At 52.5% G+C, this 230,686-nt stretch carries 170 protein-coding genes, 14 tRNA genes and 3 rRNA genes (2 of these 187 cut by a window edge); 51 read left to right on the top strand and 136 right to left on the bottom strand.

The genetic code is table 11. The annotated features are described in order from the left end of the window. The 4 genes from PBOR_RS04860 to PBOR_RS04845 all read left to right on the top strand — a co-directional run. On the top strand, positions 1-109 hold the end of the coding sequence (locus tag PBOR_RS04860) for a response regulator transcription factor (protein ID WP_042210725.1). The gene continues 572 nt to the left of window position 1, outside the view; only the last 109 of its 681 coding nucleotides appear in the window; its start codon lies off the left edge, out of view; the stop codon is at positions 107-109. Beyond that, positions 106-1,512, top strand: coding sequence for a sensor histidine kinase (locus PBOR_RS04855; protein WP_218918881.1), 1,407 nt, complete (start codon positions 106-108; stop codon positions 1,510-1,512). The genes PBOR_RS04860 and PBOR_RS04855 overlap by 4 nt, the downstream gene beginning before the upstream one ends. Before the next feature lie 104 nt (positions 1,513-1,616). Beyond that, positions 1,617-2,111 carry a hypothetical protein gene (locus PBOR_RS04850; RefSeq protein WP_042210723.1) on the top strand — a complete coding sequence of 165 codons (495 nt, stop codon included), beginning with the start codon at positions 1,617-1,619 and terminating at the stop codon, positions 2,109-2,111. A 355-nt stretch (positions 2,112-2,466) separates the two neighbouring features. After that, positions 2,467-3,207, top strand: coding sequence for a hypothetical protein (locus PBOR_RS04845; RefSeq protein ID WP_042210722.1), 741 nt, complete (start codon positions 2,467-2,469; stop codon positions 3,205-3,207). A 77-nt stretch (positions 3,208-3,284) separates the two neighbouring features. On the opposite strand, the gene PBOR_RS04840 is transcribed toward PBOR_RS04845, so the two are convergent. Then, positions 3,285-4,211 carry a DUF6612 family protein gene (locus tag PBOR_RS04840; protein ID WP_042210721.1) on the bottom strand — a complete coding sequence of 309 codons (927 nt, stop codon included), beginning with the start codon at positions 4,209-4,211 and terminating at the stop codon, positions 3,285-3,287. A gap of 207 nt (positions 4,212-4,418) precedes the next feature. Here PBOR_RS04840 and PBOR_RS04835 point away from each other — a divergent pair, with 207 nt between their 5' ends. After that, positions 4,419-5,876, top strand: a complete 1,458-nt coding sequence (locus PBOR_RS04835; RefSeq protein ID WP_042210720.1) for an amidase family protein — start codon at positions 4,419-4,421, stop codon at positions 5,874-5,876. Between the two features lie 18 nt (positions 5,877-5,894). Here PBOR_RS04835 and PBOR_RS04830 read toward each other — a convergent pair whose 3' ends face one another. Both PBOR_RS04830 and PBOR_RS04825 read right to left on the bottom strand, forming a co-directional pair. Then, on the bottom strand, positions 5,895-6,215 hold the full coding sequence (locus PBOR_RS04830) for a YciI family protein (protein WP_052429332.1): 321 nt from the start codon (positions 6,213-6,215) through the stop codon (positions 5,895-5,897). Positions 6,216-6,228: 13 nt separating this feature from the next. Then, positions 6,229-6,786 (bottom strand): SLOG family protein, encoded by a 558-nt coding sequence (locus tag PBOR_RS04825; protein ID WP_042210719.1) that lies wholly within the window; start codon positions 6,784-6,786, stop codon positions 6,229-6,231. 247 nt (positions 6,787-7,033) lie between these two features. Here PBOR_RS04825 and PBOR_RS04820 point away from each other — a divergent pair, with 247 nt between their 5' ends. The 4 genes from PBOR_RS04820 (at position 7,034) to PBOR_RS04805 (ending at position 11,957) form a co-directional block, all read left to right on the top strand. Beyond that, positions 7,034-7,777, top strand: a complete 744-nt coding sequence (locus tag PBOR_RS04820; protein WP_042210718.1) for a hypothetical protein — start codon at positions 7,034-7,036, stop codon at positions 7,775-7,777. Positions 7,778-7,964: 187 nt separating this feature from the next. Further along, positions 7,965-9,632 carry a spore germination protein gene (locus PBOR_RS04815; RefSeq protein ID WP_425415515.1) on the top strand — a complete coding sequence of 556 codons (1,668 nt, stop codon included), beginning with the start codon at positions 7,965-7,967 and terminating at the stop codon, positions 9,630-9,632. Between the two features lie 29 nt (positions 9,633-9,661). After that, positions 9,662-10,765 carry a GerAB/ArcD/ProY family transporter gene (locus PBOR_RS04810; RefSeq protein WP_042210716.1) on the top strand — a complete coding sequence of 368 codons (1,104 nt, stop codon included), beginning with the start codon at positions 9,662-9,664 and terminating at the stop codon, positions 10,763-10,765. Continuing rightward, positions 10,758-11,957, top strand: a complete 1,200-nt coding sequence (locus tag PBOR_RS04805; RefSeq protein WP_042210715.1) for a Ger(x)C family spore germination protein — start codon at positions 10,758-10,760, stop codon at positions 11,955-11,957. Before PBOR_RS04810 ends, PBOR_RS04805 begins: the two co-directional genes overlap by 8 nt. 94 nt (positions 11,958-12,051) lie before the next feature. On the opposite strand, the gene PBOR_RS04800 is transcribed toward PBOR_RS04805, so the two are convergent. Then, positions 12,052-14,082, bottom strand: a complete 2,031-nt coding sequence (locus PBOR_RS04800; RefSeq protein ID WP_042210714.1) for a beta-galactosidase — start codon at positions 14,080-14,082, stop codon at positions 12,052-12,054. A 118-nt stretch (positions 14,083-14,200) separates the two neighbouring features. Between PBOR_RS04800 and PBOR_RS04795 the strand changes: the two genes are divergently transcribed. Further along, complete coding sequence (locus tag PBOR_RS04795) at positions 14,201-15,037, top strand: AraC family transcriptional regulator (RefSeq protein ID WP_042210713.1); 837 nt, start codon at positions 14,201-14,203, stop codon at positions 15,035-15,037. 71 nt (positions 15,038-15,108) lie between these two features. On the opposite strand, the gene PBOR_RS04790 is transcribed toward PBOR_RS04795, so the two are convergent. Next, positions 15,109-16,023 carry a LysR family transcriptional regulator gene (locus PBOR_RS04790; RefSeq protein WP_042210712.1) on the bottom strand — a complete coding sequence of 305 codons (915 nt, stop codon included), beginning with the start codon at positions 16,021-16,023 and terminating at the stop codon, positions 15,109-15,111. Between the two features lie 150 nt (positions 16,024-16,173). On the opposite strand from PBOR_RS04790, the gene PBOR_RS04785 reads away from it, so the two are divergent. After that, positions 16,174-16,410 (top strand): hypothetical protein, encoded by a 237-nt coding sequence (locus tag PBOR_RS04785; RefSeq protein WP_157763975.1) that lies wholly within the window; start codon positions 16,174-16,176, stop codon positions 16,408-16,410. 20 nt (positions 16,411-16,430) lie between these two features. Here PBOR_RS04785 and PBOR_RS04780 read toward each other — a convergent pair whose 3' ends face one another. From PBOR_RS04780 to PBOR_RS04765, 4 genes are all read right to left on the bottom strand, one after another. Then, the gene (locus PBOR_RS04780; RefSeq protein ID WP_245648038.1) at positions 16,431-18,464 is read right to left on the bottom strand and encodes a beta-galactosidase; all 2,034 of its coding nucleotides are present in this window, start codon (positions 18,462-18,464) and stop codon (positions 16,431-16,433) included. A gap of 190 nt (positions 18,465-18,654) precedes the next feature. Then, positions 18,655-19,956 carry an ABC transporter substrate-binding protein gene (locus PBOR_RS04775; protein WP_081971905.1) on the bottom strand — a complete coding sequence of 434 codons (1,302 nt, stop codon included), beginning with the start codon at positions 19,954-19,956 and terminating at the stop codon, positions 18,655-18,657. Positions 19,957-20,014: 58 nt separating this feature from the next. Further along, the gene (locus tag PBOR_RS04770) at positions 20,015-20,848 is read right to left on the bottom strand and encodes a carbohydrate ABC transporter permease (protein WP_042210710.1); all 834 of its coding nucleotides are present in this window, start codon (positions 20,846-20,848) and stop codon (positions 20,015-20,017) included. After that, on the bottom strand, positions 20,849-21,730 hold the full coding sequence (locus PBOR_RS04765; RefSeq protein WP_042210709.1) for a carbohydrate ABC transporter permease: 882 nt from the start codon (positions 21,728-21,730) through the stop codon (positions 20,849-20,851). A gap of 134 nt (positions 21,731-21,864) precedes the next feature. Between PBOR_RS04765 and PBOR_RS04760 the strand changes: the two genes are divergently transcribed. The 3 genes from PBOR_RS04760 (at position 21,865) to PBOR_RS37930 (ending at position 25,595) form a co-directional block, all read left to right on the top strand. Further along, positions 21,865-23,703, top strand: a complete 1,839-nt coding sequence (locus tag PBOR_RS04760; RefSeq protein WP_042218918.1) for a cache domain-containing sensor histidine kinase — start codon at positions 21,865-21,867, stop codon at positions 23,701-23,703. Then, on the top strand, positions 23,700-25,361 hold the full coding sequence (locus tag PBOR_RS04755) for a helix-turn-helix domain-containing protein (RefSeq protein WP_042210708.1): 1,662 nt from the start codon (positions 23,700-23,702) through the stop codon (positions 25,359-25,361). Before PBOR_RS04760 ends, PBOR_RS04755 begins: the two co-directional genes overlap by 4 nt. Positions 25,362-25,499: 138 nt before the next feature. Next, entirely contained in the window at positions 25,500-25,595 is a 96-nt protein-coding gene (locus PBOR_RS37930; RefSeq protein WP_245648037.1) for a YjcZ family sporulation protein, read from the top strand. 52 nt (positions 25,596-25,647) lie between these two features. On the opposite strand, the gene PBOR_RS04750 is transcribed toward PBOR_RS37930, so the two are convergent. The 3 genes from PBOR_RS04750 to yicI all read right to left on the bottom strand — a co-directional run bounded on the left by PBOR_RS04750 (position 25,648) and on the right by yicI (position 29,914). Next, on the bottom strand, positions 25,648-25,935 hold the full coding sequence (locus tag PBOR_RS04750) for a hypothetical protein (protein WP_052429331.1): 288 nt from the start codon (positions 25,933-25,935) through the stop codon (positions 25,648-25,650). 87 nt (positions 25,936-26,022) lie between these two features. Beyond that, the gene (locus PBOR_RS04745) at positions 26,023-27,198 is read right to left on the bottom strand and encodes an SGNH/GDSL hydrolase family protein (RefSeq protein WP_042210707.1); all 1,176 of its coding nucleotides are present in this window, start codon (positions 27,196-27,198) and stop codon (positions 26,023-26,025) included. A 394-nt stretch (positions 27,199-27,592) separates the two neighbouring features. Continuing rightward, entirely contained in the window at positions 27,593-29,914 is a 2,322-nt protein-coding gene (gene yicI / locus PBOR_RS04740) for an alpha-xylosidase (RefSeq protein ID WP_042210706.1), read from the bottom strand. A gap of 128 nt (positions 29,915-30,042) precedes the next feature. Between yicI and PBOR_RS04735 the strand changes: the two genes are divergently transcribed. Both PBOR_RS04735 and PBOR_RS35255 read left to right on the top strand, forming a co-directional pair. Next, a complete protein-coding gene (locus PBOR_RS04735) occupies positions 30,043-30,960 on the top strand; it encodes an AraC family transcriptional regulator (RefSeq protein WP_042210705.1) in 918 nt (305 codons plus the stop codon). A 115-nt stretch (positions 30,961-31,075) separates the two neighbouring features. Next, entirely contained in the window at positions 31,076-31,426 is a 351-nt protein-coding gene (locus tag PBOR_RS35255; RefSeq protein WP_052429330.1) for a nuclear transport factor 2 family protein, read from the top strand. Positions 31,427-31,570: 144 nt separating this feature from the next. On the opposite strand, the gene PBOR_RS04725 is transcribed toward PBOR_RS35255, so the two are convergent. Continuing rightward, entirely contained in the window at positions 31,571-33,655 is a 2,085-nt protein-coding gene (locus PBOR_RS04725) for a class I SAM-dependent methyltransferase (RefSeq protein ID WP_042210704.1), read from the bottom strand. A 242-nt stretch (positions 33,656-33,897) separates the two neighbouring features. Continuing rightward, positions 33,898-34,740 carry an NAD-dependent epimerase/dehydratase family protein gene (locus PBOR_RS04720; protein WP_042210703.1) on the bottom strand — a complete coding sequence of 281 codons (843 nt, stop codon included), beginning with the start codon at positions 34,738-34,740 and terminating at the stop codon, positions 33,898-33,900. 117 nt (positions 34,741-34,857) lie between these two features. Here PBOR_RS04720 and PBOR_RS04715 point away from each other — a divergent pair, with 117 nt between their 5' ends. Continuing rightward, complete coding sequence (locus tag PBOR_RS04715) at positions 34,858-35,691, top strand: helix-turn-helix transcriptional regulator (protein WP_042210702.1); 834 nt, start codon at positions 34,858-34,860, stop codon at positions 35,689-35,691. 86 nt (positions 35,692-35,777) lie between these two features. On the opposite strand, the gene PBOR_RS04710 is transcribed toward PBOR_RS04715, so the two are convergent. From PBOR_RS04710 to PBOR_RS04660, 11 genes are all read right to left on the bottom strand, one after another. Then, positions 35,778-37,694, bottom strand: coding sequence for a cellulase family glycosylhydrolase (locus PBOR_RS04710; protein WP_081971904.1), 1,917 nt, complete (start codon positions 37,692-37,694; stop codon positions 35,778-35,780). A gap of 23 nt (positions 37,695-37,717) precedes the next feature. After that, positions 37,718-38,755 carry a glycosyl hydrolase gene (locus PBOR_RS04705; protein ID WP_245648036.1) on the bottom strand — a complete coding sequence of 346 codons (1,038 nt, stop codon included), beginning with the start codon at positions 38,753-38,755 and terminating at the stop codon, positions 37,718-37,720. A 16-nt stretch (positions 38,756-38,771) separates the two neighbouring features. Next, entirely contained in the window at positions 38,772-39,719 is a 948-nt protein-coding gene (locus PBOR_RS04700; RefSeq protein WP_425415514.1) for a carbohydrate ABC transporter permease, read from the bottom strand. Between the two features lie 96 nt (positions 39,720-39,815). Continuing rightward, positions 39,816-40,715, bottom strand: coding sequence for a carbohydrate ABC transporter permease (locus PBOR_RS04695; protein ID WP_042210699.1), 900 nt, complete (start codon positions 40,713-40,715; stop codon positions 39,816-39,818). Continuing rightward, positions 40,712-43,291, bottom strand: coding sequence for a DUF5696 domain-containing protein (locus PBOR_RS04690; RefSeq protein WP_042210698.1), 2,580 nt, complete (start codon positions 43,289-43,291; stop codon positions 40,712-40,714). The genes PBOR_RS04695 and PBOR_RS04690 overlap by 4 nt, the downstream gene beginning before the upstream one ends. 14 nt (positions 43,292-43,305) lie before the next feature. Next, the gene (locus PBOR_RS04685; protein ID WP_042210697.1) at positions 43,306-43,926 is read right to left on the bottom strand and encodes a YIP1 family protein; all 621 of its coding nucleotides are present in this window, start codon (positions 43,924-43,926) and stop codon (positions 43,306-43,308) included. Beyond that, a complete protein-coding gene (locus PBOR_RS04680) occupies positions 43,907-45,415 on the bottom strand; it encodes an NHL repeat-containing protein (RefSeq protein ID WP_099052439.1) in 1,509 nt (502 codons plus the stop codon). Before PBOR_RS04680 ends, PBOR_RS04685 begins: the two co-directional genes overlap by 20 nt. A 13-nt stretch (positions 45,416-45,428) precedes the next feature. Beyond that, positions 45,429-46,277 (bottom strand): carbohydrate ABC transporter permease, encoded by an 849-nt coding sequence (locus PBOR_RS04675; RefSeq protein ID WP_245648035.1) that lies wholly within the window; start codon positions 46,275-46,277, stop codon positions 45,429-45,431. 56 nt (positions 46,278-46,333) lie between these two features. Then, positions 46,334-47,206: a carbohydrate ABC transporter permease gene (locus tag PBOR_RS04670; RefSeq protein ID WP_081972322.1), complete on the bottom strand. Its 873-nt coding sequence runs from the start codon at positions 47,204-47,206 to the stop codon at positions 46,334-46,336. 54 nt (positions 47,207-47,260) lie between these two features. Next, complete coding sequence (locus PBOR_RS04665) at positions 47,261-50,143, bottom strand: extracellular solute-binding protein (protein WP_052429783.1); 2,883 nt, start codon at positions 50,141-50,143, stop codon at positions 47,261-47,263. A 140-nt stretch (positions 50,144-50,283) separates the two neighbouring features. After that, positions 50,284-51,645, bottom strand: coding sequence for an ABC transporter substrate-binding protein (locus PBOR_RS04660; RefSeq protein WP_042210694.1), 1,362 nt, complete (start codon positions 51,643-51,645; stop codon positions 50,284-50,286). A 483-nt stretch (positions 51,646-52,128) separates the two neighbouring features. Here PBOR_RS04660 and PBOR_RS04655 point away from each other — a divergent pair, with 483 nt between their 5' ends. Then, the gene (locus PBOR_RS04655) at positions 52,129-53,133 is read left to right on the top strand and encodes a LacI family DNA-binding transcriptional regulator (protein ID WP_042210693.1); all 1,005 of its coding nucleotides are present in this window, start codon (positions 52,129-52,131) and stop codon (positions 53,131-53,133) included. A 511-nt stretch (positions 53,134-53,644) separates the two neighbouring features. Continuing rightward, positions 53,645-53,923: a hypothetical protein gene (locus PBOR_RS04650; protein ID WP_042210691.1), complete on the top strand. Its 279-nt coding sequence runs from the start codon at positions 53,645-53,647 to the stop codon at positions 53,921-53,923. 93 nt (positions 53,924-54,016) lie between these two features. Here the strand turns inward: PBOR_RS04650 and PBOR_RS04645 are convergent, their stop codons facing one another. The 20 genes from PBOR_RS04645 to PBOR_RS04535 form a co-directional block, all read right to left on the bottom strand. Next, a complete protein-coding gene (locus PBOR_RS04645) occupies positions 54,017-54,955 on the bottom strand; it encodes an alpha/beta fold hydrolase (protein ID WP_245648034.1) in 939 nt (312 codons plus the stop codon). A 1,097-nt stretch (positions 54,956-56,052) separates the two neighbouring features. After that, on the bottom strand, positions 56,053-57,420 hold the full coding sequence (locus PBOR_RS04640; protein WP_042210689.1) for a sensor histidine kinase: 1,368 nt from the start codon (positions 57,418-57,420) through the stop codon (positions 56,053-56,055). Beyond that, positions 57,417-58,091 (bottom strand): response regulator transcription factor, encoded by a 675-nt coding sequence (locus PBOR_RS04635; protein ID WP_042210688.1) that lies wholly within the window; start codon positions 58,089-58,091, stop codon positions 57,417-57,419. The genes PBOR_RS04640 and PBOR_RS04635 overlap by 4 nt, the downstream gene beginning before the upstream one ends. Before the next feature lie 130 nt (positions 58,092-58,221). Continuing rightward, a complete protein-coding gene (locus PBOR_RS04630) occupies positions 58,222-59,097 on the bottom strand; it encodes a radical SAM/SPASM domain-containing protein (protein WP_042210687.1) in 876 nt (291 codons plus the stop codon). A gap of 57 nt (positions 59,098-59,154) precedes the next feature. Further along, a complete protein-coding gene (locus tag PBOR_RS04625; RefSeq protein WP_042210684.1) occupies positions 59,155-60,141 on the bottom strand; it encodes a Gfo/Idh/MocA family protein in 987 nt (328 codons plus the stop codon). A gap of 314 nt (positions 60,142-60,455) precedes the next feature. Further along, on the bottom strand, positions 60,456-61,232 hold the full coding sequence (locus PBOR_RS04620; RefSeq protein ID WP_245648033.1) for an SDR family NAD(P)-dependent oxidoreductase: 777 nt from the start codon (positions 61,230-61,232) through the stop codon (positions 60,456-60,458). 74 nt (positions 61,233-61,306) lie between these two features. After that, positions 61,307-61,462 (bottom strand): hypothetical protein, encoded by a 156-nt coding sequence (locus PBOR_RS36820; RefSeq protein ID WP_167549516.1) that lies wholly within the window; start codon positions 61,460-61,462, stop codon positions 61,307-61,309. 218 nt (positions 61,463-61,680) lie between these two features. Then, positions 61,681-63,069, bottom strand: a complete 1,389-nt coding sequence (gene thrC, locus PBOR_RS04615; protein WP_042210683.1) for a threonine synthase — start codon at positions 63,067-63,069, stop codon at positions 61,681-61,683. Positions 63,070-63,240: 171 nt separating this feature from the next. Continuing rightward, positions 63,241-63,735, bottom strand: coding sequence for a CYTH domain-containing protein (locus PBOR_RS04610; protein WP_042210682.1), 495 nt, complete (start codon positions 63,733-63,735; stop codon positions 63,241-63,243). Positions 63,736-63,829: 94 nt separating this feature from the next. Beyond that, entirely contained in the window at positions 63,830-64,378 is a 549-nt protein-coding gene (locus tag PBOR_RS04605) for a hypothetical protein (protein WP_042210681.1), read from the bottom strand. A gap of 1,411 nt (positions 64,379-65,789) precedes the next feature. After that, a complete protein-coding gene (locus PBOR_RS04585; protein ID WP_042210676.1) occupies positions 65,790-66,230 on the bottom strand; it encodes a hypothetical protein in 441 nt (146 codons plus the stop codon). Between the two features lie 262 nt (positions 66,231-66,492). Further along, positions 66,493-68,214, bottom strand: coding sequence for an adenine deaminase C-terminal domain-containing protein (locus PBOR_RS04575; protein WP_042210674.1), 1,722 nt, complete (start codon positions 68,212-68,214; stop codon positions 66,493-66,495). Positions 68,215-68,236: 22 nt separating this feature from the next. Continuing rightward, entirely contained in the window at positions 68,237-69,307 is a 1,071-nt protein-coding gene (locus tag PBOR_RS04570) for an ABC transporter ATP-binding protein (RefSeq protein ID WP_042210673.1), read from the bottom strand. A gap of 30 nt (positions 69,308-69,337) precedes the next feature. Continuing rightward, on the bottom strand, positions 69,338-70,126 hold the full coding sequence (locus PBOR_RS04565; protein ID WP_042210672.1) for an ABC transporter permease: 789 nt from the start codon (positions 70,124-70,126) through the stop codon (positions 69,338-69,340). 4 nt (positions 70,127-70,130) lie between these two features. After that, on the bottom strand, positions 70,131-70,949 hold the full coding sequence (locus PBOR_RS04560) for an ABC transporter permease (RefSeq protein WP_039310210.1): 819 nt from the start codon (positions 70,947-70,949) through the stop codon (positions 70,131-70,133). Then, complete coding sequence (locus PBOR_RS04555; RefSeq protein ID WP_042210671.1) at positions 70,942-71,922, bottom strand: nucleoside hydrolase; 981 nt, start codon at positions 71,920-71,922, stop codon at positions 70,942-70,944. Before PBOR_RS04555 ends, PBOR_RS04560 begins: the two co-directional genes overlap by 8 nt. Before the next feature lie 2 nt (positions 71,923-71,924). Beyond that, on the bottom strand, positions 71,925-73,025 hold the full coding sequence (locus PBOR_RS04550; protein WP_042210670.1) for an ABC transporter substrate-binding protein: 1,101 nt from the start codon (positions 73,023-73,025) through the stop codon (positions 71,925-71,927). 315 nt (positions 73,026-73,340) lie between these two features. Further along, positions 73,341-73,685 (bottom strand): hypothetical protein, encoded by a 345-nt coding sequence (locus tag PBOR_RS04545; protein WP_039310202.1) that lies wholly within the window; start codon positions 73,683-73,685, stop codon positions 73,341-73,343. A 1,018-nt stretch (positions 73,686-74,703) separates the two neighbouring features. Further along, entirely contained in the window at positions 74,704-76,857 is a 2,154-nt protein-coding gene (locus PBOR_RS04540; protein WP_042210669.1) for an alpha-galactosidase, read from the bottom strand. A gap of 695 nt (positions 76,858-77,552) precedes the next feature. After that, entirely contained in the window at positions 77,553-80,090 is a 2,538-nt protein-coding gene (locus PBOR_RS04535) for a beta-mannosidase (protein ID WP_042210668.1), read from the bottom strand. 291 nt (positions 80,091-80,381) lie between these two features. Between PBOR_RS04535 and PBOR_RS04530 the strand changes: the two genes are divergently transcribed. The 6 genes from PBOR_RS04530 to PBOR_RS04505 all read left to right on the top strand — a co-directional run bounded on the left by PBOR_RS04530 (position 80,382) and on the right by PBOR_RS04505 (position 87,771). Continuing rightward, a complete protein-coding gene (locus PBOR_RS04530) occupies positions 80,382-81,734 on the top strand; it encodes an ABC transporter substrate-binding protein (RefSeq protein WP_042210667.1) in 1,353 nt (450 codons plus the stop codon). Positions 81,735-81,900: 166 nt separating this feature from the next. Next, positions 81,901-82,794 (top strand): carbohydrate ABC transporter permease, encoded by an 894-nt coding sequence (locus PBOR_RS04525; protein ID WP_042133723.1) that lies wholly within the window; start codon positions 81,901-81,903, stop codon positions 82,792-82,794. A gap of 2 nt (positions 82,795-82,796) precedes the next feature. Next, complete coding sequence (locus tag PBOR_RS04520) at positions 82,797-83,630, top strand: carbohydrate ABC transporter permease (protein WP_042133722.1); 834 nt, start codon at positions 82,797-82,799, stop codon at positions 83,628-83,630. A gap of 25 nt (positions 83,631-83,655) precedes the next feature. Then, complete coding sequence (locus PBOR_RS04515) at positions 83,656-85,467, top strand: sensor histidine kinase (RefSeq protein WP_042210666.1); 1,812 nt, start codon at positions 83,656-83,658, stop codon at positions 85,465-85,467. Between the two features lie 50 nt (positions 85,468-85,517). Continuing rightward, positions 85,518-87,014: a response regulator gene (locus PBOR_RS04510; protein ID WP_042210665.1), complete on the top strand. Its 1,497-nt coding sequence runs from the start codon at positions 85,518-85,520 to the stop codon at positions 87,012-87,014. Next, positions 86,986-87,771 carry a spermidine synthase gene (locus tag PBOR_RS04505; protein WP_167549515.1) on the top strand — a complete coding sequence of 262 codons (786 nt, stop codon included), beginning with the start codon at positions 86,986-86,988 and terminating at the stop codon, positions 87,769-87,771. The genes PBOR_RS04510 and PBOR_RS04505 overlap by 29 nt, the downstream gene beginning before the upstream one ends. Positions 87,772-88,064: 293 nt before the next feature. Here the strand turns inward: PBOR_RS04505 and PBOR_RS04500 are convergent, their stop codons facing one another. The 5 genes from PBOR_RS04500 to PBOR_RS37595 form a co-directional block, all read right to left on the bottom strand. Next, positions 88,065-88,424: a nuclear transport factor 2 family protein gene (locus PBOR_RS04500; protein ID WP_042210664.1), complete on the bottom strand. Its 360-nt coding sequence runs from the start codon at positions 88,422-88,424 to the stop codon at positions 88,065-88,067. Between the two features lie 130 nt (positions 88,425-88,554). After that, the gene (locus PBOR_RS04495) at positions 88,555-90,954 is read right to left on the bottom strand and encodes a helix-turn-helix domain-containing protein (RefSeq protein ID WP_042210663.1); all 2,400 of its coding nucleotides are present in this window, start codon (positions 90,952-90,954) and stop codon (positions 88,555-88,557) included. A 121-nt stretch (positions 90,955-91,075) separates the two neighbouring features. Continuing rightward, on the bottom strand, positions 91,076-93,367 hold the full coding sequence (locus tag PBOR_RS35250) for a hypothetical protein (protein WP_052429329.1): 2,292 nt from the start codon (positions 93,365-93,367) through the stop codon (positions 91,076-91,078). Then, positions 93,351-95,525, bottom strand: coding sequence for a right-handed parallel beta-helix repeat-containing protein (locus PBOR_RS04485; protein WP_042210662.1), 2,175 nt, complete (start codon positions 95,523-95,525; stop codon positions 93,351-93,353). The genes PBOR_RS35250 and PBOR_RS04485 overlap by 17 nt, the downstream gene beginning before the upstream one ends. A 251-nt stretch (positions 95,526-95,776) precedes the next feature. Next, entirely contained in the window at positions 95,777-98,971 is a 3,195-nt protein-coding gene (locus PBOR_RS37595) for a fibronectin type III domain-containing protein (RefSeq protein ID WP_052429328.1), read from the bottom strand. A 319-nt stretch (positions 98,972-99,290) separates the two neighbouring features. On the opposite strand from PBOR_RS37595, the gene PBOR_RS04475 reads away from it, so the two are divergent. From PBOR_RS04475 to PBOR_RS04460, 4 genes are all read left to right on the top strand, one after another. After that, positions 99,291-101,615, top strand: coding sequence for a helix-turn-helix domain-containing protein (locus PBOR_RS04475; RefSeq protein ID WP_042210661.1), 2,325 nt, complete (start codon positions 99,291-99,293; stop codon positions 101,613-101,615). 138 nt (positions 101,616-101,753) lie between these two features. Further along, on the top strand, positions 101,754-102,743 hold the full coding sequence (locus PBOR_RS04470; RefSeq protein ID WP_042210659.1) for an ABC transporter permease subunit: 990 nt from the start codon (positions 101,754-101,756) through the stop codon (positions 102,741-102,743). 17 nt (positions 102,744-102,760) lie between these two features. After that, entirely contained in the window at positions 102,761-103,654 is an 894-nt protein-coding gene (locus tag PBOR_RS04465; RefSeq protein ID WP_042210657.1) for a carbohydrate ABC transporter permease, read from the top strand. A gap of 31 nt (positions 103,655-103,685) precedes the next feature. Next, a complete protein-coding gene (locus PBOR_RS04460) occupies positions 103,686-105,254 on the top strand; it encodes an ABC transporter substrate-binding protein (protein ID WP_052429327.1) in 1,569 nt (522 codons plus the stop codon). A gap of 514 nt (positions 105,255-105,768) precedes the next feature. Here PBOR_RS04460 and PBOR_RS04455 read toward each other — a convergent pair. The 3 genes from PBOR_RS04455 to PBOR_RS04445 form a co-directional block, all read right to left on the bottom strand. Continuing rightward, positions 105,769-110,751, bottom strand: a complete 4,983-nt coding sequence (locus tag PBOR_RS04455; RefSeq protein WP_245648032.1) for a DUF4132 domain-containing protein — start codon at positions 110,749-110,751, stop codon at positions 105,769-105,771. A gap of 26 nt (positions 110,752-110,777) precedes the next feature. Next, the gene (locus PBOR_RS04450) at positions 110,778-111,197 is read right to left on the bottom strand and encodes a hypothetical protein (RefSeq protein WP_042210656.1); all 420 of its coding nucleotides are present in this window, start codon (positions 111,195-111,197) and stop codon (positions 110,778-110,780) included. 169 nt (positions 111,198-111,366) lie between these two features. Then, positions 111,367-112,020, bottom strand: a complete 654-nt coding sequence (locus PBOR_RS04445) for a hypothetical protein (RefSeq protein ID WP_042210655.1) — start codon at positions 112,018-112,020, stop codon at positions 111,367-111,369. A gap of 187 nt (positions 112,021-112,207) precedes the next feature. Here PBOR_RS04445 and PBOR_RS04440 point away from each other — a divergent pair, with 187 nt between their 5' ends. Together PBOR_RS04440 and PBOR_RS04435 are read left to right on the top strand one after the other, a co-directional pair. Further along, positions 112,208-112,960 carry a 3'-5' exonuclease gene (locus PBOR_RS04440; RefSeq protein WP_042210652.1) on the top strand — a complete coding sequence of 251 codons (753 nt, stop codon included), beginning with the start codon at positions 112,208-112,210 and terminating at the stop codon, positions 112,958-112,960. Positions 112,961-113,274: 314 nt separating this feature from the next. Beyond that, positions 113,275-114,039, top strand: a complete 765-nt coding sequence (locus PBOR_RS04435) for a MerR family transcriptional regulator (protein ID WP_042210648.1) — start codon at positions 113,275-113,277, stop codon at positions 114,037-114,039. 73 nt (positions 114,040-114,112) lie between these two features. On the opposite strand, the gene PBOR_RS04430 is transcribed toward PBOR_RS04435, so the two are convergent. The 6 genes from PBOR_RS04430 to rbsK form a co-directional block, all read right to left on the bottom strand. Next, entirely contained in the window at positions 114,113-114,682 is a 570-nt protein-coding gene (locus PBOR_RS04430) for a PepSY domain-containing protein (RefSeq protein WP_042218902.1), read from the bottom strand. A gap of 192 nt (positions 114,683-114,874) precedes the next feature. Continuing rightward, positions 114,875-115,492, bottom strand: a complete 618-nt coding sequence (locus PBOR_RS04425; RefSeq protein ID WP_052429326.1) for a PepSY domain-containing protein — start codon at positions 115,490-115,492, stop codon at positions 114,875-114,877. Beyond that, on the bottom strand, positions 115,489-116,853 hold the full coding sequence (locus PBOR_RS04420) for a sensor histidine kinase (RefSeq protein ID WP_042210647.1): 1,365 nt from the start codon (positions 116,851-116,853) through the stop codon (positions 115,489-115,491). Before PBOR_RS04420 ends, PBOR_RS04425 begins: the two co-directional genes overlap by 4 nt. Next, a complete protein-coding gene (locus tag PBOR_RS04415; RefSeq protein ID WP_042210646.1) occupies positions 116,850-117,542 on the bottom strand; it encodes a response regulator transcription factor in 693 nt (230 codons plus the stop codon). The genes PBOR_RS04420 and PBOR_RS04415 overlap by 4 nt, the downstream gene beginning before the upstream one ends. Positions 117,543-117,912: 370 nt before the next feature. After that, positions 117,913-118,677 (bottom strand): type I 3-dehydroquinate dehydratase, encoded by a 765-nt coding sequence (gene aroD, locus PBOR_RS04410; RefSeq protein WP_042210645.1) that lies wholly within the window; start codon positions 118,675-118,677, stop codon positions 117,913-117,915. Positions 118,678-119,002: 325 nt separating this feature from the next. Continuing rightward, positions 119,003-119,941, bottom strand: a complete 939-nt coding sequence (gene rbsK / locus PBOR_RS04405) for a ribokinase (protein WP_081971903.1) — start codon at positions 119,939-119,941, stop codon at positions 119,003-119,005. Positions 119,942-120,265: 324 nt separating this feature from the next. Between rbsK and glgP the strand changes: the two genes are divergently transcribed. The 3 genes from glgP (at position 120,266) to katA (ending at position 124,559) form a co-directional block, all read left to right on the top strand. After that, positions 120,266-121,882, top strand: a complete 1,617-nt coding sequence (glgP, locus tag PBOR_RS04400; protein ID WP_042210643.1) for an alpha-glucan family phosphorylase — start codon at positions 120,266-120,268, stop codon at positions 121,880-121,882. Positions 121,883-122,269: 387 nt separating this feature from the next. Next, positions 122,270-122,794: a discoidin domain-containing protein gene (locus tag PBOR_RS04395; protein WP_157763973.1), complete on the top strand. Its 525-nt coding sequence runs from the start codon at positions 122,270-122,272 to the stop codon at positions 122,792-122,794. A gap of 313 nt (positions 122,795-123,107) precedes the next feature. Then, positions 123,108-124,559 (top strand): catalase KatA, encoded by a 1,452-nt coding sequence (gene katA, locus PBOR_RS04390; RefSeq protein WP_042210639.1) that lies wholly within the window; start codon positions 123,108-123,110, stop codon positions 124,557-124,559. 77 nt (positions 124,560-124,636) lie between these two features. On the opposite strand, the gene PBOR_RS04385 is transcribed toward katA, so the two are convergent. From PBOR_RS04385 to PBOR_RS04300, 18 genes are all read right to left on the bottom strand, one after another. Further along, positions 124,637-125,587, bottom strand: coding sequence for a helix-turn-helix transcriptional regulator (locus PBOR_RS04385; protein ID WP_042210637.1), 951 nt, complete (start codon positions 125,585-125,587; stop codon positions 124,637-124,639). 261 nt (positions 125,588-125,848) lie between these two features. After that, positions 125,849-125,919, bottom strand: a tRNA-Gly gene (locus PBOR_RS04380). A gap of 12 nt (positions 125,920-125,931) precedes the next feature. Then, a tRNA-Pro gene (locus PBOR_RS04375) sits at positions 125,932-126,005 on the bottom strand. A gap of 150 nt (positions 126,006-126,155) precedes the next feature. Beyond that, positions 126,156-126,232 (bottom strand) — tRNA-Arg (locus PBOR_RS04370). 10 nt (positions 126,233-126,242) lie between these two features. Then, a tRNA-Gly gene (locus tag PBOR_RS04365) sits at positions 126,243-126,317 on the bottom strand. A gap of 7 nt (positions 126,318-126,324) precedes the next feature. After that, positions 126,325-126,408: transfer RNA gene (locus tag PBOR_RS04360), tRNA-Leu, on the bottom strand. 16 nt (positions 126,409-126,424) lie between these two features. Beyond that, a tRNA-Lys gene (locus PBOR_RS04355) sits at positions 126,425-126,500 on the bottom strand. 27 nt (positions 126,501-126,527) lie between these two features. Next, positions 126,528-126,602 (bottom strand) — tRNA-Gln (locus PBOR_RS04350). A gap of 112 nt (positions 126,603-126,714) precedes the next feature. Then, a tRNA-Asp gene (locus PBOR_RS04345) sits at positions 126,715-126,792 on the bottom strand. A gap of 4 nt (positions 126,793-126,796) precedes the next feature. Further along, positions 126,797-126,873: transfer RNA gene (locus PBOR_RS04340), tRNA-Met, on the bottom strand. Between the two features lie 33 nt (positions 126,874-126,906). Beyond that, a tRNA-Val gene (locus PBOR_RS04335) sits at positions 126,907-126,982 on the bottom strand. Between the two features lie 5 nt (positions 126,983-126,987). Beyond that, a tRNA-Glu gene (locus tag PBOR_RS04330) sits at positions 126,988-127,059 on the bottom strand. A 51-nt stretch (positions 127,060-127,110) separates the two neighbouring features. Further along, positions 127,111-127,200 (bottom strand) — tRNA-Ser (locus PBOR_RS04325). 3 nt (positions 127,201-127,203) lie between these two features. After that, a tRNA-Asn gene (locus PBOR_RS04320) sits at positions 127,204-127,279 on the bottom strand. A gap of 3 nt (positions 127,280-127,282) precedes the next feature. After that, positions 127,283-127,359 (bottom strand) — tRNA-Ile (locus PBOR_RS04315). A 63-nt stretch (positions 127,360-127,422) separates the two neighbouring features. Then, positions 127,423-127,539 (bottom strand): 5S ribosomal RNA (gene rrf / locus PBOR_RS04310). A gap of 146 nt (positions 127,540-127,685) precedes the next feature. Beyond that, positions 127,686-130,611, bottom strand: a 23S ribosomal RNA gene (locus PBOR_RS04305). Positions 130,612-130,946: 335 nt separating this feature from the next. Beyond that, positions 130,947-132,504: ribosomal RNA gene (locus PBOR_RS04300) — 16S ribosomal RNA — on the bottom strand. The 16S, 23S and 5S rRNA genes sit together here with 14 tRNA genes alongside, the layout of an rRNA operon. Before the next feature lie 479 nt (positions 132,505-132,983). On the opposite strand from PBOR_RS04300, the gene PBOR_RS36070 reads away from it, so the two are divergent. Further along, positions 132,984-133,109: a DUF4023 family protein gene (locus PBOR_RS36070; RefSeq protein WP_076161612.1), complete on the top strand. Its 126-nt coding sequence runs from the start codon at positions 132,984-132,986 to the stop codon at positions 133,107-133,109. A gap of 152 nt (positions 133,110-133,261) precedes the next feature. Here PBOR_RS36070 and PBOR_RS04295 read toward each other — a convergent pair whose 3' ends face one another. The 4 genes from PBOR_RS04295 to PBOR_RS04280 all read right to left on the bottom strand — a co-directional run bounded on the left by PBOR_RS04295 (position 133,262) and on the right by PBOR_RS04280 (position 136,580). After that, positions 133,262-133,978 (bottom strand): stalk domain-containing protein, encoded by a 717-nt coding sequence (locus PBOR_RS04295; RefSeq protein WP_042210635.1) that lies wholly within the window; start codon positions 133,976-133,978, stop codon positions 133,262-133,264. A gap of 128 nt (positions 133,979-134,106) precedes the next feature. Continuing rightward, complete coding sequence (locus PBOR_RS04290; RefSeq protein ID WP_174479802.1) at positions 134,107-134,646, bottom strand: GNAT family N-acetyltransferase; 540 nt, start codon at positions 134,644-134,646, stop codon at positions 134,107-134,109. Between the two features lie 195 nt (positions 134,647-134,841). Next, positions 134,842-135,669 carry a methyl-accepting chemotaxis protein gene (locus tag PBOR_RS04285; RefSeq protein ID WP_042210634.1) on the bottom strand — a complete coding sequence of 276 codons (828 nt, stop codon included), beginning with the start codon at positions 135,667-135,669 and terminating at the stop codon, positions 134,842-134,844. Positions 135,670-135,713: 44 nt separating this feature from the next. Then, entirely contained in the window at positions 135,714-136,580 is an 867-nt protein-coding gene (locus PBOR_RS04280) for a gamma-glutamylcyclotransferase family protein (RefSeq protein ID WP_042210633.1), read from the bottom strand. A 227-nt stretch (positions 136,581-136,807) separates the two neighbouring features. Here PBOR_RS04280 and PBOR_RS04275 point away from each other — a divergent pair, with 227 nt between their 5' ends. Then, on the top strand, positions 136,808-138,349 hold the full coding sequence (locus PBOR_RS04275) for an acetate--CoA ligase (protein WP_042218899.1): 1,542 nt from the start codon (positions 136,808-136,810) through the stop codon (positions 138,347-138,349). Positions 138,350-138,475: 126 nt separating this feature from the next. Here PBOR_RS04275 and PBOR_RS04270 read toward each other — a convergent pair whose 3' ends face one another. From PBOR_RS04270 to PBOR_RS04250, 5 genes are all read right to left on the bottom strand, one after another. Beyond that, positions 138,476-139,366 (bottom strand): CPBP family intramembrane glutamic endopeptidase, encoded by an 891-nt coding sequence (locus PBOR_RS04270; protein WP_042210632.1) that lies wholly within the window; start codon positions 139,364-139,366, stop codon positions 138,476-138,478. Between the two features lie 111 nt (positions 139,367-139,477). Beyond that, positions 139,478-140,050: a hypothetical protein gene (locus PBOR_RS04265; RefSeq protein WP_042210630.1), complete on the bottom strand. Its 573-nt coding sequence runs from the start codon at positions 140,048-140,050 to the stop codon at positions 139,478-139,480. 21 nt (positions 140,051-140,071) lie between these two features. After that, a complete protein-coding gene (locus PBOR_RS04260) occupies positions 140,072-141,037 on the bottom strand; it encodes a nitronate monooxygenase (RefSeq protein ID WP_042210629.1) in 966 nt (321 codons plus the stop codon). Between the two features lie 108 nt (positions 141,038-141,145). Then, complete coding sequence (locus PBOR_RS04255; protein WP_042210628.1) at positions 141,146-141,586, bottom strand: HEAT repeat domain-containing protein; 441 nt, start codon at positions 141,584-141,586, stop codon at positions 141,146-141,148. A 134-nt stretch (positions 141,587-141,720) separates the two neighbouring features. Next, the gene (locus PBOR_RS04250; protein WP_042210626.1) at positions 141,721-142,974 is read right to left on the bottom strand and encodes an MFS transporter; all 1,254 of its coding nucleotides are present in this window, start codon (positions 142,972-142,974) and stop codon (positions 141,721-141,723) included. Positions 142,975-143,220: 246 nt separating this feature from the next. Between PBOR_RS04250 and PBOR_RS04245 the strand changes: the two genes are divergently transcribed. Continuing rightward, positions 143,221-144,162 carry an NADP-dependent oxidoreductase gene (locus PBOR_RS04245; RefSeq protein WP_042210625.1) on the top strand — a complete coding sequence of 314 codons (942 nt, stop codon included), beginning with the start codon at positions 143,221-143,223 and terminating at the stop codon, positions 144,160-144,162. Between the two features lie 401 nt (positions 144,163-144,563). Here the strand turns inward: PBOR_RS04245 and PBOR_RS04240 are convergent, their stop codons facing one another. The 3 genes from PBOR_RS04240 to PBOR_RS04230 all read right to left on the bottom strand — a co-directional run bounded on the left by PBOR_RS04240 (position 144,564) and on the right by PBOR_RS04230 (position 147,447). Next, entirely contained in the window at positions 144,564-145,274 is a 711-nt protein-coding gene (locus PBOR_RS04240; RefSeq protein ID WP_042218897.1) for a DUF554 domain-containing protein, read from the bottom strand. 69 nt (positions 145,275-145,343) lie between these two features. Continuing rightward, positions 145,344-146,219 (bottom strand): RNA polymerase sigma factor SigJ, encoded by an 876-nt coding sequence (sigJ, locus tag PBOR_RS04235; RefSeq protein ID WP_042210624.1) that lies wholly within the window; start codon positions 146,217-146,219, stop codon positions 145,344-145,346. A gap of 40 nt (positions 146,220-146,259) precedes the next feature. After that, positions 146,260-147,447: an NAD(P)/FAD-dependent oxidoreductase gene (locus tag PBOR_RS04230; RefSeq protein WP_042210623.1), complete on the bottom strand. Its 1,188-nt coding sequence runs from the start codon at positions 147,445-147,447 to the stop codon at positions 146,260-146,262. Between the two features lie 357 nt (positions 147,448-147,804). Here PBOR_RS04230 and PBOR_RS04225 point away from each other — a divergent pair, with 357 nt between their 5' ends. Further along, the gene (locus PBOR_RS04225) at positions 147,805-148,914 is read left to right on the top strand and encodes a nucleotidyltransferase domain-containing protein (protein WP_245648030.1); all 1,110 of its coding nucleotides are present in this window, start codon (positions 147,805-147,807) and stop codon (positions 148,912-148,914) included. Between the two features lie 740 nt (positions 148,915-149,654). Here the strand turns inward: PBOR_RS04225 and PBOR_RS04215 are convergent. The 10 genes from PBOR_RS04215 to PBOR_RS04170 all read right to left on the bottom strand — a co-directional run bounded on the left by PBOR_RS04215 (position 149,655) and on the right by PBOR_RS04170 (position 165,780). After that, positions 149,655-151,454: an ABC transporter ATP-binding protein gene (locus PBOR_RS04215; RefSeq protein WP_042210620.1), complete on the bottom strand. Its 1,800-nt coding sequence runs from the start codon at positions 151,452-151,454 to the stop codon at positions 149,655-149,657. Between the two features lie 13 nt (positions 151,455-151,467). Beyond that, a complete protein-coding gene (locus PBOR_RS04210) occupies positions 151,468-151,926 on the bottom strand; it encodes a lasso peptide biosynthesis B2 protein (RefSeq protein ID WP_042210619.1) in 459 nt (152 codons plus the stop codon). Next, positions 151,923-152,228: a lasso peptide biosynthesis PqqD family chaperone gene (locus PBOR_RS04205; RefSeq protein ID WP_042210618.1), complete on the bottom strand. Its 306-nt coding sequence runs from the start codon at positions 152,226-152,228 to the stop codon at positions 151,923-151,925. The genes PBOR_RS04210 and PBOR_RS04205 overlap by 4 nt, the downstream gene beginning before the upstream one ends. Then, on the bottom strand, positions 152,225-153,166 hold the full coding sequence (locus PBOR_RS04200) for a phosphoenolpyruvate carboxykinase (ATP) (RefSeq protein ID WP_042210616.1): 942 nt from the start codon (positions 153,164-153,166) through the stop codon (positions 152,225-152,227). Before PBOR_RS04200 ends, PBOR_RS04205 begins: the two co-directional genes overlap by 4 nt. 115 nt (positions 153,167-153,281) lie before the next feature. Continuing rightward, complete coding sequence (locus tag PBOR_RS36815) at positions 153,282-153,407, bottom strand: paeninodin family lasso peptide (protein WP_039869839.1); 126 nt, start codon at positions 153,405-153,407, stop codon at positions 153,282-153,284. 27 nt (positions 153,408-153,434) lie between these two features. Then, positions 153,435-155,360, bottom strand: coding sequence for an asparagine synthase-related protein (locus tag PBOR_RS04190; protein ID WP_042210615.1), 1,926 nt, complete (start codon positions 155,358-155,360; stop codon positions 153,435-153,437). 267 nt (positions 155,361-155,627) lie between these two features. Continuing rightward, entirely contained in the window at positions 155,628-161,912 is a 6,285-nt protein-coding gene (locus PBOR_RS34870; RefSeq protein ID WP_052429324.1) for a hemoblobin-interacting domain-containing protein, read from the bottom strand. A 115-nt stretch (positions 161,913-162,027) separates the two neighbouring features. After that, the gene (locus tag PBOR_RS04180; RefSeq protein WP_042210614.1) at positions 162,028-163,800 is read right to left on the bottom strand and encodes an extracellular solute-binding protein; all 1,773 of its coding nucleotides are present in this window, start codon (positions 163,798-163,800) and stop codon (positions 162,028-162,030) included. A 136-nt stretch (positions 163,801-163,936) separates the two neighbouring features. Then, positions 163,937-164,815 (bottom strand): carbohydrate ABC transporter permease, encoded by an 879-nt coding sequence (locus PBOR_RS04175; protein ID WP_042210613.1) that lies wholly within the window; start codon positions 164,813-164,815, stop codon positions 163,937-163,939. Positions 164,816-164,829: 14 nt separating this feature from the next. Further along, the gene (locus PBOR_RS04170) at positions 164,830-165,780 is read right to left on the bottom strand and encodes an ABC transporter permease (RefSeq protein WP_081971902.1); all 951 of its coding nucleotides are present in this window, start codon (positions 165,778-165,780) and stop codon (positions 164,830-164,832) included. 164 nt (positions 165,781-165,944) lie between these two features. Here PBOR_RS04170 and PBOR_RS04165 point away from each other — a divergent pair, with 164 nt between their 5' ends. The 4 genes from PBOR_RS04165 to PBOR_RS04150 are packed head-to-tail and all read left to right on the top strand — an operon-like array spanning position 165,945 to position 170,868. Next, positions 165,945-167,681 (top strand): sensor histidine kinase, encoded by a 1,737-nt coding sequence (locus PBOR_RS04165; RefSeq protein WP_042210612.1) that lies wholly within the window; start codon positions 165,945-165,947, stop codon positions 167,679-167,681. A 25-nt stretch (positions 167,682-167,706) separates the two neighbouring features. Beyond that, positions 167,707-169,353: a response regulator transcription factor gene (locus PBOR_RS04160; protein ID WP_042210611.1), complete on the top strand. Its 1,647-nt coding sequence runs from the start codon at positions 167,707-167,709 to the stop codon at positions 169,351-169,353. 52 nt (positions 169,354-169,405) lie between these two features. Further along, on the top strand, positions 169,406-169,990 hold the full coding sequence (locus tag PBOR_RS04155; RefSeq protein WP_042210610.1) for a GNAT family N-acetyltransferase: 585 nt from the start codon (positions 169,406-169,408) through the stop codon (positions 169,988-169,990). Next, positions 169,990-170,868, top strand: coding sequence for a GNAT family N-acetyltransferase (locus tag PBOR_RS04150; protein ID WP_042210609.1), 879 nt, complete (start codon positions 169,990-169,992; stop codon positions 170,866-170,868). The genes PBOR_RS04155 and PBOR_RS04150 overlap by 1 nt, the downstream gene beginning before the upstream one ends. Positions 170,869-170,888: 20 nt before the next feature. Here the strand turns inward: PBOR_RS04150 and PBOR_RS04145 are convergent, their stop codons facing one another. From PBOR_RS04145 to PBOR_RS04135, 3 genes are all read right to left on the bottom strand, one after another. Further along, positions 170,889-171,542, bottom strand: a complete 654-nt coding sequence (locus PBOR_RS04145; RefSeq protein WP_042218890.1) for a M48 family metallopeptidase — start codon at positions 171,540-171,542, stop codon at positions 170,889-170,891. Between the two features lie 23 nt (positions 171,543-171,565). Further along, positions 171,566-173,017, bottom strand: a complete 1,452-nt coding sequence (locus PBOR_RS04140) for a hypothetical protein (RefSeq protein ID WP_042210608.1) — start codon at positions 173,015-173,017, stop codon at positions 171,566-171,568. 139 nt (positions 173,018-173,156) lie between these two features. Beyond that, the gene (locus PBOR_RS04135) at positions 173,157-173,909 is read right to left on the bottom strand and encodes an SDR family NAD(P)-dependent oxidoreductase (RefSeq protein ID WP_042210607.1); all 753 of its coding nucleotides are present in this window, start codon (positions 173,907-173,909) and stop codon (positions 173,157-173,159) included. Between the two features lie 173 nt (positions 173,910-174,082). Between PBOR_RS04135 and PBOR_RS04130 the strand changes: the two genes are divergently transcribed. Continuing rightward, on the top strand, positions 174,083-174,730 hold the full coding sequence (locus PBOR_RS04130; protein WP_042210606.1) for a TetR/AcrR family transcriptional regulator: 648 nt from the start codon (positions 174,083-174,085) through the stop codon (positions 174,728-174,730). 98 nt (positions 174,731-174,828) lie between these two features. On the opposite strand, the gene PBOR_RS04125 is transcribed toward PBOR_RS04130, so the two are convergent. The 7 genes from PBOR_RS04125 to PBOR_RS04095 form a co-directional block, all read right to left on the bottom strand. Then, positions 174,829-175,854, bottom strand: a complete 1,026-nt coding sequence (locus tag PBOR_RS04125) for an ABC transporter ATP-binding protein (protein WP_042210605.1) — start codon at positions 175,852-175,854, stop codon at positions 174,829-174,831. Beyond that, positions 175,851-176,867, bottom strand: a complete 1,017-nt coding sequence (locus PBOR_RS04120; RefSeq protein WP_042210604.1) for an ABC transporter ATP-binding protein — start codon at positions 176,865-176,867, stop codon at positions 175,851-175,853. Before PBOR_RS04120 ends, PBOR_RS04125 begins: the two co-directional genes overlap by 4 nt. After that, complete coding sequence (locus PBOR_RS04115; RefSeq protein WP_042218889.1) at positions 176,834-177,793, bottom strand: ABC transporter permease; 960 nt, start codon at positions 177,791-177,793, stop codon at positions 176,834-176,836. Before PBOR_RS04115 ends, PBOR_RS04120 begins: the two co-directional genes overlap by 34 nt. Positions 177,794-177,852: 59 nt before the next feature. Next, positions 177,853-178,824, bottom strand: a complete 972-nt coding sequence (locus PBOR_RS04110; RefSeq protein WP_042210603.1) for an ABC transporter permease — start codon at positions 178,822-178,824, stop codon at positions 177,853-177,855. Between the two features lie 122 nt (positions 178,825-178,946). After that, the gene (locus PBOR_RS04105) at positions 178,947-180,692 is read right to left on the bottom strand and encodes a peptide-binding protein (protein ID WP_042210602.1); all 1,746 of its coding nucleotides are present in this window, start codon (positions 180,690-180,692) and stop codon (positions 178,947-178,949) included. A 631-nt stretch (positions 180,693-181,323) separates the two neighbouring features. Beyond that, complete coding sequence (locus PBOR_RS04100; protein ID WP_042210601.1) at positions 181,324-183,888, bottom strand: ABC transporter permease; 2,565 nt, start codon at positions 183,886-183,888, stop codon at positions 181,324-181,326. Positions 183,889-183,901: 13 nt separating this feature from the next. Further along, the gene (locus PBOR_RS04095; protein WP_042210600.1) at positions 183,902-184,603 is read right to left on the bottom strand and encodes an ABC transporter ATP-binding protein; all 702 of its coding nucleotides are present in this window, start codon (positions 184,601-184,603) and stop codon (positions 183,902-183,904) included. 335 nt (positions 184,604-184,938) lie between these two features. Here PBOR_RS04095 and PBOR_RS37640 point away from each other — a divergent pair, with 335 nt between their 5' ends. Next, entirely contained in the window at positions 184,939-185,736 is a 798-nt protein-coding gene (locus PBOR_RS37640; protein WP_157763970.1) for a hypothetical protein, read from the top strand. An 86-nt stretch (positions 185,737-185,822) separates the two neighbouring features. Here the strand turns inward: PBOR_RS37640 and PBOR_RS04090 are convergent, their stop codons facing one another. The 8 genes from PBOR_RS04090 to PBOR_RS04055 all read right to left on the bottom strand — a co-directional run bounded on the left by PBOR_RS04090 (position 185,823) and on the right by PBOR_RS04055 (position 199,645). Beyond that, positions 185,823-186,719: an SDR family oxidoreductase gene (locus PBOR_RS04090; protein ID WP_042210599.1), complete on the bottom strand. Its 897-nt coding sequence runs from the start codon at positions 186,717-186,719 to the stop codon at positions 185,823-185,825. Between the two features lie 143 nt (positions 186,720-186,862). Continuing rightward, the gene (locus PBOR_RS04085) at positions 186,863-187,702 is read right to left on the bottom strand and encodes an aldo/keto reductase (protein ID WP_042210598.1); all 840 of its coding nucleotides are present in this window, start codon (positions 187,700-187,702) and stop codon (positions 186,863-186,865) included. Positions 187,703-187,787: 85 nt separating this feature from the next. Then, on the bottom strand, positions 187,788-192,803 hold the full coding sequence (locus PBOR_RS04080; RefSeq protein ID WP_042210597.1) for an AAA domain-containing protein: 5,016 nt from the start codon (positions 192,801-192,803) through the stop codon (positions 187,788-187,790). A gap of 338 nt (positions 192,804-193,141) precedes the next feature. After that, entirely contained in the window at positions 193,142-193,483 is a 342-nt protein-coding gene (locus tag PBOR_RS04075; RefSeq protein ID WP_042210596.1) for a cupin domain-containing protein, read from the bottom strand. A gap of 52 nt (positions 193,484-193,535) precedes the next feature. Then, on the bottom strand, positions 193,536-194,777 hold the full coding sequence (locus PBOR_RS04070) for a PTS ascorbate transporter subunit IIC (protein WP_245648028.1): 1,242 nt from the start codon (positions 194,775-194,777) through the stop codon (positions 193,536-193,538). Positions 194,778-195,207: 430 nt separating this feature from the next. After that, a complete protein-coding gene (locus PBOR_RS04065) occupies positions 195,208-196,230 on the bottom strand; it encodes a LacI family DNA-binding transcriptional regulator (RefSeq protein ID WP_042210594.1) in 1,023 nt (340 codons plus the stop codon). A gap of 500 nt (positions 196,231-196,730) precedes the next feature. Next, complete coding sequence (locus tag PBOR_RS04060; protein WP_245648027.1) at positions 196,731-197,186, bottom strand: putative immunity protein; 456 nt, start codon at positions 197,184-197,186, stop codon at positions 196,731-196,733. Positions 197,187-197,257: 71 nt separating this feature from the next. Continuing rightward, positions 197,258-199,645 carry a GH36-type glycosyl hydrolase domain-containing protein gene (locus tag PBOR_RS04055; protein ID WP_042210593.1) on the bottom strand — a complete coding sequence of 796 codons (2,388 nt, stop codon included), beginning with the start codon at positions 199,643-199,645 and terminating at the stop codon, positions 197,258-197,260. A 172-nt stretch (positions 199,646-199,817) separates the two neighbouring features. Here PBOR_RS04055 and PBOR_RS04050 point away from each other — a divergent pair, with 172 nt between their 5' ends. After that, on the top strand, positions 199,818-200,807 hold the full coding sequence (locus PBOR_RS04050) for a DUF4003 family protein (RefSeq protein ID WP_042210591.1): 990 nt from the start codon (positions 199,818-199,820) through the stop codon (positions 200,805-200,807). 345 nt (positions 200,808-201,152) lie between these two features. Here PBOR_RS04050 and PBOR_RS04045 read toward each other — a convergent pair whose 3' ends face one another. Next, the gene (locus PBOR_RS04045) at positions 201,153-202,538 is read right to left on the bottom strand and encodes an amino acid permease (protein ID WP_042210590.1); all 1,386 of its coding nucleotides are present in this window, start codon (positions 202,536-202,538) and stop codon (positions 201,153-201,155) included. Positions 202,539-202,771: 233 nt separating this feature from the next. Between PBOR_RS04045 and PBOR_RS04040 the strand changes: the two genes are divergently transcribed. Beyond that, a complete protein-coding gene (locus PBOR_RS04040) occupies positions 202,772-204,547 on the top strand; it encodes an ABC transporter ATP-binding protein (RefSeq protein ID WP_042210588.1) in 1,776 nt (591 codons plus the stop codon). Next, entirely contained in the window at positions 204,534-206,309 is a 1,776-nt protein-coding gene (locus PBOR_RS04035) for an ABC transporter ATP-binding protein (protein ID WP_042210587.1), read from the top strand. The genes PBOR_RS04040 and PBOR_RS04035 overlap by 14 nt, the downstream gene beginning before the upstream one ends. A gap of 136 nt (positions 206,310-206,445) precedes the next feature. On the opposite strand, the gene PBOR_RS04030 is transcribed toward PBOR_RS04035, so the two are convergent. Both PBOR_RS04030 and PBOR_RS04025 read right to left on the bottom strand, forming a co-directional pair. Then, complete coding sequence (locus PBOR_RS04030; protein ID WP_042210586.1) at positions 206,446-207,018, bottom strand: GNAT family N-acetyltransferase; 573 nt, start codon at positions 207,016-207,018, stop codon at positions 206,446-206,448. Positions 207,019-207,043: 25 nt separating this feature from the next. Next, positions 207,044-207,961 (bottom strand): AraC family transcriptional regulator, encoded by a 918-nt coding sequence (locus tag PBOR_RS04025; RefSeq protein ID WP_042210585.1) that lies wholly within the window; start codon positions 207,959-207,961, stop codon positions 207,044-207,046. Between the two features lie 66 nt (positions 207,962-208,027). On the opposite strand from PBOR_RS04025, the gene PBOR_RS04020 reads away from it, so the two are divergent. Beyond that, positions 208,028-208,588, top strand: coding sequence for a histidine phosphatase family protein (locus PBOR_RS04020; protein WP_042210584.1), 561 nt, complete (start codon positions 208,028-208,030; stop codon positions 208,586-208,588). Positions 208,589-208,655: 67 nt separating this feature from the next. After that, positions 208,656-209,183, top strand: coding sequence for a ClbS/DfsB family four-helix bundle protein (locus PBOR_RS04015; RefSeq protein ID WP_042210583.1), 528 nt, complete (start codon positions 208,656-208,658; stop codon positions 209,181-209,183). 20 nt (positions 209,184-209,203) lie between these two features. Here PBOR_RS04015 and PBOR_RS04010 read toward each other — a convergent pair whose 3' ends face one another. The 11 genes from PBOR_RS04010 to PBOR_RS03960 all read right to left on the bottom strand — a co-directional run bounded on the left by PBOR_RS04010 (position 209,204) and on the right by PBOR_RS03960 (position 222,525). Beyond that, on the bottom strand, positions 209,204-209,476 hold the full coding sequence (locus PBOR_RS04010; RefSeq protein ID WP_042210582.1) for a hypothetical protein: 273 nt from the start codon (positions 209,474-209,476) through the stop codon (positions 209,204-209,206). Further along, complete coding sequence (locus PBOR_RS04005) at positions 209,442-211,034, bottom strand: glycosyltransferase family 39 protein (RefSeq protein WP_042210581.1); 1,593 nt, start codon at positions 211,032-211,034, stop codon at positions 209,442-209,444. The genes PBOR_RS04010 and PBOR_RS04005 overlap by 35 nt, the downstream gene beginning before the upstream one ends. Before the next feature lie 426 nt (positions 211,035-211,460). Further along, complete coding sequence (locus PBOR_RS36805) at positions 211,461-211,631, bottom strand: hypothetical protein (RefSeq protein WP_157763969.1); 171 nt, start codon at positions 211,629-211,631, stop codon at positions 211,461-211,463. Positions 211,632-211,780: 149 nt separating this feature from the next. Next, the gene (locus tag PBOR_RS04000; protein WP_042210580.1) at positions 211,781-213,454 is read right to left on the bottom strand and encodes an ABC transporter substrate-binding protein; all 1,674 of its coding nucleotides are present in this window, start codon (positions 213,452-213,454) and stop codon (positions 211,781-211,783) included. A gap of 70 nt (positions 213,455-213,524) precedes the next feature. Beyond that, positions 213,525-214,397 (bottom strand): carbohydrate ABC transporter permease, encoded by an 873-nt coding sequence (locus PBOR_RS03995; protein ID WP_042210579.1) that lies wholly within the window; start codon positions 214,395-214,397, stop codon positions 213,525-213,527. A gap of 15 nt (positions 214,398-214,412) precedes the next feature. Beyond that, positions 214,413-215,372: an ABC transporter permease gene (locus tag PBOR_RS03990; RefSeq protein ID WP_081971901.1), complete on the bottom strand. Its 960-nt coding sequence runs from the start codon at positions 215,370-215,372 to the stop codon at positions 214,413-214,415. Between the two features lie 268 nt (positions 215,373-215,640). Then, complete coding sequence (locus PBOR_RS03985; protein ID WP_042210578.1) at positions 215,641-217,926, bottom strand: AraC family transcriptional regulator; 2,286 nt, start codon at positions 217,924-217,926, stop codon at positions 215,641-215,643. A gap of 113 nt (positions 217,927-218,039) precedes the next feature. Then, complete coding sequence (locus PBOR_RS03980; RefSeq protein WP_042210576.1) at positions 218,040-218,879, bottom strand: formylglycine-generating enzyme family protein; 840 nt, start codon at positions 218,877-218,879, stop codon at positions 218,040-218,042. Positions 218,880-218,947: 68 nt separating this feature from the next. Then, positions 218,948-219,583: a glycoside hydrolase family 11 protein gene (locus tag PBOR_RS03975; RefSeq protein WP_042210575.1), complete on the bottom strand. Its 636-nt coding sequence runs from the start codon at positions 219,581-219,583 to the stop codon at positions 218,948-218,950. 326 nt (positions 219,584-219,909) lie between these two features. Beyond that, on the bottom strand, positions 219,910-221,136 hold the full coding sequence (locus PBOR_RS37635) for a zinc-binding dehydrogenase (protein ID WP_047171596.1): 1,227 nt from the start codon (positions 221,134-221,136) through the stop codon (positions 219,910-219,912). A 138-nt stretch (positions 221,137-221,274) separates the two neighbouring features. Next, a complete protein-coding gene (locus PBOR_RS03960; RefSeq protein ID WP_042210574.1) occupies positions 221,275-222,525 on the bottom strand; it encodes a helix-turn-helix transcriptional regulator in 1,251 nt (416 codons plus the stop codon). A 160-nt stretch (positions 222,526-222,685) separates the two neighbouring features. On the opposite strand from PBOR_RS03960, the gene PBOR_RS03955 reads away from it, so the two are divergent. Together PBOR_RS03955 and PBOR_RS03950 are read left to right on the top strand one after the other, a co-directional pair. Beyond that, entirely contained in the window at positions 222,686-224,992 is a 2,307-nt protein-coding gene (locus PBOR_RS03955; RefSeq protein WP_052429322.1) for a glycoside hydrolase family 2 protein, read from the top strand. Between the two features lie 18 nt (positions 224,993-225,010). Further along, the gene (locus PBOR_RS03950; protein WP_042210573.1) at positions 225,011-226,417 is read left to right on the top strand and encodes an MFS transporter; all 1,407 of its coding nucleotides are present in this window, start codon (positions 225,011-225,013) and stop codon (positions 226,415-226,417) included. Between the two features lie 6 nt (positions 226,418-226,423). Here PBOR_RS03950 and PBOR_RS37630 read toward each other — a convergent pair whose 3' ends face one another. From PBOR_RS37630 to PBOR_RS03925, 5 genes are all read right to left on the bottom strand, one after another. Continuing rightward, a complete protein-coding gene (locus tag PBOR_RS37630; RefSeq protein WP_157763968.1) occupies positions 226,424-226,672 on the bottom strand; it encodes a hypothetical protein in 249 nt (82 codons plus the stop codon). Between the two features lie 183 nt (positions 226,673-226,855). Further along, positions 226,856-227,611: a peroxide stress protein YaaA gene (yaaA, locus tag PBOR_RS03940; protein WP_042210571.1), complete on the bottom strand. Its 756-nt coding sequence runs from the start codon at positions 227,609-227,611 to the stop codon at positions 226,856-226,858. Between the two features lie 188 nt (positions 227,612-227,799). Then, entirely contained in the window at positions 227,800-228,081 is a 282-nt protein-coding gene (locus PBOR_RS03935; RefSeq protein ID WP_042210570.1) for a type II toxin-antitoxin system Phd/YefM family antitoxin, read from the bottom strand. A gap of 199 nt (positions 228,082-228,280) precedes the next feature. Continuing rightward, positions 228,281-230,443, bottom strand: a complete 2,163-nt coding sequence (gene gnpA, locus PBOR_RS03930) for a 1,3-beta-galactosyl-N-acetylhexosamine phosphorylase (protein WP_042210569.1) — start codon at positions 230,441-230,443, stop codon at positions 228,281-228,283. A gap of 12 nt (positions 230,444-230,455) precedes the next feature. After that, positions 230,456-230,686, bottom strand: partial view of a glycoside hydrolase family 88/105 protein gene (locus PBOR_RS03925; RefSeq protein WP_042210568.1) — the 3' end only. The gene runs 789 nt beyond the window's last position; only the last 231 of its 1,020 coding nucleotides appear in the window; its start codon lies beyond the right edge, outside the window; its stop codon occupies positions 230,456-230,458.

Raw genomic sequence — 230,686 nt, 5'->3', positions numbered from 1 at the left:
CGTTGATCTCTCCATCAAAAGACTGCGCCAGGCGCTCTCACACTGGCCGGACAGCGAAGGAGAGATCCGTACCCTGAGAGGAACAGGTTATCAATTATGGACAACATGAATAACAGAACAAAGAAACCCACATCAATCCTCTCCTACTGGACCGTCCGCTACCTGCTGATTATCAGTATCGGACTGCTGCTGACGGCGCTGGTAACCTTCTGGTGGATCCAGCAGGAGGCGATGAACAACAGGATGCAGACCACCGGCCTGCTGGCCCAGGAGATCGCCGACCGCAGCGTCAGCACAGACGGACAGCTCGCTATCACCCCAAGTCTCGACAAGCTGGTCGAGGACCGCAAGCGGTTCTTCAAGGTAACCATGGAAATGTGCGTCATCATTACCGGGCCGGCGGGCGAGCTGCTGTATTCCCAGCCTCCGCTGACGGATGAAGAGATGCGGCATAAGCTGAATGATACGCTGACCGATTCACGCAGCCCGGAATTCAAAGCCGCCGCTGCGCAGATCCAGGGAGATCAGGGAACTCTTGGACAAGTAATCGTCCTGCAGTCCAAACGTTCTCTGCGCCATATCCCGCAGGAGGAGATCACCTTCTTCTCGATCATCATTGTCTTCCTGATCATCTTAAGCTGGCTGACGATCTACCTCTTGTCGATCAAGCTTGCCAAGCCGATTCAACGGGTCGCCGCCGCTGCTGCAACGATCAGCGGCGGCCAGTATAACATCGTCCTGGAGACCGGAGCCAAAGAGCGGGAGATCCATGAACTGCTGGTATCCTTCCAGGAGATGGCGGGCAAGCTGCAGCAGTTCGAGCAGTCCCGGGCCGTCATGCTGGCCGGAGTGTCCCATGAACTGAAGACCCCGGTCACCTCCATTAAAGGACTGCTTCATGCCGTCCGCGAGGGTGTGGTCGAGGGGGAGGAGGCCGGGGAGTTTCTTGATATCGCCTTACTCGAAGCCGAGCGGCTGCAGCGCATGGTCGCGGATCTGCTCGACTATAACGCACTGACCGCCGGTATTGTCGCCGTCCGTCATGATAGGCTGGAGGCCGCCCCGCTGCTGGAGGAAATCCTCTATCAATGGAAGCTGACCCAAGGCGAGGATGTCTGCGAACCCATCCTTCACCTGCCGGAGAACCGGCTGTTCCTGCGGGGAGATCCGCTGCGTATCCAGCAGATTATCGTCAATCTGCTCAATAACAGCGTGCAGGCGAAGGCACAGGGCCGCAAGCTTCAGTTAACGCTGGAGCTTGTGGCCACGCCGCAGGGCAGCGCCGAAATTACAGTTACGGATAACGGATCAGGTATTCATCCGGAGAGCCGGGAGCTGATCTTCGAAGCCTTCTTCCGCAGCACCGCCAAGCAGAGCGTGCTGCGCGGACTCGGGCTCGGCCTGACCTTCAGCAAGCTGCTCGCCGAGGCCATGGGCGGCAGCCTTGAGCTTGCCAGCGTCCCGCCGCCGCAGGGCTGCTCCTTCGTGCTGCGGCTGCCGCTTGCAGCATGAGGCACTTAAGGACCAGGGACCGGGGCATCTCCGGCTGGCTATATAGTCCACTGCCCGCGGGCATGGTATAATCAACTGACGAAAATGCGAACCGGAGGCTGCATATGCTTACTTTTGAACAGAAATTAGCTATTCTTGATTCCTATCCCCAGCTGGAACGGCGGAATGTCTCGCTTGGGCGGGTGAACTACCACTTCGAGGAGAGCCGGCACGACAAGAAGACCGTTGCTTCCCATATCCACCCGAACGGCAACGGCTTCGTATATGCCGGCCTGCTGCGGGGCTATGAGAGTGATGACAAAGGTCTGGTGAACATCAGAGATTATTCGGAAGCTGAGCTGCGGGAATTGGTGGATGCTTCGATTGCGTCATTGTCCATGTTCATCCCCGACGCCCCTGCCCCGGCCAAAAGAAAGAAAAAAGCGCAGACCGGCGCTGAATCCCTGTGGAAGAATGAGGATGGCCATACACTGAGTCTCAGATTTGAGGAAGATCTGTGGTACCTGTACGCGGGTCTCCAGCTGGAGATGGCCTTCGAAACTGTTGAAGAAGCTGAGGAGTACTTGGCGGAAGAGGGATTTGTCCGGGAGCAGGAGTAACTTCCTGATTACCCGCCAGCTTCCTGTAAGGTGCAATCAACGCAAAGCCTGTAGACCGCATTCTATCCGCGGAATACAGGCTTTTTAAAATCCTGCACATAATACAACATTCTCATTATAATCCCGGCTATAATCGGAAATTATTGTACAAAAGGCAGCATTCCACTTCCAACAAGCCGTGTTACGGGATAAATTCTTGTATTTCATACAACAATCTGTCCGAACACCTAATTATCTTGGCAGCTAAGTTGTACTGCGTACAACAATTAAGCCTTTACCATAGTATTTATATGGCAACCCCCTTATACTATAGCCAATGCTATGATTTCCATATTTTTCTTAAGGAGGATGAGCAATGAACAATCCGGAAGGCGGAGCGCCCTTTACGAATCCTGGAGGGCCGAATTCAGATAACGGGCAAACGCAGCCCCAGCGCAGAACATCCGGACAATGGGACAATCTGCTCCAGGCTGAACGCGTCAGGCAGGCTAAGCAGGTTAGTAAACAGTACTGGGGATTTTTCTTGAGTGCTCTAACCCGTCCTTACAGTACCATGAAAGAGGTCCAGGCCGCCCAATTGTTGAACAGTCTGATTACAATGGGACTGACGGCAATACTGTCAGCACTTTATTTTCTCACCTGGTTCATTAAATGGGATATCTCGCCAATCATAGGCCCCGGATTTCTGAAGCCGCTTCTATTAACGGCTGCAGGAATTGCCGTTGGCTGCGGGACCACTTATGCCGCACTCCGGCTGGAGAAAGTCAGCTTCGATCTCAAACTGCTGATCGCCAGATTTGGCACCCTGCTTGTTCCTGCTGTAGCGCTGCTGGTTCTGGCTATCCTGTCACTGATCCTCAGCCTGTATTCCTTCTCGGTTACCCTGCTTATTCTGTCATTTCTGTTCGTCTTTGTGAGCATCAACTCCGTGGCGTTCCAATATCCGCTAAACACCTCCAACCGCGGAATCGATACCCTGTACCTGATTGCCACCGCAAATGTTGCAACCGGATATATATTTTACAAGCTGGTAATGTCGGTATTGGCCGGAGCGGCCTACGGACTGTTCAACAGCATTTCCCCGTTCGGCCTATAACCGCTATTGCCCTTAACCAAACAGGAGGACCCGATGTACGGGTCCTCCTGTTCTGCTTGTTCTTTAATTAAAGCCTGTTACTGGGTTGCCGGCATTTGAGCCTCCTGCGCATCCAGAGCTTCCTGCGGAACCTTGATCTCCGAGATTTTGTTATGATCACTAATGGCCGATTTCATCTTCATATCCATGGAGACGGTCTGTTCTCCGCTGCTCATATCCATCACCATATTAACATCTGAGGAAGTCGGGAAATATGTCTTCTTGTCCACGGTGTAAGCGATGGTCATACTCTTGATATTCATCTGCTCCATCATCGCAGTCATCTGGCTGTCTACGCTCCCGCTCTGGTTCAGATAGCTCTTCGCCAGATTCTTCACTTCTTCGCCGGAAACTTCTGCTGTTATCAAATAATTGTCACCTTCCTCGGTGATTTTCGTCTGATCAGCAATTTGGTTGAACTGCTCCAGCTGCTTCTCGGGACTGGCAGACTGCTGCATGGTAGCGGTCAATTGATCAGTCATCGCCGCCGGCATCTTAACCCACTGCCCGTTCGTAAGCGAGAAGAAACCGTCTCCGGTAACATACTGCTCAATCTTCTGCTCCCCCTGGCCCGCCAGATTCATAAGGATCTCCTGATGCATTTCCAGCGGATCTTTGGTATATTCAGCGTTCACTGTCATCTCAATAGCCTGTTCCTGATTGGTTTCGCCCTGCTTGACCGTCATATTCTGCTGAATTTGCGAGTTCATGGCGAAGCTCTTCAATTCCGATTGTGCAGCAGCCGTCTTCTGCAGCAGTTCCTCCAGAGCCGGAACGCCAGCGGATGACTGTCCGGCTGGAGCTGCAGATGCGGAAGCTTCCGGAGCTGTAGTTGCGTTAGTACCGGCATTCGCAGCCGGGGCTTCGGCGGCATTGGCAGCCGGCTCGGCAGCATCATTATTGCCGCATGCGGTTAAGGCAGCAGACAGAATGACCCCCATAAATAATGCAGTCCATTTTCTCAAGTTGAATTCCTCCTAATGATTGTTGGCAGATGTGTGATTGCATGTCAACTATTAACCAAAGGAAATACGCCTCTAACATTTGTTTAAGAACTAACATGGGCTGTAAGAGCTAACCGGGCGGCAAAAACAACACTATGAAGACTGAGAAAACTGTGGTTAGATGAAGGGGAAAACCTAAAACCTAGAGGGAAAGAAGCGTGAACCCGCATGAGTTTTGAAATCGTAGAGGCTACCCTACCGGAGATTCAGGCCGCTCTGGATTCCGGAGAAATCACTTCCAGACAATTAGTCCTTATGTATCTTGAACGCATTGCAGATCATGACAAAAACGGCCTGACGATCAATTCCGTGCTGGAGATTAATCCGGATGCGCTGTTCATCGCTGAATCCCTGGACGTGGAACGACAGCTTCAGGGTCCCCGCGGACCGCTGCACGGCATACCGGTATTGCTGAAGGATAATATTAATACCGGGGATAAAATGCATACCAGCGCGGGTTCGCTGGCTTTGGCGGATTCCTTTGCGCAGGAGGATGCCTTCATTGTTACCAGGCTGCGCGAAGCCGGGGCGATTATTATGGGCAAGGCCAACATGACGGAATTCGCCAATTTCATGACGAACGGCATGCCCTCAGGCTTCAGCTCCCGGGGCGGTCAGGTGCTTAACCCTTATAATATCTCCACGCCGACAGGCGGCTCCAGCGCCGGATCTGCAGTGGCGGTGGCCTGCAACTTCTGCACTGTGTCCGTAGGAACGGAAACCTCGGGCTCGATCCTTAATCCAGGCAACCTTGGATCGATTATCGGCATCAAGCCTACTGTGGGGATGATCAGCCGCTCGGGCATTCTTCCGCTCTCTAATACGCAGGATACCGCCGGGCCTATGGCGAGAACCGTCCGCGACGCGGTTCTTCTGCTGAATGCCCTGCTTGGACAGGACAACAGCGATGCCGCAATGGGTACGAATACAGGCAGACTGCATGAGGATTATACGGTCTTCCTTGATCCGGAAGGCCTGAAGGGCGCGCGTATCGGAATTCCGCGGGATTATTATTTCGAGGAGCTTACGGACGAACAGCTCGCGCTGTTCAATGCCTCAGTGGACAGAATGCGCGAGCTCGGGGCGACCATTATTGATCCGGCAGAGATTACAACTGCACGGGAGATCAGCTATTCCTCTGTAGTGCTGAATGAATTCAAAAGCTCACTTAACGCCTATTTGGCAAAACTGGGCCCGGGCGCTCCCATGCGTACACTGAAGGATATTATTGATTTCAATCATGCCCATCCGGTAGAAACGCTGAAGTTCGGACAGGCCACGCTGCTGGATGCCGAATACACCACCTCCGGTACCCTAACGGAACCGCAGTATCTGCGCGACCGTGCAACGGATCTGCGGCTCTGCAAGGAACTGGGTATCGATGCCACTATGCGGGAGCATCAGCTGGATGCCCTCTTATTCCCGGCTGACTTCGGCGCACGGATTACGTCCAGAGCCGGTTATCCGTCCATCGTAGTACCGTCCGGCTACACGTCAGCCGGCGCCCCTTTTGGCGTAACTTTCTCGGCACGGGCTTATGAGGAACCGGTACTCATCCGGCTGGCTTATGCATACGAGCAGAATTACAAGGTCCGCAAGGCGCCTTCGCTGCAGAGCTTCATCTAAAATTATCTTATAACCCGCCTAATCGGCAGCTATGCCCATGTGCCTGTTCCCTTCGTGGGACAGGCCCCAGGTGCGTAGTTCATAGCTCCGGATACCCGATACTACATAAGGGTCCCGGCCGGCGATCTCCGCGGCTTCTTCACGTGAAGCGGCACGGATAATGACCATTCCGCCGGGACTGTCACTGAAGGGACCGCACAGCACCAGCTGTCCGCTGCGTTCCAGCTCCTGCAGATGCCTGACATGCGCCCGGATAATATCCATATCTCTGCGGTCCTGTGCAGTCGGGCTCAGCAATATCACATAACAAATATCCTCTTCTGCCTGCTTCTCACTCAACCTTCTCTCCTCCTCATTCGTAACCGCGCTGGCTCTCTTCGTCGGCAATGTTCTGAATCTCCTCCGCATGCATCAGATAGAGTTCATAATCGCCTTCAGCATGCAGCTTCATTGCCCGTTCCTTCGTGAACTTCGCACTGCCTTCCGCAGCATCCTCGTCATAGAACAACAGAATCCCGTCGCTTTTGCGGAACAGCAGATCATCCCTGGCCCTGAACTGCCAGCTGCCGTCATAGGGCGCATTGCTTACAGCTCCATAGTAGTCTGCTCCGGCAATGATGCGGCGGTATTCATTCTGCTTCTCTTCCTTCCACTTCTCTTCCGGCGCAGCATGGGCCGTAATAATTCCCAGCTTCAGCCCGGGGTATTGCCGTTTCAGCTCAAGCACAACCTCGCAGGCCCATAGATCAACGCCGTATTGGCCGGGAGTGATAACCCACTCCACCCCCTCTTCTATCAGCGGAAGAAGCCGGTTCGCAAGTGCCTTTTTGATATAAGGAATCCCTTGATGTTTGCTGTCGTAAATCCCGAGCTCATGCGCGCGGTAGCCTGTTACCAGTAAGGTTTTCATGTGCTGCCTCTTTCCTGGACACTTCATTTCTGTTCTCCGTCAAGTCCACTCTATTATGCATTATATAACATTTCACCAAGCGAAACTTCCGGGAAAGCCCTGTCTAACTTTAAGCTTGTTTTCAGGAGCATCTGATATATTGTCCTCCAGGACCGTGTTAAACCTAATCCCAGGCTTTTTATGCCAGCTTAATACGACAACAGGCGATGAAGTTTATACACAACATACTTTTAGGAGGACAATGGATATGAAAAAACATGTGCCCTATATGATGGCCGGCAGTCTGCTTGCTGCGATCCTGCTTGCCGGCTGCAGTGCGGATACAGATCCGGCGGCGGCAACCTCAGGCGATACTCAGACAACCCAGACCCAGAGCGGCAGCAATGCAGCTCAGCCGGACGGGACTGCCGCCGGTGCCGGCCAGAACCGGATGAACCAGGCCGGGATGAATATCGGCAAAATCAAGAGCATCAGCGGGAACACCATTACGGTCTATACCGCTAATATGCCGGCACGGCAGCAGAACGGCAGCGGAGAGGGCAGCCCTCCGGACGGCGGAGGAACGCCTCCCGGAGACGGAACCGGCGGTGCTCCGGCGGAGGGGCAAGGCACTCCGCCTGAAGGCGGACAGGCCGCAGACGGCGGCGGAAAAGATGCTGCGCAGGGCGGCGGACGTCAAGGCGGCGGCATGCAGGGCGGCGGCATGATGCAGAACTTCTCGGAGGAGACAACGGATATTACGGTGGGAAGTGATACCACATATGTATCGGTAACCTTCGAGGGCGGCGAACAGAAAGAGACCACGCTTGCCCTGTCCGATCTGAAAGCCGATGACATCATCCAATATACACTGAAGACGGATACTGCCGAGGCAGAGAAAATCACGCTTGGCACCGGCGGCTTCGGCGGCGGCGGCCGGGGACAGGGCCAAGGACAAGGAACTGCGCCAGCGGGCGACGCTGCTGCAAGCGGATCGGCTACCGGCAAGTAGCTGGTGCCCTCCAGTGGCCCGGTGAGTCCGGAATTGCCTGTAACAGTTATGATAACCATATAAGAAACCGGGTGTGCTCCCACAAGAGCGCATCCGGTTTTTTATATATTTTTCCGGGAAATGACTAAATCTAAGCAAACTTTGGAAAACTTCATTAACACGGATTATTAATTTCTTCGGCTGGGGGATGATCAGATTGCTTGCTACCATTGTATCCTACATACCCGGCTGGGCAATCTTTGGTCAGGCAGGTGTTGCGCTGCTGGTTCCGCTGGTCCTCGGATACTTGTATAAATCATTGTACCGTCTGGTAGGCAGCGGACGGGGGCAGGTTGGGTACGGCACCAAGACCGCTCCGCAGACACCGCCTGCCGCTGCGGCGAAGTCCGGCACCCCGGGCCCCCCTCCCTTCAGCGGCAACTATACTACCGACCTGCACGCAGTTCAGAACGCTATCGGCGCCAACAGTGATCTGCATATCAGAGAATTCACTCTGGCGGGCGGCATGACCAGGGGGGCGCTTATCTATGTAGACGGCATGCAGAATGACAGGGTTCTTAATATGCGAATCATGCAATTCCTGATGTACGAGATACCCGCCGGACCTATGTCCTCCACAGAGATTGCCAACCACCTGCTGCCCTTCAGCCAGCTTAATGAAGCGGACAGTGTGGAGAGCTTCAATAAATCTGTCCTCTTCGGCCATACTGCCCTGCTGATTGAAGGGTTGCCCGGCGGACTGCTGATTGAGCTTCCCGGAGGTGCCAACCGCACGATTGGAGAACCGGTCTCCGAAGCCCTGCTCCGCGGTCCCAGACTGGGCTTCTCCGAAGTGTTAAGCGAGAACACCTCCCTGCTCCGGCGCCAGGGCTTCAGTGACCAGCTCGAGATGAAGACCTACCGGGCAGGCAACACCATTCAGCGGGATATAGTCCTGTCCTATATGAAGGATATCGTCAATCCAGAGCTGCTGGAGGAGGTTACGAACCGTATCCGCAAAATCGATATCGACTTCCTGGCCGAATCCGGCTATATCGAGCAGCTGATTGAAGACAACTATCTCAGCCCCTTCCAGCAGGTCCAGAATACTGAACGGCCGGACAGGGTCATTAGCGCCCTCTTGGAGGGACGGATTGCTATTCTGCTGGATGGAACACCCTTCGCACTGATTGTACCGGTAACCTTCAGTATGCTGCTGCAATCACCGGAGGATTATTACGAGCGCTGGCTTCCCGGCACACTGCTGCGGCTGCTGCGTTTTGCCTCCGCCTTCCTGGCACTGATGGCCCCGTCCCTGTATATCTCGTTCATCTCCTTTCATCCGGGACTGATACCGACGGAGCTGGCAATCAGCATCATCAAGACCCGGCAGGGTGTTCCTTTTCCTTCATTAATTGAAGTGCTGATTCTGGAAGTCGCCATCGAGATTCTCCGGGAAGCCGGAATCCGGCTGCCGAAGCCGATCGGTCCGGCCATGGGTATCGTCGGCGGTCTGATCATCGGTGATGCTGCGGTTCAGGCGGGTATCGTCAGCCCTTTTCTGGTCATAGTGGTTGCTGTCACGGCTATCTCGTCTTTCGCAATTCCCATGTATAGTGCAGGAATCACACTGCGGCTGCTGCGCTTCGCCGGCATGCTGTTCGCGTCAGTGTTGGGGATGTACGGCACCATTCTGTTCTTCCTGCTGATCTGCTGCCATCTCACCAAGCTCAAAAGCTTCGGCGTGCCTTATCTGACGCCGGTATCCCCTTTCCGGCTGAGTGATTGGAAAGATCTGTTCCTGCGTGCTCCAATGGCTCTGATGAAACGCAGACCGGTAATGATGAAAACCAAACAGGATAAACGAAAATCATAACCGCGCCTGCGCGCAAGGAGGAACGCATAATGTTTGTACGCACCGACGATAAAATCACAGCTTTACAAGCGACCGTTTTTTTGAACAATACTATTCTGGGTGCTGGTATTCTTACATTGCCGCGGAGTGTAAGCCAGACCGTCAAGACCCCGGATTCCTGGCTATCCGTCCTGCTCGGCGGAGCCATTGTTATGCTGGTTGTAACCCTGATGGTGAAGATCAGCCAGCAATTCCCGGGCAAAACCGTATTCCAATATGCTGCACTGATTACCGGCCGGGTGATCGGCGGAGCACTATGCCTGCTTCTGATTCTCTATTTCATCGTTATTGCCGGCTTTGAAATCCGCACGCTGGCCGAGGTCACCCTGTTCTTTTTGCTGGAGGGAACCCCCATCTGGGCAGTCATTCTTCCTTTTCTCTGGCTGAGCACCTACCTGGTGCACGGAGGCATCAATTCCATTGCCCGTGTCTATACCATTGTGTTTCCGATCAGCATTATGATCCTGCTCATTTCCTATGCCCTCAGCTTCCGGCATTTTGATATCGATAATCTGCGCCCTGTACTCGGCAATGGACTGCTCCCTGTATTCAGAGGCCTGAAATCTACTGTGCTTATATTCACTGGCTGTGAGGTTACGATGACACTCGTAGCGTACATGCAGAAGCCCAAGCAGGCAGTCAGAGCGATGCTTGGAGGTATTGCAGTCCTTCTGTGTCTATATTTACTGACCGTAGTCATGGTCATCGGAGGCATTTCTATTAATTCCGCCATTACCAGCACCTGGCCTACGATCGATTTAATGCGCAGCTTCGAGATTCCGGGCTTTATCTTCGAGCGTATGGAATTTCCGTTTATGGTCATCTGGCTGATGCAGATGTTCTGTAACTTCAGCAGCTTCTTTTTCCAGTCTACGCTGGGAATCTCACAGATTTTCAAGATGAAGCTCCATCCGATTATTTATGCTATGGTTCCCGTTCTGTTCCTATCGGCTATGCTGCCCAAATCCATGACCGACCTGTTCGCACTCGGGGATGCCATCGGCAAAATGGGGATTCTTCTGTTCCTGCTGCTGCCTGTGCTGCTCTCGGTTATCTGGCTCATCCGTGTGAAGGGGTTGAAGCAGCATGTATAGAAGGATTCTCCTCTTGGTGTGCAGCCTAATCCTTCTGACTACACAGACCTCCTGCTGGAGCAGCAAGGAGATCGAAGATCTGGCGCTATACTCCGGCCTGGCTCTGGATGTCGGGGAGCCCACCCTCACCGAGCAGGCGCTGCAGGATCAGGGGGCGACTTATCCCAAACGGAATACAATTACAGTCACCATACAGCTCGTTCCGGCAAATTCCGTAGGAGGGACAGGTCGTCAGAGCAGCAGTAGTAGCAGTAGCAGTGATGCTCCCTATCTGAATGTAACGGGGACAGGAGATTCTGTGCTGGAAATATTCCGCCAGTACTCGCTCCGCCTGGACCGGCCGATTATCGGGCATCACCTTAAAGTTATTGTGGTCTCGACCGAGCTGCTTAAGCGTCAGGAGATGAACCAGTTATTGGATTTTGTACTTCGTGATAACGATATCCGTCCAAGTACTATGGTGTTCCTGAGCCAGGGCCGGGCAGAGGATACACTCATCTCCAAGGAAAAGAATGAAATTCCCGCATTTCATATCAGGGATATGGTCCATAATCAGAGACGGACAAGCAAGGTACTGGACCCGGTCATTTTATCCAAAATGGATGCCCTGATGTATTCCAAACGAAGCTTTGCGCTACAAAATCTGGTGACGGCGAATGGCGAAGTGGAATTCTCGGGTGCAGGTATTATTAAAGGAGATACCGGGCACTGGGTAGGGGCGTTGAACCAGGAGGATACAGAGTGCCTCGCTTGGCTGACCAATGAAGGACAGACCGGTATCATCAAAACCTATGACGGGAACAAACAGGAAATAACTTATGAAATGAAGGCGATGAAAAGCGAAATCACTGCCAAAATGAACGGCGACAGCTTGGCCTTTGATGTAAAAATCGCCACCGAAGGTAGACTGAGCGAAACCTGGAATATAGATGACTATCCCGCAGCAGTGAAGAATTCGCAAAAGGCAGAACAGTTGTTCAAGAAGAGGCTGGAGCAAATGATGCACTCGCTGATGCAGAAGCTGCAATCCGATTACAAGACCGATGTCGCCGGTTTCGGCGAGAAGCTCAGTATTCAGGAGCCGGCATTATGGAGAAAGGTAGAGGATCACTGGGATGATGTGTTCAGCCGGACTCCGATTCATATCAATGTTGATCTGAAGATTACAGACTTCGGCTCCTTTACCAATTAAAATACTCAAGCGGAAACAGCTTTGACTGCGTAAAAAACCGGCAACCTCCTCTGTGCGGAGAATTGCCGGTTTAGCTGCTTTGTCTTATTCCGATTTACTGTTTATCCGACAGAATCATTACTCCGCGGCCCGGAACTACCGTGGAGCCGCTGAATTTCTTGCCTGTCAGCAGATCTGTCCGCTCGCCGGTACCAATATCTGCACTAAGCTCCTCGGCAGAATGATTGAGCAGGAACAGGTAGGATACGCCTTCCTTCACCCGCTGGACGGACTCGATGCCTTCCGGTGCGCTCACCAGCGGGGCAATGCCGTTCTCTGCGCTCACGGTGGCAAGGAATGCGCGCAGGAACGCAGCATCGGGACTGGTGGCTACATAATAGGCTTTGCCTTCGCCGAAGCGGTTCACGGTCAGGGCAGGCATCCCCTTATAGAAATCAGTGCCGTACTGTGCAAGCACTTCCGCACCTTCGGAATGAATCAGATCGCAGAGCAGACCGCAGGAATAGGAGCGGTTAAGCTGCCCCCATTCCCGGTTCATCACGATTTCATTGCGCATATCCGGCAGCAGGGCATCAATCTCTTCAGCCCAGATGCCCAGCACCTTGCGCAGCTCACCAGGGTAGCCTCCAACGGTAACCAGATCGTTCTCGTTAACGATACCGCTGAAATAGGTTGTAATGAACGTTCCGCCCGCTTGAACGAAGGCTTCAACCTTCGCCGCAAATCCCGGTTTAACCATATACATCACCGGCGCGATTACAATCTTGTACTTTGACAGATCCTCTTCAACACCGATCATATCCGCTTCAATATTCTGCTGATACAGCGCATCATAATAGCTGTGAATTTCCTTCACATAATCCAGTGCTACGGTCGGGCCGCTGGAGAGGTCAAGCGCCCAGCGGTTCTCCCAGTCATAAATAATCCCGATCTGCGCCGCACTGCGCGCATCCAGCAGCTCATCGCCCAGCAGCTCCAGCTCCCGGCCAAGCTCGGCACATTCACGGAATACCCGCGTATGCTCATGTCCGACATGCTCAATGACCGCACCGTGATACTTCTCGCATGCACCGATAGACCGGCGCAGCTGGAAGAACAGCACTGTATCCGCGCCGCGCGCCACCGCCTGGTAGCTCCACAAGCGCATCACACCCGGACGCTTCACGGAGTTGTACGGCATCCAGTTCTGCTGGCTTGGCGTCTGCTCCATCAGCATGAACGGCTGGCCGTTCTTCAGCCCGCGCATGAGATCATGCGTCATGGCTGTATGGCTGACCGGTGTGTCCAGAGCCGGATAGTTGTCCCAGGAGATCACATCCATATATTTAGCCCATTCGAAATAGTCCAGCTCCGGATAGAAGCCCATCAGGTTAGTGGTAATGGGAATATTCTTGCTGTGCTCCCTGATTGCAGCATGCTCAAGCTTATAGCAATCCAGCAGGCTATGGGACATGAATCTCCGGTAATCCAGCGAAATCCCCTGGAAGTTCGTCCGGTTGCCGTTCCACTCTTCACTGAGCTCGTTCGGTACTACGATCTCTTCCCAGTCATAGAAGGTATGGCCCCAGAAACGGGTATTCCAGGCTTTGTTCAGCGCATCAAGTGATCCGTAACGCTCCTTCAGCCAGACGCGGAAGGCCGCTTCAGACTGCTCGGAATAATCATATCCGCCGTATTCATTGGAGATATGCCAGATCAGCAGCGCCGGATGATCCTTGTAGCGCTCCGCCAGCTTGCCAGCCAGCCGTGCAGCATATTCGCGGTATACCGGGCTGTTCGGATTGGAGTTGTGGCGTCCGCCGAATTTGCGCTTTCTGCCCTGGACATCCACCCGTGTAACCTCAGGATAGCGGTGAGCCATCCAGGCCGGATGCGCACCGGTTGCGGTAGCCAGACATATATAGGTTCCATTCTTATATAGACGGTCGATTAATGCATCCAGACCGCTGAAATCGTACGTATCCTCAGAGGGCTGAAGCGTTGCCCAATTGAACACATTGATCGTAGCGACATCAATCCCTGCCAGCTTGAACATCCGTTCATCCTCTGCCCATACTGGGGCATCCCACTGCTCCGGGTTATAATCTCCACCATACCAAACCTTCGGCAATTTCTCGTTGATCATACTTTGCACATCCTTTATAGTATAAGTATATTCTTATTTTAAGCATTAAACTAAGCGCTTTATATATAAAATAAAAAACCTAACATATAATAATATGGAACAACAGGAGTTGACATTCATGCCAGTTAGCACCGTGCGCAGAATCGTGTTCGCCCAGGAGAGCGGACAGCAGCTTCCGATTGCCCTGGATAGCATGGGCTATAACCCCGATCAGGAGAAAGTCTCCCGCCCGCAAGGCTATCATACCTATCACTGGCTGCAAACCGCGTACGGTGAAGGCATCATTCATTTCGACAATAAAAAGATAACACTCGCTGAAGGCAGCGGCATTCTTCTGATGCCGGGTATACCGCACGGCTATGAATCCCTCTCTTCCGAGGTATGGTGCACCTATTATCTCACCTTCAGCGGGACTTCAGCCCGGCATATTCTGGATTCGCTCGCGATGAATTCCAATCTTCTGTACCGCTGGGAGAATGAATCGCCGCTCCGCCATATGCTGAAGGAGATGCTCGACCGCCATGATGCTTCAAGCGACATGTTCAATCTGGGTGAATCTACCGATGCCTACCGTTTCCTGCTGACGCTGAACAAATACGGGCAGCTGCACAATAACACAGCGATCTCCCGCAATGTGGACAAGCTGCAGCCGCTGCTGAAATGGATGGACAGCCACTACGGCGATCCCGAGGTGGGTCTCTATGATCTCGCTGCCCAGCTCGATGTATCCGGGCGCTATCTGAACAGCCTGTTCCTGCAGACGTTCGGCCTCTCCCCTTATGCCTATTTCGTCCGGCTGCGAATCCGCAAGAGCAAGGAACTGCTTGTCACCCAGCCTGCGCTTACGGTAAAAGCAATCTCACAGCGCGTCGGCTTCCGCGACGTCAGCCACTTCGTGGCTACGTTCCGCAAGCAGTCGGCAATTACGCCGGAGCAGTTCAGGAAGCTGCATTAATCCTTCTCCAGCATAAACAGCGGCACCCGCAGCTAAGCCAGCCGGGGTGCCGCTGTTTGATTATATAACTGTTACTTCACAGTTCCGCCGCTGCCCGCTGTCACATCCGTCCCGCTCACCGCTTCCGGCAGCCCTGCCTTAAGCTCTTCTATGAACTCCCGGAAGGCACTCGTCATATAGAGGTCGCGCCGCCGGATGAACACCGTCGGGACCTCAGCATACTTCTCCGGAAAGGGATAGATGCGGATCCCTTCCGTTACATTCATCCGGGTGAAATAGGATAAAGGCAGAACCGCATAGCCAATTCCCGCTTTCACGCATCCGAGGAGTCCTTCCATCGTCCCGAATTCCATCACCTTGCCCAGCCGGCCGCCCTCTTCCGCGAGCCATTTCTCCAGTCTGCTCCGGTACAGGCACTCTGAATTCAGCATCAGCAGCGTCTTGTCATGTACAGAGCGGATGCCCTGATAATCCATCGTATCCGGAATCACAAGTCCAATCCGCTCGTGGATGAGCAGCTCCTGGACAATCTCCGGATGCTCAACCGGTCCGTCGAGAAAGGCCCCGTGCACGGTATGCTGCAGGACAGAATCAATAAGCTCCCCCGCCCGTCCGACTTGAAGATGAACTTCAACATCAGGGTAACAGACACGGTAAGCGGACAGGATGGCAGGCAACCGTACAGCCGCCGTAGTATCCGAGCCGACCGTAATCGAGCCTTTGGGAACCGGCGAATCCAGAACCGCCTGTTTGGCTTCGTCCAGCAATTTAAGAATCCTGACCGTATATTCCATGAACGTCTGTCCCGCTGAAGTCAATGTGATTCCCCGGCTGTGCCGGTAGAAGAGCGGAGTCTTCAGTTCCTGCTCCAATTGCTGTATTCTGGCCGTCACATTCGACTGCACATAGTTCAGGCTTTGGGCTGCTTTAGAGATACTACCTTCTTCAGCAACCGCCTGAAATACTTTAAGAAGACCAATATCCATATCGCATCTCTCCCCCGGATCACCCATCAGCCGCAGTGATGGCCACCATCATTTCCCTTCATTATACATGATCCGCTTCGCAGATTATGATGAAAATATAAAAGAAACACTCTGCCTCTGCCGGATGGCACACACTAATAAGGAGTGATTATGATGGGAAATAAACAATGGAATTTCAAGATTCCCGGGAACCCGGATGGTAAAGAATTAATTATAGATACGAATCAAATCACAACCGTCTATGACCTGCTGGACATGCTCCGGCAAGAAGAGCCTCAGGCTCCGCAGAAGGAACAGCAGCCAAGATTAAATCCTCCGCAACCCAGAGCAGTGGTAATCCCCTTAATCTCGCGCATGCTGGACAAGAGACGCCATCCTTCCGCCTGAATGCCAGCTCCCAGCCAGCTTCAGCCTTGAGTCTCCAGAATCTCTACACCATATGCCGCAAGCTCTACCGGACCAGATATCGGGGTACCGGTAAGAGCGCTGCGGTACTGCTTGTCTAACCCTACGGTCTGAGACGTCCGGCTGAGATTCAGCAGGAACAGCAGCTCTCCCTTTGGTCCTGTGCGTGTGAAGGCCTGCACGCCGTCCGGCAATTCCGGGAACAGCGTTAGTCCCGCATCCGGTGCAATATCTCCCAGAAGCTTCAACCAGTAACTCTCCTCCGCATGGGTACCGATATAATAAACCCTGCCCGCCCCGAAGCTGTTCACCGTAACCGCAGGAGCACCGGCAAAGAAATCATCTGCATACCAGGCGACCGGCTCGGCTCCCTCCGGCCGCAGAATGTCGCACCACTGGCTGCATTCATACAGAATTCCGTCAGGGCTCCGAAGCGAGTGGACATCGCCTCCGACCGGATCATATTCCTCCACCGTTACGCCTGCCGCCCGGGAGAAGAGTCCCGGCAGCGGCTGCATCACACAGATGTTATTCATATTCTTCACACCGCTGCGGCTGGTAAGGATTACAGTACCTCCCCCTGCTGCAAAGTCCTCCAGCAATTGCGCGGCTGCTTCATCATGCAGATACAGGCTTGGGGCAATCACCAGCTTGTATCCCTCCAGCGGCTGCCGCCAGCCGATGACATCACAGCCGATGCCAAGCCGGGTCAGCGCCCGGTGGTACTGCTTGATGTTCTCATAATAGTCCAGTCCGTCCGCCTGGGGCTGGATCCGCAGTGCTGCCATCTGCTCATGCGAATACAGAATGGCCGCCTGGCTAATAACCCCGGTCCCCTCCAGCAGCGGAGCCAGACCGTTCACCTCGCTGCACAGCTGCGCGAATTCGGCAAATCTCCGCCCGGGCACATTGCTGTGGTCAATCAGCCCGTGCCAGAACTGCTCCGCACCGGCAGCCGCGCTTCTCCAGCGGAAATGCACCACGGTATCCGCACCTCTGGCAATCGCCTGCCAGCTATAGGCGCGGATGAGCCCCGGATAAGGTGTCCTCCACATCGGGAACCAGCAGCCCGGCGGACCGCTGAGCTGCTCCATGATCCAGAAATTGCGGCGTTTGATGCCGCGGGTCAGATCCAGGGATAACGCCCCGCTGTAAGGCGCGGTCGCCTGCTTCTGCGGCGAGGGGTTCGGATAATAATCGAAGGACGCGACATCAAGGTCCTCGGCCAGCCCGTGCATATCCAGCCGCTGCGGATAGCTGTGGAAGTTATGGGTGATGAAGTGCTGCGGGCAGATCGCGCGCAGCACCTCCGTCTGCGTCTTCTGGAAGGCAATCGCCGCCTCCCACTGGAACCGCTGGAAATCCAGCAGCATCGAAGGGTTCTGGAATGGCGAGCCGCCATAAGGAACCGTCAATTCATCCCAGCTGCTGTACTCCCCGCTCCAGACTACAGTTCCCCACTCTTCATTCACTTGTTCAGTGGTGCCATACTTCTCCTGGACCCAGCTGCGGAAAGCCAGATTACAGCTGTCACAGTGGCAGTCCAGCATACTGAATTCATTGTCCGTCTGCCAGCCGATGACGGCAGGATGACTGCTGTAATGCCGGGCCAGCGCTTCAATAATCCGGCTGCCATACTTACGCAGCGATACGCTGTTATAACAGCGGTGGCCGCGCACACCCGGATGGAATACGCCTCCATCGGCAAACACAGGCAATACATCGGGGTATGCGGTAGTAAGCCAGCGCGGCGGTGTCGCAGTCGGGGTCCCGATGACAATCTGAATCCCGTATTTGTGAAACAGATCCAGCGCCCGGTCCAGCCAGGCGAAATCAAATCTCCCTTCCTCCGGTTCAAGCCGGCTCCAGGCAAACTCCGCTACCCGGACTATCTTGACTCCGGTTTCCTTCATTAACTTGATATCCGTCTCCCACATCGACTCGTCCCAATGCTCGGGATAATAGTCCACACCGATCTGCACCTTGCTGTAGCTGTTCAGCTTCATAAGTTCCACCAGCTCCCTCTCCTCATTCATGCACAAAGTCTTTATGAATAGAGTATATCTCAGCTGCCTGTTCGCCGGATAACCAAAAGGACGCCCCCGCCTCACCTCATATGCTGAGATAGACTGGAGCGTCCTGGCAAATCCACTTTATCCGGTTGTAGGTCCCTATAAGGACTCTCTATTTAACCTTACATTACAATGACTTGCTTGCAGGGACTGATTATTTCTTCAGCTTGTCCCAAGCGGCCTGCATGCCAGTTTCCCAGCCTGCTTCGTCCACTTTGCCGGCGATCAGCTCTTGAATAACGCTGGCGAATTCCTGAGTTACACCATCAGGGAATTTCGAAGCCTGCAGTCCGTAGACTTTACCTTCTTGAACATAGTTCCATACATCCGCACCAAGAAGACCGATATCTTCAGGTGTTGCTGCAATGGTGGACAGTGCAGGGATGAACTTCCATTTTTTGACGATATACTCTTTACCCATGTCAGAAGTTACGAGCCAGTTCAGGAAAGTCTTAGCTTCTTCCTTGGATCCGGATTCCTTGTTAACGACCAGGTTCGCCGGAACACCTACAGACAGCTTATCGTTCATAGCAGGATCATCGTTGATTGGCATAGGGAACATACCGATGTTCATGTCAGGAGTAATGTTGTCAACCAGCGTCTGTGCCCAGTTTCCTTCCTGCATCATAGCGGTTTCGCCATTGGCGAACATAGCCAGGTGAGTGTTAGCATCTGTAGTCAAAGGATTCTTCTGTCCGTATTTCACAGTCAGGTTGAGCAGGTTGCTCCAATCCTTGAATTTCTCGTTGCCTACGATTGTGGAAGTTCCGGCGTTCAGGCCGCTGATGAATTCATCCACATTATCCTGCTGTGCAAAAGCTACGCTAATGCCCTGGATCCCCAGCAGCCACCATTCCTGGTATGCGTTACCGAAAGGAATAACGTCAATGGCCTGCAGCTTTTTAGCCGCTTCTTCCAGCTCAGAGATCGTTTTTGGAGTTTCAGTGATACCGGCTTTAGCGAACAGATCCTTGTTGTATACATAACCGATACCTTCAAGGTTCATTGGCATACCGTAGGTTTTGCCGTCTTTCGTCATTGGCTCAGCTGCCAAAGGAATCAGATCCTTCACCCAAGGCTGATCGGACAAATCTTCGAGCTTGTCGCCCCACAGTTCCATTTCAGCGTAACCGCCGTTACTGAAGATATCAGGAGCATCGCCGGAAGCGAATTTAGTCTTCAGGGCTGCTGCATAGTCTGCACCGCCGCCGACAGTCTGGATGTCCAGCTTGATGTTAGGGTATTCTTTCTCGAATTCAACCTTAAGCTCGTTAAGGCCTTCTACGATTTCGGTTTTGAACTGGAAGATCTTAACCGTCTTCACTTCTCCGGAGTTGCCAGCGCTTCCATTGGAAGCATTATTTGAAGCGGTATTGTTATTACCGCCGCATGCCGCAAGCACGACAGACATCAGCATGACGCTGGACAGCATCACTGCAGAGCGTTTTTTCATCATTTTTATTTCCCCCTTGAATAATTTAACTGCTTAATATGTGGAACGGGAGCCCGGTGAATTAACCCTTCACCGAGCCAGCCGCTATTCCCTCAACAATATAACGCTGCATGAACAGATAGAAAATTACAATTGGAGCAACCCCGATAGTCAGTGCCGGAAGCGCCATATCCCATTGCTTCGTATATTGGCCGAAGAAGGAGAAGGTCGCCAGCGGAATGGTCCGCAGTCCCGGTGCCTGAAGAATCAGCGATGGAAGCAGATAGTCATTCCAGATGCCCAGGGCATTCAGTACGATAATGGTCATCAGCATCGGCTTCAGCAGAGGAAGCACAATCCGGAAGAATGCCGAGATCGGGTTACAGCCGTCCACGGTCGCGGCCTCTTCGATTTCCAGCGGCACGGACTTGATGAAGCCGTGGAACAGGAAGATCGCCATTGGAATGCTAAGACCGAGGTTGGATATAATCAGACCCGTGAAGGAGTTGTTCACATGCAGGATGTTCACGACCTTCAGGATCGGAATCATGATGGTCTGGAACGGTACGACCATAGCAGCTACGAACAGCAGCAGCAGAACCTGGTTGAACCGGTTATTGGCACGCACCATGCGGTAAGCCGCCATTGCGCTGAACAGAGAGATCAGAACCACACTGATGATCGTAACAATCAGCGAGTTGCGGAACGCCTCGGAGAAACGGGCCAGCTTCCAGGCGTTAGTATAGTTCGACCACATGAAGGTCTGCGGCCAGCTTGCCGCATCGCTCAGGATCTCGCCGAAGGATTTCACCGAGTTCGCCAGCAGGAAATAGAAAGGAGAGAGGAACAGAAGCGCCAGCAGAATCATAATCACTTCAATCCCGATATTCCATCTGCTTTTTGATTTAGCATTCATTTAAGCTTCTACCTCCTTGCTCTTCGTTACACGGACCTGAATCACTGTGATCAGTGCGACAATTACGAAGAATAGCAACGCTTTTGCCGTACCCAGACCGTAACGGTTGTTCAGAAAGGCTTCATTGTAGATATTCATAGCTACGGATTCCGTCGATTTGAACGGTCCGCCTTTGGTCAGCGACAGGTTCAGGTCGAACATTTTAAAGGACCAGGAAATCGCCAGGAACAAACCGATGGTCACTGCAGGCATAATCAGCGGCACGATAATGTTGCGCAGCACCTGCATCCGGGATGCGCCGTCAATCTCAGCAGCTTCAAGCACTTCTTTGGACACGTTGCTGAGCGAAGCGATGTAGATAACCATCAGATAACCGGAGGACTGCCAGATAAACACCATGACGATCGCCCAGAAGCCGGTTGTTGCATCCCCGAGCCAGGGAAGGTTGAAGAAGGACCAGCCTGTCATATCGCCCATTGTGGCGAAGCCTTTGATGAAGATGAACTGCCATATAAACCCAAGCAGCAAGCCCCCGATGACATTCGGCATGAAGAAAATGGTCCGGAGCATATTGCGTGTTTTTAGAGGTTTGGTCAGCAGATAGGCCAGGAAGAAGCCCACTACATTGGTCAATACAACTCCAAGGACCGTGAATCTCACGGTGAACCAGAAGGATGACCAGAAATCGGGATCATTGGTAAATATCATTTTAAAGTTCTGAAAGCCGACCCAGCTAACATTACCCGATACGCCGTTCCAGTCCGTGAAGGAATAGTACATCCCCATCAGAAAAGGAATAATCGTGATCAAGGTAAAAAACAACAATGCCGGGCCAACGAAAAATACTTGTTGACCTAATTGGGACAACTTATTGCCGCGCATGTAATGGTCCCCCTTTCTTTTACTCACTCACTTGTTTATGATCTAAACATATTATCTGTTTTTTACAGAGTCCCTTACACCTACGCAAGTGATCTTTAGGGTGTAAAATATTGATCGGATGTGAAGCGTACCTCATGAAATGGAACAGTATCCGCACCAAATTGATCGTTTTTTTACTCCTGCCAACATTAATCTGTATTATGGCTACTATGTTCGTCAGCTATTCCTACACAACCAACTCCCTAAGAACACGGGCTGTCGATGAGAATAAGAATCTGCTCTATCAGGGCTCCAAGAACATTAACAGTCTGATTGGGGAGATCAACCGTTTGTCGCTCAGTGTGTACTCTGACTCGGATTTCTACCGGCTGCTTGAAGCCGGGCACGACGATCTGTCCTCCGACATTGCCATTTACAATTCGCTCAGTTACATTTCCACCTCGCTGCCTAATATCTCACAGGTGTACTTATATGGCGTCAAAGACGGTAAAGCTACACTGATTACCGATAATACGACACCCAAGCGCTGGCTGGGAGACACACCCTACCAGGAATCCAACATTACAGGGAGCTCTCCGGTGAAAGTGCAAAGCACCCATCTAAGCGACGCCTACGGATTAAGTCTGCCATTAACGCAGTTCGTACCGGAGCCTGTTTTTACGCTGCACCGCAGAATTGAGCGTATCCCTTCCTCTGAAGCACTCGGTTATCTCTCGATTGATGTCAAGCTCGCAGCTCTTGGTGATATAGTAGACCAGCTATACGACCAGGATCAGGAAAACATCTATCTGGTGGACAGCGCCGGAAAGCTCGTATACGGACCTGACGCCGGCACATTCGGCCAACCGCTGGATGCAGCATGGTACAATAAACAGATGGCTGACAGCATGGTGACCCAAGGGCATTTTGAGCAGGACAACTCTGTGTTCATCTATCAAAAAATTGAAAGCATCGGCCTAAGCTGGACGCTCGTCAAGCAAATCCCTGTCTCCTATCTGTTCCGCGAAGCCAAGGAGGCCGCCGGCATTAATCTGCTGCTGCTCTTCGTGCTGATGAGTATGATCATCGCCCTGACGATTCTGATCTCCTTCCGGATCACCGCCCCCATCAAGCAGCTGACCCGGTACATGAATCAGGTGCAGACCGGTAACCTAGAGATTGATATCCGACCGGCCGGAAAAGATGAGATCGGTGTGGTCACGGAGCATTTCCGCAGTATGATGGACACGATCAACAACCTGATTCTGCGGGAGTACAGGCTGGAGCTGTCGAACAAAACCAATGAGCTGAGGGCGCTGCAGTCGCAGATCAACCCGCATTTCCTGAACAACACTCTTCAGATTATCGGTACACTCGCCCTTGAGCTGAAGGTGCCGCAAATCTACGGCCTGCTCTCGGCACTGGCCAAGATGATGCGCTACAGCATGTACAATGATGAGAAGATTGTGACGATACAGAATGAACTGGAGCATGTTAAAGCGTATATTGAGCTGCAGAAGGAACGTTTTGAAAATAAGTTCAGTTTCCGCTACGATATGGAAGAATCCTTGCTGCATGCGCTGATGCCCAAGATGATCCTGCAGCCGATTGTGGAGAATTACTTCAAGCACGGGTTCAACCTTGCCCGCACGGACGGATTCATTGAGATTACGGCAGCCAGACTTAGCCCTAGCCGGATGGAGATCAGTATCCGGAACAACGGCCTCTCGATTCCGGCCGTGAAGCTGGAGACGCTGCGCAAGGAGCTGCAGCAGCCCAGAGCTGTTGAAGAGCTCGACATGATCAAGAACTCAGGTCAGGACAGCTACAGCAGACGTGATGCTCCCGGTGCGGGAATCGGCCTGGGGAATGTACTGGCCAGGCTGCGGCTGGTCTGCGGGGATGATGCTTTGCTGACGGTAGATAATCTGGAGGCCGGCGGGGTTATCATCCGGCTGGAAATTGAGATATTAGTGGAGAGTGAACGGATATGAAGGCACTTATTGTGGATGACGAAGCAAGAGTCCGGAAGGCCGTCCGGCTGCTGGTGAACTGGGATGCCCATCAGATTGATGAGATTCTGGAAGCAGGGAACGGCAATGAAGCCATCGGGCTGATCCGCAGGGAGAAGCCCGCGCTGGTGATTATGGATATGATGATGGAATCAGGGAGCGGTGTTGAGCTGATGACCTGGGTAGATGAATTCGCAGGCAACACCAAATTCATTGTTGTCAGCGGGCATGATGATTTCGACTTCGTGCGCCAGACCGTCCGCCACGGCGGCATTGACTATATTCTTAAGCCGATCGAAGCGGATATGATTAATAACGCAGTGTCCAAGGCGGTTGCCGCCTGGCGCTCCGAAGAAGAGGAGCGCCGCCACCGTCAGCGCCAGAGCCTCCGGCTGAATGAGATCAAGCCGATCTACGGGGAGAAGCTGCTCTCCGCGCTGATTGATGACAAGGTCAATGCCGAGGCCTCGCTGCGCAGGCTTAACGTTGACAGCATCATTCCGCAGAGTGTCCAGGCTTCGCGGCTGATCCTTGTGCAGACGGACAGCGGCAACAATCCGCTGCTCAAACGGTTCGGAGGCGACAGTGAGCTGATGTACTACGCCATCGTTAACATCTGCAATGAATTCCTGCAGCTGCAGGGCAAAGGCATTGCCTTCCGGTATTGGGGCGGGCCGCCGGAGATTGCCATCATTCTCTGGGATGTGGAGGAATCCGTTGTCGAGCTGATCAGCCGGATTAATCAGGGGATCTACCGCACCCTGCAATTCCGCATGCATTTCGGAATCAGCACCGCAGGTGCGTTCCCGGGAGAGCTGCCGGCGCAGCGCACGGAAGCCGCCGAAGCACTGCTCCGGCGGAACCTGTTACGGCATGAGGATTACTGCCATTTCTCCCCGGCGGCGGGCGCAGGCGGCATGGCGGAAGACAGCCGGAATTCCGGCGGCTCCGGGCCGGAAGCGCCGCTGAATTTCGCGGATGTCCAGGAGGACTGGCGGATGGCTGTCATCAGCGGAACCACTGAAGCCATCTCCGCCGCAGCACAGCATTGGACCCACGAGCTCAGCCGCCGGGGTGTCGTTACCCCGCAAATGCTGAATTCGTGGAAGGCGGATGCTCTCCTGTTCCGTTCCCGGCTGGTCCGGGAAGCGCTGGGCAACCAGTCGGACAGTGTGCTGGCGGAGCTGGAGCAGGCTGATCTGCTGAGTCCATCACCGCTGCCAAGCGGTTATTCCTTCTCCCTGTTCGCCTGGCGTGACTGGTCCTTTGCGCTGATGCAGCAGCTGTCCCAGACGCTCTCGGCCAGACACATGAAAGAGCGGAACCCGATGACGGAGATCGTTAAATATATCGATCAGAATTACCCGTCCGACCTCTCCCTGCAGGAGGTGGCCGGCAAATTCTACGTCAGCCGCGAATATATCTCGCGCAAGTTCAAACAGGAATACGGCATCAACTTCTCCGACTACATCGGCAGCGTCCGCATCGAGAAGGCCAAGCTGCTGATGCAGAATCCCAATCTCAAGCTGGCGCAGATCTCGGAGATGGTCGGCTTCCACGACGTCAAATATTTCAGCAAGGTCTTCAAGAAGCAGGTCGGCTGCTCGCCGAAGGATTTCCGGGGGCAGGCGGAGCACTGAATGCATTGAAGACATTATCCATTTCCGCTTCTATTTCTTACCCGGCTCTGAGCTTTAAATTGGTCGATGGTCTATACCCGAATGACCAAAAGTGCATATCATGGTTCTGAAAGATGATACTGCGAAGGAGGTAAGACGATGAGCGGTTGCGGAAATGTCGGCGGACTTTTTACTTCTACCACTACAATCTTAGTCCTTTACATTCTGCTGGTGATCATTCTCAGAACATTCTAACCATTAATATCGAAAAAGAAAAAAGCCTGCAGCTGCAGGCTCTTTTCTTCGGCTAGGATAATAAAACGATAACCAGCAATTCGAACAGTACCAGGGTCAGGATGGCTTCATCGCTGCTTCCGAAGAAGGCGCGTCCTGCTCCATGATGATTCTGTACCCCCAGGTATAACAATCCTCTATCGCAGCCGAGAATTCTCCCAGTAACGACCTGGCCGTCAATCGTCTGCACCCGGACAATCTGGTTCACATGTTGTCTGCATACACTGTGCATGTGATGCCGGAGAGACTTCATACTCTGAATATAATTTTGATCTGCTTGATACAGCACTTTGGGCTGCATTGGTACTCCCGCTTGAATGCTCACTACAGGCACACTACCCTTCTGATAAAGTACTACATAGTATGCCTAGTGCTTTCAAGAAGTTCGTCACACGTTTTTGCCGTACCAGGCCAAAAATGCTTCGGCAACCGCCTTGCCGGCGGTGCCGTTCGGATGCGGATCAAACTCATCGCTCATATACTCCGGCTTGATTCTATGATCTGCCGGAGCCGGTACAGACAGCACTGCGGCAATGTCGAACACGCGGTCTACACCGGCCGGGGGACTGTTAAGAATAGCCGCATTTACAGTGCGCCAAGCTGCTTCCCGTTCCCCTTCGAAATTGAACGGCGGCACGGTGCTGAGAATCACGGCAGTCTTAGGCCGCACTTCCTTGATCGCGGAGATAATATGCGTGAGGTCGTTCAGCAGCTCTTCTGCTGAGCGGTTGCCGATATCCAGATCATTTACTCCGAGCACCATCAGCACCTCATCGCCCTGCTGCGCCTTGTGCAGCCAGGCTCCATCGGTGGCGACATCATAGGCCCGGCCCCAGCCGGAGCCGATATTCCACAGCCCGTACTTCGTTCCTAATCCTTCGGCAATTCTTGCCGCCCAATAGGAATACTCATCCTTGGCGGTCCGCACTCCCTGCGTAATCGAATCCCCCAGGAATACCAGCTTCTTCGTTACATCCTTCTTGTATCCCAGGAAGCTTGGCAGTACCTGCAGCTTGTCCGATTCACTGAACGCTTCGGCTGTCTCCTGAGCGGCCAGATTGCCCGGCGCATCGTAGCCGGAGACCAGCATCCCCTCCACGTTGAAGGGGATCGACTTCCCGGCAGCTGCCGTCTTCAGCGTCCAGGTGAAGGCCAGGTAATGCCCTTCCGGCAGCTCCAGCAGCGCTTCATCGCTCCAGAACTGCTCGCCCGGAGCAACGTTCCGCGAGGCTTCGCCACCGAAGGTTACCGGAACCTGCGAACCTGACACAACTGTACCATCCGGCACGGCTCCGCCATCGGCTACATATGCCGCTTCAATGCTCCACTCCCCGCCCGGTTCACTGGCCGCTGACTCCGCGCCCAAGTCCCATGTCGAATCCACAGCATTGCTGTGCCAGAACTTCAGCGTCAGGCCGCCGTTCTCCCGCAGGCGCACATAGGTCCGGTAGGTATGGGTGAACGGCTCCGGCGAGTTCATAATATAATTAGCAGCTGCGGACAGCGCTGTGGCCGAAGTGAATCCAGACTGGCTGTACACACTGGTATTAACTTTATTGTTCATAGCATTCTATTCTCCTATCGTTGCTGACAGAAATGAGATTATTAGTTCACAGCTTACCTGTAATAAATAGAAAAAGGCAATAATGTTGTACGTTCTACAACTTCCATGCATGAAAAACAGGCCGTTTGAGAGAATTGTTGTACGAAATACATGAATTCCCCCGCAAAGCAGCCGGGAGAAGGAGAAATGCTGCCTTTTATACAACAATTCCGGATTAGGATCGATAATAGGTGGAAAATGTTGTATTCCTTGCAAGATTTGCGCGGCAAGAACAGCTTGAAGTTCCAATAGCCTCAAATACCGTACCCGTTGTTCAATCCTCAAAAAACTCTCTGATTCACCGGGGACGAATGTCCCCTGTCATCAGAGAGCTTGAGTATAGGGCGGTATAATCTTATTTCAGCGTAATCGTGAACGATACGGATTTGGCTCCGGCGTTTACTTTCACTGTAGTTTCATCTGCTTGTTCAGCACCTTCTACTGAAGCGATAGCGCCGAGATCCTTCACCGCAAAGGTGAATGCTTTGCCGCTGCCTTCTGCGGTTACGGTTACCTTGCTGCCGCTGCGCGCAGCTTCTACCTTCAGCTCAGGAGCGCCGTTGATATCGCGAACGGTTGCCGATGTAGTCTTGCCGTCCTCAAGGGAGTACAGGCTAAGCTTCACGCCTTCAGCGAAATCATAATCCGGACGGCTGTCTTCGCTGCCCACTGCAAGCAGGGAGTTCTGGCGTACGAACAGCGGCAGGCTGAAGAAGTCATGCTTCTCTTTGCGCCATGATCCGCCCACTACGGTCTCACCGTTCAGGAGATGCGTCCAGCGTCCAGCCGGCAGGTAGTATTTCACTTCGCCGTTCTCCTGGAAGATCGGAGCCACGAGCAGGGAATCGCCCAGCATGTACTGGCGGTCCAGCACTTCGCAGGTCGGATCTTCCGGGAATTCCATCACCATCGCCCGCATTGAAGCCCAGCCCTGCTCATGTGCCTGTCCGGCTACATCATACAGGTAAGGCATCAGGCTGCACTTAAGCTTGGTGAAGAAGCGGGTAACATCCACGGCTTCGTCGTCGTAAGCCCAAGGCACACGGTACGAGGTGCTGCCGTGCAGACGGCTGTGGCTGGAGAGCAGGCCGAAGGCCAGCCAGCGCTTGAAGACATGCGCCGGAGCGGTATTCTCGAAGCCGCCGATGTCATGGCTCCAGAAGCCGAAGCCGGACAGGCCGAGCGACAGGCCGCCGCGCAGGCTTTCTGCCATGGACTCGTAGTCAGCGTAGCAGTCACCGCCCCAGTGAACCGGGAACTGCTGCCCGCCGGCGGTTGCCGAACGTGCGAAGACGGCTGCTTCATTCTTGCCAAGCTTCTCTTCCAGTACTTCAAAGACAACCTTGTTATACAACTGTGTGTAGTAGTTATGCATTTTGTTTGGATCGGAGCCGTCGAAGTAAACAACATCCGTTGGAATACGTTCGCCGAAGTCGGTCTTGAAGCTGTCTACGCCCATGTCAACCAGATCACGCAGGTACCCTGCATACCATTCACAAGCCGCAGGGTTCGTGAAGTCCACGAGGCCCATGCCCGCTTGCCACAGATCCGTCTGGTAAACGTCTCCGTTGGCTTTTTTGAGCAGATAGCCGTTCTTCTTGCCTTCTTCAAACAATGGTGAACGCTGTCCGATGTAGGAGTTGATCCAGACGCAGATCTTAAGCCCTTTCTCATGCAGGCGCTTCAGCATGCCCACAGGGTCCGGGAACACACGGGAATCCCACTGGAAATCGGTCCATTGGTATTCGCGCATCCAGAAGCAGTCGAAGTGGAAGACATGCAGCGGCAGATCGCGCTCAGCCATTCCTTCTACGAAGGAGTTAACCGTAGCTTCATCGTAGTCCGTAGTGAACGAAGTGGTCAGCCACAGACCGAAGGTCCATGCCGGTGGAAGCGCAGGCTTGCCGGTCAGGGAAGTATATTTGGTAATAACCTCTTTGATGGTCGGCCCTTCAATGACGAAGTATTCCAGGCTCTCTCCAGCTACGCTGAATTGGGCTTTCTTCACCTTCTCAGAAGCGATTTCATAGGAAACCAGTTCAGGCTGGTTCACGAATACGCCGTAGCCTTTGCTGGTCACATAGAATGGAACGTTCTTGTAGGCCTGCTCGGAGCTTGTACCGCCGTCTTTGTTCCACAAGTCAACCACCTGGCCGTTCTTCACAAAAGCAGTGAAGCGTTCGCCCAGACCATATACGAATTCGCCGATGCCGATGTCCAGCTCTTCACGCATGAACGTGTTGCCGTCCTGATCCGTGATATAGGCCATCGATTTGTAACCGCTGCCTGTAATGCGCTCATCGCCGCGGTAGAAGTCTACCGACCAGTGAGTTCCCTTGTTGATGACCACGCGGAGTCCGCCGCTGATCAGCACAGTCTGCGCTTCGGTCTCTTCGATTTGAACGTGGTCACCTGTTCCCTTGGTCAATTCGAAAGAAGGACCGCGGTCGATAACGCCGTCATTATGAATAATCTTAACCCCTACTACACCCGGAAGCGGGGAATGGAATTTCACGGTAAGCAGCGTTGAGTTAAGTGTTGCTGCACGTCCAGTAATCGGAGTTGTCTGCGTGATAGCCGTCAGGCCTTCTTCAGTTTTCTCAACAACATAGTTCTGAACTGCACCATTGATTGTGATTCCGTCGCGAACCAGCCAAAGGCCGTCTGTAAATTTCATGTGTGCACTTGCCACCCTTCAATTTGGTGTTTATAGTTGCATTATAACGATAACAAAATAACAAAACTACTATAATATAGCTTATTTATAACACTATTTTGATGTTTCCCACCAAAAGGAGGCCCTTAATGGACCGCACATCACAGCGATTGCTCAAAGAAGACCGTGAACACGGGGATGTTATGTTTCCCTTGGCCGCCTATTGGATAGAGCTCCCGGCCGGAGCCCCTGTCCTGGATACCCACTGGCATGAGGAAGCGGAGTTCTTCCTGCTGCTTGAAGGCGAGATTCTCTTTCAGGTGGATACGGATTATTTCACGCTCCGCCCCGGCGAAGCCGTGTTTATTGAATCCGGTGATATTCATGCCGCCTATGCGGTTAAGGACACTCCCTGCCGGTTCTGCGCACTTGTCTTTCACCCCGATCTCCTGGCCAGCGCCCAATATGATACCATCCAGCAGACTGTAATTCTGCCGCTTCAGGAGAAACGCCAGAGCTTTCCGCGTCACATCACCTCCTCCGTACCTTGGCAAGGGGAGCTTCTGCTGCACCTGGAGCGGATGGTGGAGGCATATGATAATAAAATGCCCGGATTCGAGTCCTTTATGAAAGGAACTTTGCTGATCATGCTCTCACAGATTGCGCCGCCGGGACGTTCGGTGAACTACAGCCAGTCGGCAGGCGCTGATAGCACGAAGATCGACCGCCTGAAGAAAGTCATCCTCTATATCCAGGACAACTATCAGGAGCCGATCCGCACGCGTGATCTGTCCGAACTGATTCCGATGAGCGAGGGGCAGTTCTGCCGTTTTTTCAAAAGCATGACCCGCAAGACGCCCGTCGATTACATCAACTCCTACCGGATCCGCCAGGCCGCCGCCCTGCTGCAGCAGAGTGACCGCAAAATCTCCGATATCGCCATGGATGCCGGCTTCGACAACGTCAGCTATTTCATCAAAGTGTTCCGCAAAGCGATGAACTGCTCGCCTTCCGAATTCCGCAAGGGGGCTCTGCCGGGAGGCGGGCAAGGGCAGCTATACCCTTAAGCTCTGGTTCGTTCAGATTACAATATCTGCTTACGGATGCCCGGATACGTTTAAGTTACGTGTAAGGGTGGAGCCATGCCGCTTCCGCTACTCTACTTACAGGAGGCAGATATCCATGAATCAACATGTTACCTTGCCGAGTGAGGTACAGGAGTTCTACAATACCATTAACCAATATCAGCCTGAGGCCTTTACCCAATTGTTCACTCCCGGCGCCAGCGTTAAGGATAACGGCAAAGAGATTGCGGGCAGGGATGCTATACAGGCCTGGGGAGAATCAGAGCTGTTCTCAGCCAAGGTCCGCTACACGATCATGGAAATAGAAGAAGCCGGGGAGTCCATCGCTGTGACAGCAGAGATGGAAGGGGAGTTTAACAAGAACCGCGTTCCCGCTCCGCAGCTGTTCAGACACGAGTTCAAGGTGCGCAGCGGTAAAATCAGCTTACTTAACATCACGCTTAAGTAGCCGGACAGGATGATTCTCTTCTAAGCAAGGTCCGCATCGCAGCACTTCCCATTATTTTCGGGCAATCATCGATCAAAAAAAGGGCATTACCAGCGCCGGATACGGCTGTGGTAATGCCCCTTTTTATTGGGCTTAGGCCCGTCTTCAGCCCGCCTTACGGATTACAATAAAGCAGGTGCTGTCCGGCAGTGCGACCGCCTGCCCGCTCTCATCCATCATCACGATCCGCTCCTGCAGCGCCTCCGTATAGCCCTCCTGCAGGTAATGGCGGAAGACTTCGATCTTCGCCTGCGGTCCCAGCGTCTGCTCAATAAACGCAGCATACTGCGAAGGCGTGAAGTATCCGAACTGCTCCTGTACCTCATGGATGTAGGCTTCTTCCCCCCACGTATACGTGTATAGGAACTCCATGGCATCATTCACCGGCATGAGCACCTCCTGCGCGCCAAGCTGCTCATACCGGATACTCCGGCCGGCAAAATCCTTCGCATACCGCTCCAGCCACGCCATGCCGTCATCCTCCAGAAACCGCACTCTCCGCTGCTCCTCCTCCGGCTCACTCATTATACCGTCGCGGATAATAATGACTCCGCCGTCTGCCAGCACCCCGAAGGCGCTGGTTAGCGCAGCCGCAACTGTCGCGTGATTGAACTTCTTCCCGTTCAGCGGCACATAGGAATACAGCTCATGCAGAATGGATGAGAATATCACCGTGTCGACCGTGCCTGCCTCCACGTAATCCTTCAGGTTCAGGGCATCGCCCTGCAGCACCTCCCAGCCGCGGTCCTCCCGCTGCTTGCGCTGCCGCAGCGCTTCAATGACATTGCTGGAGATATCGATGCCCACCGGAATCACATCCGGCATCCGCTCCTCGATCAGATCCAGCAGCACCCCGCCGCCTGGCCCGATGTCCAGCACCTTGCGGCCGGTGACGTAATCCAGGATGACCGCCTTATAATCTGCCGTATCATTCATCTGGCTTAAGTACGTATCCTCGTTATGGAAGCGGTCGAACGCATCACGGCGCAGACCGAACAGGTCGAACAGCAGCAGCACCGCCCGCTCATACAGCGCCGACTTCTCGGCCTCTATGCAGAATTCAATCAGCTTCTCAGCAGCCGGAGAGAATTCGAAATTGAAGAACAGCGTATCAGGCAAATGCTCCTTCCGCAGCAGCCGGTGCGACAGATGCGGATTGACGGAAAGCTGCTCCCCGCTATAGATCTCTGTCCAGTCCAACTCGGATAAGTACTTCTCAATGATCCGTTTCTTGTACACATTAATCTTCTTGCTGCCCTTGTAGTCATAATAAATGCTGTTCATTACCGCTTCGAAGCTGATATGGTTCAGAGCGGACAAATCACTGCTTGCCGAGAGACTCACTACTTTCAGAAACTGCTCCAGCGAGAAGGTCTGCAGCGCGGATTCCACATACCAGAAGGTGACAGGCTGCAGCGGCTCAAGCACCGCGGGATTGAACCCTTCCTGCACAAGACTGCTCCACTCCGTCTCATAATCCTCGCCCTGTGCGATAGAGCCGGAGCGCATTCTCCGCAGACGCTCCTTCATCGGCACTTCAGCATGCAGATTCCCCGAGGAGATTACAGCGATCAGCTCCATCACCTGAGGTCGAACCTCCTGCCACAGCTCCGGGGCTACGGCAGAGATAATGCAGTGATTCAGCGCGAACAGCAGCCGCTCCAGCTCATCTGCGGTCAGCAGTCCCTGCTCCACCAGTCCGGACAATGGAAGATTGACCGAGGGAGGAACCTCGCCGCGGATCTGCTGCCCGATCAGCCCGTGCGTTTCGATTAGCCGGTGCACGATCAGCCGCTTATCCGCAGAGACTTCATTAGCCTGCTCACGATCTGCATTTCTCTGGTACAGCTGCGCCGAACCGATATTATGCACAAATATATTAATGCCTTCGTCCTGCCAGCCCCGGCGCTGCCGGATCGTACCGCCCTTGGCGGTCTCCGACCAGATCAGGGTCTCTTCCGCCAATTCCCTGATCCAATAGGATAACGGCAGACTGTCCAGCACACGCAGACTCCGTTCTACATAATCCAGCACCGGGTTCTGCTGTTCCAGTCCCTGCAGCGACTCCACCCGTTCCAGGTTCACAATAGTCTGCTCAGCCTGAACGATATATTCCAGCCAGAGACAGCCTTCACCGGGGAGCCTTCCTCCTTCACGGTACGCTTCAATAGCCTGCAATGATTTCAGCATTTGCATGCCTCCCTATGTAATAACGATCTCTATACAATAGCCCTGCTCGCTGTGGTTGAATCATGATCTCACCTTTTGCCTGTATGTGTAGTTCTTTAGTTCATCTTATTCACACTGTTCACGCAACAAACCGCAAGCTTCTGAAGAGAAGCCTGCGGTCAAGAAGATATAGTTCTATTATATACCAGATTGCCGGGAGGAGATAAATTCCCCAAGCAATTACTCGCGGAACTCTAAATCAATTAAAGCGCACCTGCATCCCGTGCCGTATAGAATGATGGGAAAATCGGCCGGTAATGTAATTCATCCCTGATCCGAGTGGTATCGATGATACCCTCCCATGGATTGAATTCCTGCTGCTGCGCTCCCGGGGAAATTTCAAAATGATGCAGCTTCTGCAGCTCTGCAATGGAGACCGGTGCGTCGTCGCCGACGTTGTAGATCCGGCCGTCTATCCCATCTGCGGAAGCTGCGAGCAGCAGGGCCTGACCCACATCTGCATGGTGCGCCATATGCATTCTTTTCGCCGGATTCCAATTGCCTACGAGCGGCAGGAATTCTGTGATATGCGGATCCCGCTCCCCATAGACAAAAGGCAGCCTTACAATGCGCAGGCCTAATCCCTGTTCGCGGTGAAGCTGCAGCAGCGCTGCCTCAGCCTTAGCTTTGGACTGCGGATAAGCAAACGCAGGCTTCAGCTCGTCATCCTCCTGACTGGGTCCCGTGAGACTTCCGGAGCCGTAGACATTGTTAGTACTGGCAAAAACAAACCTTGGCACACCCGCCTCCAGCACTGCCTTGGCCAGAGCGATGCTGCCATCGAAATTGGATATCCAGGTGGTGTTCTCGTCTACGCCGCGGAACTGTGCTGCCAGATGAAACACAACATCAATCCCCCGGAGAGCCTCCACATAATGCTCCGGCTGCAGAAGCTCGCCTTCTACAATTTCCGCCCCCTGCTCCCGGAGCCAATCCGCCTTGGCAGCATCCCTAATTAACAGCTTAACATGATGACCGCGCTGCAGCAGTCGCGGAACAAAACGGCTTCCTACTTTACCGGTGGCTCCAGTTACAAATATATTCATAGTTCAAATCCTCCTAAGTTTATAGATGCTATACTGGCAGTATAATAGAATGTGTAACTGGCATCCTTCCTGCGTTTATCGTAGGACTATCAGTGTCAGGATAAGGAGGAGTTCAGCATGGAAGAGATTTCTTCCAGACTGCCGTTAGGTGAATTTCTGCGTTCGCGCCGGGAACGTCTGACTCTTGAAGAGGTAGGGCTAGTGTCTTATGGAAGGCGGCGGACTCCGGGGCTCCGCCGGGAAGAAGTGGCCCAGCTGGCCCATATCGGAACATCATGGTACACCTCTCTTGAGCAAGGCAGAAGCATCAATCCCTCAGAGGATGTATTGAATAACATAGCTGAGGCGCTGAGGCTGACCGAGGATGAACGTCACCATCTTCATCTTCTTGCCAGACCGGTGCAGCAGCAGACAGTAGAAGATCAGCAGCTGAACACAGGCCTGGAACGGATGATTAAAGCCCTGGAGCCGAATCCGGCCTTCGTCATCGGGAGATGCTGGGATTTGCTGTTATGGAATCAGGCAGCGGAGTTAGTGTTCGGCTTCCCTTCATTCTCAGAGGTTACGCAGGAGAATCCCAACTGGATGAGGCTCCTGTTGACGACCGGGAAACGGAGAATGAATATGGAGGACTGGGAGAGTAAAGCAGAGGTCATTGTTGCACGCTTTCGTGCGGATTACGCACACTACCCCAATGATTCGAGGTTTAAGGAGCTTATCGGGGAATTTATGCAGAGCAGCCCACTGTTCCGTGAGAAATGGCCGCTGCATGATGTCCAGGTTGTAACGGACTGCCACAAACAGTGGAATGAACCCGGTATCGGAGAGCTGGAGTTTGAACATGTGACCTTACAGCCGCAGGGCCATCCGGATCTGAAGCTGATGATTTATACAGCTACTGCAGAAACGGCTGCGCGTTTACAGCTTTTAATGAACACCCGGGAGCATTGATCAATTAACTATGCAGTCAAAAAAAAGCAGCAACCAGGACATCATTTCCCAGTCCACGGTTGCTGCTGCCTTGTTATCCGCCAAGCCTACCTTCTTCTCATTCTCCACCAGTAAATCCCCGCTCCCGCCATAACAATCAGCGCCAATAGCGGCAAAAGGGTCACCAAGGTATTGCTGCCCTCCTCCGGCTGGGTGGCTTCAGCAGCGGTGTCTACTGAAGCTGCTGTTGCAGTGGCTGATGGTTCAGCAGAAGCTGCCAGTGTCTCGACTGCTTGCCCATCTGCTTCTTCCGCAGCCAGCGCTGCCGCCTTTTCTGCATCCTCCACGGAGACTCCGGCAATTTGAGTGCCTGTCTTGGTGATCGTATACGGGATGACTGCACCGCTGCGGAAATGCAGCTTCAGCTGCACTTCCCCATCCTTGACTTCCTTCCAGAATTCATCCGTGAATTTGATCTCTCCGGTGGTATAGTCCGGATAGAAGGCTTTGTAGTACTCCTTGAAGGGCGTCCAGTCATTAGGTCCGGCATTGCCGCCAGCCGTATAGACGGCTTCCAGCGTTGCCAGGCTGTCCCCGTTAAACCAGACCGGGATCGTGTATATCCCCTCCGGAGCCTGCGCACTGATCATACTCGGCGTATCGTAATAAATAATGTCCATTCTCCAGTCAGCACCCGCGCTGAATCTGGCAGTCAGCACTGCATTAATTCCGTACTTCTGTGTAACAAGCTTCTGCAGCAGCGCAGCTTTGAGGATGAGATGATCTCCGTCAAGCTCGTAATCCGTTCCTTTTACAAGCACCTGTTCCTGATTAAGCAGCGCCGTGAACGTGTTTCCGTTCAAATTCAGCGGAATGGCGGTATCCTTGATTTCCGCATCCTTTAGAATATAGACCGAATCCGTCTCCGCATTGGAGGAACGGCCTTTCCAGCCCTGCTTCATCACCTGATGAAGCTCCTCGTCTATCCACTTGAATGTGCGCCGGTCGAAATGCTGCCCGTTGTCCCATAACATCAGCGGCATTTTTTTCTCATGGGCATAGTAGGTAACGTATTCAAAAAACTTCAGAATCTCGCCATGCTGGACCGTACTCAACGATTTATCGAACCCGAGCAGGCCGAATTCCCCGACGATTACGGGAATGCCTTTGGCTGTGAAGGTCTCATATGCCCGGTCGAACGCCTGAATCAGATCCTCCCTGGCCGTGGTATCGAACGTGGTCGAACCGCCAAGGTTCACACTGAACGCATAATAACCATAGTAGTGGAACGTTGCTATCAGCCGATCGTCTTTTAATTTCGTGATGGTTGCGGCTAATGCATCCAGTCTGGCCTGGGTAGGGGCAGCAGTGAGCGTAGAAAGTACCAGCGGCCGCTGCTTGTTGTTCCCTCCGGAATGCCGGACAATAGTATGAAAGGACACATTCAGTTCATCCAGCATGGTGAAATATTCCGGGCTGTCCTTGCTCCAGTCGTCGGAGAAACGCGGCTCATTCAGACTCTCGAACATCAGGCTGTCCGGATAATTCTTGAAATGCCCGGCAATCTGCGTCCAGGCGGCATTGAATCTGGCCAGCACCTCATCATGCTCCGCCGCCATGTTCATCACCCAATTGCTGTCATGATGGAGATTAATAATCACATGAAGATCCGCCGCCAGCGACCAGTCGACAATCTCCTGAATCCGGGCCATGAAATCCTGCCGGATCACATAATCAGGGGCATCGCCCATCCGGTGCTTCCAGGTAACCGGGATACGGATGCTCTTATAGCCCTCCTCCGCAAGCTGCCCGATGAAGGCCTGAGTCACGGCCGGGTTCCCCCATGAAGTTTCATCCCTGGAGGCCTCGAAGGTATTCCCCAGGTTCCAGCCCGGCCCGACCGATTCTACATAAGCCTGCATGGCACTCTTCTTCTCTTGGGATTCCGCCTGCGCAGGAACAGCCGTCACCATGACAGCCAGCAGCAGTATACAGGTAATGAAGAATGAGCGTTTCAGCTTCATCTCAGGCTCCCTTCTTAATCATTCTATACGTTCTCGTCCCTTAGATTTGGCAGCTCATCCTTCGTTATCGTAAGCGGATGATTATAATACTTGATCAGGTGCTCCCTTCCGGTATAAGCACTGCTGTAGGTTCGCCGGCCATCCTCTTCAGTCTTATAGACAAAGGTACCGTACCAGGTGCAGTTCCAAGCCCACAGGGCCTGATCCTTCAGCATGGAGTCCGGGTCCGGAAGCACTCCGTTCTCCGATAAGGCAATGATTTTGTTCTGGCCGGAATAGCTTCCTGCACGCTGAAAATGTTTCTTCTGCGAGCTATAGTCTCTGGCCGAAGGATACAGATCCTCCCCGATGATATCGACATATTCATCACCCGGATACCAGTCGCTGTGCTGGCCGTTCCATACCCAGATCAGGTTGTTCAGCTTATGCAGATTGGTCATGCGGTCAAACATCAGCTTCCACAGCCGGATATACGGATCGGCGCCGCGTGCGCCCCACCAGAACCAGCCGCCCGCTGCCTCGTGGAGCGGTCTCCACAATACGGGGACTCCAGCAGCCTGAAGCCGCTTCAGCTGCAGGGCGATGGCATCCATATCCCGCAGCAGCAGCTGATATTCCTCAGACTCCGGATGATCCATCGCCTGCGCAAGATCAAAGGTCGTGGCCTTTGTATAGAAGCCGCTGCCCCAGGTCTTGTCTGGCGGAAGATCAATCAGATCCTTAGGCGCGTTCCAGTGCCAGCAGAAGGTTACGATCCCGCCGCTCCGCCACCAGTCGATGGCAATATCGGTGTCGCTGCACTGCGCCCCCCGCTCCGTCCGGGAGGGCGAATAATTCATGAAGTCTAAGCCGTAGACCGCCGGGTATTTGCCTGTCACTTCGTACAGAACATCAAGCTCGGGCGCCGATTCAACTCCGATCTGCTGTCCCGTTAATACGCGGGACCCGTAGATGCTGCACAGATAGGTCATTAGCCTAAGCGCACCCGCATCTGCATGCGGGTTCACCAGCTTAGGCTCCACTATATATTGGGATGCCTTCTCTTTAAGCATGTTCTTCATTCCTCTCTGAATAAGATCAGCCGATAATTCCGCTGCGTTCCACACTCTCTACGAAGTACCGCTGCACTACCACATACAAGGTAATCAACGGGAGAATCGCCAGCAGTATGCCGGTATCGATAATCATCGCTACATGATTGGGGTCCGCCTTGACACCCGATCCCCCGCCTACCCCCAGCAGTCCCGGCAGCAGGGCATTGGCCTGCGCGGCCAGCGAGCTGACCTTCGTAGGCATAAGTGCAATTTCGCTCATGAACAGCGAGGTGAAGAAGGTATCGTTATACTGCCAGACGAAGCAGAACAGGATCACCGTAATCATCGGCGAGACCGCATTGGGCAGCATGATCCGCAGGAACGTCTTCACGCCGCCTGCACCGTCGATCAGCGCCGCTTCCTCAATCTCCTTCGGCATCCCCTTGAAGAACTGGCGGAAAATATAGATGAACAATCCCGCCTTGAGTCCGATAGCTGTAGCAGATGTAATCATGGAGGGCCAATACGTATTAAGCAGATTAATGCCGCTTTTCCCTGTAATCAAATGAATAATCCCCATAATGTCAAAGCTTCGGAAATGCAGGTACATCGGTACCATCAGCGTGCTGGTAGGGACAAGCAGGGTAAGAATGACGAGCGCAAACAGGATGTTGCTTCCCGGAAAGCTGAACCGGGCAAAGCCGTAACCGGCCAAAGCGCAGGAAGCCGTGGTCAGTACCGTTGTCACTACGACGAAGAGCAGCGTATTCCCCAGCAGCGGGAAGTAGTCCAGAATCTGCATCGCCATTCTGATGTTATCCATGGTGTAGTGGACAGGAATCATATAAATCGTCGGATTATAGATGTCCGTTTTATCTTTGAAGGCGATCGAGAACTTCATAATCAGCGGGTAAATAATGATGAAGGAAATCCCGGTGACCAGCGCATAGCGGAACAGTGCATACAGTATATCAACCGTTTTACCTTTCACCTTCTGGACTCTGTGGTGATTCGCCTCTCTATGAGCGGTTTGAACAGGATGAACAGATTGAGGAGCTTGCATAGCCGTACCCTCCCTTGCGATTAATCAATTGTAATGCACTCTTTTGGACAGGAAGTATCCCACGACAATCAGCACGATGCTGATAATCAGCGTATAGATCCAAGACATAGCCGCACTGAGGCCGAAGTTCTGGGTGGTGAACGCAGTGGTGAAGATCATTTGCGTCACTTTGCTGCCCGTGAAAGAGTCGATAATGGTGTAAATCACATTGGTCAGGATGAGCGGGCTTACCAGCGGGAAGGTGATTTTCCAAAAGGATTCATAAGCGGTCGCCCCTTCAATCTTCGCTACCTCGTACATCGCCCCCGGCACAGACTGCAGCGCGGCCAAGAAGATTAGAATCTGTACACCCGAGCTCGTAATAATCTCATAAATCCGCAGGATAGCATCCACAATGTAATCCACGAACGACAGCGGCAGCCCGATATCACTCAGAATCATCACCATCGCCATGACGTTGTACTGCGAGCCGGATTGACCGAGTTCATTCACAGCCGTGGCATCCCCCACCAGGTTGATCAGTCCGGATGCTTCTGCCGCCGATATTGCATTCGAAGCCAGAATAACCGGCAGGAAGAATATCGCACGGGCCAGAACTCTCCCCCGGAATTTCTGATTCAGCAGCGTTGCCGAGAACAGGCTGAAGAACAGGATCATTGGAACGTTAAGCACCATATCCCTGACGGATTCGGTGAGTACGCGGTTGAAGGTTGCATCTACAAACAATGCATTATTAAAATTAGACCAGCCTACCCATTCCAGTGTGAAGCCTGACGGATCCACATTTAATTTGCTGAAGCTGAACTTAACCGACTGGATGAGCGGAGTCGCGAACATGAACACGAATCCAAGCAGCCACGGCGTAATAAAGGCGACTCCCAGCCAAGAGCGCTTGTGGTTTAAGCTGAGCCTGCTCCCCCTCATGACTGCCCACCTTCTATCCCATATTGTCCGGCTCCGACGGTGAAGCCGTGTACGGAGACTTGCTTGTCTGTGTAATTCACATATATCGAAATACCGTTGCTGTACTGCACCTCCACAACACCCTCCTGATGGCGTATATGGTTCACGATTTGCGCATTCTGTACCGGGGAGAGTACCCTGTTAACTTCCTTGTACAACGAAACCGCCTGATCGTACCAATTCTGATAACCTGTGGCATACATGTCGTCAAAATGAGTGAATTTCAGCTTGGAGGACGGCTCATACGACCAGGAGAAATGCGGCGCAGCCCCAAGTTCAATAGAGCGGAGCAGCTGCACCTTGAGATCCTGCTCATCGTTCAGATTCATAGGCGTCCCCGCATAGCTGATGTAACCATGGACAACCATTTCATAGAACGGGATTTCTTCATCTGTCAGCACGAAGCCGCTGGAGGCGGTTGGCACATTGATCAGATGATCGGAGTAAGGCCACGCATAGGCATTGCCCCCTGCAATCATCGTCTGGCCGATGCTCTGATCCAGCTTGCCCAGCTGCTCCTCTACGATTTGTTTGGCCGTCTCCCGCTGAATGACCCGGCTGACCCGGAAATCCGAGCTGAGCACACTGCCGAGATCCCGCAAGGATACGCCGTTGAACCCATAAGCTTTATACTTACTCATGAACGTGTCCACATAATAAGGCAGTTTCGCCGGGGACAACAGATAGTAGCTTCCAAGCGTCATATCCATCCGGCTCAATGCCCGGTTATACGGATAGAGCTCCGCTTCTTCCCGGGTCACGAACCGGGAGGCGTCGGAGGAAGGTGTGAAGCCGCCGTCATCGTGATAAATCTTCTGGAAAGCGATATCCGGGAACAACATGCCTCCCGCCTGTTCCAGCTTCTCTGATAATTCAAGAAGCTGCGCTTTGCTGCCGAGCACACTTTCCGTCTTCAGCTTATCCGGTGTAGCGTGATTCACCCCTTTGGCAGACCAGCCGGTATAGCGCATAAGCAGCCGGTCAATGCCATCCTGCTTCAATTGTTCAGCAACCTGTGCCGCCTGCCCGAAGGTGGTCATGGCAATCTCGGACCGGTAAGGGACGCCGAGGAACGACTTCTGCTTGTCGACAGCCCCCAGCATATCGAGATACAAGGGTACATCCTGTCCGGTCTCCATAGGCTGCAGCACCTTCTCGGCCGCCAGCTGATTCCGGTACAGCTCAGCCATGCCTGAATAATTGGCTTTATCTTTGCCCAGGAAGCTGTAGCGGACCTCTATATCACCTTTGTAAATCTCTTCATTTAACAGCTGAATTTCCTGAATGGTAGACCCCGTATACAGCTCAAGCTCGTCTTCCCCCCGCAGGGTATAGCTGCTGTGGATGAAGTTATACGAGTTCTTCTTGCCGCTGATATCTGCGGCTATGCTGGCTATGGCATCACCTTTCTCGATCACGGCAAACCATGCAGCATCTGCTGTTTTCAGGCCAAAAACCGGCATTCTGGCATTCTCGCTGACCTGCCCGCGTCTGTAGCTGTTATCATTCGGATCAGGGCCGTATACACGCTGTACATACTGCTCCTCCTTCACCTTCCCGTTATTCAGATAGATCAGGCTGCCGGAACCGTCCGGAACGAACATGTAGCCGTCGCTCTGCTGATCCGCTGCTCCGAACATATTCAGCAGCTCCAGGCTGCGGATCTGATATTCGCCGCTCTCCTTGACCTGATTTACAGGGATGGTTACTACGAGTGACCCTGCGTCCAGCCGGTATTCCAGCGGAATGATGAAGTTTGGCTTGCTTGTTCCCGAGCCGCCCTCCACTCCGTTCTCTGCATTATCGAAGGCCAGATCTTCCGCAGAATAACCGGATTTATTGAAGGCTGCGGTCATTTTGCTCAATACCAGAGGCTTCGAGACTTGGGCATCAATGCGCTCCAGAACATCCGGATCGCCGTCTTTCGGGTAATAACGCTGCCCTACATATTTGGCGCTGGACGCATCCAGATTGGCCTGGACCTTCTCTTCCATTCTTGTCTTGCTGATGAACTTAGGCAGCGCATCAATCCCGATGGATGTATCTCCAATCGTATATACAATCCGCAGCCCGTTCTTAAGGCTCTCAGCAGTGAATTGTTTGCTGCTGATACTCTGGGCGAAGTTGGTATAGGATTCAAGTGTACCTATAGAGTCGCGGAACAGTACGTTCAGCTGCGAGGACAACAGCTCCTTCTCGAATCCTGAAGCCAGGGTATCCTGCCCGCGGCCCGCCGGATTGCTGTACCAGATCTGGCCATGACGTTTATCCTTCACGGCGATTTCCGTTGTCTCAGGGTTGAAGTATAAGGACAGCTCAGATTCATCTGCTGCAAGCTGCATGCCCGGAATGCCCCCGGACGAATCCGGCAGTGCGGCGAACCCGGTTCCGGCCTCCAGCTCAGCTGTTACTTCCATATAGGCCGAGGCTTCAACGGCCTTCACTCCGCGTGAGGAGAAGACTAAGGCTGAACCGGCAAGGATCAGCAGGACTGCGGCACAGGCGAGCACCGCGACCAGCATTTTACGATTTTTCACAGGTGCGGCCTCCTTTACGTACGGAATATTAATTCCCGGTAAATGTTAATGAAGAATTCAATAATCTGCTGAAGCATGCTTAACACAAGCGTTCCCAGGAAGACTACAATTCCCATTACTGCAACCGTCAGCAGCATGGTCACTACGGTCTTAAGCACGGTGTATTGATGGACGGTCATAATGCCGACAAACAGAAGCGCTACAAACCATATGGAGGATATTGACATCATCAGATAATAGAAGGCTGTTTCTTCCTCTGCCATGAAGCGGCTTGCCACAATCATCGGAATATAAATGATTACAAGCGGAACTAGCGCATAGGCTGTAGCCATCATGATTTCTTTGAATTTGCCTTCCCCGTCCATCAGTGTCGTAATCGCCCAGTTGGACAAGCACCACAGAAAGAAGGGAAAGACAACCGTGAATAATTGCGTGATGCTGTTCAGATGCCGGGGGTCGTTATAATTCACCAGGAAACCCGCAAACTGATCCTTCAAGATCATCGAAATCACGACCAGCAGCAGAATCGTCAACGCGACCCGGACCTTCCCTTTGCCTTCGTACTTCATATCCCAAAAGCTGTCAAACGGATGCACAATGAGGTGCAGCGGAAATTTAATGAAATCCTGCCTCATGGGCGTTACCCTCCTTAAGGTTTGGCGAAGCCTGCCTGGACGCGGTTATCAGCCTCTTCCTTCTCCAGAAGCTGAAGAGCTTATAAGACAGCCAAGCCAGCACCAGGATCATTACCGCTGTCAGGAAGGTTCCGAAATGCTCCTGCATGACTTCCCTCCGGTACCGTTTGAAGGCTACCGAATACCCGTCGCGGTCCATTCCGAGCTTGAAATATTTAAGCGCCTCTTTATTATTTTTGTCCATCAGCAGGGATTTGCCGATGCCGATATACGCGATATCGTAGTTGGAGTTCAGCTTCAGGACTTCCCTCCATACCGGCACAGCGAGCGAATCTTCACCATTGTAGTGATACCCCACTGCCTCATTGACGCTTGTGCCGAACCGGGTCGGCTTGAAGACGACAATGTTACCTTTTCCCCGGTCCAGTACGAGCTGGTTCTCTTGGGAGAACTCTACCGCTACCGGTATTTTGAAGGTCCCGGTCTGGTTGCCTTTCCCTCCGTAGACATAGAGAAGATCGCCTTCGTCGTTATACGTGAACACCTTGCCCTGATTGGCATCAAGAGCACTGTACATCCCGTTTGCCAGCACTTTAATATCCGTGAACTTGGAAGGCCCAACTGCCGTGCGGTATCTGATGTCCCCCTTAATATCGAAATATCCGAACCGCTTCAGCACATCCTCCCCGGAGGGATTCAGCCGTTTGACCGGCTCCTTGGAGCCCGGATCTATATTCGTCGCATAGAGGAAACCCTTGGCATCCACATCGATATTGGAGAATTCTGTAGGTACAAACAGCGCCATCTGCGCTTTCTGCGCTTTGGTCGAGATCAGCCGCCACAAATATTCGGTATAGTCACGCTGCACCTTGTTCGTGCCGACGTAGCCGATGAATTCACCGTTCTTATCAAACTGCATGATTCCTTCGAAGATCCCTTTAGCGATGACATAGACGCGTTCAGCCTGATCTACAGTCACTTTCACGGGAATAAACTTGAAGTCCGCCGGCAAAATATCAGACGCAGGCTTCTCCACCATGCCGAGCAACTCCCCTTCCGGGGACAGGATCACCACACGCCCGTTGTCCGTATCGGCAACATACAAATTGCCGTCTTCAGTAATGTACAATCCGGACGGATTCTTGAATGAATCCTCCGTGCCCTGATTATCGAAGCCGGTAATGACCTTAATGACCTCCCAGTCCGGGTCCAGGCAAATAATCCGCCCGTTGCCGCTGTCGGCTATATAGATCAGTCCGCTTGCCGCCACGGCCATGTCGCCGGGTTCCCGGAAATCGCCTACCCCGAGATCCTTGCCAGTCAGGGTACGCTCAGGGATATACGCAGCAGGAGCAGGCACCGCTTCTTCCCAATAGTTATAGTTGTAGCTCTCATAAGGCGCAGATTCCGCATACGCCGGCTCGGGAGCTGTGTACACAATCAGCAGGGATGCCGCCATAAGTGACAGCAGCCATTTTTTTGCGATCAACTGCGTTCCCCCCTTAATCCTTCATTCCCGAAGTTGCCATCGTCTCTATAATCCGGCTCTGCGAGAACACAAACAGCGTGATCGGCACGCTCATCAGAATGAGGGCCACCGCTGCCGCCGGACCGGAACGGGCAATCCCCCCTGCAACCACCTGGCCAGCTGCAAAATGAAGCGATTTCAGCTGCTCGCTGTAGATGAACCCGTTGCCGTCGCTGCCCCAGAGAATCTGGAACAACAGAATGATGAGTGTCAGCCAGGCCGGCTTGACATTCGGCATTACGATCGACCAGAAAATGCGGTATTCGCTGGCCCCGTCAATCTTGGCGGCTTCCAGCAGCACATCGGGAATCTGCTCCATAAATTGCTTCATCAGGTAGAGCCCCAGTGAATAGGCAAAGGCCGGAATGATAACAGCCCAGTACGTATCGATGAGGCCCAGCCAGGACATGATCATATAGTTTGGCATGGCCGTTACCGCCGGTGTGAACATCAGCGAGAGGACAACGATACTGAACAATGCTTTTTTGCCCGGAAAATGATGTTTGGCCAGCGGATATGCTGCCGCCGAAGCCAGCAGTACATGTCCGATAATCCCTGCACCCGTAATGAACACCGTGTTGAAAATGTAGCGCGAGAACGGAACCCATGAATTCCCGAGCAGGTTAAACAGATCGACAAAATTATTCATCGTCGGATGCCGGACAAAAAGGGTCGGCGGGAAGATGAAGATTTCATCCAGCGGCTTGAACGCATTATTAATCGCGTAAACCAGCGGCAGGATCATAAAGGCCCCGAATACAGTAAGCAGGGCAAATAAGGAGAAGGTGCCCCATGCAGAGCGGTTCACCCGCTTCTTGGGCATCCGCAAAGGCCGGTTTAACCGTTTGGAACCTATTTGAAAGGGGGTATTCATAACTTCTATTCACCCACCTTTCTGAGAAGCTTCTGCACCACAAGGTTGGTACCTACCATAATGAAGAACAACACAGTAGCAATCGCTGAAGCGTAGCCCATCTCGAATCTGGTGGTGCCGAAGTCGATCAGATGCGTTACGATGGTCTCCGCCGCGTAGTTCACGCTCGGGAACCCGGCCAGGGCAATCGACACGTCAGCTACGGCGAACGCGGTCGTGATCTGAATGACAGCACCGAACATCAGCTGCGGGCGCATAGACGGCAAAGTGATATACCACAGCTCCTGCCAGCGGTTCTTGATTCCGTCCACGGCTCCCGCTTCGTATAAGGTTCCATCCACGGTCTGCAGGCCGGCAATAAAGGTCAGGAAGCCCGTCCCCAGACTGAGCCATAGCTGGACCAGGATGATGATCGGCATGATGTAGCCTTCTGTCTTCAGCCACAGGATCGGCTCCAGAATGAAGCCGAACTTCAGCAGCAGCCCGTTCATGATCCCGTACCGGTCTCCGGAGAAGATCATCAGCCAGATGAAGTACACGTTCCCCGAGATGGACGGTGCATAGAACACAAGCGTCATTACCGCTCTCAGCTTCGGAGACAGCTCATTGATGATCCAGGCAAACACGAAACAGGCGATATAGCTTATCGGACCTGTAATTACTGCGAACAGCAGTGTGTTCTTCAGGGCAATCAGGAATACATCATCCTCCAAAAAAAGACGCGTGTAGTTCTGCCACCCAATGAACTTCGGAAATTCCAGCATATTGAAGTATGTGAAGCTAAGCACAACCGAGACCAATACCGGCAGCACCGTAAATACGGCGAACAACAGCATATACGGCGCCATCAGAATGTACGAATGCTTATTCGCTCTCATCTGCTGCCATTTCAGGCTCCACCAAGTTTGCACGCTTGACTCTCCCCCTTACCGCTATAGACCAAACTCTTTGCGTTTGGTGGTGATTTCGTCCTGAATATACTGGACATAATCCATAATGGATTCCCTGGCTTCCACACCGCCGACTACTGTTTTGTAAAAAGCATTAAACAAATGTCTGCCCGTGAAATATCCGCCCGGAACCTCAGGAACCCCTTCCGCCCATTCGAACTGGGCTTTCAAATTCTCATAATCGGCGATAGGCCAGGGCAAGCTGTCCAGCGCTTTGATATTCGCCGTCGGATAACGTGCGGCAGCGCCCATCAAGCCTTCCATTTCACGCCCGAACACCGTCTGCGTCTGTTCGCTCGTCCACCATTTCATGAACTCCCAGGAAGCTTCCTTGTCCTTCGCCTTATCCAGCATCACGACTGCACTGCCTCCGCTGGAGACCGTCCGGTCCAGCGTGCCGTCTTCCTTCACAGTTCCGGGGATCGGCACGAAGCCCCACATGCCCCTGATCTCCGGTGCAAAGACAGACAGCTGATTGTATAGCGTATAATCTGCAATGCCGATCGGCATTTCACCTGTACGGAAGCGGTTGGCGAAGTCATATTCCTTCTCCAGCTTGTAATCGGTATAGAACTCGCTCCATTGCTTGAAGGTTTCGATTCCGGTGCGCGAATCGAGATCTGACTCTTTGCCGCCATCCCGGTAGAATTGCCCGCCATTCTGGAACAACAGTGCGGCAAACATCGAGTTAGGCGGGATATTCTGTCCCTGCACTGCCGATTGGACCACTACAGGCAGGCCAAACTGCATATGATTCTTGCTGAGCACTGCGAGCAGTGTGGACACCTCATCCCATGTCTGCGGCACCGCAAGCTCCAGCTCCTCCAGAATATCCTTGCGGTAGAAGAGCATATTGAAGGTCTGCGTCTCAGGCAGGGCGTAGACCCCGCTGTCATACCGGTAAGGCAGCACCGCACTCTCGCGGAAACGTGTGCTCACTTCCCCGAAATCCGCAAACTGCGTCAAGTCTGCCGCCGCATTGCGCATCGCAAAGTTAACAGGCAGATCATTGCCGATCTGCATCGCCACATCCGGCCCTTGTCCGGCCAGGGTCGCCGGAAGCAGCGTGGTCATGTTGACCAGCTTCAGATTGACATTAATCCCGGTGGCAGCGGTGAACGTCTCATCAATCATCGCCTTCATCGTATTCGCCTGATCCCGTCCGCTGCCGATCCATACCGTTACCGACTTCTGGTCATCCTCATCCGACACATTGCCGATCTGGTTGTAGTCGGTGAAGAACGAAGTGAAGAAGGCTGCGGTCTCATGCTTCAGCTTCGCGCCGAAGCCCATCCCTTTCTTGGAGAACTTCTCATCAGGTGAAGCTATGTAGAGTGCGTCCACTTCAAGCGGCTGCTCTCTTGCCGTCTGGACCCAGGTGCCGAGTCCGCCGGTATTCGTCTTGTAGGCGGTAAGTCTTTTGGGGATGGTGTCCGGATCCTCAATCATCTCGTCCAGCTGCTCGGCCATCGTCTTCAGCAGCGCCTCCTGGTCACTGGACTGGCCGGATAAGCGGACCAGTTCCCCGGCAATTCCCTTCAGACGATCACGCTCAGTAACGAACACATCCAGGAGGCCCGGAATTTTCCGGTCCAGCTGGTAATCCCGGTATTCATCAGGCTTCGTACCTGTAATCATCAGAATCTTCCGGTACATGGAGTTGAGATTGTACAGGCTGTTCTCTACCTCACGGATGAGCGGGGCGAACTCGCCAAGGCTAACCTCAAGCCTTACGACATGTTTTCCTTGTTCGAGCTTGTATAGATAGGGCTCGTTGCCGCCCATGATATCCATCCGGTAGGAGCTTTTATACCGGAAAGGAACCTTGGCCATTTCCGCAAACGGAACGGCACCATCGATGGTCAGCTTCCGGGTAGAATAGATTCCCCGTACATAATTCTGCTGTGTCTTGAAGGCCAGCTTATAGAATCCGGTCTCTGGCACATCCACTTCCCATTCGATCCACTGCCCCGGTATACGCCAATTCAGCCCGCCTATGGTGTTGATCTTGATTACGGAAGAACTGTATGGAGTCACTGCCGGGCTCGAACGCTCATTCAGCGGGTACAACGTCGGGGAGGATTTCGCCGTCGCATCTTCTCCCTGAATCGTCAGAAGCTGGCCGTTTACAGGCTTAATGCCTTCGGAGTCCCACGCTTTCTTCACTTCTGCGTACGGCAGCGGCGCACTCTGTTTGAATAGCTTCAGCCGCTTAATCAGTACAGGTTCCCGTGAAGATTCCAGGGTTAACGTATGTGTGCCGGCGCTGAAATAAAATAAAAACGGCTCATTCTCATAGCCATCGGAGTCCTGAAAAGCCTTCTCGCTCCAGACCGGCCGTTCCACCTGTCTTGGCCGCAAGTCATTGCCCTGGTTGTCCTGGGTCAGCTGATCCGACTGATTATCCCAAATCCGGTCAAACTGCAGGAACGCCGCCTCCTTGAATGGGAGCTTCCCGTCAATATAGAAGGCGCGCTCAATAGCCGAACTTTTCCCTTCGATGGGATAGTACAGCATCGACAGGTTATAGAAGCCCGATTCCCGGACATGAACAGTCCACTCCGCCTTGCCGGTTTCCCCGGTTAACAGCGCTTCACCGGCCATGCCTTCGTAATCGGACCACTTCTCGAAGCCGCCTCCTTCTACACGGCTATAGTCAGCCGCCTCCAGAATAATCTCCTGATCAGGTCTGGGAGCGTCCTTATGTTCAGCCAGATAGGCAACGTATTTATTCTCTTGATTAGCGGCAATCTCTATGGGTTCGCCGGGAGCCTGCTCATTTGCGGCCACAGCCTGCGTAGTTGTCTCCGCCTGTACATTCAAGCCTGCCGGAAGCATGATCAACAAGCCAATCACAGCAAGCATTATATTCTTGGCTATTTTGGATTGACGCTTTTTATCTATCACCAGAAGTCCTCCTTACAAGCGGAAATCTTATATTCATACAGGCAGGGGGGAGTCGCCAAGACATCCCCCCGTTGTTATGACGATACGAATAATGCCTGTTACTTGCCCAGCTTGGCAATGGAAGCTTCCGCTTCTGGCTTATACTTCTCGGCAGTTGCAGTAACCGATTGATTGTCTACAATGATGTCCTTCATATAACCGTAGGTCGGATATTCCGGGTAAGCGGTTTCAAGCAGGATCTGGCCTGTGTTGTTGATGTGATCATGCATCATAGCCACATCTTCTTCATGCGCGTAGATACTTTCCAGCCATTCCTGGCTCGGGAAATCTCCGGTTTGTGTAATATCATAGGTATCCTCAAAAGCCTGATAAACCGCCTGCGGATCTTTCACACCCTTTGGAATGAAGAATGCATTCTTGCCATTGTCTGCATAGGTAACTTCAGGCGATCCGGAAGGTCCGTTCGGGAAAGGAACCACACCGAAATCGAAGGTCAGATCGCCAAGGTTCCAGATCGGAGCCGGGAACATCGCTACATCGCCGTCTTTGAAGGTATTGAATTCGTCATAGCCGACTTTGTCTGCGCCTTTGACTTTGACAACGTTCTCTACGTTGTACAGACGGTTAATGAATTCAGCGGCCTCAATGACCTTCGGATCGGTCAGACCCTGAGTGCTTGTTGCTTCATCCACCAGCTTGCCGCCGTTCGCAGCGGAGAAGTTGCGCAGCATATCGATCGCCCAGCCCGAGAAGCCGTAAGTATCGATTTTGCCGTCGTTATCCGTGTCCTTGGTTGCCTGCTTGGCGACTTCAACGAACTTATCCCAGTTCCATTGTCCGCTCGCATACAGCTCTTGCAGGTCAGGAAGCCCCAGCTTCTTGAACAAGTCACGGTTGTAGTGAATACCTGCTCCGCCGACACCAGGTTCAGCGAAGGCATAGTCCTCGTTAGCAATTTTAGGCGCCTTCACCAGCAGGTTGGCCTCGTTGTTAATATTGGAAGCTGCTGTTGTATATTCGCTTACTTTCATCAGCTGTCCCTTAAGGATCGCAGGCCATGCCGAGTTGTATTCCATAATGACGATATCGGCAAAGGGTTCGCCGGTAAGAGCGGTTGCTGTGAATTTAGGCATGAATTCTTCAAAGGGAACGTTTACAAATTCGAACTTGCAGTTGTACTTCTGCTCCACTTCAGTAATCTTGGCCAGACGTTCCTTCTCGGAAGCGGAATTGCCCGCAGGCTTCAGATCCCACCAGGCCGCTACCTTAATTACACGTCCGCCCATGTCAACAGGTGCTGCCGTCGGTTCCGCGGTTGCCTCAGCCACTGCTTCAGTAGCAGCAGGCTCAGCAGTCGCATTGGCCTTGGTATTATTGGCTGCATTGTTGCCGCCGCTGCAGGCTGTAAGTAAAAAAGCAAAACATAATAATAAAACAGAAAGCCCCTTTATCTTTCTCATCCGTCAAACCTCCCATGATAAATGATAAATAAGTCAGTGCTGTACCACCTTTAATAAAGCGCTTACACTTCTGGTTAAAAAAATAACAAAAGCTCAAAAACCTTTGTTTGTTTTTCACACCGCCCCTATTTGTTATTATTAATTTGTTTTTCTTAGCATAACAAATGTTACCACCGCTCAGGAGAATGGTCAATAATATTTTATTAAAAATCCTTATTTTAACATAAAAAAGCTTGTTAACCTTAAAAACTGGCCCTCGTCTTGTTTGTATTGCATAATAATGTTATCTTCAACATAACAAAATAACAATATATAAAAACAAAATAATGTTGTATATCTATAATTTTAATAACAGATAGTTTCATAGATAAAACCATTTTCATGAAACTAAAAAAACAAGTGTTAGTCTACTCTTCTTCATGTAAAATTGGAATGTAGTTCTTCTGAAGAGACCAAATAAACTGACTAAAGTAGGATGATTTCATGCGGCGTAAAGTAACTATCCAATCCATAGCAGATTTTACGGGGCTATCGAAATTTGCAGTGTCACGGGCATTATCCGGTAAACCCGGAGTCAGCTCACAGACCAGAGATATGATTTTCAAAGCCGCAGGGCAGCTCGGATACTTCAAAGACTCCATTACTGCGCAGCCTCCGGGTGAGCTTATCGATCTCGATGCCCGCAAATGGTCTGGAACCATTCTGATCTTATTTCCTAACATCCGCTACCAGAATCCGGACTCTTTATATTGGGGCCCGCTGTTCAATGGTATCTCTACCCGGCTGGATCAGCGGGGCATTAATGTGCTAACTCTGACAGAGCCCAAAGATGATTCGATGTTCTCTCTCCTCAATCCCGAAGCGATCATGGGGGTTATTACGGTTGGCTCTATTTCCACACCGATTCTGGTGGAGATCAGAAGTCTGGGCATTCCGGTCATGATGGTGGATCATTACGATCCCGGCTTTCCGTGCGATTCCATCTTTACCGATAATCTGTCCTGCATGAGAGAACTGATGAACCTTGTCATTAACAAGGGCTACCGCAACTATCAATTCCTCGGCAACATCCGTGATGCCCAGAGCTTCTATGAACGGTTCCTTGTCTTCCGGGCAGCACTCGAAGATAACGATATTGAACTTAAGCAGAACCCTTCTCTTAACGGGCCCGAGATAGAGAACTTCAGAGAAACCTTCGCCGCAGCTGTTACCGAACACGGACTGCCTGAGGTCTTTGTATGCGCTAATGATATTTACGCTTTGTTCGCCCTGGAGACGATGGAGATTATGGGAATGCCCGTTCCGGACAATCTGGTATTTACCGGTTTCGATAATACACACCCTAACCTGCCGTTCCTGGCAACCGTTAATGTAAACAAACAGCTGCTCGGCACAAGAGCTGTAGATCATATGCTGTGGAGAATCCTGAACCCGGGTACAAGCTATGAGAAGATCCTGATTCAGGCAGATCTTATTGTCAGGGATTGAGGACGGGAAGCTGGCGTATGTAGCAGAACACGATAGCCCAGGGTCAAACAAGCTGGAGCTTAGCGATTGAGCATTTAATCAGCTGAAACTTTGGCGGGGCTTCATGGCTCAACCATTTGTGAAGAGGACTGAGAATCCGCTATTAGGAAAATTCTCGGCAAATTGCGGGTGATTCGGACTGAGATTCCGCTAAACGTCGTGATTATCCTCATTTCAAGCTCAAATGAACAACATAACGGAATCTCAGTCCGTTTCATTCTTATTATGAGGTTTTTCTGCGAAATAAAGGATTCTCAGTCCGCTCAGACCTCCGTCTAAAGGTGGAAATGATATATAGCTGCTTCTGAAGATAACAGTTTAGACACACTGACTTTTGAAATGTTGATTGATATATCCTGGAAATATACGAGTATCTCTATACGTAAATGGGCTTAGGCTAAATGAAGACGAGGGTGAAGTATTTGTAGTCACTGAGTTCTTCGAATCCCTTACCCGTCAAGGGAGAATCCCGATGTATACCTGCTCTTGTGGTATTTTTGGTTGCGGAGGATTTTATATTGATGTTCTGTATAAGAAAGAAACAGTGATTTGGGGTACAGAACAAGCTACTTTCACCAAATATATTTTCACAAAGGATAATATCGTACGTGTTGCAGAGGGATTGATTAATAAGCTGGTGGAATTACACCAATTGTTGCAGGAGCATGAGCTTCAGGCCTTTCATGATATCGAAGCCTATAAAGAGAAGCTTGCCTGGTTTCTTAATCCCGTAAATAATCAACTAAGCTAACTACAACTATCATTACAAAACAGCGGCAATCCAGGACCTGTTGTCCCGGGCTGCCGCTGTTTCTATTATCCAGAATATAGCGTTGAACTGCTATTATTTAGCTTGTTCCATAAACTCCTTGTAATCCTGGACGATCTCTTTAGACAGGGTGTGGTGTAAGTAATGCTCCCCTTCAAGCGGGATCAGTTTACCATGCAGGGAGTCCTTCACTTGCCCTTCATGCAGCGTCTTCCAGCCCTCAACATCTGTATTATTGGCCTGTATGAAGAGCAGCAGTGGAAGCTCCTTAGGGAATGCCAAAGCCTGGGCTGCTGTAAAGTTATCATTGAAGTGTTTCATTTCATTCATAGTGGTGTCGTTGCTGGAGTTTTTATTCGAGATCATTTTCATCTGCTGCTTGATATGATCATCATAAGGCAGTCCGGCATAAGGGTCCCCGCTCAGCTTCTTGAGCATTCTCATCAGACCTGATTGGTCGAGGAATTTGAACAATCCGACCGGCATCTCAGCATCCATCCCGCCTTGCGTCGGCACACTACTGTCAATTCCTACAAAAGCGGTTACTTCGTCAGTATACTTGTTCACATAATCCAATCCGTATATGCCGGCAATGGAGTGCCCCATCAGCGTGTAACGGTGAATCCCAAGCTGCTGCAATGCTTCATGTATTTCGCTGGCAATATTATCGTTAGTCCGTTCCTTATCAGTTCCATCACTTAATCCATAACCGAATGGCTCAACAGCCACCACCGTGTAGAACGGAGACAGCTCATCGATCAGCGGCTTGAAATCAAGTGCCGGAGCGCCCGTTCCGTAACCAGGCAGCAGCACCACAGTTTCCTCGCCTGTTCCTTGAATAAGTACATTCATCTTTTTCCCGTCAACAGGCACTAACTGGCCGTAGGACTCAATTTTCCCCTGCTCTGATTTGTTGCTGATAATATTCACTACAAACACAACGGCTAAAAAAAGCACTATAACAATCATTAATGCCGCTATAGACTTAAGCGTAATCCTGAGCCATTTTTTCATTATACATGCACCTGTCCTCATCGTTTGATTAAGATCCTTACGAACCAATAAGGTAAGCTTACACAATGAAGATGTACTCCCCGTGACGGCAATATGAACTAAATATGAACAGCTGCATACAAGCGGAAACGGCTACGCCGTCCTTTAAGGACGGGGTGTTTCAGCGAGAAATAGAAGGATAAGTTATCGTGTGAAGCATATAAATTCTTATATTTGAACAAAATCACCCTTACGGTTGAATCAAGCTGGAGTGGATACGGTCTGTGCAGCTCATGCAGGGATTACAGCTACCTCACAATACTCCACTCTGACTACTTCCCGGGGCAGTCCCCGGGGGAAAACATGCGCCACTCTCCTTATTTCCTCCTAACGCCCACCTCCGGCGAATTCAGGGGCACTTCTGCTCCTCATTTCCTCTTGCCGCTCACTTTCGGCGAATTCAGGGGCACTTCTGCCCCTCATTTTCCTCTTGCCGCTCACTTTCGGCGAATTCAGGGGCACTTCTGCCCCTCATTTCCTCTTGCCGCTCACTTTCGGCGAATTCAGGGGCACTTCTGCCCCTCATTTCCTCTTGCCGCTTACTTTCGGCGGAATCAGGGGCACTTCTGCCCCTCATTTCCTCTTGCCGCTCACTTTCGGCGAATTCAGGGGCACTTTGCTCCTCATTTCCTCTTGCCGCTCGCTTTCGGCGGATTCAAGGGCACTTCTGCCCCTCATTTCCTCCTGCCGCTCACTTTCGGCGGATTCAGGGGCACTTCTGCCCCTCATTCCCTCCTGCCGCCCACTTTCGACGGAATCAGTGGGATTTATCCCTTTGATTTCCCCCCATACCGTCCACTTTCGGCGGAATCAGTGGGATTTATCCCTTTGATTTCCCCACAATGCCCACTTCCAGCGGAATCTGAGGGATTCCTGATACACAAACAAAATTCGTCCTCTATAGACGGATCCTGCTCCAAATTCCAAAGTAACATATCCACAAAACTATACACATATTATCCACAACAGACGGATATCATACTTTGCCAGTCAACGAAAAAAAGCTGAGGCAACCTTCACAAGCCTAAGCTTGAGTAGGTTGCCTCAGCATGAACAGACTAATCCGCCGGTGCAGTGACCGGCAGGGTGACAATGAAGCTTGTGCCCCGTCCCGGCTCACTCTCCACCCGGATATCACCCTGATGGAGCAAGATGATCTGTTTAACAATGGCCAGTCCCATACCGCTTCCGCTATACTTGCGGCTATGGGAACGGTCGGCCTTGAAGAAACGTTCGAAGATCCGCTTCTGGTCCTCAGGTGAAATCCCGATGCCGGTGTCAGATATCCGCACGGTCACGTTCTTATTATCTTGCCTGATACTGACACTGATTACTCCGCCATCCCTGGAGAATTTGATGCTGTTTCCCAGCAGATTCGTCCATACCTGATTGAACTGGTCATGGTCAGCCGTCAGCCGGACGGCCTTCAGATGAAGCTCGAAGCTGATGCTGCGGGCCGACCATTGCGGCTGGAGCGCAACGATTACGCGTCTGATCTGTTCATCGAGGCTGAACGCGGTGAGCTGAAGCTGCTGGGACTGCGACTCCAGCAGGCTCAGCTTCAGCAGACTGTCGCTCATCTTGGACATCCGCTCAGCTTCACTGATGATAATATCGAGATAACGGTTCCGCTCGCCCTCCGGGATATTCATCTGCTTAAGCGCCAGCGCATACCCGGATATGGAAGTCAGCGGTGACTGAACCTCATGCGACACATTAGTGACGAATTCCCTGCGCATCTGCTCCAGCTGCTGCAGATCACGCATCATCTCTTCGAAGCTGCGGGCCAGGGTGCCAAGCTCACCCTTCTGCTTAATATTCAGCTTCACATTGAAATCCCCGGCTGCGATCCGGCGGGTCGCGGTGGTCAGCTTTTTGATCGGCCGGACCAGGAACATGGCAGCAACCAGAATCACGAGACTTCCTGCTACCAGCGAATAGACCGAGAAGTTCAGAATCCATGTCAGGACAAAAGAGGTGGACGGAGGACCGATGGGCTCTACAAACATCGCTTTCGTCCCCGCTTCAGTTGTGAGCGGCAGCCCCAGGAGAGTCGTTGAAATACCCGTTGGATTGAGCTGCACAACCTTCCCGGACAAGACTTGCTGCACTTGTTCTGTGGTCACAGTAACCGGTTTGTTCTCATTAAGCTCCCCATAAGACTGAAACTGGCCCGTCTGTTCATAAATCCGGATATGGTAGGATTCGAGTTGTTTCATTCCGTGTACGAACGCATCTGCCTCACTCAGCGGGAAGGCGTCATAGATCCGGACAATATCCTGTCCGAAGCGCAGCAAAGGGATCTGCAGATTCTCGTTTAATTTATCTCTGAACAGCCAAGTAGCTACAAAAAAGGAAATAACCGTCCCCCCGATTACAGAGACCAGGAAAGTCAGGACTACGCGGGTATATAAAGACTTAATCATTCAGTAACCTCAAGCCGGTAGCCCAGCCCGCGCACAGTCTCAATGCAAAAATCAGGTGTAGCCGCAAACCGTTCGCGCAGCCGTTTAATATGCACATCTACCGTCCTGTCATCCCCGGGATAATCTATTCCCCAGATCTGATCAATCAGCTGCTCACGCGTATAGACTTGTCCCGGTGTTCCGGCAAGCTTGTACAGCAGTTCGAACTCTTTGAGCGGCAGCGACAGCGTTTCTGTCCCGCTGATCACCTTATAAGTCTGCCGGTCAAGGGTAGTGTTGCCGAACCGGATCATCTGCGTACTGCCAATCCGGTACCGTTTCAGCAGTGCCCTGACGCGGACCGTCAGCTCCAGCGGGTCGAAGGGCTTGGTCAGATAATCATCCGTCCCCAGCTCGAATCCTTTCACCTTCTCCCAGGTCTCACCTCTGGCCGTCAGCATCAGCAGCGGAAGATCGGGATCGGCTCTTCTGAGCTCCTTGCATAATGTCCAGCCGTCCATTACCGGCATCATAATATCGAGCACGACAAGGTCTACATGTTCCCTGGCGTAGACCTCCAGCGCTTCCTTACCGTCCGCAGCTTCCGCTGTTGTGAATCCGTCGTTGCGCAGAAATAGACAGACGAGTTCGCGGATGTTCGCATCGTCGTCTGCAACAAGTATAGTAGGCATCCTTTCCCTCTTCTCATGTTCTCCGGCCTTTGCTGACATCTATATAAAACTTAACTTCCCCAGCGGCAGCTTCCTGTATTCACCAGCATCAGCATCAGCATCAGCACCAGCATCAGCACCTGCTAACCCGCTAAGTTCCGAACCGCTGCCGGTACCCGCATTTGCGGCACAGCTCCTCAACAGCTTCCCGGCGGGAGAAGCCGTAGAACAGGTTGTTCGCCCGCTCGCCCTCGACAATCTCGGAGAACGGCGTCTCGTGAATATTGCCGAGCTTGATCACGCCTTCGCCATCGAGGCAGCACGGCACAACCGTGCCGTCCACCAGCACCGCCGCCTGGCTGCGCAGCGCATGGCAGAAGCCCTTGCCGTCATCCTCCGGCTCGTGCAGAGCCGGCCATCTGAACTCGTGATCCTGGTTCAGATAGACACGCGGAGCAATCTTCACCCCGCTGCCGGGGACAACCTTCTCTTCGATCCGGAAGTCGAGCCCGAAGGCCTCCTCCAGCAGAGCGAGCGTCTCGCGGTTGCGGCTTTTCTCCAGATTCGTCCGGTTGTCCTCCGTCAGGTTCCACAGCCGGAACGAGACAATGACGCCCTGGGCAGAAATCTCCCGGACGAAATTGATAATCTCCGACACATAACCTTCGCGGTTCTCAGAGCCCGCATGGCCGTCGAAGCTGTGCAGCGAGAAGTTCATCTGCCGCAATGCCGGCTTGCCCAGCAGCTTCGGCCCGGCCTTATGGATCAGCGTGCCGTTGGTCGTGATGTTGACCTTGAAGCCTTTGGCATGCGCTGCATCCAGCAGCTCGCCGAGCTTCGGATGGAGCAGCGGTTCGCCTTTGACATGCAGGTAGATGTGATTGCTATGCGGTTTAATCTCATCGAGTATGGTATTAAACGTCTCAAGCTTCATGAAATTCTTCTGCCGCTCCGTTGGCGGGCAGAAGCTGCAGGCCAGGTTGCAGACGCTTGTAATCTCGATGTATACCTTTTTGAAAGTCTTCAAGTTCCGCTCCCCTTTTCCAGTCGTACATCCTAATTCAGGCCATGCATGCCTGTACAGCTATAGATCCGAGGCGTAGCGCAGGCCGATCTGGCTTCTGGCTTCCTCCATCAGCTCGGCAACCGCCAGGGAATTGGCATGGCTGTTAATGCCGCTTTCCCGCTGACCGCTCTTCAAAAGATGAATGAACTCCTGAATCTCATAATACATCGGCTCGAACACCTGCGGTAGCGTAAGCTCTTCGATGGTGCCGTCACGGTAGTGGATTTTGACCTGATAGGGCTGGTTAATCTTGTCGATGACCATCGTCCCGTTCTCACCCTGAATCTCCGCCGGCAGATAAGAGTCGGTAATCTTGGAATGCATGACCACGGCATCCATATCCGGATAACGCATCACCATGCTGCCTTCGCCGTCCACTCCCGAGGGAAGCATCATGCCGACTGCCTTCACCGAATCCGGTTTGCCGAACAACGCCACCATGGGATACAGGCAATAGATGCCAAGGTCCATCAGTGAGCCGTTCGAATATTCCGGATTGAAGGCGTTCAGCACCGTGCCCTGGCGGTAAGCATCGTATCTCGATGAGTATTGACAATAACCGGCGAAATATCGCCGTACTTGACCCAGTTTATATAAATTATCCCGGATTACGCCAAAATTCGGCATAAAGGTTGATTTCATCGCTTCCATCAGCAGAACATCATTGCTGCGCGCCGCGTTAATCATTGCCTTCAGCTCTGCGCTGTTAGAGGCAGCCGGCTTCTCGCAGATGACATGCTTACCATGGTTCAGGCAGATCAAGGACTGCTCCGCATGCATCGAATTGGGGCTGGCGATATAAACCGCGTCCACCTCTGCGCCGGATACCATCTCCTCCAGATCCGTATAGATCGAAGCTCCTGCATATTTTGCGGCAAAAGCCCGTCCCTTCTCCTCTGTGCGGGAATACACGGCTGTGAGGATAAATTCCTCATTCTCCAGTCCGGCTTGAACGAAGCGGTCAGTAATCCAGTTAGTGCCTACGACCCCGAAACGAATTGTCATGAATGATCCCGTCCTTTTTTTATAAATATAAGACTTTATATCGAACACATAAATGTATCCTTCTATTTACCGCTGAAACTATTCCATCCCTACTCAGGACAGCAGAAAGGTTCCAGCATGTCATATTGATCTATAACTGCTATTTTCTCATTCCGTGGTAGGTATGTCCACTTTTCCGCCGTAATTTCCGACAAATTCCGCTAGATTTCGCTTGTGAAAAAAAGCACCTGCATAAATGCAGGCGCTTCGTCTAATATGCAATGTTTATGCAGTGTTTATGCAATCTTTTATACAGCTTCTGTACGATGCAGCTTCTATACAATCGTCCAGCCGCCGTCTACAAACAAAGTCTGGCCGGTAGTGTAGCTGGAGGCATCCGAGGCAAAATACAGCACCGCCCCGTTCAGCTCGCCCGGATTGCCGGACCGGCCCATCGGACAGACTGCGTTATACATCCGCAGCGCCTGCTCAGTGAACAGTGTGTTCTCCGTCATTTCGCTATGGAACAGGCTGGGTCCGATCGCATTCACAGTAATGCCGTGTTTGGCATACGTAGCCGCTACGCCCCGGGTCAGGTGGATCACTCCGCCTTTGGCCGCATTGTAGGAATGTGTAGGAATCGAAGCCGATGCCGTGAGGCCCAGCATGGAGGCGGTGTTGATGATCTTGCCGTATTTGCGTTCCTTCATGTGGCGGATGACATGCTTCGACATCAGGAAGCCCCCCTTCAGATCCGTATCAACGACGCGGTCCCAGGCTTCTTCGTCCAGCGCGTCAATCGGCACAGAGTCGACCACACCGGCGTTATTAATCAGAATATCGATTTGGCCAAAAGCCTCCAGCACCTCCCGGACTGCGGCAATGATCTCATCTTCTTTTCTCACATCACATTCAACAGGGATAATCCGCCGCTCCGGATATTTGGCACGAAGCTCTTCGGCGACTGCTGCCAGCTTGTCGTATCGTCTAGCCAGAATGGCCACATCCGCACCCTGATCAGCCAGCATGTCGGCAAACTGCACACCGATTCCGCTGGACGCACCGGCAATAATAGCTGTCTTGCCTGTTAAATCAAAAAGGTTGATCATCATAATCCTCCTCAAATTTGTCCGATTAGGCTATAACAATGAATGCATCGGCTCTGATCCCGCACCGGAGTTTCCCGTTATAAAGAGCTCTCCGCAGCCTGAGGCTGCAGCTTGTTATCCCACCAGTCCCAGCGGAGATAACAGTAGGGCAGGAACTCCATCGGATGGAGCGGCTCCAGCACCTTGCCCTTCTCCAGCACATTGGTGCTGACGGTATAGACTCTTTCCCTCACCCTTACTCTTACCCACACTCTCACTCAGCCAGGAAGCTGCTTGGCCGGAATTTCATAACTATATCCATCCCCCATGCCGACTAGCAGCGGCATTGATGCGGCGCGGGGGCTATAGCAATATTCGTTACAAGACACAAACAGCCCCCGCTCCGGATCAAGAGCAGGGGCTATACTATTCCTATTCATGGAGCGAGGCCAGTATAGACCCGCGAACCATTTTAACCGTAAAAGGCCTGTAGCTGGCGCACAATCTCCGCCTTGTCATGATCAACCACGACCTGATGCTGCGGCTGCTCGAACAGGGCGGCAATCTGCGCCGGGAATTCCTGCTTGATGCCGGTCAGGGCAATCGCCTCGTCGAACTTGGCTGGATGCGCAGTCGCGAAGGCAATGCTTGTCTCCCCCGGTGCGCTGAACTTCTCGTAAGCCGCAACGCCGCAGGCCGTATGCGGGTCCAGCAGGTAGCCAGTCTCCTGCTCGTATCTAGCGATGGTCTCAAGGCACTGTGCGTTCTTGACACCAAGCGCGGAGAAGTCGGCCTGCACCCGGGCAAACAGTTCACCATCCACGGTGATGGCCCCCTCACTCTGCAACGCTGCCATATATTCCGACAGCTTCACTGTATCCTCACCGAGCAGATAATACAGATAACGCTCGAAGTTGCTCGCCACCTGGATATCCATCGACGGGCTGTAGGTGCCCGTGAAGCTGCCTGGTTTATATTCGCCGGTTAACACGAACCGTTCGAGGATGTTGTTCTCATTGGTCGCGATGATCAGCTTGTGGATCGGCAGCCCCATTTTGCGGGCCAGGAAGCCTGAGAAAATATTCCCGAAGTTACCCGAAGGCACGCTGATATTCACCTTCTTCTTGTCACTCTCCGGAAGCTGCAGGTAGGCATAGAAATAATAGACCGTCTGCGCCAGAATCCGCACGAAGTTGATCGAGTTGATCGCCCGCAGGTGATACCGTCCCTTGAAGTCGAGGTCGGCGAACAGCTCCTTGATAATCTTCTGGCAATCGTCGAAGTTGCCTTCCACGGACAGATTCAGCACGTTGCTGTCATCAACCGTTGTCATTTGCAGCTCCTGTACCTTGCTGACCTTGCCGTGCGGATGAAGAATACAGATCTTAATGCCTTCCTTACCGCGTACGCCCTGAATCGCAGCCGCTCCGGTATCTCCCGAGGTTGCACCGAGAATATGGATAATTTCGCCCCGAACCTTGGCAATATAGGAATACAGCTCACCCATGAACTGCAGCGCCACATCCTTGAAGGCAAACGTAGGCCCATGGAACAGCTCCAGCACATAGAGGGAGTCATTCACTTTGTGCAGCGGCGTGACTTCCGGAGCACGGAAATTGCCGTAGCTGGTGTAGACCATTTCTTTTAGATCATCATAGGGAATTTCATCATTGGTAAAGTAGGAGAAAATCTCAAGGAACAGCTCCTGGAAGCTGAGGCTTCTCCATTCTTCAAGCTTTTCAGGGGAAACCGCCGGAATCTGAAAAGGCACCATCAACCCGCCATCATCCGCCAGCCCCATCAGAACCGTGTCAATAAAGCCTCTTGCTTCCACCTTGCCTCTTGTACTTATATACTCCATACCTGCCTCATCCTCCTGAACCCCTCTTTAATTTAAAAAGCGTATCTAAAATGCTTAAGTTTACTCTACATAGTAACACGTTTAAGCGTTAAAGTCCGTTAATTCTGCACCATTTTATAATTGAAGCGCAGTCTCGCTTGCACACTATTTACGGCACTATACTTAAGGGCGCTATTTGTTCTGAAGCTGCTTCCAGACGGTTTTGTTGCTGTACTTCTTCTCTGTGCTGACATCCTGGCCGAACCATTCCGGGGCGATGAAGCTCTCCGCTTCCTCCAGGGAATCAAATTCAACCTCCAGCACCGTAAGCTCCAGTTGAGTGTAGAGATCAATCTCCACCGTTGTGCCGTTCCATACACCTGTGATGCGGGTTTTGACCAGAGGTACCGCCTTCACAGCCTCAATCATCTGATTATACAAACCTGCCGAGATGGAATATTCGATCTCCTGGCGGCTGATGCCTTTGCCATCCTTGAACGTATGTGTGTAAGTAACTTCGCCCGTGTCCAGATCGGTAATTTTGCGCACCCGCAGCTCCTGTCCGTCCTCAATCGCCAAGTACGTCTGGTCAATGCTGTGCCGGGTGAGCACCTTCAGCTGTCCTTCTTCAATAAGCCGCTCCGGGTATTCCGGCAACAGGAATTTGCGTTCAATCTCCATAGCCATGCTGGTTCTCTCCTCTGTGTACGAGCCTAATGTTATATATTATTTATCATCATAGGGGCGGGTCCTACGCAAGTCAACCGGAAGTGCCGGATTCTTAAGGAAACAGGCGGTCGATCGACCGGATGTCATAATCATTGATGATTTTAAAAGATCCGCTGCTATACTTGTCTCGCCGGGAGGAATCACTGATCGAGATATACTTGGCGTCATCCACTCTAATCGAGAACCGGTAGGCTTTGTTCACTTTTATATTAATCCAGTAGCTTCTGGTGAAATTATGGGAGGCATAAGAGCTTCTTAACTTAACTCCAGCAAAAGCATTCATGATCCCCGCGATTTCTGCCGGATCGGTCACCGTGACCTTCCGTTCGTCCGCTGCCGTGTCCGGCAGAGATGTGACGACTTCAATAGAGGTAATCTCATTCACATTGATGCGACCGGTCACCCGTGCCTCAAAGGAGGTGAACATCTGTACGATCGTGCCTACGTGATAAACCGCAATTCCCAGCAGAAAAATAATCAGGAATATCCGACCCAGCGTAAGCTTCTTCCGCTTTCCCGGCTTTCCCCGCATTCCATGTGCTCCCCGCTCCCCAGGCTGCTCTATATTCTCCGGACCGTTCAACTGCTCCATCTCCGTCACCCAAAGCACCTCCTCCGAAATCAAACATTGCTTCCATTATATACAATATAGGTTACAGTAAAAACCTCGTTTGCTACGAATGGACGCTTAAACTCGCTCCTGCTATGTATGTTTAGGGACAACACTGTTCGCCGAACAATAAGGTTGGAGCTTGGCGAGCGCATATGTATGGGTGAGGGCTTGGCGGGGGCTGCGGATTGCGAGAGCCGGAATTCGGCGGGAGTTGGCTAGAGCTGAGACTTGGCAGGGGCTTGGCGGAGTTGGCAGGGGCTTAGCGGAGTTGGCAGGGGCTTGGCGGAGTTGGCAGGGGCTTGGCGGAGTTGGCAGGGGCTTGGCGGAGTTGGCAGGGGCTTGGCGGAGTTGGCAGGGGCTTAGCGGAGTTGGCGATGCTTAGCGGAGTTGGCGATGCTTAGCGGAGTTGGCGATGCTTAGCGGAGTTGGCGATGCTTAGCGGAGTTGGCGATGCTTAGCGGAGTTGGCGGTGCTTAGCGGAGTTGGCGATGCTTAGCGGAGTTGGCGATGCTTAGCGGAGTTGGCGATGCTTAGCGGAGTTGGCGATGCTTAGCGGAGTTGGTGATGCTTAGCGGAGTTGGCGATGCTTAGCGGAGTTGGCGATGCTTAGCGGAGTTGGCAGGGGCTTGGCTTGCTAAGGCTTTGCCACTGCTCGACTAGTAAGAGGACTGAGATTCCGTTATTTGGTCAGATCAGCCGAAATCGCTGGCCAATCGGACTGAGATTCCGCTATGTGTTCCGTAATCCCTCATTTTAAGCCCGAAGTCACAAGATAACGGAATCTCAGTCCGCTTCACTCCACTGGCAATCCCTATATGGCCTACGCCTGGTGAAACCAAGGTACTTTACACCTCTATCCCGTGGGTTGCCCACTTTCGACTGATTTCATCTCGCCATCCAGCCTACTTCCGGCGGATTCAGAGGGATTTATCCCTTTCATTTCGCCATCCAGCCTACTTCCGGCGGATTCAGAGGGATTTATCCCTTTCATTTCGCCATCCAGCCTACTTTCGGCGGATTCAGAGGGATTTATCCCTTTCATTTCGCTATCGAGCCTACTTCCGGCGGATTCAGAGGGATTTATCCCTTTCATTTCGCTATCCAGCCTACTTTTGGCGGATTCAGGGGCACTTCTGCACCTCATTTCCTCCTCCCGACCATTTTCGGCAGATTCAGGGGCACTTCTGCCCCTCATTCACGCCTGCAGCCCACTTTCGGCGGATTCAGGGGCACTTTTGCTCCTCATTTCCTCCTGCCGCCCACTTTCGGCGGATTCAGGTGCACTTTTGCCCCTCAGCCCCGCCTGCTGCCCACTTTCGGCGGATTCAGGGGCACTTTTGCTCCTCAGCCCTGACTGCTGCCTACTTCCGGCGGATCCAGGGGCACTTCTGCACCTCATTCACGCCTGCAGCCCACTTTCGGCGGATTCAGGGGCACTTTTGCTCCTCATCCCTGACTGCTGCACATTTTCGGCGGATTCAGGGGCATTTCTGCACCTCATCCCTGCTTGCTGCCCGCTTTCGACGGATTCAGGGGCACTTTTGCCCCTCATTTCCGCCTGCCGCCCGCTTTCGGCGGATTCAGGGGCACTTTTGCCCCTCATTTCCTCCTGCCGCCCACTTTCGGCGGATTCAGGGGCACTTTTGCTCCTCATTTCCTCCTGCCGCCCACTTTCGGCGGATTCAGGGGCACTTTTGCTCCTCAGCCCCGCCTGCCTCCCGCTTTCGGCGGATTCAGGGGCACTTTTGCCCCTCATTTCCTCCTGCTGCCCGCTTTCGGCGGGTTCAGGGGCACTTTTGCTCTTCGTTCCTGCCTGCTGCCTGCTTTCGGCGGATTTCATTTCTCCATCCAGCCCACTTCAGGCGGTGAATTCAGAGGTACTGCTGAATAACAAAGAAGGGCATCCCACCGGGACACCCTTCCCTGCCAACTCTTCCGCCAGTGCTTCTGCTAACTCTACTTCCAGCTTCTCTACAAGCCTTTCAGCTAGCTTTTCTTCCAGCTTTCCTTCCAGCCCTTTCCGCCAGCTTCTATGCAAGCTCTGTGCTTGCTCTCTGCCAGCTCTTCCGCCTAGTCCCGCTGCAATCCCGGCACGGCTCCCTTTACGCTTTCCCAAGCGGGAACAGCAGCGGCACGACCTTGCCTGCTCCGACATCAATCAGGCCGTGGTCGGTGATCTTCAGCGCCGGGCTGACCGGCAGCGAGTGGGTGCTGATGGACATAATCGGGTTGTAGTGATTATAGCCCAGCGATTCCATCGCCGTGCGCAGCGCCAGCACCAGCTCCGCAGTCTCGACCAGCGGCGCTTCGGTCAGGATGCCGCCGACCGGCAGCGCCAGCAGCGCGAGCACCTCGCCGTCACACACGACGCAGAAGCCGCCCTGCTCGGCGATCACCGTATTGGCGGCCAGTACCATGTCCGCCGCATTATGTCCGACAACCAGCAGATTATGGTTGTCGTGCGAATACGTAGTCGCGACCGCGCCGCGCTTGATCGTGTCTCCGCCGATCAGGCCATAGGCACGGTTGCCGTTCTTGCCGTACCGCTCGAAGGTCGCGATGAGACCGCAGCCGGTCTCCTGCCACTGGAGCAGGCCGTCCTTCACTCTGGCCTCCACATGCTTCTCCTCGGTAAACGTGGACACGTTGTTGACCATCATCACGCGGGCGCCGTAGCTGCCGTCCGGCAGCTCCGAGGGCACCGAGAAGTCAACCTCCGCCAGCGGCTCCAGCTGCACACTCTTATAGAAGTGAGCCGGGAACTGCGGCTCCCTCACTACCTGCGACTGCGGCTGCTTGCGGTCATAGACCTGCAAGCCCCGCTTGTACACCGCCTCAATCGCGAAGCTGTCGAGATCAGACAGCAGCAGATAATCGGCGGTTTTGTTCGGCGCCACCACGCCGCGGTCATCCAGCTTCATCCGCCGGGCCGGAGTGAATGTAGCCGCATAGACGGCGTCCTCCGGCGTCATGCCCATGGCGATGGCTTTACGGACCAGATGGTCCAGGTGGCCGGTCTGCACCAGCGAATCGGTCATGACATCATCCGTCACGAAGCAGAAATGCTCACTGACCGGATGACCGATCAGATAATCCACGACTTCAGGTGTCATCGATTTCTCCTGGATCTCGATGAACATTCCGGCGGCGATACGTGCGGTCAGCCCCTCGATACTCTGGTGGGTATGATCGGAATCAATCCCCGCATAGATCAGCTGATGCAGATCAAGATCCAGCAGCTTCGGCGTATGCCCTTCAATGACCAGACCCGGATAGCGGCTGCGGACATGCTGGAGAATACGGTTGCTTTTCCCCCCGGGATCACGGATTACATCCACAAAGTTCATGACTTCGCCCAGGCAGATCATCCGCTGCGTCTCCATCAGCTCGTCGATATCAGAGATCTCAATGGAACCGCCCGTAGTCTCAAGCGGAGTCGCCGGCACCGAGCTTGGAATCGCATAGAACATATCCACCTGGCAGTCCCGGCTGGCCCGGATCATCTCATGGACGCCCTCTACCCCGAACACATTGGCCATCTCATGCGGCTCGGGAACAATCGTGGTCACCCCGTGCTGCAGAATGCCGTAGGAGAACGTCTCCGGTGTGATCATCGTGCTCTCGATATGCAGATGGATATCAATAAGCCCGGGCACCAGATACTGCCCCTTAGCATCAATGATCTCAGCAGCCACAAACGTCTCTGCGCCAAGAGGACCCACGTAGAGAAAACGCCCTTCCTTCACGGCCACATTCGCCGTCTCGAACCTTTTATAGTAACTGTTGTAGACCTTAGCGTTCAGTATAAGTTGATCTGTATTCATCGTGTATGCTCCTTATGACCCGCTACTGCACCAGCACCAGCTTCTCTTTTGGAAAATAAACCGTGACCTGCTGTCCCTGAATGAATGGCTGCTCCATCTCCTGATTAACCGTGAATACTCCAAGCTCCGTCTCTACCTGATACTGGTAGCTGCGGCCGAGGTACGTGCTGACCTGCACCTTGCCGGTCAAAGCATTCCCCTCCATGCCAGTACCTGTATCCGCTCCAGCGCCCAGCAGCTGCAGATCGTCGGGACGAATCGCTCCGAGCAGTCCGGTGTTACCCTCGCCGCCCGGCCGCTTAGCCGCCTGGAACTTCAGCTCACCACGGCTCAGCTCGATATCCGCACCTTCATCATTCCGTCCGTCAAAAGCAATAAAGTTCCCGAACCCGATAAACCGGGCCACGAATTCACTGGCCGGATATTTGAAGATATTCGCCGGATGGTCCAGCTGCTCGATCTTCCCGTTATTCATAACGGCTACCTGATCGGAGATGGAGAAGCATTCCTCCTGGTCATGGGAGACGTAGACGGTGGTGATGCCCAGCTCCTGCTGGATGCGGCGGATCTCCACCCGCATGTTGACCCGCAGATTGGCATCGAGATTGCTCAGCGGCTCATCGAACAGCAGCAGATCCGGCTCGATGACGAGCGCCCGGGCAATCGCTACCCGCTGGCGCTGTCCGCCGGACAGGGCGCCCGGCAGTCTTTTCTCAAAACCGCCGAGACTGACCGTCTCCAGCATCCGGTTCACCCGCTTCTTAACCTCCGCTTCCTTCAGCTTGCGCAGCCGCAGGCCGAACGCCACATTGTCAAACACCGACAGATGCGGGAACAGCGCATAGCTCTGGAACACGAAGCCGAAATTCCTTTTCTCCACAGGAACCTTGGTATAATCCTTGCCGGAGAACATGAAATTCCCTGCCTCGGCATTCAGGAAGCCGGCGATCAGCCGCAGTGTGGTTGTTTTGCCGCAGCCGCTGGGTCCGAGCAGAGAGAGCAGCTGGCCCTTTTGCAGCGACAGGTTGAAATCCTCTAAGATCAAACGGTTGTCATAAGCAACCGATACATGTTCAAGACTGAGTAGTGACATTGCTCTAGGCCCCCATTATCATTGAATAGGTTATCGTTTGGTGAAATATGCGAAGCCCATCAGCCGCTCAATGATGAACATCAGCGCTGCCGTGAGCACCATCAGAATGACCGAAATCGCGGCAATCGTGGGATCGAAGTAATTTTGCACATAGGTCAGCATTTGAATCGGCAGGGTACTGATCCCCGGCCCCGTCATGAACACAGAAATATCCACGTTGTTGAAGGACTCCAGGAAGGCGATCAGAATGGCCGCCAGAATTCCTGACCGGATATTGGGCAGCACTACTTTGAAGAAGGTATATATTCTCGTAGCCCCCAGGCTCTGCGCCGCCTCTTCCACCGCGAAATCGAAATTCTCCAGACTCGAAGCAATGACCCGGATAATAAAAGGCAGCATAATCACGGTATGACCGATCAGCAGTCCGGCCACAATCGGCAGATTGTACACCACAATCAGATAACGCAGCAGCGTGAAGCCCAGCACAATCCCGGGAATCAGCACCGGCGACAGGAATACCGCATTCAGCGTGTCCCGCCCGCGGAACCGGTAACGGCTCAGCGCGTAAGCCGCAGGCACACCCAGCAGGAGCGCCAGCAGATTGCCGAGCAGCGAGATGACAATGGAAGTCCTGAAGGTCTCCATGAAGGCGCTGACCTCAAATATGTTCTTGTACCACTTCAGCGAAAAGCCCTCCGGGGGGAATTTCAGGACCGTGCCCGGCTCAAAGGAAGTAATGGAGATGATCACGAGCGGACCCAGCAGAAAAATAAAGACCAGCAGCGTGTACAGGGACAGCATGCGGTTGCCTTCCTTCATATTCTCACCCCTTCGGATTTAAGCGGTTGGCCCAGGCATTCATCAGCCCAACCACTACAAATGTAATAACAATCATAATTACCGCAATGACCGAAGCGGCCTGCCAGTCGTTCAGCGTCATCGCATTCTGGTACAGGAAGGTGGAGACCACCCGTTCCTTACCGCCGAGCAGCGCCGGCGTGGTATACGCCGTGAGACTGCCGACGAAGACCAGAATTCCGCCAATAATCAGGCCCGGCACGGTCAGCGGGAAGGTGATTTTGCGGAACGCCGCAAACGGGGAAGCGCCCAGACTGCGCGCCGCCCGGACCAGCTCATGGTCCAGATTCTCCATCACGCCCAGCAGCGTTATAATGATCAGCGGCAGGAACAGATGCACCAGCCCGATCATCATCGCGGTCGGCGTATACAGAATGTCGAGCGGCTTCGCGATCAATCCGGTGTTCACCAGGAACGAGTTGATCAGCCCTTTTTTGCCGAGAATAATCATCCAGCTGAACGAACGCACAACGGGACTGGTCAGCAGCGGAAAAATCGACAGCGCAAGCAGAAGGCTCTTCTTACGAGCGCTGGCCCGCGAGATATAATAAGCCGCCGGATACCCGAGCACCATACAGACCAGCGTAGTCACCACACTTACCCGGAGCGTAGTCAGCAGGATGCGGTTAAAGTACCCGTCGCGGAAAAAATACAAATACCCTTCCAGCGTCAGCTTTCCGTCCTGCACAAAGGTGGAGGCAATGGTCAGCGTGATCGGGACCAGCATGAAGGCCGCCAGGAATAAGAGGCCCGGCAGCAGGAGAAGCAGCACTCTTTTATTCATTCTCATGACTCCCGTCCTTCTTCGGTTCTTGATTCAAGCTATTCAGGCTATTAATGAAGCACTCCAGAAAAGCCGGCGCGTCCACCTCCAGACAGACACCGGCATTGGCCGGCTTGTCCAGCCTGTTCTGGAAATCGCAGACCGTCTGCCCGTCGCATAGCTCGCTGCGGGTTTCCACGTCCACATAATACTTCTGCACGTTAACAAACTCCCTGTTCAGCGCCACACCCACTGCCAGTGGATCATGCAGCGCACAAGCCTGCACCCCGTTGCGTTCAAAATAGCGCGTACGGTAGTCCGCCGTACTTCTCTCTACATACTCGCGAACCGCCGGAATGCGCAGCTTCGCGATATCCTCCGCGCTGAGCAGCGCCCGGCGGGTAACATCCAGCCCGACCAGCGTCAGCTGCGGGAAGCCCGCAGCCAGTACCAGCTTAGCCGCCTCCGGATCTACATACATGTTGTATTCCGCCGTCGGTGTAATATTGCCGAAGCCCTGTACAACACCGCCCATCACAATCACTTCGGCGGCATGCTGCGTAAGCTCCGGACATTTGTGCAGCGCGCGCGCCAGATTGGTCAGCGGCGCGGTCATAATCAGCGTGACCTCACCGGAATGTGCCAGCACCTGGCGGATGATGAAGTCCTCCGCCCGCTCTGCTTCCGCCCGTTTCGTTACCGCCATATCGGCCAGTGCACCGCCGATGCCGTCCGAGCCGTGTACACGGTGCTCGAACACGGTATCGCGGACAAGCGGCTTGTCCGCACCGCGGAAGACCGGGATCTGGCCGGACACGCCGAGCAGCTCCAGAATTTTGCAGGTATTCAGGGTCGCCTGATCCAGCGAGACGTTGCCGCTGACTGTGGTGATCCCCAGAATGTCAAGCTGTCCGCTCGTGACGGCCAGCATAATTGCCAGCGCGTCATCCACCCCTGTATCTACATCGAGAATGACTTTTTTACGCCCTGTCATCCTTAGCCGCCAATCTCACGGTTGAAGCGGTCAGTCCACACGGAGATGTGCTCGTTCACGAAGGACATGTCCAGCTTGCGCAGCTTGCTGATTACCTCTGCACCGTACGTTACGCCTACTGCTTCTTCGTCCGTCAGCACAACTTCTGTGTTTACCGGGGAATCGACTTTGGCTTTAGCCGATTTCTCCTGCACTTCCTGGCTCAGCTGCCAGTTGATGAATTCTTCGGCAAGCTCTTTGTTGTCACTGCCTTTGACCACGTTGACCGTATTCATTACGGCATACGCACCTTCAGACGGTGCTACGAACTTGGCATCCGGCACGGCAGCCTGGAGATCCTTGAAGTACATTTCCATAATCGGACCGCCGGCAATTTCCTCCTGGCCGAACATATTCACATACTCCGAAGTCTGGGAGTAGTATTTAACCACATTGCTGTCCAGCTCCTTCAGCTTGGTGAAGGCTCCGTCTTCATTGAACTCTGTACCACCCGACACGAGCGATGCCGCATCCACAATCATTGGACCCGCTGTGGCAGTAATCGCCGGCAGCGCCAGATTCTTGTCGAACTTACTCCACATATCTGCCCATGAACCCACTTCTCCATCAACAAGTGCCGGGTTATAGGCAATTCCCAGACGGCCAACGGTGTACGCCGGACCATATTCTTCGCCGAGCGGCGCTTTGGCAATATCATAGATTTTATCGATGTTCGGAATTTTGCTGTGGTCGATCGTTTCGAACAGACCTTCATTGATAGCCTGCTGCGCATAATAGTCAGACAGGTAGACTACATCCACATCAGAGCTGCCCTGGCGGATTTTGTTCAGGCGCTCAGCGTTGTTGCCGATCTCGACGACGATTTTGACATTATGCTCTTTCTCAAACGGGGCGTAGACGGCTTCCTTGAAGAAATCCTCCGAGAACCCCCAGGTTGAAACTACCAGCTCCGTTGGTGCACCCGAGGATGCCGTTTCCGTCGCGGATGCGCTATTCGTGCCGGCGCCGTTTGTCGCAGCAGCATTGTTAGTACCGGAGTTGCCGCAAGCGGCAAGCAGAGAAGTCAAAGCAAGAGCAAAGCCTGTAGTCATTAGTTTATTCATTAGTAAATAACCTCCCAAATGTAATTAAATATGCGGTACAATTCCAGCGGTCATCCTATAAACACGGCATGTTCTGTCAGTCTTCCATTAAACAAACGGCAGCAGACAACGGATCAGCAGCACCCCCTGTTGGTAATAAAATCTTCGTTTGCCTTATTTTTTCACAAAAAAAAGAAAAGCATTCTTGTAGGAACAAGAACACTTTTCTTTGTGTAAACAAAGGAAAGAGCTACCCCGTTATAGAAGGACGGTCTTCGCTTAAGATAGATCAAAAGCAAAAATCCGAGATATTCAAAATTCATTGACTGAAATGCTTCATTCCCCGGCCAATATCATATTGGTAAAGGCCCATCCGGTTGGTGCATCATAATCTCTCAGCAGAACCTCAATCGTTAAGCCCATCTCTGCTTCAAGGCGTTCTTTGAATCTCTTCTTAAACAGCAGCGACATCCGGAAGTCCACTTCCTGCTTAAGCTCCGGCGCTTCCCCTTCCAGGGCGGTCGACCGTGGAGATCTGCGGTGCTTGGCGTGAAAGGTAATGACCCGCTGATCGACAGTAACGCGGAGCAGGGTCGTCCCGAAACCAAACAATTCCTTGGAGATCTCATTGTAGATCTGGCACATCTTTTTCTTCTGCTCGCTGTTTTCCAGTTCTGCCATGAAACCACCTTCGAAAACAGAATATCGTACATTCACATCGATAATAATTGCTATTATACATAATTCTAGGTTTTCCGGCAAGAAAAAAGCTAAATATAACATGAAAGTAACGCCAAACCCGAACGATACCAAGTTAATAGCTATGTGGAATGAACTGAAATCTGCCTGATTCACACCGGATTCACACACCGAATGCTTTACTTGAACGGAATTGCAGCAGTTTGCTGCTAGACCAGCGTTCCAGCTCTACTCCAGCTCTGTTCTAACTGTATTTCGTACAACTAAAACGATCATTTATAGCGCTACGGGCGTTTTAATTGCAGTTTATACAGTTAAAAACCCCTATATTCCGTAAAGGAGGAGCTATCTCTATTTTTAATTGTACAGAATACAGTTAACCCGGGAATCCGGTTTGTTTGCCGCTCTTTAGTTGCATTAAATACAATTAACCGCTATACGCTGCACATGGTTTACTCTCTATATACTGGCAAGCGCAGACTCCTTCTGAATCGGGCATACTCAAGTACAATCTATCAGGTGAATATCGTTCGACTCAGCCGCGGCTCTCGGGAAATGAAGTTCAGCCTATTTACAGTTAACCTGCTTAATTCTATATCCGAACCGAAGCTAACAAAAACCGACAAATAACGGCAAAGGGAGTATAGCTGCTACGTCTGCTTCATCTGCTACTTCTGCTACGTCTACTACATTTGGCTGCGTCTGTTAATGCTACTTCATCTGCTTCATCTGTTACGTCTGCTACTGCTATTTCTGCTGCTTCTGCTACTGCTGCTATATTTGCTACATCTGGCTACGTCTGCTAATGCTACCTCATCTGCTTCATCTGCTTCTGCTGCTTCTGCTACTGCTGCTATATTTGCTACATCTGGCTACGTCTGCTACTGCTGCTCCCCCTTTGCCGCATCCCTAATTATTCACATGCTGCAGTTTTCTATACAGCAACAAGGGAAGCCAAGGTTTCCCCGGCTTCCCCCTTCCTTTATGATCTGCCTGTTGTTTATTGTTCAGCCTTCAAGCGGTAGCAGCCGCTCACGAAGTCCCGCTGGAGCTCCGGCAGCAGCAGACCCGCCTGCATCAGGCAGTCGCCGCCGTAGACTTCTCCGCTGTCTTCAATGCGGTAATCGAAGTCCGGGTTCAGACCGCTGAGCAGCAGCATCCGGCGCGGCGGGTGCGGCACCGCCAGTACCCGGAAATAATAGACCAGCGCCTCGCGCTGATCATCCGAGACGAACATCCAAGCCGTATCGTTGCCCTCGAATGGACTCTCCAGCCGGTACAGATTACCCTGCTGCACCAGGCTGCGGATTTCCTTATAATTCGCTACTTGCGCCTTCGCCAGCTCCTTCTCCTCCGGAGTGAACTTCGTCAGATCGAGCTCATAACCGAAGTTGCCGGACATAGCTACGTCTCCCCGGAAGCACAGCGGTGTGAACCGGCCCACCTGATGATTCGGCACCGCTGAGACATGCGCTCCCATCGCACTGACCGGATAGACGAGGCTTGTACCGTACTGGATCTTCAGGCGTTCTACTGCATCAGTATCATCGCTGGTCCAGGTCTGCGGCATATAGTAGAGCATGCCGGGATCGAAACGTCCGCCGCCGCTGCAGCAGCTCTCGAACAGAATATGCGGGAATGCCGTAGTCAGCCGCTCTAACAGGTCGTACAGTCCGAGCACATAACGGTGGGCCGTTTCTTCCTGGCGTTCTGCCGGAAGCTGCGCCGAGCCGATCTCGGTCAGACAGCGGTTCATATCCCATTTGATGTAGGTTACCGGAACTGAAGAGAAGACGCGGCTAAGCGATTCGAAAATATACTCCCGCACCTCTTCCCTGGTATAGTCCAGCACCAGTTGCCAGCGGATTTCCGTGCGGTGGCGGCCCGGAACATGCAGGCACCAGTCCGGATGGCTGCGGTACAGATCGCTGTCCGGCGAGATCATCTCCGGCTCAACCCACAGGCCGAACTTAAGGCCATGGCCGTTCACCCGCTGTGCCAGATCAGATAACCCGCCGGGCAGCTTGCGCAGATCCTCGACCCAGTCGCCGAGCGAGGAATTATCCGCATCCCGTTTGCCGAACCAGCCGTCGTCCAGCACGAACAGCTCAATGCCGAGCTTCGCCCCTTCGGCGGCAATCGCCTCCAGCTTGTCGGTGTTGAAATCGAAATACGTCGCTTCCCAGTTGTTCACCAGAATAGGACGCTCTTTGTCCCTGTACTGCCCTCTGCAGAGACGGGTCCGGTACAGATGGTGATACGTTCGCGACATCTCGCCGATCCCCTGTCCCGAATAGACCATAACAGCTTCCGGGGTCTGGAAGTGTCCGCCCGGCTCCAGCTGCCAGGAGAAATCGAAGGAATTCAGGCCGATGGTAAACCGGGTGGTCTTGAAGGGATCGACCTCAGCCTCGGCCTCAAAGTTGCCGCTGTATACCAGGGAGAAACCGAACACCTCACCTTGATTCTCATCGGCACCGGACTTAGCCAGCGCTGCAAACGGATTATGCTGATGGCTGCTCATTCCGCGCCGGCTCTGGATCGCAGAGTTGCCCTGCTCCAGACGTCTGCGGGTAATCTGGGCCTCCCGTGACCAGGCCCCGGACAGGTAGATCATATCCATGTCTGCCGCCGGGAAATCCACGGTGGCACTAAGGGCGCGCTGCAGCTGCAGCGCTGCCGGACCGTCATTGGTGAACTCTACGGAACGTGCTATTACATTCCGTTTCTTATATACCGTATAACGCAGGGTCACGGTCAGCTTGGCGTAATCATCCTTAAGAATCAGCTCCAGCGTATCTGCTTCCTCCGGTGATTCCACATACACGGAAGGCAATCCGGCAAGCTCCGGTTTGCCTTCGGTCACGCGGTACCCGCTGTAGCGCAGCTCGGTGACCCGTGTTCCGTCCTCCAGTTTGGCCTGATAGGCGGGAACGCGGAAATCCCCCGTCCCATATTGCGGATATTCCTGCGGCAGCCGGTCCAGCGAGCCGTGGGCCACCGGCAGGAGCAAACCGTCCAGATTGCTGCCCTCACGCAGCCGCCCTCCCCAATAGAGATGCGCCGGATAACCATTCACCAGCCCGATCACATAACTCATCCCTGTGCTCTGCAGGTGGAATATCCCCTTGTCTTCCTGAACCCATATCGCCATGGTCCTGATTCCTTCTCTCCTGATAATTAATAAAACACAACCTGAAGCCTGCGTAACCCGGCCCATCCCAGTGACTACCTCAAATCTTCGTTCGCTGTCCAGCGCAAGGTCTATGCCGTACAAGCTCAATCTCCAGCTGCGGAGCAGGTCCATGCGGACTGGAAATCCGTTATTTCGCTGAAAACGCCGTTTTTTCCCGCCACGCGGACTCAGAAGCCCTTATTGGTCCTATTTATCGTCCAAATGCCCCTTACTGCAGAAAATAAGGTCCCCTGTGTCCGCAAGAATCAAAATAATGGCATATTTCCGGAAATAAAGTCATTTCAGTCCGCAAGACCGCTGTGGCAGCAACATAAGCAAACGCTTAGTCTATTTTACTGAGTAACCCTGCTCAGGGTTGTTTCGTTCTGCCGCCCTGTTCTGCGTCATCTCGTTCTGGCCGTCCCGCCCTGTGTCATCTCGTTCGGCCGTCTCGCCCTGTGTCATTCCGTTCTGGCAGTCCCGCCCTGTGTCATTCCGTTCTGGCAGTCCCGCCCTGTGTCATTCCGTTCTGGCTTTCCCGCCCTATGTCATCTCGTTCTAGCCGTCCTATCCTATCTACACAGCTCTATCTTACCTAGCCTGTCTAACTGTATCGTTCTGCCCCCGGCTCACCCGGCCACCAACCAGCCGGGCTTCCCGGACAACAGGTTATCCTAGATATAATCCGCCATCGAGCGGACCACAAGCCCCGTCGGAGCGGCCGGCGTGAAGTCCGCTTCTCCGCTGCTGCTGAGCGCAAACTCTACCGTCTTCGGCTCGCCCGGAAGCAGGTCGAAGAAGTTGTCGGAGAAGATGCCCTCTTCTTCTACGGTCAGATGCACGCCTCTCGCCAGCACATCGCTGCTGAGTGTGAAGCTCTTCCCGGCGCTGCCCGGCACTTCCGTCACCGTAATCACCGGCTTGCTGAGCGGAATGTCCTTGGCTGCCGCGAAGTAATGCTCCCTCCGCTCCAGCACCTGTCCGCCTTCCACCAGGGAAGCCACCAGCAGCACTTGTGCCGGCTCACGGCCTTCCAGCAATTCAGCAACCGGCAGCGTGAATACCACCTCTGCCGAATCCGCCGCCAGCGTTACCGGCTGCGACCATTCCCGCAGCAGCGCGCCGCTGAAGTCATGAAGCCGGATTACGAGCTCGCCGTCCAGCGCCTGACGCCGGTCGGAGACAGCGTGAACCTTGAGCGTCTCCCCGTCCGTACCGTCAATGGACAGCAGCACATCCTTGAAGGATTTGCGCACGGTATATTGCAGCGCCTTCCAGCGCCCGTAATAGTCCATACCCGCCCAGGAAGCTACCGGCCAGCAGTCATTCATCTGCCAGTACAGCGTGCCCATGCAATAAGGCTTGTTCCGGCGGTGGCTCTCAATCGCGATGCGGATCGCTTCCGCCTGAAGCACCTGGCTCATGTACAGGAAGCCTCTGAAATCCTTAGGCTGCGGCAGATACATATCCATGTATTCCTTGATCAGCTGGTTACCCCGTCCGTTCTTCTGATGGGCCAGCATCACCTTGGATTCCAGCGCCATATCCTCTTCTTCCGCATAGCTGAGCACCGACTTCAGCTCCGGGAAGGACTGGAAGCCGTATTCGCTCATGAAGCGGCCAACCTTAAGGTTATAGTTCTCAAAAGGCTCGATCCCGTGCCATACTCCCCAGTAATGGATATCGCCTTCGCCCATAATCCGCGTAGCATGCTGATCCTGACCGCGGGTAAGCTCACGCAGCGGAGATGACGGCCAGTAATCTACACCCGGATGATTGGCAGCAACGGCCTCAGGCAGAATCTTATGGAAGATTTCTTCATACGCAGCCCATAAGGTCTGGCGGATATCAGCACTCAGCTTCTCCTTCCAGCCCCAGCCCATATTCTCCTCGAATTGCGACCAGGCCGAATCAATCTCATTGTTCCCGCACCATACAGCAATGGACGGGTGATTCCGCAGTCTGCGGACATTATATACCGCTTCCTCGCGGACATTGTTCAAGAACGGCACATCTCCCGGGTACATGCTGCACGCGAACATGAAGTCCTGCCACACCAGCAGACCGTACTCATCACACAACCGGTAGAAAGCTTCCTCTTCATAGAATCCGCCGCCCCACACACGCAGCATATTCATATTGGATTCCACTGCTGTAGCAATCTCATGGCGGTAACGTTCTTCCGTAACCTCAGTTATGAAGCTGTCGTTTGGGATATGATTAGATCCCTTAGCGAAGACCGGTACCCCGTTCAGCTCAAAACGGAACGAAGCCCCGTGCTCATCCGGTGTACGGACCAGCTTAATTTCCCGCAGCCCTGTCTTAACCTCCGACACGGCTACCGCTTCCTCTGCCTGCAGCAGCTCTGCACGGAAATTGTACAGCTCAGGTAGACCCAGCCCGTTACACCACCACAGGCGCGGCGTATCGATGACCAGCTCCAGTTCTACCACCTGATTGCCCGGTACCAGCGAAGCTGCCTTCATCCATTCCTGCCCCTCTGCAGTTACACGCAGCATACCGCTCCACGCTTCCGGAGCATCCACTTCAACTACAGCCGTCAGCCGCGCTTCCTGTGCATTCACCGCATTCTGGCGGATGTACAGATCCTTAATGACCGCAATGTCCCGGCCTTCCAGCACGGCTTCACGCCAGATGCCGCTGGTCAGGAATCTCGGACCCCAGTCCCATCCATAGTGGTACGGCGCTTTGCGGGCAAATACACTGATCCGCTGCTCCTGAAGCCCCCCAAGCTCGGACTGGTCATTCGGTGCAGGCAGATCATAGCCCAGCTGTGCCAGCTTCGGCAGATCCTCGGTCACCACCGAGCGGAATATAATGCGGATCTCATTCTCTCCCGCCTGCAGAAGGCCCTTCACATTCACGGTCCAGGAGCGGAACATATTGTCTGCGGACAGGGCATGAACATTGTTGACATATACATCTGCATACGTATCCAGTCCGGCGAATACCAGCTCCGTAACCGCCAGCGTCTGCCACTTCTCTTCTAATGTAAGTACGGTTCTGTATTCCCAGTTCTTCTTGTCGATCCATTGCAGGTCATGTTCATTGGTTCCATAGAAGGGCTGATCTATAACTCCACTCCGGAGCAGATCCGTGTGTACCGTTCCCGGTACGATGGCCGGAAGCCACGCTTCATCTCCGCAGGCTCTAAATTCCCAGTTCGTCAGGTTGATTTGCAGTTGATTCATAAGTCCTCCTAAAAGTTTTGTGAGCGTACACTTCCCTGAGATTGCTTTGTACAAAACTCGCATCGGAAGCATACGCTTAAGATTTGATAGCGTACGCATTAAGTTGAATAACCTACATTTTAGCTACCCTCATTGTATTTTGTTATTTTATTGTTAGCAATAACTTAATTATAATCCTATAAACAGAACAAATAAAGACAATAAATAATAAATGAATACATTTCTCATTGGATACTTTAGCGCTATAATAATCATGTAAACGCTAACAATAAACGAAAAGGGGACTACACAATGAGAAATAAGTTATTTTCGTTATGTTTTGTTATTATCATGATCTTCTCTTTATCCCTGACAGGCTGCGGTTCTAACAATAATAACAACGCAGCAACGGCTACTGATGAGCCCGCAGCAACCACCGCTCCTGAGACTGCCGCCGGAGATGCAACAGCTGCACCAACCACTGAACCTGCAGCAGCAGGCGGTGCTGACATCAGCGGCAAAATCATCTTCCTGACCAACAGAACCGACATGATCGGCAAAGAGTATGACGAATATGTTAAGCGCTTTAATGAGAAATATCCGAACATCAAGGTAGAATTCGAAGCTTCCCAGACCGACTACAACCAGCAGGCGAAAGTCAGAATGGCCAGCGGCGAGCTGCCTGACGTGATGTTCGTCCCTAACATTCCCAACTCTGACCTGCCTAAATATTTCGCCTCACTCGATGATCTCGGCCTGAATGACCAGCTTACCTTCAAAGATTTCAAATCCTTTGACGGCCAGCTGTACGGAATCACTACCGGTAACTCCACTTCGGGGATTGTATATAACAAGAAAGCCTTCGCCGATGCCGGAATCACCGAGGTTCCGAAGACATGGGATGAATTCCTGGCTGCCTGCGAGAAGCTCAAAGCCAAAGGTGTCGTTCCTCTCGCCTCCAACTTCAAAGACAAATGGCCGCTTAATGACTGGGTATACGCCGTTCCCCGCGTGATTGCCGGTAACCCTGACTTCCCTAATGAGAAGCTGACTCAAGAAGCTCCGTTCACAATGGACAATGGTTACGGTAAAGCGCTCAGCCTGCTCAGAGAGCTGAATGAAAAAGGCTATCTGGAAAAAGACATCAACTCCACCAACTGGGAGCAATCCAAGAAAGACATCGCATCGGGTAAATTCGCCATGTATTTCCTGGGTAACTGGGTCATCAATCAGGTGATTGGTGCGGGCACCACTTCCGACAACGTAGGCTTCTTCCCGCTTCCTTATGATAACTCAGGTACACTGACTGCTCCGCTCAGCCCTGACTTCTTCTATGCTGTGGCTAAGAACAGCAAGAATGTCGATGCTGCCAAAGCCTTCGTGAAATGGATGATCGAAGAATCCGGATATGAGGACTTCGCCGGCTTCATCTCCCCGCTCAAAGGCAAAGAATCCAAGCTGACTCAGCTTAAGGAATTCCAGTCGACTGGCGTAGTCCTGCAGGAAGGTACTGTAGATAACGCACAGGTTACTGAAATCACCAACAAAGCACAGCTCGACCTGCCGGCTATGGTTCAAGAGTTCGTCCTGGCCAAGGATCCGCAGACCGTCTTCGACAAATGGAACAAAGCCTGGGCCAAAGCCAAGAAGGACCTCGGCTACTAAAACAGCCCCACAAAGTGGAGCTTTAGCTTCAAGGTAAAAAATGATTTACCCTGCTGCACTAGCAGCCAGATGCACTAAACTTCAGGCGCACAAGGGATTATCGCCTTCATGGATAATCCCTTTTGTCGTCATTCTCACTTAAGCTCACAGGAAAGAAGGGTATGCGATGTTCGGAACACTGTCTTATAACAAGCAGAAAACTATTATCATAGTCTCCTTTCTGCTGATCCCGCTGATCCTCCTCGCCACATTCACTTATTATCCGGCGCTGAAGCTGGTCTATTACAGCTTCACCAACTGGGATGGCTACAGCCCCGAGAAGCCTTGGGTCGGCCTCGATAATTACCGCGAGGTGTTTAACACTCCCGATATTTTCAAAGTATTCACCCATAACTTCGCCTACTTCGTCATGGGTCTCGTTCAGAATATAGTAGCCATCTACTTCGCCGTTGTGCTGAACAGCAAGCTGCGGGGCCGGAATGCTTTTCGCATCATGCTCTTCCTGCCTTACATTATGAACGGTGTCGCCGTCGCCTTCATGTTCGGTTATGTCTTCGACACTACCAACGGTTCACTGAATCTGTTCCTGAACAGCATCGGCCTGACCGGCCTTGGACAGACCAGCTGGCTCGGCACTGAAGGACTGGTGAACTACGCGCTCGCTTCCACCGGCTTCTGGCGGTTCATGGGCTACAATATGGTCATTTACATCGCTTCCCTGCAGGCCATTCCGCGTGATATTTATGAAGCTGCCAAGATTGACGGCGCGAACTCGATGCAGACCCTCTGGAGAATTACGCTGCCGAATATGAAAGCCGTCATTCAGCTCAATCTGTTCCTGACCGTGACCGGCGCACTCGAAGTCTTCGACCTTCCGTTCGTACTCACCAAAGGCGGTCCTGCAGGCGCCAGCCAGACTTATGTCCAGCGCGTGGTTGACACGGCGTTTGCCTTCAACAATTACGGCCTGGCCTCGGCCATGAGCGTTATCCTGCTCTTCTTTGTGGTCATCGTACTGCTGATTCAACAGCTGGTTCTTAGCCGGGGAGGAGATAAGTAGCCATGGAACATTCCAAATTGCGCTTCAAAGACCTGTTCAAATATTTCACGCTGCTCATCGGCGTATTCGTAGTGCTGTTCCCGCCGTATGTCGTTATCGTCAACGCGTTCAAATCCACGGATGAGTTCAACAGCAGCAGCTCTATGGCTCTGCCGCACAGCTTCCTTAACTTCGACAACTTCATCGCTGTCTTCCAGCGCGGCGGGCTGCTCAGCGGCTTCGGCAATGTACTCGTCATTATTATAATTACATTGACCCTGAACATTCTGTTTGGCACAATGGTGGCATATGTACTGGGCCGCTTCTCTTTTAAGCTGAAGCCGGTTGTGTTCGGTGCCTATCTCGTGGCCACCATCATTCCGAGCATCACCACCCAGGTCGCAACCTTCGGCATCATCAAAAATATGGGGCTCTACAACACGCTCGGCGCTCCCATTGTGCTCTATATCGGGGCCGATGTGATCCAGATCATTCTCTATTTACAGTTCATCCGCAATATTCCTTTTGATCTCGACGAGAATGCCATGGTTGAAGGCGCTTCCCTGTTCAAAATCTACCGCTCGATCATCTTCCCGCTGCTTACACCGGCGACGGCCACCCTCGTCATCCTGAAGACGATCAGCATTTATAATGACATGTACATCCCTTACCTCTATATGCCCAAGCAGAGCCTGGGTGTTGTAACGACCATCCTCATGCGTTTTCAAGGGGTTAATTCAGGCGAGTGGAACCTGATCTGTGCGGCGATCCTGCTGATCCTGCTGCCGACGGTCATCCTCTACTTCTTCCTGCAGCGTTATATCTTTGAAGGCGTAACGAACGGCGCGGTGAAATAGGGGTGTACGGAAAGGAACAACAACAGTGGTATCCTATATCCGGCGATTTCCGCGTACCCTTTGGCTGTTCCTGGCCAATCTGCCTATGGAGCGCAAGCTGATTGTCGTGTTTATTTTTCTGATATCCATGCCGATCACTTATGTCAGTTATCTCTCCTCCCGTTCCACCTTCAATTCCGTCCTGGTCAACGCAACAGCAAGCGCCGGACAGATGGCAGACAGTGCCTCCGATACCATTGACCGTTATGTAGCTGACCTGAAGAGGTATACTGCGCTCCCGCTCTACAATACCGATGTCCAGTTCTATCTGGAGCAGGAGCAGACCGATTGGGAAAAAAATACGGGCATGTCGATGTTCCTAAGCTATTTGAACCATACGAAAGAAGAGATTGTTGCCGTATACCTGGTGGATAAATACGGCTCCGTCTATTATGACAAAAGCTCGGGCATCAGCGAGCTGTTCCCGGAAGAGCGTCTGGCGCAGTGGCAGAGTCTCACCGAGTCGGGCGTTGCTCCCATAGTGCAGGGCAGGCATATGATCCGTGTAAATGCGGGGGATCACCGGGAGGTATTCAGCATTCTGCGTACCGTCAGTTCGGTCAGCTCGCTGCAGAAGATCGGCATCATTGTATTCGATATCAATATCAGCCTGTTCAAGGGCATCGTTGATCCGGTCAATGCAGTCACCCAGGGGAGTACTCTGATTGTTGATGACAAGGGCGAAATGATGTACGCCAGCCCGGATGATTCAGGTGGTGGCTCCGGCATGCTGGAGAAGCATACAGACAAGTTCCTGCAACAGGTGAGCGGGCCCGATGGCCATTTCCAGCTCACTCTGGACGGCAAGGAATATCTCGCGGTATATACCGTATCGGCCAAGACCGGCTGGACTACAATGGTTTCTATCCCGCTGGAGCGCATCCTGTCACCGGTGGAGAAAACCCGTAACGCGCAGGTGCTGACCACTCTGGCGATTATCGCCTTCGCCCTGATCGTAGCCACCTTCATCTCCCATGCCCTGACGAAGCCGCTGAAATCCATGGTCCGCCTGATGAAGCAGGTGCAGCATGGCAATCTGGAGGTATGGCTGCATCCCCGGTACAATGATGAGATCGGAATGCTGGGCAGCCACTTCAACCGGATGATCATCCGTGTGAAGGACCTGCTGCAGGAAGTGAAGCTGACGGAGAAACGCAAGCAAAAAGCCGATATGCGGGCCTTGCAGAACCAGATCAATCCGCATTTCATCTATAACACGCTTGAATCCATCCGCATGCTGGCTGAAGGCAGTGATGATCCCCGGGTGGCGAAGCTGACGTACCTGCTGGGGATGCAGATGCGTTACGGGATTGTCCGCAGCGAGGAGATGGTCACCATCGGGCAGGAACTCGATCACACCCGCAATTATCTGGATATGCTGCAAATCCGTTTCCCGGACAAGTTCAGCTTGAAGATTGACGTGCCGGATGCTCTGCTGAGCTTCCCGGTCATTAAGCTGGTCTTCCAGCCGATCGTCGAGAACGCCGTCTTTCACGGCCTGGAGCCCAAGGAAGGCCCGGGCTCCATCCGCATCACCGGCTGGGCAGAGAGGGGCAAAGCTGTATTTTGCGTGGAGGATGATGGTGTCGGTATGGATGAGGATACGCTTCGGGCGCTGAACAACACCCTGACCGGCGGAGCTGACGGCGAGAAATTCGGCATCGGCCTGCGGAATGTGAACGAACGGCTCCGACTGGACTACGGCAGCCCGTTTGGACTGCGTGTAGAGAGCGAAGCCGGCCAAGGCACCCGTGTTATTCTAAGAATCGAGAATCTCTCCCACCGTATTGAAGATTAACCGGAAACAGGGCAACCTGCACATTATGTTCCAGAAAGGGGATATCCGGATTGCTGCGTATTGTAATCGTAGATGATGAAGTCCTGATCCGCAAAGGGCTGGCCCGGATGATCAGCAAGGAGAGCAGCGAATTCGCCGTCATCCGCACCTATCCTGACGGCAAACAGCTGCTGGATGAGCTGCCTGCCCTTCAGTTCGATGTCCTGATTACCGATATCCGCATGCCGCAGATTGGCGGGCTTGAGCTGATCCGTCTGCTCAAAGCCAGTCATCCCCATATCCGTTCCCTGCTGATGAGCGGATTCGTTGAATTTGATTATGCCCGGGAAGCCATCCGCAGCTCGGCAGTGGATTATCTGCTGAAGCCGATCAATAAAGAGCAGCTGTTCGACGTGCTCTACAGCCTGGATCAGGAACGCACGCTGCTGCGTGAGAAGGAAGCACGGCACCGCTCCGGGATACTGCTCTCCATGCTTCATATCGAAGAGCCTTCCGCTGTGCTGACCGGCGGCCTTATTTTGCCCCAGCCTTATTACTCGGTGTTTGTCCTCAAAGGAGACTCGCCTGAAACCGTCTGCTCCTGTACAGACAGTCTGCGGCAAGAGAAGGATTACGGGTTCGATGCGCTGGAACTCCGCCAGAGTCTGCAGGTCTGGATCTGGTATTCTGCGCAGCCGCTGGATTCCACTGCATTAAGCGAAATCCGCGGATATCTGCAGGCTGCCAGTGCAGGACATATCCTGCATGTGGGCATAAGCCGCTCCTACACGGATGCAGCCAGGCTCAGAACCGCTTATCTGGAAGCCAGACATGCCTGTGACTGCGGAATTTACCAATCCCGGCCGCTGCATTATGTTACTATTGAAGAGCTCATCCTGCCGGATAAGGCAGTGCCTGAGCTTTTTGCGCCTTATCGTGAACCGCTGGTCCATGACTTACAGATTCTGAATGTCGAGGGTGTTCTGGCAGGAATTCATAAGCTGTTCTCGGAGCTTGCGTCGCAGTGCGCTTATCCCGAACAGATTCTCCGCATGTCCCGGGAGATTGAGGAGCTTGCCCGCAAGGAAGTGCAGGAGTTCGAAGCGGTCTGCCGGAACGGATTAACTATGGCGCTGGAGGCACAGCTGGAGACCTGTTTGGCTTTTGCAGATATGGAAAAGCTGTTCGCTTCCTCCTTGTCGTCTGCCTTAAGCAGTATCCGTGCCCACCGGCTGGAGATGTCCGGTACCGCCGTCGAGACCATCAAGCGCTGGATCTCAGCCAACTACAACCAGCACGCAGATCTGAACACCCTTGCGGGGATGGTATACCTTACGCCAAGCTATTTGAGCAAGCTGTTCAAGCAGGAGACCGGCCTTACGCTGACTGATTATATAATTGAAATCCGCATCCGCAAGGCCAAGCAGCTGCTGAAGAATGCCCCGGACCTCAAAATCCATGAGATCGGTACGGAAGTCGGCTACCCTGACCCCGCCTATTTCAATAAACTGTTCAAAAAGGTTGTCGGCGTCACGCCGAATGAATATAAACGAATCTCATCTGTATAAGGAGTCTGATCACTTGCATCCGCTGTCCCGAACTACACATGACTCTCAGGAAATCGAGGTATATGATACAACCGAGCTGTATGGCGAAAGCGGACGGTTCCGTGTGCTGCAGTTCTCGGGCGAAGCGATTCAAGGCGCGCTGGATCTTGACCATCCGCGCCGGGTTGTCTTTGAATATCCGCGGGCAATGATTCATCTGATGGAGGCGGGCGATCCTTATTTCGAGGATGTGTTCCTGATCGGGCACGGGATTGGAACGATTGCCGGGTATTTTGCGGATAAGCGCTTTAAGGTCGCTGAGGTCAATGCGCAGGTTGTGGAATACAGCCGAACCCGCTTTGGTTACAATCAGGACAATGTCCTGATCGGCGACGGCCGCAGCCTGCTCGAGGATGAAGCAGACCGGAGCTATGATTACATTCTGCTGGATGCCTTCACCGCTGCCGGAACGCCGGCGCATTTCACCTCGCTGGAGTTCTTCGGGCTTACCCGGGATAAGCTGCATGGACAAGGCGCGATTATCATGAACCTGATGGGCCGCAGTGATAACGACCGGCTGATCGGTGCGATCCACACGACGCTCAGCGAGGTGTATCCACATACCAGGACCTTCGCCCTCCCGGCAGAAGGCAACGCCGATCTCTGCAATATTATTATGGTTGGCAGCAGCCGGCCGATTACCTATCAGTCGCGCCATATGGCCGGATTCAGCGAAATTACGCCGGAGCTTGGGCATGTGATCCGGGACCGCAGGTAGGTGGCCTATGACCGGACCCGCGCCGCCCTAGCTCTAACTGTATTTTGTACAACTAAAACGAGCGATTATTGCGCTGCGAAGGTTTTAGTTGTATTTTCTACAATTAAAAGTCCTCATATTTCATATAAGAGGGCTTACCCCTATTTTTAATTGTACAGAATACAGTTAACCCGACAAACTCCGGTCTTCCGCCGCTTTTAACTGCAGGAAATACAACTAAATGCCAGGCACTCCGCACAAATTTGTATACAAACATAAATCTTCCTCCTGATATAAATTTCTATGTAGGCGTGTTAACCCTTCACAGGCGTCCCCTGATGAAAAAACATCTGCCAGCGTCCATCGCGCAACTTCCAGACCGAGCTGCGCAGGCAGTGAATGCCGGAATCTTCATTGAAGGTCCGGTAGGTTGCAAGTACAGCCTCCTCAGACAACATATGGAGTTCGAAGTTACTCAAGGTCATCCGTACCTCACCCGCTCCCCCTTCGCCAACCTGATCCTGCTTCCGCCACACCCTGCCTGAACTTCCGAATTCAGTGTATTCATCTGCGATCAGCAGCGACACCGCTTCAGGATTCGTACGCACTTCATTGCTCAGCAGCTGTTCCTCAAGATCGCAGATATGCTCTGCCAGCAACTCTCTAGCTTCCATATTAATTTCCTCCTTTTTACATTTACTATTCTGGATGGACAACTGTATATCCTTTCAGGACAGTAATAATCCCGGCTGGTGCAGCAGGAAGTGCAGCACACAGCCAGGACCGGGCAGGAGAATATGAAGCCTATTCCAGCGACCGCTTCAGGCGGTACTCCTTGGGGGTAACGCCGAAGGCTTTTTTGAACAATTTGAAAAAAGTGCTCTCATTGACGTATCCGACAAGCTCCATAATCTGCTTGATGCTGAAATTCTTCGTCTCCAGGTAAGTCTGGGCATGCTGAAGGCGGATATCGTTCAGATACTCGCTCACCGATACATCTTCGCTCTGCTTGAACATTCTGCCGATGTAGGCCGGAGTCATATGCAGCATCGAGGCGATTCCCTGCAGGCTGAGGTTCGGCTCTTTATAATTCATCTCAATGATTTCCTTAATCGCATCCATCAGAGCCGCATTCTTGCCGCTGCCCGTCTGGTCCAGCTGATCATGGATATCCCGGCATACCCTGCCGAATAATTCAGCGGTCTCCTGCAGCGTCTCCTGCTCCAGCACCTGACGGCTGAGCGTGCTCAGCTCCACATTCAGCGGAACAACGCGGTTATGGTTAATCTCCTTGACGGATGTTTTGATAATGCCGGCGATATGCAGCAGGCTGTGAACAATGACATCGTAATGGCAGTGGCCCAGCGGGGCCAGCATATGCCCGATGACCTGCTCCATGGCAGGCAGATTGCCGGTGCGGATGCTCTCACCCAGCCTCTTCTCCAGCTCCGCCGGGAAGCGGTATTCCTGAAGCCGGAGATTGCCGTCCACTCTCCCCTTCGTAATGATGCTTTGCTGTCCGTATACCAGCTTATACATTGAATATTGAACTGCCGCCGCATAACGGTCGGGAATCTGTTCATAGCTGCCGCAGGCTTCACTGGCTGTCAGTGTCAGTGACAGCTGGTAGTAACCACTGACTACCTGCTGGAGGTTACGGAACAGCTCATGCAGCGCTTCCTCATCTTCGGTTTCGCTATTGCTGCCTTCAGCCCGGCTGATCAGCAGGGCCAGATGACTGCTGCGCATATCTGCCAGCTCGCAGAGATAACGTCCGGGACGCAGGATCTCCTCTGCAATATTGCGGATAGCAAAATAATACAGGCTGCGTTCATTATGGCTGGTCCTGCTGATGAACCCGGAATATCCGTCCACCTGGATCAGGACTACCCGGTAAGGGCCGTTACGGCTGATTTGCAGGCCGTTCTGCCTGATATTGTCCTCGAATTCCTTCGCGGACAACCTCTTGCCTCCGGAGAGAAGGGTACGGAGGTAATAGCTTGTAATAATATGCCGCTGCTTGCCCTGCTCGTCTGAGACACTCCGCAGCTGCTGGGCCATCGTGCTGAAGAGGCTGGCCACTGCCGATAATTCATCCTTATCTTTATCCTTATCTTTATCCTTAACATTAACCTTAGCCTTATCCTGCCCCGTGGCCTTCCCGGCCGCCGTCCCTGATGTCTGCATCCCCAACTGTCTGATCAGACGTCCAATAGGCTCATAGAGTTTGTGCGCCACTAGGGTAGCCAGAGCCACCGCAAGCAGCAGAACGGCAATAATGACGGACAGAAAGGTGCCGCGCAGCTCCCGGATCGGCTTCAGGATAATTTCATACGGCTGCACACTGACGACCTTCCAGTCCGTCCCTTGCATATTCAGATAGTTGACCAGCAGCCTGGTGCTGCCGCCGAACTTGCCGGACAAGGTGCCGGATGATTCGGCATCGCCCGGCGTGTGCCCGGCCAGCGCCCGGGTCAGTTCCGTCTGCTGCGGCAGCAGCTCCGGGTTGCCGGAGAGCAGAACATTTCCTGCTTCATCCAGCAGATACACCCCCGATTGCTCAGGGATGGCGAAATCATTGAACGAGCGCAGAGTCTCGTACAGCCATTCCGGCTTGATATTAACGACAAGCGCACCCTCCCGGCCGGTGCCGGTGTCCGTGAAATTCTGATACATCACCAGCGAAAAGAAATCAACGGGCTGGTCTGTTCCGCTGAAATTCATCGGAATCAGCTTCATCCGCGGAAGCTTCTGCTTATTCTTCACCAGCAGAGCAATCTCCCCGGTCATCGGGGCATCCGGTTTGTTCAGGCTGAGCTCTCCCACAGTATAAGTCCGGTCGTCATAACCATTGTAGACAAGGATTGAATGCAGGAACGAAGAGGAGAGGTAGGCCTGCTTGAGCGTGTTCATCGAACGGATCACCAGCATTTCATCGGGATCACGCAAATTCAGCAGCGGTACAATATTAGGGTCCATGTACAGGGATACGGCCAGATTATTCATTACCCCTGACATATAGGACAGGTTAATTTGAATCTGCTTCATGGCCTTGCGGCTGACCTCCTGCTGCATCCGGATCGCGCTGCGTTCCGCATTATACTGCAGGAGCAGCGAAGAACCGGCGAGAACCGCAACAATCAGCAGTGTTAAAGAGCCTATAATGCGCAGCAGGTACTTCTTGGACCTGTAAGCTTGCCACATCGGCAGTACCCCCTCTACTAAGATGCATTATGCCGCCTGTAACCAGCATGACATATAGAGGATGGGGCTATCTACTGTACAATGTGCGAATTGCTCTCCGATCTCAGACTGGGATTTGGTTTCAGTGAAAAGCCAGCGGAACCCTGCGGACAGCCCCAGGCTCTAAGGTAATGCGCGGCCAACCGGCTGAAGCGCATTGCCCGAGCGGAACTCCCGCTGCGGTCGACAGCTCGGCGAATATGGACACCTCAGCCGGATAATTAGTGGTGTTGGCAACAGTGAGAACCGGCCTCCCCTCCTCCTGCTCCAGTGAACATTCCACATGATCAAATATCCACATCAGCCCTGTGTCGGGCTGCACATAGATGCCCGGCACCTCCACATAGGTCAGCATGTTCGAGACCTCACACCAGCAGGAGAGCGGCAGCACTTCGCCGATCAGCTCCGTCCCCTCCCAATCGCTCATATTGACCCGTTCGCTCATATAACCGGGCAGCAGCTCCTTGCCGTCCCAGCCCATGACAGGTCTGTCCTGGCGGGACAGATATTGCGGAAGCTGATGCGCGGTATCCCTGAGCTGCTCCATATACAGCGGGTTGCCGGTGGCCCGGAACAGCTTTAGCAGCGAATCCCCTGACAGGGTGCAGATGCCCGGAGCGCTGTGTTTGTTCTGCACATTGGCAATGACCGAGCCTGCCGTTTCAATCCCCAGCCGTCCGAAGGTCGAGCCTTGCGGAAAAATAAAATTATACGACACACACCACGAAATGGCCTGCCGCGCCGCCTCCTCTGCCCGCCGCAGCCACTTCTCCTCCCCTGTCGTTTCGTAGAGGACGATGTAGGCTTCCAGCAGCGCGAAGGCCGACTCGCTGTCCGGACACTGCAGAATCTCTCCGGGACCGCCTGTCGTTACACCCTCCAGGGTATACTGGCGGTAATAATAATCCCCGGCTGCCCGCGCCGCCGCAAGATACACCTCTTCATTCAGGTGTTGGCCGAACAGCGCCAGTCCGGCAACCGCCATCGCGCCTCCGGTAGAGCCGCCGACCAGCAGCTCTCCGGTTTCGGCCTGTATCCATTGGCCGAACTGGCCATACCGGCCCCATAAGCGGAGGAAGCCATCGGCAAGCCGCCTCGTCCCCTCAAGCCAGCGCTCCGGCAGAGGCTCATTCGGGAGCAGCATGTTCATTGCCATGAGCTGCTTCCCCAGAAAGTACAACGCATCCGCACTCTTGCGCACAATATGCCACTTCTCCGGATGATCACGGTCCGGATCTTCATTGAATTCGTCGCCGTACCAGCGGCCGTTATAGAATACGCCAGGGAAGAATCCGGCCTCCGTCTGTCCGCTGAAGATAAAATCAAGGGTCCGGCGGGCTCTGTGAACCGATGCCTCTCCGCCCGCAAGCAGCAGCGCATAGCTGGACATCCCGCCGCCGACCCAGCCCAGCTGCCAGTCCTGATGCTTCATATCCACGGTGCCTACGGCATAATAGCCGTACGGCTCCTTCCAGTTCAGCTCATTATATTTCTGCTCCTGAATAGCCCATGCCGCTGAGAACGGCAGGCTGGGAGACAGTGCCGGGGGGCCTTCCAGCGACTTGCGTACCCTGGCGAATTTGGCGAACAAACCGTCCACACTGGCGCAAGGGAAGCTGTATACCTCAAAGCTCATGCTGAGCTTATCCCCTTCCCCGAAGTCCGCCCCTCTGTCCGGAGAAGGGGCTTCCGTCGTACACATATCATATTTGATCCGCGGCCTTACACCCGGCGCACGGAAGGAGATGACAGCGGAGCTTCTGTCCTCCGCTTCCTGCACATGAATCGAGGTCTTGCCGAAGGCGGTACGCTGCCGGGTCAGAATCAGGCAGCCCCGGCTGCGGTCCGGATCATATAGTCCCACCGCCGGTGTAGCGGCATCTCCGGCCAGAAGATGAAAGGCCGAAGGCCCGGGCCCCACCAACAAACGCGGCACATCGGTAATCAGGGCCGGAGTGTCCGGGCCGCGCTCCGGCAGCTTGCTCCAGCAGGGCGGGTAGCTGAACCTGCGCACATCAAAGCGGTTGCCGTTATATACAGCGCCGGGAACAAGCACATAATTGGAGCGGTCCCAGGCAGCAAATTCAAAGCGGACCTCCACTGCGGTTTGGCTGGACTGTCCCCGGTGGAGCCAGCTTACCTCCAGGCGGACTCCGTCACTCCCGCCGCTTATTCCGGTGCAGCCGAGCGTAATCTCCCAAGCCGCCGCTTCACCGGCAGGCAGAAGGATCAGCCCTGCCTTTTCTGAATCTCCTGTGTCTGCCGCCCGGCCAATGTGATATTCCTTAAGCGGCTCGGCCGCCTCGAAGGTATGCGAAGCGAAAGCCAGCTTCGCTCCGGCTTCTTCCAGCAGCAGCTCAAGCTTCTTCTGCATCTGCCGTCCCCCTCACTTCTCTCTCCGCCAGACCTGCTTCTGAAGCTCTGTCACGCGGGCCAAACTGTGAGAAATCGATATCCTCCCAGCCTAAGGCGTACGCCGGTGAAGAAGGCTGCAGCCGGTAGTCCCCTGCCGGACCATCATCGAAAGCGGGATCGGCCAAGACGGTACCGGCATCATATTTGCCGTCCAGTACAGCACGCCAGGCTTCCCATGTGTATTCTTCGCCCCATACACTATTGGGGCCGACAGACTCCGCCGGAAGCTCGCCGGTGATCCGGGGGACGGCACCACCGCGCCAGAACAGGTTGCGATCAGCAGCCCGGAACCGCTCCGGACTCCAGTTGACGAAGCAGTACAAATGACCCGATCCCGAGATGATATTGCCCTCCACGGTGATATCCCGGTTCGCTTCCCCTACCATTTCCTGCGAACCTATAGCGTTGACCGCCTGGGGATTATCCACCATCAGATTGTTGCGGATGACATTCCCGACCCCTTTAGAGAAAATCGTCATCCATAGCTTTCCCCCGCCAGTGCTGTAGAGATGATCAAGCACATTATGCGTCACAGTTACATCATCGGAGGCATCATCCAGATAGATGCCGAAGCCGAAGGAGAAATGGATACCGCTGTGATGTAGCCGGTTGCCGTGGATAACGTTCCGGCGGCCGATTCCCCAGGATTCGATCATCCCCCCGTCCTGGCTATCGGTCATCACCTCCGAGATATCGTTATAGCTGATCCGGTTGGCCCTGGTAAAGAGGAAATCCCAATGGTTCTCCCGCGTCACGGCTACACCCCATAGAGATTCCGGCAACTGCTGATGACGCTGCCCTTTGAGCGAGATGCCGTAGCGGGGCATGTGCGAGATCCGGTTATGCGAGACCTCGCAGTCCCCGCACTGGTACAGGACAATTCCGCTCCCATGGCCGATGAGCTCTCCGCCATGGCTAATCCGGTTGTTCGTGATCCGGTGTCCTTTATTCTGATTGGCATCCTCCACTTCACGGAAGCTGCCTTCTCCCGGGGCATAACCCGAGGCGTAGACGGCCGTGTGTCCAACGGTTTGAATACGGTTCCCGTCTATTACTATCCGCTGGGCGCTACGGTCCAGGAAGATCCCGCAGGAGCCCGATTCACGGATATGGCAATCCGAGATTTCAATATCCTCCGCATTGCGGATATAGATCACTCCGTTACGTTGTTCATCCGGCTCAACATTATCCATTCCCGGCTCACTGCGCATCATCTTATAGTCTTCATAGAAATCAGTGCAGGCCAGGGTGAGCCCCTGGAAGGCCAGACCGGATACCCTGCGGGACTCGTCTTCCCCATAAATTTCAAACACTCTGAGCATTGAGGGAGCGATAATCCGCTCCTCCAGCGGAGTGCCGCGCTTGGGGCGGTAATACAGCATAGCCTCTGCCTCATCCAGATGAAATTGGCCGGGTTCACGCAGGAACGATAGTGAGCCCTGCAGGAAATAACGTGAGCCAGCGCCAATTCCCCAGATGGTGGAGCGCGCAAGCTCGATCCATCCGGTAGAGTGATCAATCCGCCGCACCGGAATCGTCTCTGAAGCCCAGTTCCACTCCCCTTCTCCCGGCCAGATGAACATCTGCAGACCTTTCGTCTCCAGCTGCTCCGGCACGTCCCCTTCCCGGGCAATGATGCCCTCCTGTTCTCTTCCCTCAACCGAGGCGGCGGATTCGAAATAACCCGCCGCCGGGAGACGGGCTTTCACTACCCGTTCCCCGCCGGCATACAGGGTCTGAAACCGGGTTCCCTGCGGCAGCGTTGTACGCCAGATGCCGTCCTGCCATAACTCCCAGCCGGAGAGAACCGTACCGCCCACCACCACAGGAGTCTCCCCTTCGGCATTGCGGTAGAGTACACGGCAGCGGATACCCGCTGCATCCCCGCTGCCGAAGCGCAGCGGCTGCGCAAGCTCATAGATGCCCCCGCCGAGAATGACTGTTATCTGCCCTGTATGTCCTCCGCTTAGGGCTTCGCGCACCGCACTCTGCGCGGCAGAAATTGTGCGGTACGGTTCTTCCCGGCTTCCGCTGCCGGAATCATTCCCGCTGTGCGGGTCTACATATAGCTGCAATTCACTTTCTATCTGCTGTTCTGCTGAGACCGTTTCCTCCATCTGTTCTCTTCCCTTCTTCCTCCATATTTAAGGCGGATGCAGAGCTTCTCCCTAAGCCTGATATACCGCCTCAGCTCCTGTCTCCAGCATGCATTCGAATGCAGCGCGGGCGCTACTGTTCAAAATGGCAATTGCCCGCATTCATACTGTACTTTATGAGATTTACTGTTCATTTCCGCAGCAAAGAGGCTCCCGCAAGACCATCCAGCCCTTGCGAAAGCCTCCGTGGCTTCTAGCTGCCTCTGCTAACCCTACTGAATCGGAGCCAGATGCGCCCCGTCAATGACCGTGAACGTTGATCCGCCACCCGGAACCGTCCAGGCTACGGACAGGGAGTCATCGCCCTGGTCCTCTTTGTGCAGCGCCTCTACGTAATAGCGCTGTCCTGCGGTCAATGTAATCTGGCCGGACTTCTGCGAAGGCTGGTAGGTCCAATTTCCCGCTGGCGTCCAGCCGGCTACGTTGGCGATCAGGACCTTATTGGCCGCACTGTTAGTCGTGCTGAGCCAGAGCTCACAGTCATTGTCTCCGGCAATGGCAAACTGATAAACACCTGTAACTGTCGGCACAATATACCCTCTTACACGCTCACCGTAGCTGTTGGCCCAGTTGGACGGACTTGTAAAACTCGTCAAGGCCGTAACTCCGGTTGGTGTGGTCCCTACCGGGATGACTGAAACTGAGCCTCCCGTAACATTGGTCCAGTATTCACGGGTAATCGTCCCGACCTGAGTCAGACCACCCGGCGTCGGAGTTGGTGTTACTGTTGGCGTCGCCGTTGGTGTTGGTGTTGGTGTTGGTGTTGGTGTTGGTGTTGGTGTTGGTGTTGGTGTTGGTGTTGGTGTTGGTGTTGGTGTTGGTGTTGGTGTCGGTGCTACCGTTGGCATTGGTGTTGGCGTCGCTGTCGCCGTTGGTGTCGGTGCTACCGTTGGCGTTGCCGTCGGTGTCGGCGTCGGTGTTGGTGTTGGTGTCGGCGTCGGTGTTGGTGTTGGCGTCGGTGTCGGTGTCGGCGTTGGCGTCGGATTGCTGCCTCCGCCCTGGTTCACATCACAGGTCTTGTAGAAACCCACGGCCGGATCGGTGCCGAAGGCATTCGTCGAGCACATGACCGTATTGGTGTAGGTGCCGTAGGCGTAGCTGTTGTTCGCTCCGAAGCGTACCTGCTTGGTGCCTGTGAAGTTACAAGGATTGTTCTCACCGGCACAAGGAACCCAGTTGGCCGAGGAGACCAGGGTGGTTACACTCAGCGTATTGCTCGCCCCCGACAGGTTGCCTGCTGCATCCCTTGCCTTGACAGTGAAGCTATAGGCTGTGCTTGCCGCAAGACCCGTCACCTCAAAGCTGAGCGCACCCGTGGTGGAACCGGCCAGTACGCCATCCTTATAAATATTGTAGCCTGTGACTCCAATATTGTCGGTGGAGCCGCTCCAGGCGAGGCTGACGCTGATGTCCGTCTTGGCCGGAGAAGTGAGATTCGCCGGAGCACTCGGCGCCACCGTATCCGGACCATTCGTCGTTACACTCAGCGCATTGCTTGCCGCCGACAGATTGCCCGCCGCATCATTGGCCTTCACCGTGAAGCTGTAGGCTGTATTCGCTGTAAGCCCGGTTACAGTATAAGAGGTTGCACCTGCACCTACTGTAGTTCCTGTGCTTACACCATTTTTATAGATCGTATAGCCGTATACCCCCACATTGTCGGTGGATGCCGACCAGGTCAGATTGACTGTGGTATCTGTTTTGGAAGGCGAGCTTAAGCTGCCCGGTGCGGTAGGAGCCGTAGTATCCGGCGGACCAGCGTATACGGTCACCGTCTGCTCCTTCACACTGGCCCGGCCGCCATTATCCCAGACACCAAGTATGACCTTATAGGTGCCTGCCTTCTGGTACGTATAGGTTGGACTCACTGTGGTAACCGGAATGCCTTCACCCAGATCCCAAAGATTCTCCACAATACTGCCGTTGTCTGTGGACGTATTGGTGAAGGTGATGGGCTGCCCCAGCTGAACGGTCAGCGGTGCAGTGAAATTAGCCACCGGCTTCGGATCACTGAAGCCCCGGCTGGTAAGCTGCGTATTCGTACCGTTGCCGCTGACGGTATTGCCGCTCCACTCCAGATCAGCAGCCGCTGACGGATACTGGTCAATGGACGGTCCGCTGTTGCCTGTAATGGTATTATTAACGAAGCTGATCCGGTCCACCCCGGAAGCCGTCGTAATCTCAATAGCCTTCCGGCCGTTATTCAGAATCTGATTGCTGTCAAAAGTGATATTCCGCGTATCCCCGTGAATCCGCACGGCATTGCCGTCATACCCCGGATAAGCTGCGGCGGGGTTGCCGGCCGGTCCATTTTTCCAGATATTCTTATAAAAGTACTGATACTGCTCCGTCTGTCCGGTACCGGCACCCTGCAGCTGCATACCCCACATCACGATGTTCTGCACCGTATTGTAGTTCCACAGCTGATAGCCCGTACCCGGCGACTGCTGCATGCCTACCTGCTGCCCTCCGTCTACGAGATTGCCCGAGGTGACACCATGGTCAACCATAACCTCCAGCCCCATGTGGCCGACAGAGCCGTCCGTTGCTTTGACTACATTGTTGCGCACCGCAATATACTTCGAGCGGACGGCGCTGATCCAGTGATCGACGTTGTTGTTCTCAATAAGCGAATAGTCGACGTTGGTATGCAGCTCGATGCCCAGGCCTTCCATCTTTTTGCCGGTGCCGGTGATGGTGTTGCCCCGGACGATGGCGTAAGGACTATCATCATTCACAAAAATCCCGCCCCGGCCCGTATCCGCAATCGTATTATTCTCAATCAGTGCATAGCTGGAGCCCCAGCCGGCCCGTACCCCGCCTCCCCAGTCGGAATTCACACCGGTGTTGGTGATTGTATTGCCTGAAATCTCAATATGGGTCGATCTTACAGCATATAGCGCAAAAGGTCCGAAACCGCTCGATGCGACGAAATCCTTGACCCGCAAATTACGCATCTTGTTGCCGTCGCTGTCTTCGGAAGTAACGGCAGACTGGGCTGCGGTGTTGTTGCCTCCGTCGAGGGTCATGTCCGATACTTCAGCATTCAGCGCATTATGCAGGTAGAAGAAGGTTGCGGCCGTGGCGCCGGGAGTGAACTTGATAATTACCGAATCCCGGCTGGCCCCGGCAATTTTGACGCCGGATTTGCTGTTGACGGTTCCTGACAGATAGTAGGTTCCCGCCGGAATGAGCACAGTATCTCCGCTGACCGCTGCATCTACAGCACTTTGGAACGCCGCCTTGTCGTCTGCGGTATCCCCGCCGTTCGCACCGTAAGCGGTTACATTCACTGTTGCGGCAAACGCCGGAGTTGCCGGCACGGCTGGCAGGAGAAGCGATACAGCACCAAGAATACAGAATATCCGCACTTTCAGTTTTGAGGCGTGTTTCGGCTTGCTTGTCATCTTCCTAAATCCCTCCCTGTCATTTCTGAATCGGCTAATGCATGATTTCCGGCTTCCCGCATGATCCGATGCTTCCGGCAGGGCAGACTGAACGTGAGCCGGGACATCTCCTCCTTATCTTGCCATACCTTCCGCAGAGGGAGAAACTGTTCATTTTATCAAAAAGCATGTTTTACGCACTGTATAAAACGCCAATAGCTTTCTTTTTACAGAATATCATCCAGGCGTCTGACAAAAGCCTTGCACCTCTAGGCAAATTTGTTTAAAACTATATCATACCTACTCTCACACCAATGTCTGCGCCGAAGGGGCTGGATTTATGAAACCGTTCTCATTTTATAAGTCAAAAAAATATTTCCAATCCGTTATGTTCTCCATCATGCTTGCCATGGCCCTGATTCTGACCGGCTTAGCCGTTGTAAATACTTACGTGCTTGAACGTTCCATCAAGAATGTGCAGGAGAATTCCAACCTCAAGGTGCTGACGCAGACGCAATATAATCTCTCTTCCATGAATGAAATTATTACCCACCTCTCCACCTTCGCCTATAACGATAATCTGCTGATTCCGCTGCTGTTCTCGAAACCCCTGCCACAAATGGATTATATCCGCGGCTACCGTGAAATGGCTAATCTGATGAAAAGCTCCTCGTTCCTCCACTCCATTGCCGTCTACAACGCTGCAAGCAACGAGCTGTACGGGTCGACCAGCAATTTCCTGGTGGACGGCGGTGTCACCAAGGAGCGGATGAACCAGTGGCTGCTGCATCCGGCGCAGCCGCATCCGACCTCCCGGCTGATCCCAGTGAGCTTAGAGCGGACGGACGGCGGCATTGATGCCTTCGCCTTCATCGTAACCGATGCCTATATCCCGTTCACCGGCGATCGTTCTGCGCTCATTCTCTATATTAAATCCGGCTGGGTCTTCGACAGTCTCGCCAAATTGAATGATGCAGGCACAAGAGCCCAAGGCCAAATCTATATCCAGACCCCGGACGGACAGCTGCTGTCCGGCGAGAACCCCGCGCAGAGTAATCAGCCGGACCTGCCCGGTATTACAGAGCTGATCCGGCAGGACAAAGCCTTGAACGGCGCAAGCTCCGGTTCGGTCACCGGGAATACCGGCAGCGGCAAAAGCATTATCACCTATATGGAAGGCATCGGCGACTGGACGATCCTGTATGTCCAGCCGTATGCTTCCGTCATGAAGGATGTGACCGATGCCCGCACGAAATCGCTGCTGATTACCGGCGGCTTCCTGCTGCTGTCCATTGCCGTATCCGTATGGCTCTCCTATAAGCTCTATGACCCGATCGAGAATATGCTGCGGCGTATGCGCCCGCTGTCCGCAGATCCGCAGCAGGCGGATGAGCCATACGGCAATGAGCTGGATCTCATGAGCGGGCATTATCAGCGCATGCAGGAGAAGCTGCAGGAGATCAGCTCCGAGCAGATTGTGAATAAATACTACATCCGCAAGTTCCTGACGGACAGCCGGCTCTTCTCCCATAATGACATGCAGCTGCTGATTGAGAAGCACGGGCTGCATATCTCCGCCCGGGAGTCTCTGCTCGTATGTGTGCTGCGCATCGAACGTTATGCCGCTTATGATCTGAGCACGCCGCCATCTTCCAAGAAGCTGCACAGCTTCGCCCTGGTCAACATCGCCCAGGAGATTATGTCGCGTGCTTACCCCTGCGAAGCTGTAGATCTTCAGGGTGATCATATCGTGCTGATTGTATCTGCTACCGGCAGCCCGCCTGATTGTGCCGGCACGAAGCCTCTCATCCGGGAGATTCAGGATACAATCGGCCAGTACTACGGTCTGTCGTTGTCCGGCGGGATCAGCAGCGTAATTACCCAGCTTCCGCAGCTCTCCGCCGCTTACTACCAGGCTTATCAACTATCACTGTACACCTTCGCCTTGGGGTACAAGTCGATCATCACGCCGGAGGATGTCCGGGAGAATATCGGGAATAAACACAAGACCCTGCCGCCGGATATTGAACGCAAGCTGTCGGAGGCGCTGAAGAAAGGCCAGCTCACGGCCGCAGGCAGTGAACTGGAGAAGGCCTTCTCGCTCCTCGCCACGTTCCAGTATGAAGAGATGCGGCGTGCCGTTGCCGACCTGGCGTGGGTGGTGCAGAATACAGCGGCGGAAATTGCCGGCAACCGGGTAGGCTCCCTGCCCCTCGACATCGACCAGATTCATAGGATTCCCCAGGCGCATGAGACGCTGGAGGAGATTTACGTAGCCCTTCTGTCGTTGTGTGCCACCATCTGCGAAGGCCAGCGGCCGGCCAGTCCAGAACGCAATGAGCTGATTATCGGCACTGTCAAAGAGGTCATTGAACAGAAGTTCAACGACCTTAATCTGAGCCAGCAGTCGATTGCGGCTAACGTCAGGCTGACCTCCGCCTATCTCGGCAAGCTCTTTAAGGACAGCTGCGGCGTATCCATTACCGAGTATATCAATGATATCCGGCTGCGGCATGCGCAGGAGCTGCTGCTGCAGAGCGATTATACGATTTCTGAGATTATGGACAAATGCGGCTATGCTAACCAGAGTTACTTTTTCCGGCTGTTCAAGACCCGGTTCGGCACCACTCCGAAGGATTACAGGCTTAAGAAATCCCTGTCCTGACCGTGCCGATTCCAAGAATAGACAGGAATTCTCATATTGTATACTCCCGCTGCACAGCTTTTCGAACATGACATTGTATCCCCCTTCCTCCGCTCCATGGCATGATGAGTGCATAACAGAACGGAGGAGGAGATGAAGATGGGAAAGCCTGAGCCGGCCGAACTGCACACACTTCCGGGGAACACAGGCCGCAGGCAGCCCGCTGTTCTACGATGGGTGATAAGCGAATTCAGGCATCTGCGCAAGAACCGCGAACTGCTGCTGCTCGCCTTGCCCGGAATACTATTCAAGCTGGTAATCGCGTACTTTCCGATGGTGGGTCTGATTCTGGCATTCAAGTTCTTCAGATATGACGAGGGGATCTTCGGAAGCAGATGGGTTGGATTGCAGAATTTCGAATTCCTCTTCAAGGCGCAGGACGCCTTCCGCATTATCCGCAATACGCTGCTGTACAACTTTTCTTATATTATCCTGGGGACGGTCTCCGCACTGCTGCTCGCACTGCTGCTGAATGAGCTGTCAGGCCGGCTGGTCAAGGTCTACCAGACGACGATGTTCCTGCCTTTTTTCATCTCGATGGTTATCGTCGGTTATATTGGTAACGCTTTCTTCGACTTCCAGAACGGATATCTCAATACGCTGCTCGGCTATGTGGGCATCGACCCGCATAACTGGTATCTGGAGACTACGCCCTGGATCTTCATTCTCCCGCTGGTCTCGCTCTGGAAAGGCATCGGCTTCTCTACCCTGATCTATTATGCGGGCATGACCGGCATTAACCCGGATTACTATGAAGCTGCCACGCTGGACGGGGCGACCCGTGTACAGATGATGCGCAGAATTACGCTGCCCCTGATCAGGCCGCTGATCATTATTTTGTTCATCCTGGGACTCGGTAATATTATCCGCGGTGATTTCGGCCTGCACTATTTCTTGCCGAACAACGTAGGGCCGAACTTCCCGACCACTGACATTATTGATACGTACGTCTACCGGGCACTGACCAAGCTGGGCGATATCAACTCTGCGGCAGCCGTCGGCTTCCTGCAATCGGTAGTCGGGCTGATCACTGTCGTCACCGCCAACTATGTCGTCCGCAAAATCGACGATGACAGCGCACTTTTCTGAACAGGAGGAGCACACACATGAACATGAACACAGCCAAATCCGCACCGTCCAACTTCGGTATCAATGTATTTTTCATTATTGTCTGCCTGATGATCGCTCTTCCGTTCCTGCTGGTCATCTCCATCTCGCTGACATCGGAGGATGCGCTTAGCCAGTTCGGATATAACCTTCTGCCCAAGGCGTGGAGCTTCGAGGCTTACCGGATTGTGTTTGAGAAGCCCACTACCCTGCTGCGCGGTTACGGGGTAACGATACTGATTACTGTAATCGGCACCTTGCTCTCGCTTCTGCTGACGGCCATGATGGCTTATCCGCTCAGCCGCAGAGATTTCCGCTACAACCGCCAGCTGACCTTCTTCGTCTTCTTCACTATGCTATTCAACGGCGGACTGATTCCGTTCTATATCCTGATGACGCAGTATCTGCACCTGAAGAATACACTGGCTGCGCTGATCATCCCGGGCCTGCTAAGCCCCTTCAACATTATGATTATGAAAGGCTTCCTGGACAAAATCTCCAAGGAAATTATCGAGTCGGCGAAGGTTGACGGCGCCCGGGAGTTCCGGATTTTCTTCCAGATTATCCTCCCGTTGTCCACGCCCGCCCTGGCGACGCTGGGACTGCTGATTTCCTTCGGCTACTGGAATGAATGGTTCAATGCGCTGCTCTTCATCGATAATGACAAGTTCATCCCATTGCAGCTATTGCTCGTGCGCATCCTGTCCCAGGCCGATTTCCTGGCCAACTCGCCGATGGCGGAGGTCTCGGATAAGCTGAAGTATGCGAGCTTCCCGACCTTATCGGTACGGATGGCGATGGCCATTGTGGCCAGCGGTCCGATGCTGCTGATCTTCCCTTTTTTCCAGAAGTACTTTGTCAAAGGCATTACGGTAGGCTCCCTGAAAGAATAGCTGACATTCTATAATAATGGAGGGTTCATGAATGATCAAACACACGAAATCCACCGCTGTGCTGCTGTGTGTACTCCTGCTCTGTCTGTCGGTTCTCGCGGCTTGCGGCAATAGCAATAATAATGGAAATAACGGCGCAGCCTCCGCAGGCAATGCCACAACCGAACCGGTCGCCACAAACGGCACCGATCCCGCTCCCACACCTGCCGCCACCGAGCTTCCTGAGGTTAAGCTGACCTTCATCTATCCGGTAGCCGCTGATCCGGGCAAAGACCAGCAGCTGGTGAACGATGAGATTAATAAATACATCAAGGACAAAATCAACGCCACCGTCGAGCTCAAACCGCTGACCTTTGACGAATATGAGCCGAAGCTGAATGCCATGCTGGCCGCCCAGGAAGACTTCGATATTGCCTTCAGCTCCAAGGGCTGGCTCGGCAACTATCAGCCTTATATTGACCGGGGCGCTTATCTGGAAATTACAGATGAAATGATCAGCAGCTATGCACCTGAAGCCCGCGCCAATATCCCCGATAAATTCTGGCCGGACATGAAAGCAGCCGACGGCAAAGTCTACGGTTTCCCGGTCTATCAGATCGCAGCCAAGCAGAAGAGTCTGGTGATCCAGAAACGTTTTGCCGATAAATACAATCTTGATATCGCTTCTATTCAATCTTATAAAGACATCGAGCCGTTCCTCAAGACACTTAAGGAGAATGAAAAAGGAATCATTCCCCTCGGTCTCGCCCAGAATTCCAACGGCATCTACATTGACCGCACTGAAGTCGGAGCCGACGGCTCTTCCGTATTCTATAAGAAAGACGATCCGGAGATGAAGTTCATCTCCAAAATCACACAGCTGGAGAACAAGAAAGAATATTTCCAGACGATGAACGCCTGGTACAAGGCCGGCTACATCAACCAGGATGCGCCGGTGCTGCAGAATATCAATGATCTTAAGAGCAAAGGCAATGTGGCTGTAGCGATTGAATTCACCTCGAAGCCGGGCGGAGAGATCGGCGAGAAAGCAATTAACGGCGGCAATGATGTCGTATATGCTCCGATCTCTGACAGCTATTTCACCGGGATTGCCAGCGCCATTCAGGTCATCAACAAGAACTCCAAGAATCCTGAACGCGCACTCATGCTCATCAATCTGCTCAACACCGACAAATATCTCTATAACCTGATCTGTAACGGTATCGAAGGCACGCATTACACCAAGGTCGACGAGCAGAACATCGCTCCGATTGAGAATTCCGGCTATGCGCCTAACGGCGACTGGGTGTTCGGGAACCAGTTCAATGCTTATCTGAAGCCGGGCCAGGCCGCAGACACCTGGGAGAAGACCATCGAGCTGAACAACAATGCAATCGTGCCTGCCAGCAACGGCTTCCAGTACAGCGAGGATAAGATCAAGGCAGAGGCCGCCAACATCAACGCCGTCAAAAATGAGTTTGAAGCTGCCCTGGAGACCGGAGCGGTTGATCCGGACAAAGTGCTTCCTGACTATATCGCCAAGCTCAAAGCCTCGGGCATCGAGAAGGTAGAGGCTGAGATCACTGCCCAGTGGACCGAGTTTCTGAAAAACAAACAGTAAGCTGCGATAGGCCTTCTGCCGGGGGCTGACACCGTTCCCTGTTACTTTCCCATTAAAATTAGCAGTTAATAAATGGTGGTCACAGGGAGCATCTACCCAGAATTTTCAATTGGATAAACGTATCTTAATTGGGATGTTTTGATGGAGTCTGAGGTATTAGTTGGAGAAACGTCATTTAATTTCATGCATTTCCCCTACTCTGATCAATTTGCAGCCTAATAAGTGCTGATTATCCAACTGTTGCCGGGCAAGGGTGCCTCCGTTCATAAGCAAGTGGATAATATCCAACTATTTCCCGGCACTGCCAATGGCACTGCAACAGTCTCAGCCGAGGCCCAACCCTTGCCGATGCTGCTCCCGGCTTCTTTAGCCGCTTCTTAATCCGATTCTTCGGAGTTATCCACGTTTCTGGCATTGTTTAATTTCTTATACAATAAAAAGCACCGGCGCCCTGTTTCAGCGCCGGTGCTTTTTGCATATTTCTGCAGGATTTCCGTGGCCTATGGCTTACTGCTTAAGCTTTCAGCTGCGCCAGAATCTCCGGGTCTTTAATCTTCGTATCCTCAGCCAGCAGCACGACCTTGGAGAGAATCTCCGCCGTGCGCGGATCTTCGTCCAGGAACGGCAGGAACAGCCGGCCGCGGTGCTGGGAATGCACCGGGATAATATACAGCGCCCCGCTGGCCTGCTTATAGCTCATTCCGCTGCCCAGATGCACTGCATATTCGCCCAGCGTCCCGGTAATCCGGGCATAGCTGCCGTCCACACGGACGTTGCCGATCTTCAGCAGACGCAGGGACTCACTGACGATCACCCGGCGCATCTCTATAGTCGTCAGGCTGGCCTCCGGATCAACGCCTCCCACATGCGCTACGCTGACTACCAGATCCACATCGCGCATCACCTCGGAGAACAGGCGGGGCGGCACCGCATCCAGCATGACGTTCTTATACGTAGTCCGGTCGAAGAACTCGACCGTCTCCAGCGTCGGCGCTTCCGTATCTGCCGGTGAGAACCAGTCCGCCATGGCGTAGAGCCGTGCAATCAGGTTCTCGCCATAGAATACCTTCTGCAGCCCTTCTTCATAGCTGACCGTCCACTGCCGCTCTCTCAGCAGCGCGACCGTCTTGCGCGGCTGCACCTGATGGCCCGCATAGCGGCGGGATACGCCGCCATTCGCCAGTTCATCCGCATTCGGCAGATACAGCTCCCGGAAGATCTGCTTGAACGGCTGGACGAGCTGCCGGTCGAACAGATCCTTCTGGTACAGGCTCCACTGGCCGCTGTTGTACAGATCAAGCGGATGAGCGATATACAGCTCATCCTTATCCGTAAGAGCAGCTTGCGCTCCGGAAGGAGTGTCCAGCGCAGGCGGACTGGCCGCGAAGTAGCCGAGCGCGCTGCCGCTCTTCAGGACCAGACCGCGCAGCAGCGGCGCCAGAACGGGATTCCGGCTGAGCCCGGTTATCTCCTGTAGCGTGAAGCTGCTGCCCGATTCCATAGAGCGCTCCAACTCCAGGCGCGCCCGGCGGAACTGGGCGGTCAGCTCGCTCCGCGTTTCCTTCAGCGCCTCGATATAGGCATCCTTCTTCAAGCGGGCTGGTACCGATTTCAGCACTTTGCCTTTGCTGGTTATGACCAGCTCGCTCTGGCCCTGCTCATCAATGACCAGTTGGGCGAAGGTGTCGGTATCCAGCCCGTGCGGCTCGAAGTATGGCTTCAGCTCATCCAGCTTGCGGGCTTCAATATCCCACATCAGCCGGGTAACATCGGCATATCCGGCATTGCGGGCCAGATTGCCGAGGGCAATCCGTGCCGCCAGCCCCTCACTCGCCCGCCGCTGCGCGCCGAATTTCTTGCTCTCCGCGAGGAAGTGCTGAATCAGCTCGTAGCGCTCCCGTATATCCTGCTCCCGCTCCTTGCGGAGCGGAATCAGGCTATAGCTGAGCAGATGGTCCTTGTTACGCTTCTGCAGAACCGACTGCTTCATCTCTTCCAGCTTCAGCTTGCCGAGCGTAGCGTCGGCGAACAGCTGGGAACGCCGGTGGTTCGCGCCCGCGGAGATATACTTCGCACAGTCATAGAGCAGATCGAACCGCTTCTGTCCAAGCGTCTGATATGCCGACTGGAACCAGTTCATATCAAAGGCGCCGTCATTGAAGTCCTGCGGGGTGACCGGCGAGTAGTGTGCCACCACCGTCTCCTTCTCCGCCGAGAAACTCTCGTTGATATGGGCATGGAAATACCAGGCGGCACTGCGGATGCCTTCCCAATCCAGATAGCCGGAGATAATCTCAATCCACTGCGGCGCATACATGGCAGCCTCCAGCAGCCGCTTCTCCGTGATACCGGAATCCTTCAGCAGCGTCCGCAGGAGCGCAGAGTCTTCACCCTCCCGGGGATGGCTGATCTTAAGCAGATGGCTGAACGATTCCTTCTTCGTAATACTGTCGCCGTAGCCGTATACATACCCCCGGATGAAAGTCTCCTTGTCGAGACCTGCCAGAATACGGATGAAATACTCCATTCCTTCGATCCGCTGCAGCCCCATTACCAGCGGGGTCACCTCGGTCGGCAGCTCCCCGCGGGCCAGCTCGATTTCCAGCAGACGGTCAATCAATACGGTGCGGATTCCGGCAACCCGCTCGCTGTCATCAATCCATTCCACATTCCGGCCGGTTAGGGTGCGCATGTGATGGCGGTTGTCATGGCCGGCAAGCAGCTCCTTGTACAGTTCACCTTCGCCGATTAATCCCGCTTCGTAAGCCTTCAGATAGTCATACAGCTCCAGCCTGGTGCCGGCATCCTCCGGATTCATCCGGTCGAAGACATAGAAGGATCTGAACAGCTCCTTGAAATCCTCCGGCCCGTCCGCCCGGTCCCGCAGCATTCTAAGCCATGGCTGGGCCAGCACATTCAGCAGCGCCGGTTCACTCTCCAGCTTATCCTCCGGCATCGCGGCCATCAGCGCATTCAGCGCCCCGGTGGCCAGGCTGAAGTTATCCTGTTTGTCACTGTCTGCATAGAAGGCCCCGGTCAGAGTCTTCACCTGATTGCCGTACCGCAGCCCTTCAAACAGCTCTGCTACATCCCTGATGGTCTGCAGCGGATATACCTCCCTGGTAAATTCCAGTCTCCAGCCCTCCAGCAGCTTATGCTTTTTCAGCTCCCTATAATCCATAGAACCTCTGTAGTACCGGTAATAGCTCTCCATCGTTCCATCCAGATCATCCAGCTGGATGTAGAAGTTCAACTCCAGCAGCATCTTTGGATTCCAGCCGCTCTGCTGGAGGTAGGCGGACCAAAGCTCATGGAGCGGATACTCCTCCAGTTGAGAAGCCGATTTGTCCCTGTCCTTAGCCATTGTCCATTTCAGTGTGCGCAGCACCGCACCGACCAGCAGCGTTTCCTTCTGGCCGGAATAATATTCGCTGACGTATTCCGTGTCCCGCTGCGCATGAATCTGCTCATCCAGCCCCTGCAGGAAGGTCTTAATCTCCTCCAGCGGCAGGGAGAACACCTTATCCCAGCTGAATCCGCCGGGCTGCGGTCCCCCGGTCAGCCATGCTTCAGTCTCCCCCGGGTTGAACAGCCCGAACCCGCTCGCCGCCGTATATTCATTCCTGCGGCCCAGCTTCGCGATCAGCTCCCGCTCCTTCGCCGCAGGCTCAGCAATCGCCTCCACCTGTGGACGCACCGCCTCATAGAGACTGCTGCGCTGCTCATCCTCGAAGAGCACCGTCACCATCTCCAGCGCGGCCAGGCGCTGGAGGCTGTTCTTCTCCTGCAGCAGCCGCTCGATGCTGCCTTCAAGTGCAGAATCCGGCTGGCTGAGCAACAGCCGGGTCACGTTCTGGCGCAGTGATCCGGTCTTCAGCTTCAGCAGCGCCTCAGCCTGCACCAGCTCCCCAGCATCCAGCGTCCATTCCTTGGCCTGCTCCAGGGCCAGCTCACGGTTCTTCATGCTTTTATCGCCGAGACTGGCGAACACGAATTCACGCTGCACCGGATTCAGCGGATCGCTAATGAAGCTGGCCAGCAGCTCGCCGCGCAGATCCGGCGAGAACTCATCCTTGAGTGCAATCAGCTCGGCAATCCAGGCGCTGTCCATATCATATGCGGTCAGGTACAGCATTTTGCGCACCGGAAGCTCCGGGGTGTAGTTCACCTGGACGAAATCCAGTACTTTGGATTCCCCGGTTAATTCACGATGGGGAGTGCGCAGGAACATCGCTTTGAGGGCAGTGAAATCCCGCTCTCGTGCCGCCTTCTCCTCCAGCTGCGGTGAACGCTGCAGCTCCAGCTTGGGCCCGTTCTTGTCCGGTCTCCACAGCCTGCTGTATCCGTAGCTATAGTTGCTTAGAACCCAGTATTGCAGCTCCAGGTCCTGCTCCTCCAGAGATTGCCGGGCGCTCTCCAGCCGGAGCTCGCTGTTCTGGCTGTTCGACAGCACATACTGGGCCACAATCTTCTGATAGAGCTGCCCTCCGGCCATCAGAACCCCAATCCGTCCATAGAGCTCCTCTTCCTCATGCACTGCAGTTGCCCACAGGCTCAGGTAGACATGATGGGCGTTCGCCTCCTCCAGCCACGCTGCCCGCACCGCTTCATCCTGCAGAACCAGAAATGCGCCTTCAATCAGGCTCTTAGCCACACGCTGATTCTGGGCTTCCAGCCCCATGCCCGTCCACACGCCCAGCGCGCGCACGACAGAGCTGTAGCGGATGAAATCATTGTCCAGGATCAGCTTCAGCAGGTACAGATTATTGTCCAGCGTACCTTCATCCATCCGCTCTACCAGCGATTGGCGCAGTCCCTCCTGCAGCTTGGCAGCCAGCAGCAGCTCGCCCAGCATCACCACTGCCTCCTTCCGGTGACTCATGAATACGCCCTTGATCACCTCGTAGCTCAGCACCGCTGCCTGATTATCGCCGTAGACCATTTCCTTAAGGTCGTCCAGCATCTCACTGCTGTCCTCACGGTCCAGTTCATAGGCAATGACATCGCTTAAGACCAGCCTGAAGCGGTAACTAACGTTATAATCAGCCTCGTTATCCTTCTGGCGCAGATAATCTCCAAGGACGAACCCCTGCCTCTCCATGAAGATCAGGGAGCTCAGTTTGCTCAGAATTTGTGCACTGTGCAGCTCAAGATTACGGGTACGGTACGGTCTGCGCACGTATCCCCTGCTATACGGATATTCCGTACAATGCTCCACTATGTAAGTCATCACTTCTGCGGTATAAGGGCGGAACAGCTTCCTGACTGCCGTCAGCAGCGGTTCATAGAATCCGTTATCTGTGCCCCCTCCGGCCAGCTCCCTGAGCCGTTCCATGCACGCCTTGCTCTCCTCCTCCTGGCCGCCATAATAATTCAAACGGCTGAGTCCAATAACGATAGAGGCAAGACCCGATGTTTCCTCATCCAGCCCTTTGGCCTTCTTCTCCATCTCCGCATACCACTGTGCTTCCAGATCCTCTGCCTTCATTGCCGTCATACCTTATTCCTCCTCTGCCTCTTGTTCTACCATAGTCTTCCGGCCAGCATAGTGAACCGGATGAATACCAGCTCATCCCCCTCTTGAATCTGCAGCGGCTCCTCAAGCAGGGCACATTCCTGCTCCTCCAGGAACACCTTATATAATCCGTCCTCAAAAGCAAGCAGTGCAGCAGCAACCGCTTCACCCGTATCGGGCAGCTCACTGTTATAAACGGTCCCAAAGCCTACTTTACCGTTCTCCCCCTGCTCATGGATCTCACTGCCTGTAAGATAAGGAATGATTTCTCCCCGTCCCTGCTTGTCCGCAAGCCCCTGCACCTGAAGGGCTACGATCTCAGTAATCAGCTCCTGCAGCGTAGCAGGAGTCCCTTGCAGTAATAATTCCTGCCGGGCAAGCACCGGTTTGCGTTTGCCCAGGCTTTTGACAGTAACATACAGCCGCACATCTATCCCCCCTGTTTCTACAGACAAGCTTTACCGGAAAACAGACCATCTTAGATTAATACCCAATTCCGGCACTCCTGCCGCGCTTCGGCTAGATTTCACACGATGAAATTCGCAGCGGACTTCCATTCAGACTTCATTCATGGCTTCATTTATTAGGTTCATTTGGCTACTCAGCCGCATCAGCCGCTTCCTCCCCGCCATCCGCCGCCCCCAATCCAAACCAGCGCTCTAGTTCTGCGAAATTCTGCTCCAGCGTCCGGCTGCCATCTGCCTCCAGCACCTTCCGCTTCCGCTTCCCTGCCTCACTCCTGATCCTTTCAGCGAACAGCGCGTCTCTCTTCATCCAATTATTGAATGAAAGCTCCGGATTCTCTGTCGCCTGCAGGATTCCGTGAATCCACTCCCGCTTGCTGTACTGCTCCCGCTGGAACGGTTCCGCCGGGACCACCCAGATTGCCTTATCCATGGGCTTCAGAAGAGGCGCCACCAGCGCAGGCAACAGCTGATTCCCCTCCACAACAACCGGCCCGTCCCCCGAACCCGCCAGATCGCTCAGCACATAACTGAAGTCCTCCCGCAAACACCAGATATAGGTATCCAGCTGTTCCGCCACATCCCTGGTGAAGAACACTTCATTCATCGTCATCTGCGAGACCCGGTACATTGCAGACTGCGCCCTCCCTGTAATTCTCTGCAGGTGATCCTCGTAATGTTCATCGCATGCGTAGAGCGCCATATTATATTTCTCCGCGAAGCGCCCCGCCAGTGTGCTTTTCCCGGCACAGGCTGAACCGCCGATCCAGTATATTTGTTTATTCATGTACATCCGCTCCCTTTTTCTCCGGCATTCCCTGATACTGAGCTATTCGACACCGAATTGCCGGCGTTCCTGCATCAATCTGCCATTTCACCGCCGAATTCCCCACGCAAGCACTTTTTTTGTTAAAATAGAAGTGTCGGCGCATTTCGGCAATCCAGCGCCAGTCACTGAAACGGAGGCATTACCTGTGGATTATATTATTCTGGACATCGAATTCAACGGCCGCAAATTTGCCAGCGAGCACCCTATGGAGGTCATTGAGATCGGAGCTGTCCGTCTAGACGCTTCATTGCAATATAAGGGCGAGTTCTCAGCCTTAATTAAACCTATATACTTCTCCACCCTGAATTCATTCATCAAGAAAAAAACCGGCATCCCCCAGGAGGAAATTGATGTCGCTGACCGCTTCCCGAAGGTGATCTCCGCCTTCAGAGCCTGGCTGGATCAGAGCACGGACGGCGTACTGCTGCTGACCTGGGGCGGCGAGGATATGAAGCGGATTATCCAGGACGTGCGGATGCACAAAATCGATGACGCCTACTGGATGGAGGCGACCTACTTCGATCTGCTCAAAGGTGTACTCCGCGCCCGCGGCCTCAGCAACGACATCAGCGTCGAAGGCGCCATGGCCCTGTTCGGCCTTGAGCCTTCCGGCTCCGCCCACCGGGCGCTGGATGATGCCAAGATGACGGCCGAAATTTTCCGCGCGGTCTTCAGCGAGCTGGATTTCGCGCGGTCCCAGCACTACGTCGATACTTTCTCCAATGCCAGGGAACGCAAGACAGTCAAGATCGCCATCAAAGCCATGACCTCCCAGAAGATCGTTCCCACCTGGGAGCTTGTAGCCGAGCATTACTTCCCTGCTGAAGATGCACTGGCCGATCCCCGGAAGCTCGCGGAACTGCAGGCGTATTTCGCCGCCCAGCTCGGCAAGAAATAGACAGTCCCTCCACAAAGTGCGGCTTTAGATTCGAGGATAACTCCAAAATATATAAATGCTCATCTTCCAAGCCTTATCCTGCACATGACAGCGGCAGCTTCCCCTTAGACATTCATCAGGGGACTGCCGCTGTTTGCTGCCCTGAGCTACAGTCCGGTTATCCGGCCAGCCCTCTGGTTATCCTGAAATTAGGATTTGACATTGCCGTTACGTGAAGGTGTAGAGTGGTTTTTGTAAGCATCAGCTTACACGGCGGGGACGCTAGAGCACGTCCATGCTGTATACGCCAAGACAGAGTTGGAGGATGATAGTCCATGGAGTACACTGTTCAGAAGCTGGGAGCGCTCGCGGGAATCAGCACGCGGACATTGCGGTATTACGATGAATTCGGGATTCTGAAGCCGGCCAGAATCAATTCCTCGGGATACCGCATCTACGGCCAGGCCGAGGTGGACCGGCTGCAGCAGATTCTCTTTTACCGGGAGCTGGGCTTAAGCCTCGAAGGGATCAGGGACATTGTCACATCACCTTCCTTCGATGGAGCCCGCGCATTGCGCGAGCACCATGACAAGCTGCTTCAGCGGAGACAGCAGCTGGACCTGCTGATCGCGAACGTCGAGCAGACACTTGCACACACAGAAGGGAGAATTATAATGAGCAATGATGAGAAATTCGCAGGCTTTAAGCAGAAGCTGATTGACGATAACGAGCAGCAATACGGGCAGGAGATCCGGGAGAATTACGGCGAAGATGCCGTAGAGAAGTCGAACCGCAAGCTGAAGAGCATGACCGAGGAGCAGTATGCCGCCATTCAGCAGCTCGAAGCAGATATGTTCGCTTCGCTGGAGCAGGCGATGGAGGACGGGGATTCGGCGGGTGAGCTTGCGCAGCAGGCTGCTGACCTGCACCGCCAGTGGCTTAGCTTCTACTGGGATACCTACACCAAGGAAGCTCACGCTGGGGTAGCGCAGATGTATGTCGATGATGAACGCTTCACCGCCTATTACGACAAACGCCGGCCCGGACTGGCCGGGTTCCTGCGGGATGCTGTGCATGTGTATACAGGCGCGAAGCAGTAGTGTGATGTTCCCCTTCTAAAAAAGAGAGGCAGCCGGATTGCACAGCTGCCTCTCTTTTATAATGCTGTATGGCTCAATCATCATCGTCGTCGGAGTCTACATCGGTGTACACAATCTTGGCTGTATACGCATCGACTCCCACTTCCGTCGAGACCCGTCCGTTACTGATCTCTACCTCATATACGGCTCCGCCATTGTCCCGGTCAAAATCAATTTCAGCTACGGTTCCCTTTACTGAAGCTGCCGCTACCTCGGCCGCTTTGGCCGCTGTGATCAGCGTTCCGCTTGGTGCTGTAGCAGCAACTGTGTAGTTATCATCATCGTCATCGTCTGTTTCTTTGCGCACGCTTATCACTTTACCTGTGTAAGCATCTACCCGGACATCCATCTCCTGCTTGGTCTGCCGGATCTCGACATCGTAATACGTACCGCTGAGTTTCTTTTCCAGATCAATGCTCTCTATCTGTCCCGGTGCCGCCTTCAAGGCAATCTCTTCGGCCTTGCTTACACCAATCAGCGTTTTGCTCTGACTCTGGACCGATGCGGCTGCTGCCGCAGTACCGCCCTTAACCTCGCCGATGCCGTAGGCACCCCCCAGTATCAATGCTGCTGCCGCTATACTGCTCCATAATTTTTTCTTCATCTTTGCCGCCTCCTAAGTTCAATCTGTGCTGCTCATGTAGTAACTATAACGGCCCAACATGAGAGAACAGCGGGAGGAACATTAGAATTTGATGAGAAAAATATCCCCACAAAGTGGAGCTATAGCTTCGATGTTTACTCAGATACTTTGCGGGGGCCCCAAAACACATAAATCCTTGACTTAGAAAAAGGCTCAGGAGTTATCGACATCCGGTTCTTCCCACGTTACTGACATAATGCTGCCTGAGATGGCGTTCACCTGGACTACAGCTTCACGCCCGTCTGATGTATTAATCTCCACCAGGTAGAATGCGCCTGACTCATTAATACCGGTATCCACATCGTCCAGCTTCCCTGCTACTTCCTGCAATGCCAGCCTGACCGCTTCGTCCTCTGAGACCACGCGCTGTGCTGACGGGGATGGAGCTGGTGACGGTGTGTCCGTTGTTCCGCCCGCAGGGGCTTGAGAGGCTGAGGGGGTAGGCGGAACTGATGGCTCTGCTGTGCGCTTCAGCAAGACTATGGAGAGGATCTCACCTGTGGCTCCATCCAGCTTCAGCTCATACAATCCCTGAGCGGTCTCCAGCTCCGCCACATATTTTCCGGACTGCAGCTTCAGACTCTCTACATTACCGGCATATTCCTTCAGAACAGCCTGTTCCGCCTGTTCCCTGGACAGCAGCTGTACGGATTGATTACCGGATATCCGCAGTGCAGCAAATACCAGCAGGAGTAGGGCAACCGTAATGATGACTGCCTTGTATATGAGGCTCTTATTCACTCGTTTCGTATTTACCCGTTTCTGGTTCATTGTCTTCCCCCGCTCTCAGCGGCAATCCGGATCATCACCGAGGTTCCCAGACCAATAGCGCTATTCATGGACAGCTTGGCTCCAATCGCACCCGCAATCTCTGCCGCAAGCGACAGCCCCAGGCCTGCACCTCCGCCCTCGCGGCTTCTTGCCTCATCCACTCTGTAGAAACGGTCAAAAATCTTAGGCAGCTCCTCCGGAGGAATCCCGATCCCCCGGTCCGTAATGACTATAACCCGCTCCTGCCCGGAAGCTTCAAGGCTGACAGTTATCGCTTCATCACTGTATTTGCGGGCATTGTCCAGGAAGATGAACAGCAGCTGCCTCAGCTTCGCTTCATCGCTGTAGCCTTCAACCTTCCCCTTGGACTGGACAGTCACCTCTCTCCCGTACGCATTATGGAAAGCCTTGGCCGAAGCCCGGGCCAGCTCTTCCAGATCAATCCTCTTCATATCAAGATCCCAATGCTCATGATGCTTCGCCAGCAGGAGCAGCTGCTCGGTCAGCTCCTTCATCCGGACGGCTTCGGAATGAATGGCTTCGACCGATTCATGGAACAATTCAGGATGGTCCATCCCTCTGCGCTTCAGCAGGCTGGCATAGCTCTCAATTACCGTCAGCGGTGTGCGCAGTTCATGTGAAGCATCCGAGACGAATTTCTCCTGCTTCACATGGTTGCTCTCCAGGAGGGCAATCATCTCGTTGAACGTATGCCCCATCTCCACCAGCTCATCCCTGGAGCTCTCCTTCAGCGTAAGCCTGCGGAACTTCCCGCTGTTTTTGATCTCCCTCATGGTAACCGTCATTTGCACGATAGGGCGCATAATCAGCCCCGACAGCAACCGGCTGGAGAGCAGCAGCGGCAGCAGCGCGATGAGCGTGGCTCCGGCAAGTACAATCCGCAGCACCCGCAGCGTACTCATGGTACTCTCCAGACTTTTGGTTATCTGGACATTCATGACGTTCCCGTCCGTCCAGATGACTGGAATGCTCACGAATGCATATGAATGTCCGCCCGCCTGTATAATTTCAGTCCGTTTCTCTGTATGATAGACCGGCTTCAGCCGGCTGATCTCCTGTTCGGAGGCTGAAGTGACAGGCGCCGGACCGCTGCCGTCCGGTGCAAGCAGCCGGAGCATCCCTTCGATCGGCACATACGCCCGGAGCAGCTCCGGTACTGCTGCCCCGCTTCCTGCCCTTCTCATATCGGCGGCGATTCTTGCTGTCTCGGCAGCCGCCTGATCCAGCTGGCTATCTGTCGACAACCGGCTGAACATTAGATAGATGAACAGGTTCATGATGACAAGAAGTACAGCAAACAGCACACTGGAGTACAGATAGATTTTGCTCCGCAGCTTCATAGGGAGTCCTTCAGCACATAACCGATGCCGCGCACCGTATGGATCAGTTCTTCCTGGTTATCCTGCGTAAGCTTTTTGCGGACATAACGGATATAGACATCCACGACATTCGTATCCCCGTAATAATCGTATCCCCAGACCGCTGTCATAATCTGCTCCCTGTTCAGCACCTGGCGTTTATTCTTCAGCAGGAACACCAGCAGATCGAACTCCCGCGGCGTCAGCTCAATTGTTCTGCCCGCCCGCATTACCTCACGTGTAGCCTCGTTCAGCTCAAGATCATCCGCTCTCAGCCAGGAGTCTGTTTCCACTTTCTTACGGCCTGATGCCAGCCGCAGCGCAGCGCGGACACGCGCCAGCAGCTCCTCTATTTGAAAAGGCTTGGTAATATAATCATTTGCCCCTAAATCCAGTCCAGATACCTTGTCCTCCACCGAGCTTTTAGCGGTAAGCAGCAGAACAGGAGTATCGGCATCGCCGGCCCGGATACGCCGCAGCAGCTCTATTCCGCTGAACCCTGGCAGCATCACATCCAGCAGCAGCAGATCCGGCTGCTGCTCCTGATACAGCTCAAGTCCCTGATGGCCGCTGCCCGCAATAGATACACGATAACCTTCGCATTCAAGCTCAATCTGCAGCAGACGGGCAATTCTCACCTCATCCTCAACAACCAGGATAGACTCTGTCATTGGCATTCCGCCCTTTCTGCCTGCATGCAGGAGTCTGCATGCTCATTCTTAATCCGGCTGCCTCCATTGTAGGGCATAGGCAGGCGCAGATTCAAACTCTGCCGTCTAGCCCCCGTCTCCTCGCTCCCCTCGCTCCCCTTAAGTCTCCAGCTTGTTCTTAATAGTGTGAACTATATATCTCCTTAACTAAGGGCCACTGATCACCTTTTCCTCCACATGTCCGCCTAACGTCTAATCCAATGTTCCTCTCGTCCCCTCATTTTGCCCATTTCCCGCGGATGCAACGAAAAAAAGTGCTCCAGGCCGTTTAAGCGGCTCAGGAACACCCCATTCTCTTCTGCTCCGTATGAACAGGCAACTGCAGCAGAAGTTATAAGCTGCGGTGCAGCAGCTCTAGCACACTGCGCAGCTCGGCAACCGCTACCTGCCCCGGAGCCGAAGGCTTATGCGCCGCCCCGAAGGTCAGCGCTGAGCCGAAGATTTCACCGGCAAGCCGGCTGATTACGCCCTCTCCGGACATCGACATCGTAATGATCGGACGGTCCGCATATTGCTCCTGCATCATGTTTGTCGCAGCCAGCAGGGTCAGCACATCTCCCGCACTCTGCGGCATCACGGCAATCTTCGGCAGATCTCCGCCTAGCTCCTGCGCTCTGCGCAGCCTGGATACGATCTCATCCTGTGACGGTGTACCCTGGAAATCATGATTCGATATAATCACGAATACCGCATTGTCATGTGCTGTGGCAATCAGCCCCCGTACATCCTGTTCTTCATTAAACAACTCCACATCCACAATATCAACGTATCCGCTCTCTACAGCGGCTTTGTTGAGCCGGAAGTAATATTCTGTAGAGACTTCCTTCTCCCCGCCCTCTTTGGCGCTGCGGAACGTGAAGATCAGCGGAATCTCCGGCAGAATCTGCTGGATTTCCTCCAGGACCCCCGTTACCGCTGCGATATCCTCCACCTGGCTGAAGAAATCGCTCCGCCACTCCACCACATCCGGAGCCAGAGCCTTAAGGGCCTCCGCCTCTTCCCGGAGCTCGGATAACGTTGTTCCGACCAGCGGAACGCAGATTTTGGGTATCCCCTCCCCGAGGGTTACATTCTTAACGGTTACTGTACCGCTCATCGTTTCAGCTCCTTATGTATCAGGTTTAGCCTGTGAATTAACCGCCCGGCTCACTTATCCTCGGCATACCGTATCTGGTTAAACAATCCTGCATAAAATACAACAATCCCCGCAATATTTTAACCAGAATCCGGAATTGTTGTATAAAAGGCAATATTCTCTCCTTACCATGCAGAATAAAGAAACAATTCTTGTATTTCATACAACAATCCGCCCGGACACCACGGTATTTATGGATTCAAGTTGCAATATCTGCAACATTTTTGCCCATACAGAGTGAACTTACGGATCTCAAAGGACCGTTTACACGATCCTTGCGCTAAATCTACTGTGCACCAGGCTCCGCCTCAGCAGCTTCCTGCAGGAACTGCTTCACCTCTTGCAGCCTTGGCAGTGAGGGAATCGCTCCCGCTTTGCCGACAGCAAGCGCGCCAACGGCATTCGCGAATCTGACGGCTTCATCAAGCGTCTTCCCGCGGGTAAGCTGCCAGGCCAGCGCCCCGTTGAAGGAGTCGCCGGCCGCCACTGTATCTACAGCTTGTACCGGGAAACCGGGAACATGCAGGCTGCCGGAAGCATTCACAATCAGCGCCCCTTTGGAGCCCAGTGTTACGATAATGTGCTGAACTCCTTTTTGCAGCAAAATCCGTGCCGCACGCTCCGCATCATCCACACTCTCTACCGGAATACCGGCCAGAATGCCGGCTTCTGTTTCATTCGGAGTCAAATAAGTCACCTGGTGGAGCAATTCATCTCCGAGCGGCTGAGCCGGAGCCGGATTGAGGATGACCGGAATTCCATGGCGGGACGCAATGGCAGCCGCTGCTTCAACCATGTTCAGATCCGTCTCCAGCTGCATAACGACAATTCCGGCTTGGCGGATAACAGATTCAAGCGCTTCGATATCGGCCGGCTTCATCTCAACATTTGCTCCGGGCACCACAATAATCCGGTTCTCCCCCTCCTCATCCAACACAATAGAGGCGACTCCTGTAGACTGCGACTCACTCTGCGAGATATATCCGGTGTGAACCTGCTCCTGTTTCATAACCTCCAGCAGTCCGCTGCCGAAAGAGTCTTTGCCTACTCTGCCGATCATTGTTACCTCAGCGCCAAGTCTGGCTGCAGCAACTGCCTGATTGGCACCTTTACCGCCCGGGGACAATGCAAACTCCTGACCAAACAGAGTCTCACCCGCTTCCGGGGCCCGTTTCGTGCGTACTACCATATCCATATTCAGACTTCCAATTACGACTATACTCAACCTCTACACCACCACTTGGTTTATTTCCATTGTATCTTCGCCATTAAGGCTACCTTCTCCATGGAAGGGACGGCACCGGCGTTACTGGTTGTTATCCTCTTATCTTATGGCCTGCAGCCGGGTTAATCAAATTTTTATGAATTGATATTTTGGCGGCTATTTTGTCATCAAAACTTCGCTGTGCTTTTTAAAGACAAATATGCTAGAATAGGTGTGCAATCGCTTCCAGAGCCTAACACATTCTTTTGAGCAAACGTTTGCATCTTAGATAAAGCCTGCAGTTTTGCCAATAATAATCTAAATCATATTTAGGAGGCTTATCAAGTGAACGAGAACCAACTACCGTCAGTAGCTTATTTCAGCATGGAGTACGGGCTGCACTCTGACTTCAAAATGTACGCCGGTGGCCTCGGCATTCTGGCCGGGGATTACATCAAAGGTGCCAAGGATATAGGCGCTCCCATCATCCCCATCGGACTCAAATGGAAACAAGGCTACACGGACCAGAAAATTGATGCAAACGGCAATCCGTACGACTCCTACCATAATTATGTGTATGAGTTCCTGGAAGATACAGGCGTCAAGGTTACGGTAAAAGTCAGAAAAACCGATGTCGTCTGCAAAGTATGGAAAACAGAGCATTTCGGCAACAGCCCGCTTTATCTGCTGGATACGGACATTCCCGAGAACAGTGATGCCTGGATCACAGGCCAGCTGTACGGCTGGTTCGGGGAAGAACGCATTGCCCAGGAGATTGTCCTCGGGATCGGCGGCGTCAAAGCTATGCGTGCCCTGGGCATTCCGGTTGATGTCTATCACTTCAATGAAGGGCATGCCGCGCTTGCAGCGATTGAGCTGATCCGTGAGAAGATGTCCGGCGGCAGCACCTTTGAGGAAGCCTGGAAAGCTACACGGGAAGAGGTTGTGTTCACTACACATACACCGATCAAGGAAGGCAATGAGACCCATCCGCTCGACCGTCTGGAATACATGGGCGCATTTAATGGCTTAACCCGCGCGCAGATGGAGCGGATCGGCGGAGAACCTTTCAACATGACAGTAGCCGGACTGCGCCTGTCGCGCATTTCGAATGCCGTTGCCCAGCTTCATGCCGACACCGCCAATAAAATGTGGAAAGAGGTCGCCGGCCGATCCGAGATCATCGGCATTACCAATGCGATTCACACGCCTACCTGGGTAGATGAACGGATAACCCGTGCTTTTGAGGAAGGCGGCGACCTGTGGGCCACACACAAGGAGCTCAAGCAGGAGCTGATCGGCTTCATCGAGGAACGCTCCGGGATTGCCCTGAATGCCGACAACCTGCTCATCGGCTTCTCCCGCCGCGCAGCTCCCTACAAACGCAGTGACCTGATCTTCTCCCAGCCTGAGGTAATTGAGCCATACCTGGAGAGCGGCCGCATTCAGATTGTTTTCTCCGGCAAAGCGCATCCGCTCGATGACAACGGCAAAAAGATCGTCAGCAACCTCGTAGCCATGATGAAAAAATATCCGAAAAGCGTAGTCTTCCTGGAGAACTACGACATGACCATCGGCGCACAGCTGACCCGCGGCTCCGATATCTGGCTGAACAATCCGCGCAGACCACTGGAAGCCAGCGGAACCTCCGGCATGAAGGCCGCCATGAACGGCGTCCTCAACTGCTCCATCCTCGACGGCTGGTGGCCGGAAGCCTGCATTGACGGCGAGAACGGCTGGCAGATTGGTGACGGCTTCGAGACTACGGACTTCGCGGTGCTTGACCAGCACGACAGCGATGCCCTATACGATACGCTCCTGAACCGTGTTCTTCCGACCTTCTATGAGAACAAGGAGAAGTGGGTGCAGATGATGCACCGCAGCATCGAGACCACCCGCACCGAATTCGCCACCAGACGCATGCTGGATGAATACTATAACAGAATGTATATCAAAGGCTGATTCGCGCCCGCAGTTCTGCCTGTTCCTCCTCTCCTAAATGTCCGTTCTTCTTCTCCTGTCCGCTTAGCGGGCGGGATTTTCTATTTATAACTCAGCTTTCTGTTCATATACTTTATTCTTAATAACGTTAATCATGCCCGTTCAACCTGCTACCCAGCTGATTTTCGGATAAGTTTCTTACTTTTGGTGAAACCCGTTTCTCCAACTAATTTATTTTGCAGCTTGTCCAATTCCGACAATGTTTTCAGTTCACTTGGGTTACAGTGATAGAGTGCTACAAACGTTTGCACAATATAAACAGCGATGAATGGCCGAATAACCCGGGAGTACATTCAGGCCGGACACGCACAAGCGAAACTGATAAAACCACTAAAGGGAGATGGGCAAATGCAATTGCAACGAATGGGCAGCTTCAAAAAAGTAGGTATTGGTCTGGGAACTCTGCTTGTTGCTTCAGCCATCAGCTTAACCGGAGCCAGCGCTGCCGGCAATCTTGTTCCGTTGATGACCTCCAACACAAGTCCGGCGGGTACAGCCTCAGCCAGCAGCGAATGGGCATTCCATGAGGCCTACAAAGCTTTTGACCATGATTACAGCACCTATTACTCCACCTCCAGCGGCAGCTCAGGATATCTGCAATACAGCTTTGGCACTTCGAAAATAGTCCGCAGCTATAGGCTCACCACCTCATCCCAGCCTCAGGCGAATGCGCCAAAGACCTGGACCCTTCAGGGTTCCAGTAACGGCGGCAGCTGGGTCGTTCTGAGCAGCCAGTCTGGCCTTTATTATCCGGGTTCCTCATACTACTTCAACCTCTCTTCTACAGGCAGCTATGACAGCTACCGGCTGGTTATTACCGCCAACAACGGCGCTTATTCCACCTCTGTCGGCGAACTGGAACTGTACGAATAATTAACAGTCATATACGCATTATTCAGCTCTGACTGATAGGAGCAACAGAGACCCTCTTACGCGTTACGTAGAGGGTTTTTGACGTTGTCACCATACTTTTTCTGCTTCATACCTCCCTTTCCCTCGCCTTAGCCATCCAATAATGCCAGATATATTCCGCATCAGAGGCAGTCCAGCCTATCATGATTTTACCTTCTTCCGCATATTGTTAATTATAATGATTATAAAAAAGGATTGATTTTATTTAATTTTTTGTTATTATAAAACTTATACTTAATCTAAAATCAAATCCTATTACGAGGTGACTGTATTCATGAGTGAGCGCAATAACAAATTAACGACTAGCTGGGGTGCCCCGGTAGGCGACAACCAGAATTCTATGACAGCCGGTGACCGCGGACCCACTTTGCTGCAGGATGTACACCTGCTGGAGAAATTAGCCCATTTTAACCGGGAACGTGTTCCTGAGCGTGTCGTCCATGCCAAAGGCGCCGGTGCCCATGGTTATTTTGAAGTCACCCGGGATTTGTCCCAATATACGAAAGCTGCCTTCTTGTCTGAAGTCGGTAAGCGCACACCAATGTTCATCCGCTTCTCTACCGTAGCCGGGGAGCTGGGTTCTTCTGATACTGTCCGGGACCCGCGCGGCTTTGCCGTGAAATTCTATACGGAAGAAGGCAACTACGACCTCGTCGGCAACAATACACCTGTCTTTTTCATCCGTGATGCAATTAAATTCCCGGACTTTATCCATACCCAGAAGCGCCATCCGCAGACACATCTGAAGAACCCGAATGCCGTATGGGATTTCTGGTCGCTCTCCCCTGAATCCCTGCACCAGGTTACGATTCTGATGTCTGACCGCGGCATACCGGCTACCCTCCGTCATATGCACGGCTTCGGCAGTCATACGTTCAAGTGGGTTAATGCTGAAGGTGCAGCAGTATGGGTGAAATATCATTTCAAAACAGAGCAGGGCGTCAAGAATCTCGATGTTAATCTGGCTGCGCAGATTGCCGGTGACAACCCGGATTATCATACGGAAGATTTATTCAATGCGATCGACAAAGGGGATTTCCCCGCCTGGAGACTGCATGTGCAGATTATGCCTGTAGAGGATGCTGACACCTACCGTTTCGACCCGTTTGATGTCACCAAGGTATGGTCCCAGAAGGATTACCCGCTGATCGAGGTGGGCCGCATGGTGCTTGACCGTAATCCGCAGAACTACTTCGCCGAAGTGGAGCAGGCTACCTTCTCTCCGGGATCCTTTGTGCCAGGTATAGAAGCCTCTCCTGATAAAATGCTCCAGGGCCGCCTCTTCGCCTACGGCGATGCCCACCGTTACCGGGTAGGAGCAAATCACAACCACCTGCCGATTAACCGGCCCATTGCTGAGGTGAACAATAATCAGCGGGACGGCGCGCTGAATCACACCAATAACGGCGGAGGCTCCGTGTATTACGAGCCTAACAGCTTAGGCGGGGCAACCGAGTCTCCGCAGGATAAACCGGCCGCTTTTGCAGTCTCCGGCCAAGCGGACAGCGTCCCTTACGATCACAATGATCATTACACTCAGCCAGGCGACCTGTACCGTCTGCTGAGTGAGGAGGAACGTGCCCGGCTCGTACGCAATATTGTCGGTGCCATGACTCCAGTCGAGTCGGATGAGATCAAGCTTCGCCAGATTGGCCATTTCTACAAAGCTGATCCTGAGTTTGGCCGGCGTATCGCGGACGGCTTGGGACTGGTGGTACCGGAGTAACTCCAGTTATGCCATTAAACGTACAGAACCCCCTGACTTATAAGTCAGGGGGTTCTTCGTAATATTATGTATACATCCTACTGATACACATTCATCCACTGCTCCAGCTGCTGCTTCAGTCCCTGTCTGGCCGCTACCGGCTCTAGGATCTCGGCATTAGGACCATACTGCAGAATCCACTTGATGAATTCCTTCTCGTTATTGACGGTAACTTCAAACAGCAGACTTCCGTCTTCTTCATCGCTCATCCGCGGATGTACGAACAATTCCTCTTCTTTGATATACCGCGCTACTTCCGGATGGAACCGCACCTTAAACGTGATATTCTTATTGCCGCGGTCGATCGACCAGGTATTTTTCAGATACTGTTTTATATTGAAATTCCCTTTGTCGAAGATTGAATCCGTCACCTCCACCTGCTGAAAACGGCTGATGCGAAAAGTCCGAATCGCCCCCTTCAAGTGGCAATAGCCTATGAGATAGAATCTCTGGTCGCGCGGAATCAAATAATAAGGATCAATCTCCCGCTGCGTTGTCTCGTTACGCAATTGCGAGTGATATACTGTACGAATCCGCCGGTGTTCCATAATCGCCCCGATCAGCGGCTGCAGGAAATTCCGGCTCTCCTTGCGGTAAGCAGGCTTGCCCATTTGAATAATATCCGCAATATTCTCCAGCACTGCGTTCTGCTTGGATTTCTCCTTCAGCTGTGTGCCCATAACCTTGTCAAAGGCGGATAGAAAACCCGGGGGAATCTTGCCGGGTTCAAGCACAGAGGGAAGCAGAGAGAAGGCCAGTGCCTCCTGCTCGGAGAAATCCAGCGGATACAGGAAGAACTTCCCCATAAATTTATAGCCGGTCCCCCTCCCCTCATTCGTAACCGGGGCGAAATGACTGATCACATCGAGGTCCCTATAGATCGTCCTGATATTCACCTCACATCGGAATGCCAAATCCGCAGCCGTAATTCCGGGGTTGGACTGGATGGCGTTAATTATTTTGAAGATCCGTATTACTTTGTCTGTCATCATAAATGCTCCTCAACTTCCAAGTAAATAGTGCCTGTAATTCCATAGTTCTAATAATAGCAGGTCTATATACACATGGCTGTCTGCAAAAATACAGCAGTACGAGCGCTTAGAACGGCGGCCAGCATCCCTTAAACATTTCTAGTGAGTACTCCTTTCACTCCACGCTAAAAAAACACGGCAGACTGATGCTGTCGTGTCCCTGAAAAATACGCAAACAAAAAACCCTTGATCCTCAAGGGTTTCTGTACCAAACATTTAAGCGGGTGATGGGAATCGAACCCACGCTATCAGCTTGGAAGGCTGAAGTTCTACCATTGAACTACACCCGCAAAGGTGAAATATCGGGATGACACGATTTGAACATGCGACCCCCTGGTCCCAAACCAGGTGCTCTACCAAGCTGAGCTACATCCCGTTAATATAAAGGCTATAATGCAAAATAATAATGGCGCGCCCTGAGAGATGCGGATGCTATGCATCCGATTGCGAAGTTGTACTATCGAAGCTTATGCTCCAACGAACTCGTTCGAATCTGAGGACACTTTGAGTATTCAGGAAGTAATAATGGCGCGCCCTGAGAGATTCGAACTCCCGACCTTTTGATTCGTAGTCAAACGCTCTATCCAGCTGAGCTAAGGGCGCAAAATCTATATGGAGCGGACGACGGGAATCGAACCCGCGACCCTCGCCTTGGCAAGGCGATGCTCTACCGCTGAGCCACGTCCGCAAAAACATGGTGCGCGTGAAGGGACTTGAACCCCCACGTCGTGAAACGCCAGATCCTAAGTCTGGTGCGTCTGCCATTCCGCCACACGCGCACACCTTATAAGAAAATGGTGAGCCATGAAGGACTCGAACCTTCGACACCCTGATTAAAAGTCAGGTGCTCTACCAACTGAGCTAATGGCTCTCATAAGATAATCAATCAATAATGAGATGGCTGGGGATATAGGAATCGAACCTATGAATGACGGAGTCAAAGTCCGTTGCCTTACCGCTTGGCTAATCCCCAATATTAATAATTAGCAAACACTACGGAATCGGGTGGATACTCTATACTTCGAGATATAGGATGCTCAATCCCTGATACCTTCATACTTTTCATACTTTAATTCTTTAAAAAATGGCGGAACCGACGGGATTCGAACCCGCGATCTCCTGCGTGACAGGCAGGCATGTTAGGCCAACTACACCACGGTTCCAAATTGGTTGCGGGGGCAGGATTTGAACCTGCGGCCTTCGGGTTATGAGCCCGACGAGCTACCGGGCTGCTCCACCCCGCGTCAATGGTAAAGATCTATTCTGTTAAAGATAGATGGTGGAGGCTGAGGGGTTCGAACCCCCGACCCTCTGCTTGTAAGGCAGATGCTCTCCCAGCTGAGCTAAGCCTCCATATATGACTCGTATGGGATTCGAACCCATGTTACCTCCGTGAAAGGGAGGTGTCTTAACCCCTTGACCAACGAGCCATGCTATTAAATAATTCTACTTCACATCCCTTTACAGGGAAGGTATTGCTACGGAGAGAGAGGGATTCGAACCCTCGAGACGCTTGTGGCGCCTACACGATTTCCAATCGTGCTCCTTCGGCCAAACTCGGACACCTCTCCAGATGGCTCCCCGAACAGGACTCGAACCTGTGACAACTCGATTAACAGTCGAGTGCTCTACCAACTGAGCTATCAGGGAAAATGGTGGGCCTTAGTGGACTCGAACCACTGACCTCACCCTTATCAGAGGTGCGCTCTAACCAGCTGAGCTAAAGGCCCGTTCTCATACCACTATGCAACTAATAAGGGCAAAAAAAATACCACAGAGTGTGTGGGTTGTCCGCTTGGCGGCGTCCTACTCTCCCAGGACCCTTCGGTCCAAGTACCATCGGCGCTGGAGGGCTTAACGGTCGTGTTCGGGATGGGTACGCGTGGAACCCCTCCGCTATCGCCACCAAACGGGCATTTACAGCGTAAATGCTTCAGGAATTTGATTCCTGAAAACTGAATCCGAAACGAAATTTGCGTTTGCCCTTCTTACGGGGCCCCCGGAAAGTATTCGGAATTAGCTTCGTCAGCTTCTTCTTCACTTTTTGGGGTAGCTTTTGGATAAGCCCTCGACCGATTAGTATTGGTCAGCTCCATGCATTGCTGCACTTCCACCTCCAACCTATCTACCTCGTCGTCTTCAAGGGGTCTTACTAGTTGGGAAATCTCATCTTGAGGGGGGCTTCACGCTTAGATGCTTTCAGCGCTTATCCCGTCCGTACGTAGCTACTCAGCCATGCTCCTGGCGGAACAACTGATGCACCAGCGGTACGTCCATCCCGGTCCTCTCGTACTAAGGACAGCTCCTCTCAAATTTCCTGCGCCCACGACAGATAGGGACCGAACTGTCTCACGACGTTCTGAACCCAGCTCGCGTACCGCTTTAATGGGCGAACAGCCCAACCCTTGGGACCTACTTCAGCCCCAGGATGCGATGAGCCGACATCGAGGTGCCAAACCTCCCCGTCGATGTGGACTCTTGGGGGAGATAAGCCTGTTATCCCCAGGGTAGCTTTTATCCGTTGAGCGATGGCCCTTCCATGCGGTACCACCGGATCACTAAGTCCGACTTTCGTCCCTGCTCGACTTGTAGGTCTCGCAGTCAAGCTCCCTTATGCCTTTGCACTCTGCGAATGATTTCCAACCATTCTGAGGGAACCTTTGAACGCCTCCGTTACTCTTTAGGAGGCGACCGCCCCAGTCAAACTGCCCGCCTGACACGGTCCCCGTACCCGCTTAGGGTACCAGGTTAGAACCTAGATACGATCAGGGTGGTATCCCAACGGCGCCTCCGCAGAAGCTTGCGCTCCTGCCTCAACGGCTCCCACCTATCCTGTACAGATCGTACCCAAATTCAATATCAAGCTGCAGTAAAGCTCCATGGGGTCTTTCCGTCTTGTCGCGGGTAACCTGCATCTTCACAGGTATTAAAATTTCACCGGATCTCTCGTTGAGACAGCGCCCAAGTCGTTACGCCATTCGTGCGGGTCAGAATTTACCTGACAAGGAATTTCGCTACCTTAGGACCGTTATAGTTACGGCCGCCGTTTACTGGGGCTTCGGTTCACAGCTTCGGATTGCTCCTAACCACTCCCCTTAACCTTCCAGCACCGGGCAGGCGTCAGCCCGTATACTTCGCCTTGCGGCTTCGCACAGACCTGTGTTTTTGCTAAACAGTCGCTTGGGCCTTTTCACTGCGGCCCCCTCGGGCTATTCACCCTACCGAGGCACCTCTTCTCCCGAAGTTACGAGGTCATTTTGCCGAGTTCCTTAACGAGAGTTCTTCCGCGCGCCTTAGAATTCTCTTCTCGCCTACCTGTGTCGGTTTGCGGTACGGGCACCTTCTCCTGGCTAGAGGCTTTTCTTGGCAGTGTGAGATCATGACCTTCGCTACTACAATTTTCGCTCCCCATCACAGCCCAGCCTTACGGTGTGCGGATTTGCCTACACACCAGCCTCACTGCTTAGACGGACATCCATCAGTCCGCGTCACTACCCTCCTGCGTCACCCCATCGCTCATAGCGGATTACGGTGGTACAGTAATTTCAAACTGTTGTCCTTCGACTACGCCTTTCGGCCTCGCCTTAGGTCCCGACTTACCCTGAGCGGACGAGCCTTCCTCAGGAAACCTTGGGCTTTCGGCGGATCAGATTCTCACTGATCTTTTCGTTACTCATACCGGCATTCTCACTTGTATGCTGTCCAGCGCTCCTTACGGTACACCTTCAACCCACATACAACGCTCCCCTACCCCAGATGCAAAGCATCTAGCCATAGCTTCGGTGGTGTGTTTAGCCCCGTTACATTTTCGGCGCAGAGTCACTCGACCAGTGAGCTATTACGCACTCTTTCAATGGTGGCTGCTTCTAAGCCAACATCCTGGTTGTCTGTGCAACTCCACATCCTTTCCCACTTAACACACACTTGGGGACCTTAGCTGATGGTCTGGGCTGTTTCCCTTTTGACAATGGATCTTAGCACTCACTGTCTGACTCCCGGCAAGAAGTTAATGGCATTCGGAGTTTGACTGAGCTTGGTAACCCTTGCGGGCCCCGCACCCAATCAGTGCTCTACCTCCACCACTCCATTCACCGAGGCTAGCCCTAAAGCTATTTCGGGGAGAACCAGCTATCTCCGAGTTCGATTGGAATTTCTCCGCTACCCCCACCTCATCCCCGCATTTTTCAACATGCGTGGGTTCGGGCCTCCAGTGCGTGTTACCGCACCTTCACCCTGGACAGGGGTAGATCACACGGTTTCGGGTCTACGTCCACATACTCAGTCGCCCTATTCAGACTCGCTTTCGCTGCGGCTCCGGCTTCTCACCTTAACCTTGCATGTTAAACGTAACTCGCCGGTTCATTCTACAAAAGGCACGCCATCACCCAGTAATAGGGCTCTGACTTTTTGTAAGCACACGGTTTCAGGTTCTATTTCACTCCCCTTCCGGGGTGCTTTTCACCTTTCCCTCACGGTACTGTTTCACTATCGGTCGCCAGGTAGTATTTAGCCTTAGCAGATGGTCCTGCTGGATTCATACGGGGTTTCACGTGCCCCGCACTACTCGGGATCCGTCTCGGAGAGAACACAGTTTAGGCTACAGGGCTTTTACCTCTATCGCGGGCCTTTCCAGACCTCTTCGCCTACCATATTCCTTTGTAACTCCATGTGAGACGTCCCACAACCCCAAGGGGCAAGCCCCTTGGTTTAGGCTGTTCCGCGTTCGCTCGCCGCTACTGACGGAATCACTATTGTTTTCTCTTCCTCAGGGTACTTAGATGTTTCAGTTCCCCTGGTCTGCCTCTACATTTCCTATGTATTCAGAAATGAGTAACTGCGAATTACCACAGCTGGGTTTCCCCATTCGGACACCCCCGGATCAAAGCTTGCTTACAGCTCCCCGAGGCAGTTTCGTTGTTCGCCACGTCCTTCGTCGGCTCCTGGCGCCTAGGCATCCTCCGTGTGCTCTTATTAGCTTAACCGTCACTCCGGTGTTTCGCTTGTTTGCTCATCTTGTTTTGAATGCTGCTCATGGATTGCTCCATTCACCAACACATTCAAAGCCAAAGGTCGCTGCACAATCGAAAACCTTCGTTCTGCACTAATAACTATTTCAACTTGCTTACACAAGTTTCAGCTAAAAGATGTTCTAAAACGCAAATTCGTTTCGGTATCCAGTTTTCAAGGATCAAGTGTCTTACTTGAGAGTTTGAACTCTCAAAACTGACCAACGAGTGAGTAACAGGCCTAAACCTGAGTTTTGGAAGCTTTAGCTTCCGATTTGAATGTTTCCGTTGCAGGAAACGATTCTCCATAGAAAGGAGGTGATCCAGCCGCACCTTCCGATACGGCTACCTTGTTACGACTTCACCCCAATCATCTACCCCACCTTCGGCGGCTGGCTCCCTTGCGGGTTACCCCACCGACTTCGGGTGTTGTAAACTCTCGTGGTGTGACGGGCGGTGTGTACAAGACCCGGGAACGTATTCACCGCGGCATGCTGATCCGCGATTACTAGCAATTCCGACTTCATGCAGGCGAGTTGCAGCCTGCAATCCGAACTGAGACCGGCTTTGCTGGGATTGGCTCCGCCTCGCGGCTTCGCTTCCCGTTGTACCGGCCATTGTAGTACGTGTGTAGCCCAGGTCATAAGGGGCATGATGATTTGACGTCATCCCCACCTTCCTCCGGTTTGTCACCGGCAGTCACTCTAGAGTGCCCAGCTTAACCTGCTGGCAACTAAAGTCAAGGGTTGCGCTCGTTGCGGGACTTAACCCAACATCTCACGACACGAGCTGACGACAACCATGCACCACCTGTCTCCTCTGTCCCGAAGGCCGCCGCTATCTCTAGCGGATTCAGAGGGATGTCAAGACCTGGTAAGGTTCTTCGCGTTGCTTCGAATTAAACCACATACTCCACTGCTTGTGCGGGTCCCCGTCAATTCCTTTGAGTTTCAGTCTTGCGACCGTACTCCCCAGGCGGAGTGCTTACTGTGTTAACTTCGGCACCAAGGGTATCGAAACCCCTAACACCTAGCACTCATCGTTTACGGCGTGGACTACCAGGGTATCTAATCCTGTTTGCTCCCCACGCTTTCGCGCCTCAGCGTCAGTTACAGCCCAGAAAGTCGCCTTCGCCACTGGTGTTCCTCCACATATCTACGCATTTCACCGCTACACGTGGAATTCCACTTTCCTCTTCTGTACTCAAGTCACCCAGTTTCCAGTGCGACCTCAGGTTGAGCCCAAGGTTTAAACACCAGACTTAAATGACCGCCTGCGCGCGCTTTACGCCCAATAATTCCGGACAACGCTTGCCCCCTACGTATTACCGCGGCTGCTGGCACGTAGTTAGCCGGGGCTTTCTTCTCAGGTACCGTCACTCCGGTAGCAGTTACTCTACCGGACGTTCTTCCCTGGCAACAGAGCTTTACGATCCGAAAACCTTCATCACTCACGCGGCGTTGCTCCGTCAGGCTTTCGCCCATTGCGGAAGATTCCCTACTGCTGCCTCCCGTAGGAGTCTGGGCCGTGTCTCAGTCCCAGTGTGGCCGTTCACCCTCTCAGGTCGGCTACGCATCGTCGCCTTGGTGAGCCGTTACCCCACCAACTAGCTAATGCGCCGCAGGCCCATCCCCAAGCGGCAGATTGCTCCGCCTTTCATTCTCTCTTCAGGAGAGGAAAGAAATTATCCGGTATTAGCTACCGTTTCCGGTAGTTATCCCAGTCTTGAGGGCAGGTTGCCTACGTGTTACTCACCCGTCCGCCGCTAAGCATGAATGGAAGCAAGCTTCCATTCATGCTCCGCTCGACTTGCATGTATTAGGCACGCCGCCAGCGTTCGTCCTGAGCCAGGATCAAACTCTCCAAATTGTATTTAGAAAGAGCGATTGCTCATTTTGAAACATCTGACGAGAATTGTTATATTCTCTAATTTGGATCTCACCGAGGTGATTTCCGATACTCACTCGTTGTTCAGTTTTCAAAGATCAAGCTCGTTGTCAGCGCCGCTTACCGCGTCACCAGCAACTCTTATAATATATCACATCCAACCGATCAATGCAAGCTCTTTTTTCAACTTCTTTTTCGAGCTCGGCGTTGATGTTTCGCGGCCAGAAATAGAATATATCATGTATGGATATTCATTGCAAGCATTATTTTAAATTGACTGATCACACTCGCTTGATTCGGCCCCAGGACTTTAATTACCGTACCGAAGCTCCAACCCACCCCCTCGTATTTAACTGCGCCTCTCCAATCAGCCAATAGCAAGCCATGCATGAGAATGGGCAGAGATGGATAAAGTAAGCTCAGAGAACGCACATCCTATCCAAACTTGCAGGAGGCTCCCAATGGACACTCATGAATTCGTGGAGAAATTCCAGGAGAATCAGCGGAAAGCGCTGAAGAACAGAAACCGGGGCAAAGGAACACCTGGCGCCCGCCTGGCGAATAAGCAGCACAGCTCCAATAAATAAGGCACAAAGTTCAGCCAGTAATGTGCACAAAAAGGGATGTCGGTGAGGGCCAGTTCAATTGGCTCTGAGGACATCCCTTTTTTTAAATGCATTCTATAAATATGCTTCTAAAGATATCTATGTCTATTCATTCTATATAGAAGCAGTAGTAATTATTTGCTGAGTTTCGCCACACTTACGGCTACCTTCTCGATTTGTGCTTTGCTGAGTGATTTATCCGGTGAACTGATGGTTACAAAACGGTCTGCCAGCGCAAAGGTCAGCATAGCTGTATCTGAAGGAGTGTACCATTTCGCTTCAGTTCCGTTGGAGAGCTTCACAGTAGTTCCGTCATAATCGTAGGAGTAATCACGCGGTGATACATTCACCCGCATTTTATTGAACAGGAAGCTCACGCCATCATCGCCGCCCACAACCTTCTGGAACGCATCCCCGCTGATCATTTGTGCCGGTGCATATGCGGTCTCGAAGCCTTCGAAGTTAGCGAATGCCTTGGTGATCTGTTCTTTTTGCGCTGCACTGTATTGTACCGTCGCCAGTGTAATGGCTGAACCATTATCCGGAGTTGTAGTTGCCGAACCGCTGCCCAGGATGACCTGGTTGGTAGATGCATTGAATGTTACCGGCACCTTCAGTGCATCCGCCAGCGCCCGGACCGGAAGGTAAGTTGTATCATTATAAGTAATTGGCGACAATGTCTTACCATTGCCGTCTACCGGCGTATAAGCCGCTCCGTTTACTTTGAAGCCGATGCTGTGGTTAAGGTACGCGCTGATCTTCTGCATATTCGTCCCTGCGTATACACCGGCTGAACCTGTAATGGCCATTCCGAATACCATCGTTGCTATGATCATTTTTTTGCTTTTCATTAATATCGTCTCCCTTGTGTGTGTGTTGTTTGTTTGTGTGTCCCTTGCTATAGATTCATTAAACCATTAACTTGTTTCTAACTTGTATCCGGATTGTAAAGAAGTAATTCCGAATCTGCACAAGGCTGTTAACGGCTGTTCGGGACTGTAATCTGATACACTTCGGTGTACAGGATATCTCTGAAATGCTGGAATTCCTTCAGGGTAACTGCCCGGGGATAGGTCATAATGCGCAATGGCAAATCGGCTTGTCCCGCGCGCAGCGGCGGCTGCACATAAGTGTACGGATTCAGATAAAAGCCCAGCCGCTCATAGAATCCGATCCTCCGCTGCTCCATTTCCCCTTCCGGCGGCTCTACCTCCAGAAGCACAGGCTTGTCCGATCGGCTAATATAGCTGTTCATCAGCTTCTTGCCGATTCCCCCGCCCCGTATATCCGGGTTAACGGCAATATGTTCAACAAACCGCAATTCGGGAAATTCCCAGGCGGCCATAAAAGCGAGCGTCCGGCCCGCTGCATCCTTTTCGGTATACAGGTGATAATTCGGGTTCGCCAGCAAAGCCTGCTGCCCGCTATAGGTTCTGATCTCACTTACCGGAAAAGAAGCTTCCATAATAGCGAATATCTCATCAAAGGTTGTTCCGCTGATTAGCGATGGATTGTTCATGGTCTGCTGCCCGCTTTCTGCTGTTTCTGTTGTGTGAAGCGCCTTGCTTTATTTTACCCGTAATTGCTGTATGAATAACTTCAAGGGAAACTACACTAGACATGTCACATGTCTAAACCTGCTTATATAAAAAAACGATGCCCGGAGGCATCATCTGAGGGTTGTCGCTGCTTCAGTTTATAATATCTATCCGGCCTAATCCAGATTGGACAGATCATTCGCAGTTCCGGCCACATGCTCAAATGCCCGGCTTAACTCCTGCATCGCTTGTCCCTGATGCTGTGAGAATGACATGATTTGCTGGATGGACTGATCCATCTGCAGAATAGACTGTTTCATCCCTGCCAGCTGGCTGTGGATGCTCTTCACCAGTGCGTGACTGTCATTAGCCAGCTTGCGGATTTCTGTCGCCACCACGCCGAAGCCCCGCCCCTGCTCACCGGCTCTGGCCGCTTCAATCGCCGCATTAAGCCCGAGCATATGTGACTGGTCAGCGATCCGCTTGACGGAGGAGAGAATCTCAAAGCTGCTCTCGATATCATGCACCATGGAATTCGAGCTGCTGACTAACTCATCCAGCCTTTGGGTAATCCCCATAGAGGAACGGGTCACTTCTTCAGAGGTTGCCGTCATTTCCTCCACCAGGGAGGATAATTCCTGGGCACCATCCTGCAGCCTTGCCGCCTTGTGATTGGATACCATCGCTGCTATAACACCAACGACTTCACCCTCACGCATGACCGGGACTGCCGTGGAGAGATAGGATATGCCGAAAGCTTCCGGGCCGCGTTCCTCGCGCTGCACTTTGCCAGTCTCCAGTGCTGCATACGATACCGTTCCTCTGAATTTCTCGATAGGCGCACCTACCGGAACCTTCAGATCAATCTTCTCACCGGGAAGATAAGCCAGCACCTTGTCCGTATCAGCGAGCACCAGCGCAGCATCCTCGGGATATGTTTTCTGAATCATACTGAGCACATTCTGCAGTTGCCCAAGCTTGTCCGCCTGTTTATCCTCCAGCATAACTATCGACCGCCTGTTCCGTAATTTTCAATATTCAGGTCTGATTATATCATTTTATGAAAAGGGTAATTGAATTTTTCTGAAAAACACTGCACAAGCATTGCATAATAACTAGGAGAAACTACTGGTTCTGCCCCACGGAGAATTTCCTTCATATAATGTACTGGCGGTGCAGCCTCTTCCTGCTTGTTCACCACCACGAAGGTTATAGCCTCTCTATACGTGCCGTCTTCACACAGGACCTCCACAACAGCCGGACGGTATAAGCCTTCTTCCACACCTTCCCGTGCATACAGATAATTCTCCAGACATTCGGGTGTAATCCGGTACAGTTTGCCTTCGGTCCTCCCGCCGCGTTCCGTAAGATCAGCCCGCCCTCCGTCGGCGAGAGGCAAGGTGAATTCCATCCTGAAGCCTTCCAGTACCCCGCGCCCCTCCACTCTGCTGAAGCTTTCCCCACGTCCGGCCTGTTCGATCCGTTCCAAGTCCATACAGCTTCCATAGGCAAAATAGAGCAGATCTTGCTTCCGCTTCAGCCGCTGCAGCTTCCAGTCACCTTCCGGGATTACCGCATAGCTATGCGGACGCCTGTACACATAAACCCATGCTTCCAGCATGCCGCCATCTGTCCGCACTTCTGCCCTAATCCGTTCGTATTCATTCCGCGGATTCCCGGGGCCATAGTACTCCTCCAGCCGGTCAAGTCCCGCAAGTACCCGGCCGGACACTTCATACAGCTCGCCCGCTACCCGCTCTGCACCTGAGCCCTCCAGCAGAACCGGATAACCGAGGCCCGTATCCGCCATGCAACCGTTCGTTTCTGCCAGAGCGGAGCATAATCTGCTGTTCTCCAGCAAATCATGATACAGCTCACCCTTGCGCAAGGTTCCGTACACAAACACTAACTCCATGTGGTCCTCCCCTATAAATGTTTATATCTATATTATAATTATATAAGAACCTTCAAAATAAAAGCTGTCACAGAACATTCTCGGTACCGTCAGGGCGATTTAGCATCTGGTACTAGGAGAACGTGCTATACTATATTTATCAGAAACATCATCATGCTTGTATAGGAGAGGTTCATTTGGATAATCAACGCTGGATCGCACCTGAATTCTACAATCTCACTTCGGAGATGGAGCGGCATCCTGAAGATAAGATTGCACTTAAATGGTTACAAGAGAATGGAAATTTGGAGACCATCACCTACGGCGCACTGATGGCCCAGGCTAACCGTCTGGCAGGCGGATTATCCGGTCTTGGCCTGAAGCAAGGCGACCGGGTCCTGGTCATGGTTCCCCGCCGTATTATCGCCTATGTTATCTATCTGGCCTGCCTGAAGCTGGGACTTGCTGTTATTCCATCTTCTGAAATGCTGCGGGCCAAGGATCTGTCTTACAGGCTGCGCCATTCGGAAGCCCGTGCGGTCATTGTCTGGTCCGAGGTGACCGGTGAAGTGAACAAGATCGCCGAAGATCTGCCTGCGCTGGACTACCGCCTGTCTGTGTCCAGCGGTGAAGCTGAGCCCGAGACAGGCTGGGTGGATCTTGAGGGATTGATGGACGGACAAAGCGATTCCTTCCCTGCGGTTGCCAGCCGCCGGGACGATATCGCTATCCTGGCCTACACCTCCGGTACAACCGGCAACCCGAAAGCTGTAGTCCATACCCACGGCTGGGGATACGCCCATCTGCGGATCACCTCCTCGCTCTGGTTCGATATCCGGGAATCAGACACAGTGTGGGCAACCGCCGCACCGGGCTGGCAGAAGTGGATCTGGAGTCCATTCTTAACCGTACTAGGCAATGGAGCTACCGGCTTTGTCTACAATGGCCCTTTCCATCCGGACCGCTACCTCCAGCTGCTGCAGGATGAGAAGATTGGAGTATTGTGCTGTACGCCTACCGAATACCGCCTGATGGCTAAGACTGAAGGCTTGGCACAATATGATCTGTCGAATCTGCGCTGTGCAGTATCCGCCGGTGAGCCGCTGAATCAGGAGGTCATCCACACCTTCCAGCAGCACTTCGACATTACGATCCGCGACGGCTACGGGCAAACAGAGAGCACGCTCATCATCGCGGCGCTGAAGGACGAACCGATCCGCGTCGGCTCCATGGGCAAATCGATCGCTCCCGGAATCGTAGAAGTTATCGACGAGGAAGGACAGCCGCTTCCGGCCGGAGTGGTCGGAGATATAGCCGTGCATTTAAGCATGCCGGCCTTGTTCCAGAACTACTATAAGGACCCCGAGCGCAAAGCAAACGCCTCGCATGGAGAATACTTCGTAACCGGCGACCGGGCGCGCAAGGATGAGGACGGCTATTTCTGGTTCGAGGGCCGCGGGGATGACATCATCATCAGCTCCGGCTACACCATCGGACCGTTCGAAGTGGAAGAAGCATTAATGAAGCATACCCTGGTCAAGGAATGCGCAGTGGTCGCAAGTCCAGACGAGATCCGCGGCTCGGTCGTCAAAGCTTTTGTCGTGCTTAAGGACGGCCATGCCGGCACTCCGGAGCTGGCCAAAGAGCTGCAGTCCCATGTTAAGGAACAGACTGCGCCGTACAAGTACCCGCGCAAGATCGAATTCATTACGGATCTGCCGAAGACGGCCTCCGGCAAAATCCGCAGAATCGAGCTGCGCGAGCAGGAGAAGAAGGCTGTGCAGGAGTAAGCTTGCAAGATGAAGGAACCGTGCCTATACGGCAGTTCCTTATCTGCAGAATAATAAAATCCCCGTTCCTGCAGTGATGCAGGACGGGGATTTTTTTGTATTTTGGAGCAGAACAAGCCTTCATCTCTAACGAAAGCGGATAGACTTAGTCTGTCTTTGCTGGCCTGAACTCCGCTTGTTATTCGAGATTAGCAGTAATACGGCATACAGAATGACAAGAATGAGCGTGGTAATCAGGCTCCCCTCGAGGCCGAACCTGCCCCCGGTCAGCAGATCATTTCCTTGTAAGGATACCGAATAGATGCCCTTGGGCGTATTCCCGCTCACCGCAACCCCGTATATGTAGCCCTGGAACAGATTCCAGGAGATATGCAGCGCCATCGCAGCATACAAATTGCCTGTGCGGAGAGTCACCCAAGAGAAGATCAAGGCGATAATCACAATGTTCAGTCCACTGATCCAGCTGTATCCGGGATTCGCCATATGGGCAAGCGAGAACAAGATGGAGGTCATGCCCACCGCTGCCGGAACACCGATCCTTGAGGACAGCAGATGCTGAAGGTATCCTCTGAAGACCACCTCTTCACAGATTCCGGCCAGCAATGCCGTAATCACAATATCCGCCGCATCAAGCTGTCCGAACCGTGGCTGTGACCACTCTCCCTGAACCACAGCATTCCCCAGACCCCACAGCACCAGCAGAACGGAGGTCAGCAGCAGTGCTCCGCCTGCGAATCCGGCAGCGAACCGCTTGCCGTCAGGCCTGGACAGTCCAATACTAGACAAAGGACACTTATGTATTACCCTCACCGTATAACACACAACGATAAACGAATAAATTCCTGTGGATTTGAACACTCGCACCCAGCCGTCCGGATCGAACAGTCCTGTGGAACCCACCTTCAGCGATAGGCCAAAGGAGACAATTACCGTCAGAAGCGCAATAGCCCCGCCTGCCAGTATGATCTCCCAGCCTGCTCTGAGCTGTCTGTCCCGGTTCCTGAATAGAAATTGCATGTTGGATATTCCCCTTCCCTTTCGTTCATGTCATCCGTTAGACGGACCCGAAAGGGAAGTTCCCTGCAATAAAATTGAAAACATGCTCAATAATCCGTATCCCGCAGCTTCTTACTCCGACCAGTACTTCGCATCCGGATTCAGTGCCGCGCCTACCTCGCCTTCCGTGACCAGATCACAGTCCAGGTAGCCTTCTTCATCCAGGAAATATACCTCCTGCTTATAGAATTCGCACAGTGTCTCCAGGAATTTCTCCGGTGAATCATACATGATCACCAAGTCGCCGTAGTCATGCAGCAGGTCGCATACCCGCTCCACTCCGTCCTCAGACCGGTAATAGCAGATAAAATCACTGCCGTAGTTCGTCAGCAGCGGCAGCACGATCCCGCCGCCGGTATAGCCCTTCTCCTGCAGGATACCTGACAGTACAGCCACTTCCTGGCTGTATTCCCCGATATGGATCAGCCGGTAGCCCGGAATGAATTCAATCAGGCTGGGCTCTTCTTCACCGCTGCTCGTTCCCAGAACGGTGTCATAGATCGCCTGCAAAAGCCCAGGGACCCCGGGGACAAACTCTGAAATAACGGCACTGCCTCCTGCCGGAGCCTTACCCAGACTGGCGGTGTAGCCGGGCCGCAATTGCGCGGACAGCTCCAGGAATTCCTGAAATTTACTGGTAAGCATACAATCATCCTCTGCTTAAATTTAATATAGTGCGCCTGCGCCTGTATGAACATCATCGGTCATTTTATATACTTTGCGGCCTACGGTCTTGGCCTCTGCGAACATGGATGTAATGACCTCCTGCACTGTAGTAATCTCACTCACCAGACCCGCAATCTGTCCGGCCATTATTGAACCGTTCTCTGTATCGCCGTCCCGGACCGCTAGGCCCAGAGAACCCATTGCCAGTGCCTCCAGCTCCTCTTTGCTTGCCCCGCCATTCTCCAGCCTCATGTACTCCAGCGTCATACGGTTCTTAATGCTGCGCACAGGAACACCAAGCGAACGGCCGGTTACCACTGTATCGCCATCCCGGGCGGCAACCACCGCCTGCTTAAATTGCTCATGCGCCGGACATTCAATCGTCGCCAGGAAGCGTGTGCCCACCTGCACGCCTTGCGCTCCCAGCGCAAACGCTGCCGCCGCTCCCCGTCCGTCGGCAATTCCGCCGGCAGCAATAACCGGAATAGATACAGCATCCGCTGCCTGCGGAATAAGCACCATGGTCGTGGTCTCTCCCACATGGCCCCCCGCCTCCGTGCCTTCGGCCACAATCGCGTCGACTCCCAGCGCCTCCATTTTCCGGGCAATCTGCACAGAAGGAACTACGGGAATGACCACTATGCCTGCCGCCTTCCACATAGCTACATAATTCTTGGGCGAACCCGCTCCTGTGGTTACAACCTTCACACCTTCGTCTATCACCAATTGTGCCAGCTCATCCCGGTTAGGAGCCATCAGCATCAGGTTGACACCGAAGGGCTTCGTCGTTAGGCTTTTACACTTGTTAATCTCTTCCCGCAGCCGGTCCGCACTCATCCCGCCGGAGGCGATGACTCCGAGTCCCCCCGCATTCGATACCGCTGCCGCCAGTTCAGCGAAGGCAATCTGCGCCATGGCCCCCTGGATAATCGGATAGGTGATCCCCAGCATTCTTGCAATACTCATAATCGTTCCTCCTCAGACTCTTATGATTCCGCTTACCGTTCACGCCATCACGCCAAAAAGCGGATCGATAAGGAAGGCTCCCCTATCTCTCCGCTTGCTGCTTCTACACTATTTGGTGGCCGAAACCCACATTTTCTCCAGCCACTGATCGAAATTCTCGCCCTTCTCGCCTTCGTAGGCGTCGTAGACGTCAATCCGCATCTTCTTCAGCTTCTCTTTGAATTCTTCGTAAGAATGGTCTTTGGGGAGACTCTTCTTAATCCGCAGAATAATCTTCGATACCCCTCTGAACAATTCGGCTTTGTTCTTCGACGGAACTGTGACCTCTTCGCCGAAGGCTCTCAGCTTGTTGTATGCGGCTTCTTGAACAGTATATACAGGATCGCTGATCATCAGGCGATTAAGGATATCAATAATTTGTTTGTGGTTATAGCGGCCCAGTTCTTCCACTGCTTCAAGACGCGCTCTCCAGTCTGCGGAGCGGCCGGCGGATTTCTTCAGTTCCTCGTAATTCTCAGGCAGCTCTTGGATTACTTCTTCATTATTCAAACGATACAATCCCCTTCTTGGTTAAATCTGATATATAGAACGTTTATCTTACATAGTGCAATTCTACAGTACTGCGCTCCTTGATTTCAATCTTTTGTACAAACATTCTGGGATTGCGGCCTAACCGGCCAATATTATTCATTGCCTCCGGCATGACCGGCTTCCGGTTCAGCAACAGCCGCAGGCTTGCCGGCCTCGATCAGCACCTTGTTGCCCAGCAGGAAAAATCCTTGGATGAACAGCAGAATCCCCGTGATGATCAGCAGCCATTCAATCTGGATGAGGTCCGCCAGCGGCCCGAAGACCAGCATCCCCAGCGGCATCATTGAACTCGAAATCATGCCCAGCACCCCGAAGACCCGGCCCAGATAATCCGGCTCCACCTTCTCCTGCAGCAGCACTGTGGAGGGGGTATTGAAGAACGGCAGCGCAAGTCCCACCAGCCCCATTACGCCAAGATAAATCCAGAAGACCGGAATTACACCGAGCGCAAACGTACATAACCCGACGGCAAGGGCTGATAGGGTCATGGTGTGGACCCGGTTCCGGAAACCCGGCCATGCGGCCATCAGCAGCCCGCCAAGCATCATTCCGATAGAAAATGTAATTTCAATGGCGGTCAGCCGCCAGATATCCCCGCCGAAGGTTCGCGTAACCTGCAGCGGAGTCAGAAACGACACCGGGGCCGCGAGCACAAAGAAAAAGGCGCAGAAGATAAAAAAGCTTCTTATATATTCATGCTGCCGGATATAGCTGAAGCCCTGGCGCAGATCATTTAAATAGCTTAGTGTCTGTTCTGCAGCAGCCTTGGCATGAAGCGGCACCTGCACGAAGAAGAACAGCGTCAGGACAGCCACTGCAGCGGTAATCACATCGATGAAAAATATAACTTCAATGCTTGCCATAGTCAGCAGTGCTCCGCTCAGCATCGGGGACAGCAGCATCACCATTGCCTGGATACTGCCGTTGATTCCGCTGATCCGGGTCAGTTTGTCTTCCGGCACCAGCTGCGGCAGCATAGCCGCTACGGCCGGTGTCTGCACTCCGCCTCCAAGTGCCCGTACGGCAGACACCACAAATAGCAGCCACATCTGGTCGTATCCCAGCAGAAATAATATGGCCAGAACCAGCGTCGAGGCTGCGATGATGGAATCCGAGAGAACAATCAGCCATTTGCGGCTGTAACGGTCTGCCCAGACTCCTGCAAAGGGCGACAGCAAAAACATCGGCACAAATCCGCAGATAATCGCTAAAGTCATCATTACTCCGGACTGTGTATTTAGGGTAATATACCAGAGAATCGCATACTGGACCAGTGAAGATCCGAACAGCGAGACGGTCTGGCTGGTTAGGAAAAAGGCAATATTTCTCTTCCAGTCAGTGTTCATTGTCAGGGGATCCCTCCTCTTCCTCAGCACTTTAGAGTCATATTCTAGCATAGTTTGCACAGCGCCACCTAATGGATTTTGACCATGTAGAAACGTCTTTGCCGTCCTTTTTTAGGCGGTACCGTTTCAGCGAGAAAGATAAGGATAATTCATGCGCAGAGCATATAAATTCTTATCTTTTAAAGAACCCGGAAAAAGTATATTATGTACAAACTAATCAGCGAGAGTATAGGAGGCATGCCATAAATGAAAGCTATCGCCATTCATGAGACCAGCCCCGCTGGAAACTTATCAGAGATTGATATCCCTGTGCCCGTTCCCGGTGAGCATGAAATACTGATTGAAATGCACGCAACTTCTGTTAATCCGGCGGATTTGAAGGTCAGGGACGGCTCATTGTCCGCTGGCAGCAGTCCTACTGCTGACTTGCCGCTGATTCCCGGAATAGACGTTGCCGGAGTGGTAGTGAGTACAGGCAGCGGGGTAAGCCGCTTCAAAGCCGGGGATGAGGTGTTTGGGCTGAAGCAGGTAACAGCGGGCGGAGCTTACGCGGAGTATACGCTGGCAAGCGGGCATGAGCTTGCGCTGAAGCCGCGGGGGTTATCCTTCGAGGCAGCCGGCGTGCTGCCTGCTGCGGGACTTGCCGCCTGGCAGGCGCTGGCCGCGGCCAAGGTCTCCAGCCGGGACCGCGTTCTGATTCACGACGGCACGGGAGGTATCGGCAGCTTGGCTATCCAGCTCGCCAAGCTGCGGGGAGCTACCGTGATTACGACGGTAAGCGGCGATGAGCTTGATCTGGCCTGGGGCATCGGAGCCGACCAGGCGATAGACTGCCAAGAGCAGGATTTCGCCGCCATTCTCGGCCAGAGCATAGATGTTGTAATTGACACCGCCGGAGGTACCATCCTGAACCGGAGCTTCGCGGTTCTTGCGCCCGGCGGAAGACTGATCTCCACAGTGGAGCAGCCAGACCCGGTACAAGCGGCGGCCGGGAGGATCACTGCAGCGTACATCAGTCCCGCTGCCGACTCTTTCCAGTTGGCCGAGCTGGCCCGGCTTACGGCGGAGCACCGGCTGAAGCCGTTAATCGGCCAGTCCTTCCCGCTCAGTGCAGAAGGACTGCGCAGCGCACATCTGCTTAGCGAAGGCCAGCAGGTTCTGGGCAAAATCGCTATTACTATTAAATAGTAGGCAGCTACTGCGGAAACCCGTTTATTCTTAGAAGCATTAGTCCGCAGACAGCCGTAAGCTGCTTCACTAAAGTTCAAGCGGAGGAAATCCCGCCCGGCTCCATAGCCACAAGGGGGTATGGACATCAGTCGGCGCAAGGCCTGTATTCAGCAGCACAGTAACGCATGCTTCTGCCACCCGCCTGCGGTCTTCAGCAGTACCGATCAACACATCACAGCTGATAGGCATTCCGCTGATCGTTCAGGGACATGGCCAGGGTCAGCACATCCGGCAGCTCTCCGGCTGGAACAATGCCCGGCAGGGCATCCTCCGGCATCACTTCCCGCCCAGCAGCCCCTGCGTATGCATCTGCAGCAGCAGCTGTATTTTATCAAACAGGTTCGTCGGTATATGTTCCCTCAATTCAGTTGAAATTCATGCACCAGCACGACCAGCAGCACAGCCACAAGAATGCCGGGCAGAAGATTAGCTACCTTGATCTTGGTGACTCCCAGCAGATTCAGGCCGATCGCCATAATCATAATGCCGCCCGCCGCCGTCATCTCTGCAATACAGTCGTTCAACAGCGCATCCGGCACAAACCGGGTGATCTGTGTAGCGAGCAGGGCAATAATCCCTTCATATAGAACAACAGGGATGGCCGAGAACAGAACCCCTACCCCCAGCGTCGAGGTCAGAATAACCGAAATGAATCCGTCCATAATCGCTTTGGTATACAGAATCTGATGATCACCTTTGATGCCGCTGTCCAGCGCTCCGAGAATCGCCATCGCTCCCACCACATACACCAGGCTTGCCGTGACGAAACCCAGCGAGATGCTGCCCTGTCCGCCCGACCCCACTCTGCGCTCCAGCCAATTCCCTGCACGGGTGAATTTGTCCTCAATGTTGATCCATTCACCGGCTACCGCCCCAATCACTAGGCTTAGAATGACAATCAGGAAATCCCCGCTTTTGAGGCCCATCTGCACGCCCAGCACGACAATCGCCAGCCCAATCCCGTTCATCACCGTATTCTTCATACTCTCCGGTATCCGTTCCAGCAGCTTGCCCAGCATTGTTCCGATAATAATGGCTACTCCATTCACCAAAGCTCCCAACAGCACCATTCTCAGCAGTTCCCCCAACTATAATTTCTCTCTTATCTTAGCATTATAGGGGTAGTAGGCATTGCCTCGTCAAGAGTGATATCGGCCAGTCAGATGCACAAGCTTATCGGGATTCCGGATCAGATAAATATTATGAATAAACTCTCCTTCTGCATGCAGCAGCGCCGCCACTTCAATGCCTGCACCAGAGCGGACGATCAGGCCGGTCTGGCCGTTAATTTCAGCAATCTCCGGGATAGCCCCTTCCTCATAAAGTGGCGCCTTGCCGGTAATGCCGAATAGGAAGCGTGCCACGAACTCTCTAGACTGAATGGGATGAGCGGCAGCGGATCTCTTGCCTCCTCCATCAGAGATAAGCACAATATCCTCGGCAAGCATGGATACCACAGCATCGATCTTCCCCTGATGAAGCGCACCAAGCAAACGGCGGACCCATTCTTCGCTTGATGCTTCGGGCTGGATTCTCGCTTCCGGGGCAATTCCCATCTTGCCCTTGGCCCGGCTGAGCAGCTTGCGGCAATGAACCTCACTTGTGCCTACTAGTCCGGCTATGTCGGAATAGTCGAAGGCAAGCGCCTCGCGAAGCACAAATACCGCCCGTTCCGCAGGTGTCAGCCGCTCCAGCAGGACCAGCATTGCGTAGGACAACAGTTCGTTAGTAACTACCCCTTCAATGGCCTGATCCTCGGAAGTCAGAACAGGCACGGGAAGCCACTCGCCGAAATACTGTTCCCGCCGCTTGCGCGCCGACCTGAGCACATCCAGGCAGCGGTTCGTTATCATTTTGCACAGATACGCTTTGGGGTTGGACAGACGATCCGGATCGATCCCGTGCACCTTCAGAAATACGTCCTGCACCGCATCTTCAGCATCGGATACCGATCCTGTCAGCTGATAGGCGAGGGTGAACAGCAGCGCCTTGTACTGTCTATATAAGTTCTCCACTTCATCACGTCCATTCTTAACGGCTTGCTTCCATTCTAATCTATTTCAAAAAACTTGCGGCATCCCAGGTGAACTTTCTCAGCCGCCAGCCCAGTCTGCCTGTAATCAGAATGTCCAGCCCCCATTGATGTGTCCAGGCCATGCCGCGTCCCGGCCCCAGCCCGAAACAGAAAAATGTCATGTACGCTTTATGTTCAGGTGCAGGGCGTCCGGAAATATCTGCCCAGATGATCTTGGCCAGCCGTGATGCCTGCCCTATCGCCTCCTTACAGGTCTTCCCGTCTACATGGCCGCTTCCGGGCTCTGCAATCCTGGCACAATCGCCAATGCTGTACACACCCGGCGCGTCATGGACACGGTAGCTCGCATCTACACAGATGAAGCCGCCTGGCGTAAGCGGCAATCCCAGACTGCCAAGCATAGGACTCGGCTGCAGCCCGAGTGTCCAAATACATAACCCTGCCGGAATCGTAGTACCGTCATCCAGAGCTACCGTCCCCGCCTGGCTGCTGACTACTTTACGTTCATGCTTGACCTCTACGCCATACGTTCCGAGCACCTGCTCCAGCTTCAGCCCCACCTTGACCGGTCCCTCCGGAAATAAACGTGAACTGGCATTGATCAGTTGTATGCTAAGCCCATCCGGATCAAGCCCCAGCTGCCGGGCTTCCTCCCGGACGGCAAAAGCCAGCTCTGCCGATGTCTCGATACCACTTATCCCCGCCCCGGCCACGACGATGGTCATTAACCTCTGCCGCTCTACACTTTCCGTCACAATTGCCGCCTGCTTCAGATTGGCACGCCAGCTCTCGCGGATGCTCCCCGCAGCTTCGGGATCACTCAATACCATTCCGCCTTGCCCAGGCCCGGGTCCCCTCACTATACTGCCTGCTGCCAGGATCAGAATATCATAGCTTAAGCTGGCGGGTTCTCCTTCCGCACCGGTGTACAGCAGCCTTTTCTCAGCGGATACAATCCGGGTTACAGCGGCCTGCAGAAACTCCACCCCCTGTGGAAACATCTCTTTCAGAGGAATCGTGATCTGCTCATTTCCGGCAGCCACTCTAAATAGTAGCACCTTACGTAAATGATACGGATTCTGGTCAACCAGAATGATTCTCAGCTTATGTCCAGCCGTCTTCTCTTCTTTAAAAGTTTGTCGGATTTCTTTAACTGCATGAATTCCCGCATATCCGCCGCCAACCACGACACAGGTCCATTCCTTCATTTCAGCCACTCCCCATTAGGTTTTGCACATATAACGGGATCAGAGCGGATTCTGTGACCGGAACAGGCAGGTAAATTGACAAATTTCTGTTAACGGTGGTACGCTCTCTCTATTATCGTTCTCGTAATCTAAGCAGAACCGGACGGCTGTTTCAACGAAAAAGATTAAGGACAATTTATTGTATCTACATAAACTGAGCTTTAGCCTGCAACCGAATATTTCTATCTTTAAACAAATCTGGTGCGGATCTGTTCAAACCAAGTAAGGAGAGTCTCTATGACTGACCGGTACACCCTCGACAAAGGGAGCTTATCTAAGGAAATAAACCTTCTTCTTGCGCTTTTGACTTCCGGGAATATGAATGAAACGGCACAGCAGCATCCGCAGCTGTTCGCGGATCTGGACTGGGATTTATTCTTGCGGCTTACCCTGCATCACCGGGTATACCCTTATCTGTACCCGAAACTCAGCCGGATGGACGGGGATGTAATTCCTGCCAGCGTTCTGGAGCGGTTGAAAATGGAATACCGCCGCAACACCGTCCAGATGCTCCAGCTTAGCGGCGAAATGAGTAATCTCGGCACTCAGCTGGCCGAGCTGAATATCCGCTGCCTGTTCCTCAAAGGCCCGGTGCTTGCCCAGGCACTCTACGGGGATATCTCGCTGCGGACCTCACGGGACCTTGATTTCCTGGTGCCGATGGCGCAGCTGCAGGATACGGAAGCCCTGCTGATCCGGCTGGGGTATGTGAAGGAAGAAACGTTCGAGAGCATCCTCGGGGACTGGAAATGGCGGGAGCATCATACTACATTCAATCATCCGGTAAGTAAAATTAAGGCAGAGGTACACTGGAGATTAAGCCCGGGGCCGTCTAAGGAACCCGATTTCGATACGCTGTGGAAGCATGCGCGGACAAGCAGCCAATTCGGCCGGAATGTCCACTATCTGGGCCAGGAGGATCTGTTCCTGTTCCTGGCCGCTCATGGAGCCAGACATGGCTGGTCCCGGCTGAGATGGCTGCTGGACATCAAAATGCTGCTGTTGCAGCAGCCTGATTCCGCTGTGCTGACCCGCCTGCTGCGGCGCTACAGCTATAGCACCGTGGGCGGACAGGCGCTTATTCTGGCGGCCGGTCTGCTGGAGGCGGAGATAGCGCCCGGCTTGTCTGCTCTGACGGACAAGCCCAAAGCCCGCAGATTAGCGCAGCGCGCCTTATTCTACGTGGCGCGGATGGTCAATCTGCACAACCCTCCGCTGGAGCCGGAGGTCGAGCGGCATTATAAATATTATCAGCCGGCGATTCTATCCCGCTGGCATCAAGTGCTGTATGTAACGGGCTTCCTGTATCCGTATGCAGCGGATGCGAAGACGCTGCCGCTGCCGGCGGCGCTGCATTTCTTGTATTTCCCCCTGCGTCCTTTCCTGTGGACCTGGCGGAAGGTAACGGGTGTGGAGAAGCAGATATAGCGACCGGGATGCGGGAACCGCACTTTAGCCAACAACCATACGAGTTACCGGTCAATTGCTGCTGGACTGGCGGGGCTGGTGAGACGGCGGGATTGGTGGGAATGGTCGAGCTGGTTGGACTGGCGGCTGGCGGGGCTGGTGAGACTGGTGGGGATGGCGGGACTGGCGGGGCTGGTGAGACTGGCGGGAATAGCAAATAAACACTTTAATTCTCGCATTCGAGGCGATTGCCGGCAGAACAGAGACTCTTAAGTAGACACTAGAGGCATTACAGTGACTCTTAAGTAGGCTCTAGAGGCATTAATGTAACCTTGAGTAAGCAATATCGGCATAAATGTTGTACGTTTTACAACTTTGGTCTCTGAATAGACGGGTGTTCGGGAGGATTGTTGTACAAAATACAAGAATAATCCGGCAAAGCCGCTTTAATACGCTGAAATGCTGCATTTCATACAACAATTCTGGATTTGAGCCGATAACAAGAGGAAAATGTTGTATTTCGTGCAGGATTTTAAAAACTTGCCGGATTTCTACCGTATACAGCGGATGAATCAGGAGATTCATCCGGCAACAGCGGCCGGAAACCGGAATTCCAATACTACCGCCGGTTCGGCCAGATTGGGCGGACAGCTTGCACGCACAGCTTGCACACACAGCTTGGACGGAAAGCTTGGACTGACTGCTTGGACTGACTGCTTGGACTCAAGACAATATAGGGGAGGGGCTAATTAGCCCCTCCCCTATATCGCTTCTTCCTGCCCGCTAAGCAAGCGGCTGAACATACCGCCCTTCTCCGAAGCCAGGCCGCTGTATATCCCCTGCTGGATCACCCGGCCCTGGTCGATGACCAGAATCTGATCCGCTCCCCGGATCGTGGACAGGCGGTGGGCAATGACGATGACCGTCACCGAGGTCTTCAGCCGCTCCAGCGCCTCCTGAATCCGCTTCTCGTTCTCGGTATCGAGCGCACTTGTTGCCTCATCGAGCACCAGGATGGACGGCTTGCGGATGATCGCGCGCGCCAGCACCAGGCGCTGCCGCTCCCCGCCGGACAGGCGTACGCCGCGGTCGCCGAGCAGCGTATCCAGTCCGTCCGGCAGCTTGCGGACAAAGTCCGCCGAAGACGCAAACTCCAGCGCCTCCCACAATTCCTCTTCCTCCGCATCCGGCTTGATCATCGTCAGATTATCGCGGATGGTCGCGTTATACAGAAAAGGGTCCTGTGCAACATACCCGATCGATCTCCGGTAAGCCAGCAGCCGCTCACCTGTGATTGGCTCGCCGTCAGCCAGGATCTCTCCGGTCTCCGGCTGCATCAGCCCCATGAGCAGATCAACGAGCGTGCTCTTCCCGGCGCCCGAACGGCCGACAATGGCCGTCATCTTCCGGGCCGGAATCACAACATTTACCTTCTGAAGTGAATACTCCGGTTCCTGCGGATGATAGCGGAAATCGACGTTTCTGGCTTCCAGGCTATGCTTCAAGGTCATAGGGGCTACCGCTTCCCCGCCTTCGACCCGGTCATGCTCCACAGCGGCAAGACATTCGTCCTGCAGCAGCTGCAGCTGTTTGAAGGATGGCAGGACGGATGCCAGCTGCTCCATCAGCGACTGCAGGGTCGAGAAGGTCGGCCAGAGCCGGGTGAACACCAGAATAACCAGCAGCAGGTTAGGCCCCTCCGCGTGCATGAACCGGAAGGAGACGAAGATAAATACGGCAATCAGCAGCGTGGAGGATAGTTTGTACAGCAGCTGCGAATTCGAACGCAGACGGGTATAGTCCAGCTGCTCCCGCTTCACCTCTCCAGTGAAGGCATGCAGCCACTCCAGCCGGGAATGCTCCAGATTATTGCTTTTGATATCCTTGATTCCGTTCAGCTGATCCGTAATTCCGCCCAAATAGGTCTTGCCGAGCTCCGTGCTGCGGCTGCCGAGCCGCTTGGCCTTACGGATGAAGCGGCGGGAGAATAGAGACAAGAGGACGGCGCAGACAAGCACCGAAAGCGTCATCTTGGGGGACAGCCAGAAGGCGAAGCCGATCTGCACAAGCGTGAACAGCAGCGAGGTGAGAAACTGCAGGAAGCAGCTGATGCCGGCAAGCACTCTGGCCAGCTCCGTGGTCATCACATTGATCAGATCGGAGGTCCGCTTTTTCAGAAAAAAAGACCATTCGGCCCGCAGCAACGCGCTATATACCTCATACCGCAGCTGTCTGCCGTAGGTCTGCTGAATCTCCACATTGCGGATGGCCACAGACCGCGCGATCAGATTCTGGCAGAGCACAATGAAGACATAACTGCCCAGTACCAGCAGCAGAGCCGTTGTCTGCGGCAATTCGGAGATAAAGCCGAGCCCCGGGAGATGGTAACCAGCCGAGGCTGTGCCGCCAAGCTGAATACCGGCCATACCCAGCATAGGCACAAGCAGCAATATGGCCGAGCTCTCCAGCAGACCGCTGATCACCATGCCTGCAAGATTGAGATATAATTTGACTCCCGACAAGCGCTGAAGCTGCCGGACATAATAGATTATCGCTTGCATGGGCCCACCTCGATCACTCGGCTTGTAAGACTTTGGCGAATTTCTCCACAACTACGAACCCCTGCATAGCATCGTCACCGGACACATAATATGCCCCGCTGCGCAGCCAGGCATGGGCGATCATCTGCCCCTGCTTATCCCGCGCCACTCCCATATAGAGGGTGCTCTCAATCCCCCGCTTCTCCAGCATCTTCAGACCGGCCACGGCTCTGACCATACAGGTGCTCTTCCAGGGCGTATAACGGCTCATCACGCGAATGACCTTCGTAATCTGCTGAATGCGGGGAATATCCGTGTCTTTGGATACCGCACTGGTCTCCAGGGATTGCACGCCGAGCTGCGGAGCAGTTCTGGCAAAAGGGAACAGCAGCTGGATTCTAACCAGCAAAAGCCGCCATAACGCTTCAGGAATCAGCGCCAGTGCGGCCTTATCATACATCAGCAGATGGCGGACGCGCCGCAGGGTCATCATGGCCCGCTGACGATGGCGACGAGATCCTCATTCAGCAGGCTCTGCACAAACTCAAACACGTCCTGCCGGGCCAGCTCCTCCGGAACCTCAAACATCTCTTGAATGATCCCGGCAATCTGGCCGATGGATACCGGCGAGGCCAGCGCCTCCCAGATCTCTCCCCCAACCTCACCGAGGTTGTAATACTTCCCGTTCTGCACATTCAGCATCACCTTCTCGCCATCCATGTCGCTGGCAATATTGCCTTCCCGCTGGACCAGAACCGATTCAAGGGACAGGACTTCTGCTGTATTCATATTCATAGATTCATCTCCTCCACCTTTTGCGTAATCGTCTCGAATATAAGCGAGGTCTGCTGCGCTGCACTGAAGCCCTGTTCGGGGCGGGTAAGCCGGTACATTGGCAGCCGACCCACGAAGGAAGCCAGCATACCGAAATGCCATTCCCTGACACCTATGCGGTCCACCAGCGCTTTTTGATAAGTATGATTATATAAGGTATGGAACCGTTCCAAGCCGCTGATAGGCTCTAGCGTAACCGGTCCGTCCTGCTGCGATACCGCCAATTCAAATATTCCGGCCAGCGACAGCGGTTCAGTCTGAAAGCGGTCATGTACAGGTACGGCAAACTTGGTCTCCCGCTGAAACAGCGGGCGGAACGCAGACGAATTCATTCCCAAATAGTCCAGGCTCTGCTGCCACAGCTTCTGCTGCGGGTAACCTGGAACAGCTAATGGAGTTCCATTATGCACCAACACGGGAATAACGTCGTCACTGACCAGAAGATGGCCCTGATCCATCAGATACGAGGCAAGTGTAGATTTGCCGGCCCCTGAACGCCCGACCAGCGCGTAGGCTTTGTTATCCAGCACAAGCGAGCTTCCATGAAGGGCGAGTATGCCTTTTTGCATCAGCAGAACCCCCATGCAGCTGCCCAGAATGAACAGGCGGATGCTAGCAGGATCAGCATGCTCTACCGGAGATACAGTGATTTTACTGCCATTCTGTATGGAAAAGACAGCCGTGTCTTTGACGATGAACATCACTTCATTCTCCGCTGTGCCAAGACTGGCTGTAATCTTTGGGATCGACTCCCAGCGCTCCGACAAATCAGCCTCTACCACAGATATGCTGCCGAGCATTCCAGGCTGGTCCGTACGGGGAAGTTCCGGCAAAGGAAATTCGCTGAGGATTTGCAGACCAAAGGCCTTATATCCGGGACATTGAACTATGCTTGCCATACTCTTCACTCCATCCTTATCAATTTCACCCGGATCCTGCGGATGATGTGAGGATAGCCCTTATCCCCCTCCAGCAAGCTAAGAGGGATGAGGGCTGGGGTATTCGGGCAGAAGACTAGGAGTGATGAACGATTTCATCAGGATCAGATTGGAACGAGTCGGCAATAGCGAGTCCCGGACCTGCCATAGTCATTTTAACGTCCAGCACTTCCAACGCAGGCTTGCTGTATTCCTTTTTCATATTTTTCACCCCCTTTCATAATATCCGTCAGGACAGCCGCTTCAAAAAGCGGTAGAACACCAGTCCTCGCGTGAGAAGGCGGAAATCCGTGTTGAAAATCAAAGATGGTGCGGGCTCACTACCCAGCCGGTCCAAGCATCCGGCGAGCCCGGCATGATTCAAGTAAGCTGAAGCACGCGGGTCCTGAATCATCTCCCGGAGCTCCTGCAGGAACAGCTGCCACTGCGGAAGCATGCGGGTGATTCCGTCCGCTCCCTGTACACCGCGCCGCTTGCGGTTCAGCCGGACTGTATCCGGCAGCCGTCCCTCCATTGCCCGGCGGATCAGCGACCGGTCCACTCCGTCCTGGACATATTGTCCTTCCGGCACGGACAGGCAGAAGTTGATTACGCGCAGATCATTCGTAGGGTCACGATCCCACACTCTGTACTTCAGCGACAGCTTGGTAGCAGCCGTGCCATTCACATTCCAGATATGCGGCTGCTGGAAATGCTGTCTGCGGATATCGTACACCGTCTGTGATGAGGATGTACCCTCAAGCTCTCTCAGCCGCTCATGCACTCCAGTCCGCCGGGCAAATTCCGGATGAATCAGCTCTGGAGGGACCTCCGGCTTCCCGGAGATCAGCCCGCTGATTCCGGGAAACACCTTACGGCCGACAATCTGCAGCACTTTCTTGCGGCTTGACTCCATCGTTTGATTATAAAGCTTGTTCTCCCGGTAGAAGGTGAGCCAGCGGAATTCCCGGAGCAGCTTCGCCTGGTAATCCAGTGCAGGCCCCCAGGAGACACTCCAGTTTCCCCGCTGTCCGCTGAGCAGAACACCGACACCCTTCATTTGCGCCTGCTCATATATGCCTTTGAGCCAATAGGAATTCTCTATGAATTTGTAGGGCATCTCCATAATATCCAGCCATTCGTCAATTTCGTTATAAGAACTCCGGTCTGGAAAGTTCAGAAAGCTGGGCTGAATATTCCCTACATGGTCAATCGTCTCTTGAATATAAGGACGCTCATCGGTCACCCGCTGGCCCAGGTTAAAGCCTGTAAAGTGGTCCACCGGATAAGAGCTGAATGTGAATAATGGCTTGCCGCAGCGGCGGAGCTCTTCAGCGGCGAAACTCACCACTGAGCCTGAATCCAGCCCACCGCTTAAGTTGGCGCCTGCGGCAAGGTGGGTACGCAGCCGGTCTCTGACTGCCCGCCCGAACACTTCCCGGAACGCTTCCTCGTACTCACCGTTGGTACGAAGCTTTAGTGGAGGCGGAGTCTGAAAAGTGTAGTACCGCGAGAAGATAGTCCCTGTCCCGCTGACCGTCATCGAATGGGCCGGGGGCAGCTGTTCGATTCCCTCATACACCGTGGTGAACATATCTGCCACATCGGTCCGGCCCTGATTGGCCAGGAATTCTGAGATCCAGCCTTCATTCAGACCCTGCCGGCTATCCGGCAAAGCGAGCAAAGGATGGATTACAGTGCAGAAGGAGAACAATCTGCCGGAGCGGCGGAAGTAGAGTGTCCGGTTGCCCGAGAAATCCCTCGCCCCGAACAGCATCTGCTTGCGCGCATCCCAGATCATGAAGGCAAAGTCTCCGATCAGATGGACCGGAGACTGATCACCCCATTTCTCATAGGCCAGCAGGATCAGCAGGCTGTCCGGAATGGAGTCACGGTCTTCCCGGACAACCTGAAGTTGTCCCAGCAGCTCACTGCGGTTATCAATGATCGCATCGGCCACAATGGCCATCCCGCGTTCCGGATCGTAATAGGGGAGAATCTCATTCCGCGACTGTGGAGTAATCCACTGCGAGTGACAGCCGAGGAAGATCCCCTCCGTCTGCCAGCTTCTGGCCGTATCAGCCGGATAACGCTGCAATTGCTGCATAAGGCGCGGACCCAGCTCCGGGTCCAGCGGCCCCTGCTGCATAGAATAGATTCCGGCGATTGCGCTCATTGTACGACCTCCAGCTGTCCGGGAATTCGATACCAGTTCTTAATAAAGAACATTTCTTACTATATAAGATAACGTTCTTACCATGGATTGTGAATAGTACCATCGAGTACTTTTAGGTATCCTTTAGCGTATTGACTTATCAGTATATGTATGGTATTAGGCAGAGGATAAAGCCCTATTATTTACAAGGGAAAATATCCCACATGCAAAAAGCGGAAGGTTCAGGGGGATTCCCCTGAACCTTCCGCTGTAAATATCCCTTATCTTTTAGTAAATAGAGAATTCAAAGATAGACGGCCCGTAAATATCAAAATCCCTTTCGGTCATATACAAGCGGATATAGCGTCCCTGAATCCCTTTGCCGCTTAAATCCACCGTCTCTGTCCAGCTTGTATCCCCCGGGTCACGATCCAGCGTTTCCACTGTTGTCCAGTCCCCCGGATCATCGGTAAGCGTGTCTGCGGTCTGAACCAGAACATGTCTCGCAAACGCCCGCTCCCACTTGATCACAAGACGCTGAATGTCATGGACACTGTTCAGATCCACATAGATCCACTCCGCCTCATTTCTTTGTCCCCAATCGGCTTCCCAGCGGTTCTCCGGATTGCCGTCAGTGATCACATTCGGATCGAAATTAGTATTGGAGCTGGATGCTGTAACCGCCCGGTGCAGGGCCAGATTGACCTCCACATCAGCCGCGAGCACAGTCTGGGTAATCTGGACGTCTGTATAACCTTCCGCCTGAATCCGTACCGGATAACTGCCAGCCTCATTAATACTGGATGAATTCAAAGTAATGACACCATCCGTAACGGAATAATCTGTTCCGGGCACCAGCTCCTTAGTACCCAAAGTGATAACAGAAATTGCACCTGCCCAGGCAATGTCGGATGCGAAGGTCAGTGTGAAGCTGCTGCCTGCGGTATTGCCGCTGGTATCTGGTGTTACAGCCGGAGGAGTCAGCTGCGCCGGTTCTTCTGGACCGGTTCCCCCGCCATTCCCGCCTCCGTCCGCCCTCACGCCGTGCACTTCAAATTCCCAGAGCGAGTACCCGTAAGCCGTTGCTCTCGCTGAGCCCAGCATGCGGACGTGGCGGGCTGCGATATTACCCAGTACAATCGTATCTATTCCTCCGTTACCCGCGCCCTCAGTGTAAGCATCACTCCAGTCACTTTCCGCAGGAACCGCTGCGGTTGCCACCTGAATCTTGTAAGCCTTGCCGTAAGCAGCTTCCCAGTTCAGCACAACGGTGTCTATAGTGTAGAGCGCCCCGAGATCAACGGCAATCCACTGCGGGTCCACTGCTGCTGCAGATTCCCAGCGCGTTGCTCCCGTTCCCTTGCCGTCAAAGGCATTAGCTGCGGGCTGCGGTTCTGTGGAGGCTGTTCCCGTCTTACCGGCAGCCACGTTCGGTGATGCTGTGGTAATCTCCTGTACAACTTCGTTTGCGCCGTATCCTTCTGCCAGCACAGAGATCGTATAGCTGCTGATCGCCGGGAATAGTGAGGCATCCAGCGTAATCAGACCAGCGGCAAGGGTCACTTTATCCATTGGGACCGTCACTCCGTTGATCTTGACGGTATGAATGGCGCTCTGCCATTCTTCCTGGCCTGCGAAGGTCAGCTCAATATTGCTGCCGAGCTTATTGTCCGTATGATCCGCATTCAGCTGCGGACCGCTGCGCACTTCCTTCAGTACGATGTCATCCAGATAGACATGATGCTCTTCATCCGGTGTGGCAGAAGTAGCTGTAATCACATTGCCCAGCAAGTACTTCAGCGACAGCGTAACTCCTGCCGCCGGCTTCAGCATAGCCGTGTGAACCGCAGCCGAATCATTTGTGAAGTCGAAATTGACTTTGGCATCACCGTTATAGCCGGTCAGCTCGATCTGAACCGGACGGTCCACCGTTGACCATCCGCGGAAGGCCAGCTCATAAGTCTTGCCGCCCTCCAGTTTAATCCCGGCCTGGGTAAGCTGCGTATACCAGCTTACCGGCACTCCCGGAGGACCCCATTCCAGTGTAATTCCTCCATTATAATGAATATTGAGATCGGCAACCCCGTCTGTCACCTCGAAGGTGGAATCCCCCTTCGTGCCTACCCAATGCTCCCAGCTCTCCGTTCCTTTGGAGAAGCTGCCGTTCGCCAGCAGATTGCCGTCACTTTCTATCAGAGACTGGCTTACTGCCGTATCCGCATAACCAGTTGCTTTTACCGTAACCGAATGAGAGCCGGCCGAAGTAAACGCCTCCGGACCAAGCACAATCAATCCCGGCTGCAGGGTGTATTTCTGATGATCCAGCAGCTGCCCGTCAATCAGCACCGCACTTATTGCTGTGCGCCATGCGGCATTATCGGTATAGGCCAGTTCGATCGGCTGGCCGACACGCAGATCGGTAGTATCCGCAGCCAGGGTCTGCGGCCGCTTCAGCGGGGCGTCCTTCACTTCCAGAACGACATTCCTGAAGGAGACCTCATGTGCGCCGGCCGGAGCCTGCGGCGTCTTGCCGAGCAGGAACTTGAGCGCCACATTATCATCGGCTGCCGGCTTGAACGTATACTCGAACTGCTTCCAGTCCGTGCCGAGCGTAATGGCGCCTGAATCAAAACGTCTGGTATAAGCCGCATTCTCCAGCGTTGCCTGAGTATCACGGGCTACTGAAGATTTCGCTTCGAACGACAGTGTATAGGTGAAGCCCTTGCTTAGCAGAAGGTTGGATTGGTTCAGCATGACATTCCATGCTTCAGTTCCGACACTGGCTACCGCAACCTTGGCCGCGCCGCCCGCTGCCGAGAAGGCGGCGGAAGCACCTTGTGTGAACGGCTCCCAGCCGGACAGGCCGGAGGAGAAATCCCCGTTCTTCAGCGGATACAGGCTTACAGTGCTGTAGTCCACATTGTTATTCGTCGTGCGGATCAGCCGGATGTTATCCAGCGTTACAGACGCGCTGCTGCCGCCAAGCTCAAGGATCAGCTGCCCTTCTGTATCGCTAATCTGTGCAGGCATCGTGAATGTCACAGTACTCACATTGTCAGTTGTACCTACCGCAATCTGGTTGTCCTGAGCGTAGACGGCAGTTCCGTCCTTGCTCACAAACTTAACGCCAACAGTCCTGTCAGCTTCCGCTCTGGCATTAAAGCTCAATTGATAAGTATCACTCTGCAGCAGATTGATTCCCTTTTGCACCAATTGGATATTCCCCGGCGTGCTTCCGCCATCCTGGATATGGACCGCCAGTTCCTCCAGCGCAGGGTTAACACTGGCCGTAGCGGCCGCACCCGCCGCAGTGAAATTCCAATACTTCATCCGGTCCATGGTGCCCAGATCGAAACCGCCGTTATAGATATGATTGCCGTCTTCCAGCGGCGCTTTCGCTCCGTTCGGATCGTTGACCTGCTCAACTTCTTCCAGACGCACATTACCGATCCAGACTGTATTTGTATTGAGGCCCAGATTGAATTCCAGCCGGGCTGCGATATCCGTTACAGCCGCCATCGGGAAGCTGTATTCATAGTGCTTCAATCCGGTTTTGAGTGCAGCCTCGAAATTATCGGAGTAAGCAGACCAGCCGTTGTCGGCATCGCCGCCCATTTTAATGGAGATCGAACGGTCTACCGAGGCTTTGGCATCAAAGCTCAGCTTATAATTATGTCCTCTCACAAGTGGAGCGTATTGAATCATCTGCAGCGCGTATGACTGGTTCCCTCCGTTTGTGGGTACGATTCTGGCATAATTGCGGCCGTCTATCGCTTCAACCGTTGCGCTTCCCGCACCGCTATAGTCCGGGGTGTGCAGGAAATTCCACTTGTCTGCGGCAAGCGTCTGGCTGCTGCTGGCAATGTCCGTTAAGCCCTGCTCAAAATTCGGGTCTGCGATATAGCTGCCATCTACCGGCTGCCGCGCTTCCGCAGGAACAGGCTCTATTTCCACCACCGGCTCAACCGGCTCACGAAGCGGCTTGCCGGACAGCTCGTAAGCACGTACATAGTCCACTTCCATGGCAGCTGGCAGCTTCGCATCCGGCGGAAGCAGATTGCCGTCAAAAGTACCGCCGATCGCCAAATTCAATATCAGATAAAAAGGCTTGTTGAACGGTGCAGGGAATGCGTACTTATCGGGCTGGCCGATACCTTCACTGCTCCACTCATTAACTGTCTTAAATACCTTGCCGTCTACGTACCAGCGGATTTCACCAGGCTCCCATTCGACCCCATAGGTATGGAACTGGGTTATCGACTCTCCTGCCGGGAAGTCGTAATCGCCGCCCGCAGATTTATTGTTCGGCCATTGCTTGCCGAAGTGAATCGTTCCGGCCACTTCCTGCGGCAGCCGTCCGCGCGCTTCCATAATATCCAGCTCACCGGAGGATGCCCAGGTTCCATAAGCGCTGTCTTTGGGCATCATCCAGAACGCCGGCCATATTCCCTGGCCTTCCGGCATCTTAATACGTGCCTCAAATTTGCCGTACTGCTGGGTATAGGTAGGTGAAGTCCAGAGCCGGCCTGAAGTATACGGTTTCCCGGCTAAGGTCTGTTTCCGGGCCGTAATTGTAAGCTTACCGTCTTGAACCTTCAGATTATCCTTCGAATAATACTGCTGTTCATTATTGCCCCAGCCGTCCAGCCCGAAATCCGAGCCGGTACCGTTTTGATAAGCCCATTTATCCAGGTTGACTCCGTTCGTGTCCACGTTGCTGCCGCTTCCGTCGAACTCATCGCCCCAGATCAGCTTCCACTCTCCAATGGTCTGCTGCAGCTCGGCGTCCGTATAGCCGGCGGCTTTGATAGTAACTGCTGCTTCGCCAACCCCGGTGAATACAGCTGACTTGATCGTAATGGCTCCGGCAGAAATGATATAATCCACATTCCGCTCAAGCGCGCTGCCGTCCAGCAGTACATCGGTAATCGCTTCCCGCCAGGCCGGACTGTCCGTGAATGTAATCTTCACATCCTTGCCCAGCACATTGTCCGTAGTTTCCGGCACAAGCACTGGCGCTGCCGAATCTTGAACCGGTGTGCTCGTCGGCGTACTTGTTGGCGTGCTCGTCGGCGTACTTGTTGGCGTGCTCGTCGGCGTACTTGTCGGCGAGCTCGTTGGTGTACTTATTGGCGTGCTCGTCGGCGTGCTCGTCGGTGTGCTCGTTGGTGTACTTGTCGGCGTGCTCGTTGGCGTACTTGTCGGTGTACTTGTCGGCGTGCTCGTTGGCGTACTTGTTGGCGTGCTCGTCGGCGTACTTGTTGGCGTGCTCGTCGGCGTACTTGTTGGTGTGCTCGTTGGTGTACTTGTCGGTGTGCTCGTTGGCGTACTTGGAGGATCGTTTACGGTTACGCTCGCCGGAGTGCTTGCAGGACGCAGCGTGGGGGTAGCAGTACTGCTTGTTTGTCCGTTTACAAGACCGCTGCTGACAGCATAAGCGCTTCCCTCTGTTACCGGCTTGTCGTTCAGAGTGGTTCCAGTTGAAGCCGTTCTGAACTCGGTAATGCTTCCCTTCACACTAAGAGCTGTACCCGTGGCCTCTTCTCTGACGTTCAGCTTGCCGACAGTGGACTTCTCACCTACATCAACTGCAGCGCTGCTCTGTACATCCAGCTCCCCGATAGTGGAGCTTCCTTCCAGAACTACCCGTACCGGCCCATCCGGTTTGTTCACCACAACAGAGCCCACTTGAGAGTTGCTGATATGCACCGAGTGAGCACCGCCCCCGTTCACATACAGCGTACCCTTGACGTCTATATGCTCGAGGATGACATCACCTTCTCCCACACCGGCCGTAACGAGAATATCTCCCGCTGCCTTCGTATCTTTGACCGTGCTTCCGCCGCTGGCAATCAGCACGTTTCCGGTTGCCGGCAGATTTCCGTATACTCCCGGAGCATGGACAATCTCTCCGGCCAGCCGGTCCAGCAGCGCGATAGCCTCAGCCCTTGTAATGGACTGCTGCGGACGCAGTGTCCCATCCTCGAATCCCTTCACATAACCGCCAGCCACAAGACTGGCGAGCGGCGCTTCGGCATATGCGGCAACCCTGCTGCGGTCATTGAATCCGGACAATACATTTGTATCCGCTTTCAACAACGGGAATAATGCCTCAGCCATCTTCGCCGCTTCCTGCCGGGTGACTGCGGCTTCCGGCAGGAACCTGCCATCAGGATATCCGTCAATATAGCCGGCTTGTCTTGCGATAGCCACTTGATCCGCATACCATTTGCCCGCACTCACATCGCTAAATGCCGACGCCGACTTGGTGCTGAAGCCAAACAATGCATTGATCAACTTGGAGAATTCTGCGCGGCTGATCTCCGCACCCGGCCGGAACTTGCCTCCGCTGCCGTTTGTCAGTCCAAGAGCCGCCCATTTCTCAATTTGTGCACGGGCCCAGTTCCCCTGGATATCTGCAAAGAACCCAGTGCCTGTCTGAACTGAGGATACCGGTGCCGCAGGGCCGTCTGCCAATGCCGCCCAGCCCGTTCCTGCCGGGCCGGCTACCAGAACCGCACTAAGCAGAATGGACGCGAATTTACGTTGTAATACGAAGCTGCTTCTTTTCATTATTTTCACTGTCCCTTCCGGATAATAAATTGCTTCATTATATATAGCAAAGGAACGCTACATTCGAACTTGCAGCGTTCCTGTTCACTAGCCCGTGCCTCTTACTACTTCCCGCTTATTTGCTGCTGGCAGAATTGTACCAGTCATTAACTTCCTTCGTGATTTGATCGCCGCCTGATTTCTTCCAGTTATCCACCATCGTGTCAAACTCATCGATAGGGGATTGGCCGTAGATGATTTTGGAATACGTCTGATTGATCAGCTTGTTCAGCAGCTCATTCTTCTGCTTCATCGTTTCGGTCAGCGGTCCCTGGAAGTAATTCTTCATGCGGATATCCTTCTGTTCCAGGACGATCTTCATCGCTTCAATATTCTCCGGCTTGCGGATCGCAGCCGATTGGATTTCATATGGCGTCACAGGAGCTTCGCCGTTAGCCAGCTTACTCATAGTGTCCGCATACAGCGACGGCTGGCGTGCGCCCTCAAAGGTCAGCGTGTAGTAGATCGGTTCAACCAGGTGTGTGCGGTCCGCATAGTCCGGGAAGAGATCCGGATATTTCTGCGGGTCCTTGGTGATGGTGCCGTCAGGCAGCTTAGCCCAGTCGTAACCTTCAGCAAAGCCGTTCTCGAACTCGCTGCCCTTTTCAGGGTTAGCCCAGTTGTCGAAGAAGAAGTTATAGTAGCGGAGCAGCGCCTCAGGGTTCTTGGCATCCTTGTTAATCAGCATCCAGCCGTTAACGGAAGGGTTGCCGCTCTGTGCGCCGATCTTGCCGTCAGGTCCGGCCGGAAGCGGATAACCTTTGTATTTCGCCCCTGGAACGTTGTTCAGCAGATCGCCGAACGGCCAGTCAGGCATCCAGTTACGGCCTACCAGTGCTCCTGCCTGGCCCTTGGTGAACAGCTCGGCTGCCCCGTTCTCATCCTTCAGCCCGGAATCCTTCGAGATATAGCCTTTATCCATCCAGGTCTTCAGTGTGGCAAGCGCCTGTTTGGCACCCGGATCGATCGAACCGTAGGTCAGGGTACCATCAGCCGATTTGTTCCATTGGCCCGGCAGTGTACCATAGTCCCCGAACAGCCAGCTGATATCACCCATCCAGCCGAGGAACGTATTCTTGAAGCCTGTTGCGATTCCGAGGGTATCCTTCTTGCCGTTGCCGTCAGGATCTTTGTTCACGAAGGCATCCATAATCGCTTCGAAATCTGCCAGCGTCTTCGGCGGCTGCAGGCCCAGCTTATCCATCCAGTCCTGACGCAGCCAGAGAAGCATGTCGTCATTGTAGGCATAATCCAGAACCGGAAGGGCCATCCGCTGGCCGTCACGGGTTACCGGGAGCCAGGTGTCGGCATTAAGCTCAACGCCCTTCTTGTAATTGTCTCCGGCATACTTATCGAACAGGTCACCGATATCCATGAATTGACCGGAATCAATCAGCATGTTGACGGTTTCCATGTCACCGCGGTAGGTGATCACATCCGGCATTTTTTCACCCGAGGAGAGCATCAGGCGCAGCTTCGTTTTGTAGGCATCATTGGTATCGGTTACGATCCAGTCGTATTTAACATCGATGCCCAGGTTATCTTTCATGTAACTTTGCATTACATTGTTCTCCATGGTCTCGCCATTCTTGAAGAAATAGTTCGTTCCGATCCCCTTAACGGTCGTAAGCGTAATCGGCTCTACATATTTGCTTCCATCCCAGCCCGTTTCATCCACATTGCCCGCTGCATTCGTTGCACTGGCATTGCCGCCTGCATTAGTGCTCTCTGCAGCCGCTTTGGTCGCAGCCGGCTCATTCTGGGCATTATTGCCGTTACCCGAACAGGCCGTTACACTGAACGCCAGAGCCGAAACCAGCAATACGCTGGACACTCGTTTGAGTTGCATATTGATCTTGTCCCCCTACATGTATAATTGATTGAGAGCGCTTACTGTCCCCTCACACACTCACTATAAAACCGGTTTCGATTTAAGGAAATGCCCTAAATTTGGTCCCGATGCCAATATATTATCCTCTTGCCTGTTACTCTTTAATGGCCCCCAATACGATACCCTTCACGAAAAAGCGCTGCAGGAACGGATAGACAATCAGCACCGGCAGAATTCCGATAAAAATCTGGGCGGCCTTCACCGTCCGCTGCGAGATATTCTTCAGTTCATTGACATCCGGATTCAGCTTGCTGAAATCCTGCTGGACAATGATGGTCTGCAGGAAGGTGGCCAGCGGATAGTTGCGGTAATTGTTGATATACAGCAGACCGTCGAACCAGGCATTCCAGTTGCCCACAATGGAGAACAGTGACAGTGTAGCAATGGATGGCATCGCAAGCGGCAGATATACACGGAACAATACGGTGAAATGCCCTGCTCCATCAATCAGCGCGGCCTCTTCCATCTCCTTCGGCGTTGCCTTGAAAAAGTTCATCAGCAGGATCATATTGAACACCTGGACGGCTCCCGGCAGCACCAGCGCCCAGATGGTGTCCATCAGGTGCAGGTTGCGCACAACGATATAGGATGGAATCATCCCCCCGGTAAAAAGCATTGTGAAGACAAAATACCAGGCGTAAATATTGCGGCTTTTGAATACGGACGCATCCTTGGACAGAGCGTAGCCTGCGAGGATAATGACACTCATGGTCATGAATGTTCCCAGCACCGTCCGCCCCAGTGAGATGACGAACGCCCGCGAGAAATTCGGATTGTTCAGCGTCTTGGTATACGATTCGATGTTGAAATCAACCGGCCACAAGCCGACCAGATGTGAATTGGCAGGTGCGCTTGCGCTGAAGCTGATGGCAAGAATATGAATAATCGGCAGAATACAGAGAATTCCGGCCAACAGCAGAATGCAATAATTTAGAACCGTAAACAGCCTGTACCCCGTTGTTTTGTAATACATGAGTCCGCACCTCCCTAGAATATTTTATAATCTGCCAGCTTGTACGCCACCCGGTAACCAATGACAATCAGCACGAAGCCCACAAGTGATTTGAAAATGCCGACTGCTGTCCCAAAGCTGTACTGGCCGTTTAGAATACCCGTGCGGTACACGAATGTATCGATAATGTCGCCCTTGTCGTAAACCAGCGGATTGTACAGATTGAAAATCTGGTCAAACCCGGCGTTCATTATATTCCCGATCGCCAGTGTCCCGACCACAATAACGATAGGTGCAAGCGAAGGAATCGTGATGCTCAGCGTTTGTCTCCAGCGGTTCGCGCCGTCCACTTCTGCAGCTTCGTAGAGTGACGGATTCACGCCGGCGAGTGCAGCCAGATAGACGATTGTTCCGAAGCCGAACTGCTGCCATACATCGGTTAGAACGACAATGAACCGGAACCAGTTGCCGCTTCCCAGGAACAGGATCGGATCGAGGCCGAACCAGTTATGCAGCAGCATATTGATAATTCCATCGGTTGAGAGCATATCGTTCAAGATACCGCCCAGGAATACCCATGAGATAAAATAAGGCAGGTACACCAGCGTCTGTACCGTCCGTTTAACCGAATTTCTCCGCACCTCATTAAGCAGCAGCGCAAAGCAGAATGGCACCACAATATTAAAGATGATCTTAAGTCCGGCGATCAGCGTGGTATTCAGAATGACCTGTTTGCTGTCCGGATACTCGAACATAAATTTGAAATGGTCCAGCCCGACCCACTTGGAGCCCCATATGCCATCGTAAGGTTTATAGTCCTTGAATGCGATTACCAGACCGCCCAGCGGCAAGTATCCGAAGATAAATTGCAGCACCACGGCAGGCAGCAGCATCACATGCAGCGGCCATGTCCGTCTCAGAAAACCTTTGATTCCCTTACGCCTAACCGGTGTGCCGATCCCGGTTACTTCCCCTACTGTTCCCATGCCCAAAATCCTCTCCACCTCTTTTTTTAGGATTGACATCTGCGCCGTCATCCTGCAATAGTAAGTATAGCAATGACCGATTTTCCCCGTCTGCGCCTATAATTTTGGAACGATGCCTCATTTTTTGTTTCTTGCATTCCGCGAAACGGAGGAGCTGCAGGGTTATGAACATACGCATGAATACGTTTACAAAAATTGTCGGACTCATCCTTCTGCTGCTGATTCCTATCCTCGTACTCTACTGGTTCTCCAACCAGACGAGTCTCCGCGTTGTGTCGGACGAGGTGGAGAAATCCATGTATAAGGATCTTTCCTTTTTCGCTACCCAGACCGATAATACGGCAGCCCAACTGTCCAAGAGCGGACTGACCATCAGCGAGGATATCAATGTCCGCAATCTCGAGTTTATTGAAATCGCGACCCTGTACGAGCAGACCAATGAAAAGCTGCGGATTGATGAGAAGCTGAGGCTGCTGATCGCTTCCTCCACCTGGGATACCACACTCAGCATTATCACACCGGATACCCGGACCTTCGTGTCATCCAATGCCTCTATCCAGTACGATGTGGATTTGATCAACCGGAATTTCACACGGGTCTGGCGGTATACAGAGGATGTACCCGCCTACTTCCGTAAACAGCCGCGCTTCGTCCGCTATATTACAGAGCCCTATTCCTCACCGCTGGACAAGGCGTCACTAATCGTGGAGATAAGCTTTCCCGTCACGGATCTAACCAAGGCGCTTGACCGGTTCAAGCAAGGCGGTAAGGGCGACCCGTTCTTTATTAATTCTGCAGGAGATATTATCCGTTCGATGGATGCCGACGAAACGCTGCAGGGCGAGCTGATCCGCCAGATGGATCTGCCCGATCTGGTCAAAACGCCGTTTACCCGCTTCTCTCTTTCCGGTAGCGAATATGCTGTCGGCTCCGTGTGGATGCCGGAGCTTGGGCTGTATCTGGTGGATTATTTGCCGATCCAGGATGTCGTCCGGCCGATCACAGCGAACCGCAACCTGTTCTATATCTCGATCTTCTTCCTGCTCATCGGCAGCACAGTCGCCGCCTATTTCCTGTACAACAACGTGCAGGTACCCATCCGCGAGCTTATCCGCGGGGTCCGCAGAGTCAAACGGGGGGATTATACTACGATGAATATCCTGCACCCCAACAATGAGTTCCACTTCCTGCTGGTCAGCTTCAACGATATGGCGAAGCAGATTGAACAGCTGATTCAGAATGTCTATCTGGAGCAGATTGCTTCGAGAGACGCTAATCTGAAGCAGCTGCAGTCGCAGATTAACCCGCATTTCCTCTATAATTGCTTCACTCTTATCCGCAGCCTGACGCGGCTAGGAGAGAAGGAGACGGTGATGCAGCTGTCGATGCATCTCAGCAAATACTACCGCTACACCACCTATTCCGACCGCCAGACCGCAGGGCTGCGGGAGGAGATCGAGCTGGTCAACAGCTACCTGGCCATCCAGGCAATCAAGGTTCAGGATTTGAAATATGAGATCGATATTCCTGCGGCATTTGCCGAGCTGGAGCTGCCCCGCCTTATTCTCCAGCCGCTGGTGGAGAATGCCGTACTGCACGGCATTGAGCCGGTAGGCTGCGGAAGCATCCGGGTCAGCGCCTGCGTAACGGAGGGCTTCAACATCATCACCGTGCAGGATGACGGCATCGGGCTTACGGAAGAGCAGCTCGCGGATCTGCAGCGGCAGATCGTGATCCCGCCGCTGGAAGACAAAGGCTGCGCGCTGTGGAATACACGCCAGCGGATGCAGCTGCAGTTCGGGCCTGAAGCCGGATTGCGCATCATCCGCCGCGCCCAGGGCGGCATTGAAGCCCAGTTGTACTGGCCCAAGCAGGCGGACTATAACACCGCTGCTTCATAGCCAATTTATCGAGGGGGAACATGAAATGCACCAGCTGCTAATTATTGACGATCAAACTGCCCTTGCGGATGATCTGGCCGACATGCTCCCCTGGAGTGAGATCGGAATCGGCGTTGTCCATAAAGCATACTCCGGACGGGAAGCGCTGGAGCTGCTCTATGAGCATTCCATCGATATTGTAGTGACGGATATCCGGATGCCGGGAATGTCAGGGCTTGATCTGATTGCCGAAATCAAGCGGAACTGGAAGCACATCAAGTGCATTCTGCTGACCGGATATGCGGATTTCGAGTATACCAAGCAGGCACTGAAGCTGAGATCCAGCGACTACCTGCTCAAGCCGGTCGAGGATGCTGAACTGATGGAGGCTGTACGCCGGGCACTGGACGAGCTCGAACGGGAATGGCAGGAAATTACCTCTACGCAGAAAGCTATTTATGCACTGCGGGAGCAGCTGCCCAAGCTTAGGGAATATCTGCTGTTGGATTTGATTAACGGCAAGCAGCCTCCCTCCGCAGGTCCGCTTGCCAGGAAGCTTGAAATGTACGAAGTCCAGATTCCCCGGGGAGCAGACTGCAGCATGATGCTGCTGCGGATTGACGATACAGAGGGCATGTACGATCCGGGCGGTGAGACGCTTATTGAATACGCGCTGACCAATATTGCCGCCGAGCTGTTCAGCGACCGGATGTGGCTATGGAATTGCACAGATATACATGGTTACATCGTATGTATACTGTCACCCAAACCTTACTTTGACGGGCCGGCAGCATCCTCCAAAGCCGAAAAAGAGGATCTGGATGCCTGGATTGAAACCCAGGCCTTCCAGCTTCAGCGTGCCGCCAAATCCTACCTGAAGATCGGCATCTCGGTTCTGACGAGCAAACGCGGGCAATTCCCTGAAGAGCTGGGAACCTTGTACCAATCCTCTCTGGCCAGCTTCCGGCACTTCATCGGCAGGGATACCGAGCTGTTCGTTTCGCTGGCCCAGGAGCCGGAACGCGGTGAAATGCAGCAGCTCAGCGAGCTCTACCGTTCGCCCACACTCGGCGCATTGCTGGAAATGGGCCAATGGGAAGCTGCTGACGGGAAACTGGGGGCTATCCTTAATGAGCTTGATGAGGAATGGCGGGACTCACAGGAGCATATCCTAGAGACCTATTTCGCCATCGCATCTTCTATCGCCTCGCTCATCCACCGCACGAAGAAGTGGCTGGCCGATACGATTGGTGATGATTTCTACACGGTAGCCGGCGGACCGCCCATGCAGACAGTCAGCGAGCTGCGCAGCTGGAGTGAACGCGTAATTTCCAGCTACCGGCTCTCGGTCAGCAGTGTGGAGAAGGATTCCCGCTCCTCCATTATCCGTAAAGTGCAGGACTATATAGCGCATAATCCCGGCACAGCTTCGCTGCAGACCATATCCTCCAGCGTATATCTGAACCCCTCCTACCTCTCCAAGATATACAAGCTGGAGACCGGAGAAGGAATCAGCGAATACATACTCCGGGTCCGTATGGAGAAGGCCATTCTGCTGCTGGCCCAGTCACCGGACAAAATCTATGAGATCTCTGTCCTGCTCGGCTATCAGAAGCCAAGCTATTTCATCCAGCTCTTCAAGAAGCATTACGGCATGACACCGCAGGAATACCGCAACAAACTGGGATTGTGAGCATTTAACCATATATACACATTGCCCGGTACTCTTACTAGGAGCTGAGCTTATGCCTATTCATCCGATTGACCCGATCCTTATCTCCATGCCGGAGAGCTTGAAGAGCAGCCGCCTGCTGATCCGCGCCGCTCTATGGGGAGACGGCGCCGCCGTAAATGAAGCTGTCCGGGAGAGCACAGCCGAATTAAGCCCCTGGATGCCTTGGGCACAGCATATCCCGTCCGTGGAGGAATCCGAAGCTTCCATCCGGAAATCACGGCTGCAATTTCTGGACCGCAGCGATATTCGGCTGCTGCTCGTGCACAAGGAGACCGGACAGCTGGTCGGCAGCAGCGGCCTGCACCGGATCGACTGGCAGGTGCGGAAATTCGAAATCGGCTATTGGGTGCGCACCTCCTGCGCCGGACAAGGTTATATCACAGAAGCAGTGGCTGCCATTACCGATTTTGCCGTACAGGAGCTGCAGGCTAACCGGCTGGAGATCCGCTGCGATTCCCGCAATACACAGAGTGCGCGGGTGGCTGAACGTGCAGGCTTCACCCTGGAAGGCATTCTGCGCAATGACAAACTGGATGTACAGGGTGCCTTAAGAGACACTATGATTTATTCAAAAGTCCGTGGAGCTGATTATTAATGGTTGAATTTATGAAGGATTATAAACATAACGACGCGTTAAGGCGAAGTTTCTTCAGGCTGGCCGAAGATACATTCGGACTACAGCTGGAGCACTGGTATGAGGCAGGATTCTGGAATGAAAGGTACATTCCTTATTCTTACACTGAGGGGGATCAGGTCATTGCGAATGTCTCGGTTAACCTGCTTGAGCTGATTATTAATGGTGTGAAATTCCGCACCGTACAGCTCGGAACGGTGATGAGTCATCCTGACTATCGGGGACAAGGCCTGTCAGCCCGGCTGATGAACAAAGTGCTGGAGGATTACGGAACACAGTGTGAGTTCATGTATCTTTTTGCCAATGATACAGTACTGGACTTCTATCCAAAGTTCGGATTCCAGCCCGTGGAAGAGCAGATCTTCTCTATGAACTGCCCTCCCGCTTCAGCCGGATCTGCCCGGTCTGCGGCAACCCGCAAGCTGGATCTGTCCATAAGTCGTGATCTGAGCCTGGTTTCCGCCTTCGCAGCCCAGCGGCTGCCGGTATCTGAACGCTTTGGCGTGAGCGGCGCCGACGGACTGCTGATGTTCTACTGTCTGAACGTCTTCAGCGGCAATATATATTACCTGGAGAATGAGGATGTCATCGCCATCTGCCAGCAGGAGAGCGGCCGGTTAGAGATTTACGATCTGATCAGCACGAAGCCCGTCGCCGTCCGCGAAACCGCAATGAAGCTTGCCGACAGCGCTACGGAGACTATAGTCTTCCACTTCACGCCCGGTGATGATGACCTTGAGCTGGTAAGCACCAGCTGCCCTAGCGGTTTATTTGTGCGGAATCAGAGCAGCCTGCAGTACCCTGCGAACGTCAAGCTTCCGGCAACATCCATCGCTTAAACGCAGGACTCTTATAGCATTCAGAGTGTCATGAACTGCCCCTGCCGGGCCAGATAAGCTTCCTTCTCTTTGTAGTCCGGCATCACACTTCCCAGGCGGCGCCAGAAGGAACGGTCATGATTCATATGCAGCAGATGACACAGCTCATGAATAATGACATAGTCGATCACCTCAGGCGGCGCCATGGCAAGGCGGTAGTTGAACGTCAGTTTTTTATCGAAGCTGCAGCTCCCCCACTTGGTCCGCGATTCCACTATCTCGACGCTCTTAGGCTTCACCTTCAGCTGGGCCCCATAACGGGTGATGCGCTCCGCAACAATTTTTTTCAGACTATTGAAATAAAACTTCTTCAACGCAAGCTTCAGCGCCTCCGCATCCATATCACCGGTCGTAATCAGCTCATGCAGCGCGTATTCCTTCCCCAGATACAGATATGTCTCTTCCCCCTGATACTCCTTGACCTTCGGCACCTGCCGGGCCGCCGCATTACTGCGCAGCTTCTCCAGAATCTTGGGGCCAAGGCCTTCCAACGCACTGCGGATACTCTCTTCACTTGTTCCTGTAGGCACCTTAACGGTAATGAGATCTGATCCGTCAATCTGAACGGACATCTTCTTGCGCTTGGCATATTGAACATGGAGCGTAATCATCTGATCTTCGAGCTGAATCTGCATAGCCACCATCATTTCTGTAATTTCTAATACACCGGATACCCGGATACAAACACTGCCAGATACAGCAGACTACCCGCAATGAATATTGAGGTAAGCGCGATATCCTTTCTTTTACTATCCTTGGTCAGCAGCACTGCCGCGAAGGCCAGCGGAAAAGCCACGGCGAAATAACGCGGAGCGGACAGCAGCCACGTCGGACCTACAACGTAGACGAAATAGACGATCAGATACGCCATGTAAGCAGGTTGAAGCTTCTTCGCGCTTTTGAACATCATGAAGAGCACCAGGAAGATACTGAGCAAATTCGGCAGCCACAGCCCCAGGAACGAACGGTAGTCCGCATCCTTGAAGGTATTCACGGCATATTCCATCTGATATCTCACGGTATCGAAAAAGAAGTAGAACTGCTGCGACCAGTGTTCCCGCTGATAAATACTGAACTGGAACGCGTTGCCCGTAACATTGTAATTGATATAGAGATAGGCCAGCAGACCGAAGGAGACTGTAGCAAGAGAGAGCACTGCTTTGATTACTCTGTTGGTAAAAGCCTTCCGCTCCATCTGCCTGTAGCCTGCAGCCAGGTCCCGGGCAAATTCCACGGCAACCGGTACTGCCAGCAGAATCCCCGGAGAACGGGTGAAGCCGGCCAGCGCCGCACAGAGGCAGCCGAGCAGCCAGCGCTTCTGGCGCACATAATATAATGCCATCAGGGAGAGCAGCAGGAACAGCGCCTCCGTCATGGGGATAAAGAAGAAGAACGCCGAAGGAAAGATGAAAATATACTTCACGACCCGCAGGGCATTGCTGCGTCCCATGTCCAGCCTGGCAAGCTCATAAGCGAATAACGCCGCAGCAAGGGTGCAAAGGTTAGCGGCAACAAAGCCGGCAACCATATAATTGCCTGTGAAAAACTGCGCCAGCTTAATGACGACCGGAAATAAAGGCAGGAACACAATGTGGAACCGTGAGTCTCCTTCCGTGACATACCCGTGCTCAGCGATACCCAGGTAAGACATAGCATCTATTCCGCGGATATGCCAGGTATCGATAAAGCGGGAGAATAAGCTTCCGGATCCCCCGTCTTTAAGCATCCAGAATACATAGGCTATCAGGATGAGCAGCACACGGCTGGCCACAACCCAGAGCACAATCTTCCACCATATCCGCTGCCGCTCCTCAGGCAGACTGTCTATAGTTACCGGGTCCTGCGTATTCCCTGAACTTATGTATCCGGTCAAAGCGGGAATGGCCCGCAGCCCTGTCCAGACAAACAGCCCCAGACAGACTAGCGAAGCAAGTGTGCCCATCAGGCTCCACGTATGTACGGATACCGCCCATCTCCATGCGGCCACTATCATAATCAGAATAAAGAGAACTGAAACTGCTTTGTCGACCTTTTTCACCATAGCCTCCGGTTCCGCATCCATTGCGGCATTGATTAGGATTAGAATTACAATAATCAGTCTTTTTCTCATTTTCTTATAGAAGTGGCTTTTACACAATAATTAGTTTGCGGCGATGTGAAAAGCAAAGAGGAGCGCTGCCCATAAACCGGCAGCGCTCCTCTTCATCTATTTCAAGTTCGTCCCTCCCGGCAGCCCGGGCTTCGGTCTCTTATTTCGCTGTAACACCGCCGTCTACCGGCAGTTCTACACCGGTAATATAAGCCGATTCATCGGAAGCGAGGAACAGCACAGCTTCCGCCACCTCGGAGGCACGGCCGACGCGCGGCAGCGCCGTCTGGGACAGGAACCATTTCAGCCTTTGTTCATCATTCACGAACTCAGCGCTCATCGGCGTTTCGATAAATCCTGGATGTACCGAGTTGACCCGGATATTATCTTTACCGAAATCAACAGCCGCCGCTTTGCTCAGCATGCGGACCCCGCCTTTGGAGGCTGTATAAGCCCCTGCGCCGCTGCTTCCGGTTAGTCCGGCAATCGATGAAATATTGACGATTGAGCCTCCGTTATGAGCCTGCATATGCGGAACCACATATTTCATCCCAAGGAAGGTGCTGGTCAAGTTAATGCTAATGACCTTGTTCCACTGCTCCATGGTTGTATCGAGAAGTCCGGTTGCCAGCGAAATCCCCGCATTGTTAACCAGCACGTCGATTTTGCCGTAAGTCTTAATCACTTCATCAATCACATGGATCCATTGCTCTTCCGAGACCACATTATGCACATAAGCTGTAGCCTGACCTCCATCAGCTTCAATTTCCTTCACTACAGCCTGCAGCGCAGCTTCATTAATATCGGTAACGGCAACCTTAGCACCTTCCCGCGCAAACAACAGAGCTTCTTCTCGCCCCATGCCGCTGCCGGCTCCGGTAATAATAGCAACCTTATCCTTAAGTCGATTCATAGCTGTATCCCCTTCGGTATATGAGTTAAAATATATGGTGATAGTTCTACTATCACTGTGATATATATCATATCACTTTGTGCAGATAAACTCAAACCCTCCTTGCTTAAAGAATAAGCACTAGCTATACTACTGGTAGTTCAAATACCGATAGTGAAAGGGTTTAAGCTCTTATGGATCCCAAAACAAGATACGAGAAGGAACGCCTTGACGGCAAACAGCAGCGCCTGTCCCTGATTCTGGAAGCAGCAGAACGCGTATTTAATCAGAAGGGGATTGAGAAAACCACGATGCAGGATATTGCAACTGACGCGAATATCGGCATTGCTACCCTGTTCAGATATTTCCCCAAGAAAGAAAAGCTGATTGTCGCGGTTGCTACCCGGCTGCTGGAGCCGATGCTGGAGCGGTTTGAATATGTGGCCGGATTGCCTGTGCCATGCCTGGACAAGCTTGAAGCATTATTCGATTTTTTCATTGAGGATCACTATAAATTAAGCACAACCTTCATGGTTGACTTCGAAAGCTACGCCGCCCATTTCCCGGAACCGCTGGAGGATATTCATCACTTCAATGCTCTAACCCGGCAGATCTCACAAGTCTATTCCCGGATCATTCAGAACGGCATCGAAGACGGCTCCATCCGCTCTGATCTTGAGGCCCGGGATACTTTAACTACATTAATTAACACATTCGGAATCTTCTCGAAGAAGCTCTCGCTGCAGAAGAACATTCCCATGCTTGAAGCGGATCTTCCAACAGAGCGCCAGCTGGATATCCTCAAGCGGGTGTTTCTCGATTATCTGAAGCCTGTCTTCTAGCGGAGGCACCAAAATAGGGGGTGACCCCGCAGCCGTTTGTACATGGCTGCGGGGTCACCCCCTTCATATGGAGACATCTTTATCGGACTCCCTGACAATTACGCTTTAGGCAGCAACGGGAAATGGCAGGCTACCGGACGGCCTGGTACCACCTCTTCAAGCAGCGGCTCCACCTGGCGGCATTTGTCCTGAACAAACGGACAGCGGGTATGGAACCGGCAGCCGGACGGCGGATTGGCCGGGGATGGCACATCCCCCTCCAGCACAATGCGGTCCTGCTTGCGTCTTGGCGTCGGCTTCGGAATCGCCGAGAGCAGGGCGGCAGTGTAAGGATGCAGCGGCGCTGCAAACAGCTCCTCCGTCTCAGCCACCTCCACCAGCTTGCCCAGATACATCACCCCGACGCGGTCCGAGATATGCCGGACGACATTAAGGCCGTGCGCAATGAACAGGAACGTTAGTCCCAGTTCCTTCTGCAGCTTCATGAGCAGGTTAATTACCTGGGACTGTACCGATACATCCAGTGCGGATACAGCTTCATCGGCAACAATAAACTGCGGATTGAGGGCAATCGCTCTCGCGATCCCGATCCGCTGGCGTTGTCCGCCGGAGAATTCATGCGGGTAACGGTTCCGGCGGCTGGCATCCAGCCCCACCAGCTCCATCAGTTCTACCACCCGGGTATCGATCTGCTTACCCGACATATTCCGGTGAATGCGCAGCGGCTCTCCGATAATATCCTTAACGAGGAACCGCGGATTCAGTGAGCCGAACGGATCCTGGAAGATAATCTGCATTTCTTCCCGCAGCTTCCGCATATCACCGGAGCTCAGTGAATGGATGTCCCTCCCCTTGAATAACACTTCTCCCCCGGTTGCGCTCTGCAGCCGGAGCAGTACCCGGCCGAATGTAGATTTGCCGCAGCCGGATTCACCGACCAGCCCGAAGGTCTCACCTTTGCGGATGGATAAATTGACGCCATCCACTGCCTTAACCTGTCCCACAGTACGGTTAAGCAGGCCTTTGGTAATCGGGAAGTATTTCTTCACATCCTTAACTTCAAGCAATATCTCTGAAGAAGGCTTATGTTCTCTTACCGGTTTGGTTACAGTTTCCTTCATCATGCGCGTTTCACCTCATTACTGTAATCCGCCTGAACCGGCTTATCCTTGAACAGCCAGCAGGCTGCACGGTGATCATCCGAGATCATGAAATCCGGCGGCTCCTGATTTCTGCAGATATCCATGGCATGAGGGCAGCGCGGATTAAAGCGGCAGCCGGATGGCAGCTGGCCAATCGGAGGAATCGTCCCGCGGATGGTATACAGCTCGCCTCCCCGTCCGCCTTCAAACCCCGGTATTGACTGGAGCAATCCGACCGTATACGGATGGCTGGGATGGTCGAAGATCTCTTCTACAGTCCCCTCCTCCACGATGGCTCCGGCATACATTACAGCGATGCGGTCTGCCATCTCCGCCGCCACGCCCATATCATGGGTGATCAGCAGAATGGACATCCCGAGTTCAGACTGAAGCTTGCGCAGCAGATCCAGAATCTGGGCCTGCACAGTTACATCGAGCGCTGTTGTCGGCTCATCGGCGATCAGCAGTTCAGGTTTGCAAGCCAGAGCGATGGCGATTACCACACGCTGACACATCCCGCCGGAGAGCTCATGCGGATACTGCTTGGCACGGATCTCCGGAGCTGGGATACCAACTAACTTGATCAGATCAACCGCCATCTTCATGGCTTCGGCATCGCTCTTGTTCTGATGGAGCCGCAGGCTCTCCGCAATCTGTTCCCCTACTGTAAATACCGGATTCAGCGAAGACATCGGGTCCTGAAAGATCATCGCAATCTGATTGCCGCGGATTTTCCGCATCTCTTCCTGGCTCTTCGCCGCCAAATCCTGGCCGTGAAAATCAATATGGCCTTCGAGAATCATCCCTCCGGCATAATCAATCAAACGCATGATTGCGAGTGAGGTCACACTTTTACCACTGCCGGATTCACCGACAATACAAACTGTCTGCCCTTTATCAATAGAAATGGAGATACCGTCGGTTGCTTTGAGCAGCCCCTTCTCTGCCGCAAAGCCGGCGGTCAGCTTCCGGATTTCGAGTAGTTTTTCCGCCATTGTTCCAGCCTCCTCCGGGATTTGGTCACTTGCTGTCTGGGATCTAGCGCATCCCGGATGCCGTCGCCGATAAAGTTAACCGCGAGTACTACGAGCAGGATACAGAGACCTGGATACACCGCCTGCATCGGATCTACAAGCATGAATTCCTGAGCGTTGCTGAGCATCAGCCCCCAGCTTGTGGCCGGTGCCTGAATGCCGAGGCCCAGATACGACAACGCAGATTCACTCAGAATCGCACCGCCGACCATCAGAGTCGCATTTACGATAATCGGGAAGCTTGCATTACGGAGCAGATGCCGGAAAATGATCCCCCAGCTGGATACCCCAATCGCCCTGGCCGCCTCTACATACTGCATTTCACGCAGCTGCAGGAAGGTCCCCCGGACAAGCCGGGCAATACTCATCCAGCTGGTAAATGCCAGAATAAGAATCATGTATTTAATCTGTGTGCCGAACAGCGCCATAATCAGGATGTTCAGAAACAGGGTCGGAACAGAGTTCATCACGTCTACAATACGCATGAATACCGTATCTACAAACCCGCCGAAATATCCTGAAATCGCCCCGATAACCGATCCGACCACTACGGAAACAAACGCAACGGAAAACCCGATGAGGAGCGAGACACGCGCACTGTACAGCAGTCTGCTGAGAATATCGCGGCCCAGCTCGTCTGTGCCCATAGGATGCCCTTCAGCCCCCGGCTTCAGATTGGCGAACATCAGATCAATCGTTTCCGGTTTATATTGGGTCAGGTAAGGAGCGAAGACCCCGAGCAGTATAAATATAATCAGTACTATCAAACCGCCCATCGCGAACGGATTGCGTGAGAATTTCTTCCATAACACTCTCCAGGGACCTGGCGGCCGTCTGGAATCCACTACCGGAATCTCCGGGTCTGTGCCTCCGGGCACCGGACTCATATCCGGTGTTCCCAGCGGCTTGGAGACAATCCCCTTGGTAAGCTCAGTATTCTCTGTACTCATGCTGTCTTGCCTCCTTGCTTACCGAGCTTCACCCGGGGATCAACTACGGCATACAGTATATCTGCGAGGAGATTGCCGATAACGACTATAACAGCCGTCACTATAGTAACAGCCATCAGTGCCGAATATTCGCGTGCACCTGCCATCTCTACAAACCAACGGCCCATTCCCGGCCAGTTGAATACATTCTCAGTTAATGCGGCCCCTCCCACTAGTATGGGAAGATCAAGGCCAAGTATTGTAATAATTGGAATCAGCGCATTACGCAGCGCATGGCGGAAGACCACCTTGCGTTCTTTGACGCCTTTGGCACGTGCTGTGCGGATATAATCCTGATCAAGCACTTCCAGCATACTTGCCCGCGCATATTTCATATAAGAGGCCAGGAAACCAAGTGCCAACACTGTTATCGGCAGCACCAGATGCATGAACAAATCGCCTATATCGCCTTCTTTACCTCTTGTATACATGTCCGACAACGGAAACCAGTCCAGCTTCAGTGACAGCCACTGCTGGAGGAGAATTCCGAACCAGAAGGTCGGCATGGCAAAGCCTAAATAAGAAATAAAGGAAGCCGTCTGGTCAGATAAACCATATACTTTGGTACTGTTATAGATTCCCCAGGGGATTGCGATCAGCAGCGATACCAGCCAAGCCGCACCCATCAGAATCACGGTGTTGCCAATACGCGGCCAGAGAAGATCGGATACTGCAATATGGTTCTTAAAAGTGTAACCCAAGTCCCCTTGCAGCAGGTCGCCGATCCACCGGACATACTGTACGGGAATAGGCTGGTCCAGTCCAAGGTTCTTGGCTTGCTGCTCGAATATTTCCGGCGTGAGTCCCGGAGAGAGCATCACTTGAGTCGGTCCGCCCGGAGCAGCGTGGATGAGTAGAAAAGTTAGTATGGTGATCAGAAAGATGACCAATACCGATTGAAGCACTCGACGTATCAGATATTCTGTCATGGGCTATCCTCCTAGAGATGGTAAGGCGATAGATTACGGAAGGCTCCCCCATTCATACAAAAGGGGGAGGTGAAAGAGAACTCTCTTTCACCTCCCGCAAATCTATTCAGTTAGTCGGTTCGTTAGTCGGTTACCCACCATTTAATAGCATGGAAGAATTGTCCGTAGCCCAGTGACGGCTCAGGAGCATCCTCCTCTGCCCAGTGTACTCTAGGTCCTGTTCCGATAGCCTGACCATATTGATACAGGAATACATAAGGAAGATCCGTGGAAATTTCTTTACCTACTTCTTTGTAGATTTCTTTACGTTCAGCCTGGTCAACAGTGGAATAACCATCAACCCACAGCTGATCCAGCTTCTCATTCTTATACCAGCCGCTGTTCTGTCCAGCTGGCGGGAAGTATTTCGAGGAGAAAATGCTCTCTGCATCCGGATCCGGTGTATTCAGGGACCAAGCCAGCAGCAGGGCCTGGAATTTACCCGGTGTTACGTTCTGGTCAATCCAAGCTGCAAAGTCAATCGCCTTAGGCGTTACTTCAATCCCAACATCCTTCAGGTTCTGCTGGATAACAGCAGCGACTTGCTCGCGGCGGCTGTTGCCGGCATTGTATTGCAGTTCGAAGGAGAAGCGGTGTCCGTCTTTGACGAGAATACCGTCTTTAGGATCAGCAACCCAACCGTCTTCTGCCAGAAGCTTCTTGGCGGTTTCGGCGTTATAATCATAGTTCACAGCGGCTTCACCCGGGTCAGCCCAAGTGTCCGGAAGGAATGGTGCATTCATCAGGGCGCCTACGCCTTTAAGGATGTTGTCTACCATACCTTGACGGTTCAGTGCATGGGCAATTGCCTGTCTGGTCTTCTGTCCTGCGAACAGGCCGTAGTTATCCGGGAAGTTCTTGCCGTCGAAGTTAAACATTACATATTCATACTGTGCTCCCGGCTTCTGAATAATATCGATGTCGCCGTCAGCCTTGACAGCTTCAACCTGCGTTACCGGAATCGCACTGATATGGTCAGTGTCGCCCTTCATGATAGCCTGAACTTCAGTGTTCTGGTCTGCGTAGATTTTGTAGACGATTTGAGCAATATGAGGCTTAACAGTACCCCAGTAGTTCGGATCAGCATCAAGGGTGTGACTTTCGCCTTGTTTCCAGGCTGTCCATTTCCATGGTCCGCTGGTTACGGTCTTGGCCGGGTCCGTTCCATAGGCATTGGTTTGAATTTCAGTCGGCTTTACATCCTTGAGAATATGAGCAGGAACAATTTCTTGAACCAGCGCATACAGGAATGGAGCATAAATTTGGGACAATGTGAATTTCACGGTATGGTCATCGATCTTCTCCACCGTTTTCACTTTGTCATATTGGCTGATCAGCGGTGAACCCGTTTCCGGGTTTTTGCCGGTTTCAATGGTATAAATTACATCATCCGCAGTGATCGGCTGGCCGTCACTCCATTTGGGAGTATCCTTCAATTTAACCGTATAAGTCAGACCATCTTCGGAGATTTCAGGAAGCTCGGCAGCCAGAGACCAATCCTCTGCCTGTACATTGCCTTCGCGGTCCAGGTTATACAGCTTGGCGAAGACGAATTGGGCTACATCGCCTGAAGAGGTATCATTGATTAAGAGAGGGTTAAGATTAACAATATCGGAGAATGTGCTTGTAACGAGAGTTCCGCCGTCAACGGGTGCGTCAGCCGCAGGCGCTTCAGTAGCATCAGGGGCCGTACTCTCTGCCGGGGCAGCCGTTGCTGCAGGAGCATTAGTTGGAGAACTCGCAGTGTTATTGGTGCTGCAACCCGTGAATAGAACCCCTACCAACGATACAACTAATAAACTAGACCACCATTTTCTCTTTTTCGCCATTCCTTTTACTCCTCCTTAGTTAAGTGCGTGTAGCGGGCGTTGCCCGGAGCCATAGTTCCGGTTCGCCACCTTCTCTTCAAAGCTTCTCGGGAGACTGGGATGTTCTGGATGATTTTGTACCTGCCGTACTAATCAAGCTGACATCTGCAGCACATGTAACATAACATAACATGCAATACAAATGACATTCATGAGTCGAATAGACCGAAGGTCAATTAGAGGCAGGGGCAATTTTCCCGGATGGGAGTCTTAACAATTCCCTATAAATTATGGTTTATATTACATGTGAATATATCTTACGTCAATATATTTCTTTATCACTTTCATATCTTATTTATGCGCATAAAAAATAATTCCTTCCAATATAGTAAAAGAAACTCCTTCAAAACCGCTTTTCTCATCATTCAGCTGTGTTTAATGCGGTTAGTTTTTGTGACTTAATGTTATCATATTCGTGTTAATTCGACACATTTCTGCAGGATTATCTTTTTTACGAGCTTAATCGCACGGTGACTTCTATATTTTCATGCATAAAAAAGAAGAAAAGCAGGCAGGGAGAACTCTCCCGACAGCCTGTTTTTCTTCCTCATTGTCTTGCTCTATTTATGTTTTTGACAAAATAGTGACTACGCTACTCCACCGATTTCAGTGCTTCAATCATATGAATCCGCTTCAGCTTAAGGTGCATGAACACCATTACAATCCCCGAGAACAGCACGGTCAGCAGAGCGGCGTACAGATAACTCTGCCATTTGATCAGCGGCGCGAACATCGTGGCATCCAGCTCAGCCGTTGACAGGACAAAGCCATGCAGCAGAATCCCGAGTGCACCCCCGAAGATGATCCCAAGCAGGGTTAGCAGGATGTTCTCCCGGTATATATACATGGTGACTTCCTTATCATAGAACCCCAGCACCTTGATCGTAGACAGCTCACGGACCCGTTCAGACACATTTATATTGGTCAGGTTATAGAGCACCACGAAGGCCAGTGCTGCAGCGGACACAATCAGCACAACAATGACCACATCCATACTCTCCATCGTTCCGTCAAAAGCTTCACCCACGCCGCTGGAAAAGCTGACCATCGCCACCTGTCCGTTCGACGTTAATTTTTCCCCGAAAGTGTCCTCCCACTGCTTATCCTGCGCGCTGTAGTTCAGCAGCTGAGTGTTATAGACCGGATCGTGACCAAATACCTCTGTATAGTACGCCGGTGTCATATACACATAATGCAGCACATAGTTCTCGGTGACCGCCGACACTTTGACCTGGTACTCCTCATTGTTGCTGTCCAGCACGGTCAGGCTGTCTCCGGGAACCAGATCATACAGCCTGGCGAGCTTCTCCGTAATGATGGCGCCTTCGTCTGTCAATACCCTCGGTTCATCTGTTGTACGGTCCTTCATTGTAACGAACGGAGCCAGTTTATCAGCATCTGTAGGGACGAAAATCCGCACCTCCTGATCGTTAACCCCTTTGGCCCGGGCAGTCATTGCTTCCTGAAGCACATCCAGCGTTCCCGTAACTGCTGGCTCCTGTTTAATCAGTTCTGCATAGGACGCCTTATCTTCGGCCGTTGCATTGTCGTGCAGCGCCACCAGAGCACTGTATTTCATAATCCCGCCGAACTGCCGGTCAGCAATGCTGCCAATGGAATCCTTCAGCCCAAAGCCGGTCAGAATAAGCGCTGTACAGCCCGCCACCCCGATTACGGTCATGAACATCCGCTGCTTGTAGCGGAACAGGTTCCGGGCGGTCACCTTTTGCACGAAGCTGAGCCGCCTCCACAGAAAGCCGAACCGCTCCAGCATAATACGCTGCCCGCTCTTCGGTGACTTGGGCCGCATCAGCACTGAAGCATTGCTGCGCAGTTCTACCCGGGAAGCGATCATCGCCGTCATGGCTGTACACACCAGCGCTACTATTATGGAAATAATGGCGTAAGCGGGATAGAAGCTTTTGATTACATCCGGCAGGTTATAGAGCTGGCCGTAGGCATTATAAATAATGCCCGGAAACAAGGTGAAGCCGACCGCAAGACCGGCAATGGAAGCGGCAAGGCTGGCCAGTGTGCCATACACCAGAAATTTGGCCATAATGTCCATGGCTCCATACCCCAGCGCCTTCAAGGTGCCGATCTGCAGACGCTGCTCTTCAACCATGCGTGTCATTGTTGTTAAGCTTACGAGTGCCGCAATCAGGAAAAAGAACACCGGAAACGCCGTGGCAATCGCCGACAGCCGGTCCGCATTATCCTTGTATTCGGCGTACCCCGGGTTGATCGTCCGGTCTGTCACATACACCTTCGGCTGCTCCAGCGGGTTCTGCGCGGCTAGTGCTTCCGCCTGCTGTTGCTGCTGTTGCTGCTGCGTCGCGTCCATAGGCTGCTGGCCCGCAGCCATCATCTCTGCGGCTTCCGCTTTCAGTTCTTCCAGACGCTGCTCCGGATAATTCTTCAGCGCATCCTCCGTCTCAGACAGATGCCGCTCTACAAGGTCATCATAAGCCGGAGTATAGGCTGATTCTGCTGCCGTATCTGTGAAGCTGAGATAAGCCTCCGTGTACACCGGAAGATTGAAGTTATCTTCCGGGATGACGGCAAACGCATCGGCTGTTCCTTTGCCGATCCGGCTCGTTCCGCGGTTCGACGTTTCAATATATTGCGGACTCTGCACGAAGCCTACCACGGTATAGCTTAATGTCTGGAAATTCTCCGCCAGATCATTCCCGGCTTCCCCGCTGAAGGTTATCGAATCTCCCAGCGAGAACTTCTCTTCCTGCAGCAGATTTGCGTCCAATACGATTTCCCCGGAGGCCTCGGGCAGATGCCCGGAGGTGATTTTGTACCCGTTCAATTCATTCTCGCCGGTATAGGAATATACCTTGGCAATCAGTCCGCTCTCTCCAAGAAACACATCGGAGCTGTATACAGGCTGAACCGTCTGCACCCCGGGAATATCCCGGAGATCATCAATACTTTTCTCCGTCAGCCCATAAGTTGACTGAACACGTAAATCCATCAGCCTATAATCCTTATAATAAGTCGCTGCGGTATTCAGCATATCCGGTCCTGCCGACTTGATCCCGGCAAAGAAGCTTACCCCCAGCATAATGATCGCAAAGATGGAGAGAAACCTTGCTTTAGTATGACGGATTTCCCGAAAAACATCCTTCCATAATGCCCGTTTCTTCATGGTTTCCGGCTCCTTACCATTCGATATCTTCCACGGATACCGGAGATGCATTCTTCACCATTTTCCGTACCTTGGCGTTGTTGATTTCAATGACCCGGTCCGCCATCGGCGCAATAGCCAGGTTATGCGTGATAACAATAACCGTGGTTCCGGTATTGCGGCAGGTATCCTGCAGCAGCTTCAATACCTGTTTGCCGGTATTGTAATCGAGCGCACCTGTCGGCTCATCGCAGAGCAGCAGCTTCGGCTGTTTGGCCAGCGCTCTGGCAATCGCAACACGCTGCTGCTCCCCGCCGGACAGCTGGGCCGGAAAGTTATTCAGCCGCTCTCCAAGCCCTACATCCTCCAGCACCTTCCGGGCATCCAGCGCCCGGGGAGAAATCTGGGATGCCAGCTCAACATTCTCCAGCGTCGTCAGATTGGGGACAAGATTATAGAACTGGAATACAAAACCCACGTCATTACGGCGGTAGCCGGTCAATTCTTTGGCGCTGAAACGAGCGATGTCGGTACCGTCCACAATGACCTGGCCTTCGTCGGCGGAATCCATTCCGCCCAGTATGTTAAGCACTGTCGACTTGCCTGCTCCGCTGGGTCCTACAATTACAGCGAACTCTCCCTGTTCGATTTCAAATTCAATCCCGTCATTGGCGACAATCAGGGTCTCCCCCATTTTATACCGCTTATATTCGCCTTTCACAGTAACAAACGCCATGCCATCTCCTCCTGTCATTTCCACAACCTGCACGCAGCATAACCCAAGTTTATCATAAGACAACCCCATAAATAAAAAGTGGGAGATTGCGCGGCAATCTACTGTATGATCCTTACCGGAATAACGGAATTTGAACAAAACTCATCCTAACAGCTGAAGCAAGCTGGAGCTTATGCGGATATGCGGACTGTTTAGCTTATGTAGATATAAAGGCTACTTCACATTTCAGCCTGCCGCCCACTCTCGGCGGATTCAGGGGCACTAATGCTCCTCATTTTCTCCTCCCGCCCACTTTCGGCGAAATCAGGGGCACTAATGCTCCTCATTTTCTCCTTTTGCCTTCATTCGGTGAAATCAGGGGCACTAATGCTCCTCATTATCTCCTTTTGCCCGCATTCGGTGAAATCAGGGGCACTAATGCTCCTCATTTTCTCCTTTTGCCTTCATTCGGTGAAATCAAGGGCACTAATGCTCCTCGTTTTCTCCTTTTGCCTGCATTCAGTGAAATCAAGGGCACTAATGCTCCTCGTTTTCTCCTTTTGCCTGCATTCAGTGAAATCAGGGGCACTAATGCTCCTCATTTTCTCCTTTTGCCTTCATTCGGTGAAATCAAGGGCACTAATGCTCCTCGTTTTCTCCTTTTGCCTGCATTCAGTGAAATCAGGGGCAATAATGCTCCTCATTTTCGCCTCCCGCCCACTTACGGCGGGATTAGAGGGATTTATCCCTTTGATTCCACCGTACCGCCCACTTTCAGCGGGATCAGAGGGATTTATCCCTTTGATTTCCCCGTACCGCCCACTGCCGGCGGAATCAGAGGGATTTATCCCTTTGATTTCCTCATACCGCCCACTTCCGGCGGGATCAGAGGGATTTATCCCTTTGATTTTCCCGTACCGCCCACTTCCGGCCGGATCAGAGGGATTTATCCCTTTGATTTCCCCATATCGCCCACTTCCGGCGGGATCAGAGGGATTTATCCCTTTGATTTTCCCGTACCGCCCACTTCCGGCGGGATCAGAGGGATTTATCCCTTTGATTTCCCCGTACCGCCTACTTGCGGCGATTCGCTGGGATTCCTATGCCCAGAACAACTTCGTCCGTCAGACGGATCAGCTCCAATTTCCAAATAAACTGATCCCCAACAGACAAATATCATTATTTCCAATAAAACAAAAACCTCCTTGCGGAGGTTTGAGCTAACCAGCTGATTTGTGGTTTAAGGTGTCGGCATGCCGCCGTTAGCATTCAAGGTCTCGCCGCTGACATAGCTGGATTCCTGACTGGCCAGGAACACATAAGCCGGGGCCATTTCAGCCGGCTGGCCGGGACGGCCGAGCGGCGTCTTGGCTCCGAAATCCTTGAGCGCTTCCTGCGGCTGTCCTCCGCTTACCTGAAGCGGAGTCCATACTGGTCCAGGTGCTACAACATTGACCCGGATTCCCTTGGCCGCCACCTGCTGAGCCAGCGATTTGCTGAAAGTGTTGATTGCACTCTTGGTTGTGGCATAATCCAGCAGAATCGGTGCAGGCTCATAAGCCTGAATGGATGCGGTATTGATAATTGTACTGCCCGGCTTCATATGTTTCACCGCTGCCTTGCAGAGCCAGAACAGCGCGTATACGTTGGTCTTGAACGTTGCATCGAATTGCTCTGTGGTCAGATCGGCGATATCCGGCACAAACTGCTGCTTACCGGCGATGTTGGCCAGGATATCAATCCCGCCCAGTTCTTCCACGGCCTTCGCAATCAGTTGTTCACAATACTTCTCGTCCTTCAGATCGCCCGGTACGGCAACTGCCTTCCGTCCGGCTTCCTCCACCAGCTGGACGACTTCCTTCGCGTCAGCTTCTTCCTCCGGCAGATACGCAAGCACCACATCAGCCCCTTCACGGGCAAAAGCAATGGCTACCGCCCGCCCGATTCCGCTGTCCGCTCCGGTTATCACGGCCTTACGGCCGGTAAGCCGTCCGCTGCCGCGGTACGTTCCCGCCCCGTCATCGGGACGCGGATGCATCTTCTTCTCCAGGCCGGGACTCGGCTGTTGCTGTTCAAACTCCGGCGTAGCTTTTTCATACTGCTTCGCAGGGTCCTGAATCGTGTACTGATCGCTCATTGTGTATTCCTCCTCTGTAGGCTTCTGACTCTTTCTATGTAACCAGCTTCCCATTTTCCTAAACGAATTATGTATGGGCTGGAATATAAAAAAAGCCCCCGCTAAATAAGCAAGAGGCCTTAATACTTCCAATTCAACCATTCTTAGAACTCTTCATACACCGCCGGGTCCTGATCCCACAGCGGTCCGGTTGTCGGAATATCCGAGATCAGCTTCATCTCTTCATCTGACAGCGTAAAGTCGAAGATATTAATATTCTCCCGCTGATGTTCCTCCGACGCTGAACGCGGAATCGGAACCGCACCCAGCTGCACATGCCAGCGCAGAACAATCTGCGAAATGGATTTATTATGGGCGGTGGCAATCGCGCCGAGCTGTTCATTCTTCAGCAGATCCGTGCCTCGTCCCAGCGGACTCCAGGATTCTGTAATAATACCGTGTTTCTCGTGGTAAGCGCGCTGCTCTGCCTGATTGTAATACGGATGCAGTTCAATCTGATTGATGCTCGGTGCGACGCCCGTTTCCTGAATCAGACGGTCCAGATGCTCCGGCAAAAAGTTGCTGACTCCGATAGAGCGGATCATTCCCTGCTTCTGGGCATCGATCAGCGCCTGCCACGCTTCTACATACAGGTTCACCTTCGGATTAGGCCAGTGGATCAGATACAGATCATAATAATCAAGTCCCGCGCGGTACAACGATTCCTGAACTGTCACGATCGCCTCATCATACTTATGGTGGCGTCCCGGGAGCTTGGATGTAATGAACAGCTGGTCTCTGGGCACTCCGCCCTGCCGCACCGCTTCCCCGACAACGCCTTCGTTCTCATAGTTAAATGCTGAATCAATCAGGCGATAGCCCAAATCAAGGGCAGTCTTCAAATGCTGTACTCCCTCCGTGCCTTTAATCCACGCCGTTCCAAAGCCAATCGCAGGCACTTTCAATCCGTCGTTCAACACTACTTTTGGAATGTGATTTGCCATGATGATACAGCCTCCTATTAAGATAGTTGCTTACATTATCGCAGAGAATGAGGGTAATATCAAAATCCCTATCCTTATTATCACATTATCTGCTATACCAGGCGGCTCTCCAGCGGGTAGCGTACACGCCTTCTTTCAGATAATGTAGCGGTACCCCCTTCCGCCGCAGCTCCGGTAAGTACCGGATCAGGCCCAGGTCCTCAATGATCCAGATGACGCCGTCCTGATCCCTGGTATCCACAAACAGCAGCCCGCGGCTGTACAGATATTCCGCCAGCTCAAAACCGGAGTCCCCATAATCTCCCGTTTCAGCACTGTCAGCCGATAAGCCCTGCCAATAAGGAACTTCCAGACCCGCATCCGCTTCCAGCCTGATAAGCTCCTGCTCCAGTGCCGCCTGTCTTTCCTCTTCTCTATTTCGCATTTCTTCCGTCCAATAGTCCGTCAAATTCGGCTGCCGGCTGATTTCCTGATAAAAGATTTCCGCCGTCTCCTCTTGCTCCGCAGCCATGAACCCGGCCGGTTCCGCCGCTGATTCCGCAGCAGTTGAATGATCTGCACCGGATTCCTGATCAAGCTCCTGCCACTCCCGCCGGATCTGCGCCGCCCCGTTGACGACGGCCGCCTTCAGCGCATGTTGTCCGGTATCCCCGGCATCCGCATCTTCCTCCTGCCGGTGAAGCTCACGGGGAATATTCAGCTCCTCCAGTCTGCGGAACAATGGCTGCAGCGCCTGCTCCGGATTCCTGAAAAACTCCCCTCCCCGGATCCGTACAAATCTCCAGCCAAGACGTTCCAGTATGGACTGTCTGTCCATATCCTCCTTAAGCTTCCCGGCAGGATGCCATTTGTCCCCGTCGCATTCCACTGCCAGACGTTTCCCTCCCCCTTCGACTACCATATCGATCCGGTACGCCCCCACCTTCCATTGAGGCAGTACCCTATAGCTTTCCTGCAGCACCCGCCGCATCACCTGCCGCTCGAATTCGGATTCCGGCACAGGCTCATGCTGTTTATACGTTTCATCCGCTTCATACGGATTTCTGACATATTCAATTAAACGTTTCCGTAAGTCGCCTTCTTTGAGCTGGGCTACGGAATCGAGTGAGTGTACCAGCCATAACTGGTCACGGGCGCGGCTCACAGCTACGTTATACCGTTTCTTGGTGCGGTTCCCCGGATCAGAGATCAGGCGCAGGGGCACGGCTTCCTCCGAAGCATCCACCATGGATAAGAAAATAATGTCGCGCTCATCGCCCTGAAACTGCGCGGAGTTGCCGCAGCGTATCTTCCGCCGTTTGTATTCTGTTGCCGGAATATACTTCTGTAAATACTGGTCAATCAGAATAGCCTGCTCTTCGCCAAGCAGCGTAATCACGCCAAATGTAGCATCCTTGTATTCTTCCAGCCGGATAGCAGACAGAATCAGCGAAGCAATGGCCTCTGCTTCCACCTCATTGCGTTTATTGTTCCGGTTCCCGCCCTGAACCCTGTATTCTACAGTATACGGTTTCGTAATTACTCCGCTGGCATCGCGGAGGGGAAGAATGGAACCATTATAGGAGAGCAGGTTGCTGAACTGGATAATCGGCTCCACGCAGCGGAAATGCTCCCGGAGCTGCGTCATGCCCGCGAATGAAGTTTTGGCTAAGTCATAAATCGAGGTGCTGCCGTCATAAAGCGCGGCATTGGGAATCCCCTCCAGATGGGCATCCATCAGCCTTCTGGTCTCATCCAGCCGCTGGCCGACGGCTTCCGGACTTACCTGCTCATCATCGCCCACCACGACAATTTGCGTACCCAGATACAGTGCTGTCAGCGCCATAATATCTGCCTGGCTGGCTTCATCCACGATAACCACATCGAACCGGTTCTCGGACGGAGTGAAGCTGTCGACCACTCTGTATGTGGGCATAATCCAGACAGGAACAGCCGTCTGGCAGACCGGCATCAGCTTCCGGGCTTCGGCAAGCAGATGGGGAGCCGCTTTACCTGTGCGCTTGCCGGCTTTCTTCATCAGCAGCTTCCATCCATGAAGCGCGTTCTGCTGCTTCAGCGTAGTTTTCCGGGCAAGCGCCAGCCAGGCCTTCTTCTCCACTAATTGAAGTGTGGCCGCCTTGAATTCCCGGCGGACATCCGCCAGTTCCTCCTGAAGCTCCTGTGCTGAAATTCCTGCCCGCTGATCAAGCTCCATATCCAGCTGTTTGAGCAGCCAGACCGCTTCAAGTCCGGCCGGTGCCTGGTGCTCACCGTGGATTCCGCTTCTGCTCCGAACCGCCTGAGCCCAATCCGGAGCGCTCTGCTGCAGACGCTGCAGCCATTCCTGGCGTTGGCCGATTAAGGCACTTTTATCCCATAGAAGCTGAACCGCCTGATACGCTTGTTCATAGGACTGCGGGTCCAGCCGGACTACGCTTTGCTGCAACCGGCCGGCTATAGCGGAACGGTAGTCTGCCAGAGACTCCGCAGCCCTGCCTGCTTCCGCGAGCTGCTCTTTGACTGTCTTCCATCTCTCTGCAGCAATATATGAATCTATAATAGAAGGAAGCTCCTGTTCTATCAGCTCCCGCATATGTTGCCATTCCATATGTTTGCCCACCGCCATAGGACTCGCGTTCAGCAGAACATTCCACAGCAGCCCTTCACCCTCCAGGGAATGAAGCGGCGGATCAAGGCTTGTCTGCCGCCAGTCCAGCAGGCTGCGGATCTCCTGAATAATCTGATCCATATACTCTTCAGGCTGTGGTCCGAACTGTGACAGATCATATCCGCCCCGGTCCGTAACCTGACGCTTCCAGCGGATGACGGACTTGGTATGTTGATCCTGATAAGCACCAACTGCAAGCAGAGCCTCCAAATAGTCGGCATTGACCTCTTCGGTTCCTTTGCCGGGAGGTGCAATAAGCTCGCAGGCCTTCTTCCACTGCCTCTTGAGCAGCAGCTGAAAGGCGCTCAGCTTCCCTCCGCCTTCCAGATACCGTTTCATTTCCTCCAGCACAGGCAGCAGCGGCTGAAGATCCGTACCGGCCAAATGTTCAAAGCCGTATTTGTATTTGGCAGTTCTCGCTATCCGGTATAGCTCAAGCCATTTCTCCACTTCTTCCAGCAGATTGGTCCAATCGTGCTTATCATTATCTTTTGCCGAGATCAGATCCAGCTTCCACTCTTCCTCAGAAACCCCACCAAACGCTTCACGAAGCTGCTGTAGAGCAGCGTTAAGCTTATCGGGGGATACGTCCGAACCCGGCGTGAAGTAAGGAAGATGCCTGCCGGTATCCATATCGGACAGCTGCTGATGCTCCAGCACAAGCGCATGGAATATTTCCGGCGTGACAGACAGTTCCAGACGATTACTCAAGTATTGGAATTCCGTCTCATCCTGCGCACTGATTTCTCCAGAGCTTCTATATAAATGTTCCAGTTCTTCAGGGGTAAGCGGACAAGCATGTCCGGCTGCTACCCTCCCCGGAATCTGCTCCATAGTATCCCGGCCTGCAAAGATTAACTTGGCAGCTTCAGACGGATCAAACGCTGTACCGGAAATTACGATAGGCCGGTAATCGTTCTCTCTGGAGAGCCGCAATCTGTCTTCAATGCCCCTGATCTGTTCCAGAATGGATTTACGCCCGGTGGTAAGCAGCTCTACTTCCGCTTCAGTCTGATCAATGGATATGGAGCTTAATGTGGAAGTAATCTTGTCGATGGAATTCTCCAGCTGCTTCTGCCCGCTGGCATCATCCAGCACACTGACACACAGATCCTGCAGCGGCCTTGCCACTTTATCACGCAGCACAGCCAGTGCCCTTGAAGTATGGCTCGTGACCAGCACGCTCTTGCCTTCCGCCAGAAAATGGCCCAGCAGATTGGCAATCGTATGCGTCTTCCCGGTACCCGGCGGCCCCTGTACCAGAACGGAGCCATATCTCCCCAGCTTCAGTGCGATATCCAGCTGCTCCGAATTCGCTTCTTTGGTGAACAGGACATCTTCATTCTCACCATTTACATTCAAATTAGAATACGTAAACACCTGCGTTTCCGATGAATCCTCTCCCGGATCAATTCCGGTAATTCTGGCAATCGCCTGGGGGAGTTCCTCTCTATCATGTAAATCCTGAATAATCTCTTCGAACGCATGATCGAAACCAGCCGACCGCCTGCGCAGAAAAATAACCGGCTCCCTCCGGATATACACTGCTGTCCTATCCTGAGCCGGTTGTGCAGAGGTTCTATGAAAAGGGATAAACTCCGCCTGGGCAGACAAATACCCGGATACTTTGCGTAAATAATCATCCGTAGCACTGAAATCCAAAGGGAAGCAGCCAGCCTCCAGCAACTCCGCGTTACATTTCTTAAGGGACCCCGGGCTGACTTCGGGCACATCTCTGAATAAGGAGCCATGAAATTCGGGAGCAGCTTCGGAGGCGATGACTGTAAATTCAGGTCCCTCCGGATTGAATACAAGCTCGACCCTTTGTAAGAGCACCGGATGATGAATCGGCTCCGGAGTGAGCTCCCAGTGCAGCATCCCGTCGCCGATCATCAGCTCCACGGCATCCCGTTCACGGTCAATCCATGAATAGAGCATATACAGATCCTCAAACAGCCTGATCGTTCTGCGGACAGGCCACTCCCTCTCCTGCCAGGCCTCACGCTCCACAATCCAATTCTCCCAGAGCCGCACTCTCTCTTCGTCCTGATCGAAACGTTCAACATAAGCTTCATATTCCCCGGAATCCGTAGTTTCCCGGTAACTGTCCATGCTCTCCAGCCGTTCCAGACGGGCATGAATGTTCTCCCAATCCGGCTTCAGCCAGCGCTGCAGCAGCTCCGGCGGTTTCGGGCAGGCGGTCCGGTCAGGCCGCTTCACGCGCAGCAGCACCTCAGACATCTCATCTTCTATACGTTCAGAAGGGCTTATCCCCTCTGTGAAATCACAGCTTACATTAGAATGAACCGGCAGGTCGGCAAGGGTCTGCGACCATAACTGCCCGGATATGCGCTTGATTATCGGCTGCTTCAGCTGATGCAGAGCCTGCAGATAGGTAAATACCTGAATAAGCTTCTGTTTCGCCGCGATTCGCTGATCTTCGCTAATTCCCATACATAGCCCTTCTTCTCTGTCCTTTTGCGACAAAGATCCTGTTTTTTGAACTAATTATAATATAATCCGCCAGGTTACAATACCAGTATTTTCATACCAAGTAGAAACGGTACCGTCCTTTAAAGGACGGTACCGTTTCAGCGAGAAATAGAAGGATAATTTATCATGTGAAACATATAAATTCTTATATTTTCAAATAACCCCACAAGGCGGGGCTTTAACTGCGATGTTTAATCAGGTTCTTTGCGCAGACCCTCTATTATATAATTATTTCCAAAAAAAGAGACGCGGATTCCCCGCGCCCCTCAATCAGCCTTATCTGCTTTTCAATAACTCTTTTACAGAAAATCCACCCGTACCGGTGTAAAAGCATCCAGCAGAACGCCGCCATCCTCCAGCGGAATACAGCCGTGAAGTACATTGGACGGGAAGTGGATGCTGTCGCCAACATGGACGGTCTGCACCTCCTGCGTTTCACCGTCATCGATCATGAACTGAAAGCTGCCCTGCAGCACATAAGTAACCTGTTCATGCACATGCTTGTGCAGCGGAATTTCTCCTTCCTGGGCCTTGGCGAACATCACCTTCGTATACATGATCTGGTCACTGTGTGCGAGCACCTTCCGGGTAGTATTGCCGTCTACAGTTACAGCCTGGATTTCTTGATCGTGATAAAACATAAATAATTCCTCCAATCAAATGAATAAATCGATTTAGTAAAAGCGAAAAAAATTAGTGGAACCAGCGGAAGATCCCCCATAGGATCACTGAAAGAGAAGTGAAGTCCGGATCAGCGAATGTTACCCCTTCAGCTCCCAGGTAGGAGAAGAGCGGCAAAGTAAGTGCAGGCAGCAGACAGAGCAGGAAGCCGTTCAGACAGCTGGAGATGACAGCCCCTCTGAAGCCGCCGCTGGAATTCCCGAAGATCGCAGCAGCACCGCCGGCCAGGAAGCAGGCCATGATTCCAGGAACAATAACCGGCAGTCCGACGAGCGGGAACAGGAACACGCAGGCTACACCAGTAAAGAAGCTGACCAGGAACCCTACCAGAGCGGAATTGGGCGACTTATCGAACAGTACCAGGACATCCACGCCTGGGATTGCGCCCGGAGCGAACACTTGGGAGAAGCCTTTGAAGGCAGGGACGATTTCTGTAGTAAACAGCTTAACACCAGCTTTGGCGATATACAACCCGGCGGCAAAAATCGCAGCCTGCTCCAGAATGAAGACGATATATTCCTTGCCCTCTGATAATTCATTTACAAAATCAGCACCGGCGACGAGTCCCGACACCAGCAGCAGCACCAGCATCGTTAAGGTAGTAGCCACATTCGGATCGCGCAAAAAGCTGATGCGGTCATTAATCTTAATATTCTCCGTATCATTCTCACGGTTACCGAATACTTTGCCGAGATACGTACCGATGATGTAAGAGGTCATGGAAGCATGCGCGATGGTATATTCATCCGATTTGATGATATTCCGGCTGGCATTGCGCAGCAGATAAGGGAATACCGCCATGTAACTGCCGATGGCCAGGGAACCGACAATAACGGTCACTACTGAACTGAGGCCCAGACCCTTCATAACCGCAGTAGCGGCGAAGCTCATGAACAGAACCAGGTGCAGGGACAGATAGATGTATTTGAACTTCGTCACACGGGCAAGCACAATGTTCAGAATCATGGAGAACAGCAGGATCAGCGCAGCATCCGCACCAATCTGATCAATGGTCAGCGCCATGATCGCTTCGTTACTCGGCACAACACCCTTGAGGTGGAAGGCATACGAGAACATTTTACTGAAGTTGGTGAGCACGCCGCCCAGGATACCGCCGCCCACTTTGATCATGGTGAAGCCCATGAAGGATAGGGTTGTGCCCGTAATAATTTCAGGAATCTTCTTACGCTGGAAGATGAGGCCGAGAAGCGTCACAATGGCAATAATAATCGATGGCTCTTTGATAATACTCATAAACATATGCATGGCGGGTCTCCAACTTCTTTCTGATCGTTATAGTTTTCAACAGTCTACTAAATCGATTTAGTAGAGCTCCAAAAAAATTTGTCCTTCCGGTAAAACCATGAAACAACGTGCATAAGCATTGTGCATAAAACCACTTCATTCTTTTGTGAACAAAATCACAATATCAGGCAAACTATTACCTCATCAACCGCTATCTAGTCCCCCTCCTCAAAAGAACACGCTATCATTGTTAAAAACAGGAACATTCAGGAATGCAAGGGTATTCATGACTCGAATCATACGATCATTATATCGCGATATTTGCTTTTTGCAACTGAAAAAATAAAACCGTTTCCCAAGCAAAAAAACTTACTTTCATCCTCCGGTTCTGTCTCCGGCCCAAAAGAAAGTAAGCTGCGCTATGAACATTATTAACAGGTCAGTTTAACCTGCGGACCGATTCCCTGTGTCTAATCTCGGGGTTCAAGCGGACAAGCTCAGGCCGTCCCTTCTGCTCTTCCTCCTTCTGGTCAATTAAGTCGAGCAGCAGCCGGGCACTTCTTTTCCCCATTTCAAAGCTTGGCTGGGATATGGTCGTAATCGGCGGATTGTAGAAGGAAGCAAAGGATACATCATCTATTCCAATCAGGGAGAAATCCTCAGGGATACTTAAGCGGTTATTCTTGGCATAGATCAGCACCTGCTCCAGAATCATATCATTGGTAGCGATGATGGCAGTAGGCGGATTGTCCATATGGAACAGCTGCCTGATCAGCGCCGGCATTTCGTCCAGCCTGCCGCTTTTGATATAGTTCTCATTCACCGGAAGGCCATGCTTCTTCAGCGTGTTCCTGTATCCGGACAAGCGCTCAATCCGCGTGGTGATTGCCTTTTTGCCAAGCGGGAAGGTGATTATGCCTATTTGGGTATGGTTATGAAGGGCGAAGGCTTCGACTGCCAGCCCGCTGGCTTTCTCATTATTGAGCAGTACGGTGTCTACGTTGATATCATCAATTTTGCGGTCAACAAATACAAACGGATAACCGTTCTTAACCAGCGAAGAATACATCTTCTTATTCTCTTCCGTCGGGAAAATAATCAGCCCGTCCACCTGCCGCGCAATCATCGACTGGACGTATTTCTTCTCCTTGAGCGGGTCATCATCGGTGTTGCAGACGATCACCTGGACGCCCTTCAGCTGGCATTCATCCTCTATGGCACGCACCACTTCCGTAGTAAATCTCGATAGAATGGTTGAGGAAATCACGCCTACAATGAACGTCTTCTTATGCTTGAGACTGCGGGCCACCTCATTGGGAATATAGTTAAGCTCTTCAATAGCCTCTTCAATCTTCTTCTTCGTGTCCACACTCATATAGTTGAATCTTTTGTTAAGAAATTGCGAAACCGTACTCTTGGATACCCCTGCACGTTCGGCAACTTCCTTCATCGTAACTGCCATGACCCAGCCTCCTACAACACTATCCCTTATGCAAAAAGACACTTCGCCCCTTGTGCCAAAGTGTTTTCACGACGCATGTGAGTTCTACTGTATTATATACTTTCTTGGACGGGTAGGAAAACATTCAGCAGGCTTGTTACTCTAGCTCACAAAAGGACACTCCGCGCACGGACCGTTGTTTGGGCTGCTGTTGTCCCCGGGAACATTAAGCGAATCGGGAGCTTTAGCAGCCGGTATAGCTCTGATCATAATTGTTGTACGTTTTGCAACTTTGATTCAATCCTATTAGGGTGTTTGAGAGAATTGTTGTAGAAAATACAAGAATTCTCCCGCTGTGCCGCAGTTGGTGGAGAAATGCTGCATTCTGTACAACAATTTCCGGTTTGGGCCGATTTAATCAAGGGATTGTTGTATTTTAGTGCAGGATTTCAGGTCATCGTACCTGACTGATGCGAAAAGAATGGAAGGAGGTCCCTCCATCAGTCCTCCCTCTTAACTAGTCACTCTTCATTCAGCTGGGCCAAATGCCGGTATTGCCATTCACGCTCCTGCGTGACGGCGAGTTCGGCTCCGGCAGGAGCCGCTGCGGCATGAACAGCCTTGACGGCATAGGTTGCGGCATGCACTGCATGGGTGGCAACATGCGCAGTTGCCGCCGCATGTCCGGCAGCGCGGGCTGCAGCGCAGGCCTCTGCCGGACCGGCGTCACGGGCCGCCGAATGAGCGGCAAACGCAGCCTGGCGGGCTGCAATCATCTTAAGCTCACCGCGCACCCAGGCGCGTGCGGCTTCAACCGCTTGCCGGGGCCGCTTGTCTTCCGGGCATGCTGCCTCCAGATAGGGCAGCACGCGTTCTGCACAGTCCGCAGCCCAGACGGCTAATACTGTATGATTACTTGTGCCTGCAAGCTCGGCGATGGACTTGTCCAGCCCACCCGCGGCCAGTTTCTCTCTCACTATATTCCTCCCTATCGAAGAAGGCCGGAATCTTCCTGAGTTCCGGCCTTTTCATATATTATATGTTTCTATCAGGCATTGCTTGGCGGAATCTTAACCAGCACAGTATACTCCATACCGGATTTCAGATCCTTAAGGATACCATCCTCCACTAACTGGCCGTCCAGATACACTTCTGTTGCCGTTACGCCCGCTTCACGCTGCATCTTGATGTGCAGCTCTACACCTCTGAAGTTACGTTTAACCGTAACTTCCGGCCAATCGGAAGGAAGCTGCGGCTTCACCTCCAGTCCTTCGCGCGTGCCCTGGAGTCCGAACAGACCGTCAATCAGGCAACGGTACACCCACGGAACGGTGCCGGTATTAAACAGATGGCTGGAGCGTCCGGCAGTCTTCGGGAATTGCTTGTATGCGCCGCGGTAATAGTTAGGGATGAACACAGGCAATTGGCCCCGTCTGATAATATCCTCAATATCGGGTCCCGGGATCATTTTGCGCAGCAGGCGGTACGCCTGATCCTGCTCTCCCACCGCATACAGACCGTAGATATAGAACGCTGCGGCATGATTATAGACTGCACCGTTCTCGGCGGTGCCCGGATGCTTCTGCGTAACCCGGCCCACATCCTCACGCATGGCGGTATAGGATGGTGCGAGCTTTTCCACTCCGTATGGTGTCTCCAGCTGTTCGCGGACCGACTTCATCAGCTTCTGCTGCTTCTCTTCATCAGCTGCCCCGCTAAGCAGTGCCCAGCCTTGGGGGTTAATGAAGATCCGCCCTTCCTTATCTTCACTGATTCCGAACACGACATTATCATCGGTGATTCCCCGCGCATACCACTCGCCGTCCCAGAAATACTGATTAACTATAGCATTCGTCTCGTCTGCCGAAAGGCGGAATGCCTTGCCCGTCTCCAGCCGGCCGCTGCGATCACAAATGTCTGCCCAGATCATGCAAGCATACGCCGTAGCTATCGTCAGCCACCCGGAAACCCCTTTGCCCCGGTAGCCTACCATATTCATCGGATCACACCAGTCGCCCTGATTGATATAATTCAGACCCCGTTCATCCCGCTCATGAATCAGCCAGTGCATCGCCCGGTCGATATGTTCGAAGACTGATCCGGTTTCCTCACCGCCCGCATAAGGGACGATCTCTTCCAGAATGCTGTAATCATCCGTCTCATCCAGATAGGTACTGAGGCAAATGGGCAGCCAGACACAATGGTCCGTATGCGGGACCTGATTGATATACTTCAGTTCAGCGGCTTCATGCAAAATAATGCCATCCGGCATGGCTCCGCTTGCCGCCTGCTGGCTAAGAGCAGTCAGGAAAGCCTGTCTTGCCATCTGCGGCTTAATATAACTCATGCCCATATTATCCTGCAGATAATTCCGGGTCTGGGGGTCCGTCGTCAGGCGGTTGGTCTGCCCGTGATAGTACATCTGCCGGGGCAGCCAGTGGTTCACCAGATTATCAAGATCCGCATCCGGAGTCGCGATTTCAATGCAGCCTCTGCCTTCCGCGATATATTCCGCATACTCCCGTTCCGCGAGCGTAAATCCGTCTTCACCGGCGGCTGCTTTATCCAGGAACATCCGCTGGCGGATATCAGCGATCTCCTGCTCCGTCTGAGCCGGACCGAAGATGAACCGGTACTCGCGCTCCTCACCAGGCTCCAGACCGAGCTGATACTGCAGAACTGCTACCGGTGATTCATACCGGGATTCTCCCCGGGATAACAGACTGCTTCTCAGTGCAGACGGGGAACTGATCCCGCCTTCCCCTTCGAATGCTTCCTGGTTCACTTCCCAGGACGCGGGGGCGTGGTCGGCCAGGAGGAAGGTCTTGTCCTTCAGCCGTTTGATTCTGTCGTATTCCTGATATTTCTGGTAAGGCGTAACGGCTGTAGCGACAATTCCCTGCAAAGCTTCCTTATACTCACCGGACTGATTCATCCATGACATATAGCCAATGGTAAAGTAAGGGTAGATGCTTATTGTTCTTGGAGCGGAAGACAGATTGGTTACCTTCACCCGCCACAGCTCCATCGGCTCATCTTTGGGCAGGCTCAGCGTCATCTCGATGGCGATACCGCTCTTCTCTATTTTCCACACAATATTATGTTTGCCAACAGCAAAGGTGTAGTGATCAGGCGGCGTGCGAACAGGCTCATAAGGGGCAGAGAACACCTCTCCGTTCTCCTCGTCCTTCACATAGACAAAACGGCCGGGGTGGTGGGCATAATAAGGCTGCTCCGGCTGCATGAAGGTCTTGGCTTCCAGATTCGGGGCATAGGAATACTTGGCAGGTTCCGGCTGCATAAACTGGGCTACCGCATACCCGCGGCAATTCATATGAATCATCATCTGCTCATTCCATAGGAAGCCCGAAGCCTTGGGGAGAATAGTCGGACTCGACAACTCATAATATTCATTATCTTCAGATGCTCTTATCACTCTCATGCCTCTCTTCCAGTTTTTTTTATTCGCTAATGTACCTTGTCTATGTTCAAGAATACGCTCTCATAGGTTTGGGGGCAAGTCTATGAGATTTGATCCGTTTTGGGCATTCTGGATTTTTATAGTAGAATGAACCCAAGTGTCCAAGTATAGATGAGAGGTGTAACCGATGAAGGAACAATACCTGGCAAGACTTGAACTGTTTGCTGAGAACACGCAGAGGATCAAAAAGGCATTCCCCTGGCAAAATGTTCAGGTAAACCGCCTGGCAGCCTTGCTCTACACAGTGGAGAACAAAACAGCTGATCAGGATGCCATCCGTGCGAACCATGAGCTGATTAAGGAGAACACCCGGATGTTCTCTTCTTTCCGCGGGACTTCAGCCATCAGCATCGCCACCCTGCTCTCTCTGTCCGCTAAACCGGAGCAGCAGCTTGCCGAGACGTTAGCCGTATATGATTTGATGAAGGATGTCAAATTCAGGGCTTCTGACTATCTCGTCATTGCCGCCTATCAGATCGCTGCCCATACCACCTCAGATCAATATGTCCAGGTGATCGAACGGACGAAGGCATTCTTCGATGGCATGCGAGCGAAGCATCCCTTCTTAACCGGACAGGACGACTATATCTTCGCCGCAATGCTCGGAATATCCGGTATCGGGGTCGAACACGGAGTAGAACGCCTGGAACAGCTCTATGTCACTCTGAAACCCGAGTTCTTCTCCGGAAACAGCGTTCAGGCTCTGACGCAGGTGCTGTTGCTTGGGGAGGAAGCCGCCGGACCTGCCGACCGGGTGCTCAGCTTGCGCGAGGCCTTCCGTGCACAGGACATCCGCATGGACAAGGAATATACCCTTCCTTCGCTTGGCATACTGTCGCTGCTCCCTTATGACCAGACTGGACTCGTGAATGATGTCTCTGAAACCTATGAGTTTCTGCGTACCCGGAAGGGCTTCGGAAATTGGTCGATTAACAAGCAGGAGCTGCTCCTGCTGTCTGCGGCACTCGTATCCTATAAATATATCGATGACGTAAAGAGCGGCATCATCACTTCCGCGTTATCCACCAGTATTACTAATATCATCATTGCCCAGCAGACGGCTATTGCGGTTGCAGCCGCATCCTCCGCTGCTGCGGCTGCGTCTTCTTCGAATTAAACTTATGGGCCTGCCGAGTGAGGCAGAGACCGGTTATTTTTGGGGATTCCTGCTCAAAATACAACATTTCCTTCGAAAAACCGGCCGTAAACCAGAATTGTTGCACAAAATACAGCATTTCTTCGGTTTCAAGCAATGTAACGGGGAAATTCTTGTATTTTCGTACAACAATACTCTCAAACACACGGGTATCTATGAGCCAAAGTTGCATTACGTACAACATTAGGCCGATACAGTGTTTATCTATAAGTCTCAATTCTGCCGGCAATGGATTCCGGCGACATTTCTATACAAGTGGTTCTAAAAAAGAGCCTGTCCCCAATTTATTGGAGACAGGCTCTTGTATTATCCTCTAAGCTTCCCTGGCTCCTCCGGCCGCCCGCGCTTCCCGATCCCGAAGGCATAATAGCCTGCAACAACAATGTCCAGGAACGAAGCCCCCACAATCAGCGACAGATGGGTATCCGGGTTGAACCACATGCCGATGATCACGAGCGACAGGAAGATAATAATAATGTAGTTGCTTATAGGGAACAGCCGGGATTTGAACGGATGCTCCGCCATTTCACCCTTCCAGCGATCCCTGAATCTGAACTGGCTGAAGGCCAGCGCAAACCAGGGAATCATTCCCGGAAGCACACTGGCGCTGTAAATATAGAGAAACAGCTTGGAATCCGGCATAAGGTAATTGAACAGTACACCGACCAGCAGCAGGGAGATTGTTGTAATAATACTGTTTCTGGGAACTCCGCTTGCCGAGACCTTCCCGAAGAACTTCGGAGCCTGTCCGTTCTGGGCTAAGGTGTACAGCATTCTGCCCGCACTGTAGATTCCGCTGTTGCAGCCTGACATAGCCGCTGTCAGCACGACAAAGTTGATGATGCCCGCAGCGCCGACGATCCCTACCTTGGCGAAGGTCATCACGAATGGACTGCCGATTTCGCCAATTTCGTTCCATGGATAAATCGTTACAATGATGAAGATTGCCCCCACGTAGAAAATCAGAATGCGCCAGATGATATTCTTGATCGCTTTGCGCAACGTACGCTTAGGATCCTCCGCTTCGCCTGCTGTAATTCCCACCAGCTCAATCCCCTGATAGGCAGCCGTGACAATGCAGAGCGCAAACAGGAAGCCCTTCAGTCCTCCGGCAAAGAACCCTCCATGGCTATACAGATTCGACAAGCCGAGCGGCTCTCCGCCATTTCCCAGGCCAAAGAAGATTACTCCGGTTCCAATCACCAGCATCACGACAATGGCGACCACCTTGATCATCGCGAACCAGAATTCAAACTCCCCGTACAATTTCACCGCTGCCAGATTGGCCGCCGCAATAATACCTACACCGATAAGAGCCGGAATCCACTGCGGGATTTCAGGAAACCAGTACCCCACGTAGATTCCGATTGCCGTAACCTCCGCCATCCCTACAGTCACCCAGAGGAACCAATAGCTCCAGGCCGTTAGAAATCCGGCCAGCGGACTGATATATTTGTGGGCAAAGGTGGCAAACGAGCCGGTGACCGGTTCGAGCACCAGCATCTCCCCCATAATCCGCATCACAAAAAACATGATTATTCCCGCCAAAAGATAGGCCAGCAGCACCGACGGCCCTGCCCACTTAATCGTACTTGCAGAGCCCATGAACAACCCTACGCCAATCGTGCCCCCGAGTGCGATCAGCTCGATATGCCGCGGCTTAAGCCCTCTTGTTAACTGTTTCGCTTCCAAAAAAATGCTCCCCCTCTATGTATTCCCTGCATGTGTAAAACACTAATCTATCATAATATGTCAGAATCATTGTAAGCTGTGACATACATTAACGCAATGCAGAATTACTCCACCAAAAGTTCGTTCGATTGTAACAACAAAATTGGCCGTAAACCTATACATTTTGTTTCATAGTGTTATAATCACTTTGATTTATTTACATGAAAATAAGAAAAACAGAAGCAGGTGATCAGATGTTTGAACTAAAATGGCTGTGGCAGAACCTGGAGGGCAACCGGGCACGGTATATCGTGGCGCTTTGTCTCTCCGTAGTGGGCTCAAGTCTCACGATTGTGAACCCGTACCTCAGCCAGCGCATCGTCGATACGTTTATAGCCGGCGACCATGCAGGGCAGAATCTTGCTACAGAGAGGGGTCTGCTCATCGCGCTCTGCCTGGGCATGATCGGCTTTTCCCTGCTCCGCACAGGTCTGGCTTATCTAACGACCATGCAGTACGAAATATCCTCCCAGAATATGATGTACAACATCCGCATTTATTTGTACAACAAGATTCAGGGGCAGGACCGGGAGTATTATGACCGCAACCGTACCGGTGATCTTATGACCAAGATGACAGGCGATCTGGATATGGTCCGGCATTCGATGGCTTGGATTTTCAAGACGATCATTGAATCGCTGACGATTTTTCTGGCAGCCGTCATCTATTTCCTTACAATCGATGTCCAGCTGACGCTGTGGATGCTGATCCTGTCGCCACCGATTTTTGTCGTGGCCTTTATCTTCGCCAAACGTGTCCGTCCCATGTACATTGATCTGCGCGAGCGGCTGTCCCAGCTTAACACGACGACACAGGAGAACATTTCAGGCAACCGTGTAGTCAAGGCTTTCGCCCGTGAAGAGTTTGAGATTGCCAAATTCACGGAGAAGAATGTCAACTACTCTGTGGCGAACAAGAAAGCGGCCCTAGTCTGGCTTGATTACTTTCCTTATCTGGAATCCTTCGCCCAAGCCTTCAATGTCATTCTGATGCTGGCCGGCGGCTACTTCCTGATGCACGGCCGGATCACCTTTGGTGAGTTCGCAGCCTTCTCCTCGCTAATCTGGGCGGTATCCAACCCTATGCGCAATATCGGGATCATTATCAATGATATCCAGCGTTTCTTTGCCAGCTTATCCAAAATCGTCGATATCTATTATGCCCGCCCCGCTATTGTGAACGAGCATAATGTCACAGAGAACCGCCGCTATGAGGGCCGGATTGAGTTCGAGCATGTCCGGTTCAAATATGACAGCGCTACCGTGCTCGATGATCTGAGCTTCACGGTTGAACCCGGCGAAACGATCGCCATTATGGGCGCTACAGGCTCAGGCAAGACATCGCTGATCAACCTGATCCCCCGGTTCTACGATGTGGCCGGAGGCCGCGTGCTGGTAGACGGCCGGGATGTCCGTGAGCTTGAGCTTGATGAACTGCGCGGGAATATCGGGATGGCTACACAGGACGTCCTCCTGTTCTCCGATACGATCGACGGCAACATCGCCTATGGCGACCCCGAGCTTACGGAAGAAGAAGCGCAGGCCTATGCCGGTCTCGCAGCGGCCCATGACTTCATCGTCAAAATGCCGGAAGGCTATGATACGGTAGTCGGCGAACGCGGTGTCGGCTTGTCCGGAGGACAGAAGCAGCGTATTGCGCTTGCCCGCGCGCTGGCGGTCCGCCGTCCGATCCTGATTCTGGATGATACGACGTCTGCCGTCGATCTGGAGACGGAGGAGCATATTCAGCGGAGTCTGCGTGAGCTGGAGTATCCCTGCACGAAGATTATCATTGCACAGCGGGTATCCACTACCGCCCAGGCAGACCGCATCCTGATTCTGGATGGCGGCCGTCTGATCGAGGAAGGCACCCACGCCGAGCTGCTGGCTAAGCGGGGTTATTACTATGATGTATTTATGCTGCAGAACGAGGGCATTGGAAGGCAGGTGACCGAGAGTGGCCAGGAATAAATTCGATGTCGATGAGAATCTGGAATCACCGTTTAACATTAAGCATTTCCGGCGGGCCATGGTCTATATCAGACGCAAGAAGAAACCGATGATTCTCGCATTCGTGCTTAGCGCACTGTCGGCGGCTATCGCCCTATCAGCCCCGCTGATTATGCAGCATGTGGTAGACGTAACCATTCCCGCCAAAGAGATGGGCGCGCTGGTTGGCTGGTCTGCGCTGATGCTGGCGACGATCATTGTCAGCGTAATTCTGGCGACGATCCGCTCACGGATTATGACCAGTGTCGGGCAGGATATTATCTTCGATATCCGTACCGATCTGTTCAAGCATCTGCAGGATTTGCCGTTCAAATATTACGATGACCGGCCGCAGGGCAAGATCCTGATCCGGGTTGTAAACTACGTCAATGCGGTATCCGACGTGTTGTCGAACGGAATTATTAACTTTATCCTAGAAATCGTGAATCTGATCTTCATCGCTGCATTCATGTTCGCCGTAGATGTCCGGCTCTCCTTCGTCATTCTTGCCGGATTGCCCGTATTCCTCGGTGTCATGCTGCTCATCAAAACCCGGCAGCGCCGGGCATGGCAGGCGGTATCGAACAAAAGCTCCAATCTGAACGCCTATCTGCAGGAGAGCATCAGCGGTATCGGCGTGACCCAGATGTTCTCCCGGGAACAGCGCAATGAGGGCGTCTTTACGCGCCTGGCTGGTAATTTCCGCACAGAGTGGATGCGGGCGCTGCGTTACAACACCCTTATTCCGTTCACTGTCGATAACTTGTCTACCATGGTTACAGCGATGATTTTCCTGGTTGGCCTGCTGACCCTGGACCCGCAGAGCATGACGCTTGGTGTCATTCTCGCGATGAGCAGCTATGCCGCCCGCTTCTGGCAGCCGATTCTGAATCTATCCCAGCTGTACAACAACTTCATCAATGCGGTAGCTTATCTGGAGCGTATCTTCGAAACGCTGGATGAGCCGGTAACCGTCAGCGATATTCCCGGGGCGAAGGAGCTGCCGCCCGTTCAGGGCCGGGTCACCTTCGACGATGTAACCTTCGCCTACGATCCGGGACTGAACATCCTGGAGAACATCTCCTTCGATGTTGCAGCCGGAGAGAGCATCGCGCTGGTCGGACCGACCGGTGCCGGCAAAACCACGGTCGTCAATCTGATCTCGCGCTTCTATAACCTTACCGGCGGCAGAATCCTGATCGACGGGCAGGATATCGCCGGGATCACGCTGAAATCGCTGCGCAGCCAGATGGGGATTATGCTGCAGGACAGCTTCATCTTCTCGGGGACGATTCTGGATAATATCCGCTACGGCAGACCGGATGCCACTGAGCAAGAGGTCATCGCCGCTGCGAAGGCTGTCTGCGCCGATGATTTCATCCGTGAATTTGACCAGGGCTACCTGACGGAGGTTAATGAGCGCGGCTCCAAGCTCTCACAGGGACAGCGGCAGCTCATCTCGTTCGCCAGAACCCTGCTGGCCAACCCGCGCATTCTCATCCTGGATGAAGCCACTTCTTCCATTGATGCACAGACTGAGCGCCTGCTCCAGAAGGGCCTGAATGAGCTGCTTAAGGGACGTACCTCGTTCATCATCGCGCACCGGCTGTCCACCGTGAAGAACTGCGACCGCATCATGTATGTCTCGAATAAGGGCATTGCGGAAAGCGGCTCGCATGATGAGCTGATTGCCCGCCGCGGTCTCTACCACAGACTCTATACGGCGCAGAAGATGGAAGCATAAGCCAAACCCACAAAGTGAGGCTCCAGCTTCGAAGATAACTCAGGTACTTTGCGGGGACCCCAGACAGATTATTAGTTCTTACAGCACCAATAAGCTCAAGCCTATTAACGGGCCTGAGCTTTTTTTTATCTTATTTTCAAACTTGAATATAATCTTCCCTTAGCATACTGTAAATCTCCAGATCGACAATTCCTTTGCCTGACCATAAGGCGGCTTGCCGCAGCATCCCCTCCTTGATGAAGCCGTTCTTCAGCAGCACCTTCTTGGACGGTTCATTCATCAGCATCACTTCGGCCTGAACTCTGTTCACATTCACCTGCCCAAACAGGAACTCCGTAAGTATTTCAACTGCCCTTGAGGCAATGCCCCTCCCCCAATGGGCTTCCGCCAGGAAGTAGCCGATCGTCACCATATTCACCTTCTGATTGAAGTCACAGGCTTCAATAATTCCAAGCAGACGCCCCTCTTCACCACTGGTAAAAATGCCCCACTTGATCCTTGATCTTTTGGCGTAGTCCCGTTCAAAATGGCCTATCATATTACTGACTGTAGCCTTGTTATGTTTGGGGATGATCCCGCAGTATTCAAAGACTCTATCATTGCTGTAAATGTCAAACAGCTCGTCCAGATGAGTCTCCTCAATTCTGTTCAATACAAGTTCATCTGATCTCAGTACAGGAAACTGGTCAAACACAACATTCAAATTCATTCCAGCCACTCCATTCCAGGAAACCTTATATTCGTTGCTTAATGGGGATGTACAAATCAACCTTGCATTTGCCCTCCGGGTCCTGCGCAGGATCATTCAGACAGAATTCAAGACACGGCCTGTCGTCCGCTTCGTACCCGCTGCGGGGTAACCATACGCTGAACATACTCTCATACGCGAGGACAAATTTGTCTACCGTATCATAGTAAGAATACACCGCATACATCCCGCCGGATAATGTCTTGAATTCTACCTGCGGCCGGTGCGTCTCCCGCTCCAAACCTACGGGTAATGTAATACAGGCATCATACCGGCACGCAGACTCCTCTACGAGATCCCCGTCATCCAACGATATTCCGATAAACTGCTGATTCCCTGCATGAAGCCCCTGCTGATCTGCCCAGCGGCTTAGCTTGTCCCATGCGGTATACGTATGCAAATAGCTGCCAATATGCCTTACATAGGCGACTTCAACATCCGGGATCTGCCTGATTTCAACCATACTATCCCATGCCCTCCTTAACAGCGGATTACTTCCTGCTCTATTGTAATCTGCCACGGAAGCTGATTCTGCTTGCATATTGCTGAGGGCTGATGCGAAATTGCTCTTTTTCCGGTTACCGTTCCTGAAGCTGCCCGGTGTACAGTCATAATACCGTTTGAAATGGGCATTAAAGACCGATACCGATTCGAAACCGCATTGACCCGCGATCTCCAGAATGGTCTGATGCGTTTCGGCCAGCAGCACCAGTGAGTGCTGTATACGCTTCCTGGTTACAAATGCCATGGGAGTCACGCCAACTACAGCTGTGAATATTCTGCTGAAATGATATTTGGAGAAATGCGATACCTCTGCCAGTGTATCCAGCTTAAGCGGTTGACTGCTATGTTCCTCTATGTAAGCAATGACCTTACTGATCCGTTCTATATATTCATCATTCATCGCTGAATTCCCCGCCCCATTCATGCTACAATACATTACAAATATTAGCAGATGAGGTGATGATTAATGGTTACAAATCTGTATTTCGTAAGGCATGCGCACTCTGCTTATTCTGCTGATGAATTAAACAGACCTCTACCTGAACGTGGACAGGCAGACGCGCAGAAGATCACGGAGCTGCTCATCCATGAAAATATTCATGTCCTGCTTTCCAGTCCCTACAAACGGGCGATACAGACTATTGAAGGACTGGCCGGACCTCTGGGCCTTGAACTTGTACTAGAAGAGGATTTCAGAGAAAGATTATTGTCCAGCGGACCCGTCAGCAACTTCGGGCAGGCCATTACGAAGGTCTGGGAGAATCCCTCTTTTGCCTGGGAAGGCGGAGAATCTAATCTGGTTGCCCAGAGTAGAGGAGTTCGGGCCCTCCACAGAGTATTGCAGCATTACAAAGGCAGTAACGCCGTCATCGGGACTCACGGTAATATTATGGTCCTAATCATGAATGCGCTGGATAAGCGTTATGATTATGGCTTTTGGAAGCAGCTGGATATGCCCGATATCTACAAGCTAAGCTTCAATGGAGATACACTCACCGGCGTGCAGCGGATTTGGAACAGGAGCTGACTCTGTTTAAACTGGACAGACTGTTGTCACAGCTCTATGGTATAACAGAATCAAAGGAGTGAGCGCTATGGCAAGCTATGAATATTCGTCCAAACAGGAGCTGCTGGAAACGATCCATACCCTCTACCTGCTCTTGGACGCCGAGTTTGACGGCATTGACAATACATACAAGGACACGCGGATTCCCGAAGCGGATAAAACCCCGGCTGAGATCATCGCCTATCAGCTGGGATGGCTGGAGCTGGTGAGGAGCTGGGATCAGAATGAGCTGGAAGGAAGAGCCTTCCTCATGCCCGCCCAGGATTATAAGTGGAATGAGCTGGGCGGATTGTATCAGTCCTTTTACAGCACATATTCTGAGTATTCACTGACTGAGCTACGCAGCTTATTCCGGCAATCGGAGCAGCAGTGGCTGGAATGGGTCGGCACATTAACGGAAGAAGAGCTGTTCATCCAGGGCTCACGTAAATGGACCGGAACCAAGGACAACTGGCCCATGGCCCGGTGGATTCATATCAATTCAGCCGCTCCGTTCAAATCCTTCCGGGGGAAAATCCGAAAGTGGAAAAAGCATTTCCCCGCTACGCTGGCATAACCTCCACTACCCGGCCCGGATCATTGCTGGCTGCTGCCCGCTCCCCCATCCGTCCCCTGACTGCCGCCTCTGCGCGTTCCTCCCCGATCCATCCCCCGGCCGCCGCCATTGAAATTCGTGCCGCCGTTCATGCCGGGGAACCCGCCCGATCTGGAGTTGAAATCGTCACTTGAAATCTTCTGGGCAGTAATCGCCTCGCATGAGGTGAGCACCAGCGAACAGCTAAGCACAGTAATGATTAAGGTGATGCGGGATTTCTTAGTCCGACTCTTGTGCCGCTTGTTGAACCGCATGCCCAGTCCCCCTTTTCGTGGTCAGAAGTTCATAGACATCTTTAAAGCCCAAGTAGGATAAGACGATCAGCAGCGGATATACCGGATAAATGTACCGGGCCTTGATCTCCCAGAGCAGATAGAAGCCGATGAAGCCCAGAATCACCAGAACCAATGAGGTTTCCGCAAACCGCTTGGCCCGTATCCCGCTGACCAGCCGGAAAAGAATGAATCCATACATCAGGAAATTCTGCACATACACCACCCATTGCAGCCCGCTCCGGTAATTCGAATCTCCCTTAAGCAGCTCTGATGCAGAGGTGGAATAGATATACCGGTCCATCACAAAGCCGTTTCGCCCCCCGCCGCCTATAGAGGTTCCATCATTCCCTATACCGTACCGCTCAACCTGATACGTTCCTTCGGTCCAGATCCAGACCAGCTTTTTATAATACATTCCGGCAAGCTCCCCTAAAGTAGCCTCCGAGAGCTTATTGCTGATGGACGCTTTGAACAGCTCCACGCTCTCCGCTTTATTGTAGCCGGCCTCCTGCTGATAAATAGTATAGCTCTCCCGGTTATCCCAGAAGCCGAGCGTCTCCAGATTGATTCCCATATTCAGCCACATATAGACCGGTGCGGAATTGCTGGACGGGGATTCGTCCACGATACCTGTTGCCTGGAGCGCAGCGTTCTGCGTCCAGCCCGGAATGTTAAACACCAGCAGCGTTATGCCTATGGATGCGATGGCTTTTTTAAGCCCAAGGTGACGCAGGTTAAGTAACAGGCAAAATACGATCGCAATCAGGAAGATCATGCCTGTGCTCCGGAAATAGTTGCCGATGGCCAGCAGGATGGCCGCGAACACGATATCCTTCATGGATCTTCTGCGGATGAACGTAACGGCAAAGTACAAAGCGCTGGTCAGCAGAGCTGTGGCAATCACATCATTATAGATAAAGTTGCTCATAAACAAAGACGGAATATAGGTCGCGGCAAATACCAGGACACCATAGTCGTTCGATTTGGACTTGGTATTCAGCTCTTTGTAGAGCAGGTAGATCATTAGCGTGGTGACCAGCGAGAACAGGATATTGAAGCTTTTGATCACCAGATAATTGTCCGGGAACAGGAACAGCAGCGTCTTCAGATACAGAACGATTGAGAAATTGAACGGGAACATATACAGATATCCGCCCGGCTGGAAGGATGAATAATCCTTGTTGTACAGCATATCCCAGGCCAGCGACAGCACCGTCTGCGAATCATCCGTTGGCATGCGGGTGAACAGGAAGATGATCACGAGTTGAATAGCGGCAGAAAATAACAAGACCGCGGGAATGACTATTCTCCTGCTGTATTTATTAAGCTTCAGGCAGAGCCTGTACAGCACATAGCTCAGTCCCAGAACGGCTGCGATCAGCAGGATAAACAGCAAGACATTTTGTTTCTCCAGCACTGTTGTATCGCCATAGATTGCATAGTTATACTTCGCCCTGATAAAGAAGGAGGAAGCAATAAACAGCCCTATGAAAAAGGCAAGCAGGACGTATAAAATTCGCTGGATTCCTTTTACCATGTGAACCTCCTCTATGGCAGCGTCCGTTCCCCATCCGCACATGCCTTGATTTATAAAAGTAGTATAAACACCGAACCTGAATAACAGATGAAGATGGGGTTAAGGTGAACTTCAGGTTCGCCAATATACTGGAGAAAGCTGAATAGCACGTTCCCCCGCCAAGCAGCAGAGTAAATTTCACAGTTTCACCCTCAGTAAATATTAATGTTGTACTTAGTACAACTTCGATTCATAGATACCCGGGTATTTGGAGGAATTGTTGTAGAAAATACAAGAATTCTCGCGATGTGCCGCCAGCTGAAGGAGAAATGCTGCATTCTGTACAACAATTGTCGATTACGGCCCATTTATTGAGGAAAATGTTGTATTTGGTGCAGGATTTTATATTAACTATCCTTCAGATTCACTCCTGGATCTGTTTTTCTTTCACGATGTATAAGGTAGAAATTCTATTTTGCCAAAGCCGAATTTCATGAGCTGGAAGCTGCCGTTAAACGAAGCCTGCCCGTCTTTAAGCAGGATGCCGAAGATATCTGCGAAGCCAAAGGAATTCATTACCCCGAAAGAACCGTTCAGCAGATTATCTCTTATTTCCATATAAGAATGGAGGCTGACGATTAGGAATACACATAGAAATCCCCTCCAAGCCCCTCTCCAGCCACTGCATCCTAAGATGACGCTGTAGCGGAAAGTCTGCTTGAAGGGGATCTGCCGTGCTGAATCTATTTACTTAAGCGAGTTAATCATTAATAGCCTAACAGACTCTTGGTCTTCGCAAAAATATCATTGGCCATCTCCGTATACCGTGTGCTGCCGTTGGCTTCAACCTGAGCCGTATACTGGCTCCAGTTGTCGAGCTTCTCCTGGCCGGTCACGAACTTGAGCGTCATTGTCTTGACGTAATCCATCAGCGGTGTCGAGATCAGCTTCATTTGCTCATTCTCCTCCGGAGTAGCCATAATCGGCGGTGCCAGTTTGCGTGCATCCCGGGTCGACTGGACGCGGCTCACGAAGTCTTTCTCCCCATCGGTCATCTTGGACATCTTCAGCTTCTCAGAGCCGCCGTAAGCAAACATTCCTCCGGCGAAGCCGAAATCGACATTGAGCTGCTTGGCTGCACCCTCGTTGATGCCGTTGTAGTAGATTTCCGGATTCAGCACTACATTTCCGTCTGCATCCAGGGTATACGTCTCCCCTTCAACGCCCCATAAGCTGAGCATCTGACCTTCATTAGAGTACCAGAACCAGTCGACGAAGCGGAGCATCTTGATGAACTCCTCTTCGCCCAGATCATCCAGCGCATTCTGGCTGATCATGATTCCGTTCTCGAGACGGGAGGTTTCGACCTGCAGCTTCCCTTTCGGTCCGCCCGGCTGGGTAATCATGTAGAGCTCACTATCCGGCACCTGCATCTTGCTCTTGAAATCGGCCATAACCTGGTAGATTCCGCTGATTACATAGGTGTCGCCCTTGAAGAACTTCGCTTGTGCTGCATCATCTTCCTGAGTGAATGATTCAGGGTCCATAATGCCTTCATTTACTAGCTTATTGAAGTAACCCAGATAGTCCTTGAAGTCATCGGAGGCATCGGCAAAAACAAACTGCTGCTTATCCTGGTCAAAGACCAGGCCGTTGGATAATCCCCATCCGCCCGTAACGCCGTATTGAACTGCAGCAATGTTCAGTGCCGAATCTCCCTTGAACTGATCAGAGATGACATAATTGCTGCCTGTGAAATCTTTGACCTTCTTCATCGCTTCATAGAAGTCCTCGTAGGTCCAGTTGCCCTGCTGGCCTTCGACGTCCACTCCCGCAGCTTCAAACACATCCTTGCGGATAATGTAGGAATAACCGCCGCCGGCAATCTCCCACATGCCTGGAAGCACGTAATATTTACCGTCCTCCTTCAGCTTAGCCTTCAGGTCCTCCTCCATTCCCCAATCCTTCACAGCCTTCATATAGTTCGGCATATACTGCACCCAATCGCTTACAGGTACAATCTGGCCTGTGGCGACGAAAGCGGATTCATCATAAGTCTTAGGAATAATATAAGGAGCGTCTCCGCTGTTCACGAGCAGCGATTTCTGGTTCTCATATTCGGTTCTTGCCGTAATGGCCAAATCGAAATTCACATTCGTTTTCTCCTGGATCGCACTCCACAGCCGCCAGTCCTTGTTATATGGATAATTCTCATGGTCGCTGTACATCATGGAGTAGGTTACCGGTTCATTGGAGTGGAAGGTCTGATCTTCGCCGAAGGTATAATCTTCCGCCCCGGCTGTTGCAGGTGCATTCGTACTAGCAGCATTCGGTGCTGTGGAATTATTGGTGCCCGAAGCCTCTTTATTTCCGGATGAACAAGCTGTCATAGACAACATCAACGCCAGCGATGCCATTGCAAGTGGTTTACTGAATCTCATTGTTTGCCTCCCTTTTTGTGTATAGAGCTATATATAACAGAGAGGGCCCTGCCCTCTCCGGTTATACCGTTTATCCTTTGACAGCGCCGATCATCATGCCCTGTACGAAATACTTCTGCACGAACGGATATACGCAGATAATAGGCAGTGAGGTTAACACCATGGCCGTCGATTTGATGCTTGCCGCTATCTGGCTGGTCTGATCGGAGGATGCCCCGATTTCGGTCGGACTGACCGCATTGTCGATGATTTGCTTCAGATACAGGGCGACCGGCCACTTCTCCTTAGACTGCAGATAGAGTGACGGTCCGAACCAGTTGTTCCACATGCCGACCATCACGAACAGCATGATGGTTACCAGAATCGGCTTCGATAACGGCAGGATGATTTTGGTGAAAATCCCGAATACCCCCAGGCCGTCCACCCGTCCCGCTTCTTCCAGTTCATAAGGCAGGCTGGCAAAAAACGTCTTCATCAGGATGACATTGAAGGCGCTGATCGCCCCCGGAATGACAATCGCCCAGATTGTATCCCGCATGTCTAACGTCTTAGCCACCAGAATATAGTTCGGGATGAGTCCGCCTCCGAAATACATTGTGAACAGGACAAACGGAATGAAAAATTTGTTGAGCCGCAGTTTATCTTTGGATAGCGGATAAGAGATTACTGCTGTTGCAGTCACGGCGATTAAAGTGCCTGTTACGGAATACACAATCGTGTTCCAGTAGTAATGGAAGAAATCCGGTTTGCTCAAGATAACTTCATACGTCTTGGTCGTAAACTCCACCGGGAATAAGGTTACCTTGCCTGCATAGATAGCGGCTTCCGAACTGAAGGACTGGGCTACAAGATAGACGAATGGATATAAGGTGAAGATGACAATCAGAATCATAAATATACTGTTCAAAATGTTAAATAAGTTAAAGGTTGAGGTTCGCTTCACGGGTTCGGCTCCTTTCTACCACAGGCTGGATTTCGTAGTTTTTTTGGATACGGTATTGGCAATCGTCACCAGGATCAGTCCAATAATCCCTTCGAACAAGCCTACCGCTGTCGCATAGCTGAAGTTCCCTCCGGTGATCCCCATCCGGTACACATAGGTAGAGATAACATCAGCGGTTTCGTAGGTGAGCGGATTGTACAGCAGCAGGATTTTCTCGAAATTAGAACCCAGGATACTGCCGATATCCAGAATCAGGAGCACCATAATCGTCGGCAGAATGCCGGGAATGGTCACATGCTTCGCCAGCTTGAACCGGTTAGCGCCATCAATCTTCGCTGCCTCATACAATGATGGATCGATGCCGGTCATCGCTGCCAGATAGAGAATCGTTCCCCAGCCCAGACTCTGCCAGACGCCGGAGGTAACATAGATCACCGGAAACCACTGCGGCAGGGAGATGAAGGAGATTTTCTCAAGTCCAAAGGATGTCAGAACGCTGTTCAGGGGGCCTGTTAACGAAACCACCTCTTTAATCATCCCTGCGACGATAACCATAGAGATGAAATGCGGAAGATAAGATACCGTCTGGACGAATTTCTTCCATTTGATTCTCCGTATTTCGTTCAGCAGGAGCGCGAATGACAAAGTAACCGGGAATTTCACCAGGAGATAACTTACACTTAAAGTAAGATCATTAAAGAAAGCTCTCCAGAACGTCGGATCCTTCATGAACATCTCAAAGTAAGTGAACCCGACCCATTCCGTACCCAGAATATTAGGCCCGCCTCTGTACTTCCGGAAAGCAATAATGTTCCCCAGCATCGGCGCATACTTGAAAATAATGAAGTAGATTACCGGGATGATTAGAAACGAATATAGCTTCCATTCTTGTTTAACATGCTTCCATAGGGGAATTCTGTCCGCCTTCTTACGTGGAATCATGCCTGCAGTCTTGGCTTTAGCAGGAACTGCCATGTCATCATCACTTCCTCACGAATAATTCACTCTAGCAGGGACGGCAGCCTGACGCTTGCGGGCGAATGCTCTGCCGTCCGGGTGTAATCGCTTTCTTCTCAAACAATGTACTTGCTAACCCTGCGGCTCATCAATGTTCAATACCGGAAATGATGTACGTTAACCTGCAAATGGCGATTGACACCTTGAACCGGATAGACGGTTTCGCGTATTTCCGCTTGGAAACAAAAAAAAGATGATCTCCGGTAACCGGAAATCATCACTTTAGCTATCCCTGGATCGCCTTGTATTTCCCCGGCGTAATCCCTTCATACTTCTTGAATACACGAATGAACGCATGGCTGCTGGCAAATCCGACCTTCTCGGCGGTATCGTCGATGCTGGCCCCCTCCAGCAACAGAACCTTGCCGGCTTCTACCCGGGTCTGGCTGATATAGTCGCGCAGTCCGACCTGCCCTGTCTGCTCGCGGAACAACCGGGATACATACTGCGGCGTCAATCCGAAATGATCGCCGATCTGTGACACACTCAGGTTCTTGTCGCTGTAGTTCTCCTGCACGAACTCTGTAACCTTCTCGCCGATGCCGGCACTCGTCTGCAGGTTAGGCTTGCTGCGGAGCACCGTACACACCCGGTCAAAGATATCGAGCAGCTCTTGCTCGAACTCCTGCTTCGTGGAGCAGGACAACAGCCGCTTAAGCGGCCGCCATTCATCCCAGGCAATGCTGGCCTGCTCCTGATCAGGAATGGCCTTGATCATCGTAGCCGCCACATCAAGCAGAATGCATTTGGAGATTTCATGCGACCTTTCCCGTTGGAACGCTTGCTGTAAGACGCTATTAATCATGCCGTTAGCCTTATCGAATTCATCGGCCTTCAGGAAGTTGATCAGCATCATCTGGTCATTCACCGTGAAGAAATAACTGCCGGCGCTTGGCTTAATGCTTCCGTACCAGATCAGCATCTCGTCTCCCAATATGCTGCGGTATTCCTGGGCTTCCAGTGCTTGAAGGAAGGCGAGATTTACACCGTCCAGCCCCGTCTGCAGCTCACTGCCCACAGTGGTGAAACGGAGCTTGTACCGGAGGGTAATGAATTCGTAGGCCTGGGCTAGATCATCCTCGATATCATCCTTCCATTGCTCCGCACGCTCCGGATCTACATTCACGACCGCCGCCAGCATGCCATCCACATCTGTGAAATTGATCGTCCAATGATTGCTGATCAGATCGGCAACAATGTTGGACACGATGAATTGGGATAATGCCAGGTCCTGTATCCCATCCTCATCGCTGTCTATATAGAACAGCAGCACCGCGAAAGAATCGGTCGTCCAATGGAGCTTATACTTCTCTGCCAGCTCATTGAACGAAGCATTCCGGTCTGCCTGACCTTTCAGAAGCCTCCCTAAATAGTAATTCTGCAGCACACGCAGCTGTTGATCATGCTTATTGTTCGTATCATCGCGTTCTCTGATTGTCTCCAGAACATTCCTGCGGATGAACGTATATTCATCCAGATATTTACCGGTGCCTTGCGCCGGATTGCGGGTGAAGACGCTAACCAGTTCTTTGATCGGATCATAGTTCTTACGGGCGAAATAATAGATAACCGCACTGCCAATCGCAAAGCACAGCAATAACCCGAACATATTCATCGTCCGCATCCCCCCGATATGCTCCCAGAAGACATCAGTCGGAAACACGCTGATGTACTTCCAGCCTGTCGTATCGGATGACTCAATGGTGATCATCGACTTTACCCCCTGGAAAGTACCCGTAAAGGTGCCTGTGCCGCGGTCATTCCACTCCTGGTAGGCCGCCGGTTCAATCATCGTGTCACCTGCATTCTGAATCATGATCTGGCCGTTTGTATCCATAATAAATACCCGGCCCCGTTCTACCCAGTCGATGTTCGCGAGCATCGTCATCATCTTCTCCACATTAAGCGGGATAATGAGTGCACCAGTAACCTCAGCCGTTGCCTGAATCGGCAGCGAACGGATATAGAACGGCGTATAGGTGACTTTCTTATCCTGGTTCTTGAGCGGAAGCAGCGCATATTCACCCGAATGATGCTGGCTGATCAGCTTCTGCCAATCCCCGTAAGCGAATGTATCGGTCTGAAGCTTCATCTCATAAAAGGATTGTTCTTCTATATAAGTCTCACTGGAGAGGACCGATTGCAGCGGTTTCGAATATAAGTTAATCTCCTTAATGAAATTGTTGGCAGATAACATCTTGTTCAGTTCCTGCTTCAGCCCGTATACCTTGTAAGCGTTCTCAGTCGTGGATGAAGAAAGAAAGCTTTTCACTTCGGAATGAACGGCCAGCTGCGTAGCGAGGCTCTCTGTCTGCAGCAGCTCTCCGTCCACAATATATCTTACCTGCTGGAGCATCGCTCTGCTTGCCAGCTTAATTTCATTTTTCACAATTTCTCTTGTCTGACCATAAATGATCACACTAAGAATGACAGGTATACACAGAATCACCGCATACGAGACAATTAACCGAAACACCACACTTTGTGTGAAGTGACCCCTTTCCAGATTCAATTGCAATCCCCCTAATTCCCTTTTTTGTACATGTTCAATCATAAATGAAACCAGGGCGGGGTTCATATGTACAATTTGAAATTCGATGTACAGTTTAAGCAATCACTGGCTGTTTATTCACTGCGGACCACACGAAAACCCTGATCCGGCCCCATACCATTCGCCTCAAACTTGCCCCGGAAAGATAACTCTGTATTGTTAACGCCGCCGATCCAGCCGCCGCCCTTCACAACCCGCATTGAGCCGCTGCTCATCTCAGGAGCTTCGTACCAGTTCCAGCACCACTCCCTTACGTTGCCTGACATATCGTAAATACCCAGCTCATTGGGTTTCTTATCACCGCTGGATCGGGTTTGGTTATGGTTGCTCTCGATGATAGGCCAGTTCCAGTCCCCTGACAAGTATTTATCTCCGGAATTCCTCCAGTACCAGGCTACTTCATCAGCAGTATTGCTTCCGCTATAGATGTAGCTCTTGCTCATCCGGCCTCCCCCCGCCGCATATTCCCATTCCGCCTCAGTAGGCAGCCGGTAGCCGTTAACGCCTGCATTGACCGTTACTGTCCATTTTATATTATCGTTGTCATTCTGATTATCCGGGTCTTTGGTGTTTTTGTTTATATTGTAATACGGCTCCCGGCCCTCCTTCACACTCCGTTGATTACAGTACTCTATGGCATCATACCAGTTCACCATCTCTACGGGCAGATTGCTGCCTTTAAACTGAGAAGGATTGCTTCCCATTACCTCTATCCACTCTTGTTGAGTGACTTCATATTTGCTGATCTGGAAATCCGGAATCGTTACATTTTGTCCATAAAAGTTGGATTTGGTGTTCGTAAAGGAACCGCCCTTCACCTCTACAAAGCGCTCCTCCTTGGCGGGCTTTTCCTGCGAACAAGCACTGACAACACCGGTTAACGCTATTAAAAAAAATATCAATAGTTTTCGCATGGACAGATCTCCTTTGATAAGGCCGCCGGCTGCACGGCCGGCAGGCCTCCGCTCAAATAATGATTACCTTACCATACCGTTACGTTAGAGCTGCCGCTGCTTTGATACCCCTCAGTCGCGAGGACCTGGTAGGACCAGCTGCTGCCCAGATTCATGCCTTTACTCGCCCATGCGTTAACATGGTTGCTGAAAGTGATCGCAACGTTGCTCCCGGTGGCTCTCTTCGACTGTCTTACACTCCAGAACTGGGTGAACGTTGCAGTACCGTCAATGGAGGGTGCGTTGGTCCGCGTAGTCGTATAGATATCATAGGTGCCCCCGTCACTGTTCACGGTGCCTTTATAAGTTCCGGTAGGTCTGTAAGTACCCCAGCTGTCCACAACGTAATATTCTATGAGAGAATTTCTTGTCCAGCCGTACAGCGTCAAATACCCGTTGCCGGACGGTGCCCAGACGCCTGCATTGTAGTTTATAACTCTGGTTGGCGATCCAACGTTCCAGCCTTTACCGACCACGAAATTTCCGGTATTGGACCAGTTCACACTGTAATTCCCGCCAGATCCGTTCGTCGCATTAACTGTTCCTCCGCCATCCGTCCAGTTCTGCCAATAATCTGTCGCTGCGCTTGAGGTTGCTGCAAACGCGCTGAAGCTCATTGCCGCTGCCATAAATACCGTTAAGATTTTTTTGTTTAATTTGAACATAAGAATTACCTCCCTAAAATATTTGTTTTTTTTGCCGCTTACCTGAACGCCTCCTGCAGTAGCTTCATTTCGCAGAACATAACTTTTCCTGTGTTATATCCCAGAAATTGCCTTGTCCTCCTCCCGAATAGATTATATAAGGTAAGCGTTTACATTTCTCTCTGCAAATTAAAGATTCATCCCCAATTTTTATAGGTCTTATTGAGCTTACAGGATGATAAGCTTCTCATACTGCTGCCGCAGCCGGATTTAACGCCAGTTATCCGCAATGCAAAAAAAGCCGTCCCCTTAAAGGACGGCTCTGCATCAGGAATCTTGTGGTTTAATCAGCCCATCCGGATAACGGCCTTTACCACATCTTCCTTATTATCGATGACGAAATCAAAGGCTTTCTGCGTATCCTCAAAGTTAAACTCATGCGTCACGATGCCTTTGACATCAATTTTGCCGTCGGCAATGGCTCCAATGGCGGCAGGATACAGGTTGCGGTAACGGAACACCGATTTGATGTCGGCCTCCTTGAACATGATCTGCATGAAGTCGAAGTCGATGATGTCCTTGGCCGCGAGGCCGACAAGCACGATTGTTCCGCCTCTTTTGACCAGATAAGGGGTCTGCTTCACCGTATGCTCGCTTCCCGCCGTTTCAATGACCTTATCCACGCCCTGACCGTCTGTCAGTGCAGCGATTACATCCAGAACATTCTCCTGCTTAGCGTTGATTACCCGGGACGCTCCCTGTAGCGTTCTGGAAAGGACTATATCCCCTTCAGCAGATTTCAGACCGGATGTTGACGGACTAATTCTCCTCAGTAATTCATCCGGGATGGTCTTGCCGATCAGCGCTTCCTCACTTGCATAAATCACATAACCATCAGAATCGGTAAGCAATACGATCTCTTTGTTTTTTCGAAGAAAATGACTGGAGAGGTCAGCATTCTTATCCAAATGAATGTCAATCGAAATGATTCCGAGGAATTCCTTGGTTAAGACATCCTCAACTTTATGGTGAACCGTCAAAACCAACGTTTGTTCCGAAGGAGGCATAATGGAGGTATTGTTGTAGTTCTTAATCTGATGAGGAGGTTCCATGATAAAGTTCTCTTCAGAGCTCATCAGCTTCTGGATAGAGGCTTGCTGCAATAGATCCGGCTTCCTCTTACGGGCACTTAACATGGCGTTATAAATAGTAAAAGAGCTTTTTCCTTCATTGATAAAAAACCTTAGCTGAAGAATTTCATTCCTCATCAGATAAAAGTTTCTCATGCCTTCATTGATTTCAAGCTGGTTGAAATAATAATCCCCATCGAAACCCTGTTCAAACACCCTGAATAAGTCCGGATTTCGATATAAAGTATATGGAAGATTAACGATATCATCAAAATACTGCTCCAGATCTGATGATGCCTGTAGTATTTGTTCCTGGCTGTTCTCAAGTTCATGGCGTTCCACATTCCCTTTCGTTTGTCGGTAGATCAACAATACGGATAGAAAATACGGAATAATGATAAAAATAAGCAGCAGGATAATTAAGCGGTTTTGAATGCTTTTCACAAAATGACTCCTTTATAAAAAATACAAACGTTTCATTACCCTACTAGTTTGAGTTTGAACCAGTTTATCCACAGGTTTGCGAAATGACAAAAAACACCTGCGCCAAACTTCAGGTGTTTTCCGGACTAAAGCACTATATTAAGAGCGGTGTACCGGGCGTTTTTCGCAATTTTTAATGTATTGGGAAGGGGTGGACGCTGTGAACTTTTTGAACACTCTCGCGAAATAATTCGCATCATTATATCCGATCATGAACGCAATTTCAGTAATGCTATACTTTCCTCGGAGTAAATATAGCTTTGCATTTTCGATCCTCATGAAATGGATATATTCAATTACATTCATGTTTGTTTCCTCTTTGAACTTTCTGGAAAGATGGGTCGAATTCATAGGAATGGCATCGGCAATTTCCTGTAAGGTCAAAGGGTGGCCCAGGTAAAACTGAATATAATCCACTGCTTTCTTCACGATGGAGCTATAATTACGGGTCGAATAGGTATAAATCATTTCGCAATATTCATTAACGATCTGGATTAGCATAGAATTCCTTTGCTGCAGAGAGGATACTTTTTCAATCAATATCGAGAATTTGCCGGAGATATGATGTATGAACATGGGATGGACGCCTCCCATCTCAGCAGCGATTCTGCAAAGTGTATTCAAAACGACCAGGCTATTTTTGACACCGCGAATCGGCTGACCGGGGAAGCGATTCAAAAACATCTGGAAGAGGAAGTCAGGATCCTTGGCGATCATCTGAACGGCCTTCTTGTCTCCTTTAGAGATTAAATCGATAAATATCTTCTCGCCTTCGTATCTCTCCTCGATCATTTTGTTATTTTCAGCAAGGATTTGAATTCTCTCATCAGAAGGATGTGGCTGAGGCTGCAGCGCGATCTCGTGTACCTGAAGGGGTTCATAATTAGACAGACGGACAAGCAAATCGCCCAGCGCATCCTTTTCCAGTCTGGAAATCACGGGGAGCGACTCGTAAAACTTCCATAGGGGCTTCCGCTGATCGTTCGTCAGTTGATCACTGGCCATGATATAACTCATCGAGTCCTCAGAAGAATTGCTCGATAGTAGAGGCCCTATCGCAATGGACCCGCAGAATTCCTGCTTAATCCAAATACCTGCCGCAATGTACCCAAGATTATAAGAATTCACATAATAAAAAAAACTAGTGGGCGGATGATTCTCAAGGCTGCTGTTGATGACGGAAAAATCATGATTGATATTATGCAGCACGGCAGGAATCTCATGATTGACCTGCTGAAGAAGCACCGTACCGTTCGGTGCGATAATTCGCACGTCCATTTTTGTAAGCGTATTTATCACAAACCCGATTTTTTGAAAATGGTTATGAAGAGTCTCAAGAGTATTGTTCATATCATTCTCCTCTTCACTTTTCAGAATTATATGACTCTGTGCTAATCAAGAAAAATCCGTGCGATAGTTGAGACCTCAGAACTACTATAATTCAGATAAAGCGTTTTCACAAACACTTTTTTATCATGAAAGCGTTTTATAATCCAAGGGAGGTTTCGCTGTGCGTAAGACAATGAATCTGAATAAAGGCTGGGAATTTCTAAAGGATGATGACGAAAGTGCAATGTTTGCTTCCTTTCAGAAGGAGAACTACGAACCCGTTGACCTTCCTCATACCTGGAATGCTATTGACGGAGCGAACGGTTTTGAATATTTCAAAGGCGCTTGCTGGTACCGGAAAGAGTTAACCGTTGCTTCCAGTGAGCAAGGCAAAAAAGTATTTATCGAATTCCATGGGTCTAACAGTATTACAGATGTATATGTAAATTCCATCCATGTCGGCCAGCACAGAGGAGGCTACTCCATCTTCCGCTTCGATATTACGGAAGCCATCAAGTTCGGCAAGACAAACGTACTCGCTGTGAAGGTAGACAATACGGTCGTCGACGATGTATATCCCCAGATGGCTGACTTTACATTCTATGGCGGGATCTATCGTGATGTTAATCTGGTGATTGCACATCCGGTACATTTCGATTTGATGGATTATGGTTCGCAAGGCATTTATATCGTCCAGGATGAAGTCACTGCTGAGCAGGCCAGCTTAACGATCCGAACAAAGATTAAGAATGATCAACACGAAGAAAAGAAAGTAAGACTATGGGTCAATCTTCTCGATCATCTAGGAGCATCCGTTACCTATGCGGCGCAAGAAATCGTCTTGGCAGCCGGAGAAATGAAGGAAATAGCTATCCCTGCCGTGATTAAGAATCCTCAGCTGTGGAATGGACGAAAAAATGCCTATCTCTATAAAGCCAATGTATCCTTAACAAGCTTCAACGATACGATCGACGAGGTTTCTATTCCATTCGGTGTGCGCTATTTCACGGTGGATCCGAATCAAGGATTCTTCTTGAATGGCGTGCCTCTCCCTTTACACGGGGTCTCCAGGCATCAAGACCGTAAAGACATGGGCTGGGCCATTACGAAACAAGAACATAAAGAAGATATGGAACTGATCAAAGAAGTTGGCGCCACTTCGATTCGCTTGGCTCATTATCAGCATGATCAATATTTCTACGACCTTTGTGACCAAGAGGGCATGGTCATCTGGGCGGAGATTCCGTTTATTTCGATAATGTCCAAAACCGATTTTGAAGGCGTCAACGCAAAGCAACAGATGACCGAACTCATCCGTCAAAACTTCAATCATCCGTCGATTATGCTGTGGGGAGTACAAAACGAAATTCAAATTGGCGGCGACAGACCGGAAGTTAGAACATTGGTAAAAGAACTAAATGCGCTAACGAAAAAGGAAGATCCGACTCGTCTCACAACAATGGCGAATGTCAGCTTCGTAGAAATGGATGATGAGTACAACCACATCACCGATACGATCGGGTATAACCATTACTTCGGCTGGTACGGAGGCAAAGCGGAAGACTTCGCCGGCTGGCTCGACCGTTATCACGAGCTTAATCCGAACGTAAATCTTTGTATTTCCGAATACGGCGTCGAGGGAATCCTGCAGTATCACAACAATGATCCGAAAGTGAAGGATTATTCGGAAGAATACCATGCTCTCCTGCATGAAAAGGTTTGGAATATATTCGCAAGTCGCCCTTACCTCTGGGCGACCTATGTGTGGAACATGTTCGACTTCGGCGCCAATATCCGTGATGAAGGCGGCGTGAAGGGCAGAAATAACAAAGGGCTAGTCACGTATGACCGCAAAATCAAGAAAGATGCTTTTTATATGTATAAGGCAAATTGGTCTGATCAAAAGTTCGTCCATATTGCCGGCAAACGTTTCGTTGACCGGACGGATTCCGAAATCATGGTGAAAATCTACTCAAACTGCGATGAAGTGACCTTGCGTGTTAACGGCGAGGAAATGGCTGCACAAACTAGCGGCAATCATATCTTCATCTTCGAGAATGTCCGCCTGCAGGACGGTTTGAACGAGATCACAGCGGTTTCTGTAAAGGACGGAGAGATTTATCAGGATCTCGCCAGCTTCAACCAGATTTCTGAGCCAAACCTGAGCTACGAGGCTCCGGAAGGTAACGGCGGAGTTGCAGCTAACTGGTTCAAGATGCCTGAGGATGCGAACGACGACCTTGAAATGGAAGAGCTCGAGATTACGCCTGACGTCTATTCGACCCGCGATACGATCGCCACCTTGATGGAGAACGAACAAGCGTATGTGGTTCTGAAGAAGTACATGGGCGACTTAAGCGAGAATCCGATGTTTGATATGTTGAAAGGATTTAAGATCGATATGCTAGCTTCTCTGTCAGACGATATATCTGACCAATTTATATACCGGCTAAATAAAGAATTGATCGAAATTAAGAAGTTGAAATAAAAAAAGGAGAGTGCAAGGATGCCCCACTCTGCTCTGCGGAGCAATACGTTCACTCCGATCGACAAGAACCGTCCGTTCGGCTGGCGAGATAAATTCGGTTATTTGTTCGGTGATTTGGGGAATGACTTCTTCTTTGTTCTTACCAGCTCTTACTTAATGGTGTTCTACACGGATGTTTTCCATATAAGCGCGGCGACGGTTGGCCTACTGTTTCTGATCGCCCGATTGTGGGATGCATTCGCGGATATGGCTTGGGGGCGGTTCATCGATACACGAAAGGCGACTTCAAAAGGAAAGTTCAAGCCATGGATTCTAAGAATGTCCTTGCCGCTCGTTGTATCAGGTGTGTTAATGTTCGTTACCATTCCAGGCATGTCTCAGGGTTTCTATCTCGCATGGGCATTCGTGACGTATATCGTATGGGGAACTTTGTATAGCACAGTGAACATTCCTTACGGGTCCATGGCGTCCGTGATAACCGATGACCCGGTCGATCGTACAACCTTATCCACCTGGAGAACAATGGGGGCCATGTTAGCCGGACTGGTCATTGCTGTGTTGGGTCCGATGATCGTGTTTGTCGATAACAAGATTTCAGCCGATCGTATATTCATGGCCGCTGTAGTCTTCGGAGTACTGGCTATATGCTGCTATCTCGCATGCTACAATCTCTCAAAGGAACGGATCACCGCACCTGAAGAAACGAAAGAAAAAGTGAACTTAAAAATCACTATGAAAGGCCTGATCAAAAACAAACCTTTGATTTCGATTTTGGCTGCCTCGCTGTTTTTGTTGGTTTGCACAATGCTCACCGGTGCGGTCAACACCTATTTGTTTAAAGATTTTTTCGGAGATGCCACTAAGTTAAGTATGGTAGGTCTAGTCCAGATCGTCGCTACGTTCCTGGCGGTACCGTTAGCGAAGCCGCTGGTTGCCCGCTTCGGGAAGAAGGAAGTCGCATCGACGGGAATGCTGGTTGTATCCATAGCGTATTTTCTTATCTTTTTCTTACAGGACCCTACGGTGACACAATACATCATCATTTCCGGAATTGGGATGTTCGGGATGAGCTTCATGAGCATCGTGTCCTGGGCGTTCGTGACCGATGTGATTGACTATCATGAATTCTTAACCGGATTACGCGAAGATGCGACCGTATATGCACTCTATTCCATGGCAAGGAAAGTGGGTCAGGCCCTCGCAGGAGGTATCGGCGGATTCGCCATCACAGCGGTAGGATATAACGTAGCGATGGAGAAGCAGACACCAGAGACATTACAGGGAATCTTCTCTTTAGCGACTTTAGTTCCCGCCATTATCTATCTGGGGGTATTCCTCATCCTTGTGTTCCTGTATCCGCTGAACAAACAGCGCACAAAGCAATTGGCTTCTGACTTATCCGCGAAAAGACAAACTATACATTAATAAGGTTCATGAACTTACAGCCTGACGACTTTCGTCAGGCTGTTGCTGCGTCATTTTTACATAGTCTTCTTTTAAAATAGGTTGTAGAGCGAGGAGCAGTCGCCACTGCGGTGAATATTTGGACTTCCGGCCGCTGTTATGTTTGGATTTCTTGATTAAAACTGTTGTCCACGGTTGAAATCCAAACATAAAGGCGGACGCTACCGCTGCTCCAGTTCCAAAATCCCCCTCCGTCACTCCTTTCCCTCTACTCATGTTTTTAACTTCAATCTATATCATTGTAATCCTCAGAATAAGAAACTCTTCTTGCTTCTCGCTAAAAGTGTAATGAAAATATAGCGATTTTCCCTTACGCTCTTCTTAACTTTACAGCAAAAAGCTCAAGCATCGGCAGTATAGCCACAGGCTTGAGCTTCTTAACATTTAAATACGTTCAGTCTAACTGTCCGCACGTTTTTGTATAAACACATAGGTGCTCTCATTTGACAGCTCATCGGCAAATTCGAGATCAAACCCGCTAAACCCTTTGATATCCTCTATGCATCCGATCTGCTGCTCAGCCATGAAGCGTACCATTTCACCTCGGGCCATTTTGGCTAAGGTCGCTCTTTCGATCACCTTGCCGCCGATTTGCTGCCCAAATACACAAGTTACCATTCGAACATCTCCACCCAGATAAGGGGAGATACATTTGCTGTATTCCTTAGAAGCTAAATTTAGAATACAGTCGCTCTCTGCAAACAGCTGATCTGCCAGTTTTCTGCCCCAAAATCCATAAATGGAACTGAAGCCTGGACCGGCCAGCTTGGCCTGCATTTCCAGCCTGTACGGAACAACCCCGTCAAACGGCCGGAGCATTCCGTAGAACCCTGACAAAATCCGCAAATGCTGCTGAAGATACTCAAGTTCCTCCGTTTGCAGCACCCCAGGTGCCATGTACTGGTATTGAAGACCTTCATAGGACATGAGGGCCGGCGTCAGATTGCGGGTTAAATCCATATTCTTAATTCGCTGGGCATTCAGCGTCGCGATGGCATCATTGCATTTCCATAGGGATTTTGCTTCTTCATAGTTCAGCTTATTTAATGTGTCCAGCAGAATTCCCGACTCGTTTATAAATTGCGGCATCTGGCAGCTGGTAAAAACATCTGTGTCCTGCTTCATCTTTTTGGCTGGTGAAATAATAATTCTCATGTTGCTCCCTTTTCTTGCCCCGTGGGGAAAATTAAATGTACCTTTATCCTACCACATTTGGCTGCCGGAACCGGGCTATCATCATTTGTTTACATCAAATCTTCATATTTGCGTTTACCTCACTAAAAAAACACGTCTCAGTACGACGTGGAAAAATCTCAATATGGTTAAGCCGGATAAAAACAATGTTATTTATTAGTGGGTCTATTCCGAATCTGCATCCTCAAATTACTGAACACCTCAGAGTGAGTATAACGTTCATTAGAATTATTAGCTTCATGCTCAGATTCTTTTAGCTTCATAAAGACCTCTTGGTTCTGCTGAATATTTTCATATTGCTCGATGCTCATAACAACCATATCACCATATCCGTTTTTCGTGAGAAAAACCAGTTCCTTGCTTTTATGTACTATTTTAGATATTTCAGCAAAGTTGTTGCGCAAATCGGATACAGGTCTAATCCGTGGCATAACACCACCTCCTTCTTAGCACCCTAATATCATAATTATGATATCGGTTCAATTTGATCTTCTATCTCCATCATACTTCTCTCATCATAACTTTATACAGCCTATCTACAGCAAAAAAGCCCAAACAACGGGCATATAGCCGCAGGCTTGAGCTTTTTCAATGTTGTACCGTAAATAGCTACCGATTCCTGTATAGAAGTTATTCCCCAATAGTCTTAATTACCGTATCAAACGGTGCTAACTCCAACGTTTGTACTCCATACTCCGTATCGATCGTAGTCTTCTGCAGCTGGTCGCTGTTATTGATCACGACGAGCATCTTGCTCTCCGGATAATACGCACACTCGGTATAGAGGTTATCCGGAATGTATTTCGATTCCTGCAATTCCTTGCCGGCATAGCGGATCAGGTTCAGCAGCAGGCGGGTATTCGCCCAATTGAATTCGAGGGAAGACAGGTAGATTCCTTTACCCTTACCGAAACTATTCGCAGACAGTGTGATTTTGCCGTCCGCCTCCCTGAGCACCGCAGCGGAGCCATCCGTAAGATAGATACTGTTCTTCGGTGTGATGCTGGCGCCATCCGGCACCAGACCTTGCTCAGCCTGAACCTCATATGCCCATTTCCCATGAGCTACACGCGCACCAGTGTCCTCATCCACGCCTAGAACATGCGCCATTCTGAAGTAGCTGTCATATCCTTCGACGGCTGAAGGCTGGTTAACCCCGATAAAAGTACCGCCCTCATACACCCATTTGGTCAGGATATCCACAGACTTGCTGTCTTTCCAGTAGTCCCCGCCGCTCCACGCTGTACCGGCGCTGCCTGCATTAATCACTACATCAATATTCTGCAGCACTCCCTGACGGATATCCTCGAAATCAATGAACTGTACCTCAACCGGCAAGCCGGATAGTGCTTCATTAATATGAATCAGATCATGCATATACGTCTCGTGGAAGTGGCCGGACAAGGTCCACGATCTCAGCTTACCCCAGCTGTGCAGAATAGCAACCTTGGTCTTGATATGATAAGGCTTGCCTTGGTGATGCAGCTCTTTAATCTCTCTGAATTCATTCGCAATCTTCTCGATATAATCACAGAAATCCGGGTAAGGCTCAACAAGATGCAGATATCCGCCCAGGCCAATCCGGTCAATCGGCTCACGCAGGAGGGCACGCCGGATGTTGATCCAGTATTTTTTGGCATCCAGTGTCGGATTTCCCCCTTCCATGAAGGTAGGAGCGCCGCCTAAGCCAACCGGGAACAGGTAAGGATGCAGCCGGATTTCATGCGTATCCACTTTCACCCCTGAACAGAGCCTTGCTTCATATCCCGAGAACACACATTTAATCATTCCGTCGAAACCGAACTCACCGAAGCGGTCATTGTAAGGCTCTGCGCCAACCCAGCTGTCATCGTAGAAGACATACGCCAGCTTGTCATGCTTATGCACAATATCAATTAACTGCTTGCCAAATTCAATTACGAAATCATTGATAAAAGCCATATAGTCGAGCTTACGCTGCTCCGCCGGGATATGACTGACACGGTATTTGCCGCCGTTCACGAAATCTTCTGCCGTCAGCGGATAGCCGTATTTCTGGGCGAACAGATCCAGACCTCTGGCACTCACCGTGAAATCATAGGAACCCCAGTCTGAGAACAGATGGCGGTTACGCTCACTGCTGCCCCAGATCCAGGCGAAATTATAGAACAGGGAAGTAAAGCGGACAACCGTTGTTTCCTTATGCTGTTCGCACCATTCTTCCATCCAGCCGAGCAGATATTTCTGCGTGTCAGTATACATAGGATCAATCTGCATCAGATGCTCTTTGTTCCAGTTATTCGTGGTGTGATTGTACATCGAAATCTCTTCCCAGATCCGGTAGGCCATGAAGCTGACAGTGTACTTATGCCAAGGTACGATTCCGGTAAGCACCACATTGCCTGATTCCCGGTCGTAATTCCACTGCTCTCTCGGCACTTCCTCACCGGTCGTCCGGTCGTACACCTGCCAGTACTTATACGCCTCACGGGAATCATTCACCCGGAATTGTTCAGCGAAGAAATCCTCCATCAGGTAGACCGATAAATAATCCTGCACAGCCACCTTCGGATTGGTAATAAGGAAGCTCTGCTGCAGCTTATCCGGGTTCTGCGACGCCCATTCATTATGATCCCGGATGATACAGATCGTAGAATAAATGCCGTATCCGGCATTGATAATCTCATCGGATAACTGCGTGCCGTCACTGTCACGGATAACATCGGCACCCCAGCGTTCAGCAAGTTCAAGCGTTAGCGCTTCGTAACCGGATTCTCCCGGCAGTGTGAAAGCTCCTGTTGATGGTTTGGACAATTCGGTTCCCTCCTATTTAAGCATATCGGACAAGAATGCAAGCGCTAAGCCTTGTCCCCAGCCTTGAATCCAGTCTTTTGGAATATTGCGGTACCCTTCGCGGTCCTTCATTACGGCTGTGCCGCCGGATACGCCCAGTACACGTCCGTCTTCGCTGATGTTTGCAAGAATGCCCTTTAGAGCCTTTTGTACATATTTGGTGTGCAGCGGATTGCCGTTGTTGATCATCGCCGCCGCAATGCC

The organism is Paenibacillus borealis (assembly GCF_000758665.1).
GTDB lineage: Bacteria > Bacillota > Bacilli > Paenibacillales > Paenibacillaceae > Paenibacillus_AQ > Paenibacillus_AQ borealis.
The sequence above is the reverse complement of the archived record's forward strand: the minus strand, read 5'-3'. Positions and strand labels throughout refer to the sequence as shown.

Excerpts from the sequence above, each read along its gene's own strand:
- PBOR_RS04855 (WP_218918881.1), top strand. The coding sequence starts at position 106 with ATGAATAACAGAACAAAGAAACCCACATCAATCCTCTCCTACTGGACC.
- PBOR_RS04850 (WP_042210723.1), top strand. The coding sequence starts at position 1,617 with ATGCTTACTTTTGAACAGAAATTAGCTATTCTTGATTCCTATCCCCAG.
- PBOR_RS04845 (WP_042210722.1), top strand. The coding sequence starts at position 2,467 with ATGAACAATCCGGAAGGCGGAGCGCCCTTTACGAATCCTGGAGGGCCG.
- PBOR_RS04835 (WP_042210720.1), top strand. The coding sequence starts at position 4,419 with ATGAGTTTTGAAATCGTAGAGGCTACCCTACCGGAGATTCAGGCCGCT.
- PBOR_RS04825 (WP_042210719.1), bottom strand. The coding sequence starts at position 6,786 with ATGAAAACCTTACTGGTAACAGGCTACCGCGCGCATGAGCTCGGGATT.
- PBOR_RS04820 (WP_042210718.1), top strand. The coding sequence starts at position 7,034 with ATGAAAAAACATGTGCCCTATATGATGGCCGGCAGTCTGCTTGCTGCG.
- PBOR_RS04815 (WP_425415515.1), top strand. The coding sequence starts at position 7,965 with ATGATCAGATTGCTTGCTACCATTGTATCCTACATACCCGGCTGGGCA.
- PBOR_RS04810 (WP_042210716.1), top strand. The coding sequence starts at position 9,662 with ATGTTTGTACGCACCGACGATAAAATCACAGCTTTACAAGCGACCGTT.
- PBOR_RS04805 (WP_042210715.1), top strand. The coding sequence starts at position 10,758 with ATGTATAGAAGGATTCTCCTCTTGGTGTGCAGCCTAATCCTTCTGACT.
- PBOR_RS04800 (WP_042210714.1), bottom strand. The coding sequence starts at position 14,082 with ATGATCAACGAGAAATTGCCGAAGGTTTGGTATGGTGGAGATTATAAC.
- PBOR_RS04795 (WP_042210713.1), top strand. The coding sequence starts at position 14,201 with ATGCCAGTTAGCACCGTGCGCAGAATCGTGTTCGCCCAGGAGAGCGGA.
- PBOR_RS04790 (WP_042210712.1), bottom strand. The coding sequence starts at position 16,023 with ATGGATATTGGTCTTCTTAAAGTATTTCAGGCGGTTGCTGAAGAAGGT.
- PBOR_RS04785 (WP_157763975.1), top strand. The coding sequence starts at position 16,174 with ATGATGGGAAATAAACAATGGAATTTCAAGATTCCCGGGAACCCGGAT.
- PBOR_RS04780 (WP_245648038.1), bottom strand. The coding sequence starts at position 18,464 with ATGAATGAGGAGAGGGAGCTGGTGGAACTTATGAAGCTGAACAGCTAC.
- PBOR_RS04775 (WP_081971905.1), bottom strand. The coding sequence starts at position 19,956 with ATGATGAAAAAACGCTCTGCAGTGATGCTGTCCAGCGTCATGCTGATG.
- PBOR_RS04770 (WP_042210710.1), bottom strand. The coding sequence starts at position 20,848 with ATGAATGCTAAATCAAAAAGCAGATGGAATATCGGGATTGAAGTGATT.
- PBOR_RS04765 (WP_042210709.1), bottom strand. The coding sequence starts at position 21,730 with ATGCGCGGCAATAAGTTGTCCCAATTAGGTCAACAAGTATTTTTCGTT.
- PBOR_RS04760 (WP_042218918.1), top strand. The coding sequence starts at position 21,865 with ATGAAATGGAACAGTATCCGCACCAAATTGATCGTTTTTTTACTCCTG.
- PBOR_RS04755 (WP_042210708.1), top strand. The coding sequence starts at position 23,700 with ATGAAGGCACTTATTGTGGATGACGAAGCAAGAGTCCGGAAGGCCGTC.
- PBOR_RS37930 (WP_245648037.1), top strand. The coding sequence starts at position 25,500 with ATGAGCGGTTGCGGAAATGTCGGCGGACTTTTTACTTCTACCACTACA.
- PBOR_RS04750 (WP_052429331.1), bottom strand. The coding sequence starts at position 25,935 with ATGCAGCCCAAAGTGCTGTATCAAGCAGATCAAAATTATATTCAGAGT.
- PBOR_RS04745 (WP_042210707.1), bottom strand. The coding sequence starts at position 27,198 with ATGAACAATAAAGTTAATACCAGTGTGTACAGCCAGTCTGGATTCACT.
- yicI (WP_042210706.1), bottom strand. The coding sequence starts at position 29,914 with ATGAAATTTACAGACGGCCTTTGGCTGGTTCGCGACGGAATCACAATC.
- PBOR_RS04735 (WP_042210705.1), top strand. The coding sequence starts at position 30,043 with ATGGACCGCACATCACAGCGATTGCTCAAAGAAGACCGTGAACACGGG.
- PBOR_RS35255 (WP_052429330.1), top strand. The coding sequence starts at position 31,076 with ATGAATCAACATGTTACCTTGCCGAGTGAGGTACAGGAGTTCTACAAT.
- PBOR_RS04725 (WP_042210704.1), bottom strand. The coding sequence starts at position 33,655 with ATGCTGAAATCATTGCAGGCTATTGAAGCGTACCGTGAAGGAGGAAGG.
- PBOR_RS04720 (WP_042210703.1), bottom strand. The coding sequence starts at position 34,740 with ATGAATATATTTGTAACTGGAGCCACCGGTAAAGTAGGAAGCCGTTTT.
- PBOR_RS04715 (WP_042210702.1), top strand. The coding sequence starts at position 34,858 with ATGGAAGAGATTTCTTCCAGACTGCCGTTAGGTGAATTTCTGCGTTCG.
- PBOR_RS04710 (WP_081971904.1), bottom strand. The coding sequence starts at position 37,694 with ATGAAGCTGAAACGCTCATTCTTCATTACCTGTATACTGCTGCTGGCT.
- PBOR_RS04705 (WP_245648036.1), bottom strand. The coding sequence starts at position 38,755 with ATGAAGAACATGCTTAAAGAGAAGGCATCCCAATATATAGTGGAGCCT.
- PBOR_RS04695 (WP_042210699.1), bottom strand. The coding sequence starts at position 40,715 with ATGAGGGGGAGCAGGCTCAGCTTAAACCACAAGCGCTCTTGGCTGGGA.
- PBOR_RS04685 (WP_042210697.1), bottom strand. The coding sequence starts at position 43,926 with ATGAGGCAGGATTTCATTAAATTTCCGCTGCACCTCATTGTGCATCCG.
- PBOR_RS04675 (WP_245648035.1), bottom strand. The coding sequence starts at position 46,277 with ATGCCCAAGAAGCGGGTGAACCGCTCTGCATGGGGCACCTTCTCCTTA.
- PBOR_RS04670 (WP_081972322.1), bottom strand. The coding sequence starts at position 47,206 with ATGAGAGCGAATAAGCATTCGTACATTCTGATGGCGCCGTATATGCTG.
- PBOR_RS04665 (WP_052429783.1), bottom strand. The coding sequence starts at position 50,143 with ATGCTTGCTGTGATTGGCTTGTTGATCATGCTTCCGGCAGGCTTGAAT.
- PBOR_RS04660 (WP_042210694.1), bottom strand. The coding sequence starts at position 51,645 with ATGAGAAAGATAAAGGGGCTTTCTGTTTTATTATTATGTTTTGCTTTT.
- PBOR_RS04655 (WP_042210693.1), top strand. The coding sequence starts at position 52,129 with ATGCGGCGTAAAGTAACTATCCAATCCATAGCAGATTTTACGGGGCTA.
- PBOR_RS04650 (WP_042210691.1), top strand. The coding sequence starts at position 53,645 with ATGTATACCTGCTCTTGTGGTATTTTTGGTTGCGGAGGATTTTATATT.
- PBOR_RS04645 (WP_245648034.1), bottom strand. The coding sequence starts at position 54,955 with ATGAAAAAATGGCTCAGGATTACGCTTAAGTCTATAGCGGCATTAATG.
- PBOR_RS04640 (WP_042210689.1), bottom strand. The coding sequence starts at position 57,420 with ATGATTAAGTCTTTATATACCCGCGTAGTCCTGACTTTCCTGGTCTCT.
- PBOR_RS04635 (WP_042210688.1), bottom strand. The coding sequence starts at position 58,091 with ATGCCTACTATACTTGTTGCAGACGACGATGCGAACATCCGCGAACTC.
- PBOR_RS04625 (WP_042210684.1), bottom strand. The coding sequence starts at position 60,141 with ATGACAATTCGTTTCGGGGTCGTAGGCACTAACTGGATTACTGACCGC.
- PBOR_RS04620 (WP_245648033.1), bottom strand. The coding sequence starts at position 61,232 with ATGATGATCAACCTTTTTGATTTAACAGGCAAGACAGCTATTATTGCC.
- thrC (WP_042210683.1), bottom strand. The coding sequence starts at position 63,069 with ATGGAGTATATAAGTACAAGAGGCAAGGTGGAAGCAAGAGGCTTTATT.
- PBOR_RS04610 (WP_042210682.1), bottom strand. The coding sequence starts at position 63,735 with ATGGCTATGGAGATTGAACGCAAATTCCTGTTGCCGGAATACCCGGAG.
- PBOR_RS04585 (WP_042210676.1), bottom strand. The coding sequence starts at position 66,230 with ATGAAATCCGCCGAAAGCAGGCAGCAGGCAGGAACGAAGAGCAAAAGT.
- PBOR_RS04575 (WP_042210674.1), bottom strand. The coding sequence starts at position 68,214 with ATGAATACAGATCAACTTATACTGAACGCTAAGGTCTACAACAGTTAC.
- PBOR_RS04570 (WP_042210673.1), bottom strand. The coding sequence starts at position 69,307 with ATGTCACTACTCAGTCTTGAACATGTATCGGTTGCTTATGACAACCGT.
- PBOR_RS04565 (WP_042210672.1), bottom strand. The coding sequence starts at position 70,126 with ATGAAGGAAGGCAACCGCATGCTGTCCCTGTACACGCTGCTGGTCTTT.
- PBOR_RS04560 (WP_039310210.1), bottom strand. The coding sequence starts at position 70,949 with ATGAATAAAAGAGTGCTGCTTCTCCTGCTGCCGGGCCTCTTATTCCTG.
- PBOR_RS04555 (WP_042210671.1), bottom strand. The coding sequence starts at position 71,922 with ATGACAGGGCGTAAAAAAGTCATTCTCGATGTAGATACAGGGGTGGAT.
- PBOR_RS04550 (WP_042210670.1), bottom strand. The coding sequence starts at position 73,025 with ATGAATAAACTAATGACTACAGGCTTTGCTCTTGCTTTGACTTCTCTG.
- PBOR_RS04545 (WP_039310202.1), bottom strand. The coding sequence starts at position 73,685 with ATGGCAGAACTGGAAAACAGCGAGCAGAAGAAAAAGATGTGCCAGATC.
- PBOR_RS04540 (WP_042210669.1), bottom strand. The coding sequence starts at position 76,857 with ATGGCGATATGGGTTCAGGAAGACAAGGGGATATTCCACCTGCAGAGC.
- PBOR_RS04535 (WP_042210668.1), bottom strand. The coding sequence starts at position 80,090 with ATGAATCAACTGCAAATCAACCTGACGAACTGGGAATTTAGAGCCTGC.
- PBOR_RS04530 (WP_042210667.1), top strand. The coding sequence starts at position 80,382 with ATGAGAAATAAGTTATTTTCGTTATGTTTTGTTATTATCATGATCTTC.
- PBOR_RS04525 (WP_042133723.1), top strand. The coding sequence starts at position 81,901 with ATGTTCGGAACACTGTCTTATAACAAGCAGAAAACTATTATCATAGTC.
- PBOR_RS04520 (WP_042133722.1), top strand. The coding sequence starts at position 82,797 with ATGGAACATTCCAAATTGCGCTTCAAAGACCTGTTCAAATATTTCACG.
- PBOR_RS04505 (WP_167549515.1), top strand. The coding sequence starts at position 86,986 with ATGAATATAAACGAATCTCATCTGTATAAGGAGTCTGATCACTTGCAT.
- PBOR_RS04500 (WP_042210664.1), bottom strand. The coding sequence starts at position 88,424 with ATGGAAGCTAGAGAGTTGCTGGCAGAGCATATCTGCGATCTTGAGGAA.
- PBOR_RS04495 (WP_042210663.1), bottom strand. The coding sequence starts at position 90,954 with ATGTGGCAAGCTTACAGGTCCAAGAAGTACCTGCTGCGCATTATAGGC.
- PBOR_RS35250 (WP_052429329.1), bottom strand. The coding sequence starts at position 93,367 with ATGCAGAAGAAGCTTGAGCTGCTGCTGGAAGAAGCCGGAGCGAAGCTG.
- PBOR_RS04485 (WP_042210662.1), bottom strand. The coding sequence starts at position 95,525 with ATGGAGGAAACGGTCTCAGCAGAACAGCAGATAGAAAGTGAATTGCAG.
- PBOR_RS37595 (WP_052429328.1), bottom strand. The coding sequence starts at position 98,971 with ATGACAAGCAAGCCGAAACACGCCTCAAAACTGAAAGTGCGGATATTC.
- PBOR_RS04475 (WP_042210661.1), top strand. The coding sequence starts at position 99,291 with ATGAAACCGTTCTCATTTTATAAGTCAAAAAAATATTTCCAATCCGTT.
- PBOR_RS04470 (WP_042210659.1), top strand. The coding sequence starts at position 101,754 with ATGGGAAAGCCTGAGCCGGCCGAACTGCACACACTTCCGGGGAACACA.
- PBOR_RS04465 (WP_042210657.1), top strand. The coding sequence starts at position 102,761 with ATGAACATGAACACAGCCAAATCCGCACCGTCCAACTTCGGTATCAAT.
- PBOR_RS04460 (WP_052429327.1), top strand. The coding sequence starts at position 103,686 with ATGATCAAACACACGAAATCCACCGCTGTGCTGCTGTGTGTACTCCTG.
- PBOR_RS04455 (WP_245648032.1), bottom strand. The coding sequence starts at position 110,751 with ATGACGGCAATGAAGGCAGAGGATCTGGAAGCACAGTGGTATGCGGAG.
- PBOR_RS04445 (WP_042210655.1), bottom strand. The coding sequence starts at position 112,020 with ATGAATAAACAAATATACTGGATCGGCGGTTCAGCCTGTGCCGGGAAA.
- PBOR_RS04435 (WP_042210648.1), top strand. The coding sequence starts at position 113,275 with ATGGAGTACACTGTTCAGAAGCTGGGAGCGCTCGCGGGAATCAGCACG.
- PBOR_RS04430 (WP_042218902.1), bottom strand. The coding sequence starts at position 114,682 with ATGAAGAAAAAATTATGGAGCAGTATAGCGGCAGCAGCATTGATACTG.
- PBOR_RS04425 (WP_052429326.1), bottom strand. The coding sequence starts at position 115,492 with ATGAACCAGAAACGGGTAAATACGAAACGAGTGAATAAGAGCCTCATA.
- PBOR_RS04420 (WP_042210647.1), bottom strand. The coding sequence starts at position 116,853 with ATGAAGCTGCGGAGCAAAATCTATCTGTACTCCAGTGTGCTGTTTGCT.
- PBOR_RS04415 (WP_042210646.1), bottom strand. The coding sequence starts at position 117,542 with ATGACAGAGTCTATCCTGGTTGTTGAGGATGAGGTGAGAATTGCCCGT.
- aroD (WP_042210645.1), bottom strand. The coding sequence starts at position 118,677 with ATGAGCGGTACAGTAACCGTTAAGAATGTAACCCTCGGGGAGGGGATA.
- PBOR_RS04395 (WP_157763973.1), top strand. The coding sequence starts at position 122,270 with ATGCAATTGCAACGAATGGGCAGCTTCAAAAAAGTAGGTATTGGTCTG.
- katA (WP_042210639.1), top strand. The coding sequence starts at position 123,108 with ATGAGTGAGCGCAATAACAAATTAACGACTAGCTGGGGTGCCCCGGTA.
- PBOR_RS04385 (WP_042210637.1), bottom strand. The coding sequence starts at position 125,587 with ATGACAGACAAAGTAATACGGATCTTCAAAATAATTAACGCCATCCAG.
- PBOR_RS36070 (WP_076161612.1), top strand. The coding sequence starts at position 132,984 with ATGGACACTCATGAATTCGTGGAGAAATTCCAGGAGAATCAGCGGAAA.
- PBOR_RS04295 (WP_042210635.1), bottom strand. The coding sequence starts at position 133,978 with ATGAAAAGCAAAAAAATGATCATAGCAACGATGGTATTCGGAATGGCC.
- PBOR_RS04290 (WP_174479802.1), bottom strand. The coding sequence starts at position 134,646 with ATGAACAATCCATCGCTAATCAGCGGAACAACCTTTGATGAGATATTC.
- PBOR_RS04285 (WP_042210634.1), bottom strand. The coding sequence starts at position 135,669 with ATGCTGGAGGATAAACAGGCGGACAAGCTTGGGCAACTGCAGAATGTG.
- PBOR_RS04280 (WP_042210633.1), bottom strand. The coding sequence starts at position 136,580 with ATGGAGTTAGTGTTTGTGTACGGAACCTTGCGCAAGGGTGAGCTGTAT.
- PBOR_RS04275 (WP_042218899.1), top strand. The coding sequence starts at position 136,808 with ATGGAGCGGCATCCTGAAGATAAGATTGCACTTAAATGGTTACAAGAG.
- PBOR_RS04270 (WP_042210632.1), bottom strand. The coding sequence starts at position 139,366 with ATGCAATTTCTATTCAGGAACCGGGACAGACAGCTCAGAGCAGGCTGG.
- PBOR_RS04265 (WP_042210630.1), bottom strand. The coding sequence starts at position 140,050 with ATGCTTACCAGTAAATTTCAGGAATTCCTGGAGCTGTCCGCGCAATTG.
- PBOR_RS04260 (WP_042210629.1), bottom strand. The coding sequence starts at position 141,037 with ATGAGTATTGCAAGAATGCTGGGGATCACCTATCCGATTATCCAGGGG.
- PBOR_RS04250 (WP_042210626.1), bottom strand. The coding sequence starts at position 142,974 with ATGAACACTGACTGGAAGAGAAATATTGCCTTTTTCCTAACCAGCCAG.
- PBOR_RS04245 (WP_042210625.1), top strand. The coding sequence starts at position 143,221 with ATGAAAGCTATCGCCATTCATGAGACCAGCCCCGCTGGAAACTTATCA.
- PBOR_RS04240 (WP_042218897.1), bottom strand. The coding sequence starts at position 145,274 with ATGGTGCTGTTGGGAGCTTTGGTGAATGGAGTAGCCATTATTATCGGA.
- PBOR_RS04230 (WP_042210623.1), bottom strand. The coding sequence starts at position 147,447 with ATGAAGGAATGGACCTGTGTCGTGGTTGGCGGCGGATATGCGGGAATT.
- PBOR_RS04225 (WP_245648030.1), top strand. The coding sequence starts at position 147,805 with ATGAATGAAACGGCACAGCAGCATCCGCAGCTGTTCGCGGATCTGGAC.
- PBOR_RS04215 (WP_042210620.1), bottom strand. The coding sequence starts at position 151,454 with ATGCAAGCGATAATCTATTATGTCCGGCAGCTTCAGCGCTTGTCGGGA.
- PBOR_RS04210 (WP_042210619.1), bottom strand. The coding sequence starts at position 151,926 with ATGATGACCCTGCGGCGCGTCCGCCATCTGCTGATGTATGATAAGGCC.
- PBOR_RS04205 (WP_042210618.1), bottom strand. The coding sequence starts at position 152,228 with ATGAATATGAATACAGCAGAAGTCCTGTCCCTTGAATCGGTTCTGGTC.
- PBOR_RS04200 (WP_042210616.1), bottom strand. The coding sequence starts at position 153,166 with ATGGCAAGCATAGTTCAATGTCCCGGATATAAGGCCTTTGGTCTGCAA.
- PBOR_RS36815 (WP_039869839.1), bottom strand. The coding sequence starts at position 153,407 with ATGAAAAAGGAATACAGCAAGCCTGCGTTGGAAGTGCTGGACGTTAAA.
- PBOR_RS04190 (WP_042210615.1), bottom strand. The coding sequence starts at position 155,360 with ATGAGCGCAATCGCCGGAATCTATTCTATGCAGCAGGGGCCGCTGGAC.
- PBOR_RS34870 (WP_052429324.1), bottom strand. The coding sequence starts at position 161,912 with ATGAAAAGAAGCAGCTTCGTATTACAACGTAAATTCGCGTCCATTCTG.
- PBOR_RS04180 (WP_042210614.1), bottom strand. The coding sequence starts at position 163,800 with ATGCAACTCAAACGAGTGTCCAGCGTATTGCTGGTTTCGGCTCTGGCG.
- PBOR_RS04175 (WP_042210613.1), bottom strand. The coding sequence starts at position 164,815 with ATGTATTACAAAACAACGGGGTACAGGCTGTTTACGGTTCTAAATTAT.
- PBOR_RS04170 (WP_081971902.1), bottom strand. The coding sequence starts at position 165,780 with ATGGGAACAGTAGGGGAAGTAACCGGGATCGGCACACCGGTTAGGCGT.
- PBOR_RS04165 (WP_042210612.1), top strand. The coding sequence starts at position 165,945 with ATGAACATACGCATGAATACGTTTACAAAAATTGTCGGACTCATCCTT.
- PBOR_RS04160 (WP_042210611.1), top strand. The coding sequence starts at position 167,707 with ATGCACCAGCTGCTAATTATTGACGATCAAACTGCCCTTGCGGATGAT.
- PBOR_RS04155 (WP_042210610.1), top strand. The coding sequence starts at position 169,406 with ATGCCTATTCATCCGATTGACCCGATCCTTATCTCCATGCCGGAGAGC.
- PBOR_RS04150 (WP_042210609.1), top strand. The coding sequence starts at position 169,990 with ATGGTTGAATTTATGAAGGATTATAAACATAACGACGCGTTAAGGCGA.
- PBOR_RS04145 (WP_042218890.1), bottom strand. The coding sequence starts at position 171,542 with ATGCAGATTCAGCTCGAAGATCAGATGATTACGCTCCATGTTCAATAT.
- PBOR_RS04140 (WP_042210608.1), bottom strand. The coding sequence starts at position 173,017 with ATGAGAAAAAGACTGATTATTGTAATTCTAATCCTAATCAATGCCGCA.
- PBOR_RS04135 (WP_042210607.1), bottom strand. The coding sequence starts at position 173,909 with ATGAATCGACTTAAGGATAAGGTTGCTATTATTACCGGAGCCGGCAGC.
- PBOR_RS04130 (WP_042210606.1), top strand. The coding sequence starts at position 174,083 with ATGGATCCCAAAACAAGATACGAGAAGGAACGCCTTGACGGCAAACAG.
- PBOR_RS04125 (WP_042210605.1), bottom strand. The coding sequence starts at position 175,854 with ATGATGAAGGAAACTGTAACCAAACCGGTAAGAGAACATAAGCCTTCT.
- PBOR_RS04120 (WP_042210604.1), bottom strand. The coding sequence starts at position 176,867 with ATGGCGGAAAAACTACTCGAAATCCGGAAGCTGACCGCCGGCTTTGCG.
- PBOR_RS04115 (WP_042218889.1), bottom strand. The coding sequence starts at position 177,793 with ATGAGTCCGGTGCCCGGAGGCACAGACCCGGAGATTCCGGTAGTGGAT.
- PBOR_RS04110 (WP_042210603.1), bottom strand. The coding sequence starts at position 178,824 with ATGACAGAATATCTGATACGTCGAGTGCTTCAATCGGTATTGGTCATC.
- PBOR_RS04105 (WP_042210602.1), bottom strand. The coding sequence starts at position 180,692 with ATGGCGAAAAAGAGAAAATGGTGGTCTAGTTTATTAGTTGTATCGTTG.
- PBOR_RS04100 (WP_042210601.1), bottom strand. The coding sequence starts at position 183,888 with ATGAAGAAACGGGCATTATGGAAGGATGTTTTTCGGGAAATCCGTCAT.
- PBOR_RS04095 (WP_042210600.1), bottom strand. The coding sequence starts at position 184,603 with ATGGCGTTTGTTACTGTGAAAGGCGAATATAAGCGGTATAAAATGGGG.
- PBOR_RS04090 (WP_042210599.1), bottom strand. The coding sequence starts at position 186,719 with ATGAGCGATCAGTACACGATTCAGGACCCTGCGAAGCAGTATGAAAAA.
- PBOR_RS04085 (WP_042210598.1), bottom strand. The coding sequence starts at position 187,702 with ATGGCAAATCACATTCCAAAAGTAGTGTTGAACGACGGATTGAAAGTG.
- PBOR_RS04080 (WP_042210597.1), bottom strand. The coding sequence starts at position 192,803 with ATGGGAATTAGCGAAGATCAGCGAATCGCGGCGAAACAGAAGCTTATT.
- PBOR_RS04075 (WP_042210596.1), bottom strand. The coding sequence starts at position 193,483 with ATGTTTTATCACGATCAAGAAATCCAGGCTGTAACTGTAGACGGCAAT.
- PBOR_RS04070 (WP_245648028.1), bottom strand. The coding sequence starts at position 194,777 with ATGAGTATTATCAAAGAGCCATCGATTATTATTGCCATTGTGACGCTT.
- PBOR_RS04065 (WP_042210594.1), bottom strand. The coding sequence starts at position 196,230 with ATGGCAGTTACGATGAAGGAAGTTGCCGAACGTGCAGGGGTATCCAAG.
- PBOR_RS04050 (WP_042210591.1), top strand. The coding sequence starts at position 199,818 with ATGAAGGAACAATACCTGGCAAGACTTGAACTGTTTGCTGAGAACACG.
- PBOR_RS04040 (WP_042210588.1), top strand. The coding sequence starts at position 202,772 with ATGTTTGAACTAAAATGGCTGTGGCAGAACCTGGAGGGCAACCGGGCA.
- PBOR_RS04030 (WP_042210586.1), bottom strand. The coding sequence starts at position 207,018 with ATGAATTTGAATGTTGTGTTTGACCAGTTTCCTGTACTGAGATCAGAT.
- PBOR_RS04025 (WP_042210585.1), bottom strand. The coding sequence starts at position 207,961 with ATGAATGATGAATATATAGAACGGATCAGTAAGGTCATTGCTTACATA.
- PBOR_RS04020 (WP_042210584.1), top strand. The coding sequence starts at position 208,028 with ATGGTTACAAATCTGTATTTCGTAAGGCATGCGCACTCTGCTTATTCT.
- PBOR_RS04015 (WP_042210583.1), top strand. The coding sequence starts at position 208,656 with ATGGCAAGCTATGAATATTCGTCCAAACAGGAGCTGCTGGAAACGATC.
- PBOR_RS04010 (WP_042210582.1), bottom strand. The coding sequence starts at position 209,476 with ATGCGGTTCAACAAGCGGCACAAGAGTCGGACTAAGAAATCCCGCATC.
- PBOR_RS04005 (WP_042210581.1), bottom strand. The coding sequence starts at position 211,034 with ATGGTAAAAGGAATCCAGCGAATTTTATACGTCCTGCTTGCCTTTTTC.
- PBOR_RS36805 (WP_157763969.1), bottom strand. The coding sequence starts at position 211,631 with ATGGAAATAAGAGATAATCTGCTGAACGGTTCTTTCGGGGTAATGAAT.
- PBOR_RS04000 (WP_042210580.1), bottom strand. The coding sequence starts at position 213,454 with ATGAGATTCAGTAAACCACTTGCAATGGCATCGCTGGCGTTGATGTTG.
- PBOR_RS03990 (WP_081971901.1), bottom strand. The coding sequence starts at position 215,372 with ATGGCAGTTCCTGCTAAAGCCAAGACTGCAGGCATGATTCCACGTAAG.
- PBOR_RS03980 (WP_042210576.1), bottom strand. The coding sequence starts at position 218,879 with ATGCGAAAACTATTGATATTTTTTTTAATAGCGTTAACCGGTGTTGTC.
- PBOR_RS03975 (WP_042210575.1), bottom strand. The coding sequence starts at position 219,583 with ATGTTCAAATTAAACAAAAAAATCTTAACGGTATTTATGGCAGCGGCA.
- PBOR_RS03960 (WP_042210574.1), bottom strand. The coding sequence starts at position 222,525 with ATGAACAATACTCTTGAGACTCTTCATAACCATTTTCAAAAAATCGGG.
- PBOR_RS03950 (WP_042210573.1), top strand. The coding sequence starts at position 225,011 with ATGCCCCACTCTGCTCTGCGGAGCAATACGTTCACTCCGATCGACAAG.
- PBOR_RS37630 (WP_157763968.1), bottom strand. The coding sequence starts at position 226,672 with ATGAGTAGAGGGAAAGGAGTGACGGAGGGGGATTTTGGAACTGGAGCA.
- yaaA (WP_042210571.1), bottom strand. The coding sequence starts at position 227,611 with ATGAGAATTATTATTTCACCAGCCAAAAAGATGAAGCAGGACACAGAT.
- PBOR_RS03935 (WP_042210570.1), bottom strand. The coding sequence starts at position 228,081 with ATGCCACGGATTAGACCTGTATCCGATTTGCGCAACAACTTTGCTGAA.